This is a genomic window from Brevibacterium sp. SIMBA_078 (assembly GCF_046534565.1).
GTDB lineage: Bacteria > Actinomycetota > Actinomycetes > Actinomycetales > Brevibacteriaceae > Brevibacterium.
The window spans coordinates 1,551,972-1,782,657 of sequence record NZ_JAWRYQ010000001.1; the positions used below are offsets into that span (position 1 = coordinate 1,551,972).

At 63.8% G+C, this 230,686-nt stretch carries 184 protein-coding genes, 4 pseudogenes and 2 riboswitches (2 of these 190 only partly in view); of the genes and pseudogenes, 111 read left to right on the forward strand and 77 right to left on the reverse strand.

The features are described 5' to 3' along the window. Window positions 1–262 carry the start of an IclR family transcriptional regulator gene (locus tag SB749_RS06895; protein WP_410709679.1) on the reverse strand. Its footprint begins 515 nt before the window's first position, so the window shows 262 of its 777 coding nt (coding positions 1–262); it begins with the start codon at window positions 260–262; the stop codon falls past the left edge of the window. Between the two features lie 118 nt (window positions 263–380). On the opposite strand from SB749_RS06895, the gene SB749_RS06900 reads away from it, so the two are divergent. Further along, window positions 381–1,130 (forward strand): IclR family transcriptional regulator, encoded by a 750-nt coding sequence (locus SB749_RS06900; RefSeq protein WP_264800406.1) that lies wholly within the window; start codon window positions 381–383, stop codon window positions 1,128–1,130. A gap of 126 nt (window positions 1,131–1,256) precedes the next feature. Here SB749_RS06900 and SB749_RS06905 read toward each other — a convergent pair whose 3' ends face one another. Next, window positions 1,257–2,117 (reverse strand): methylenetetrahydrofolate reductase, encoded by an 861-nt coding sequence (locus SB749_RS06905; RefSeq protein ID WP_410709680.1) that lies wholly within the window; start codon window positions 2,115–2,117, stop codon window positions 1,257–1,259. A gap of 144 nt (window positions 2,118–2,261) precedes the next feature. Here SB749_RS06905 and SB749_RS06910 point away from each other — a divergent pair, with 144 nt between their 5' ends. Then, entirely contained in the window at window positions 2,262–3,566 is a 1,305-nt protein-coding gene (locus SB749_RS06910) for a glycine cleavage T C-terminal barrel domain-containing protein (RefSeq protein ID WP_410709681.1), read from the forward strand. Between the two features lie 360 nt (window positions 3,567–3,926). Here the strand turns inward: SB749_RS06910 and SB749_RS06915 are convergent, their stop codons facing one another. Further along, window positions 3,927–5,381, reverse strand: a complete 1,455-nt coding sequence (locus SB749_RS06915) for an APC family permease (RefSeq protein ID WP_410709682.1) — start codon at window positions 5,379–5,381, stop codon at window positions 3,927–3,929. Between the two features lie 171 nt (window positions 5,382–5,552). Between SB749_RS06915 and SB749_RS06920 the strand changes: the two genes are divergently transcribed. Then, window positions 5,553–6,887 carry a TrkH family potassium uptake protein gene (locus SB749_RS06920; RefSeq protein ID WP_410709683.1) on the forward strand — a complete coding sequence of 445 codons (1,335 nt, stop codon included), beginning with the start codon at window positions 5,553–5,555 and terminating at the stop codon, window positions 6,885–6,887. A 72-nt stretch (window positions 6,888–6,959) separates the two neighbouring features. Then, window positions 6,960–7,697 carry a potassium channel family protein gene (locus tag SB749_RS06925; RefSeq protein ID WP_167193599.1) on the forward strand — a complete coding sequence of 246 codons (738 nt, stop codon included), beginning with the start codon at window positions 6,960–6,962 and terminating at the stop codon, window positions 7,695–7,697. A gap of 164 nt (window positions 7,698–7,861) precedes the next feature. On the opposite strand, the gene SB749_RS06930 is transcribed toward SB749_RS06925, so the two are convergent. Together SB749_RS06930 and SB749_RS06935 are read right to left on the reverse strand one after the other, a co-directional pair. Then, a complete protein-coding gene (locus SB749_RS06930) occupies window positions 7,862–8,158 on the reverse strand; it encodes an antibiotic biosynthesis monooxygenase family protein (RefSeq protein ID WP_370036122.1) in 297 nt (98 codons plus the stop codon). Between the two features lie 315 nt (window positions 8,159–8,473). Continuing rightward, a complete protein-coding gene (locus tag SB749_RS06935; protein ID WP_410709684.1) occupies window positions 8,474–9,826 on the reverse strand; it encodes a site-specific DNA-methyltransferase in 1,353 nt (450 codons plus the stop codon). A gap of 37 nt (window positions 9,827–9,863) precedes the next feature. On the opposite strand from SB749_RS06935, the gene SB749_RS06940 reads away from it, so the two are divergent. Both SB749_RS06940 and SB749_RS06945 read left to right on the forward strand, forming a co-directional pair. Next, complete coding sequence (locus SB749_RS06940) at window positions 9,864–11,486, forward strand: FAD-dependent oxidoreductase (protein ID WP_410709685.1); 1,623 nt, start codon at window positions 9,864–9,866, stop codon at window positions 11,484–11,486. 35 nt (window positions 11,487–11,521) lie between these two features. Further along, window positions 11,522–12,778 carry an alpha/beta hydrolase gene (locus SB749_RS06945; RefSeq protein ID WP_410709686.1) on the forward strand — a complete coding sequence of 419 codons (1,257 nt, stop codon included), beginning with the start codon at window positions 11,522–11,524 and terminating at the stop codon, window positions 12,776–12,778. A 91-nt stretch (window positions 12,779–12,869) separates the two neighbouring features. On the opposite strand, the gene SB749_RS06950 is transcribed toward SB749_RS06945, so the two are convergent. Further along, on the reverse strand, window positions 12,870–14,321 hold the full coding sequence (locus SB749_RS06950) for a helix-turn-helix domain-containing protein (protein ID WP_410709687.1): 1,452 nt from the start codon (window positions 14,319–14,321) through the stop codon (window positions 12,870–12,872). A 181-nt stretch (window positions 14,322–14,502) separates the two neighbouring features. On the opposite strand from SB749_RS06950, the gene aceA reads away from it, so the two are divergent. Continuing rightward, entirely contained in the window at window positions 14,503–15,813 is a 1,311-nt protein-coding gene (gene aceA, locus SB749_RS06955) for an isocitrate lyase (RefSeq protein ID WP_025779322.1), read from the forward strand. A 242-nt stretch (window positions 15,814–16,055) separates the two neighbouring features. Beyond that, a complete protein-coding gene (aceB, locus tag SB749_RS06960) occupies window positions 16,056–17,663 on the forward strand; it encodes a malate synthase A (RefSeq protein ID WP_410709688.1) in 1,608 nt (535 codons plus the stop codon). A gap of 86 nt (window positions 17,664–17,749) precedes the next feature. On the opposite strand, the gene SB749_RS06965 is transcribed toward aceB, so the two are convergent. Next, the gene (locus SB749_RS06965) at window positions 17,750–18,352 is read right to left on the reverse strand and encodes a DUF664 domain-containing protein (protein ID WP_410709689.1); all 603 of its coding nucleotides are present in this window, start codon (window positions 18,350–18,352) and stop codon (window positions 17,750–17,752) included. A gap of 146 nt (window positions 18,353–18,498) precedes the next feature. On the opposite strand from SB749_RS06965, the gene SB749_RS06970 reads away from it, so the two are divergent. Together SB749_RS06970 and SB749_RS06975 are read left to right on the forward strand one after the other, a co-directional pair. Further along, complete coding sequence (locus tag SB749_RS06970) at window positions 18,499–19,521, forward strand: helix-turn-helix transcriptional regulator (protein ID WP_410709690.1); 1,023 nt, start codon at window positions 18,499–18,501, stop codon at window positions 19,519–19,521. 135 nt (window positions 19,522–19,656) lie between these two features. Continuing rightward, window positions 19,657–20,046 (forward strand): universal stress protein, encoded by a 390-nt coding sequence (locus tag SB749_RS06975; protein WP_370036137.1) that lies wholly within the window; start codon window positions 19,657–19,659, stop codon window positions 20,044–20,046. A gap of 30 nt (window positions 20,047–20,076) precedes the next feature. On the opposite strand, the gene SB749_RS06980 is transcribed toward SB749_RS06975, so the two are convergent. Further along, window positions 20,077–23,124, reverse strand: a complete 3,048-nt coding sequence (locus SB749_RS06980; protein WP_410709691.1) for an FAD-binding and (Fe-S)-binding domain-containing protein — start codon at window positions 23,122–23,124, stop codon at window positions 20,077–20,079. A 350-nt stretch (window positions 23,125–23,474) separates the two neighbouring features. Between SB749_RS06980 and SB749_RS06985 the strand changes: the two genes are divergently transcribed. The 7 genes from SB749_RS06985 to SB749_RS07015 all read left to right on the forward strand — a co-directional run bounded on the left by SB749_RS06985 (window position 23,475) and on the right by SB749_RS07015 (window position 30,861). Further along, window positions 23,475–23,627 (forward strand): hypothetical protein, encoded by a 153-nt coding sequence (locus tag SB749_RS06985; RefSeq protein ID WP_164742748.1) that lies wholly within the window; start codon window positions 23,475–23,477, stop codon window positions 23,625–23,627. Between the two features lie 502 nt (window positions 23,628–24,129). After that, entirely contained in the window at window positions 24,130–25,095 is a 966-nt protein-coding gene (locus tag SB749_RS06990) for an inositol monophosphatase family protein (RefSeq protein ID WP_410709692.1), read from the forward strand. Between the two features lie 184 nt (window positions 25,096–25,279). Then, window positions 25,280–26,269 carry a siderophore ABC transporter substrate-binding protein gene (locus SB749_RS06995; RefSeq protein WP_410709693.1) on the forward strand — a complete coding sequence of 330 codons (990 nt, stop codon included), beginning with the start codon at window positions 25,280–25,282 and terminating at the stop codon, window positions 26,267–26,269. A gap of 155 nt (window positions 26,270–26,424) precedes the next feature. After that, a complete protein-coding gene (locus tag SB749_RS07000; RefSeq protein ID WP_410709933.1) occupies window positions 26,425–27,351 on the forward strand; it encodes an ABC transporter permease in 927 nt (308 codons plus the stop codon). Window positions 27,352–27,357: 6 nt separating this feature from the next. After that, complete coding sequence (locus SB749_RS07005) at window positions 27,358–28,503, forward strand: iron chelate uptake ABC transporter family permease subunit (RefSeq protein ID WP_410709694.1); 1,146 nt, start codon at window positions 27,358–27,360, stop codon at window positions 28,501–28,503. Then, the gene (locus tag SB749_RS07010) at window positions 28,500–29,255 is read left to right on the forward strand and encodes an ABC transporter ATP-binding protein (RefSeq protein WP_410709695.1); all 756 of its coding nucleotides are present in this window, start codon (window positions 28,500–28,502) and stop codon (window positions 29,253–29,255) included. The genes SB749_RS07005 and SB749_RS07010 overlap by 4 nt, the downstream gene beginning before the upstream one ends. Before the next feature lie 547 nt (window positions 29,256–29,802). Next, the gene (locus SB749_RS07015; protein WP_139470389.1) at window positions 29,803–30,861 is read left to right on the forward strand and encodes an RAP domain-containing protein; all 1,059 of its coding nucleotides are present in this window, start codon (window positions 29,803–29,805) and stop codon (window positions 30,859–30,861) included. A gap of 344 nt (window positions 30,862–31,205) precedes the next feature. On the opposite strand, the gene SB749_RS07020 is transcribed toward SB749_RS07015, so the two are convergent. Then, window positions 31,206–31,697, reverse strand: coding sequence for a hypothetical protein (locus SB749_RS07020; protein ID WP_039206203.1), 492 nt, complete (start codon window positions 31,695–31,697; stop codon window positions 31,206–31,208). 180 nt (window positions 31,698–31,877) lie between these two features. Between SB749_RS07020 and SB749_RS07025 the strand changes: the two genes are divergently transcribed. Together SB749_RS07025 and SB749_RS07030 are read left to right on the forward strand one after the other, a co-directional pair. Next, complete coding sequence (locus SB749_RS07025) at window positions 31,878–33,755, forward strand: amidohydrolase (RefSeq protein WP_410709696.1); 1,878 nt, start codon at window positions 31,878–31,880, stop codon at window positions 33,753–33,755. A 116-nt stretch (window positions 33,756–33,871) separates the two neighbouring features. Next, window positions 33,872–35,185 carry an acyltransferase family protein gene (locus SB749_RS07030; protein ID WP_410709697.1) on the forward strand — a complete coding sequence of 438 codons (1,314 nt, stop codon included), beginning with the start codon at window positions 33,872–33,874 and terminating at the stop codon, window positions 35,183–35,185. Window positions 35,186–35,417: 232 nt separating this feature from the next. Here SB749_RS07030 and fabG read toward each other — a convergent pair whose 3' ends face one another. From fabG to SB749_RS07045, 3 genes are all read right to left on the reverse strand, one after another. Continuing rightward, window positions 35,418–36,227, reverse strand: a complete 810-nt coding sequence (gene fabG / locus SB749_RS07035) for a 3-oxoacyl-ACP reductase FabG (protein ID WP_410709698.1) — start codon at window positions 36,225–36,227, stop codon at window positions 35,418–35,420. Window positions 36,228–36,321: 94 nt separating this feature from the next. Beyond that, window positions 36,322–37,485: an acyl-CoA dehydrogenase family protein gene (locus SB749_RS07040; RefSeq protein ID WP_410709699.1), complete on the reverse strand. Its 1,164-nt coding sequence runs from the start codon at window positions 37,483–37,485 to the stop codon at window positions 36,322–36,324. Window positions 37,486–37,577: 92 nt separating this feature from the next. After that, window positions 37,578–38,813 (reverse strand): CaiB/BaiF CoA transferase family protein, encoded by a 1,236-nt coding sequence (locus SB749_RS07045; protein WP_410709700.1) that lies wholly within the window; start codon window positions 38,811–38,813, stop codon window positions 37,578–37,580. 235 nt (window positions 38,814–39,048) lie between these two features. Between SB749_RS07045 and SB749_RS07050 the strand changes: the two genes are divergently transcribed. Beyond that, window positions 39,049–39,945 carry a LysR substrate-binding domain-containing protein gene (locus tag SB749_RS07050; RefSeq protein WP_410709701.1) on the forward strand — a complete coding sequence of 299 codons (897 nt, stop codon included), beginning with the start codon at window positions 39,049–39,051 and terminating at the stop codon, window positions 39,943–39,945. An 18-nt stretch (window positions 39,946–39,963) separates the two neighbouring features. Here SB749_RS07050 and SB749_RS07055 read toward each other — a convergent pair whose 3' ends face one another. Continuing rightward, window positions 39,964–41,262, reverse strand: coding sequence for a DUF1990 family protein (locus SB749_RS07055; RefSeq protein WP_410709702.1), 1,299 nt, complete (start codon window positions 41,260–41,262; stop codon window positions 39,964–39,966). A 167-nt stretch (window positions 41,263–41,429) separates the two neighbouring features. Here SB749_RS07055 and SB749_RS07060 point away from each other — a divergent pair, with 167 nt between their 5' ends. After that, window positions 41,430–42,248: an SDR family oxidoreductase gene (locus SB749_RS07060; RefSeq protein WP_410709703.1), complete on the forward strand. Its 819-nt coding sequence runs from the start codon at window positions 41,430–41,432 to the stop codon at window positions 42,246–42,248. Between the two features lie 273 nt (window positions 42,249–42,521). Here SB749_RS07060 and SB749_RS07065 read toward each other — a convergent pair whose 3' ends face one another. Beyond that, complete coding sequence (locus SB749_RS07065) at window positions 42,522–43,136, reverse strand: TetR/AcrR family transcriptional regulator (RefSeq protein WP_410709704.1); 615 nt, start codon at window positions 43,134–43,136, stop codon at window positions 42,522–42,524. 260 nt (window positions 43,137–43,396) lie between these two features. Between SB749_RS07065 and SB749_RS07070 the strand changes: the two genes are divergently transcribed. The 14 genes from SB749_RS07070 to thpD all read left to right on the forward strand — a co-directional run bounded on the left by SB749_RS07070 (window position 43,397) and on the right by thpD (window position 61,694). Then, complete coding sequence (locus SB749_RS07070) at window positions 43,397–45,142, forward strand: class I adenylate-forming enzyme family protein (RefSeq protein ID WP_410709705.1); 1,746 nt, start codon at window positions 43,397–43,399, stop codon at window positions 45,140–45,142. Between the two features lie 38 nt (window positions 45,143–45,180). Then, the gene (locus SB749_RS07075; protein ID WP_410709706.1) at window positions 45,181–45,960 is read left to right on the forward strand and encodes an SDR family oxidoreductase; all 780 of its coding nucleotides are present in this window, start codon (window positions 45,181–45,183) and stop codon (window positions 45,958–45,960) included. After that, window positions 45,957–47,216 (forward strand): acyl-CoA dehydrogenase family protein, encoded by a 1,260-nt coding sequence (locus tag SB749_RS07080; protein WP_410709707.1) that lies wholly within the window; start codon window positions 45,957–45,959, stop codon window positions 47,214–47,216. Before SB749_RS07075 ends, SB749_RS07080 begins: the two co-directional genes overlap by 4 nt. Continuing rightward, on the forward strand, window positions 47,213–48,295 hold the full coding sequence (locus tag SB749_RS07085) for a phosphotransferase family protein (RefSeq protein WP_410709708.1): 1,083 nt from the start codon (window positions 47,213–47,215) through the stop codon (window positions 48,293–48,295). Before SB749_RS07080 ends, SB749_RS07085 begins: the two co-directional genes overlap by 4 nt. Window positions 48,296–48,388: 93 nt before the next feature. After that, window positions 48,389–49,678 (forward strand): MFS transporter, encoded by a 1,290-nt coding sequence (locus tag SB749_RS07090; RefSeq protein WP_410709709.1) that lies wholly within the window; start codon window positions 48,389–48,391, stop codon window positions 49,676–49,678. Window positions 49,679–49,965: 287 nt separating this feature from the next. Continuing rightward, window positions 49,966–50,081, forward strand: a riboswitch (glycine riboswitch). Window positions 50,082–50,180: 99 nt separating this feature from the next. Continuing rightward, window positions 50,181–53,114 carry an aminomethyl-transferring glycine dehydrogenase gene (gene gcvP, locus SB749_RS07095; protein ID WP_410709710.1) on the forward strand — a complete coding sequence of 978 codons (2,934 nt, stop codon included), beginning with the start codon at window positions 50,181–50,183 and terminating at the stop codon, window positions 53,112–53,114. After that, a complete protein-coding gene (locus SB749_RS07100; RefSeq protein ID WP_410709711.1) occupies window positions 53,114–54,376 on the forward strand; it encodes a glycine cleavage system aminomethyltransferase GcvT in 1,263 nt (420 codons plus the stop codon). Before gcvP ends, SB749_RS07100 begins: the two co-directional genes overlap by 1 nt. 112 nt (window positions 54,377–54,488) lie before the next feature. Next, window positions 54,489–54,887: a glycine cleavage system protein GcvH gene (gene gcvH / locus SB749_RS07105; RefSeq protein ID WP_410709712.1), complete on the forward strand. Its 399-nt coding sequence runs from the start codon at window positions 54,489–54,491 to the stop codon at window positions 54,885–54,887. A 181-nt stretch (window positions 54,888–55,068) separates the two neighbouring features. Further along, entirely contained in the window at window positions 55,069–56,538 is a 1,470-nt protein-coding gene (locus SB749_RS07110) for an L-serine ammonia-lyase (protein ID WP_410709713.1), read from the forward strand. Window positions 56,539–57,216: 678 nt separating this feature from the next. After that, a complete protein-coding gene (ectA, locus tag SB749_RS07115; protein WP_410709714.1) occupies window positions 57,217–57,612 on the forward strand; it encodes a diaminobutyrate acetyltransferase in 396 nt (131 codons plus the stop codon). A gap of 161 nt (window positions 57,613–57,773) precedes the next feature. Then, complete coding sequence (gene ectB / locus SB749_RS07120; RefSeq protein ID WP_167193664.1) at window positions 57,774–59,066, forward strand: diaminobutyrate--2-oxoglutarate transaminase; 1,293 nt, start codon at window positions 57,774–57,776, stop codon at window positions 59,064–59,066. Between the two features lie 171 nt (window positions 59,067–59,237). After that, complete coding sequence (locus tag SB749_RS07125; RefSeq protein ID WP_410709715.1) at window positions 59,238–59,645, forward strand: ectoine synthase; 408 nt, start codon at window positions 59,238–59,240, stop codon at window positions 59,643–59,645. Window positions 59,646–59,872: 227 nt separating this feature from the next. Then, a complete protein-coding gene (locus SB749_RS07130; RefSeq protein WP_410709716.1) occupies window positions 59,873–60,580 on the forward strand; it encodes a hypothetical protein in 708 nt (235 codons plus the stop codon). 205 nt (window positions 60,581–60,785) lie between these two features. Further along, a complete protein-coding gene (thpD, locus tag SB749_RS07135) occupies window positions 60,786–61,694 on the forward strand; it encodes an ectoine hydroxylase (RefSeq protein ID WP_410709717.1) in 909 nt (302 codons plus the stop codon). 147 nt (window positions 61,695–61,841) lie between these two features. On the opposite strand, the gene SB749_RS07140 is transcribed toward thpD, so the two are convergent. Next, window positions 61,842–62,141: a hypothetical protein gene (locus SB749_RS07140; RefSeq protein WP_410709718.1), complete on the reverse strand. Its 300-nt coding sequence runs from the start codon at window positions 62,139–62,141 to the stop codon at window positions 61,842–61,844. Between the two features lie 113 nt (window positions 62,142–62,254). Beyond that, window positions 62,255–63,748 carry an alanine/glycine:cation symporter family protein gene (locus SB749_RS07145; protein WP_410709719.1) on the reverse strand — a complete coding sequence of 498 codons (1,494 nt, stop codon included), beginning with the start codon at window positions 63,746–63,748 and terminating at the stop codon, window positions 62,255–62,257. Between the two features lie 338 nt (window positions 63,749–64,086). Between SB749_RS07145 and SB749_RS07150 the strand changes: the two genes are divergently transcribed. Then, the gene (locus SB749_RS07150; RefSeq protein WP_410709720.1) at window positions 64,087–64,947 is read left to right on the forward strand and encodes a glycerophosphodiester phosphodiesterase; all 861 of its coding nucleotides are present in this window, start codon (window positions 64,087–64,089) and stop codon (window positions 64,945–64,947) included. A gap of 60 nt (window positions 64,948–65,007) precedes the next feature. On the opposite strand, the gene SB749_RS07155 is transcribed toward SB749_RS07150, so the two are convergent. Together SB749_RS07155 and SB749_RS07160 are read right to left on the reverse strand one after the other, a co-directional pair. Further along, window positions 65,008–65,460 (reverse strand): pyridoxamine 5'-phosphate oxidase family protein, encoded by a 453-nt coding sequence (locus SB749_RS07155; protein WP_410709721.1) that lies wholly within the window; start codon window positions 65,458–65,460, stop codon window positions 65,008–65,010. A 180-nt stretch (window positions 65,461–65,640) separates the two neighbouring features. Continuing rightward, complete coding sequence (locus SB749_RS07160; protein ID WP_410709722.1) at window positions 65,641–66,660, reverse strand: hypothetical protein; 1,020 nt, start codon at window positions 66,658–66,660, stop codon at window positions 65,641–65,643. 110 nt (window positions 66,661–66,770) lie between these two features. Between SB749_RS07160 and SB749_RS07165 the strand changes: the two genes are divergently transcribed. Beyond that, on the forward strand, window positions 66,771–69,227 hold the full coding sequence (locus SB749_RS07165; RefSeq protein ID WP_410709723.1) for a thioredoxin domain-containing protein: 2,457 nt from the start codon (window positions 66,771–66,773) through the stop codon (window positions 69,225–69,227). A gap of 34 nt (window positions 69,228–69,261) precedes the next feature. Here the strand turns inward: SB749_RS07165 and SB749_RS07170 are convergent, their stop codons facing one another. Continuing rightward, complete coding sequence (locus tag SB749_RS07170) at window positions 69,262–71,058, reverse strand: ABC-ATPase domain-containing protein (RefSeq protein WP_410709724.1); 1,797 nt, start codon at window positions 71,056–71,058, stop codon at window positions 69,262–69,264. 31 nt (window positions 71,059–71,089) lie between these two features. Continuing rightward, window positions 71,090–71,881: an amidohydrolase family protein gene (locus SB749_RS07175; RefSeq protein ID WP_410709725.1), complete on the reverse strand. Its 792-nt coding sequence runs from the start codon at window positions 71,879–71,881 to the stop codon at window positions 71,090–71,092. 303 nt (window positions 71,882–72,184) lie between these two features. Here SB749_RS07175 and SB749_RS07180 point away from each other — a divergent pair, with 303 nt between their 5' ends. After that, entirely contained in the window at window positions 72,185–74,491 is a 2,307-nt protein-coding gene (locus SB749_RS07180) for a TRAP transporter permease (RefSeq protein ID WP_410709726.1), read from the forward strand. 16 nt (window positions 74,492–74,507) lie between these two features. Continuing rightward, complete coding sequence (locus tag SB749_RS07185; RefSeq protein ID WP_410709727.1) at window positions 74,508–75,500, forward strand: TAXI family TRAP transporter solute-binding subunit; 993 nt, start codon at window positions 74,508–74,510, stop codon at window positions 75,498–75,500. Window positions 75,501–75,592: 92 nt separating this feature from the next. On the opposite strand, the gene thiC is transcribed toward SB749_RS07185, so the two are convergent. Both thiC and SB749_RS07195 read right to left on the reverse strand, forming a co-directional pair. Then, window positions 75,593–77,401 carry a phosphomethylpyrimidine synthase ThiC gene (gene thiC / locus SB749_RS07190; protein ID WP_410709728.1) on the reverse strand — a complete coding sequence of 603 codons (1,809 nt, stop codon included), beginning with the start codon at window positions 77,399–77,401 and terminating at the stop codon, window positions 75,593–75,595. After that, a riboswitch (TPP riboswitch) is annotated at window positions 77,397–77,505 on the reverse strand. (Overlaps the previous gene by 5 nt.) A gap of 80 nt (window positions 77,506–77,585) precedes the next feature. Beyond that, the gene (locus SB749_RS07195) at window positions 77,586–78,890 is read right to left on the reverse strand and encodes a M18 family aminopeptidase (protein WP_410709729.1); all 1,305 of its coding nucleotides are present in this window, start codon (window positions 78,888–78,890) and stop codon (window positions 77,586–77,588) included. Between the two features lie 135 nt (window positions 78,891–79,025). Between SB749_RS07195 and SB749_RS07200 the strand changes: the two genes are divergently transcribed. Then, on the forward strand, window positions 79,026–80,678 hold the full coding sequence (locus tag SB749_RS07200) for a DUF1684 domain-containing protein (protein WP_410709730.1): 1,653 nt from the start codon (window positions 79,026–79,028) through the stop codon (window positions 80,676–80,678). 103 nt (window positions 80,679–80,781) lie between these two features. Here the strand turns inward: SB749_RS07200 and SB749_RS07205 are convergent, their stop codons facing one another. Beyond that, window positions 80,782–82,752: a M13 family metallopeptidase gene (locus SB749_RS07205; RefSeq protein ID WP_410709731.1), complete on the reverse strand. Its 1,971-nt coding sequence runs from the start codon at window positions 82,750–82,752 to the stop codon at window positions 80,782–80,784. A 53-nt stretch (window positions 82,753–82,805) separates the two neighbouring features. Between SB749_RS07205 and SB749_RS07210 the strand changes: the two genes are divergently transcribed. Further along, window positions 82,806–83,321, forward strand: coding sequence for a low molecular weight protein-tyrosine-phosphatase (locus SB749_RS07210; RefSeq protein ID WP_410709732.1), 516 nt, complete (start codon window positions 82,806–82,808; stop codon window positions 83,319–83,321). A gap of 65 nt (window positions 83,322–83,386) precedes the next feature. Further along, a complete protein-coding gene (locus SB749_RS07215; protein ID WP_410709733.1) occupies window positions 83,387–84,034 on the forward strand; it encodes a copper resistance protein CopC in 648 nt (215 codons plus the stop codon). Between the two features lie 235 nt (window positions 84,035–84,269). Here the strand turns inward: SB749_RS07215 and SB749_RS07220 are convergent, their stop codons facing one another. After that, on the reverse strand, window positions 84,270–85,439 hold the full coding sequence (locus SB749_RS07220; RefSeq protein ID WP_410709734.1) for a PQQ-dependent sugar dehydrogenase: 1,170 nt from the start codon (window positions 85,437–85,439) through the stop codon (window positions 84,270–84,272). 208 nt (window positions 85,440–85,647) lie between these two features. Here SB749_RS07220 and SB749_RS07225 point away from each other — a divergent pair, with 208 nt between their 5' ends. After that, on the forward strand, window positions 85,648–86,634 hold the full coding sequence (locus SB749_RS07225; RefSeq protein WP_410709735.1) for an LLM class flavin-dependent oxidoreductase: 987 nt from the start codon (window positions 85,648–85,650) through the stop codon (window positions 86,632–86,634). 10 nt (window positions 86,635–86,644) lie between these two features. On the opposite strand, the gene SB749_RS07230 is transcribed toward SB749_RS07225, so the two are convergent. Beyond that, window positions 86,645–87,598: a LysR family transcriptional regulator gene (locus SB749_RS07230; protein WP_410709736.1), complete on the reverse strand. Its 954-nt coding sequence runs from the start codon at window positions 87,596–87,598 to the stop codon at window positions 86,645–86,647. 103 nt (window positions 87,599–87,701) lie between these two features. Between SB749_RS07230 and SB749_RS07235 the strand changes: the two genes are divergently transcribed. Next, window positions 87,702–89,459, forward strand: coding sequence for an FAD-binding protein (locus tag SB749_RS07235; protein WP_410709737.1), 1,758 nt, complete (start codon window positions 87,702–87,704; stop codon window positions 89,457–89,459). Between the two features lie 215 nt (window positions 89,460–89,674). After that, complete coding sequence (hchA, locus tag SB749_RS07240; protein ID WP_410709738.1) at window positions 89,675–90,541, forward strand: glyoxalase III HchA; 867 nt, start codon at window positions 89,675–89,677, stop codon at window positions 90,539–90,541. A 178-nt stretch (window positions 90,542–90,719) separates the two neighbouring features. Here hchA and SB749_RS07245 read toward each other — a convergent pair whose 3' ends face one another. Next, entirely contained in the window at window positions 90,720–92,039 is a 1,320-nt protein-coding gene (locus tag SB749_RS07245) for an FAD-binding oxidoreductase (RefSeq protein WP_410709739.1), read from the reverse strand. A gap of 106 nt (window positions 92,040–92,145) precedes the next feature. Between SB749_RS07245 and SB749_RS07250 the strand changes: the two genes are divergently transcribed. Continuing rightward, on the forward strand, window positions 92,146–93,120 hold the full coding sequence (locus SB749_RS07250; protein WP_410709740.1) for a sigma-70 family RNA polymerase sigma factor: 975 nt from the start codon (window positions 92,146–92,148) through the stop codon (window positions 93,118–93,120). Window positions 93,121–93,182: 62 nt separating this feature from the next. On the opposite strand, the gene SB749_RS07255 is transcribed toward SB749_RS07250, so the two are convergent. Beyond that, window positions 93,183–93,971 (reverse strand): helix-turn-helix transcriptional regulator, encoded by a 789-nt coding sequence (locus SB749_RS07255; protein ID WP_410709741.1) that lies wholly within the window; start codon window positions 93,969–93,971, stop codon window positions 93,183–93,185. Between the two features lie 74 nt (window positions 93,972–94,045). Between SB749_RS07255 and ilvD the strand changes: the two genes are divergently transcribed. The 6 genes from ilvD (at window position 94,046) to dld (ending at window position 102,526) form a co-directional block, all read left to right on the forward strand. Further along, on the forward strand, window positions 94,046–95,905 hold the full coding sequence (ilvD, locus tag SB749_RS07260) for a dihydroxy-acid dehydratase (RefSeq protein WP_410709742.1): 1,860 nt from the start codon (window positions 94,046–94,048) through the stop codon (window positions 95,903–95,905). Between the two features lie 210 nt (window positions 95,906–96,115). Further along, on the forward strand, window positions 96,116–97,510 hold the full coding sequence (locus SB749_RS07265) for a hemolysin family protein (protein ID WP_410709743.1): 1,395 nt from the start codon (window positions 96,116–96,118) through the stop codon (window positions 97,508–97,510). Continuing rightward, window positions 97,507–98,529, forward strand: coding sequence for a CNNM domain-containing protein (locus tag SB749_RS07270; protein ID WP_410709744.1), 1,023 nt, complete (start codon window positions 97,507–97,509; stop codon window positions 98,527–98,529). The genes SB749_RS07265 and SB749_RS07270 overlap by 4 nt, the downstream gene beginning before the upstream one ends. Before the next feature lie 114 nt (window positions 98,530–98,643). Further along, entirely contained in the window at window positions 98,644–99,315 is a 672-nt protein-coding gene (locus SB749_RS07275; RefSeq protein ID WP_410709745.1) for a GntR family transcriptional regulator, read from the forward strand. A gap of 8 nt (window positions 99,316–99,323) precedes the next feature. Further along, a complete protein-coding gene (locus SB749_RS07280; protein ID WP_410709746.1) occupies window positions 99,324–100,682 on the forward strand; it encodes an MFS transporter in 1,359 nt (452 codons plus the stop codon). A 137-nt stretch (window positions 100,683–100,819) separates the two neighbouring features. Further along, entirely contained in the window at window positions 100,820–102,526 is a 1,707-nt protein-coding gene (gene dld, locus SB749_RS07285; RefSeq protein ID WP_410709747.1) for a D-lactate dehydrogenase, read from the forward strand. Window positions 102,527–102,675: 149 nt separating this feature from the next. Here dld and SB749_RS07290 read toward each other — a convergent pair whose 3' ends face one another. The 3 genes from SB749_RS07290 to SB749_RS07300 all read right to left on the reverse strand — a co-directional run bounded on the left by SB749_RS07290 (window position 102,676) and on the right by SB749_RS07300 (window position 105,097). Further along, window positions 102,676–103,251, reverse strand: coding sequence for a hypothetical protein (locus SB749_RS07290; RefSeq protein ID WP_410709748.1), 576 nt, complete (start codon window positions 103,249–103,251; stop codon window positions 102,676–102,678). After that, window positions 103,248–103,460, reverse strand: a complete 213-nt coding sequence (locus tag SB749_RS07295) for a helix-turn-helix transcriptional regulator (protein WP_262776929.1) — start codon at window positions 103,458–103,460, stop codon at window positions 103,248–103,250. The genes SB749_RS07290 and SB749_RS07295 overlap by 4 nt, the downstream gene beginning before the upstream one ends. Window positions 103,461–103,855: 395 nt before the next feature. Next, complete coding sequence (locus tag SB749_RS07300) at window positions 103,856–105,097, reverse strand: MFS transporter (RefSeq protein ID WP_410709749.1); 1,242 nt, start codon at window positions 105,095–105,097, stop codon at window positions 103,856–103,858. Between the two features lie 323 nt (window positions 105,098–105,420). On the opposite strand from SB749_RS07300, the gene SB749_RS07305 reads away from it, so the two are divergent. Then, window positions 105,421–106,461: an LCP family protein gene (locus SB749_RS07305; protein WP_410709750.1), complete on the forward strand. Its 1,041-nt coding sequence runs from the start codon at window positions 105,421–105,423 to the stop codon at window positions 106,459–106,461. Between the two features lie 129 nt (window positions 106,462–106,590). Here the strand turns inward: SB749_RS07305 and SB749_RS07310 are convergent, their stop codons facing one another. From SB749_RS07310 to SB749_RS07325, 4 genes are all read right to left on the reverse strand, one after another. After that, a complete protein-coding gene (locus SB749_RS07310) occupies window positions 106,591–107,061 on the reverse strand; it encodes a hypothetical protein (protein ID WP_410709751.1) in 471 nt (156 codons plus the stop codon). 502 nt (window positions 107,062–107,563) lie between these two features. Beyond that, window positions 107,564–109,204, reverse strand: coding sequence for a phosphoglucomutase (alpha-D-glucose-1,6-bisphosphate-dependent) (gene pgm / locus SB749_RS07315; RefSeq protein WP_410709752.1), 1,641 nt, complete (start codon window positions 109,202–109,204; stop codon window positions 107,564–107,566). A gap of 118 nt (window positions 109,205–109,322) precedes the next feature. Then, window positions 109,323–109,619, reverse strand: coding sequence for a hypothetical protein (locus SB749_RS07320; protein WP_410709753.1), 297 nt, complete (start codon window positions 109,617–109,619; stop codon window positions 109,323–109,325). Between the two features lie 233 nt (window positions 109,620–109,852). Continuing rightward, a complete protein-coding gene (locus tag SB749_RS07325) occupies window positions 109,853–110,182 on the reverse strand; it encodes a rhodanese-like domain-containing protein (protein WP_410709754.1) in 330 nt (109 codons plus the stop codon). A 300-nt stretch (window positions 110,183–110,482) separates the two neighbouring features. On the opposite strand from SB749_RS07325, the gene SB749_RS07330 reads away from it, so the two are divergent. The 4 genes from SB749_RS07330 (at window position 110,483) to SB749_RS07345 (ending at window position 114,531) form a co-directional block, all read left to right on the forward strand. Continuing rightward, window positions 110,483–111,379: a pyridoxamine 5'-phosphate oxidase family protein gene (locus SB749_RS07330; RefSeq protein WP_410709755.1), complete on the forward strand. Its 897-nt coding sequence runs from the start codon at window positions 110,483–110,485 to the stop codon at window positions 111,377–111,379. Between the two features lie 98 nt (window positions 111,380–111,477). Beyond that, complete coding sequence (locus SB749_RS07335; RefSeq protein ID WP_410709756.1) at window positions 111,478–112,791, forward strand: FAD-dependent oxidoreductase; 1,314 nt, start codon at window positions 111,478–111,480, stop codon at window positions 112,789–112,791. 77 nt (window positions 112,792–112,868) lie between these two features. Next, a complete protein-coding gene (locus tag SB749_RS07340) occupies window positions 112,869–113,720 on the forward strand; it encodes an ABC transporter permease (protein ID WP_342589967.1) in 852 nt (283 codons plus the stop codon). Further along, window positions 113,713–114,531: an ABC transporter ATP-binding protein gene (locus SB749_RS07345; RefSeq protein ID WP_410709757.1), complete on the forward strand. Its 819-nt coding sequence runs from the start codon at window positions 113,713–113,715 to the stop codon at window positions 114,529–114,531. Before SB749_RS07340 ends, SB749_RS07345 begins: the two co-directional genes overlap by 8 nt. 99 nt (window positions 114,532–114,630) lie before the next feature. Here the strand turns inward: SB749_RS07345 and SB749_RS07350 are convergent, their stop codons facing one another. Then, window positions 114,631–117,162, reverse strand: coding sequence for an excinuclease ABC subunit UvrA (locus SB749_RS07350; protein WP_410709758.1), 2,532 nt, complete (start codon window positions 117,160–117,162; stop codon window positions 114,631–114,633). A 256-nt stretch (window positions 117,163–117,418) separates the two neighbouring features. Here SB749_RS07350 and SB749_RS07355 point away from each other — a divergent pair, with 256 nt between their 5' ends. Then, on the forward strand, window positions 117,419–118,690 hold the full coding sequence (locus SB749_RS07355; RefSeq protein WP_139469992.1) for an MFS transporter: 1,272 nt from the start codon (window positions 117,419–117,421) through the stop codon (window positions 118,688–118,690). A gap of 370 nt (window positions 118,691–119,060) precedes the next feature. Here the strand turns inward: SB749_RS07355 and SB749_RS07360 are convergent, their stop codons facing one another. Further along, window positions 119,061–119,969 carry a sulfite exporter TauE/SafE family protein gene (locus SB749_RS07360; protein WP_410709759.1) on the reverse strand — a complete coding sequence of 303 codons (909 nt, stop codon included), beginning with the start codon at window positions 119,967–119,969 and terminating at the stop codon, window positions 119,061–119,063. 399 nt (window positions 119,970–120,368) lie between these two features. Here SB749_RS07360 and SB749_RS07365 point away from each other — a divergent pair, with 399 nt between their 5' ends. From SB749_RS07365 to SB749_RS07410, 10 genes and pseudogenes are all read left to right on the forward strand, one after another. After that, window positions 120,369–121,154 carry a sirohydrochlorin chelatase gene (locus SB749_RS07365; protein WP_410709760.1) on the forward strand — a complete coding sequence of 262 codons (786 nt, stop codon included), beginning with the start codon at window positions 120,369–120,371 and terminating at the stop codon, window positions 121,152–121,154. A 152-nt stretch (window positions 121,155–121,306) separates the two neighbouring features. After that, entirely contained in the window at window positions 121,307–123,034 is a 1,728-nt protein-coding gene (locus SB749_RS07370; protein ID WP_410709761.1) for a nitrite/sulfite reductase, read from the forward strand. Next, window positions 123,031–123,840 (forward strand): phosphoadenylyl-sulfate reductase, encoded by an 810-nt coding sequence (locus SB749_RS07375; protein ID WP_410709762.1) that lies wholly within the window; start codon window positions 123,031–123,033, stop codon window positions 123,838–123,840. Before SB749_RS07370 ends, SB749_RS07375 begins: the two co-directional genes overlap by 4 nt. Then, window positions 123,837–124,802 (forward strand): sulfate adenylyltransferase subunit CysD, encoded by a 966-nt coding sequence (gene cysD / locus SB749_RS07380; protein ID WP_410709763.1) that lies wholly within the window; start codon window positions 123,837–123,839, stop codon window positions 124,800–124,802. The genes SB749_RS07375 and cysD overlap by 4 nt, the downstream gene beginning before the upstream one ends. Beyond that, on the forward strand, window positions 124,802–126,181 hold the full coding sequence (locus tag SB749_RS07385; protein WP_410709764.1) for a sulfate adenylyltransferase subunit 1: 1,380 nt from the start codon (window positions 124,802–124,804) through the stop codon (window positions 126,179–126,181). Before cysD ends, SB749_RS07385 begins: the two co-directional genes overlap by 1 nt. Beyond that, window positions 126,178–126,987, forward strand: a complete 810-nt coding sequence (gene cobA, locus SB749_RS07390) for a uroporphyrinogen-III C-methyltransferase (protein ID WP_410709765.1) — start codon at window positions 126,178–126,180, stop codon at window positions 126,985–126,987. The genes SB749_RS07385 and cobA overlap by 4 nt, the downstream gene beginning before the upstream one ends. Beyond that, window positions 126,984–127,310, forward strand: coding sequence for a ferredoxin (gene fdxA, locus SB749_RS07395; protein WP_025776713.1), 327 nt, complete (start codon window positions 126,984–126,986; stop codon window positions 127,308–127,310). Before cobA ends, fdxA begins: the two co-directional genes overlap by 4 nt. A 69-nt stretch (window positions 127,311–127,379) precedes the next feature. Continuing rightward, entirely contained in the window at window positions 127,380–128,789 is a 1,410-nt protein-coding gene (locus SB749_RS07400) for an FAD-dependent oxidoreductase (protein WP_410709766.1), read from the forward strand. 259 nt (window positions 128,790–129,048) lie between these two features. Then, a pseudogene (locus tag SB749_RS07405) lies at window positions 129,049–129,687 on the forward strand (APC family permease); the annotation flags it as partial. Window positions 129,688–129,739: 52 nt separating this feature from the next. Next, complete coding sequence (locus SB749_RS07410; RefSeq protein ID WP_410709767.1) at window positions 129,740–130,678, forward strand: APC family permease; 939 nt, start codon at window positions 129,740–129,742, stop codon at window positions 130,676–130,678. A gap of 162 nt (window positions 130,679–130,840) precedes the next feature. On the opposite strand, the gene SB749_RS07415 is transcribed toward SB749_RS07410, so the two are convergent. From SB749_RS07415 to wecC, 3 genes are all read right to left on the reverse strand, one after another. Then, a complete protein-coding gene (locus SB749_RS07415) occupies window positions 130,841–131,749 on the reverse strand; it encodes a hypothetical protein (protein WP_410709768.1) in 909 nt (302 codons plus the stop codon). 444 nt (window positions 131,750–132,193) lie between these two features. Further along, window positions 132,194–134,188, reverse strand: coding sequence for an acetoacetate--CoA ligase (locus SB749_RS07420; protein ID WP_410709769.1), 1,995 nt, complete (start codon window positions 134,186–134,188; stop codon window positions 132,194–132,196). A 194-nt stretch (window positions 134,189–134,382) separates the two neighbouring features. After that, on the reverse strand, window positions 134,383–135,642 hold the full coding sequence (gene wecC, locus SB749_RS07425; RefSeq protein ID WP_410709770.1) for a UDP-N-acetyl-D-mannosamine dehydrogenase: 1,260 nt from the start codon (window positions 135,640–135,642) through the stop codon (window positions 134,383–134,385). 386 nt (window positions 135,643–136,028) lie between these two features. On the opposite strand from wecC, the gene wecB reads away from it, so the two are divergent. Beyond that, window positions 136,029–137,135 (forward strand): non-hydrolyzing UDP-N-acetylglucosamine 2-epimerase, encoded by a 1,107-nt coding sequence (gene wecB, locus SB749_RS07430; RefSeq protein ID WP_410709934.1) that lies wholly within the window; start codon window positions 136,029–136,031, stop codon window positions 137,133–137,135. Window positions 137,136–137,143: 8 nt separating this feature from the next. Here wecB and SB749_RS07435 read toward each other — a convergent pair whose 3' ends face one another. Next, window positions 137,144–139,003 carry a glycosyltransferase gene (locus tag SB749_RS07435; RefSeq protein WP_410709771.1) on the reverse strand — a complete coding sequence of 620 codons (1,860 nt, stop codon included), beginning with the start codon at window positions 139,001–139,003 and terminating at the stop codon, window positions 137,144–137,146. A gap of 369 nt (window positions 139,004–139,372) precedes the next feature. On the opposite strand from SB749_RS07435, the gene SB749_RS07440 reads away from it, so the two are divergent. The 10 genes from SB749_RS07440 to SB749_RS07485 all read left to right on the forward strand — a co-directional run bounded on the left by SB749_RS07440 (window position 139,373) and on the right by SB749_RS07485 (window position 155,259). Continuing rightward, window positions 139,373–141,289 carry a polysaccharide biosynthesis protein gene (locus tag SB749_RS07440; RefSeq protein WP_410709772.1) on the forward strand — a complete coding sequence of 639 codons (1,917 nt, stop codon included), beginning with the start codon at window positions 139,373–139,375 and terminating at the stop codon, window positions 141,287–141,289. Continuing rightward, window positions 141,289–142,326 carry an MraY family glycosyltransferase gene (locus SB749_RS07445; RefSeq protein WP_410709773.1) on the forward strand — a complete coding sequence of 346 codons (1,038 nt, stop codon included), beginning with the start codon at window positions 141,289–141,291 and terminating at the stop codon, window positions 142,324–142,326. Before SB749_RS07440 ends, SB749_RS07445 begins: the two co-directional genes overlap by 1 nt. Beyond that, on the forward strand, window positions 142,323–143,684 hold the full coding sequence (locus tag SB749_RS07450) for a glycosyltransferase family 4 protein (protein ID WP_410709774.1): 1,362 nt from the start codon (window positions 142,323–142,325) through the stop codon (window positions 143,682–143,684). Before SB749_RS07445 ends, SB749_RS07450 begins: the two co-directional genes overlap by 4 nt. Next, window positions 143,681–145,426 carry a glycosyltransferase family 4 protein gene (locus tag SB749_RS07455; RefSeq protein ID WP_410709775.1) on the forward strand — a complete coding sequence of 582 codons (1,746 nt, stop codon included), beginning with the start codon at window positions 143,681–143,683 and terminating at the stop codon, window positions 145,424–145,426. Before SB749_RS07450 ends, SB749_RS07455 begins: the two co-directional genes overlap by 4 nt. Next, the gene (locus tag SB749_RS07460; RefSeq protein WP_410709776.1) at window positions 145,423–146,304 is read left to right on the forward strand and encodes an ABC transporter permease; all 882 of its coding nucleotides are present in this window, start codon (window positions 145,423–145,425) and stop codon (window positions 146,302–146,304) included. Before SB749_RS07455 ends, SB749_RS07460 begins: the two co-directional genes overlap by 4 nt. Continuing rightward, window positions 146,291–147,598 (forward strand): ABC transporter ATP-binding protein, encoded by a 1,308-nt coding sequence (locus SB749_RS07465; protein ID WP_410709777.1) that lies wholly within the window; start codon window positions 146,291–146,293, stop codon window positions 147,596–147,598. The genes SB749_RS07460 and SB749_RS07465 overlap by 14 nt, the downstream gene beginning before the upstream one ends. Then, window positions 147,595–148,467: a DUF6270 domain-containing protein gene (locus SB749_RS07470; RefSeq protein ID WP_410709778.1), complete on the forward strand. Its 873-nt coding sequence runs from the start codon at window positions 147,595–147,597 to the stop codon at window positions 148,465–148,467. The genes SB749_RS07465 and SB749_RS07470 overlap by 4 nt, the downstream gene beginning before the upstream one ends. Before the next feature lie 689 nt (window positions 148,468–149,156). Beyond that, window positions 149,157–152,300: a glycosyltransferase gene (locus SB749_RS07475; protein WP_410709779.1), complete on the forward strand. Its 3,144-nt coding sequence runs from the start codon at window positions 149,157–149,159 to the stop codon at window positions 152,298–152,300. Further along, window positions 152,297–153,292, forward strand: coding sequence for a polysaccharide pyruvyl transferase family protein (locus SB749_RS07480; RefSeq protein WP_410709780.1), 996 nt, complete (start codon window positions 152,297–152,299; stop codon window positions 153,290–153,292). Before SB749_RS07475 ends, SB749_RS07480 begins: the two co-directional genes overlap by 4 nt. A gap of 263 nt (window positions 153,293–153,555) precedes the next feature. After that, on the forward strand, window positions 153,556–155,259 hold the full coding sequence (locus SB749_RS07485; protein ID WP_410709781.1) for a hypothetical protein: 1,704 nt from the start codon (window positions 153,556–153,558) through the stop codon (window positions 155,257–155,259). A gap of 324 nt (window positions 155,260–155,583) precedes the next feature. On the opposite strand, the gene SB749_RS07490 is transcribed toward SB749_RS07485, so the two are convergent. From SB749_RS07490 to SB749_RS07510, 5 genes are all read right to left on the reverse strand, one after another. Beyond that, on the reverse strand, window positions 155,584–156,489 hold the full coding sequence (locus SB749_RS07490) for a hypothetical protein (protein ID WP_410709782.1): 906 nt from the start codon (window positions 156,487–156,489) through the stop codon (window positions 155,584–155,586). 383 nt (window positions 156,490–156,872) lie between these two features. Further along, entirely contained in the window at window positions 156,873–157,796 is a 924-nt protein-coding gene (locus SB749_RS07495) for an LCP family protein (protein WP_410709783.1), read from the reverse strand. A gap of 138 nt (window positions 157,797–157,934) precedes the next feature. Next, entirely contained in the window at window positions 157,935–158,837 is a 903-nt protein-coding gene (locus tag SB749_RS07500) for a YceI family protein (RefSeq protein ID WP_410709784.1), read from the reverse strand. Window positions 158,838–159,075: 238 nt separating this feature from the next. Further along, on the reverse strand, window positions 159,076–159,636 hold the full coding sequence (locus tag SB749_RS07505; protein ID WP_410709785.1) for a hypothetical protein: 561 nt from the start codon (window positions 159,634–159,636) through the stop codon (window positions 159,076–159,078). A gap of 279 nt (window positions 159,637–159,915) precedes the next feature. Continuing rightward, window positions 159,916–161,193 carry a flavin monoamine oxidase family protein gene (locus SB749_RS07510; protein ID WP_410709786.1) on the reverse strand — a complete coding sequence of 426 codons (1,278 nt, stop codon included), beginning with the start codon at window positions 161,191–161,193 and terminating at the stop codon, window positions 159,916–159,918. An 875-nt stretch (window positions 161,194–162,068) separates the two neighbouring features. Here SB749_RS07510 and SB749_RS07515 point away from each other — a divergent pair. The 6 genes and pseudogenes from SB749_RS07515 (at window position 162,069) to SB749_RS07540 (ending at window position 169,595) form a co-directional block, all read left to right on the forward strand. Continuing rightward, window positions 162,069–163,418, forward strand: coding sequence for an NAD(P)/FAD-dependent oxidoreductase (locus SB749_RS07515; protein WP_410709787.1), 1,350 nt, complete (start codon window positions 162,069–162,071; stop codon window positions 163,416–163,418). A 303-nt stretch (window positions 163,419–163,721) separates the two neighbouring features. After that, window positions 163,722–164,054: a hypothetical protein gene (locus tag SB749_RS07520; RefSeq protein WP_410709788.1), complete on the forward strand. Its 333-nt coding sequence runs from the start codon at window positions 163,722–163,724 to the stop codon at window positions 164,052–164,054. A gap of 746 nt (window positions 164,055–164,800) precedes the next feature. Next, window positions 164,801–164,996 (forward strand): annotated as a pseudogene (locus SB749_RS07525) (transposase); the annotation flags it as partial. A 431-nt stretch (window positions 164,997–165,427) separates the two neighbouring features. Continuing rightward, window positions 165,428–166,534, forward strand: a complete 1,107-nt coding sequence (locus SB749_RS07530) for a glycosyltransferase (protein ID WP_410709789.1) — start codon at window positions 165,428–165,430, stop codon at window positions 166,532–166,534. A 170-nt stretch (window positions 166,535–166,704) separates the two neighbouring features. Next, a complete protein-coding gene (locus tag SB749_RS07535) occupies window positions 166,705–167,667 on the forward strand; it encodes a hypothetical protein (protein ID WP_410709790.1) in 963 nt (320 codons plus the stop codon). A gap of 134 nt (window positions 167,668–167,801) precedes the next feature. Further along, the gene (locus SB749_RS07540; protein WP_410709791.1) at window positions 167,802–169,595 is read left to right on the forward strand and encodes a glycosyltransferase; all 1,794 of its coding nucleotides are present in this window, start codon (window positions 167,802–167,804) and stop codon (window positions 169,593–169,595) included. A 597-nt stretch (window positions 169,596–170,192) separates the two neighbouring features. Here SB749_RS07540 and SB749_RS07545 read toward each other — a convergent pair. Continuing rightward, the gene (locus SB749_RS07545) at window positions 170,193–170,537 is read right to left on the reverse strand and encodes an Hsp20/alpha crystallin family protein (RefSeq protein WP_410709792.1); all 345 of its coding nucleotides are present in this window, start codon (window positions 170,535–170,537) and stop codon (window positions 170,193–170,195) included. Between the two features lie 284 nt (window positions 170,538–170,821). Here SB749_RS07545 and SB749_RS07550 point away from each other — a divergent pair, with 284 nt between their 5' ends. Next, on the forward strand, window positions 170,822–171,037 hold the full coding sequence (locus tag SB749_RS07550) for a MerR family transcriptional regulator (RefSeq protein ID WP_410709793.1): 216 nt from the start codon (window positions 170,822–170,824) through the stop codon (window positions 171,035–171,037). Window positions 171,038–171,047: 10 nt separating this feature from the next. Here the strand turns inward: SB749_RS07550 and SB749_RS07555 are convergent. From SB749_RS07555 to SB749_RS07580, 6 genes and pseudogenes are all read right to left on the reverse strand, one after another. Next, window positions 171,048–171,519: pseudogene (locus SB749_RS07555) on the reverse strand (ISL3 family transposase); the annotation flags it as partial. A gap of 197 nt (window positions 171,520–171,716) precedes the next feature. Beyond that, window positions 171,717–172,208 (reverse strand): CinA family protein, encoded by a 492-nt coding sequence (locus tag SB749_RS07560; protein ID WP_410709794.1) that lies wholly within the window; start codon window positions 172,206–172,208, stop codon window positions 171,717–171,719. Between the two features lie 10 nt (window positions 172,209–172,218). Then, window positions 172,219–172,623: a hypothetical protein gene (locus SB749_RS07565; protein ID WP_410709795.1), complete on the reverse strand. Its 405-nt coding sequence runs from the start codon at window positions 172,621–172,623 to the stop codon at window positions 172,219–172,221. Continuing rightward, the gene (locus SB749_RS07570) at window positions 172,616–174,076 is read right to left on the reverse strand and encodes a trehalose-6-phosphate synthase (protein ID WP_410709796.1); all 1,461 of its coding nucleotides are present in this window, start codon (window positions 174,074–174,076) and stop codon (window positions 172,616–172,618) included. Before SB749_RS07570 ends, SB749_RS07565 begins: the two co-directional genes overlap by 8 nt. A gap of 84 nt (window positions 174,077–174,160) precedes the next feature. Next, entirely contained in the window at window positions 174,161–174,358 is a 198-nt protein-coding gene (locus SB749_RS07575) for a CsbD family protein (protein WP_039209159.1), read from the reverse strand. A 96-nt stretch (window positions 174,359–174,454) separates the two neighbouring features. Continuing rightward, on the reverse strand, window positions 174,455–174,766 hold the full coding sequence (locus SB749_RS07580) for a general stress protein (protein ID WP_039209161.1): 312 nt from the start codon (window positions 174,764–174,766) through the stop codon (window positions 174,455–174,457). Between the two features lie 241 nt (window positions 174,767–175,007). On the opposite strand from SB749_RS07580, the gene SB749_RS07585 reads away from it, so the two are divergent. From SB749_RS07585 to SB749_RS07605, 5 genes are read left to right on the forward strand one after another with little or no spacing between them, the layout of a single operon-like run. After that, complete coding sequence (locus SB749_RS07585; RefSeq protein ID WP_410709797.1) at window positions 175,008–175,670, forward strand: TetR/AcrR family transcriptional regulator; 663 nt, start codon at window positions 175,008–175,010, stop codon at window positions 175,668–175,670. Between the two features lie 40 nt (window positions 175,671–175,710). Further along, a complete protein-coding gene (locus tag SB749_RS07590; protein WP_410709798.1) occupies window positions 175,711–176,799 on the forward strand; it encodes a hypothetical protein in 1,089 nt (362 codons plus the stop codon). A gap of 42 nt (window positions 176,800–176,841) precedes the next feature. Next, the gene (locus SB749_RS07595; protein WP_410709799.1) at window positions 176,842–177,897 is read left to right on the forward strand and encodes a hypothetical protein; all 1,056 of its coding nucleotides are present in this window, start codon (window positions 176,842–176,844) and stop codon (window positions 177,895–177,897) included. Continuing rightward, window positions 177,887–179,299 (forward strand): PIG-L family deacetylase, encoded by a 1,413-nt coding sequence (locus tag SB749_RS07600; RefSeq protein WP_410709800.1) that lies wholly within the window; start codon window positions 177,887–177,889, stop codon window positions 179,297–179,299. The genes SB749_RS07595 and SB749_RS07600 overlap by 11 nt, the downstream gene beginning before the upstream one ends. Further along, window positions 179,296–180,006, forward strand: a complete 711-nt coding sequence (locus tag SB749_RS07605) for a glycosyltransferase (RefSeq protein ID WP_039209172.1) — start codon at window positions 179,296–179,298, stop codon at window positions 180,004–180,006. The genes SB749_RS07600 and SB749_RS07605 overlap by 4 nt, the downstream gene beginning before the upstream one ends. A gap of 131 nt (window positions 180,007–180,137) precedes the next feature. On the opposite strand, the gene SB749_RS07610 is transcribed toward SB749_RS07605, so the two are convergent. Next, complete coding sequence (locus SB749_RS07610; RefSeq protein ID WP_162835624.1) at window positions 180,138–180,281, reverse strand: GPGG-motif small membrane protein; 144 nt, start codon at window positions 180,279–180,281, stop codon at window positions 180,138–180,140. Window positions 180,282–180,622: 341 nt separating this feature from the next. Here SB749_RS07610 and SB749_RS07615 point away from each other — a divergent pair, with 341 nt between their 5' ends. After that, the gene (locus tag SB749_RS07615; RefSeq protein ID WP_410709801.1) at window positions 180,623–181,360 is read left to right on the forward strand and encodes an MBL fold metallo-hydrolase; all 738 of its coding nucleotides are present in this window, start codon (window positions 180,623–180,625) and stop codon (window positions 181,358–181,360) included. Between the two features lie 73 nt (window positions 181,361–181,433). Here the strand turns inward: SB749_RS07615 and SB749_RS07620 are convergent, their stop codons facing one another. Then, a complete protein-coding gene (locus SB749_RS07620) occupies window positions 181,434–182,660 on the reverse strand; it encodes a YbfB/YjiJ family MFS transporter (RefSeq protein ID WP_410709802.1) in 1,227 nt (408 codons plus the stop codon). 208 nt (window positions 182,661–182,868) lie between these two features. Between SB749_RS07620 and SB749_RS07625 the strand changes: the two genes are divergently transcribed. Next, entirely contained in the window at window positions 182,869–184,506 is a 1,638-nt protein-coding gene (locus SB749_RS07625; protein WP_410709803.1) for a hypothetical protein, read from the forward strand. Between the two features lie 29 nt (window positions 184,507–184,535). Here the strand turns inward: SB749_RS07625 and SB749_RS07630 are convergent, their stop codons facing one another. The 8 genes from SB749_RS07630 to SB749_RS07665 all read right to left on the reverse strand — a co-directional run bounded on the left by SB749_RS07630 (window position 184,536) and on the right by SB749_RS07665 (window position 192,394). Next, entirely contained in the window at window positions 184,536–185,270 is a 735-nt protein-coding gene (locus SB749_RS07630; RefSeq protein WP_410709804.1) for an RES family NAD+ phosphorylase, read from the reverse strand. Further along, window positions 185,267–185,878: a hypothetical protein gene (locus SB749_RS07635; RefSeq protein WP_410709805.1), complete on the reverse strand. Its 612-nt coding sequence runs from the start codon at window positions 185,876–185,878 to the stop codon at window positions 185,267–185,269. Before SB749_RS07635 ends, SB749_RS07630 begins: the two co-directional genes overlap by 4 nt. 145 nt (window positions 185,879–186,023) lie before the next feature. Continuing rightward, window positions 186,024–186,830, reverse strand: a complete 807-nt coding sequence (locus SB749_RS07640; RefSeq protein WP_410709806.1) for an anti-sigma factor domain-containing protein — start codon at window positions 186,828–186,830, stop codon at window positions 186,024–186,026. Then, the gene (locus tag SB749_RS07645; RefSeq protein WP_410709807.1) at window positions 186,827–187,483 is read right to left on the reverse strand and encodes a sigma-70 family RNA polymerase sigma factor; all 657 of its coding nucleotides are present in this window, start codon (window positions 187,481–187,483) and stop codon (window positions 186,827–186,829) included. Before SB749_RS07645 ends, SB749_RS07640 begins: the two co-directional genes overlap by 4 nt. A 133-nt stretch (window positions 187,484–187,616) precedes the next feature. Then, a complete protein-coding gene (locus SB749_RS07650) occupies window positions 187,617–188,309 on the reverse strand; it encodes a fasciclin domain-containing protein (RefSeq protein ID WP_410709808.1) in 693 nt (230 codons plus the stop codon). A gap of 152 nt (window positions 188,310–188,461) precedes the next feature. Next, on the reverse strand, window positions 188,462–189,247 hold the full coding sequence (locus tag SB749_RS07655) for a ferritin-like domain-containing protein (protein ID WP_181276381.1): 786 nt from the start codon (window positions 189,245–189,247) through the stop codon (window positions 188,462–188,464). After that, window positions 189,237–190,154: a hypothetical protein gene (locus tag SB749_RS07660; protein ID WP_410709809.1), complete on the reverse strand. Its 918-nt coding sequence runs from the start codon at window positions 190,152–190,154 to the stop codon at window positions 189,237–189,239. Before SB749_RS07660 ends, SB749_RS07655 begins: the two co-directional genes overlap by 11 nt. Then, window positions 190,148–192,394, reverse strand: coding sequence for an HAD-IB family hydrolase (locus tag SB749_RS07665; protein WP_410709810.1), 2,247 nt, complete (start codon window positions 192,392–192,394; stop codon window positions 190,148–190,150). Before SB749_RS07665 ends, SB749_RS07660 begins: the two co-directional genes overlap by 7 nt. A 104-nt stretch (window positions 192,395–192,498) precedes the next feature. Here SB749_RS07665 and SB749_RS07670 point away from each other — a divergent pair, with 104 nt between their 5' ends. From SB749_RS07670 to SB749_RS07680, 3 genes are all read left to right on the forward strand, one after another. After that, on the forward strand, window positions 192,499–193,281 hold the full coding sequence (locus SB749_RS07670; protein WP_410709811.1) for an SDR family NAD(P)-dependent oxidoreductase: 783 nt from the start codon (window positions 192,499–192,501) through the stop codon (window positions 193,279–193,281). A gap of 77 nt (window positions 193,282–193,358) precedes the next feature. Next, a complete protein-coding gene (locus SB749_RS07675; protein WP_410709812.1) occupies window positions 193,359–194,093 on the forward strand; it encodes a lysophospholipid acyltransferase family protein in 735 nt (244 codons plus the stop codon). Beyond that, window positions 194,090–195,808, forward strand: coding sequence for an FAD-binding oxidoreductase (locus SB749_RS07680; protein ID WP_410709813.1), 1,719 nt, complete (start codon window positions 194,090–194,092; stop codon window positions 195,806–195,808). Before SB749_RS07675 ends, SB749_RS07680 begins: the two co-directional genes overlap by 4 nt. 37 nt (window positions 195,809–195,845) lie before the next feature. Here SB749_RS07680 and SB749_RS07685 read toward each other — a convergent pair whose 3' ends face one another. From SB749_RS07685 to SB749_RS07715, 7 genes are all read right to left on the reverse strand, one after another. Then, on the reverse strand, window positions 195,846–196,580 hold the full coding sequence (locus SB749_RS07685; RefSeq protein ID WP_410709814.1) for a 4'-phosphopantetheinyl transferase family protein: 735 nt from the start codon (window positions 196,578–196,580) through the stop codon (window positions 195,846–195,848). Further along, window positions 196,577–197,377 (reverse strand): ABC transporter permease, encoded by an 801-nt coding sequence (locus SB749_RS07690; RefSeq protein ID WP_410709815.1) that lies wholly within the window; start codon window positions 197,375–197,377, stop codon window positions 196,577–196,579. The genes SB749_RS07685 and SB749_RS07690 overlap by 4 nt, the downstream gene beginning before the upstream one ends. Next, on the reverse strand, window positions 197,374–198,357 hold the full coding sequence (locus SB749_RS07695; protein ID WP_410709816.1) for an ATP-binding cassette domain-containing protein: 984 nt from the start codon (window positions 198,355–198,357) through the stop codon (window positions 197,374–197,376). Before SB749_RS07695 ends, SB749_RS07690 begins: the two co-directional genes overlap by 4 nt. Further along, window positions 198,357–198,563, reverse strand: a complete 207-nt coding sequence (locus SB749_RS07700; RefSeq protein ID WP_152349256.1) for an MbtH family protein — start codon at window positions 198,561–198,563, stop codon at window positions 198,357–198,359. Before SB749_RS07700 ends, SB749_RS07695 begins: the two co-directional genes overlap by 1 nt. Window positions 198,564–198,569: 6 nt before the next feature. Further along, a complete protein-coding gene (locus tag SB749_RS07705) occupies window positions 198,570–209,219 on the reverse strand; it encodes an amino acid adenylation domain-containing protein (RefSeq protein WP_410709817.1) in 10,650 nt (3,549 codons plus the stop codon). A gap of 116 nt (window positions 209,220–209,335) precedes the next feature. Further along, window positions 209,336–209,551 carry a hypothetical protein gene (locus tag SB749_RS07710; protein WP_410709818.1) on the reverse strand — a complete coding sequence of 72 codons (216 nt, stop codon included), beginning with the start codon at window positions 209,549–209,551 and terminating at the stop codon, window positions 209,336–209,338. A 255-nt stretch (window positions 209,552–209,806) separates the two neighbouring features. Further along, on the reverse strand, window positions 209,807–209,968 hold the full coding sequence (locus SB749_RS07715; RefSeq protein ID WP_410709819.1) for a hypothetical protein: 162 nt from the start codon (window positions 209,966–209,968) through the stop codon (window positions 209,807–209,809). 61 nt (window positions 209,969–210,029) lie between these two features. Here SB749_RS07715 and SB749_RS07720 point away from each other — a divergent pair, with 61 nt between their 5' ends. The 3 genes from SB749_RS07720 (at window position 210,030) to SB749_RS07730 (ending at window position 211,588) form a co-directional block, all read left to right on the forward strand. Beyond that, window positions 210,030–210,338: a dihydrofolate reductase family protein gene (locus tag SB749_RS07720; RefSeq protein ID WP_410709820.1), complete on the forward strand. Its 309-nt coding sequence runs from the start codon at window positions 210,030–210,032 to the stop codon at window positions 210,336–210,338. Window positions 210,339–210,416: 78 nt separating this feature from the next. Next, window positions 210,417–210,941 (forward strand): hypothetical protein, encoded by a 525-nt coding sequence (locus SB749_RS07725; protein WP_410709821.1) that lies wholly within the window; start codon window positions 210,417–210,419, stop codon window positions 210,939–210,941. A 14-nt stretch (window positions 210,942–210,955) separates the two neighbouring features. Beyond that, window positions 210,956–211,588, forward strand: a complete 633-nt coding sequence (locus tag SB749_RS07730) for an RES family NAD+ phosphorylase (RefSeq protein ID WP_410709822.1) — start codon at window positions 210,956–210,958, stop codon at window positions 211,586–211,588. A 167-nt stretch (window positions 211,589–211,755) separates the two neighbouring features. Here SB749_RS07730 and SB749_RS07735 read toward each other — a convergent pair. Both SB749_RS07735 and SB749_RS07740 read right to left on the reverse strand, forming a co-directional pair. Further along, window positions 211,756–212,034 (reverse strand): annotated as a pseudogene (locus SB749_RS07735) (C4-dicarboxylate transporter DctA); the annotation flags it as partial. Next, window positions 212,013–213,551, reverse strand: coding sequence for an AMP-binding protein (locus SB749_RS07740; RefSeq protein ID WP_410709823.1), 1,539 nt, complete (start codon window positions 213,549–213,551; stop codon window positions 212,013–212,015). The gene SB749_RS07740 and the pseudogene SB749_RS07735, both read right to left, overlap by 22 nt. Window positions 213,552–213,700: 149 nt before the next feature. Between SB749_RS07740 and SB749_RS07745 the strand changes: the two genes are divergently transcribed. Next, complete coding sequence (locus tag SB749_RS07745; RefSeq protein ID WP_410709824.1) at window positions 213,701–214,507, forward strand: SDR family oxidoreductase; 807 nt, start codon at window positions 213,701–213,703, stop codon at window positions 214,505–214,507. A gap of 5 nt (window positions 214,508–214,512) precedes the next feature. Here the strand turns inward: SB749_RS07745 and SB749_RS07750 are convergent, their stop codons facing one another. Next, entirely contained in the window at window positions 214,513–215,898 is a 1,386-nt protein-coding gene (locus SB749_RS07750; RefSeq protein WP_410709825.1) for an MFS transporter, read from the reverse strand. Between the two features lie 98 nt (window positions 215,899–215,996). Then, window positions 215,997–216,956, reverse strand: a complete 960-nt coding sequence (locus tag SB749_RS07755) for a phosphotriesterase (RefSeq protein ID WP_410709826.1) — start codon at window positions 216,954–216,956, stop codon at window positions 215,997–215,999. Between the two features lie 180 nt (window positions 216,957–217,136). Here SB749_RS07755 and SB749_RS07760 point away from each other — a divergent pair, with 180 nt between their 5' ends. The 7 genes from SB749_RS07760 (at window position 217,137) to SB749_RS07790 (ending at window position 223,656) form a co-directional block, all read left to right on the forward strand. Further along, entirely contained in the window at window positions 217,137–217,616 is a 480-nt protein-coding gene (locus SB749_RS07760) for a MaoC family dehydratase (RefSeq protein ID WP_410709827.1), read from the forward strand. 14 nt (window positions 217,617–217,630) lie between these two features. Next, window positions 217,631–218,413, forward strand: a complete 783-nt coding sequence (locus tag SB749_RS07765) for an SDR family oxidoreductase (protein ID WP_410709828.1) — start codon at window positions 217,631–217,633, stop codon at window positions 218,411–218,413. Between the two features lie 133 nt (window positions 218,414–218,546). Beyond that, window positions 218,547–219,554 (forward strand): NADPH:quinone oxidoreductase family protein, encoded by a 1,008-nt coding sequence (locus tag SB749_RS07770; RefSeq protein ID WP_410709829.1) that lies wholly within the window; start codon window positions 218,547–218,549, stop codon window positions 219,552–219,554. 36 nt (window positions 219,555–219,590) lie between these two features. Further along, window positions 219,591–220,814, forward strand: coding sequence for an acyl-CoA dehydrogenase family protein (locus SB749_RS07775; RefSeq protein WP_410709830.1), 1,224 nt, complete (start codon window positions 219,591–219,593; stop codon window positions 220,812–220,814). Then, window positions 220,811–221,839, forward strand: a complete 1,029-nt coding sequence (locus SB749_RS07780; protein ID WP_410709831.1) for a phosphotransferase family protein — start codon at window positions 220,811–220,813, stop codon at window positions 221,837–221,839. The genes SB749_RS07775 and SB749_RS07780 overlap by 4 nt, the downstream gene beginning before the upstream one ends. 49 nt (window positions 221,840–221,888) lie before the next feature. After that, window positions 221,889–222,575: a TetR/AcrR family transcriptional regulator gene (locus SB749_RS07785; RefSeq protein WP_410709832.1), complete on the forward strand. Its 687-nt coding sequence runs from the start codon at window positions 221,889–221,891 to the stop codon at window positions 222,573–222,575. A 109-nt stretch (window positions 222,576–222,684) separates the two neighbouring features. Beyond that, window positions 222,685–223,656: an alpha/beta fold hydrolase gene (locus SB749_RS07790; RefSeq protein WP_410709833.1), complete on the forward strand. Its 972-nt coding sequence runs from the start codon at window positions 222,685–222,687 to the stop codon at window positions 223,654–223,656. A gap of 169 nt (window positions 223,657–223,825) precedes the next feature. Here SB749_RS07790 and SB749_RS07795 read toward each other — a convergent pair whose 3' ends face one another. The 4 genes from SB749_RS07795 to SB749_RS07810 all read right to left on the reverse strand — a co-directional run bounded on the left by SB749_RS07795 (window position 223,826) and on the right by SB749_RS07810 (window position 227,485). After that, entirely contained in the window at window positions 223,826–225,211 is a 1,386-nt protein-coding gene (locus SB749_RS07795; RefSeq protein WP_410709834.1) for a cation:dicarboxylate symporter family transporter, read from the reverse strand. Window positions 225,212–225,411: 200 nt separating this feature from the next. Then, on the reverse strand, window positions 225,412–225,717 hold the full coding sequence (locus SB749_RS07800) for a hypothetical protein (protein ID WP_101546193.1): 306 nt from the start codon (window positions 225,715–225,717) through the stop codon (window positions 225,412–225,414). 38 nt (window positions 225,718–225,755) lie between these two features. Then, window positions 225,756–227,147: a trehalose-6-phosphate synthase gene (locus SB749_RS07805; protein WP_410709835.1), complete on the reverse strand. Its 1,392-nt coding sequence runs from the start codon at window positions 227,145–227,147 to the stop codon at window positions 225,756–225,758. Between the two features lie 122 nt (window positions 227,148–227,269). Beyond that, a complete protein-coding gene (locus SB749_RS07810) occupies window positions 227,270–227,485 on the reverse strand; it encodes a CsbD family protein (protein ID WP_410709836.1) in 216 nt (71 codons plus the stop codon). A 273-nt stretch (window positions 227,486–227,758) separates the two neighbouring features. Here SB749_RS07810 and SB749_RS07815 point away from each other — a divergent pair, with 273 nt between their 5' ends. The 4 genes from SB749_RS07815 to SB749_RS07830 form a co-directional block, all read left to right on the forward strand. Further along, on the forward strand, window positions 227,759–228,415 hold the full coding sequence (locus SB749_RS07815) for a TetR/AcrR family transcriptional regulator (protein ID WP_410709837.1): 657 nt from the start codon (window positions 227,759–227,761) through the stop codon (window positions 228,413–228,415). Window positions 228,416–228,516: 101 nt separating this feature from the next. Continuing rightward, a complete protein-coding gene (locus SB749_RS07820) occupies window positions 228,517–228,945 on the forward strand; it encodes a hypothetical protein (protein WP_101546189.1) in 429 nt (142 codons plus the stop codon). After that, the gene (locus SB749_RS07825) at window positions 228,945–230,681 is read left to right on the forward strand and encodes an ATP-binding protein (RefSeq protein ID WP_410709838.1); all 1,737 of its coding nucleotides are present in this window, start codon (window positions 228,945–228,947) and stop codon (window positions 230,679–230,681) included. The genes SB749_RS07820 and SB749_RS07825 overlap by 1 nt, the downstream gene beginning before the upstream one ends. Beyond that, window positions 230,671–230,686, forward strand: partial view of a response regulator gene (locus SB749_RS07830; protein WP_410709839.1) — the 5' end (the start) only. The gene runs 686 nt beyond the window's last position; only the first 16 of its 702 coding nucleotides appear in the window; the start codon lies at window positions 230,671–230,673; its stop codon lies beyond the right edge, outside the window. Before SB749_RS07825 ends, SB749_RS07830 begins: the two co-directional genes overlap by 11 nt.

Below are 230,686 nucleotides of genomic sequence, written 5' to 3' on the forward strand. Positions count from 1 at the left end.
CGATGTCGAGGCGCGCGGTCGTCGCTCCGGCGAGGCGGAGGATGGACAGGCCCAGGCGATATCTGCCCCGGTGGTGGTCCTGTTCGACGAGTCCGCGGGCTTCGAGGGTGGAGACGATGCGTGAAGCCGTCGACTTGTGCACGCCGAGTTCACCGGCGATCTCGGTGATCCCGGCGAGCCCCGTGCGGGCGATGATCTCGAGGATCGTCACGGCTCGATCCACGGATTGGACGCCGCCTGAGCCCGCATCTTTGTTGCTCATTTCGAAACTGTAACTCACGACGCGCAACCCGGCCAGAGTCTGAGGGCGTGGGGTAGGGTGAGTGCGGTCGGTGGGCCTCGATTCCGCCGACCCCCTTTCCCCGACGGAGCTGAGCACGATGAGCAATGGGACCCAGTCGATCGACCGGGCGGCAGAGATTCTGTCGTTGGTCGTGAGGTCCGACGACCCGATCTCCTACACCGAGGTGGTCGAAGAGACCGCATTGGCTCGGTCGACAGTCTCGCGTCTGCTCTCCGCCCTCGAACGCAACGGTCTGGTCGAGCGTGACGGTGACGGCCTCTACCGCGGCGGATCGCTGTTCGCGACCTATGCTTCCCGCTTCGACCGGGTGGAGAACCTCGTCGCTGCGGCCGATCCGACTCTGCAGCGCCTCAGCGAGGAGACCGGTGAGACCGTCAACCTCGCCATGCCGGGACCCAAAGGAGTCGTCCAGGTCGCCCAGGTCGATTCGACATTCGTCCTCGGCGCCACGAACTGGGCCGATGTCGAGGTGCCGCCGCACTGCTCGGCTCTGGGCAAGGTCATGTTCGCCTACGACGTCATCCCGCTGCCGACCGGCAGGCTGGAGCGCCGCACCGAGAAGACATTGGGCTCACGCAAGGAACTCACCGACGACCTCGATGTGGTGCGCGAGCGCGGATTCGCCATCGTCCACGAGGAGTTCGAGATCGGACTCGATGCTCTGGCTGCACCGGTGTTCGGCATCGACGGAGACGTCGTCGCAGCCGTGGGAATCTCCGGACCGACGATGCGCATCGCCGAACACCACGATCGCCTCGGTGCGCTGCTCGTCGACGAGGCGGGACTGCTCTCGCGCAGTCTCAAACGCAAGGTCACCCACCGGTAGGCGAGCCGACAATAGGTCACCAACGGATACTCTTCGGCGTTGAAAGTATCCGATTGCGACCTATATTTGTGTGGCCGTGTCCGATAGTGACCTGAACTCTGCGAGGCGAAGGCGATTCGGGCCCGCTCACGTCAGATTTGAGACCTCTTCGGCGCCGCCGAGGGCCGCGAGCTGCTTGCGGCGCCAGACCTCGGTGTCCTTGATCTGATTGAACGTATAGATGTGCAGACCGGCGACGCCCATGTCCGGGTCGTCGAGGACCGGGCCGAGCTTGTCGAGGAACTTCCGCGGGTTGTATCCGCCGGGCTTGGCCATCCGCGTGAAGGTCGCCGTGTTCTTCCGCAGGAACCGCGTGGACTCACCCACCCCGATCTTCGTCGCGACTCGGGCGAGTTTGGCCAACTCCACCTTCCCGGCGATGCCGAGGACCAGCGGCAGCTCGATGCCGCGCGATCGCACCCTGGCCACCCACGAGGCGACGAGTGCCGGGTCGAAGCACAGATTCGACACCAGGTGCGTGGCGTAGTCGCGTTTGTCCCACATGGCCTGGATCGTCACATCGTCGGGGATGATCGGATGCGATTCCGGATAGGCGCTGACGCCGATGTGCTGGAACGGTGCGGCCATGGAAGAGAGATCGACGAGGAGGTCGTGAGCACCGACGTACCCGCCGGCCGGGGGAGTGGCGTCCCCCGCGGGGACGAAGATCCGGTCCACAGCCGCCTCGGCGAGGCGATCGACGATCTCCGTGAGCTCGGGACGACCATGGATCATCCGTGCCGCGATATGCGGCACGGCACGGAAGCCCAGGGCCTGGAGCTGTTCGGCCGTGGACAGCGTCGCCTCGAGGGTCAGCCCCGTCGACGCGGTCACCGTGATCTCGCGGCCCGGTGCCACGTACTCCTCGATGCGTTCGACGATCCCGGCCGTGGGCAGAACCTCGTAGCGGGCGGTGCTCAGCAGCCTGCGCAACGTTGACTGTGACATCCTCGTCTCCTTCTCGGAGGTCGATTCATGAAACTCGCATGTGCGAGTTCCTTGCGTCCCGGGGTCTTCGATCCTACACTCATTGTACCCATGATATGGGAATTGAGTTCCATAATATAAAACTGTGCGAGCAGGGGGAGCACCATGGACAAGAATGTCCCCACAGTGGACCAAAGTGACAGGCAAGTTCCGATCAACCTACGTCAGTCCGGCCCGACCCCGGTCGAAATGCTCATCGACACCCGTGTCCGCAAGTCCCCTTACTGGGAACTGTCCATGCAGCAGGGTTGCTGGCGGGCGTCGATCTACAATCGGATGTACCACCCGCGTGGCTACATCCCCCGCGACGAGGGCGGGATGATGGCCGAGTACCAGTCCCTCGTCAACGATGTGACCCTGTGGAACGTCGCCGTCGAGCGGCAGATCCAGGTCAAGGGTCCCGACGCCGAGGCGTTCGTCAACTTCGTCATCACCCGTGACGCAACGAAGATCCCGGTGATGCGCGCCCGCTACGTCATCCTGTGCAATGAGGCCGGCGGCATTCTCAACGATCCTATCCTGCTGCGGGTCGGCATCGACGAATTCTGGTTCAGCCTCTCCGACACCGACCTCATGCTCTGGTTGCAGGGAGTCAATGTCGGCGGCCGATTCGACGTTACGATCTCTGAGATCGACGTCGCGCCCGTGCAGGTCCAGGGCCCGAAGTCCGTCGACGTCATCGCCGACCTCGTCGGGGAGGAAGGGCGCACGCTGCCCAGCTACGGACTCATGGAAGCCCAGGTCGGCGGGCGTGACGTCATCATCTCCCAGACCGGATTCACCGGTGAGAAGGGCTACGAGATCTATCTCAAGGATGCGACGAAGTACGCCGAGGATATGTGGAACGCCGTCCTGGAAGCCGGCGCACCGTACAACCTCAAGGTCGTCGCTCCCAGCCACCACCGCAGGATCGCCGCGGGCATCCTCTCGTGGGGGCAGGACATGGACTTCGAGACACTCCCGTTCCAGGTCAACCTGTCGTACCAGGTGCCCCGGAAGAAGGAGGCCGACTATATCGGCAAGGCCAGGCTCGAAGAGGTGCGTGGGCTCATCGAAGCCGGAACTCCTCCGTATCGCACACAGCTGGTGGGTCTGCTGGTCGGCGGGAAGCCGATCACCGACTACGCGCCCGACTTCTGGCTCGTCTCCGCCAGTGCTGATGGTGAGGCGGTCGGGTACGTGACCTCGCCGTGGTATTCGCCGGAACTCGAAGCGAATATCGCGATGGCCCATGTGCCGGTGTCGGCAACCGAGCTCGGCACCGAATACTGGGTGCATTTGCCGGAGCCGTTCGCAGATGATCCCGGAGTCCCGGTGCGCGCCGAGGTGGTCGAAATGCCGTTCCGCCCGAGCGTGAACCCCAACCAGCGTGAGCGTCTGAAGATGCGCGGCCTCGACGCCGCCGTCTGAGTCGGCTCACCTCCCCAGACCGAGCGCGGTCGCCGTTGCGCAAAGCCGGCGGCCGCGTTCGCATGGCAAGAGACGTACGCGCGGTCGGCGCGTTTGGTCGCTCGCGAGTGTTCGGGCGCAACTCGGTCCGCAGAGCGTCGGCATCACGCACCGCAAGTGCCGAATCCTCCCGCTGGCAATGCCGGCACCCCTCACCCTTAGTGGCACCTCCTACATATAGCGAAGCACCCCTCACTCTCAGTGGCTCACCACCCCGTTGCAAAGGGGTGATGTGTCGCTGAAGGTGAGGGGTGCGAGCACTGGTGCGGTGTGCAGCTAACGGTGCGGAGTGCCGCTAGCGGTGAGGGATAGCTCCCGCGATCACTTTCCGCGCAGCGCCTTGACCTTCGCGAGGAGCTCGTTCTCGGCGTTCGGGCCTGCCTTGACGCCGCGCGGCAGCCGGAACATGAAGACGATGCCGATGATCAGCCACACACCGAACATCGCCCACGACTGCCACGCGAGCTGGGCAGAGAACGGGGTGATCGGCAGGTAGAGGACGAACAGGATGAGCGTGAGCACGGCCGAGATGACACCGATGGTGAAACCGGAGTTGCCCTGGCCGCCGATGCGCAGCGGACGGTCCATCGCCGGTTCGCGCTTGCGCAGGACCAGGAACGCGACGCTGACGAGGAAGTAGGCGATGACGATCGCCGGCGAACCTGCGTCGACGATCCATCCCAAGGCCGCCGAACCGAGGAACGGTGCCAGGGCGGAGAGCGCTCCGATGAAGAGGATCGAGTTGACCGGGGTGCGGTAGCGCGGGTGCAGTTTGCCGAACCAGGCGGGGATCATTCCGGCCGTAGCCATCGCCCACATGAGGCGGGACGAGCCCATGAGGAAGGCGTTCCACGAAGTGATGATTCCGGCCAGACCGCCGGCGATGACGAGCTTGCCCCAGAACGCGGAATTGAACATGGCTGCCAGTGCGTCCGCGGTGACGAGATCGTGCGCGGCCAGTTCAGACGCGGGCATGGCCAGCGACGTCATCCAGATGATGATGACGTAGAAGGCGATTGCCATGAACACCGAGGCGACGACGAGTTTGCCGATCTTCTTCGGCGGCAGGTTGATCTCCTCAGCGGACTGCGGGATGACGTCGAAGCCGACGAAGAGGAACGGCACGACCGCGACGACGGCGATGAAACCTGAACCTCCGCCGGTGAACAGCGGCTCGGCGTTGGCGGCTTCTCCGCCGACCAGTCCGCCGGCCAGGAGCATGAGGGCGACGATGATGAGGAAGGAGACGACGAAGGTCTGGACGAGGGACGCGACCTTGACACCGCGGATGTTGATCCAGGAGATGATGATCGCGGTGACCGTGCCGACGAGCGCCCAGGTGAGATACACATCGAAGTCGGCGATCGTCCACAGTTTGACGAACTCGAGGTTCGGGAAGAGGTAGAGAGCGGTCTTCGGCACGGCGACGGCTTCGAACATGACGACGCTGATGTAGCCGCCGGTGATCGCCCACGAACCGAAGAGGGACACCTGTGGCCCCATTGCCCGGATGAGGTAGTTGTGCTCACCGCCGGCATGCGGCATGGCTGCGACGAGTTCGGAGTACACGGTTCCGACGAAGCACATGATGATGCCGCCGACGACGAAGGCGAGGATGGCGCCCATGGTGCCGGCGCCGGACAGCCACTCACCGGTGAGCACGACCCAGCCGAAGCCGATCATGGCGCCGAAGCCGATGAAGAGGGCATCGATCGAGCCGAGGGCTTTGACGAAGCCGTGGTCTCGATCTGTCGTTGTTGACTGCGATTGACTCATGGGGTTCCTCGACACTTCAGTGTGGATGGACTGTACAGGTGCTGGACCGCGCCGCGGGCAGGAGACTGATCGCGGCTGTTCCGATAAGGCAGAGTAGCAGGATTCTGACCGTTACCGGTGAGTTGACTGCGCGCGACGCCGAACCGTTGCGATGGTGCTACATTTCGTCTGGTGCACAGCTCGCATCGCTCAGCGATCGTCCGCGTCATCGCGGGCTACCTGGCAGCATTGGTCACCGGGACCACTCTGCTCATGACCCCGGCGGCCACGGTCGCCGACGGCGGCATCTCACTGCTCAAAGCCCTCTTCACAGCCACCTCGGCGCTCAGCGTCACCGGACTCGTCGTCCTCGACACCGGTCAGGACTTCACGCTCTTCGGCCAGCTCGTCATCATCTGCCTCATCCAGGCCGGCGGTCTCGGCGTCCTCCTGCTCACCGCACTGCTTGCCCTGCTGCTGGCTGGAAAGGCCGGACTCCGGCTCCGCCAATCCGTGGCCTCGGAGACGAAGAGCGACGCGATCGGCGGCGTCAAGCCGCTCGTCCTGCGCATCACGGCACTGACCTTCGGCACGGAGCTCGTGGTCGCCTCGGCGCTGTTCCTCCGGTTCTTCCTCCATTACGACGAACCCGTGCCACAGGCGATCTGGGATGCGATCTTCCATGCGATCTCCGCGTTCAACAACGCCGGATTCGGGCTCCGTCAGGACAACCTCGTCGATTACGTGGCCGACCCCTTCATATGCGGTCCGATCGGACTGGCAGTCATCCTCGGTGGGCTCGGCTATCCCGTCCTCATCGAACTCGTCCGGCGGTACCGAACCCCGCTGAAATGGGGTCTGACCACCCGGATCATGGTCGTCATCACCCCAATTCTTCTCATCGGCGGCACCATCTTCATCGCCGTGATCGAGTGGAACAATGCCGCGACGATGGGCCACCTCGACGCGTGGGGGAAGATCCAAGCGGCGACGTTCCAATCGACGATCACCCGCACGGCCGGGTTCAACTCGATCGACATCAGCCAGATGCACACGGCGACCTGGTTCGGGATGGACGTCCTCATGTTCATCGGCGGCGGACCGGCGGGCACGGCAGGCGGTGTGAAGATCACGACGATGGCGGTGCTCGCGGCGACGACGTGGACGGAGATCAGCGGCGGACGATCTGTGACCCTGTTCGGTCGCCGCATCTCCCGTGACGTGCACAGACAGGCGACGACGGTCATCGTCCTCGCGCTCGGCTGGGTGCTGCTGGCGACGATGGTCATCCTCCTCTGCGACCCGAGATTCGGCCTCAGCCGAGTCCTCTTCGAGGTCATCTCCGGCTTCGGCACGGTCGGTCTGTCGACCGGAATCACCGCGGACCTGTCCGCGCCAAGCCAGATCATCCTCATCCTCACCATGGCGCTCGGCCGTCTGGGACCGGTGACCGTGGCGTCCGGCCTGGCCCTGCGTGAGCGCCCCATCCGCTACGAACTGCCGAAGGAACGGCCGCTGATCGGCTGATGGCCGATCCATCGAGAGCCGAATCAACGACTGCCGACACCCCCGCCGAGGCGGCCCAGAAAGGACAAGACCATGAACGAGAAGAAGAACTGGATGGCGCGGTCCGCGTCGTTCTTCACCGGCGACCCCTCGCCGCTGGCGAAGGACGGAGCGGTGGCCGTGATCGGGCTCGGCCGCTTCGGCGGATCCCTGGCGCACGAACTCGCAGAGCACGGAGTCGAGGTCATCGGCGTCGACCGTGACGAGTCCGTCGTGGCCGAGTTCGCTGATGTCCTCGCCCATGCCTCCCGCGCCGACGCCACCGACGAGGTGGTGCTGCGACAGCTGGGCATTGACGAGGTCTCCCGCGTCGTCATCGCCATCGGCAGCGACCTCGAAGCGAGCATCCTCGTGGCCTCGCGGATCCTCAAGCTCGGCAATCGGCACATCTGGGCGAAGGCGATCAGCGAAACCCACGCCGAGATCCTCCATCAGCTGGGCATCGGAAACGTCATCAGCCCCGAGAACGACATGGGCCGGCGCCTGGCCCACCTGATCAGGGGACATATCTCGGACTTCCTGCCCATCGACGAGGACTTCGTCCTGGCACGCACCACTCCGCCGGTGCGCACGACCGACGTGCCCTTGGCCTCACTGGGGCTGCGCACGAGGTACGACGTCACGATCGTCGCGTTCAAACGCCGCGGCGGCACCCACTGGGACATCGCCGATCGGGACGTCACGCTCTACGCCGACGACGAGATCCTCGTGGCCGGCAGCCCGAAGAAAGTCGAAGCGTTCAGTGAATTGGACAAGGACGCCGACGCATAGGCCGACGTCCTTGGACGATTGGCATTCCCTCGCCGAGGCGGCCCGTGAGTTCTCGAGGGGTATTCCCCGAGGCGGCGCTTGAGTACTCGAGGGCTCGTCCCCGAGGCGGCCCCGGAGTCAGGTGCGCCCGATCGGGGCGCTGTGGCTGAGCTCAGTCGCGAAGGTCAGTCGCCGAGGTCGACGACCTCGAACTCGAGGAGGTTCGCCTGCTCGGATACCGGCTGCTTTCCGCCGGACTCGTGGGCGGATGAGCGGTTGGCGCGCCAGTTCTCGAAGTCTTCGCGGGTCGCCCACTGGGTGTAGACGAAGTACTGATCTCCGCCGGCGACCGGACGCAGCAGTTGGAAGCCCTCGAAGCCGGGAGCCCCGTCGACGGAGTGCTTGCGTTCGGCGAAGCGCTTTTCGAGTTCAGCGCGAGCTGGTTCGGGGACGGAGAGCGCGTTGATGGCGACGACTGACATGGTTGCTCCTTTTCATCAGAGGCAGTGGTTGTCGGTGAGCAGCTGGCTCACCTCGAGCCTACGACTCCGACCCGAATGCTGTCTGCGGAGTCCGCTTGATCGCCCGCAGAGTCTCAGAACCGGTGCCGTGCAGGATTCCAGTATCTGGGGTATCTGGGCGCGCGAACCCTGCCTGTACCTGTGCCGAGTTTCGGACGATCCGTGCGGGGGCAGCGCCCGAAAACCGTCACGCATCGTCCGGAACTCGCGGTGCGAACGGTGCTCCTGCTGACCTGAGTCGTGTTCAGGTGTCCGGCTGGTGGGTAGGGTGGCCCACTATTCGCCCTCGCTGACCTCGAGCTGGGTGAAGTCCAGGCCGGGGGAGTGGGCTGCGGCGGCGCGGCGGATGCGTTCGGCGGTGAGCTCACTGATCGTCGGGAAATCGGCGTCGCTGGTCCGGCCCGTTCCGTCACCGACCACTACGGCCTTCGCAGTCTTCGACCGCAGCGGCTCCGGGGTCTGCACGAGCACGAACGATCGGGACCCCTGATCCCGTTCGTTCGCGGCCATCACGGCCTGCGCCGTGGTCCCGGATCCGGCGAAGAAGTCGAGGACGATGGCATCGGGGTCGAAGAACGTCTGCGAGGCCACGAGCGCCTTGACCAGCTCGACCGGCTTCGGATAGCTGAACACCCCCGCCAAGCCCAACGGCTCCAGATCATTCTGCCCGCCGAGCGCCTTGATGATCGAGTACAGCTTCGAACTCGCCTTCTCCGCCGGGGTCACCCGCACCACCGCATGCTTGCCCTCTGTGCCCCAGGGACGCAGGATGTACTCGCCCGATGCCAGCTTCGCGTCCACCTCGGCGAGTTTCCCCTCACCCTTGACGGCGATGATGTCCTCGTACATCAGCCGCCTCTCGGATCCGCGTGCATATCGACCGAACCCGGCGCGCAGCACATCGGTCTCCACGAGCATCCGCCTGCCGTCGATGACCTCGAGCTTCGCCGGCGACTTCTTCTCCGTGAGGAACGGCCCGACCTGGCTCGAGTCGCGGGCCCACACGTGAACATAGTCGTGCCCGCGCACGAAGGAGCGGGCATTGCCGCCGCCCTTCGCGCGCTGATGGATGAGCGTGCCCAGCGAATTGTCCTCCCCGAAGATCTCGTGCCCGAGCAGGTGCGCCCACGCACTCTCCTTGTCATCGAGGTGGAGGAACAGCACTCCGTCTTCGCGCATGAGCTCGCGCGCGAGCAGCAGTCGCGGGGTCATGAACGACAGCCAACTGGCGTGATCGTGCCCGTGATCCTTGTAGGTGTGCGCGTTGCCCGTGTTGTACGGGGGATCGATGTAGACGACCTTGACCTGCCCGCGATGCGTGGCCAGCAGGGCGGTCAGCGCGGGCAGATTGTCCCCGACGACGAGCAGATTCTCGTGCGGATCGGGAAGGCGAGCGGTACCGTCGACGTCCCGCAGATGCGGACGACCATCGCCGAGGCGGCTATCTCCTTCAGGGGTTCCCCTACTCGCCCTGAGGTGGCCCTCCCGTCCGGAATTCCCGTCCCCGAGGTGGGGGCCGGGCTCCCGTCCGGCCCCACTGCGGCGGGGCTCGGTTTCGGCACAGTCCACGAGGCGGCGACCGAGGGCGAAGGCAGCGGCCTTGCCGGTCCACTCCAAGACGGTCGTCATCCTTCTCCTTCACCCCGAACGGTGCCAAGATTGCTGTATGAGTATTTCACGAGTGGCCGTCGTCGGTGCCGGCATCCTCGGCGTCGCCGCCGCCCGCGAAGTCACCACGAGGTTCCCCGACGCCGAGATCTCCGTCTTCGACAAGGCTGAGACCGTCGCTGCACATCAGAGCGGCCACACCTCCGGAATCGTCGATTCCGGACTCGATCAGAAGCCAGGTTCGGAGGAGGCGAAACTCACCCGACGCGGCCTCCAGCTGCTCATTCCCTATATGGCCGAGGCAGGCGTGCCCTACCGGGAATGCGGGCAGCTGCTCATCGCCCAGAACACCGACGAAGCCGAACGCCTCGAAGAGATCTATGCCCGCGCCACAGACAATGAGGTCCCCGGCGCCAGACTGCTCGAACGCCACGAGATCGGTGCCGTCGAACCGGCCGTCAGAGGAGTCCTCGGGCTCTTCTCACCCCATGCGGCCATCGCCGACTTCTCGGCGCTCACCGCAGCGCTCGCCGCCGATGTGCGCGCCGCCGGAGGGACATTCCGCTTCGGCACCGAGGTCACCGGCTTCGACACCATGAGCAACGAAGTCCGACTGCGGGGGCGCCCCGTTCCGAAGGACGACCCACCGGCAGGGGATGGGGCCGCAGCCGGAGAGTCCGATGAGGACGACCGTGATGCGAACACGGCCGGCGAACGGGACGGGTCGGGCGAGAACGCCGTCGACGACCGCGACCGCGCCGACGGCAAGGTCCATGACCGCGACCGGCCGCGGACATATCGCGGTGAGGAGGGGCGCGAACCCGTCATCGGCATTGCAGATGAGCTGCGCGATCGCTTCGGACAGCAGGATTGGTTCAAACAGGCCGAATCGACGCTCGGCGAGTGGACGCAGAAGGTCTCCGACGCGTGGGCCAATCGCGACGGCTCGCGCAGCGGCGACCCTGGCTCACGCGCTGGTGGCGCAGGATCGCGCGCCGGTGACGTTCCCAGCAGTAGGTCGCGCAGCGAAGCGCCAGCCGAGGAAGTGCTCGGCACTTTCGACATCGTCATCGTCTGCGCCGGTCTCCAGGCCGATCGCCTCGCGGTCGCCGCGGGACTCGACGCCGAACCGAGGATTGTGCCCTTCACCAGCGACTTCTACCGAATCCCGGCCACCGACACCGAGGTGGTCCGCGGCATCATCGGGTCCGTTCCCGACCCACAGGCCCCGTTCACCGAAACCTCGATCGTCCGGGGACTCGACGACGGACTCATCCTCGGACCGAACACCTTCGTCGCCCTCGGTCGTGAAGCCTACGATCGGCACGGGTTCGACCTCGCCGACATCACCTCGACCGCCCGCTCCAAAGGTTTCTGGAAGTTCGCCGCGCAGACAGCGAAGACAGCGGCCCACAGAGTCAAACCCCTGGTGAGCAAGACCGCCTTCGTCGACGGAATCCGCCGCTTCGTCCCTGAGCTCGACCCGAACGCCGTGGCGCCCGGGGCCCGCGGAGTCCGGGCTCAGGCGATGACCGCCGACGGCGAACTCATCGACGAACTCACCATGACCAGGCGCGGCAGGCTGACCGTGGTCAGGTCCGTGCCCAAGTGGGCGGCCACCTCGGCGCTGGCGATTGCCGAAACGATCGTCGATCGGGCCTTCGAGAACGCGGCCCGCTGAGACCGGCCCGCCAACCTGTGAAAGGGACACCGCTTTTGCGCGCTGATCGACCGTTCCCCGCGCTGTGCACGTGGACAGACAACGGCCCGGACGAGAACTGGACGTTGCAGGTGGGGCTTCCGGCCTCAGCCATCCCCGCCGAGGCGGCGCCCGGAGACGAGCAGGAGATCTTCGTCGACCTCAACGGAGTCACCGACCGGCGGAATGTGCCCGGCGGGATCATGACCCGGCGCCCTGCCCGGGACGAGGGCGGCCAGAATGTCGACAGTGCCGACGCGACGAGGTACTCGATCGAGCTGGCGGTTCCGCGGGGGTATCGCGGGGCGCTTCGCTTCCTGCCCGTGCCGCGCGGGCTCCAGGTCGCCGACCGTCCGACCTGGCTCGATGTCCTCGAACGAGGATTCGTCCCCGCCGGTGATCACGGCCTGCGCACGGTCACGGACATGCGCAGGAAACAGATCCTCGAACTCGCCGCACCCGATGCCCGGCCCCTGATCTGGACCGGTGGAGGCCGTCCGGCGACCGACCCCCGCAGCGGGGAGGGCGTTGGTCGGTCCGCCGTCGACGAACAGGTCATCACCCTCGGTTCCGCGCCGAGGCGGATCTGGACCCACCGACCGCAGCGAAGTCCCGCCTCGGCGCCGGTGCTCGTCGTCTTCGACGGAGAGCGGTTCATCCGCGGGGGACTGCTCGCCGCGATCGACGAGTTGGTGTCTCCGCCGTCGGCGGTCATCGCCGTCGACCATGCACCCGTCGGGGACGACGGTCCCGACGAGGACGCGGCCGTCGGTCAGCGCGCCGATGACCTCGTGATGAATCCGCGGTTCTGCGACGACGTCCTCGCGCTCGTTCGTCAGACGGCCCCGGAGGTCTGGGCCCGCACGATCGTCGCGGGTGCCTCGTACGGCGGCCTAGCTGCGGCGTTCTTCTCCCTGCGGCATCCGGAGGCGTTCCGCGGAATCTGCCTCTCGCCGTCGTTCTGGGAAACCGACGACCAGGGGCGCAGGATCTGGGATCTCACGCCGGACAGCACCGACGATGATCCGGACGGACTCGCGGAGAGGCCGGAGTCTCGGATGTCGGAGACCCGGACGGCGACCGCCGCCCGTCCGACATTCTGCGTCGACCACGGGATTCTGGAGACGGTCATTGCCGATTCCGTCGCCGAGGCGACAAAAGAGTTCGGCGATCGTGGCATCGACGTCGCACCTCGGCCGTTCGTGGGCGGACACGAATATCTGTGGTGGCGCGAACTCATGCTCGTCCGCCTCGCCGAAGTCCTGGCGGAATGAGCCGAACACCAGTCAACGTCGGTCAGGGCGCACCCGAAGTGGGGGAGCCGCCTCGGCGAGGGGTTTCTGCACCGTCGATCGGTGCCGTCGATCAGTCGGAATGCCGTTCGAGGAACTCGTAGACCTCGGTGTCGTCGACTCCGGGCACCGCTCCGGGCGGAACTGCGGCGAGCAGGGAGGCGTGCATGCGGGCCGACGGCAGCGCCTGGTCCTCCCATTTCTCGGCCAGGTCATCCGGGGCCTGGCGGCAGCAGGACGGATCCGGGCATCCGGACTGCGAACGGATCGGCGATTCTCGACCTTCGAACCAGCGGACGTGGGAGAACGGGACGCCGACGCTGATGGCGAAGTCACCGCCGGGCAGCACACGGGCGGTGCACCAGAATGATCCGTGCGGGGTATCCGTGTACTGGTAGTAGGGGCTGAACCGGTCGGCGACGCGGAAGACGGTGCGCGAGGTGAAGCGTTTGCACGCGAACTGTCCCTCGATCGCGCCGAGCGGATCGGTGGGGAACGGCAGCCCGTCGTTCGAGTACGCCTTGTGGATCGTGCCGGAATTGTGGACCTTCATGAAGTGCACCGGCAGTCCGAGATGCTCGGTGGCGAGGTTCGTGAACCTGTGGGCGGCCATCTCGTAGCCGACGCCGAACATATCGCGCAGATGCTCGACGGAGAGGACCCGCTTCTTCTTCTCCTCCTCGAGCATCGGCACGGCAGCGGACTCGGGCAGCAGGATCGCGGCCGCCAGATAGTTCGCCTCGACGCGCTGCCGGAGGAATTCGTGGAAGTCCTTCGGGGAGTCATAGCCGAGCACATGCGGAGCGAGGCTCATGAGCAGGTGCGACCGCGGATCGAATGCGGCATCGGCATTGGGAAGATACAGCCGCTTGTTCGCAGTATCCGAGATCGACCGGGTCGATTCGGGCAGGTCGGAGACGTAGTGGAGGCTGAAGCCGAGCTTCTCGGCGATGAGTGCCGTCTGCCGCTGTGACACCGTTCCGGATTCGTAGCCGACGAGGTCGAGCAGCTCGGCGGCGGTGGCCTCGAGGTCGGCGAAGTAGTTGTTCTTCTCTTTCATCCGTTCCCGCAGCTCCCGGTTGGCCCGCCTGGCCTCCTCCGGCGTGGCCGCCCGCCGTTCCAGGGCCTCGCCGAGCTGTCGCTGGAGACCCACGATCGCCTCGAGGGCATCGGCCGGCAGCGACTTGATCCGCACCTGCGGCAGGCCGAGGGCAGAGTACATGGGGGAGGCCTGATTGCGTTCGGCCTCCAACTCCAGGGCCTGTCGTTCGTCGATCGGAGCGGGGTCGATGAGCTCGGAGACGTCCGTCTTCAGCGCCTTCGCGATCGCGGCCAGGAGCGTGACAGAAGTTTCTCGCTTGCCGTTCTCGATCGTTGAGATCTGCGAGGCCGCGCGCCCCACTTCCTGCCCCAGCTCGTTGAGGGTCAAACCGCGCTTCTTACGAAAAAAGCGGATTCTTCTGCCGATGCTGAGCGGGTCGGTCTGCTGTTCTTCGCTCTCAACTTCCGCGCCAACGCTGTTCAAAGTGCCTCCCTCGGTTTCTGTGGGCTGGTTCACGCGATTGAAAAACAGTATGACAGAACCGCGAAATTTCTGAAACCGGAAATATCGAGATTATTCATCCGAAAAAACAATGCGAGAGCGCTTGCGGCCCCCGCAGACTGGATACATCAACAACCCCGAGAGATCGAGAAAGAGAAGGACAATGACTGAGAACACCACGCAGAACAGCTTGCACGATGCTGAAGCCATCCGCCGCGACTGGGCCACCAACGCCCGCTGGTCGGGAGTCGCTCGTGACTACGAGCCCGAGGATGTCGTCAAACTGCGCGGTTCGCTGATCGAGGAGCACACGCTGGCCCGTCACGGAGCCGAGCGCCTCTGGAACCAGATTACCGCCGGCGACATCCACTCCGGTGACTACGTCAACGCCCTCGGTGCACTGACCGGCAACCAGGCAGTCGAGCAGGTCAAGGCCGGCCTCAACGCCATCTACCTCTCCGGCTGGCAGGTCGCCGCCGACGCGAACGCCGCCGGTCAGACCTACCCCGACCAGTCGATCTACCCGGCCAACTCGGTGCCGCAGGTCGTCCGCCGCATCAACAACGCTCTGATGCGCGCCGACCAGATCGAGACCTCGGAAGGCAACAAGCAGGTCGACGACTGGTTCGCTCCGATCGTCGCCGACGCGGAAGCGGGCTTCGGCGGCTCGATCAACGTCTACGAACTCATGCGGTCGATGATCGCAGCCGGCGCTGCCGGTGTGCACTTCGAGGATCAGCTCGGTTCCGAGAAGAAGTGCGGCCACCTCGGCGGCAAGGTCCTCGTCCCGACCTCGCAGCACATCCGCACGCTCAACGCCGCCCGCCTCGCGGCCGACGTCGAGAACGTGCCCAGCCTCGTCATCGCCCGTACCGACGCCGAGGCAGCCACGCTGATGACCTCGGACATCGACGAGCGCGACCAGCAGTTCGTCACCGGTGAGCGCACCGCTGAAGGCTTCTACAAGGTTCGCAACGGCATCGAAGCAGGCATCGCACGCGGACTGTCGTTCGCTCCCTACGCGGACATGCTGTGGATGGAGACCTCCACACCTGACCTCGAAGCAGCCAAGCAGTTCGCCGAGGCGATCCACGCCGAGTACCCGGACCAGATGCTGTCCTACAACTGCTCGCCGTCGTTCAACTGGCGCAAGCACCTCGACGATGCGACCATCGCGAAGTTCCAGCGCGAGCTCGGAGCCATGGGCTACAAGTTCCAGTTCATCACCCTGGCCGGCTTCCACGCTCTGAACTACTCGATGTTCGATCTGGCCCACGGCTACGCCCGCGAGCAGATGAAGGCATACGTCGACCTGCAGGAGCGCGAGTTCGCTGCCGAGGAGCGCGGATACACCGCGACCCGCCACCAGCGTGAGGTGGGCACCGGCTACTTCGATCTGGTGTCGACTGCACTCAACCCCGAGTCGTCGACCACCGCGCTGGCCGGCTCCACCGAAACCGCTCAGTTCCACTGAGCCGCACCGGGTTCGCGCCCCGCTGACCAGCGGGGATGAACCCACCCAGAACCCGGGGCGGATCGGCAGTGTTTTCACGGGGTTTACATTGTCGATCCGCTCCGTCACACCACAGACGCATCGAAACCCCGCCACGGTCCCACCGGAACGCTCACGATCAATGTAGAGCCGCCTCGGCGAGGATCACCCACAGACTGAAAGCCACATATTCCAGGCACACTACGACGGGTGAGGAGAAGCCCATGTCTTACATCAAGATCAACGCGCCGCTCGAAACCGGCTTCGGCACCGTCCTTTCGGAGCCTGCTCTGACGTTCATCGCCAAGCTCCACGACGAGTTCGCTGGCACCATCTGCGACGTGCTGCGCACGCGCCGGGCCCGCGCGGCCGAGATGAACGGCGGAACCCTCCCCCGTTTCAAGCCCGAGACCGCACGCATCCGCGCCGACCGCTCCTGGTCGGTCGCCGGATCCGCCGGAGCACCCGGTCTCGAAGACCGCCGCGTGGAGCTCACCGGCCCGGTCACCGAAGACGAAGTCGTGGCAGCGCTGAACTCGCAGGCGAAGGTGTGGCTGGCCGATCTCGAAGACGCCACGAGCCCCACCTGGGCCAATGTCATCGGCGGACAGGTCAACCTCTTCCGCGCGATCCGCGGACAGCTGCCCGGCGTCAACAACGACAACCAGCCGACCATCGGACTGCGCCCCCGCGGTTGGCACCTGCCCGAGAAGCACCTGATCTACGTCGATGACAACGGCCAGGAATTCTCGACCTCCGGTGCCCTGGTCGACTTCGGTCTGTACTTCTTCCACAACGCCCGCCACCTCATCGACAACGGCTCCGGCCCGTACTTCTACCTGCCGAAGCTTGAGTCCTCGCAGGAAGCACGCCTGTGGAACAAGGTGTTCGTCCTGGCGCAGAACATGCTGGGCATCCCGCACGGCACCATCCGGGCCACCGCTCACATCGAGACGATCACCGCGGTGTTCCAGATGGAAGAGATCCTCTTCGAGCTGCGCGAGCACTGCGCCGGTCTCGAGGCCGCCGGCTGGGACTACCTGTTCTCCGTGGTGAAGAACCTGCGCAACACCACCGACTACGTTCTGCCCGACCGCGAACGCCTGACGATGGACCTGCCGCTGATGAAGGCGTTCACCGACCGCCTCGTGGCCACCTGCCACCGTCGCGGAGCACACGCGATCGGCACGATGTCCAACCTCATGGCCGATCACCCGGACCGGGAGTTCGTGGCCTCCGAGTTCGAGCGCATGCGTGAGGACAAGGCTCGCGAAGCCTGGCAGGGCTTCGACGGCACCTGGGTGGCCGATCCGGCGCTGGTTCCTGCTGCCCTGGCCGTGTTCGACGCCGCTCTGGGATCGCAGCCCCACCAGCTGGAGAACAAGCGCCCCGATGTGCAGGTGACCAGCGAGAACATCCTCGACATCACCGGCCTCGAACCGGTCGTGACCGAAGAGGGTGTGCGCGTGAACATCCGTGTGGCCATCGGGTACATGAACGAGTGGCTCGGCGGCAACGGGCACGTGGCTCTGGAGAACCAGCTCGAAGACGTGTCGACGGCTGAGATCTGCCGTTCGCAGATCTGGCAGTGGATCCGCCACGAGGTGACTCTGGACAACGGTCAGCAGCTGACCTCACGCCTGGTGGAGCGCTACCTCGGCGAGGAGTTGGCTCTGATGCAGCGCACCGCCGACGATCACTTCGATGAGGCCGTGGAGATCTTCCGTGAGACGGCACTGGGCGAGGAGTTCGCCGAATTCCTCACCATGCCGGCCTACACCGACCACCTGGTCGACCGGGTGTCCAAGCCCACCGAAGCCTTCGTCGCCTAACAATTACTACCTGACGGCGGCCCAGCAACCTCGCGCGAGGTTGCTGGGCCGCCGTCAGGTAGTTCCGGGAGGGATCTTGTGGGGCCTCAGCTCCAGTCCATGCCCTCGGGCGGCCACGGTTCGCCGTCCGCCTGAGCGTTGAGCTGGTAGGCGATCGCGCCGTCGATCGATTCGCGGATGATGTCAGCGTGGCCGGCGTGGCGGGCGATCTCGGTGCCCAGGTGCCACAGGATCCAGCGCACGGTCATAGTGAAATCGTTGGGCATCCACGGGTTGTACGGCATCGGAACTTCGGTGCCGAGGTCGGTCCCTGCGTCGTCGACTGCGGCCCTCGCCTCCTCGATCCCGTCGATGACCTTGTCGAAGATTGCGACCGCCTCGGTGATGTCGAGGTCGGGGAGAGCGGACCCGTCGAACATCGCCGTCAGCCCCAACTTCTCGTTGACCGTCCGGTAGTCGTCCTCGCCGACTTCTCGCGTCGGGTCCTTGACTTGGATGAGCCAGTTATTGACCACCTGGGCTCCGTGAACGATGAGGCCGGCGATACTCAAACCACTGGCAGTCGGCGTGCTGCGGGCCTGCTCATCGGTCAGACCCTGCGCCGTGAGCTTGAGCTGGGTGCACTGCTGGGTGAGGTAGGTGAACGCGGCGTCGGCTTCGCTCGTGACGGAAGGGGTGAAGAACGGCATGATCTCTCCTTTGCGATGTCCGCCGCGGCCGGATGGCTGAAGCGGTGAACCTATCGTCAGGTGTGATGCGGACATATACTGTCCGCATCAATAAGTCCGGCGAAAGTTTCTCATTCGGGGGTGGAATGCAGTCGGAGACGCGGCTCTTGAGTCTGCTCGGTCTGTTCGCGTCCGGCAGGAGCTGCACTGCCGTCGAGCTCGCCTCCCGCTTCGACGTCACCCCACGTACCATCCGTCGAGATATCGCCGCGTTGCGCGATCTCGGCTACATCATCTCCTCGGCACCGGGCCTGAACGGGGGCTATCGCGCCGAATCGCGGACGGTGCTGCCGCCGCTGCAGCTCGAGGCAGGCGAGGCGCTGGCCACGGCGGTCGGTCTGGCGCTCCTGCGTGGGGCCGGCCTGGACACCGAACACGCGGAATCGGCGACGACGAAGCTGCAGACGATGCTGCCGGCGGCCATGCGCGCGACCGTCGCCGATATCTCGACGGCTGTGTCCGTGTCCGAAGGCCACGCACCCGGAGTCGACATCAGCGCGGTCATCACGCTCGCCTCGGCGATCAATGCGTCGACGATCGCGACCTTCGACTACCGGAAGATGCAACGCCCTGACGTCGACGACCCCACTGTCACCGGCCCGACCGGCGACCCGACTGTCGACACATCCCGTACGGCGACTGCCGCTCCGACCGGCGACCACCCCTCGACACCCCGTCGCGTTGAACCGATCCGTCTCGTCGTCTTCGGTGCGCACTGGTACCTCTTCGCCTTCGACCTCGATCGCGACGACCATCGGGTCTTCCGCCTCGACCGCATGAACCGGGTTCACGCGACGACATTGAGCACCACCCCACGTGAGCACCCCGAGCCCGAGGCGGCTGTGTCCGCAGCCGTGACCACCACCGCGTATCCGCACACCGTCGTTCTGCGCACGGCCGCCTCGGCGCGGGAAGCGAAGGAATGGTTCCCCACCCGCAGTGCCACCATCACCGAGGCGGCCGATGGTGTGCGCATCACCTGCGGATTCTGGGACCTCAGGTGGGTCGCAGCCACCCTTGCGCCCATCCCTGCCGAGATCGAAGTGCTCCACCCACCCGAGCTCATCGACGCCCTCCGCGACCACGCAGAGAGAGCGCAGGCGGTCGTCGAAGCATCAATTACTACCTGACGGCGGCCCAGCAACCTCGCGCGAGGTTGCTGGGCCGCCGTCAGGTAGCAATTGGGGCAATGGGGGTTGCGGGGTGCTGACCGAAACGTGATCCCGAAGTGAACGAACCATGGAGGAGTCCATATACTGGGGGCCATGACGATTCTCATTGGCTACCTACCCGCTCCCGAGGGTGAGGCTGCTCTGCGCGCGGGATTCGCAGAGGCCAAACTGCGGTCGAGTGCTGCCGTCGTGATCAACTCACAGCGACGAGGTGCCAGTGGAGCTCCGACCGAGATCGGGGACGACGAGATCAAGCGGATCGTCGACCTCGGCAAGGAATCGGACGTCGACGTCGAGGTGCTCCAGCCCGATCACGAAGACGATCTGCCCGGCACGCTCAACGACCTGGCTGAGGAGTACGAAGCCCAGCTCATCGTGATCGGCCTGCGCAAACGCTCAGCGATCGGGAAGTTCATCCTCGGCTCGCAGGCACAGCGCATCCTCCTTGAAGCCGAGGTCCCGGTGCTGACGGCCAAGGCCTGAAACCTCGCCGAGGCGGCCCTGACCTCGGCATCATCGCCGCGGTTGGAGCCCCCATCCCCAGGCGAGGAGCTCGGCCAACGACACGCCCTCGGTGTCGCTGAGATCCGTGATCTGCGTGCGGCACGAATACCCGTCGGCAAGAACGACCTGCAACCGGTCGTCCGCACCCGTATCCGTCGCCTGATTCGGCGACACATCTGTACCGGACTCAGTCGCACGCTTCGGCGACGCACCTGTACCGGAGCTGGTCCGAGGCTCCGCGCCGGCGGCCCGTCCCCGCTTGCGCAGCGCCGGCAGCAGAGCCACCTCGGCGACGGCGACCGAGGTCTCGAAATGGCCGTCTTCGACGCCGAAGTTTCCGGCCAGACCGCAGCACCCGCCGAGGAACTCCGTGTCCGCTCCCGCCCTGGCCAGCAGCTCCTTATCGGCCGCGTTGCCGAAGATCGCCGACTGGTGACAATGCGGCTGCACGAGCGCCTCGACGCCGGACAGGTCCGGCAGCTCGGCGCCGATGCTCAGCAGATACTGGGCCAGCGTCTGCACCCGGTCGGCCACTCGGTGCGACGCCTCATCGGCGACGAGTTTGAGCGAATCGTCCTTGAGCGTCGCCAAGCACGAGGGTTCGACGCCGATGATCGGCACATCGTCGGTGGCGTCGAGAGCCGTGACCGTCTCCGAGAGATTCGCCTTCGCAGCATCGAGCTGACCGGTGGAGATGAGCGGCAGCCCGCAGCACACGGTCTGATCGATCACCCGCACACGCACACCGGCCTGCGCGAGCACCGCGACGGCCGCGGCGAGGATGCGCGGAGCGAAATGATTCGACCAGGAATCGGCGAACAGCACGACTTCTGCATTCGGCCGCAGCGAAGCCGCGGCCGGTGACTCGGCATTCGCACGCGACTTCGGTGCCGCCTCGGCGGCGGTCGTGGTCCACCATTTCCTGAACGTCGTGGACGCGAACTGCGGGATCGAGCGACGGACGTCGATGCCGGCCATCTTCTTCGCCAGGGCGGTCAGCCCCGGCAGTCCCGACACCCGGTTGACGACAGGCGCGAGCGGAGTGACCAGGCGGGCGAGCTGCGGGAGGAACCCGAGCGAATAGTGCTTCATCGGCCGCAGCTTGCCCTTATACGACTGGTGCAGGACCTCGGCCTTGTAGGTGGACATGTCCGTGCCGGTCGGGCACTCGGTCCCGCAGGCCTTGCACGACAGGCACAGGTCGAGGGCTTCGTGCACCTCGGGGGAGTCCCAGCGCGGCTCGAGCAGATCCCCGGACACCATCTCCTGCAGCACGCGTGCGCGCCCTCGAGTCGAATGCCGCTCGTCCCGGGTGGCCTGATACGACGGGCACATGATGCCGCCGCCGGCCGCCGAATCCGCACGGCACTTGCCGACTCCGGTGCACCGGTGCACCGCCGAGGCGAAACCGGCGGACTCTCCTTCATAGGCCATCGCCAGGGTGCCGGGCAGCTCCTGACGCAGAGGCAGCTGAGTCAGGCGGATCGATTCGTCGAGGGCGTCGGGGTCGACGATGACCCCCGGATTGAGCAGATGTTGAGGATCGAAGAGACGCTTGACCTGGGCAAACAGGTCGAGTGCCGCCGGAGTGTACATGAGGCGGAGCAGTTCGGAGCGGGCCCGACCGTCCCCGTGCTCCCCGGAGACCGACCCGCCGTAGCGGGCGACGAGCTTCGTGGCCGCGACCATGAAATCGCGCATCACCTGCCCGCCGTTCGGATCCTCGAGCGGGAAGTCCACGCGCATGTGCAGGCAGCCATCACCGAAGTGCCCATAGGGAATGGCCCACAGCCCGTGCTCCTCGAGCAGCTCCATGAGATCGTGCAGATAGTCGCCGAGGTGGTCCACCGGAACCGCTGAATCCTCCCACCCAGCGTGGGCGTCGCGGCCATCGGGGGTGCGTGAGACCAGTCCGGCGCCATCGGCGCGGATGGCCCACACCTCGGCGGCCGCCCGGGCGTTCAGGACCGCGGAGTCGAGTGACTTCGACTCGGAGATGAGGCGCTGAGCCTCGGTCTTGAGCGCGGACTCGTCCTCACCGGTGAGTTCGACGACGAGCCAGCCCGCGCCCTCCGGTAGGGCGGGGACCGCCTCGGCGCCCTTGGTGTCGATGACCTGGTCGAGCATGCGCGAATCGAGGCCCTCGCAGGCGGCGACGGGGAAGTCCTTCAGCAACGGCGCATCGTGGGCGGCAGCGACCATGTCCGCATAGCCGAGGACGACCGCTGAGGTGAAGCTCGGATCCTTGACCAGGCGCATCTTCGCCGCAAGGATGACGCCCCAGGTGCCTTCGGTGCCGGCGAATGCCTGGCGGACGTCGAAGCCGTTCTCCGGGAGGAGGGACTCGAGCCCGTACCCGGAGACCTGGCGGGAGAATGTGCCGAAGTTCGTGCGGATGGTGCCGAGGTTCTGTGCCACGAGTTCATGCAGCCGCGGGAACGTCGTCGAGGCGTCCGAGTCATCGAGGGTGACGACGGTGCCGTCGATGAGCATGATCTTCAGCGCCAGGATGTTGTCGCCCGTGCGGCCGTAGCCCAAAGCCCGTGGTCCACAGGCATTGTTGCCGATCATCCCGCCGATCGTGCAGCGGGTGTGGGTGGACGGGTCCGGGCCGAAGCGCAGGCCGTGCGGTTTGGCCTGCTTCTGCAGGTGGGCGTGGACGCAGCCGGACTGCACCCAGGCCGACTGCCCCTCGGGGTCAAGATCGAGGACCGCATTCATATGGAGCGAGAAGTCGAGGACGATGCCACGGCCGATGGCATTGCCGGCGATCGATGTGCCGGCGCCACGGCTGGTGATCGGCACACCGAGGCGGCGGGCAACGGAGAGGACCCGCGCCACCTCGTCATCGTCGTGAGGGAAGACGATGGCGGCAGGGACGAGTCGGAAGAGCGAAGCGTCGGAGGAGTACGCGGCACGATCGGTGTCGTCGATGTTGAAATCGCGGATGCCCGCGGTGCGGAACTGTTCGGCGAGTGCGATGGGAAGCGCTGTCTGGGACTCGTCTTCGTCGACGGTCGCCCGATTCGCTCCGGTGGGATGGGCCATAGTCGTCATGTCCGCATTGTGCCACTTGGGTTGCCGGAACATCGATACCTTCCACGGCGGGGAGTGGCGAGCGAGAGTCATCGTCCAGACCCGGGGAAAGTTATGCTTTCGTTATCATACGTGCTCAGAACGGTGCTACTCAGTAGCCTGAGTTCCTATATCCGGGAATTCTTGGCGTCTTGACATATTCGTGGTATCTAATGGGACTACACCAATTCGTGGCAACGGGCCACTACATGAATGCAAGGGAAGAAACCATGTCTCGTCGAGCTCGTGAATTGACAGTTGATCAGACTGCATTAGTCGGCGTCGTCCGAAAGGTCGCACGGCAGCGTTCGAAAATCAACACCGACTATGTGATGGCGATTCTGCGCGCCCGCGAAGAAGGCGCGACCTTCGGTGCCATCGCCGAGGCGGCCGGCACCTCCTCGCAGGCCGTTCAGGAGATCGTGCGCCGGCACGGACCGGTCAAGCGCAGCGAGCCGAAGGCCGGAGTCGCAGACCCGGCCTGAACCCAGAGAACACAGGGGCAGAACGACATTTGCCGGTCCCCTCTGTGCTCGCACTTCCCTCGCAGATGCCAGGGCGGTGATCCATACTCGATATGGATCACCGCCCTTGTGCGATTCATGGACGTTTTCTGACGATTCCGTGACCGAATCTTCGCGGCACCGGAAGCAGAAATTCCTCGAACGGAGACAACTGGGCTGATGAGTGAAGAAAGCCGTCAGGAAAATTCCGCTCGGCGCGCGGAAATCGCTTCAGGATTCGATTGATCGACTGTTTGAGAAATGTGCGATGCTGAAGTGTCCTGTCGACAACCTCAGGTGCGTTTCCAGCTCCCAGGGAAAGCCTCGCAATCGGAGTTCCCGATCCCCGTGGGCGGCTTAGATACAAGAAGTACATATTTGCCGGTGTATTGCAGTCTTGTTACACGCGAGGCGGATCTGGGCGGTTCCCGGACGGTTGCGGACACTCGGGCGAGAAGCGCAGAGGGTTGTCTAGAGTGGCCGTATGAACTCCGAGCTCGAATCGCTGCCCGCTGAGATCGTCGACCACTCTCTGATCCGCATCGCCTCCGACCTCTCACTCATGGCGTGGGAGCAGATGCTCGCCTGGAGGCCGCTGCTCGGCGCGAGCCTCGACGCCAGTGTCGTCGACACGAAGACGTCGCCGAATGACCTCGTCACTCGCGCCGACGCGCAGATCGAAGCACTCGTGCGCGGCTACCTCAACCGAGTCAGGCCTCATGACCTCATGGTCGGCGAAGAGGGTTCGGAAGCCCTCGACCCGGTCGAATTCTTCCCGGCGGACTTCCTGTTCAAGCTCAACGCCTTCGATCCGGAGGCCGGTGCACTCGACGAGGCCGCTGACGACGGCCCGCGTCTGGAATGGCATGTCGACCCGATCGACGGCACCGTCAACTATGTCCGCAACATCGAACACCATGCGTTCTCTGTCGGAGTCTGCGCAGTCGCAGATGGGGCGGACGCCGGCCTCGGTCTCGGCGACTGGCAGATCGGACTCGTCGCCTCGCCGGGGTTGGATGCCACCTGGTTGGCGGCTGCCGGTCGCGGCGCCTTTCGGATCGACGGGCGCTTGGCCGACCACCGCGAAAGCGACTCCGCCATTCCGGCGCGACGACTGCGCGGGACGCCGCCCGGGCTGTCCGGCAGGCTCCTGGCCACCGGATTCGCCTATGCACTGAGGAACCGCGGCGCCCAGCTGGCCAAGCTCGAAGACCTCATGACCGGCTACGACGACATCCGCCGCTACGGATCGGCGGCACTCGACCTGTGCATGGTCGCCGAAGGGCGGGTCAACGGCTACGCCGAACGCGGACTGGGCATCTACGACTACGCCGGCGGGGCAGTCATCGTCGAAGAGGCCGGACTGGGTGTCAGTCGCGGAGTATCCGGCGGACCGACTGCCGCCGCCGATACTCAGGAAGAGGTCGACCGCCTCATCGCCGCTATCTGATCCGGGGGTCCACCGCACGGCCGTCCATCGCACGCCCACCCGACCGCAAGCCTCCCGGCCTCACTTCAAATGTGATGCAGATAACGTCATATTTCTTTGACTTTATTTTCAAAGCATAGGCTAAGCTTACTTTCAGTGTGCGCACACGCTTTTCTTATACGTTCATTCCTGAAAGTGGGACCCCATGGTTTCGACTCGCCTTCAACTGAGCGCCCTGGCAGGCGTTGTCGCTCTCACTCTGGCCGGCTGCGGATCGGCAGACTCCGACTCGGCTCAGGCCGATGACTCCGGATCCACGATCGAGGTCGAGGACAACAACGGCAAGCAGACCGTCGCCGCCCCGCCGAAGTCGGTCGTCGCCACCGACAACCGTACATTCCAGACCCTCAGCGACTGGGGCATCGAACTCAGCGGCGGCGCCGTCTCCCTGATGAGCGAGGACCTGGACTACACCAAGGACGATTCGATCCTCGACCTCGGCAGCCACCGCGAACCCGACCTCGAAAAGGTCGTCGAGGCCAAGCCCGATCTCATCGTCAACGGTCAGCGATTCGCCCAGTTCCATGACGACCTGGCCAAGCTGGCCCCCGACGCGACCGTGCTCGAACTCGATCCCCGCGACGAAGAGGACTTCGACGCCGAACTGCGCCGTCAGACCGCGGTCCTCGGTGAGGTCTTCGGAAAGCAGGACGAAGCGAAGAAGCTCGTCGACGACTTCGACGCCTCCATCGAACGCGCCAAGAACGCCTACGACGACAGCGACAAAGCCATGGGGCTGATCACCTCGGCCGGCGACATCGGCTACGCCGCACCAACGGTCGGCCGCACCGTCGGACCGGTCTTCGACATCCTCGACCTCGACCCGGCCCTCGAGGTCGAAGAAGGCAGCGAGGACCACCAGGGCGACGACGTCTCCGTCGAAGCCATCGCGAAGTCGAACCCCGACCTCATGATCGTCCTCGACCGCGACGCCTCCTTCGCCCCTGAAGAACGCGACGAAGGTTCGGCCCCGGCTGCCGAAGTCCTCGAAGACTCCGAAGCACTCAAGGATGTTCCTGCGATCAAGGACGACAAGATCGTCTACTTCCCCGAGGACACTTACCTCAACGAAGGCATCCAGACGTACACCGAGTTCTTCAACGACTTCGCCGACAAGCTCGAAGCTCAGAAGTGAAGACCCTCGCCGAGGCGGCCCGACGTCGGAACGAAGCCCGACGCGAACGGACGGCTGAGTCCCCACAGGGAACGGTCGATTCGTCCCCCAACGGGACGGCGGAACCGTCCTCACGGGGGACCGCCTCGGCGAAGGCACCTCTTTTCGGATGGCCCCTGCTGTTGGGAATCGTCGGGGTCGCCATCCTCCTCGCGCTGTCGCTGTTCACCGGCGTCTACGACATCTTCGGCGGTGACAGCGGGGCCGAGATGTTCCAGATCACGCGGATCCCGCGCACGATCGCCCTCGTCCTGGCCGGCGCCGCCATGGCGATGTGCGGACTGGTCATGCAGCTGCTGACTCAGAACCGCTTCGTCGAGCCGACGACGACCGGCACCACCGAATGGGCCGGGCTCGGCCTCATGCTCACCGTCATCGTCTACCCCGACGCCTCGATCGTCGCGCGAATGGTCGGGGCGATCATCGCCGCCTTCATCGGCACCCTCGTCTTCTTCGTCTTCCTCCGCCGCGTCTCCCTGAAATCCTCGCTCATCGTGCCCATCGTCGGCATCATGCTCGGCGCCGTCGTCGGCGCCGTCTCGACATTCATCGCCGTGCAGACGGACATGCTGCAGTCGCTGGGCATCTGGTTCGCCGGCAGCTTCACGTCGATCCTGCGCGGCCAGTACGAGACCCTGTGGATCGTCGCGGCCGTCGTCGTCGCCATCTTCATCCTCGCCGACCGCTTCACCGTGGCAGGACTCGGCAAGGAGATCGCCACCAACGTCGGCCTCAACTACAACCAGATCCTGCTGCTGGGCACCGTGTTCGTGGCGATTGCGACCGGAGTGGTCACCGTGGTCGTCGGCAACCTGCCGTTCCTCGGCCTCATCGTGCCGAACATCGTCTCGCTCATGCGCGGCGACGACCTGCGCTCGAACCTGCCGTGGGTGTGTCTGCTCGGCATCGCGATCGTCACCATCTGCGACCTCATCGGCAGGATCATCGTCATGCCCTTCGAAGTGCCCGTCTCCCTCATCCTCGGCGTCGTCGGCGCGGCCGTGTTCGTCGCCCTGCTGCTGCGTCAGCGAAAGGTCGGGTGAACTCGGATGCGCGCAAACGATGAAACCGAATCGACCGGGACCGGCACCGAGGCGGCCCACCCGACCGCGGCCACCGTCGTGAACGGCGGGGATCGGTCCGGTGCGGGCGCACGGTACGGTCGGCCGCCTCGGCGAGGGTCCGCGACTGCTCAGCGGTCGTCGGGACCGCTTCCGACGAAACGGTCGCAGCGTCGCTACTGGGCGATGATCATCGTGCTGGCGGTCGCCTCGGCGGGGATCGCTCTGGGCATCCTGGCCTGGGACAATCCGATGCCGATCACCGACCCGGGGTTCTGGCTGATCGCCGAGCTGCGGCTGACGAACCTCGTCGTCATCGCCCTGGTGGCACTGTGTCAGTCGTTCGGCACGGTCGCCTTCCAGACGGTCACGAACAACCGGATCATCACCCCATCGATCATGGGATTCGAATCCCTCTACGTGGCGATCCAGACCTCAGCGATGTACTTCTTCGGCGTCACGGCGATCGTCGAACTCAAGGGACTCGTGCCCTTCATCGTCCAGCTCGTGCTCATGGTCGGGCTGTCGCTGGCGCTCTACGGGTGGCTGCTGTCGGGACGGCATTCCTCGGTGGCGCTCATGCTGCTCATCGGCGTCGTCATCGGCGGCGGACTCGGCTCGGTCGCGACATTCATGCAGCGGACGCTGACCCCGAGCGAATTCGACGTCCTCTCCGCCCGACTGTTCGGGTCGATCTCGAATTCGGATTCGAGCTACCTGCCGGTGTCGATCCCGCTGTGCGTGCTCGCCTGCCTCGGGCTCTACCTCTGCTCCTCACGCCTGAATGTGATGGCGCTGGGCCGGGACATGACGAGCAACCTCGGGCTCAACTATAAGGGCGAGCTGCTCAAGGTCCTCTTCTTCGTCTCCATCCTCATGGCGGTGTCCGTATCGATGATCGGACCCATGGTCTTCCTCGGCTTCCTCGTCGCGATGCTCGCCTACCAGTTCGCCGACACCTATGACCACAAACGCCTCTTCCCGATGGCCGCGCTCCTCGGCTTCGTCGTCCTGGGTGGGGCGTACTTCGTCATGAAGAACATCTTCTACGCCGAGGGGGTCGTGTCGATCATCATCGAGATCGTCGGCGGCGGCGCCTTCCTGCTCGTCATCCTGAGAAAGGGGCGCCTGTGATCACGCTCGAATCGGTTCGCAAATCCTACGACGACGAAGTCTCGATCGGACCCGTCGATCTGCAGATCCCTGCCGGGGGAGTCACCGCCCTGGTCGGACCGAACGGCGCTGGGAAGTCGACGCTGCTGACGATGATCGGGCGGCTGCTCGGGATGGATTCCGGTGCGATCTCGGTGGCAGGTTTCGACGTCAGCTCGACGAAGTCGAAGGATCTCGCGAAGATCGTGTCCATCCTGCGGCAGGAGAACCACTTCATCACCCGGCTGACGATCCGGCAGCTCGTCGGCTTCGGACGGTTCCCCCATTCGAAAGGTCGACTGACGACCGCCGATGAGGAGGTCATTTCGCAGGCGATCGACTTCCTCGAACTCGGTGAGCTGGAGAATCGCTTCATCGACGAACTCTCCGGCGGGCAGCGGCAGCGTGCCTATGTGGCGATGGTGCTGGCTCAGGACACCGACTACGTGCTGCTCGATGAGCCGCTGAACAACCTCGACATGAAGCGGTCTGTGCAGATGATGCAGCACCTGCGCCGGGCCGCCGCCGAGATGGGGAGGACCATCGTCATCGTCCTCCATGACATCAACTTCGCCGGTCACTACGCAGACCACATCTGTGCGGTCAAAGACGGTGCCGTCATCGAATTCGGTGCGCCCGAGGAGATCATGACCGGCGAGGTGCTCTCACGTGTCTTCGACACTCCAGTCGACGTCATCGACGGACCCCGCGGCCCCCTTGCGGTGTACTTCTGAGTCCGGGTCGGGCTCCGGGGCGTCTGACTGCGGGTGAGTTCTGCCTTTGCGCTGATGTCATGCCGCCGGCGGGGCCGGCGGAGGGTACGTTCCGGGAAGCATGGGGATGGTGAGGAGCCACTTGAGGCGACTCTCGGGCGCTCATCGCCTTTTGACCGAACCATCGAGTTCGAACCAGATGCATCGATCAGAAGGCGATGACAGATGGCCCGTAAGTCGATGACGGATAGTGCAAAAGCCGATCACCAGACTTGGGCTCCAGTGGACTGAGCGCTCACTTGCGCACCAGACACTGTGGAGTACCTTCTCATTCGGCACCTTTAGAGAATCCAGACAGTCGGCGCGTTCATAGGTTCAAATGGGCTAAACTGTCTCAGCGGTGCCCAGCATCTGCGAGTTCTCAGGGATTCGTGTGCAGAGACGTTCATCAGTGGCCTGTGGAGAATATCTCGACTCGACCGTCGTTGACTTGTGGACGACGAAACGTTGTCCACAACCTCAGCGCAAGGGGTACTAACGGCAGTTCGCTGATGCCGATACTCGCCAGATGAAGAATACGATCTATCGTGAAGAGTTCTCCGCCGCCGGCATCTCTTCCAAAACGATCAAGAGCGCGCTGGATTGTTGTCTGATTCGTCTCTGCCGCGGGGTGTACTCGGTGATCCGTGAGTGCGGAGTGAAAGACCACAGTCGGATTGCGGCATTTATCAGAGACGTCGACTGGATCAGTTTCCACGTCGGCAAAACTCCAGCCGACCTGAAGCGCGATTTCAGGTATCAGACCCAGCTCCGAGCGCTGCGCATTCAGAGTTACCGCTGGTACCGGCCAGAGGACGTGATCGTTGGCAAATCGGCGGCTGTCCTCCACGGAATACCTTTGTACAAGGACGCATCGCAAGCGATCACGGTCAGACACCCAAGGAGCAATTCGCACACTAAGGAGATTATCCGTGTGCGGGATGAGGTACCCGCAGAGGATCAGGTCCGATTCGGTCACCTTGCGGCCACCTCGGCGATCAGGACGGCCTTGGACCTCATTCGGATTTCGGGTCAACACGAAGCTTTTGCAGCACTGGAATGGGTACTGCGTCAGGCGACGGCCGATCATTTCCCTGGCTTCAATCCGAGGTCCGGGTATACAGAAAAGTTTCAGTCCGAGGCACGTCGGATCATCAAGACGGCGTTCTATCCTGCGGTTGCTCGCATGCGATCGGGCCAGGTCACCGCGCAGCGGATGGTTGATGCGATCGGGCCGTTCTCTGAGAGCCCCGCCGAGAGCAAATGCCGACTCAACCTCATCGCTTTGAACCTGACGGGGTTCGAACAGCAGATCGAAGTCCGAGACAGCCGAGGCTTCATTGCTCGAGTCGATTTTCTCAATGAACAGGCACGAACGATCCTCGCGGTCGACGGAAGTGAGAAATACGCTCTGGTGGGTCCCTCGCTGATCCGGAGGGAAGGCGAACAGCACAATCGGCTTCTCAGCTTGGGCTATAAGGTCATCCATCTGAGTTTCGACGACGTGCTCAGACTCAACGACTTTCGGGACAAGATCTTCACACAGGTGCCGGAGCTGAAGCAGATGGTCGGGAGCCCGGACGAATGATGTAAGGTTCGCGCATCGACTTTTGTGCCGGTAACCATCGGGTTTTGTACAGTCGGGTATCGAGTTTTGTGTGGCGCATCGAGTTTTATCCCGATGACCTGATCAGAAGGCGATTGTTCGCCGAAGAGGCCGCTGAGTTGCCATGGCTCGGTGCTCGGTGCTCGGTGCTCGGTGCTCGGTGAAGGCGCGGCCCAGCACCAATCGCTGCGGCGGCCTCGAGTGGCACCTGGAGGAGAACGGCGCCGATGTCCGTGACCGTCGGATCCTCTTCTCAGCTTTCCTCGATCAGGTGAGGGCGCGGAAGGCGGCTGCGGTTTCGGTCTGAGCCGACCCAGCGGTCTCCTCTATCTGTCGTCTGCCGCGACGGCCGGGCGGATCAATACCCAACGGCGCACTGCCATCACGAGTGCGGCAACCAGCCCTACGATGAGCAGTCCGTCGGCAGCAATATAGAGCAGATGCAGGGACGACCCACCCTCGTCGACACCTGCGAGCACGGCATCCGTGCGCTGATTGAGCAGCGGCCGAATGACGACGACCTTGATGATGAGCACTCCGATGAGCCCGCATGCCACACTGCGGTAGACGCGATCGACACCCGACTTCAGCAGCGCCCACAGCAGGATCACGGCGATGACGAGCTCGACCCAGTTCATCACTCCGAACACCAGCCGACCGATGCCCAGCCCCAGCGGGATCGTGATGCCGGGGGCGGTGAACTTCAGCGGTGCCTCGATGAGCGAGATGCCGATGATGAGTCCGAGCCAGATGGCGGGCAGGATGATCCGAGCGCTCGCCGCCAGCCGCGAGTCATCGGTGCTGAAGAAGTGAGTCATGCCTTCGATTCTACTCCTCGTAGAAATTCGTCTGCCGCGCCCTCACCTTCACCCACCAATTACTACCTGACGGCGGCGCAGCAACCTCGCGCGAGGTATCTGGGCCGCCGTCAGGTAGCAAGAAGGGGTGGTGGTCGGGACGCTCAGCGCCTTCGCCGGACCCGCTCTAGACTGGTGTCCATGCGTCTGTTCTCCAACGCCGTGGTGCGCACTTTCGCACCCCAAGCCGCCTCGAGTGCCCCCGACTCGAACACCCCTGCGTCGATCGCATCCGACCCGATCGGATCGAACGCAGAAACGGCCCCTGAAACGGCCCCCGATTCCGACCCGTCGCCCACCTCCGACTCCACGCAGCCGGCTCCCGACGCGATCCTCGTCGATGGGGAGACCATCGTGGCCGTCGGCACCCGGACCGAACTGCTCGACATCGCCGCCGCGCGGTCGTCGACGACGGCGGCGCTCGCCTCGGCGGGTGGGGTCGGTGCGACCACGGTCATCCCCGGACTCGAGATCGACGAAATCGACTGCGGCGGACAGGTCATCCTGCCCGGTTTCGTCGACGGCCACATCCATTCGATCATGTACGCCGACTCCCTGACCGACCTCGATCTGTCCCAGACGAAATCCCTCGCCGAGGCGGTCGCACTCATCCGCGAACGCGCCGATTCCCTCCCGGTGGGCACGTGGGTGGTCGGCTCCGGGTGGGACCTCAACAAATGGGAGGACCCGAGCTACCCGGACCGGACGCTGCTCGACGCCGAGGTCCCCGACCATCCAGTGGCGATGTGGTCACTCGATCTGCACACCTTGTGGGTCAACGCCCACGCTCTTGAGATCGCCGGAATCGACGAGGCGACCCCCGACCCTTCCGGCGGCAGCTTCGTCCGCGACGAGAACGGTCAGCTCACAGGTCTCGTACGTGAAGACGCCACCGATTTCGTCGCCCGCTTCATCCCCGAACCCAGCCGCGAGGACCAGGTCGAACGCCTCGCCGCCACCCAGCAGCTCTTCCTGTCACAGGGGCTGACCGGGATCCATGACTTCGACGGCATCGCCTCGACCTTGGGCTGGAACGACCTGCACGCGGCCGGTCGCCAGGACATGCGCGTGACCTTGTTCCTGCGTTCACCCGAAGTGCCGTGGGCGATCGAAACCGCCTGGCACACCGGTGACGGGGATGATTGGCTGCAGTGCGGCGGGCTGAAGCTGTTCTCGGACGGGGCGCTCGGCTCGCATACCTCGCACATGTCCTCAGCATTTCCCGCGATCGACGGTGAGGACGAGAACTTCGGTGTCGTGCAGATGACCGAAGACGAACTCTTCGACCAGGCTCACATCGCCACCGAGGCGGGAATCTCCGTGGCCATCCACGCCATCGGCGATCAGGCGAACCATCATGTGCTCGCTGTCTACGACCGCTTGCGGGAGACGACGAAGGCCGCGGAGGAGAAGTTCGGCCGACCCATGCGTCACCGCGTCGAACATGCCCAGTTCATCCAACCCCCCGACGTCGCCCGGTTCGCCGAGCTCGAGGTGCTCGCGTCGATGCAGCCGCGCCACTGCATCTCCGACCTGCACCTGCTCCACCTCATCGACGAGTCCGCGCAGCTGGCCGCCTATGCCTGGCCGGACCTGCTCGATGCGGGGGCGCACGTGGTCTTCGGCTCCGACGGTCCTGTCGAGCATGCGAACCCGTTCGCTGCGATCTATGCGGCGATGACCAGGGCGAACATCTCCGGTGAAGCGTCGACGACCTTCCAGCCGCACCGTCGCCTGAGCGCCGTCGAGGCCATTCGCCTGCACACTCAGGGACCGGCCTTCGCCGCCGGGCTCGAGGACCGGCGCGGATATCTGGCGCCGGGCATGGACGCCGACTTCATCATCGTCGACACCGACCCGTGCGCAGCCGAAGGGCTCGATCCCGAGGTCGCCGCGGCAGAGCGCGACGGCCTCCTCGGCTACGATTCCGAAGAAGCCCTGTTCGCCCACGCCGAGGCGATCCGCGATACCCGAGTCGCGCTCACCGTCGTCGGCGGCGAGGTGAAATACCGCGCCTGACCACGCCGAGGCGGTCGACCACCTCGGCGATGGGCGGGACCCGCACTGCCCGCTCCCTCGACCAACTGCTCCCTCGACCAACTGCTCCCTCGACCAACCGACAAGGACGTCCCCGCATGCCCCGCTCGTTTCTGGCCCAGGCCCGCAAGGTCGATGAGGCGACCCCGGACTCTCGCAGTCGCGAGGTCGACTTCCTGCGCGCCGCGGCGATCACTGTGGTCGTGCTCGGCCATTGGACGATCATCGCCGTCAGCGCCACCGGCGGCATCGAACCGCATGGTCTGCTCGACCAGGCCAGGTGGACGCACCCGCTGACCTGGGTGTTCCAGGTGATGCCGATCTTCTTCCTCGTCGGCGGCTACTCCAACGCACTGTCCTGGCGTTCGGCCAGGCGGCGGCAGACCGGCTACGCCGAATGGCTGCGGGCACGCCTGCGCCGCCTCGGCCTCCCGCTCATCCCGCTGCTGCTCGTCTGGCTGGCCACCTGCGTCATCGCCCTGGCCGCCGGCGCCGAACCCGCCGCGGTCCAACTGGCCTCCCAGATGGCACTCGTGCCGACGTGGTTCCTCGCCGCGTATGTCCTCGTCGTCATCGTCGCACCCCCGTGTCTGATCCTGTGGGAGCGATGGGGCTGGTGGTCGATCATCGCCGGCATCGGCGTCGCCGGCATCATCGACCTCATCAGCATCGTCACCGAGAGCACGCTCGCCGGCTATCCGAACTACCTGCTCGTCTGGGCGAGCTTCCATCAGTTCGGCTATGCGTGGCTCGACGGCCGACTCTCCAGCATCAGACGCTGCCTGCTGCTCTTCGTCATCGGCGCCGTCGGGCTCGGGCTCCTCGTCGGCTTCGGTCCTTACCCGGTGTCGATGATCACCGCAGGCACCGACACAATCTCGAATTCTGCCCCGACCCGCGTGACGATGGCTTTCCTGGGCATGGCTCAGGCCGGAATCGTGCTCATGCTACAGCGCCCGCTGGCCGCTTTCCTGCGCAGCCCCGGACTGTGGTTCCTCACAGTGCTCGTCAACCAGCGCATCATGACCTGGTTCCTCTGGCATCTGACCGCGCTGGCTGCCCTGGCCAACGTCCTCATCGGCCTCGACGCCGATGCCCTGCTGCCGACTCCGCTGACCGGAATCTGGTGGCTCACCCGTCCGCTGTGGGCACTCGTTCTGCTGGCGATCACCGGGGTGCTCGTGGCGATCTTCGGCCGGTTCGAAACTCCGTCCCTCGACGACCGTCCCGCCCCTCCCATGTGGATGCCGATCGCGGCCTCGGCGGCCATCTGCGCGGGCCTGGCCATTATGGCCGACACCGGAATGGTCGACGGTAACGGCGTGACCTGGATCTGGCCGCTGCTGCCGCTCATCGGCATGGTCGCCTTCGGCGTCGTCCGCCTGCCCGGCAGGCGAACCGCGAAAAGCTGACTCTCGCCGAGGCGGCCCGACCGTCAGGCTGAAACGGCCCCGCGGGGACGCAGAAAGCCAGGTGAGACACCGAACCCACCGAGCGACGACGGCCCGACGTCCCCGCGGGGACGTCGGGCCGTTTCTCACGGTGATCGGGTGATCCACCTCGGCAAAGGTGCGACGGGAACGTCGGGCCGCCTCGGCGAGGTTCGACGCAGACGTCGCCCCGCCTCGGCGAGGGTGAACTCGATCAGATGTTCCGACCTCCGGAGATCTCGGTGACGGTGCCGGTGAGGTAGCTCGACAGTCCGGAGGCGAGGAACAGCACGACGGAGGCGACTTCCTCGGGTTCGCCGGGACGGCCGAGCGGGATCTCGGCGAGCTTCGAATCGATCGCGTGCTGCGGCATGGCCGCGGTCATAGCGGTGTTGATGAAGCCGGGCTGGATCGCGTTGATGCGGATGTTCTTGAACGCGACCTCCTTGGCCACGGCCTTCGTCATGCCGACGATGCCCGCCTTCGCCGCGGAGTAGTTCGACTGTCCGGGGTTGCCGACCTTGCCGCTGATCGAAGACACGTTGATGATCGAGCCGCCGCGGTCCTGTTCGCGCATGAGCGCGGTGGCGACCTTGAGGCCGTTCCACGTGCCGCGCAGATGCACGGAGATGACGTCGTCGAACTGCTGCTCGGTCATCTTCCGGATCGTCGCGTCGCGGGTGATGCCGGCGTTGTTGACCCAGATGTCGATGCCGCCGAATGCGGTCGTGGCCGCCTCGGCGAGCTTTTCGACGGCCTCGAGGTCGGACACGTTGCACACCGCGCCCGTGGCGACGCCGTCGCCGCCGAGTTCGGCCACAGCAGCCTGCAGACTCTCTTCATTCATATCGGCGAGGACGACCTTCGCGCCGGAGTCGACGAGGCTGCGCGCCATCGCCAGGCCGAGGCCCTGTCCGCCGCCGGTGACGACGGCGACCTTGCCGCTCAGAAGGCCGGGGATGGCGGTGACTCCGCCGAGTTCGTTGATGGTGATGTCGGAGTTCGCGGGTGTGGATTCAGTCATGGGATGCCTTTCGTGCGGTGATGATCAGATGGAGCCGGACCTCGCCGAGGCGGCCCGCCGTTGTGATGATGCGTGGAGGATGCTGCCGCCGGGATCAGAGGTTGAACTGCGGTTTGTGTGCGCCACCCAGCAGCTGCTTGGCGACGACGACGCGCTGGACCTCGGAGGTGCCTTCGTAGATGCGGAAGAGGCGGGCGTGGCGGTAGAAGCGTTCGACCGCTGACTCGCGCATGTAGCCCATTCCACCCTGGATCTGCACGCCCTTGTCGGCGATGCGGGCGAGTGCTTCGGAGGCGAAGAGCTTCGCCGAGGAGGGGCCGAGCTTCCGATCGGTCTCGGCGTCCCAGCGTTGTGCGGCCGAGAGGACGAGGGCCTTGGCGGCGGCGACGTCGGTGTAGATATCGGCGAGCATCGCCTGGACGAGCTGGAATCGGGCGATCGGTTCCCCGCCCTGCTTCGCCTCGGCGGCGAAGCGGACGGATTCGTCGAGGATGCGGATCGACTGACCGACGCAGATCGCGGCGATGTGCAGGCGACCCTTGTTGAGTGAGGCCATCGCGGCGTAGAAGCCCTTCTCCTCCTCACCGCCGATGAGGTTGGCGGCCGGCACGCGCACGTCGTCGAAGAAGATCTCCGAGGTCCAGGCGCCGGCCTGACCCATCTTGTGATCGTGCGGGCCGACGGTCACGCCTTCGGACTTCGTGGGCACGAGGAAGACGGAAATGCCCTTGGACCCCGTGGCATTCGGGTCGGTGCGGGCGAAGACCATGAGGGCGTCGGATGCCTCGGCGTTGGTGATGAACCGCTTGGAGCCGTTGATGATGTAGTCATCGCCGTCGCGGGTGGCCTTCGTCCGCAGGCCCGAGGGGTCGGAACCGGCCTCGGATTCGGTGAGGGCGAAGGAGGCGACGATCTCTCCGGAGGCCAGGCGGGGCAGCCATTCGGACTTCTGCTCATCGGTGCCGTAGTTGACGAGCACCTGTCCGGCGATGCCGTTGTTCGTGCCGAAGAGAGACCGGAACGACGGGGTGGTGTAGCCGAGTTCCATGGCAAGCAGTGCGTCCTGTTCGGCATTGAGGCCGAGGCCGCCGTACTCCTCAGGCAGGGCCCAGCCGAAGAGTCCCATCTCGGCGGATTCCTTGATGATCGCCTCGGAGAAGGCGTCCTCGTCCTCGACCTGGGTCTCGAGGGGGACGACCTTCTCGCGGACGAATTCGCGGACGGCAGTGAGGATGTCGTCGAGTTCTGAGTTGTCCATTGCTGTGTCTCCTTCAGATGGATGCTGTGCAGAAGTCTGCGTGCAAGTGTCGGGATTGCGGTTCGGTCGGGATGAGTCCGAAACGGTACGATCTAGAGGCTGTCGAGCCAGGCGCGGACCTGATCGGAGTCGGCTCCGAGCTCCGGGGGAGCGAGGTCGTAGGAGACCTGCGACTTCGACAGGGTGATCGGATTGCGGACCGTCGGGATGACGCGGTCGCCGCTGCCGGTGTCCACGACCGGTTCCAGGCCGAGGCTCTTGGCGTGTTCGACGCCTTCGGCGATCGTGTTGATCGGGGCGCAGGGCAGGCCCGCCGCCGAGAGTTTGTCGAACCAAACTTGCGCGGTGTGAGCCTGCAGGGCCTCGAGAAGTTCGGGCTCAAGGGCGTCGCGGTTGGCGTTGCGGTTCTTCGCCTGGGCGAATCGTTCGTCGTCGCACCAATCGGGTCGGCCGACCACCTCGGCGAGGATCCGGAACTGGCCGTCATTGGCCGCGGCGACGATGATCTCACCGGACTTCGCGGCCATCGGCTGGTAAGGGTAGAGGCTCGGGTGGGCGTTGCCCATCCGCGTCGGATTCACCCCTGCGGCCGCGTAGGCACCGGACTGGTTGGCCAGGCCGGACATCGCCGAGGACATGAGGTTGGTTTCGACGAGCTGGCCCTCGCCGGTGAGCGTGCGGTGCTGGATCGCGGCGAGGACGCCGATCGTCGTGTGCAGACCCGTCATGACGTCGAAGACGGCGACACCGGCGCGGTACGGCGAGCCGTCGGGGCTGCCGGTGACCGACATGAAACCGGACAGCGCCTGCATGAGGAGGTCGTATCCGGGCAGTGGGTTCTGCGGCCCGAAGCCGGTCACCGAGGCATAGATGACCGTCGGGTTGGCAGCGGAGACGCTGTCGTAGTCGAGTCCGTACTTCGCCAGCCCGCCCGGTTTGAAGTTCTCGACGACGATATCGGCTTCGGCCGCGAGCTTCTGTGCGGTGGCGAGGTCATCGGGATCGGTGAAGTCGAGGACGATGTCGTACTTGTTTCGGTTGATCGACAGATAGTAGGTGGCATCCTCGTCGCGCACCGGCGGCGCCCAGTGCCGGGTGTCATCGCCTTTGGGTCCTTCGACTTTGATGACGGTGGCGCCGAGGTCGGCGAGCATCATCGTCGAGTACGGTCCGGCCAGCACGCGGGAGAAGTCGACGACGATCTGTCCCGACAGGGGACCCGAGCCGGCGCGGGGGAGGAACTCCTCGATGCGGTCGTGGGCAGGTGACCGATGGTGGTCGTGGGCAGAGCCGCTGTCGTGGGGCTCAGAAGTGGTCGACTGCTTCATCGTCGAATGTCTTCCTCTCGTCGGGCCGGCGGCGCTGCTGTGTGCTGACAGTGCTGTCAGTGGAGTCGAGCTCGGCATCCCGGGCCCGTGCTTGGGCAGTGGGCGCGTGGTCTGTCCCACTATATAGCAGGATCGGCAATAATGTACATGGATTATTATCGGAACAGGTATTGGCTGGGAAGTCGGTCGGGGTAACGGCACGGGCTCCAGCACGGATTCGGAAATGAGGCAGTCGATGGAGATTCAGCAGGTCAAAGCGTTCCTCGCCGTCGCCGAAGAGCTGCACTTCGGTCGTGCGGCCGAGCGGCTCGGAATGCTGCAGCCGCCGCTCAGCCGCACGATCCGCGCGCTCGAGGGCCACCTCGGCGTCGATCTGTTCCGACGCACGACCCGCAATGTGGCGCTGACCGCAGCGGGGGAGGCGCTGGTGGAGCCGGCGCGGAAGATGATCGAGTATCGAACCTTGGCCACCGAGGCGGTGCGCCGGGCCGCCGACGGGCAGACCGGGCACATCGAATTCGGATTCGCCCACTCCTCATCGCGCAGACTGGCCGCGGCGCTCGTGACTGCATCCACCGCGCACAAGCCGGGGGTCAGCTTCGGGCTTCACTCCGACGTCTACGCCGAGGAGGGAATCACCCGCCTCGTCGACGGCTCGCTCGACCTCGCCCTCGTGAGGTGGGCGAAGCAGCCACCCGGAGTCACAGGTCGGCCGGTGATGGTCGAGCGTCTCTCGGCAGCCCTGCCGGTGGGCCATCGTCTGGCGGGACGCGCCTCGGTGCGGGTGGACGAGCTTGCCGACGAGGATTTCATCGCTCTTCCCGAGCATCCTTCCTCGACGTTGCGGGAAGCGACGCTGCGTCTGTGCCACGAAGCGGGATTCGCACCGCGCGTAGTTCAGAGCGCGCCGGATTCGCAGACGATCGGCGCCCTGGTCGCGGCCGGCCTCGGCATCTCGATCACCTTCGACTCGGTGTCCGCCGCCACCCGTGAGGCCGGCACCGTGGCCGTGCCCCTCGACATTCCCGAGGAGCCCACGAAGCTCTACCTCGCCCACCGCACCGACCACGGAAAAGCCTCCGTGGAAGCGGTGCTCACCCTCGCCGAGGTGGTCCTGCCGACCGTGGAATGAGAGCGGTGGCGGGGCGGCTCACAGGTGAGCGTTCCAGTCATCGAGGCGGCGGCGGAGATCCTCGGCGGTCATGTCGGTGAGGCCGATCCCGTGATAGTTCGGCAGCCAGGTCTCGACGCGATCATGGGCACGTGCCGCGGCTTGGACGTCCCAGGCGCGGATGTCATGGATGCGGCGGCCGAGGAGTCGTTCGTACTCGTCGAGAAAGTCGGCGGCCGCCTCGGGGGAACCGAGCAGCACGAGATCCTGACGGCACCACGCGAGGTCGACCCCGCGAGGTCCGTGGCTCGCGCCCGACCAGTCGACGACTCCGGTGAGGCGCCCGCCTGCCCACAAAGCATTGCCTGCCCAGAAATCTGTGTGCGTGAGGACCTCTTCGTCACGGTCGAGGTTCGCCCACTCCCGCTGGGCGCGAATCGCGATGGCAGAGTCTCCTGGCGGCGGGGACAGCGGAGTCAGAGGCAGACCGGTGCCGTCGAGTTCGTGGATGCGCACCAGCGCCGCGGCCATCTCGCGGGCGATGGTGGTCAGAGGCGTCGCTGGACCCGGTGGTGACCCCGGTACGCGGGTCGTGACGATGATCGGGTCGTTGGTGTCGGCGCTGTGGGCGATGAGGCGGGGGACGAGATCGCCGAGCGAGCTCAGCCGATCGAGCACCTCGGCTTCCCTGACAGCCGCATCGTGGCCCGTGGGAAATGCGCGGACGACGAGCTCCGCGTCTCCGTCGCGGGCGGACATGGTCAGCGCGTGCTGACCGCCGGCAAGGGTCTCGATGAGTCTCAGCTCCCGGCCGATCAGCGCCGAAGCAGTCGCGAGGGCGCGTGCGAGGCGGCTTCGTTCGGCAGTCCTGAGCTGTCTCCTCAGCCCTTCGGCATAGCGCCTGGCCATCAACTCCTGTCCGGCCACGGTCACCGGAGCGCCCAGACGGAGGAGAGGATGTGCTGGGACGGAATCGGCGCTGATGGTCACGCCGAGGCGGCCGTCAGTGCCGATGGACACGAGGAAGGTCTCCTCTCCGTTCTCGAGGTGGCCCGGCAGGGTGCGATAGGTGAATCCGGCGCGATCCCTCTCATCGATCACCCGTGTGACGACGCACGAACCGACGGGCACGAGCAGATCGCGACCGCGCAGCCGCCTCGGCGAGGCTGGCCAAACGGGATTGAGTCCCAAGCTGACGATCCGACCTTCGGCCACTCGGCGAGCCGGGTGGACGACGACGCCGGCGAGGTCCTGCAGCATCCAGGAGAAGATCGCTTCCCGGGCGAGCGGGAACTGGTCGCCCGAGCCGAGATCGAGATGGAACTCGAGATGATTCATGACTCCATTCTCGTCTTATGCCCTCGCGTGATGATGTGTAGTCCTTGTCTTCTTCGAACGGCTATGCCTACGATGAGAAGCGAACGCTGAACGAACGCTCGCTTCACGGCGTTTCGCGAGGTCAGCGCCGAACGCTCACGTCACCGCACGAACACTGGAGTTCATCAATGTCAGACAGCACCTCAGCCACTCAGTCGGCAGCCACCTCGGCGGCTCCGCAATCCGGTCGTCGTTTCGAAGGCCAGGTCGCCGTCATCACGGGCGCCAGTCGCGGCATCGGCCTCGGAATCGCTCGGCGGCTCAACGCGGAGGGGGCCACCGTCGTGCTCACCGCGCGCAAGCCCGAAGCGCTCAATGAGGCGGTCGCCGAGTTCCCCGAAGGCACGGCGCTCGCCATCGCCGGCAAGGCCGACGACCCGGCGCACAGGGCAGAGGTGTTCGACACGGTCGCTGAGAAATTCGGTCGCCTCGATGTACTCGTGGCCAACGCCGGAATCAACCCGGTCTACGGCCCGCTCGTCGATATGGAACTCGATGCCGCGCGGAAGATCTTCGACGTCAACGTCCTCGGCACGCTGGCCTGGGTGCAGGACGCCGTCCACCATGAGGGCCTGAACTTCCGTGAGAACAAGGGGCGCGTCGTCACCCTGTCGTCGGTCGCCGGCCAGATCCCGAGCGAAGGCATCGGCTTCTACGGCATTTCGAAGGCCGCGGTCTCGCATCTGACGAAGACGCTCGCCGTGGAGCTCGGGCCGGACATCCGCGTCAATGCCGTCGCCCCGGCAGTGGTCAAGACGAAGTTCGCCACGGCGCTCTACGAAGGCAGGGAGGAAGAGGTCGCCTCTGCGTACCCGGTCAAGCGCCTCGGGACCCCTGAAGACATCGCCGGTGCCGTCGCCTATCTCGCCTCGAACGACGCCGACTGGATCACCGCTCAAGTGCTCACAGCCGATGGGGGAGTTGTCACCGCCGGCGGCAGCGCCTGACACCGAGGCTGAGCCTGCGGCTGAACCTTGGTTGCCGATAAACGGCAGCCCGAAACATAGGTCGCCATCGGACATCTGCACCCGAATCCAGGTCGCCATCGGATACTTCTCTTGACGGAAAGTATCCGATGGCGACCTGAATTTTTCTGCGGTGCCATTCTGAGGGGCATTGTTTGGTCGATCCACGGTGTTTCAGGCCCGGAAATCACCGTGGATCGACCCAACAATCCTGTGCAGGCGGGGTTTGCGGAACAGTTCGCGGGCTGCTGGCCCCTACTTCACCGGGAGGCCGGCGGCGTGCGCACAGATCTCGCCGTAGCGTTCGGCCACCCCAGCTGGGTCGAGTTCGCCGCCGGCCCGGTACCACTGCGAGACGCCCGTGCAGATCGTCGTGATCGCTCGTGAGGCATCCCGCGGGAACTCCGTGGTGAAGCTGCCGTCGGCAACGCACTCCTCGACCACCTCGTCGAGGAGTTTCTGCTGCCGGTCACGAGCGGCGATATGAGCATCCCGGTGCTGATCCTTCAGCGCTCGGATCTCGCTGAATGCGATGAAGGCGAGATCGGACTGGTGCGCGTGGAAGAGCAGCAGGCATTCGATGAGGCGGTCGAAGCGGGCGGTCGGCTCCTGCCCGCCGTCGGCGAGTGCCGCGACGCTGCGCTGCCACAGATCCTCCATCGCCAGGCGGTCGATCTCGGCGAGGATCGCATGCTTCGATGCGAAGTGGTGATAGAGGCCTGGCACTGACAGCCCGGCCGCGCCAGCCAGCTGGCGGATACTCGTGCCGTGGAATCCGCCCGTGACGAAGCTGTTGAGAGCGGACTGAAGGATCGGCGACAGCAGCGGGGCGTCGTAGTCCCGCCAGTTCGTCATGGTTGCATTGCTCACGAGTTGTCCCTGCCTGATCCGTCTCACTGTCTTCTCATCCCTAATCTACGGGCATTCGGACCCCGCGGTTCCATTCGACCCCCGAAGCGTCCCTCCATCTCTGAGTTCGATCGCTTTGCTGCCCGAGCGGTCGACAGTCATGCCGGGCCGCCCTTGCGCCCGGTCATCGTGTGACTTACGATACAGAACTAACCGAGCGAGCGCTCGGTCGGCCGAAGCTGAGGTGCTCCGGTCCCGACACGATGAAGGGCGACAGTCAGATGGCAGCCGACAGCACTTCCACCACCACGCGGCATGTGTGGACGCGGCTCTACCCCGCCGGAGTCGGTGAGACGCCGGAGATCCACGACGCATCGACGGCTCATGCGTGGAACGCCCGCGTCGAGGCGGCCCCCAGCCAGATCGCCGTGACCTACCGTGGCCGCAGGTTCACCACCGCCGACATCGACCGTGAAGCCGAGGCGCTCGCCGCCGGGTTCCTCTCCCGCGGCCTGCAGAAGTCGAACATCGTCGGCGTCTACCTCCAGAACGTCCCGCAGTTCGCCGTGGCGCTGCTCGCGGCCTGGAAGATCGGCGTCGTCCCCCTCGTCCTCAACCCCATGTACCGCGGCCGCGAACTGCGCGCGCTCATCGACGATTCGGCCGCCTCGGCGATCATCTGCGACGAAAGCGACCTCGCTCAGGTCCAGGAGACGCTCGCCGGCGGATCGGTGACTTGGGTGCTGACCACCGATGACGACGAATACGACCGGGACCCCTCAGCCCTCACCGGCGACGCCAAGACTGCAGCTTTCCCTGAGTCAGAAACCACCCCCGCCGAGGCGACCCCCGTCGAGTCCGGGATCGCCGTCGATTCGTGGGGTCCCTTCCTCGGCTCCCAGCGGACCAACGCGCCCGACCACCGAACCGAACTGCTGCCGGGCCTCGACGACGCCGCGCTGCTCACCTACACATCAGGCACGACCGGACCGGCCAAAGGCGCCGTCGGCACCCACCGCAATGTGCTCGCCGTGGCCCGGTCGTACGGAGAGTGGCTGAACCTCGGCGAAGGCGACGTCATGCTCGCTATCGCCCCGCTCTTCCACATCACCGGAGCCGTCGCCTGCGCGGCGACCTCGCTGATCTTCCCGATCACGCTCGACTTCATCGGCCGCGTCAACGCGGACAAGATCATCACCGCCATCCGAGATGACAAGGTCACCGTGACCATCGGCTCGATCACCGTCTACAACGCCCTGCTCGAACACGAATCGGCCACAGCCGAGGACCTGCAGAGCATCCGCTACCTCTACTCCGGTGGAGCCCCCGTGCCGCCGGCCACGGTCGAGCGCTTCCGGAACCGGTTCGGCCACTACATCCACAACATCTACGGGATGACCGAAACCGCTTCCGCGGTCATCGGAGTCCCGCCCGACACCGAGGCACCCGTCGACCCGGCCACCGACACCCTGGCCATCGGCGTGCCGTTCCCCGGACTCGAAGCCCGCATCGTCGACATCGCCGACGGAACCGTCATCACCGATTCCAGCGCCGGCGAACTCGAGCTGCGCGGGCCTCAGATCACGCCCGGCTACCTCGGCAAGCCCGAAGCCAACGGGGCGGCCTTCGACGAGGGCTGGTTGCGCACCGGCGACGTCGGCGTCATGGACGATGCCGGGTGGATCTATCTCGTCGATCGGATCAAGGACCAGATCAACGCCTCCGGCTACAAGGTGTGGCCGCGCGAGGTCGAAGACGTCCTCTATGAACACCCGGCCGTGCTCGAAGCCGCCGTCGTCGGCCAGCCCGACGACTACCGCGGCGAGACCGTCGTCGCCTACGTCTCCCTGCGCACCGGTCAAGACGTCAGCGCCGAGGAATTCATCGCCTTCGCGAAAGAACGCCTCGCAGCGTACAAGTACCCGCGCACCGTCCACGTCATGTCCGACCTGCCGAAGACGCACACCGGAAAGATCCAACGCAGGCTGCTGCGAGACTCCGGAAGAGAACCAGCGTCAGATAGATAGGCACCACTGACCGACAACCATTCAAGACAGGAGAGACATTGAGCGAATCAACGATCGGACGCCGTTTCGAGGGCCAGGTCGCCCTCGTGACGGGATCGAGCCGCGGAATCGGCCTCGGCATCGCCAAGCGGCTGCAGGCCGAAGGCGCGACCGTCGTCCTCACCGCTCGCAAGCCCGAGCCCTTGGCCGAGACGGTCGCCGAATTCCCCGAAGGCACCGCAATCGGCATCGCCGGCAAGGCCGATGACTCGGCTCACCGGGCCGAAGTATTCGACACAATCGAGAAGAAGTACGGCCGCCTCGACGTCCTCGTCACGAACGTCGGCATCAACCCGGTCTACGGCGAGACCGTCGACATCGAGCTCGATGCCGCCCGTAAGATCCTCGAGGTCAACGTGCTCGGAACCCTGGCCTGGATCCAGGGCGCGGTCAACCACGAGGGTCTGCACTTCCGTGAGAACAAGGGCCGGATCCTGTCCATCTCCTCGGTCGCCGGACAGAATCCCAGCGAGGGCATCGGCATGTACGGAGTCTCGAAGGCCGCCGTCGCCCACCTCGTGAAGACCCTTGCCGTCGAACTCGGACCCGACATCCGCGTCAACGGCATCGCTCCGGCCGTCGTCAAGACCCGCTTCGCCACCGCGCTCTACGAAGGCAGAGAAGCCGAAGTCACCGCCGCCTATCCGGCCGGCCGCCTCGGCACTCCCGACGACATCGGCGCAGCTGCGGCCTACCTTACGTCGTCCGACTCGGACTGGATCACCGCCCAGATCCTCACCGCCGACGGCGGACTCATCACAGCAGGAGGCACAGCATGAGCCGGATTCCCGCAGAGGTCGAGGAGCTGCGCCAGCGCACCCGCACCTTCATCCGCGAGGTCGTCATCCCCGCCGAACCCCACCCGGGTGACTACCTCGACGAAGCGGTCCTGACCGATCTCAAGGCCAAGGCCAAGGAAGCCGGCGTATTCGCCCCGCACGTGCCCACCGAGTGGGGCGGCCAGGGCGTGCCGATCGAATTCTGGTCCCCGGTGTTCCAGGAGGCAGGATACTCGCCGATCGGGCCCGCCGTTCTCAACTGCATGGCACCCGATGAGGGCAATATGCACATGCTCGCCCAGATCGCCACGCAGGAGCAGAAGGAGCGGTTCCTCGCCCCGCTGGCCGCCGGCGACGTCCGCTCGTCGTTCGCCATGACTGAACCACATCCGGGCACCGGCTCCGACCCGTCGGCGTTGTCCACCCGCGCCGTCAAGGACGGCGACGAGTGGGTCATCAACGGCGACAAGCGCTTCATCTCCGGTGCTGAACTGAGCAGCTTCTTCATCGTCATGGCCGCCACCGACGCCGAGGAGTCGGCCGCTGCGACCGAGGGGTCGGGCTCCGCGCAGGCTCGCAAGGGCCAGGCCGCCACGATGTTCCTCGTGCCCAAAGACACCCCGGGTGTCAGTGTCGGCCGGTCGATCCACACTGTCGATCGCACCATCGCCGGCGGCCATCCCTACGTCCACTTCGACGGTGTCCGCGTCCCCGCCTCGGCGATCCTCGGCGAACCGGGCAAGGGCTTCGCCTACGCCCAGGTGCGCCTGGCACCCGCCCGCCTCACGCACTGCATGCGGTGGCTGGGACTGGCCCGCCGGGCGCTGGACACGGCTCTCGACCGTGCCGAACATCGCGAGGCATTCGGCGACGTCCTCGCACGTCAGGGCCTCGCACAGGAGCTCATCGCGCAGTCGGTCATTGATATCGAAACCTCTGACGCGATGATCACGAAGACCTCCGAGGTGCTCGCCACCGATGCGAAGGAAGCGAACTCCAGATCTTCGATCGCGAAGGTCTACTGCTCCGAAGCCGTCTACCGCGTCATCGACCGCGCCATCCAGATCACCGGTGGCGACGGAGTCTCCGACCAGCTGCCACTCGTCCAGTACCTCAACGACGTCCGTCCGTTCCGCATCTATGACGGCGCCACCGAGACGCACAAGTTCGCGATCTCCCGCCGTGCCTCATCGAAGCGCCGCAAGGAAGTCGCTGCGGGAGCTCCCCGCCTCGACATCGTGGGGGAGGCCCGGTGACCGAGAAGCTCGTCGACGTCGTCGACACCGCCGCCGAGGCGCAGGCACTGTCCGCACCGCCGTTGCTCATCGTCGACGTCCTCACCGACTACCTCGACGCGCACGGCCTCGGGTCCGGTCGCGTCCGCTGGGATCGCATCGGCGAGGGCCAGTCGAACGTCACCTTCCGGATCCGGCGTGATGACCTCGATGTGGTGCTGCGCCGCGGACCGCGCCCGCCGATCCCGAAATCGACCCATGACATGGTCCGCGAAGCGAAGATCCAGAAGGTCCTCGGCGCTCAGGGAGTGGCCGTGCCCACGATCCTCCACGTCTGCGAGGACGAATCGGTCCTCGGCGCCCCGTTCTACATCATGGATTTCGTGGCAGGCACTGTTGTCACCGACACTCTGCCGGACTTCCTCGCCGAGGTGGCTGACCGTCGCGCACTGAGCGAAGCCCTCGTCGACCGCCTCGTCGACCTCCACTCGGTCGACGTCACCGTTCCCGAGGTGGCCGCGCTTGGTCGACCGGACGGGTACCTGGAGCGCCAGGTGAAGCTGTTCGCCTCCCTTTGGGAGAAGAACACTCAGCGGTCGCTGCCCCAGGTCAGCCGCCTCGGCGAGTGGTTGGCTGCGAACATCCCGACTACTCAGCGGCACGCGGTCGTCCATGGTGACTACCGTGCCGGCAACGCGATGATCGCGTCGTCGACGCCGGTCGAGGTCGCAGCGATCCTTGACTGGGAGATGTCGACTCTCGGCGATCCGCTCGCCGACCTCGGCTATTTCCTCGTCACCTACACCGACGACGAGCATCCGCGCACGGTCATGGACCTCACTCCCGTCACGGCGGGGGAGGGATTCCTCACCCGTTCCGAACTCGCCGATCGTTACCAGCAGAAGACGGGCCTCGATCTGTCCGACCTGCCCTGGTACCAGGCGTTCGCGCTGTGGAAGGCCGCGATCTTCAGTGAAGCCATCTACACCAGATGGCGCAACGGAGAGGCACCGGCGGCCGGTGACTTCACCGGCAGCCTCGAAACCGGGGTCCCCGAACTCATCGCAGCCGCCGAAGCCATCGCCGCCACCGTCGTGTGACGGCGAGCGGCAGACAGGAAAATCCGCACCACCGAGCACCACCACCGAGATAGACAGCACCACCACATCCAATGAAGCAGTGGAAAGGAAGCCATGACCGATACGATCGCAGAGACAAAGGTGCCTCTGCAGCTGAAACGGCGATCCGTCGTCGCGAGCACCATCGGCAATATCCTCGAATGGTACGAGTGGAGCGCCTACGCGGTGTTCACACCATTCATCGCCGCCGCGATGTTCAACAGCGAGGACACGGTCTCCTCCGTCCTCGCGACCCTCGGCGTCTTCGCCGTCGGATTCCTCATGAGACCCCTGGGCGGCATCGTGTTCGGCAAGATCGCCGATGTGAAGGGGCGCAAGTTCGTCCTCATCGTCACGATGCTCATCATGGCCGGCGGTTCGTTCCTCATCGCCGTGCTGCCGACCTACGGTCAGATCGGCGTCTTCGCCTCACTGATCCTCCTCCTCATCCGAGTGGCACAGGGCTTCGCCCACGGAGGGGAGTCGGCGACGGCGAACTCCTATATCGCCGAGATCGCTCCGGCTCATCGCCGCGGATTCTGGGGCTCCATCGTCTTCGTCGCCATCTTCGGCGGTTCGGTTGTCGCCTACACGATCGGCGGCGTGATCACGAACGTCTTCTCCGAGGCCGCGGTCTCCGACTGGGCATGGAGGATCCCGTTCGCGCTCGGCGGTCTGCTCGCGCTCGTCGCGCTGTGGATGCGGCGCGGAATGGTCGAAAGCGATGTCTTCGAAGCCGACGAAGCCGAAGAGACCGTCGCCCCGACTCCTCTCGATCGCGGTCGGGTGGCCCGTGCGATCGTCCTCGTCGTGCTCATGACCTCGGGCATCACCGCGGCTCATTACACCTGGACGTCGTACGCGTCGACCCTGGCGATCACCGAGCGCGGTATGGATGCGCAGACCGCCTACTGGGCGACCGTCGGTGCGCAGATCATCGCACTCGCGTCGCTGCCCTTCTGGGGATTCCTCTCCGACCGGATCGGTCGTCGGCCGGTGCTCATCGGCTTCGGAGTGCTCATGGCGATCCTGCAGTATCCGCTCATGGGCATGATCACGGACACCGGCTGGACGTTGTTCGTAGCATCGACGCTGGCGCTGCTCGTGGTCTCGATGGCAGGAGCCCTGCTGTCGGCAGTTCTGTCCGAGGCGTTCCCTACGAAGGTCCGCACCCAGGGGATCGGCTTCGCCTACTCGGTCTCCGTGGCTGTGTTCGGCGGAACGGCACCGTATCTCAACGGACTGTTCAACTCACTCGACCTCAGTTGGCTCTCCAGCGGCTGGGTGGTCCTGCTCTGCCTGGCCACGATCGTCGCCGTGGTCAAGCTGCCCGAGACCAAGGGCAAGGACCTCAACGCGATCTGAGCGTCGTCGCGGGACTGCAGCGCCGCCTCGGCGAATATAGGTCGCAATCGGAGACAGCAACCCTAAACATAGGTCGCTATCGGATACTTCTGAGCAAGGAAAGTATCCGATAGCGACCTATTTCCGCGTTGGAGGTGCGGGGAGCTGCCGTGGGGATCCGCATCTGCAGCGAGGGGGCCAGCCCGGGGTTTGTCGGGGGTGATTTCATTCACTAGAATCGGAGGCGCAGTCTCAGCCGGGGGCTTCAGAGGTCCACCTGGTTCTGCACACAACTTCATACGCCGCTAAGACAAGACGTGGGAGAGCTGCCGCAGTCGGGCCGAATCGAGCCAGACTTCCGAGCAGCGCCGTAGGTGCAATTCCCTCCCCGGGAAACTCTCAGGCCCAGTACCACCGATTGCAGGCATATCTGAAGGACCTGAAGTCCGACAGATCGGGGAGGACACTCAGTGATCGCTGCGTCCTCCCATCGGTGGACGCAACACCGACCCTAGGACGGCAATTGACCAGTTCACTCGCCCATACGACGCAGGCAACAGGGGACACCGCACGCCCCTTCTCCGACCGCCACATCGGCCCCCGCGCCGACGACGTTACGGCCATGCTCGCCGAACTCGGCTATGACTCCCTGGAAGCACTCTCGAATGCTGCCGTCCCGGAATCCATCCAGAACGACGAGCTCAACCTGCCCGCCGGGCGCTCCGAATTCGACGTTCTGAACGACCTGCGCGACCTCGCCGACCAGAACGTCATGCGCACCCAGCTCATCGGCCAGGGCTACTACGACACGATCACCCCGGCCGTCATCCGCCGCAACCTGGTCGAGAACCCTGCCTGGTACACCGCCTACACCCCGTACCAGCCCGAGATCTCCCAGGGCCGGCTCGAAGCGCTGCTGAACTTCCAGCAGGTCGTCCAGGACCTCACCGGTCTCGACATCGCCAATGCCTCCCTCCTCGATGAGGCCACCGCCGTCGCCGAGGCGGTCCTGCTCATGCGTCGCGCCGTGAAGAAGGGGACAACCGTCGTCCTCGACTCCGAACTCCACCCGCAGACCATCGCCGTCGTCCGCGCCCGCGCCAAGGCCATGGACTTCCGCGTCACTGTCGCCGACCTCGCCGAAGGCCTCGTCGGCGAAGACATCTTCGGCATCGTCTGCGCCCAGCCCGGCACCACCGGAGCCATCCGCGACTTCACCGAGGCCGTCGACGGTGCGCACGACCGCGGGGCGCTCGTCACCTTCGACGCCGACCTGCTGGCACTGACCCTGCTCAAGGACTGCGCCTCCCAGGATGCGGACATCGCCGTCGGCTCGGCCCAGCGCTTCGGTGTGCCCCTGTTCTTCGGCGGCCCCCACGCCGGCTTCATGGCCGTGAAGTCCGGACTCCAGCGCCAGCTGCCCGGCCGCCTCGTCGGAGTGTCCAAGGACGCCCAGGGCAAGCCCGGCTACCGCCTGGCCCTGCAGACCCGCGAACAGCACATCCGCCGCCAGAAGGCGACATCGAACATCTGCACCGCGCAGGCACTGCTCGCCAACGTCGCCTCCATGTACGCCGTCTACCACGGCCCGGTCGGCCTGACCCGCATCGCCTCCCGCGTCCACCGCCTCGCCCAGGCCTTCGCGAAGGCCGCGGACACCGCCCCCGGCGCCGAGGTGCTCACCTGGGAATTCTTCGACACCGTGGCCCTGCGCGTGGCCGACGCCGAAGCCGCCCGCTACGTCGCCGACCAGGCCGGATACAACATCCGCGTCATCGACGACACCACCGTCGGCGTCTCCTTCGGCGAACCCCACACCGTCGCCGATGCCAACGGCCTGCTCGAGGCTCTGGGCATCTATGCCCGGGTCGACGCGGACGAATTCGAAGCCGCCTCGGCGGGGACCTTCGGAGCCAACGCCGTGCCGGAACCCGCGTTCGACGCGAAGTTCCACCGGAACACCGAATTCCTCACTCACTCCGTCTTCAGCGCCCACGGCTCCGAGACCTCGATGATGCGCTACCTGCGCACTCTGGCCGACCGTGACCTCGCACTGGACCGGACGATGATTCCGCTGGGCTCGTGCACGATGAAGCTCAACGCCGCCGCCGAGATGGAACCCATCACCTGGCCGGAATTCGCCTCCATCCACCCCTTCGCCCCCGTCGAACAGACCAAGGGCTGGCGCGCACTCATCGGCCGCCTCGAGGACTCCCTCGTCGAGGTCACCGGCTACGACCGTGTGTCCCTGCAGCCCAACGCCGGCTCGCAGGGTGAACTGGCCGGACTGCTCGCCATCCGCGCTTACCATGTGGCGGGTGGCGACGATGCCCGCACCGTCGTGCTCATCCCGCAGTCCGCGCACGGCACGAACGCCGCCTCCGCGGTGCTCGCCGGACTCCAGGTGCAGGTCGTCGCGACTGCCGATGACGGCTCCGTGGACATGGACGACCTCGATGCCAAGATCACCAAGCACGAAGGCAAGATCGCCGGCATCATGATCACCTACCCGTCGACCCACGGTGTCTTCGAACCGCAGATCCGCGAGGTCTGCGACAAGGTCCACGCCGCCGGCGGTCAGGTCTACGTCGACGGTGCGAACCTCAACGCCATGGTCGGACTCGCCAAGCCCGGCGAATTCGGCGGCGACGTCTCCCACCTCAACCTGCACAAGACCTTCTGCATCCCCCACGGAGGCGGCGGCCCCGGAGTCGGCCCGGTGGCGGTGCGCGAACACCTCGCTCCGTACCTGCCCGGCGATGCCACGCTGCCGGAACTCGTCGCCGGTGACCCGGACGCCAAGGAGCTGCCGATCTCCGCATCGATGTTCGGCTCCGCCGGCGTCCTGCCCATCAGCTTCGCCTACCTCGAGCTCATGGGTGCCGAAGGACTGCGCGAAGCCTCACGCTCGGCTCTGCTCGGTGCGAACTACCTGGCGAAGAAGCTCGGCGACGTCTATCCGATCCTCTACTCGGGTGAGAACGGACTCGTCGGCCACGAAACGATCCTCGACCTCCGCGCGATCACCTCGGCGACGGGAGTCACCGCCGAAGATGTCTGCAAACGCCTCGTCGACTTCGGCTTCCACGCCCCGACCCTGGCCTTCCCGGTGCCCGGAACCCTCATGGTCGAACCCACCGAGTCCGAGGACAAGGACGAACTCGACCGCTTCATCGAGGCCATGCGCACCATCCGCGCCGAGATCGACGAGATCGGCAAGTCCTATACCTACGAGGAGTCGCCGCTGGCCCTCGCGCCGCACCCGGCGACCGCGGTGATGGACGACTGGGACGGCAAGTACAGCCGCGAGACCGCGGTGTTCCCCGTTCCCGGGCTGCGCCTCACGAAGTACTTCCCGCCGGTCAGCCGCATCGACGGAGCCTACGGCGACCGCAACCTGGTGTGCTCCTGCCCGCCGCCAGAGGCCTTCGAAGAGTTCGAGGAAGAGGACAAGTGATGACCGATACGACCGCGAACACCCCCAAAGAGACCCCGCTGCACAGCATCCACGCCGAGCTCGGTGCCTCGTTCACCGACTTCGGCGGCTGGGACATGCCGCTGAAGTACGGTTCGGAACTCGCCGAACACCGTGCCGTGCGTGAGGCCGCAGGTCTCTTCGACCTCTCCCACATGGGTGAGGTGCGCATCGCCGGAACCGACGCCGCAGCCTTCCTCGACTACGCGCTCGTCGCGAAGTACTCGAAGATGAAGATCGGCAAGGCCAAGTACGGAGTCATCGTCAACGAGTCAGGCGGCCTCCTCGACGACCTCATCACCTACCGCATCGGCGACGAAGAGTTCCTCATCGTCCCCAACGCCTCGAACACGCCCACCGTGGTCGCCGCGCTGAAGGACCGCGTGCACCAGTTCGTCCAGACCGTCGCACCCGGCTCCGATGTGCACCTGACCGACGAATCCGACGCCACCGCGCTCATCGCCGTGCAGGGACCGAACTCCGAGGCGATCATCCTGCGCGCCCTCGACGAGTCCGGCCACGGCGAATTCGGACCCCGCAACGGCGCCGGTGACCAGGCGAAGGCCCAGGTCACCGACGATGCCAACGGGGGAGCCACCTCGGCGGGGGATGAGAAGATCACCATCGGCGAGGCGGTGCGCGAACTGGGGTACTACGCGTGGATGCCGCTGACGATCGCCGGGATCGACCTCATGCTCGCCCGCACCGGATACACCGGTGAGGACGGGTTCGAGCTCTACGTCCCCAACATCGGCGCCACCCGCCTGTGGAACACGCTCGTGACCTCGGGCGCGGACTACGGGCTCGTGCCCTGCGGGCTGGCCGCACGCGATTCGCTGCGCCTCGAAGCCGGAATGCCGCTCTACGGCAACGAACTCGATGAGAACACCACCCCGTACGATGCGGGACTGGGCCGGATGATCGGGTTCAACACGAAGGACGACTTCTTCGCCCGCGAGGCGCTGGCGAAGCTCGGAGAGACCGAACCGCCGCGCGTGCTCGTCGGTCTGAGTTCGGAAGGACGCCGCGCCGCCCGCTCCGGAGCCGCCGTGTCGATCGACGGCTCCGACGTTGGCACCGTCACCTCCGGTCAGCCCTCCCCGACGCTCGGCCACCCGATCGCCCTGGCCTACATCGACCGGGACCGTGCCGAGGTCGGCACCGCCGTGACCGTGGACATCCGCGGCAAGGCGCACGATTTCACCGTCACGCAGCTGCCGTTCTACAAGCGTCAGGCTCACTGAAGCTCTCACCCATAATTCATCCCGGTGGGACCGGTGACTCGTAGACTGGTCCCACCTGGCACAACAACGTCGTGACCGCCCCTTCCGGCGGCAGTCACAGTAAGGAAGACATATGGCACAGCTGCCCCCGCTCCCGCAGAACTTCACCTACTCCGCCGAACACGAATGGGTCGACGGCGCTGCCGATGAGCTCGTCGGCAAGACCGTCAAGGTCGGCATCACCGCCGTCGCCGCCGATGCCCTCGGCGAGGTCGTCTACGTCGACCTGCCCGCGGTCGGCGACACCATCACCGCAGGTGAGACCTGCGGTGAGGTCGAATCCACGAAGTCCGTCTCCGACCTCTACACCCCGGTGACCGGCGAGGTCGTCACCATCAATGAGGCGGCCGTGGACTCACCCGGACTGCTCAACTCCGACCCCTACGGTGAGGGCTGGCTGTTCGAGGTCGCCGTGACCGAGGTCGGCGAAGTCATGGACGCCGCCGGCTACGCCGAGGCGAACTCCCTCTGAGCCTCAGCGCGAGACTCACCTGAGTCTCGCTCCTCCCTGTTAGGGGCGGAGGATATAAACCCTGAAACGGGGTCGGTCGAGGTCGGTGCCGACACATCGTCGGCATCGGCTCGCCATGCACGTGAGTGCACGGCTGTTCGGTCGGCCCCGTTGTCATCTCATCAGAAACGAAGTGATTGCCATGCCATTGAGTGTCTTCGACCTCTTCACGGTCGGCATCGGACCGTCGAGCTCCCACACCGTCGGACCGATGCGTGCCGGCGCGAGCTTCATCGACCTCCTTAGCGATTCGCTGAGATCCGTGGCGGATCTGCGCGTCGACGTGTTCGGTTCCCTGGCCGCCACCGGCGCCGGTCACGGGACCTTCGACGCCATCCTCATCGGCCTCGAGGGCTGCCGCCCCGATCTCATCGAAGCCAACGAACTCACCGCCCGGCGGACACGGATGTCCGAGACCGGGACGATCATGCTCGGCGACTCGACCGGCAACGGCGTCGAACTCGAGTTCACCGAGGATGACATGGTCAAACGCCCGCTGACTGTCCTCCCTCGCCATACGAACGCCATGACCGTGACCGCCTACGACGCTGCGGGGGAGACCCTCGCCGAGGAGACCTATTACTCCGTCGGCGGCGGATTCGTGACCTCGGAGACCGAATTCCTCGAGAAGGAGAAGACCGCCGAGGAAGGTGCGGGAAACGGTGATGCCGAGTTCGCGGTCGCGGACTCTGTCGTCGATGCCGAACTCGAGTCCTACGACGAAGAGCTGCCCTATCCTTTTCACTCCGGTGTCGAGCTGCTCCAACGCTGCCGCGAGAACGACCTGTCGATCGCCGAGATTATGCACGCCAACGAACTGTCGATGCGCGACGAGGACGAGATCCGGCACGGACTGCTCCACATCTACTCGGTGATGGAGGAATGCGCCTCGGCATCCCTGGACCGCTCGGGCTATCTGCCCGGAGGGCTCAAGGTTCGCCGCCGCGCACACGACTGGTACCTCAAGCTCAAGGCCGAGGACCCCGACCGTGATCCCGGCTACTACCTCGAATGGGTCAACCTCATCGCGATGGCCGTGAACGAAGAGAACGCCTCGGGAGGCCGCGTCGTCACCGCGCCGACGAATGGGGCTGCTGGCATCATCCCCGCCGTGCTGCACTATGCGCTCAACTACGTTCCCGCGGTGAGGGAAGGCGGCGAGTCCGCGAAGCACCGGGCCATCGTCGACTTCCTGCTCACCGCGGCGGCCATCGGAGTCCTCTATAAGGAACGTGCGTCGATCTCCGGCGCCGAGGTGGGCTGTCAGGGTGAGGTCGGATCCGCCTCGTCGATGGCGGCTGGGGGACTGGCTGCCGTGATGGGTGGGACGCCCGAGCAGGTGGAGAACGCCGCCGAGATCGCGATGGAGCACAACCTCGGCCTGACCTGCGATCCGATCTCCGGACTCGTGCAGGTGCCCTGCATCGAACGCAATGCGATCGCCGCAGGCAAGGCCATCAACGCCTCCCGCATGGCTCTGTGGGGCGATGGCCAGCACCGGGTCAGCCTCGACGAGGTGATCGAGACGATGCGCCAGACCGGCGCGGACATGTCCTCGAAGTACAAGGAGACAGCGATGGGCGGCCTCGCCGTCAACGTCGTCGAGTGCTGAGGTCAGTGCGTTTGAGGTTCTGAGCAAGGCAAGCGGCGCTCACCTGAGTCGCGACCTCTCGAGCCGGCCTTGCGGATTCATCGACTTCCGTACCTCTGCAGCGGCCTGAAGCAGCAGGGAGAGAGAGTTAAGTGTGCGAAGAATGCCGAAAATCGGCCTCTCAGCGACATTCTTCGCTCACTTAACTCGTGTCGGCGGCGGCAAGCGCGCAGCATCCGGCTGATGGCGGCGCTGCGCGAGCACCTTCGCGCCTGCGCGAACTACTTCGCAGCCGCCTCGATCCCGCCCGCAGAGCCTCAGACGGCAACCTCGAGCAACAGGACGCCTTGCTATCCAAATTCAAGCGAAGTGACATGGAACACGTGGAACCCTTGTTCCAACTCCAGTCAAATGTAACGAAACGATAACGAACCTCTGGCGCGGTATGAGCGCGAAGGAGCGCCCCGTCACATCCCAGAGATGCCATGGGGAAAGCCGGGTCCGTTACATGTCGGTAGCTCGGGATGATCGTTGCGGAAGTGCCCCGGAATCGGCACTTTCGAGGTTGACGCTCGATCTCAGCCCGTTAGGTTTGTTGGCGTGATTAACGCACTCGCTGAACCGAAGACGCAAATCGACGTCCGGACTCCAGAACTGGAGGACGGACAACATCTATGGCGGCTCGCGAAAGACACAGCCGTGCTCGACCTGAACTCCTCGTACTCGTACCTGCTGTGGTGCCGCGACTTCGCGGACACCTCGGTGATCGCACGAATCGACGGAGAACCCGCCGGCTTCATCACCGGGTACACCCGTCCGGAGAATCCGGACACCCTGATGATCTGGCAGGTGGCCGTCAACGAGAACTTCCGTGGACACGGACTCGCATCGACCATGCTCCATGAACTGGCCGACCGGACCGGCGCTCTCCGCATGGAGACGACGATCACCGAAGACAATGCGGCGTCCAACCGCCTGTTCCAGGCGTTCGCTGAGAAGCGTGGGGCCGGCTTCGGCCGTCGCCCGCTGTTCACCCCGGACCTCTACCCGGACGGCCACGATACCGAGTACCTCTACGAGATCGCACCCCTGTAACGAGCCCCACCCCGGTGCCGCGCAGCCCCCTGCCTCAAGGGAGCGAACGCGACAGGTGCCATGAGGCGGAAGGAAGCGCCCGCAATGAGCGGCAGCGGCCACCGCCTCGGCGACTGCACACGATGCAGCCGCACAATCAAGAAGTCGAAAGGACTCCAAAGATGACCGAAACACCTTCTGACAAGCCCGACATCTTCGAAACTCGCGAGTCTGCCGTGCGCAGCTACTGCCGTTCCTGGCCCGCCACCTTCGCCCGTTCACAAGGTGCCAAGCAGTGGGACGAAGACGGCAACGAGTACCTCGACTTCTTCTCCGGCGCCGGCGCGCTCAATTACGGCCACAACAACCCGGCCGTGATGGGCCCGCTCATCGAATACCTGCAGTCGGGTGCCGTTCTGCACTCGATGGACATGAAGACCCCGGCCAAGCGCGAGTTCCTGCAGACCTTCCAGGACCTCATCCTCAAGCCGCGCGGACTCGACTATTCCGTCATGTTCCCCGGACCGACGGGAACCAACACCGTCGAGGCGGCGCTCAAGCTCGCTCGCAAGGTGACCGGTCGCCAGCACATGCTCTCGTTCACCAACGCGTTCCACGGTATGACGCTGGGATCGCTGTCGGTGACTGGCAACTCGATGAAGCGCGAAGGCGCAGGCATCCCGCTGACCAACAGCTCGAAGATCCCGTACGACGACTACTTCGACGGAGAGGTCCCGGACTTCCTGTGGCTGGAGAAGGTCCTCGAGGACTCCGGCTCGGGCGTCGATAAGCCCGCCGCTGTCATCGTCGAGACCGTGCAGGGCGAGGGCGGACTCCGTGCCGCTCGCGCCGAATGGCTGCGCGCCCTGTCCGATCTGTGCAAGAAGCACGAGATCCTCCTCATCGTCGATGACGTGCAGGCCGGCTGCGGCCGCACCGGCTCGTTCTTCAGCTTCGAAGAGGCCGGCATCGAGCCCGACATCGTCTGCCTGTCGAAGTCGATCTCCGGTTCGGGTCTGCCGCTGGCACTGACTCTGTTCCGTCCCGAGCTCGACGTCTGGGAGCCCGGCGAGCACAACGGCACCTTCCGCGGAAACAACCCCGCGTTCGTCACCGCGACCGCCGCCATCAAGACTTTCTGGGCCGACAACGAGTTCCAGAACCAGCTTGCCGACACCATCGCCGCGCTGCACCAGCGCCTCGACGGAATCGTCGAGAAGGCCGAAGGTGCTTCGATCCGCGGGCGCGGCCTGCTGGCCGGCGTCTGCTTCGAAGACCTCGAAGTGGCGGAGAAAGTTGCCGCCTACGCCTTCGAGAACGGTCTCCTGCTCGAGACCTCGGGCGCCGATGACGAAGTCATCAAGATCATGCCGCCGCTGACGATCGACTCGCGCGATCTGCAGGCGGGCCTGGACATCATCGAGGCCGGAGTGGCCAAGTTCGCTCCCGCCGCTGCCAAGGCCGCACTGGCCTGACCCACCTCTGCCCGGGCCGGCGTCGCAGCAGTGGCGCCGGCCTGAGCTTTGGGTCGAACCGAGCTCACCAGCTCGATCGCCCAACCGGGCCGACGGGAGCCGTTGAAGTGAGACGGAGGCCCGCGGTCCACCCCTGAATACTTTCACCGACCTTTTGCGAAAGGACCACAAATGTACGTAGTCAACCGCGATGACCTCAACGACACCGACCGCGATGTGAAGTCCGAAACCTGGCGCTCACGCCGCATGGTGCTCGGCAAGGAACGCGTCGGTTTCTCGTTCCACGACACCGTGATCTACGCCGGAACCACCTCGACGTTCCACTACCAGAACCACGTCGAAGCCGTGTACTGCGTGCAGGGCAAGGGCACGCTGACCGATCAGGAGACCGGCAAGGAATACCCGCTCCACGATGGCGTCATGTACCTGCTCGACGGACACGAGAAGCACACCGTTGTCGCCGAGGAAGAGCTGCGGATGGCGTGCGTGTTCAACCCGCCGGTCACCGGTCGTGAGGTCCACGACGAAAACGGCGTGTACCCCTTCATCCTCGAGGATGAGGCGGCACCCGCGAACTGAATCAGTTCCCCTCGCCGAGGCGGCCCGAGCATTGCGCTCGGGCCGCCTTTTTCGTGTTGTTGAGTTGTGCGCTTGAACGGCAAGGTTGAGCCGAAGCCAGTCGCACTGCAGGTGTGATAATCTTCGGTCATACAACTTTCAAGTTTCGTGACTTCTCGTTGCCGACTGCACATTCGTTGACTCCGACTCAGGCATCCCCTTCCATCCCATCTTCAGTTGGAGTCTCCATGAAGTTCCTCAAGCGCGCCCTTGTGTCCTCAATCGCTGCTCTTGCTCTCGCCGTTGGCCCCGCAGTCTCTGCCGAGGCTGCGAGCACCTCGTTCGACGTGACGAAGCTGTCAGCCAGCAACGTGGTGGTTTCGAACTCAAGCCCGGTCAAGACGTACACAACTATGTCTTACAAGATCAAGAAGTCTGACGGCTGGATGGTTGATACCAGCATTTACGGTCGGCACGGAGAAACTGCGGAAGCGAGCTTCTATTCGACTTTCTCGCCGGATAACAAGGACCGAGTAACGCTCTATCCGGACGAAAGTGGGCTTGGCAGGTACACCCTAGGGCCTTCGGAAGTTGAGTCGGACTATTACAACGGTTACAAGACTGTTTGGGAAGACTTCACGGACTACACCAAAGGCTACTTCTACGTTCGAGGTAAGACTTACGCCTCCCTGTCCTCCAAACGCAGCGGTAGCACCGTCACTCTGACCTCGTCGACAAAGGTTTACCACCCAGAGCACTACGGCAAGATCAAGTACAACCCGAAGGTGAAGTTCCAGGTCAAATCCGGCGGCAAGTGGAAGACCCTGAAGACGGTCACCGCGAAGAAGGGCAAGGCCGTCTACAAGGTGAAGTCAAAGAGCAAGAAGACCTACCGCGTCACGTTCGGCCAGGTCAGCTGGGCAACCGGAGCCACCTCGAAGTCGGTCAAACGCTGACCGTCCAAAGAATGACCGGCACCTTTGGAGGCGATTCATCTCTGTTGGATCGCACCGAGGGTGCCGGTCTCTCTGTCCTGGCTCTGACCGGGGTACCGGGGACGATGTCTTCCTGTTACGGTGGCCGCACAACCCGTTCTGCGGGGCCGATGAGCAGTTACGCCACCGGCCGGGCAGACGGCACATAGCGAAGGAAGGAGAAATGATGACAGCAGTATCAGCTGCGACCGCAACCACAGATCTCTATCCGACTCGCTCCGGTGAGACCACAGAGGTTCTCCCGCGCACGGGTCCGATCGTCTTCGGCTCTCCCGAAGACGGGCCCCTCGAGGCGCCTGATCTCAAGCACTTCGAGGACACGGGCTATCTGACGATCGATCAGCTCATCACAAGCGAAGAGCTCACACTCTTCACCGACGAGCTTCAAAGGCTTTCGCGTGACCCGGAGGTGAAGGCCGATGAGCGTACCGTCGTCGAAGCCGAGTCCGACGAGGTCCGGTCGATATTCGACATCCATCGCACCAATGAGATCTTCAGAAAGATCGCGAACGATCCGCGCCTCGTCGACCGTGCACGTCAGATCCTCGGAACCGATGTCTATATCCATCAGAGCCGGATCAACTACAAGCCGGGATTCGTGGGCAAAGAGTTCTCCTGGCATTCGGACTTCGAGACCTGGCATGCTGAGGACGGAATGCCCACTCCGCGCGCGGTGAGTCTTTCGCTGTCGCTGACGGACAACTACTCATTCAACGGCCCGCTGATGATCATGCCCGGTTCGCACAAGCGCTACATCAGCTGCGTGGGAGGCACTCCCGAGGACAACTATCGGAAGTCACTTATCATGCAGGGTGCGGGCACCCCGGATCGTCAGACTCTCAGTGACTTCGCCGACGAATACGGCATCGACGTGCTCGAAGGAGCGGCCGGCGGAGCGATCATGTTCGACTCCAACTGCATGCATGCGTCGAACGGCAACGTCACTCCGTTCTCGCGCTCGAATATCTTCATCGTGTACAACTCGGTGGAGAACACGTGTGTGGAACCGTTCGCAGCGCCGAAACCGCGCCCGGAGTTCGTCGGCAGCACTGACTTCACTCCAGCCGGTAGGTGACTCCACATACGCAATCGGGCCGGCCGCTGATGCCTCGCCCATGCCTGGAACTCCCCGTGGAGTGAGCGCATCTGCACAGAAGGGGTCCGGTGCCGCAGTCGCGGCGCCGGACCCCTTTGCCTTCCAACAGACCTCGATGAGTCGCGGCTACTCGATGATCCACAGGTCAGTCCCACGAATCACGCCACGGGATCCCTCGAATGGGCCTAGCGCTTCCATGAGGGGAAGCCACAAGGCACCTAGATCGGCAGTTCTCTTGCCTCCGTAACCCTGGGCACGGCGATTCTCGTTATACATCAGCTGACCGATCTCGGAATCGGTGACGGTCCAGATGACCACCTGTGGTGGATCATCATTGGTGAACGTCACTCGGTGTGAATCGGCCGTGACCGACCATCCGGTCGCCTCGGCGAGGGCAGTTGCCAACTCAGCGCGATCGATACTCAACGGGACCTCCTGAGGGTCGGGGGCTGCTTGCGGGCCTTGGGGAATGAAAACACATCGGGCGCCCCTGAGAAGGGAGCGCCCGATGTGTCTGCGAAATCAGAATGATCGCAGCATCATTCGCCGTCGGGGCGGACCTTCTTGCCGCGGTCCTGCCAGAACTTCGCGGTCGTCACCTCGTCGGTGCCGTCCCAGGCGTCGACCTCGGTGTTGATGCGCCGATAAGTCGGCAGATCCCCGCGGCGGAACACCGGTTCGAAGCCGGCCTTGCGCTGCTGCTGGTAGTTCTTCAGCAGAGAGAACACCAGCGGCGAGAGCATCAACAGGGCGAAGAGGTTGATGAGAGCCATGATCGCCATGAAGATATCTGCCGCGGTCCACACCAGATCGAGAGCCGCGATCGCACCGATGAACACCGAGACCATGACGATGACCTGATACACGCGCAGCGCGACGCGGTTCGTCGTCAGATGCTCGATATTCGCTTCGCCGTAGTAGTAGTTGCCGAGGATCGACGAGAACGCGAAGAGAAAGATCGCCAGCGTGAGGAAGTGGATCGCCCACTGCCCGAGCTGACCACTCAACGCCGTCTGCGTGAGCTGGATGCCCTCGGCGGAGCTGCCGTACTCCGGGTTCGACAGCAGGATGATGAACGCAGTGATCGAGCAGACGAGGATCGTATCGAAGTACACACCCAGCGCCTGCACGAAGCCCTGCTTGGCCGGGTGGGACGCCGAGGCGGTGGCCGCAGCGTTCGGCACCGAACCGATACCGGCCTCATTGGAGAACAGGCCGCGCTGAACTCCGATGAGCATGATCGATCCCAGCGTGCCGCCGGCGATCGAATCCATGCTGAACGCGTCGGTGACGATCGTGGCGATCATCGACGGCACGGCACCGATGTTCATCACCACGACGATGATGCCGACGATGAGGTAGAGGCCGGCCATGATCGGCACCAGATAAGCCGAGATGTTCGAGATGCGCTTGGCGCCGCCGGCGAAGATCGCGAAGGCGGCGACGGCGATGATCGCACCGGCCACGGCAGCGAAGACGCCGTCCGAACTCTCGACTCCGAAGGAGGCCCCGACAGCGTCAACGATGGAGTTCGACTGCACCGAGTTGAACACGATGCCGTAGGTGATGGCGACGATGACGGCGAAGACCAGTCCGAGCCACTTCATGTTCAGCCCGTGCTTGATGTAATAAGCGGGACCGCCGCGGAAGTTCGGACCGTCCTTGAGCTTGTACAGCTGGCCGAGTGCGGATTCAGCGAAGGCCGTGGCGCCGCCGACGATGGCCGTCACCCACATCCAGAACATCGCACCCGGTCCTCCGAGCGAGATCGCCAAAGCGACACCGGCGATGTTGGCCGTTCCCACGCGCGAGGCCGCGGAGATCGAGAAGGCGCGGAACGGTGAGATGTTGCGGTTGCCCTCGGAATCCCGTCCGCCGGGCTCGGTCAGGGTGCGGAACATCTCGGGCAGCAGGCGGACCTGCACCACTCCCGTGCGGATGGTGAAATACAGACCAGTGGGGATGAGAACAGCCACGAGGATGTACGACGATACGGTGCTGACACTGTCGAAAGCACTCTGGAGCATCTCCATCGAACTGCGCCTCCTTCGGCAATTATGCTGGAGAGGATCGGAGGCGCGGAACGCGAGAACTCCGTCCGTGTTTACTCCCAGTCTGCCACCCTTGCTCCCGAGGTTGTGGCAGTGGCCCCTGCCCGAGGTGCGACATTCCCTTTCGGCCGAGTCAGCGTCAGCCCAGGCGACGGCCAGTGCCGACACCGTCAGGATTCATGTTCCGTCCACTCGCGCATCATCCGGAACTTGCTCGGGACCCCTATTCTGGGCGGCCTAGTACTCATCGTTCGGCCACCGTGCAGCAGTTGGATCCGGAGCCCGAATGCCACCCGCAGTCTCCGTGGAGGAGTTCTGAAATGCCCATCACCCTCGCCACCCCCACCTCCGATCACTCGCCCCGCGACCTCAGCACCGGCGTCACCGATACCGTGATCGATCCCGCCCGCGTTCGGGTCCCGCCCCTGGTCATCGCACACCGAGGTGCGTCCGCCGACTGGCCGGAGAACACGATCCCCGCGTTCATCGCCGGCATCGACCAGGGCGCAGACATGATCGAGACCGACGTCCACATGAGCGCCGACGGTGAGCTCGTGATCATGCACGACACGACCGTCGATCGCACCACCGACGCCCGCGCCCTGTACCCGAATCGTCAAGACCGCAGCATCGCCGGCATGAACGCCGCCCAGATCGCCACGCTCGATGCCGGAAGCTGGAAAGGTGAGGAATTCGCCGGGATCCGTGTGCCCCGTCTCGCCGAGGTGCTCACTCTCGCACACGACACCCGCACCGGCCTGCTGCTCGAGGTCAAGCATCCCGAGCTCTATCCCGGAATCGCCGAGGCGGTCCTGTCCGCCCTGCGCACCGTGCCGAATTATCTCGACCGGGCTTTGGCCGCCGGCATGCTCGTCGTCCAGTCCGCGAACTGGGCGTTCGTCGAAGAGTTCCACGCCCTCGCCCCGGAGATCCCGGTGGGTGTGCTCGGCCGCCCGTGCCCGGACGAACTCCAGGACTTCGCCGACTGGGTCGACCAGGTCAACCCCGAGTTCTGCGCCGCCGACGAGGAGTTCCTCACGGCCATCCACGAACTCGGAATGACGAGCCTGGTGTGGACGGTCGATGACCTCGGCGAGATCGAACGGGCCATCGACGTCGGCGCCGACGGCATCATCACCAACGCCCCTGACCGCCTCGTCGAGGTCGTCGAAGCTCTCTGATGACCCGGCGCTGCCCCAGCGTTCGAGTTCGAATCACAATGCCCGAACGCGCCGCATCGGTCACTCGTGCGGAGCGCGCGCCACGTCGCTGAGAGCTGACTTCCACGTCGTCGGATCGGTCACGGGGAAGCTGCGGCCGGTGACCTCCTCGGCGAGGATCCGGACGAAGTGATTCTTCGTGCCGGGCTGCAGCGGGGAGACGTCGAGCGAGACGGTGCTGCGCAGGTCGTCGGGAGCGGTGATCTCCTTCGCATCGCCTTTGACGACGACGCTGAATGCGGTCTCCTCATCGACGCCGTCGATCTCGAAGGCGACGCGGGGATGACTGCGCATGGCGTCGATCTTCGTGCCGTCCCCGGTGCGGATGACAAGAGCGGAATGCTCGACGGTGAAGTTGACCGGGAAGATCTCCGGGGCGTCATCGACGATGACCGCCAGTCGGCCGACTGTGGTCGACCGCAGGTACTCCCAGCACTCCTTGGCGTCGAGGGTCCAGGGTGATTCGGTGTTCATGGTCGTCCTCCTTGTCCGACAGCGGTGGTCACCGTGTTCGGCTCCCTCCTCGCTGAGTTCTACATAGTGTAGAAGAAGCGCGGCTGAGGAGGAAGAGGTGTTTGCCCGTCGGATGATGTGGTCTCACCACGTGGGGCGGCTCAGCTGTGGGCGAGCAGTCTGCGGCAGTCGCGGGCCGGCTCAGTCGGGGGCGGGCCGGCGGATCGCGCGGTCGTGGGACTTGTCGCTCTCCTCGTCGCCGGATAGGGCAGACTCTTCGTCGCGGGTCTGGGTGTCGTGGGTCGGAGCACAGTTGAGCGTGCGGACCGCGAGCACGAGGCTGCCGAGAACGAGGCCGAACATGGAGACGACCCAGCCCGGGTATCCCAGGGTGGAGACCGGTGGATATCCGACCGCCAGCAAGGTCGACTCCAGGCACAACAGCAGTCCGCAGGCGATGACGACGAAGGCCAGAGTGCGAGCCGATCGCGGTGTGGTGCCGGACGAAGCCGGGCCGACGGCCGGTTCATCGGCCGGCAGCGACCGAGACTCGGCGATGACCCGCAGGGCGGCGATGGCGGAGACGAGCCCGATCGCTGCGCCCAGAGCATTGACGGCATCACCGTACTCGAACAGGAACATGGCGTCGACGAACATGGTTCGCAGCAACCAGACGAGGAGCACGATCCCGGTCGCGGCGAACAACCCGATGGCGGCGGCACGGGAACGGCGCCGGAGGACTGCGGGGGCGGCCGCCTCGGCGACAGGGACGAGTTGGGCCGTGACCCCGGCCAAGGCAAGGGCCACGACGATCGGGAAAGTCACCGTGACGATGAGACTCAGGGCGCCCAGGGCCGTGGTGAGCGTGGGATTGCCGGCCAGACCCCCGGCGTCGGTGCCGAGCATGTCGATGGTGAAGATCGACTTGAGCGCTTCGACGGCGCAGAGGAACACGGTGACGACGATGAACACGCTGCGGGGGATCGGGCGAAGACCGCGGGCGATCGTGATCGCGGCGGCGCCGGAGACCGCGATGAGCGCGAGGCGCAGGAGGCTCGGACCCGGTGACGACACATAGGAGTCTTGAGCCTTGACCTCGAGGAGCCCGGCGCCGATCCACGTGACGAGGAAGATGGCGGCGGCAACGATGGTGATGGCCATTCTGCGGGCGTCGAGGCCGATTCTCGGGTCACAGGCGTCGGTGTTCGGTGCGGTGGTCATGGCCCCATGCTCCCATAAAAACCAGCTTCCTTGTCGGCTGAATGGGGAAGATCTCGCACTGTCTTGAGCGTGATCTCGCACGAGACCGCCCGAAATGAGACGCTGGGGTCATGCCGAACGAACTCGCCGACTCGACCAGCCCCTACCTGCGCGCGCACGCCGACAATCCCGTGGACTGGCGGATGTGGACGAAGGACACCCTCGCCGAGGCGGCCCGCCGTGACGTCCCCATCCTCATCTCGATCGGCTACTCCACCTGCCACTGGTGCCATGTCATGGCCCACGAATCCTTCGAGGACGAAGCAGTCGCGGCGATGATGAACGACCGGTTCGTGCCCGTGAAGATCGACCGGGAAGAACTGCCGGACATCGACGCCTACTACATGAACGCCCTGCAGGCGATGACCGGCCAAGGCGGATGGCCGATGACGATCTTCGCCACACCTGCCGGCAGTCCCTTCTATGCCGGCACCTACTTCCCGCCCGCGCCGCGGGGCAATCTGCCTGCGTTCACGCAGGTGCTCTCCGCCGTATCGGCGACCTGGACGGACCGCCGCGACGAGGTCAACCAGATGACGGCCCGGATGGACCGCGGACTGGCCGAAATGGCCGATGCAGTGACGAGTGCTCTTCCCGCCGAGGCAACCGCGGAGTCATTGACCCCGGATGAACTCGATTCCGCCGCCGCGGCGCTCCTCGATTCCTACGATCCGGCGTGGGGCGGGTTCGGCGGTGCACCGAAGTTCCCGCCGATGATGAACGTCCTCCAGCTCCTCGCGGCGTTCGTGCGCTTGGGCGGGACCGCCTCGGCGGGTGAGGGACCCGACAGCGGTGATTCGGCGCGCCCGGGAACCGGTGGGACCGCCTCGGCGGACGGGGGAGCGGCCGCTGAACATCCGATGGATCGGGTCCGGGCCGAAGGACGGCTCGGCTGGCTCGGCGCCGACGGGCACCTGACCGGCGAACTCGTCCTCGACTGCCTCATCGCGGTGCGTTCGACGCTGGCTCGGATCGCCAGCGGCGGCATGCGCGACCAGGTGCGAGGTGGAATCGCCCGCTACAGCGTCGACCGGCAGTGGTTCGTGCCGCACTTCGAGAAGATGCTCTACGACAACGCCCTATACCTGCGCGCCGTCGTCGCCTGGGCGAAGGTCGAACGCACCCTGGACCCGGCGTCCAAATGGCTCGCATTGGCCGAACGCGAGATCGCCGACACCGCGAACTTCCTGATCAGCGACCTGTCGACCGACGACGGGTTCATCGCCGCACTCGACGCGGATTCGCTCAACTCGGCGGGAGACTCCGAAGAGGGCGTAGCCTACGTCTTCACCCCCGAGGAATTCGCGGAAGCCGGGCAGGCCGGTCTGCTCGGGCTTGTCGATTCCCCGGCCGGGGGCGAACTATCCGGCCAGGTGGTCGCGGCCGTGCGCATCATCGACTGGCTCGGCATGGAAGACGTGCCCTTCGACGCCGAGCACCCCGCGCCGTGGGACATTGACGCGACGCGGCATCAGCGCGAGGTGCTCGAGCAGCTGCGCGCTCGCCGGTCCCAGCCGGCCCGCGACGAGAAGATCATCACCGAATGGAATTCCCTGGCTGTCACCGCCCTCGCCGAGGCGGCCCTGTACTTCGGTGCGGGAGTTGCGACTGGCGGTGGTGCCGATTCGACAGGGAGTGCGGACCCGAATGGTGGTGCGAGCACGGGGAACACCGAATCTGCGGATTCGGCGCGATGGGCAGAAACTGCCGTGCGATTCTGGACGGCGACGCATGACCGACTCAAGCCGGGTGGTGCGTCCGAATCGGGGGACTCGTCCGACTCGGCTGCGCTCGATGTGCGGCGTTCTTTCACCGGCGGAGTCGCCGGCCCCGGGCGGGGCGGGCTCGCCGATTGGGCGCAACTCATCACCGCTGGGACCACGGTCCGGCAGCTCCCGGACGGGGCCGCCTCGGTGAGGGTGGAGGATCTGGTCGATCTCGGGTCGGCGATGCTTGACCTCTTCACCTCCGAACGTGGCGATGGGGTCCTCGAAGCGGTCGATTCGCTCGGTGACGGAATCATCGACGTGAAGTCGGTGGACCCCGTCGACAACACCGTGCCTTCGGGACGATCCGCGGCCGCCGAGGCGGTGCTGCTGCTCGCCGAAATCGGTGTCGAAGCTGCGACGTCTGGTGGGTTGGAATTCGGTGGCTGGGAGCCATCGGGCGATGCGGCGTTCCCGGGTGAAGGCGCCGAGCTGGATACGGGACGGCTTTTGGAGGTTCGGGATCGGCTGCTCGGGGTCTACCGGGCGCTGGCCGGGCAGGCTCCACGCGGGTGCGGGCATGCTCTGTGGCAGGCCGAGCGGGCCCTGTCTCCTGTGCGGGTCGCCACCGTCGACGAGGCACTGCGGAACATCGCGGCCAGGCATCCGTCGCTGACTCTGCTGACGGCCTCGACGGGGGTGCCGGGGCCGGACGGCCGAGAGGTCGACGTCCCCGCGGGGACGGCGATCGTGTGCCGAGGGACCTCGTGCTCACTGCCAGTGGGCACCGCCACGGAGCTGGTTGGGCTGTTGGACAGGTAGGGGCGAGGTTCAGTTCAACAATTGAAGGTCGGGCCTAGGCTCGAGGCTCCGCTCGGCGTTCGAGGCTCAAGCCGCGGTAGCGGTTGAGCGCGGCGGCGATCTCCTGACGTCGCGGCCTGGTCAGGTGGCCCGGATGGTCGCGGTGCCCCGTGATTCCGTCGATGCCTTCAGCATCGAGCATGCCTTCGACCTCGGCCAGCGCCTCAGTCAGGGAGGTGCGTCCGTCGAAGATCTCCGCGAGGTATTCGAGAACTTCGGCCACTCCAGACGCCTGCTGAGCGTCGACGAGCTGAGCGATGGCGATGAGGTCGATGAAGTCGCGGCCGAACTGGATCCGGTCGGATCCCTTCGCACGAGCGGTCTTCGTCTTCGACGCCGGACGCAGGGCTTTCGCTGTGGGCACGCGCGGTGCGGCGGTGAAAGCAGGGGCAGTGGGGGATTCCGGGGCAGCGTCCGAACCGGTGTCCGGGCCAAGGCCGGTTGGAGCCGTTTCGAAGTCGGCGGCGGTGACGCCGACGAGGTCGTGCGCTTGATCCGTGACTTCGCTGGGTACGTAGGCGTCGAGAGCGATGACGTGGTCGGCGACTTCGAAGAACGCACTCGATCCGCCGGCGACGAGCACCGTGGACACGCCCTGTCTGGTCAGCAGAGGTCGGACGCGGTCGACGAACGGGGTGATCGGTTCCCGCTCGGCGGGGATGAGCGCACGCATACGTTCGTCGCGGATCATGAAGTTCGTCGCCGAAGTGTCCTCGTCGATGAGCAGGGTGTTCGCGCCCGCCTCGATCGCTTCGACGAGATTGGCCGCCTGCGAGGTCGACCCGCTGGCGTTCGTCGTGGAGAAGAATCTCGTGTCAGAGCCCGAGGGTAGGTTGTTGATGAACGCCGAGATGTCGTCGCCGGTGACGGCGCGACCGTCCTCGGCTCGAATGGAGGTGGCAGTCGGGTCGCTGATGACCCATTCGCGCCCGTCGCCGGCGATATGCGCGTAGACGCCGCGTTCGAGCGCGCGCAGAATCGTCGACTTCCCGTGATAGCCGCCGCCGACGATGACGGTGACCCCGTGAGGGATGCCCATGCCGGTGACGGTGCGGCCGCTGGAGAGTTCGACCGTGTGCTCGAGTTCGGGAGGGGAGGTGAACGCAACCGCATCGGAGGATTTCATCGGCAGGTCCGAATCCCCGGACGTCCGCGGGAGAATCGCACCATTTCCGACGAACCCGATGAGTCCTGCTTCGCCGAGGTGGCTGCGCAGTTCCAGCTGATCCCGGTGCAGTTGGACGTGGTCGGCAAGCCCCTGGGCCGACGGAGCGTGAGTGTTTCCTCCGCTGCCTGCCGGGACGTCTGACCAACGGTCGAAGAGGAAGAGCCGTTCGGCGAATTCCGGGAGATCGCGGGTGAGGATGTCCGCTGCCTGATGGCCGAGGATGCGGCGGCCGCGTGCAGGCAGATTGACGAGCAGTCGTGCCTCGAACCCGGCATCGTCGATGAGGATGTTCGTCCGCTCGAGGATCTCCTGTCCGGGGTGGCCGAGGATGAGTGCGCGCTGATTGATGTTCGCGAGCACCTCATTGCCGGCGCGGAGCAGATAGTCGGCGGCGGCGATGCGGTCGGCGCGATCAGTGGTGAGGTCAAGCGGGAACCTCGCATCCGCACGGTCGACGCGGACCCGGACCTTCGACGGGGAAGCGAACGGGTCGGCCTGGACCCGGTCGATGAACACGGTGACCGGTCCGAAGGTGTAGCGGCCGCGGATCTGCTTGAGATTGCCGTAGCTGCGACCGTCGAGGTTGTGCAGAGTGGAGGCGAGACTCGACTGACGTGAACTCATTTCACTCATGCTACTGGGTGGAGATGATCGCCTACTCAGCGGTTGTGGACTCCAGGCCGTAGAACCGGGCCGCGTTCGACCAGAACACGGCGTCCGCTTCGGCGGGGGTGAGCACCTGACGAAGGAGCGTGAAATCGGCATCGGCGAAGGGGCGACGTGCTCGCGTCGACGGCAGGTCCGTCCCCACCATCAGAGCGGTCGGGTCGGTGTCGACGATGCGGCGGACCGCCTCGGCGGGAGCGAGCTCCACACGACCGAAACCGGTGGCCTTGACCTTGACTCCTGCCTCGACGAGGCGCAGCAGGGTGGACAGTCCGTCCTCGTGCATGCCCAGATGATCGATGCTCACCGCCGGCAGTGAGGCGATGCGTGCGGCGAGGTCCTCATCGATGGTGCGGGCGTCGATATAGAGCTCGGCATGCCATCCGACGAGGTCATGGACCCGCCTGGCAAAGCTGTCGAGGGCATCGAGGGTGGCCGAACCGCCGCGGGCGATATTGAATCGCAGAGCCTTGATACCGGCCTCGTCGAGGCGCCGGATCTGATCATCGGTGGTCTCATCCGGAAGCTGAGTGACGCCGACATAGTTGTCGCCGAGCTGGCGCAGGGCCTCGATGAGGTATCCCTGGTCGAAGCCCTGGAACGAACCGGACACGACGGCTCCTCCGGCAACCTCGACTCCCACATCGGGGAGGCTCTGCAGTCGCGCGCGATAGTCGGCGACCGTGAACGGATCGGGCAGATAGTTGTTGTTCTCGATCAGCGGATGGTTCGGATCGATGATGTGCAGGTGCGCGTCGAAGGCACGCTGGAGATCGCTCATACCGTCAACCTACATCGTCCTCAAATCGCTCGTTCAAGGCGTGGCGCGACTGTCGGACCGTGTACCGTTCGATGGGCGCGCTCCGCCTTGAACGACGCTGACGAGGGGCGGAGGAGCCGATCGCGGATTCTCATTCTTCGGCACTGCGGATAACGATCCCATCAAGGGTCTCGAACGCGCGGTCGACAGACCTGGTCATGTCAGCGCCTCGGTATATTGTGAGGGAGTTCACATTGAAGTGATCGGGCGGCGCTGATCGACGGTGATCGCGACTGCTCTCTCCGAGCATTTGGAAGGATGAGGATGTCCGGACGCACTGCCGAGGCCGCTCCGACAGACCCGGCGCAGCAGGCCGACGTCGACGAGCTCATCGCTCAGTACGACGAAGAGCTGCCGCAGCGGACTCTGACGCGCAGACTCGACCTCGGCGTCGGCATCGTCTGCTTCGTCGTCTCGCTCTTCGTGCTCAACCAGGTGTTCTTCCCTCTGCGACAGGGCAACCAGTTCTACCTCATGTGGTTCCTCGCGTTCGTGCTGCCGCTGGTGTTCGTCTGCTACCGGCCCGGTTTCGGTCGCAAGGCCGAAGCGGCCGACAAAGCCGCGGAGGCAGCTGGGGCGGTGTCGACGGGCGGCGCAGGGGTCGCGGGCACGGCCGGCACCGAGGCGGGGGCCGCCTCGGCGACATCATCGACATCGACGAAGAGGAAGCGGGCCAAGAACGACAACCCGTCGATCATCGATTGGGTGCTCGTCGCCGTCACCTTCCTCACCTGCGCTTATCCGGTGCTGCCGTTCTTCTCCGGCGGGTTCAACGAATTCCTCAACCGGCAGGGATCGCTGACTGGCCTCGACGTCATCATGGGCGGGGTCCTGCTTCTTCTCATCCTCGAAGCGACCCGACGGACCACCGGACTCATCCTGCCGATCTTCTGCATCGTCTTCTTCCTCTACAGCTACTACGGCTCCTACATCCCCGTGAACTGGCCTGGCTCGCATGCGGGGCAGAACTTCGACCAGATCGTCAACGCTCTGTACAACGACGCCTCCGGTTTCTACGGGATCCCACTCGACGTGGCAGCGACCTACATCGTGCTGTTCACCATTTACGGAGCCGTACTCGACAAGACCGGCGCCGCCAGCTTCTTCATCGACCTCAGCTTCTCGCTGTTCAAGAAATCCAAGGCAGCACCCGGACGCACCGTGGCACTGTCCGGATTCCTCCTCGGCACGGTCTCCGGCTCGGGCACGGCCACGGCCGTCTCGCTCGGCGCGGTCACCTGGCCGGTGCTCAAACGGGCCGGCTATCCGAAGGAGAACGCCGGCGGCATGCTTGCCGCCTCCGGCATCGGCGCCATCCTGTCCCCGCCGACACTGGGCGCCGCGGCCTTCATCATCGCCGAGCTGCTCAACGTCTCCTACGGACTTGTCCTTCTGTGGGCAGTCGTGCCCACCCTCCTGTACTACCTCGGCATCTTCCTCGCCATCGAAATCGACTCCCGGAAGATCGAAGTCGACTACACCCCGCCGCCGGGTCTGCGGTCATGGCCGATCTTCAAAAGGGGCTTCTACCACTTCATCTCGCTCGGCATCATCGTTGTCTTCCTCGCCCTCGGCATGGCACCGTTCAAAGCCGTTGTCTACGCGACGCTCGTCGGTATCGGATTCGGCATCATCGAGATCATCCTCGCCCGCCGAGGCGAACCCGCCACGATCCTCCGCGCCGTCTGGGACGTGTTCTACGGGGCTCTGTCGACGGGCATCCGCTCGGTTCTGCCGGTGACGAGCGTGTGTGCCGCCGCAGGCATCATCGTCTCGACGATCACGAAGACCGGACTCGGCCAGGTCATCTCCGACATCCTCATCAAGGGAGCCCAGGCGTTCTCGAATGATCCGACGGTCATCCTGATCCTCACCTGCATCTTTGCCGCCGTTGCCGTGACGGTTCTCGGACTGGCAGTGCCGGTGACCGCCTCATTCATCACCAGCTGGGTCATCGTCGGCCCAGCGCTCATCACCCTCGGAGTCCCCGAGGCGGCCGCCGCGATGTTCATCTTCTACTACGCAGTCCTCTCCGAGGTCTCCCCGCCGACAGCGTTGGCGGCAGTTGCCTCCTCGGCAATCACCGGCGGCCGTGTCATCGCCACCATGTGGCAGGCCTGCAAGTACGCGATCCCCGCATTCCTCGTGCCCTTGGCCTTCACCTTCACTCCCGAAGGTGCCGCGTTGGTCGCTCAGGGCGGATTCCTCGGCGCGGTCTGGACCTTCCTCGTCTCGGCCTTCGCAGTCGCTGCCTTGGCGGCGGGCGCGGGCGGATGGATCATTCGCCGCGCCGGCTGGCCTGAGCGGGTACTGTGCTTCCTCGCCGCCGGTTCGCTCCTCTACCTGCAGCCACTGTCGATGATGGTCGGCTTCGCGGCCCTTGCTCTCGCCCTCGTCATCCACCTCATCCTCCGACGCAAACCGGTGACCGCCTCGGCGACGGGAACTGCGGCAGGGGTGGCCGCCCCAGCGAAGGACGAAACATCAGCAACCACAACCGGTACACACAGCTCCGATGACGGATCCACCGACGAACCACCCTCGTCCGGAACACCGGCCGGGACCAACTGAGAAAGGGACGAAGTCCATGAAGCGAACAAAGACGTTCACGATCGCCGCGGCTGCCCTGGCCGCAGTGCTGACGATGAGTTCATGTGGTGGCAAGCGCGAAGCCGAACCCGCCGCAGAAGGCGGGGACGGCTGCACTGCCGCCTCGGGGCAGATCACCATCGCCACCGGCAACTCGACCGGCGTGTACTACGTGCTCGGCGGCGGACTGGCGCAGGTGATCTCCGACAATTCCGACCTCAAAGCCACAGCGTCGGAGACCGGCGCCTCCGTGCAGAACCTCCAACAGCTGTCCAGCGGCGACTTCGACATCGCATTCTCCTTGGCCGATACCGCTGCCGACGCAGTGTCGGGCAATGAGGACTTCAAGGAGGCCGAGGACATCTCCGCGCTCTCGCGCATCTACGACAACTACACTCACGTCGTCGTGCGAAAGGATGCCAAGATCGACTCGGTCGAGGACTTCAAGGGCAAGACGATCTCGACCGGATCGCCGAAGTCCGGCACCGAGGTCATCGCGAACCGTCTCATCGAATCCGCCGGGCTCAAGGACGGGGACGTGACCAAACAGCGCCTCGACCTGTCGAAGACCGTCGACGGGATGAAGGACGGAACCATCGACGGCATGGTGTGGTCCGGCGGACTGCCCACGGCAGGCGTCACCGATCTCTTCACTTCGAACGGCAAGGACGTCGAGATCCTCGACATCTCCGACCTCGAAGGGAAGATGAAGGAGATCAACCCCGTCTACGAGGTGGCCGAGATCCCCGGTGACACGTACAAGGGCGTTGACACGGTGAAGACGATCGTCACCCCGAACGTGCTCATGGTCCGCAACGACATGGACGAAGGCACGGCCTGTGCTCTGACGAAGCTCCTCTTCGACAAGAAGGACGATCTGGTCAAGGTGCATGCTGCGGCGAAGGAGATCAACCTCGACACCGCCGAGCCGCCGGAGCCGATCAAGCTGCACCCGGGTTCGCAGAAGGCACTGGACGAACTGAACAAGTAGGAGGTTGGGCTGGCCGGCCCCGTTGAATCAAGGGTTGGCGCGTCTGTCGACTCGTGCACAGTTCGATCGACGCGCCACGCCTTGAACGACGGTCAGTCTGCTTTGAGCCCGACGGTCGGATCGGGCAGGTAGACCTCGCCTCCCGATGGGAGGAACTCGCGGCTCTTCTGCCGCATTCCGGCCAGGGCTTCCTGCGCCTCGGCGCTGCCGTAGGTGTCGCGGATGTCCTGGGAGATGCGCATCGAGCAGAACTTCGGACCGCACATCGAACAGAAGTGCGCGGTCTTCGCCGGTTCGGCCGGGAGCGTCTCGTCGTGGAACGCCTCGGCGGTCTCCGGATCGAGACCGAGGGCGAACTGGTCACGCCACCGGAATTCGAACCGAGCCTTCGACAGTGCATCATCACGGACTGTCGCACCGGGGTGGCCCTTCGCGATATCGGCGGCATGCGCGGCGATCTTGTACGTGATCACTCCAGTCTTGACGTCGTCGCGGTCGGGCAGACCGAGATGCTCCTTCGGGGTGACGTAGCAGAGCATCGCCGTGCCGTAGCGGGCGATCTCCGTCGCCCCGATCGCCGAGGTGATGTGGTCGTATCCGGGCGCGATGTCCGTGACCAGCGGACCCAAGGTGTAGAACGGCGCACCGTGGCAGAGCTCCTGCTGACGTTCGACGTTCTCCCGCACGAGGTGGAGCGGAATGTGCCCGGGCCCTTCGACCATCACCTGGACGTCGTGGGCCCACGCGCGTTCGGTGAGTTCGGCGAGAGTGTCGAGCTCGGCGAACTGGGCGGCATCGTTGGCATCGGCGATAGAACCCGGCCGCAGTCCGTCGCCGAGTGAGAAAGCGACATCATAGCGAGCGAAGATCTCACAGAGTTCATCGAAGTGGGTGTAGAGGAAGTTCTCCTCGTGGTGGGCAAGGCACCAGCCGGCCATGATGGACCCGCCGCGCGAGACCATCCCGGTGACCCGGTCGGCCGTGAGCGGAACGTAGCGCAGCAGCACACCGGCGTGCACGGTCATGTAGTCGACACCCTGCTCGCACTGCTCGATGACTGTGTCGCGATAGACCTCCCAGGTCAGCGCGTTCGCATCGCCGTCGACCTTCTCCAGCGCCTGATAGATCGGGACGGTGCCGATGGGGATCGGCGAATTGCGGATGATCCACTCCCGGGTGGTGTGGATGTCATTGCCGGTCGACAGATCCATGAGGGTGTCGGCACCCCACTTCGCGGCCCATCGCAGCTTCTGCACCTCCTCGGCGATGGAGCTGGTGACCGCGGAATTGCCGATGTTCGCGTTGATCTTGACGAGGAACGCTTTGCCGATGATCATCGGCTCTGATTCGGGGTGGTTGATGTTGTTCGGGATGATCGCGCGACCGGCGGCGAGCTCGGCACGGACGAGTTCGACATCGCACTGTTCGCGGAGCGCGACGAACCGCATCTCCGGGGTGATGATGCCCTGCCTTGCGTAGTGCATCTGGGTCACCGTGCGGCCGGACTTGGCCCGACGGGGGACCGGTTTGCGTCCCTTCCACTGCTGCGACGGGGCACCTCGGCGGACGGCGGCACGACCGTCGTCGGCGATGCGGTGGCCGCGGGCGTCGTAGGTCTCAGTGTCGAGGCGGTTCTCGATCCACGGGAACCGCAGAGCGGGCAGTCCCTCTTCCGGGAGACTGCCCGGTCCGACGGTGCGGTAGACGTCGACGGGATCGTTCGCCCGGCCGTTCGAGTCCTCGAGTTCGATGCGGGTCACGGGAACGCGGATGCCGTGTTCCTCGTCATCAACCCATGCCGGCGAATGCGTCGGATACTGCTCGAGGGTGAATTCGTCGTGCGAAGGTGCGGAGGCCGAAGTCGTGGCAGGGGCAGGGGTTTCCGGGGTGAATGCAGTCATCTGCAGTCCTCACTTCCTACGCCGGTATCAACCGGATCAGGTTCTACGGTCTCGGACGATCCAGTCCGATCTCAGCCCTTGCAGCGGGCTCCCGTGGGGTCGTGCAATTCGTATCACGACTGACGCAGTGAGGACAACTGCACTTTCGGCGGAATCGAGTCCCGCCGGAAATGCGGCGCGGCGGTCAGCTGCCCTGGAGGAACGCCTTCGCGGCCGCGCCGAGAGCGGCGACGTCAGAGACCGCGACCATTTCGCGTGCCGAGTGCATCGAGTACAGGGCAGGACCGACGTCGACGGTGGTCATTCCCAGACGGGTCGCGGTCAGCGGTCCGATCGTCGACCCGCAGGGCATCGCATTGTTAGAGACGAAATCCTGGTATTCGACTCCGGCGGCCGCGCACGCCTGCGACCACACCGCGGTGCCGACCGCATCCGTGGCGTAGCGCTGCTGAGCATTGAGCTTGAGCAGGGGACCGCCGCCGAGGCGGGGGCGGACATGCGGATCGTGCCGTTCCGGATAGTTCGGATGGGCAGCATGCCCGGCATCGGAGGAGACGCACACCGAGGTGGCCATCGACGCGAGATAATCGCTGCGCGTCGACTGCGGCAGCAAGGAGGCGACGATGCGCTCGGTGACATCGGCGAGGAACGGACCGCACGCGCCCGAGCGCGAATTCGACCCGATCTCCTCATGATCGAACGCCGCGAACAGGGGGATGCCGTCGAGCCCGTCGGCATCGAGCTGGGTGAGAGCGGTGACGCCGGCGTGCACGGACAGAAGGTTGTCCAGCCTCGGCGAGGCGAAGAACTCCTCGGCGGCACCGAAGAGGGCCGGCTCCTGAACGGGAATGGTGTAGACATCGTGGCCGACGACGGACTCGGCATCGACCCCGGCCGACTCTGCGAGCAGTTCGATGATGTCTGCCTCGGCGAGGTCGGCCAGACCGATGACGGGAGTGGTGTGACGCTGCTTGTCCAGGGTCAGACCCTCGTTGACCTGCCGGTCGAGGTGGATCGCGAGCTGCGGGATGCGAGCGATCGGCCCGGTGCGGGCGAGTACGATGCTGCCGTCGGCGAGGCTGAGTCGACCCGCGAATGCGAGCTCACGGTCGAGCCACGAATTCAGCAGCGGCCCGCCGTAGATCTCCACCCCGACCTGGCGGGTGCCTTCGGCGGTGAACTCACCGCCGGGTTTGAGTTTGAACGCCGGGGAGTCGGTGTGGGAACCGAACACACGGAACCGGGGAGCCGCCTCGGTGACCGTGGGATTCATCCATGCGATGAGCGCGCCGTCGCGGATGACGTAGTGTCCGGTCCCTGGCGTCAGCGCCCAGGGGACGGACTCGTCGAGGCGGGAGAAACCGGCCCCTTCCAGGCGTTTCGCTGCCGTGTCCACCGCGTGGTACGAGCTGGGAGATGCGCTGACGAAGTCGCCGAGGTCGGCCGCTGTCGTCGCGGCCGCATCCGGTCTCGGGAGTGATTCATTCATTTCCCCAGCCTATCGTTTGCGGTAGTTTGGAGGTGAAGAAGATCAGGTCTCAGGCGACGGGTTGCCACCGCGTCCGAGAATCAGGCGGGGGCAGCGACCCTGCGACCGCACCAGCGACGGCAAGGAGTGTTCGACGTGAACCAGTTCGTGACGGAGTGGAACACCTGGCGCGACTCACGGAACTCAGCCCTTGCGAAACCGTTCGGCTGGCTCAGTGTCGTCGGACTTCACTGGCTCGACGCCGAATCGACCTGGACCGACGCCCCCGGCACGTTCACCGTCGACGACGGATGGGTGACCGTATCCCTGAAGACCGGAATCAAGGCCGGCCCGGCAGCCGAGACATTCGACCTGCTCAGCAAGGTCGACAACGGCGGGACTGCCGGGGCTGCCGGCGGCTCCGGTGCGAACGGCGGAGGACCGACCCGTGCGACCAGCCCGGCCGTGCCCAGCGACACATCGACCCTGCCTCGGGTCATGGACCAGTCCGGCGCGGGTGCAGGTGCGGCGGACGCTGCAGGTGCCGACGCTTCTGCCGGAACGGACATCGGAACGGGCTCCGGATCCGATGCGGGGTCCGAGGGACACGCAGCAGTGCCCGCCAAGCCACAGGTCCGCGTGGAAGAGAACGGGTTCAGCGCGAAGCTTCCGAACGGCGGCTCGCTCAACTGGTTCACCGTCGGCAATGTCCTCTACGAACTCATCGATCGGGGCGGCCGCCTCGGCGTGCGTGTGCGCAATTCGAAGTCCCCGCTGCTCGGGAAGTTCTTCGAGGTTCCGGTCTTCGACCCGGACCCGGACTTCGTCTTCCTCGCCCGGTTCACGAGGTTCGACCCGTTCAAGACCTACACGATCGAAACCGCCCAAGAAGATCTGCAGCTGCAGACGCAGGCGGCGGGAACCGTCACTTTCGAGACCTCGCACGGTGAGGTGAGCCTGCTCGCCACCGGGTGCCCGAAGACCGGGCTCCAACTGGACTTCCACGATTCGACGAACGGGAGCACCACCGCGGCATGGCGGACCATCGACCTCGGAGTGCCGAATCAGGACGGGTCGCTCGTCATCGATTTCAACCGTGCGGTGAATTACCCGTTCGCGTTCACCTCGTTCGCCACCTGCCCGGCACCGATCGAGGGAAACGTCGTTCCCTTCGACGTCACCGCAGGTGAGCGGCGTCCCCCGTTCTTCTACTCGGAGGCCGGGATCAACGTGCCGTTCCTCTTCTACGTGTGGTGGGACGAAGAGAGCGCCGAGGTGACCCGCCCCTGGTATTCGCGTTTCGGCCTCGACATCACCATCCTCAACCCCAACCACGACGACGGGCGGATCTCGCTCGTCGGCTTCGACGGGGTCGCGATGTCCGGCGGGGATCTGTCGCCGCTGGGGCGCAAGGCCCGGTCGAGGCTCATCGATGTCGCCACCGAAGCGCTGACTTCACGGATTCCGGTCATCGGCATCGGCGCGTACTCGGCGTTCGTCATCCAGGCCCAGCGGGAGCTGCGTTCGCAGCAGGGCTACGTCGACGGCATCGAAACCGAATACGAGGCGTCGGCGGAGCGTCTGCTCATCGTGATGAACAACGAACTCGACCCGAAGCAGGCCGGTTTCGACATCGTCCACACCGACGCCAGCGGGCTGATCTACGTGGAGATGCCCTTCGACATTCCGCTCGAGTCCGATCGCACCGAGGTCGAGGACTTCCAGGCGGCCATGGAATCCGGCGCCTCGATCACGAGCTGGCAGGAATTCGACTACCGCATGGTCGCCCTCATCCGCCACCACCGCTGAACCCGTCTCCCCGCCTCAGTCCCAGCGCCCGTTTCCTCCCCGAACTACCCGACGGCGGCCCAGCAACCTCGCGCGAGGTTGCTGGGCCGCCGTCAGGTAGCAATTACCAGATGGTGACTCGGGATTCGGGAGCCAAGTACATGCCGTCGCCCTCTGCCACGCCGTAGGTGTCGTGGAAGGCGGTCATGTTCTTCACGACCTGGTTGCAGCGGAACTCTTCCGGCGAATGCGGGTCGATCGAGAGCCTGCGCACACGCTCCTCGGTGCGCATCTTCGACCGCCATGCCTTCGCCCACGCCTCGAAGAACGCCTTCGCCTGCTCTGCCGTCGGCGCCACCGGCACGCCTGGTGTTCCCGCCCGTTCGCCGAGCTCGAGTTCGAGCGCCTTCCACCCGATCGACAGACCACCGAGGTCACCGATGTTCTCACCGACCGTCAGCGCCCCGTTGACGTGCTGATTCGGTTCGAGACCGGCCGGGACCAGCTCTTCGTACTGGGCGATGAGCGCATTCGTGCGCTCCTCGAACAGGGTCCGATCCGATTCGGTCCACCAGTCGACGAGGTTGCCGTCACCGTCATAACGCGATCCCTGATCGTCGAAGCCGTGGCCGATCTCGTGGCCGATGACCGCGCCGATCGCTCCGAAGTTCGCGGCCACCTCACCGGAGGCGTCGAAGAACGGCGGCTGGAGGATCGCTGCAGGGAAGACGATCTCGTTCATCACCGGGTGGTAGTAGGCGTTGACCGTCTGCGGGGTCATCAGCCATTCCGTGCGATCGATGGGTCCGCCGATCCGCTTCACCTGCCGCACGTGTTCGGCCTGCGAGCAGCGACGCACGTTGCCCACAAGGTCGGAGGAGTCGATCGCGGCCGGGTACTCCCGCCACACCTCCGGATAGCCGACCTTCGGGGTGAACTTCGAAAGCTTGACCAGGGCGCGTTCCTTCGTCTCCTCGCTCATCCAGTCGAGTTCTCGGATCGACTTGTCGTAGGCCTTGATGAGCATGCCCACGAGGTGGTCGATCGCGTCCTTGGACGACGGCGGGAATTCGGATGCGACGTAGAGCTTGCCCACGGCCTCACCGAGGTAGCCCTCGACGAGACTGACCCCGCGCTTCCAGCGCTCTCGCAGGGCAGGGGTGCCCGAGAGAGTGCGGGAGTTGAAGTCGAAGTTCTCCTCGACGAACTCATCCGACAGCAGCGAGGCGGTGTCGGAGACGACGACGAAGCGCAGCCACGTCTTGATGGTCTCGATGTCAGTCTCCGCCCACACCTTCGCCATACCCGTGACGAACGAGGGCTGGGAGACCACGAGGTACTTCAGATCGGACGCATCGGCGGTGAGGATGCCCAGGTAGGAGTCGAAGTCGAACTCGGGCCCGAGGTCGCGCAGCTCGGAGATCGAATACTTGTTGTACGTCTTCTCCGCATCACGGCAGGCCACGCGGTCCCAGTGGTGGCGGGCGAGTTCGGTCTCGAACGTCATCACCTTGGCGGCCACCTCGGCGTCGGTGATCCCGGACTTCTCACCGAGGCCGGCCAGGGCTGCGATCTTCTGCACGTGCGCGAGGAACTTGGCGCGCACCTCGGCGTGATCGTCGTTGAAGTAGTAGTCCTCGTCGGGCAGGGAGATGCCTGCCTGGACGAGGTAGAGGGCGTAGACGTCGGAGTCCTTCGCATCGGCGGTGACGTATCCGCCGAGCACTCCGCCGATGCCTTCGGTCTCCAACCGGGCGAGCAGGGCGGCGAGCTCTGACTTGTCCTCGGCGGCGTCGATGGCGGCGAATGTCGAGGTCAGCGGGGCGACTCCGAGTTCGTTGATGCGATCGACGTCCATGAACGAGGTGAACAGGTCGGCGACCTTCTGCCCTTCGGAGCCGGGCTCCTGCGGGGCGTCGGACACGGAGGTGATGATGTCGCGGACCTTGGTCTCGGCGGTGTCGAAGAGCTCACGCATGGCTCCGTCGCCGGCACGGTCATCGGGGATCGTGAACGAGTCGATCCACTCGCCGTTGATGTGCTGGTACAGGTCGTCCTGAGGCCTGATCGAGGTCAGTGAGGTTTCAGAAGTCATGGCCCCACAGTATCGTGATCAGAGCCCCGCACGCCCTGCCCGAGGAGGAGAGTATGAGTCTGGCATCCGTCGTCTTCGTGTGCACCGGCAACATCTGCCGGTCCGTCACCGCCGAACGTGTGCTCTTACATCACCTGGCTGATACCGGCGCCGAGGCGGTCGTCGACTCCGCCGGGATCAGCGACGAGGAGGCCGGCAATCCCATCGACCCACGTCAGGCGCGTGTGCTCGGCGCCGCCGGCTACCGCACCGACGATCACGTCGCCCGGCAGATCACGCCCGAATGGTTGGCCGAACGCGACCTGGCGGTGGCGATGACCGCCCGCCACTATCGTGCCCTGGAGCGGATGATCGCAGGCCTTCCCGCCGAGGCGGCCCCGGAGCTGCGGATGCTGCGCGAGTTCGACCCGCGGGTTGCCGGGGTCGAGGGTGCCGGTGCTCCGGCACCGGATGTCGAGGATCCCTGGTACGGCGAATTCAAGGATTTCGAAGAAACTCTTGAGACAATTGAAGTGTCCGTGCCGGGAATCACGGATCGTCTGCGCGCGCTGGCCGCGAAAACTCAGTGATACTAGTAGGCACAAGCTTGCTGACACGACCGACATCGCAGGTACGCCTCGAAGGAGAAACTCTCATGACTCGTCTCATGACACGACAGAACTGGTCCGCTCTCAGGCTGGGCTTCGCCGCCCTGCTGGTGGCCGCGATGAGCGTGTTTGCATTCGCCCCCGCCGCCAGTGCGCACGATCAGCTGGTGTCGTCGAATCCCGAGGACGGTGCCGAACTCGATCAGCAGCCCAAGTGGCTCGAGATGAACTTCTCCGGCGACATCCAGGAAGTCGGCTCCGAGGTCAAGGTCGTCGTCGACGGCAAGGACGTCTCCGCAGGTGAGCTGACCGTTGAGGGCAAGAAGCTCAGCGTCGCTCTGCCCGATGACCTCAAACCCGGCGACTACAAGGTCACCTGGCGCGTGGTGTCGCAGGACGGCCACCCGATCTCCGGTGACTACTCGTTCGCGATCAAGGATGCCGAAGGTGCTGGCGGTGACGTCAAGGAATCGTCCGGAGAGTCGACGAAGGCCGGACTCGGCGGCGGAGTCGTCGATGAACCGGGCAAGGACACCGAGGATCGCGGCGAGATCGGCGAGTCCACCGGCAGCGATTCCGGAATGTCGACGCCGATGATCGTGCTCCTGTCCGTCGGCGGCCTGGCCATCATCGTCATCGTCGTTCTGCTCATGCGCCGCAAGTCCCAGGGACTGCCCGGCATCAAGGACAACTGAGCGAGGACTCCCACACAGCACTTCAATCACGAGGCCCTGAACGCGAAGAGCGTTCGGGGCCTCGGGGTATTCGGATCGTGAGGCGGGTCGGCGGCGATCTCGTTCAAGGGGCAGCGCGGTTATGTCGAGGTGCACCGTTCGAAATGTGCGCTACGCCTTGAACGAGGGGCGAATGAAGCGGGTGGGCTTGATCGAGACCTGGGCGCGAAGAGAGCGATTGAACGAGACACCGCCGTCAGGGGGTGAAGCGCAGGAGACGGTCGTCGTCCGGGCCGGGTTCTCCGCGACCGTCGGTGTTGTTCGTCAGCATGAGCAGCGAACCGTCGGGCGCTTCGACCACATCGCGCAGTCGCCCATGCTCGCTGGTCCAGAGTTCGTTGGAAGCCGAGAGATCGTCGAGCGGCACCTGGTGCAGGCGCTCACCACGCAGCCCGGCGATGAGGATGCTGTCATCGGTGACGGCCAGTCCGCTGGGGCTCGCTTCGTCGGGGGACCACTGCTGCACCGGGTCGATGAAATCGCCGTCCCCGCCGGTCGAGCCGTCGTCACCCTCGACGATGCCTTCGACCTCGGGCCATCCGTAATTCCCGCCGGCTTCGATGACGTTGAGCTCGTCCCATGTGTCCTGCCCGAATTCCGAAGCATACATCGTCCCCTCGTCATCCCACCCGATACCCTGCGGATTCCGGTGCCCCATGCTGAAGACGAGCGAATCGCCGAACGGGTTGTCCGCAGGTATGTCGCCGTCGGGCGTCATGCGCAGAATCTTCCCCGACAGCGCGGTTTCCTCCTGCGCACTGTCGCGATCGCCCGTATCGCCGAGCGTGGCATAGAGCATCCCATCGGGCCCGAAAGCCAGCCGCCCGCCGTTGTGGAAATTCGCGGTCGGCAGTCCGTCGAGGATCGTCTCCTCCTCACCCAGGGACAGGTCCCCGGCCTCGCCGAGGAGGTCGAACCGCACGATCCGATTCTCCGTCCCAGCGGCGAAGAAGGCATAGAGCTGGTCATCGTCGACTGCGAGACCGTGGAGGCCGGCCTCACCCGAGGCTGAGGCATCATCGATCCGACCGGCCTCGCGAGCGTCGCCACCTGCGGAGACTTCGAGGATACGACCGGAATCGCGTTCGCTGACGAGCATGGTCTGCCCGTGGAAGGCGATCGACCACGGGGATTCGAGTCCGGTGGCGACGACCTCGGGAGAGTCTGCGCCAGGTGCTGACGATTCTGACCCGGCGTCGGAAGATCCTGAACCACGGCTCGCCGAGGCGGTTCCCGACTCCTCCCCGCCCCGATCGTCGGCCTCGCCGGAGTCCGAATCGGAGGAGCAGGCGCTGAGGACGACGGCCAGGGACACTGCGGCTCCGGTGAGAAGCCGTCCGGTTCGGTGCTGTGCTGGGGCGCTCATGATCTCTCCTTCGTCGGGGAGTCCTGCGTCGGGGAGTCCGGTTGAACCAGACTATCCGCCGGCTGCCTGCGAACTGAACCTCTTGCCGCGGACTGGGATCGTCTGCCCAGGAATAGAACCGTCTGCTCGGACTGTTGCCTCACGTGACTGAAATTCTGCGATCGCCCTCTGCGCTCGCACTGCACGCCCACCGAAGGAGCCTTCCGCCTTGTCCGTTCCGTTGAACATCCTCGATCTCGTCTCCATTCGGGAAGGAGCTGACGCGCGCGAAGGCATTGCCGAATCGATGACGAACGCGAAGCTCGCTGACGAACTGGGATATAAGCGCCTGTGGTTCGCCGAGCACCACAACACGATGGGCCTGGCCGCCAGCGCCACGGCCCTGCTCATCTCACAGGCCGCCTCGGTGACGGAGAAGATCCGGGTGGGATCCGGCGGTGTCATGCTGCCCAATCATGCCCCGCTCATGGTGGCCGAACAGTACGGAACGCTCGCGAACATCCACGGGCCGCGCATCGACCTGGGCCTCGGCCGTGCACCCGGCACGGACGGGATGACCGCGCAGGCGCTCGCCCGGTCCTCGGCCGAACCGCAGGACTTCGCGCAGAACATCTATGACATGCAGGGTTGGTTCTCCCACACCGGGCAGGCGCACACGATGCCGATCAAGTCCGCGGTCTCGGCGGGGATGAACGTGCCCATCTGGGTGCTCGGATCGACGATGAACGGCGCCTCGATCGCCGGCCAGCTGGGCCTGCCGTTCTCCCTGGCCTCGCACTTCGCACCCGACCAGATCGACATCGCAATCAAGACCTACCGCGATTCCTTCACCACCGACGCGCCCACCGCGCAGATCGACGAACCCTACGTCATGGCCGGGATCAACGTCATGGTCGCCGACACCGACGCCGAGGCGGCCCGCCAGTTCACCTCGGTGCAGCAGATGTTCAATGACATGCGCACCGGCCGTCGCCGCAATCTGCAGCCCCCGGTCGACCCGGCCGAGATCTATGCGCAGGGCGGGACCAGCCCGATGCTGTCTATCAGCGCCGTCGGCTCGCCCGATACCGCGACCGCGCAGATGGCCGAATTCGTCGAACGCACCGGCGCCGATGAGCTCATCACCGTCACCTACGCCTACGACCCTGAAGTGCAGCGCCAGTCGCTGAAACTGCTCGCCGACGCCTGGTTCTGAGGCTCGGCGGTCAGTCGAGGACTCGGACGTAATCGGACAGGCCGGTTTCGACCTCGGTGAGCGTGTGTGCGGTGGCGAGGATCGTCGATTCCATCGCCGAGGCGGCCATCGTCGCCCGTACGTCCGCGCGCTTGGCGAGGCTGACCGTTCGCGGCAGGCGCGGATCGACCAGTGGGACCGAGTCAAGCAATGGCCGGTCGACAAGGACCATGGCTGGCACGATCGCGACCCCGAGGCCGCGCTCGACGAACCGCAGAGCCGCATCCATCTCCACCCCTTCGACGACGACTCGGGGAGTCAGACCGGCCGACTCGAACGCAGCGGTGGTCGCCTCCCTGAGGTCGTAGCCGTGATGGAACAGGACCTGGGGACGGTCGGCCACCTCGGCGAGGGTGATCCGATCGGACGCCGCACGGTCTGAGCTGAGCAGATCGGAACCGGCTGCGGCAATGACGACGAGATCCTCGGCGAGGATCCCGCGCAGGCTGAGCCTGGGCATCTGCGGGGCGAGATCGAAGGTGCGGGTGATGAGCGCGAGGTCGAGTTCGCCGCCGGCCAGGGCCTCGATGAGCTCCCGGGAGCCCTTCTCAACGAGTTCGAGCTCGACGCCGGGATGAGCGGCGTGGAACCGGCTGATCGCTTCGGCCACGAGGCTCACGCACAACGTCGGGGTCGCACCCAACCGGACGCGGCCGCGCCGCAGACCGGCGAGCTCATCCATGTCACGGCGGACCGCCTCGGCATCGGCAAGCATGCGTTTGGCCGTCGGCAACAGGGTCTGGCCGGCGTCCGTGAGCGTGATGCGTCCGTGCGCGCGGTGGAAGAGCTCGGTCCCGAGCTCCTTCTCCAACGTCGAGATCTGCCGGGACAGTGACGGCTGGGCCAAGTGGAGCGTCGCGGCTGCTTTCGTGAAATGGCCGGTGGCGGCCACCTCGGCGAAGCTTCTCAGCTGTTCGAGGTTCATGAGTGGTCTCCATGCAGGTCAGACATGTCAATAGTGTATCGCTATCGACTTGACTCAAACAATGCATTGGACGTATGGAACGGGCGGTTCCATAGTGGAATTCATGAACACCACACAGGGCGGATCCCGCCGAAAAGAACACTCCATCTCCACCTCGGTGCTGGTCATCGGAACCGGCGGATCGGGTCTGCGGGCCGCGATCGAGGTCGCCGAAGCCGGCGCCGATGTCCTCGCTGTCGGCAAACGGCCGAAGGAGGACGCACACACCTCGCTGGCCGCCGGCGGCATCAACGCGGCCCTGGCGACGATGGACCCGGACGACACGTGGCAGCAGCACGCGGCCGACACGATCAAGGAATCCTATGACCTCGCCAACCCCCGCACCGTCGAAATCGTCACCCAGGGAGCAGTCGAAGGCATCGCTGACCTGGAGCGATATGGAATGGACTTCGCGAAGGAGGACGACGGTCGGATCTCTCAGCGCTTCTTCGGCGCCCACACCTGGCGTCGCACCGCTTTCGCCGGCGACTACACGGGGCTGGAAATCCAGCGCACCCTCATTCGTCGCGCCGAAGCCCTAGACATCCCGATCCTCGACCGCGTCTACATCACGAAACTGCTCGTCGCCGACGGCCGCATCTTCGGCGCCTATGGCTTCGACGTCATCGACGGCACCGGCTACCGGATCTACGCCGACGCCGTCATCCTCGCCGCCGGCGGACACAACCGGATCTGGCGACGCACCTCCTCACGTCGGGACGAGAACACCGGTGACTCCTTCCGCCTGGCCGTCGAAGCCGGCGCCCGACTGCGCGATGCCGAACTCGTCCAGTTCCACCCCTCGGGCATCATCGAACCCGAGAACGCGGCCGGCACCCTCGTCTCCGAAGCGGCCCGCGGTGAAGGCGGAATCCTGCGCAACGGCCTGGGGGAGCGGTTCATGGAACGCTACGACCCACTGCGCATGGAACTCTCCACCCGCGACCGGGTGGCGCTCGCCGCCTACACGGAGATTGCCGAGGGGCGCGGCACCGAGAACGGGGGAGTGTGGCTCGACGTCTCCCACCTGCCGCGCGAGACCATCATGAACCGGCTGCCGCGGGTGTTCCAGACGCTCATGGAAACCCAGATGCTCGACATCACGGCCTCGCCGATCGAGATCGCTCCGACCGCGCACTACTCGATGGGCGGAGTGTGGGTCGACCCGGTCGATCACAGCACCGACGTCGAAGGATTGTGGGCGATCGGTGAGGCGTCGTCCGGTCTGCACGGGGCGAACCGGTTGGGCGGGAACTCGCTCATCGAGCTCGTCGTCTTCGGTCGGATCGTCGGTCGGTCAGCCGTTGCGTACTCCGATTCGTTGGAGGCTCAGGTGCGGTCGCACGCCGCGGTGGACGAGGCCCGGGCGGAGATCTCCGCTCTGCTGGCCTCCGAGGGCACGGAGAACGTGCGGGCCCTGCAACGCGAGGTCCGTAACCTCATGACCGAGCACGCCGGAGTCGTCCGTGACGAGGCCGGTCTGCTCGCCGGGCTGGAGAAGCTCGCTGGGATCGAGGCGCGGATGGCTGATGTCGGCATCCACCCGGACATCGCCGGATTCGCCGACCTCTCCCACGCCTTCGATCTGCGGTCCTCGGTGCTCGCGGCCCGGGCGACGCTCGAGTGTGCTTTGGAGCGGCGGGAGACCCGCGGCTGCCACAACCGCAGCGACTACCCGGAGCAGGACCCGGACCTGCAGGTCAACTTGGTCTGGTCCCCGTCTACCGGTGTCGTCCGCGAGTCGATCCCTGAAGTTTCGGCGGATGTCGCGGCGCTCATGCACACCGGTGAAATCAGCCAAGAAGGCAAACTAGTCGAATAATTGCTACCCGACGGCGGCCCAGCAACCTCGCGCGAGGTTGCTGGGCCGCCGTCAGGTAGTACTGGGAGGGGTGGGGTCCAGCGATCGGCTTATCCTCCTGTGCCCGTTGGGCCGAGTCGTTGGCGGCGTCTCTCCGTGTGTCGTATGCTGACAGGTCAGTCGATGCACCGACGACACCGACATGCAAGTGAGCCACGCGAGCGAAAGGTGAAGACATGACTGACAGCGACAAATCTCAGGACCGGAGCCCGGTGCCCGATCAGGCGGAGGCCAACGCCTTCTTCCCGAGCGCCTACTCGCTCTCCCAGTACACGTCGAGCAGGACCGACTTCGACGGCCCCGTCACCGAGGAGACATACACGGGCGGGAAGTGGAAGATCCTCACGATCGCCACCGACGAGCGGTACATGCTCATGAAGAATGGCACGTTCTTCTCCACCGGCAACCATCCCGTCGAGACGCTGCTGCCACTCCACCACATGGCCGAGGCTGGCTACGAGATCGACGTGGCCTCCGTCAGCGGCGGACCCGGAAAATTCGAATGGTGGGCCTACCCCGGGCAGGACGAGGCCATCGCCTCCGCGTGGTCGAGCGCCGAGGCGAAATTCAAGGCTCCGCTGAGGCTCTCCGACGTCATCGCGAACGGCCTCGACGACTACGCCGCGATCTTCATCCCGGGCGGCCACGGTGCCATGAACGTCATCCCCTTCGACCAGGACGTGCAGGCTGCCCTGGACTTCTTCCTGGACAACGACAGGCTCATCATCACCCTCTGTCATGGTCCGGCGGCGTTGTTGGCCGCGGGCCTCGGTCGCTCCACGAATCCCTTTGCCGGCTACCGTGTCACCGCGTTTCCGGACGCACTCGACTTCGGGGCGAACCTCGACATCGGCTATCTGCCTGGTGAGATGCCATGGGCTCTCGGCGAGACGTTGAAGAAGGATGGCATCGAGATCATCAACGATGAGATGACCGGTGCCACCACACGCGACCGCAACCTCCTGACCGGAGACAGTCCGCTCGCGGCGAATCAGCTCGGAAAAGAGTCTGTGATCGCGCTCTTGGAGAGTTTCGGCGGCTGAGACCTTCGCCGTTCAGCGTTCTGCCAGACGACCGCGACGTCACTGAGTACGTACTGCTCTGGGCGCATTCAGCGACGTCACGGTGATTCAGAGGCGCGGCCGACGGTGGCCCAGCAACCTCGCGCGAGGTTGCTGGGCCACCGACGGGTAGTTCGAGGGCATCGGGCGGGGAGAGCGGTCAGTCGGCGATGCTGAAGTTGCCGCGGAAGACCCGACCCGGGTCACGCTCTTCTTTGAGTTGGCGCAGGCGTGCCAGGGACTCTGCGGGCAAAGCGTCGGCGAGGCCCTCGTGTGGATTGAGGAACGTGACGGGTTTGCGTCCACTGGCAGGCAATGCCCGCGCCAGATCGGCCTGCTTCTGCTCGATCGACTCCGCGGCCGCCTCGGTGACGGGAAGACCGAACATATAGACGCTGTACGGCTCGTCCAGGGCGCCGTGCGGGTTGTCGGTCGGCTGCGCCAACGCGCCGCCGAGGTGCCTGACCTGCACCGACAGAAGCGGGTCGATGGGCGAATCGAGGAGCGTGTCCAGGGTGTCATCGTCAAGGGACGTGAGCAGCTCGGCGCGTGAGCTGCCGACTCCGGGATCGGTCGGTTCGGCCGTGATCGCACCCAGCTCGGCGACGCTCATCGGCGCCCGGGAATCCGACAGCGGCGTCGGCAGGGCCTCGAGCGGGCGCATGAGCTCACGCGCTTCCTCCTCGTCGCCGAGGTACGTCGAGTCGATGGCGACCATCGGCTCCGAGCCCGGGAAATGCAGAAGTTCCAACCACAGGGTCAGCGCATCGGGAGCGGTGTGAGTCATTGTCCGGAACACCTCGGCGACCTGCCTGATGTGGTCACCGGCCCAGAGCACACGTCCGCCGAAGACGTCAGGGGCGGCCTGCAGCCCGACCTCAAGACCGATGACGATGACGAGCTCGCTTCCGCCTCCGCGCAGCGCCCAGAACAGGTCCGGGTCCTCGGTCGCGGAGACGCGGCGGGCGCGGCCGTCAGAGTCGACGATGTCGAATGCGTGGATGCTGTCGCCGACCCACCCGAAGGATCGGCCGAACCAGCTCAGGCCACCGCCCAGGGCGACTCCGGCGACGGTTACCACCGGGGAGCTGCCCGGCAGTCCGGTCAGCCCGTGTTCTGCCGCCGCTCTCTGCAGTTCGCCGGACTTCACACCCGCGCCGATCGTCGCCGTGCGCTGTGCCGGGCCGACGTCGATGCGGTCGAGGCGGGTCGTACGCAACAAGATCGTGTCGTCGGCCCCCCCGGTCGCTCCGTGTCCGGTCGGCTGGGTAGCGATCGACAGGCCTCTTTCGCAGGCCCAGTTCACGAGGGTGACGACGTCGGTGACGTCGGCGGCTTCGACGACGGCGAGGACGTTCTGGTCGACAGCCCGGTTCCACGGGCGGTGGACCTCGTCGAATTCCGAGTCGTCGGGAAACCAGGTGCGCCCCTGGACAGTGGCGCGAAGCTCGTCAAGAATGGTGAACGGCAGAACAGTCATGATGACTCCTTGGCTGGTGTTGGTGATCGGGCCGACGTGTGCCGGACTCAATGATGAGTCGCAGCTCTGCCCGAAAACGTGACAAGCCGTCGTCGTCAGGATCCCAATGCCATCGGAGACATCACCGCAGACCCTCGCCGAGGTGGCCGACCAGTTCTCCTCGCATCGACCGAAGATGTTCGCCATCGCTCACCGCACCCTCGGTTCCCCGTGGGCCGCCGACGATGCCGTGCAGGAGGCGTGGATCCGTTTGCAGCGAGCCGATATCTCGGCCATCGACAACCTCGAGGCGTGGCTGACGACGGTCATCTCGCGAGTCTGCATCGACGCCCTTCGCCGTGATGCCGCAAGGCGTGAGGATCTGCACTGGGAAGCATCGGACGACGACGCAGTCCCGGACCATGACTCGACGGGCGAAGCACCCGGCACGGCCGGCACTCCCGGAGGTGGTGGGGGAGGAAGCGGCGTCCGCACCGATCGACCGGAGGACAGCGCCCTGCTCCGAGACGATCTCACGGTGGCGCTGCACGTCATCCTCGACACTCTCGGTCCCTTGGAACGACTGGCGTTGGTGCTTCATGACATCTTCGCCCTGTCCTATGACGACATCGCCCCGATCGTCGACCGCAGCCCGGTCGCTGCTCGTCAGCTCGCATCCCGGGCCCGCGCACGCCTGCGCAAAGTGGATGCGGAGGAGGTCCGACACCGGCAGGAAACCGCCATCACGTCCTTCCTCGAAGCGGCTCGCGGAGGAGACTTCGGCGGCCTCCTCCAGCTGCTCGACCCGGAGATCGAAGTGCGCAGCGACCCCGCTGCCGTGAGCCTCGCCGAGGCTGGTGCCGAATTCGGTGCCCCACTCATCCGCCCCGAGGTCGTCGGCCGTGATGCTGTGGCCCGGGTGTTCAACGGGCGAGCGAAGGCCACCGAACTGGTCTGCATCGATGGTGTCCCCGCGGCCGCCTATATCTCCGACGGTGTCGCTCGGGCACTCTATCTGTTCCACTTCGCCGACGGCCGAGTCGCGTCCGTCGACGTCATCGCCGACGAGAACATCCTCGGGAACCTTCCCATCACCCGCTGAACACCGCTTAATTACTACCTGACGGCGGCCCAGCAACCTCGCGCGAGGTTGCTGGGCCGCCGTCAGGTAGTAGGGACGTACATAACGACGTGCAGGCGGGAGTCCTCGGAGGGAATGAGCCGGTGGTGCTCGAACTCGACGATGCCCTGCGCGTGGTGGTCGAAGACGCGCAGCCTGCTCGCGAAGCGCTCCACCGTCTGCTCGGCCCATTGCTCGCGGAAGTCCTCACTCGCCTGACTCAGCCTCTCGATGAGCGCACGGTGCCCCGGTGTACTCAAGCGCACTCCGGACTCGACGCGGAACTCGGCCAGGAAGTGACGGCTCTCTGCCTCCCAGTCGGGAAGCATCCTGCGCAGAGTGGGATCGGTGTAGATGAGCCAGATGAGATTCCGGTCGGGCTTCGGAATCGACGTGATCGCCGGATACAGCCATTCGTAGGCCGCATTCCAGCCGGCGATCGTCCAGTCCGGGGCGACAGCGAATGCTGGGAAATCGAGCGCATCGAGCAGACGCTGCAGCGACTCCGAGACCTCAGCAGGCTCATCGTCCCGAGCAGCCACGACCCGTTCGACGAGTCCGAGGACATAGTCGGTCTCGGCGGCGCTGAGGTCGAGGACCCGGGCCACAGCGGTGAGCACCTGCCTGGAGACATTGGTGTCCCGGCCCTGTTCGAGCCACGTGTACCAGGTGCTGCTCACCCCTGCGAGGGTGGCGACCTCCTCGCGGCTGAGTCCGCTGTCACCGCGCCTGGAATTCGGCGGCAGACCGGCCGCCGAACGCTGCCGTTCCCTGCGCCTGATGGTGAGGAATTCACCGAGCTGCTCACGTTGTGGTGTGCGGGGTCGAATCATGGATTGATAGTACTCACAGTACTGGTACCGATGGTAGCTTCCGCCGAAGCCACTACCGCGCTGGGATAGATTCCATGCCGACCTATCGTTCTCGCACAGTCACCCACGGCCGCAATATGGCCGGAGCCCGCGCCCTCTTCCGCGCAGCCGGAGTCTCCGGTGCCGACCTCGGCCGCAAACCGATCATCGCCGTGGCGAACTCCTTCACCGAATTCGTCCCCGGGCACACTCACCTCGCCCCGGTCGGGCGGATCGTCTCCGAGGCAGTGACCGCCGGCGGCGGCATTCCCCGAGAATTCAACACCATCGCCGTCGACGACGGCATCGCCATGGGGCACGGCGGCATGCTCTACTCACTGCCCTCACGCGACCTCATCGCCGATTCCGTCGAGTACATGGCCAACGCTCATTGCGCTGACGCCCTCGTCTGCATCTCCAACTGCGACAAGATCACGCCCGGCATGCTCATGGCCGCGCTGCGCCTCGATATTCCCACGGTGTTCGTCTCCGGCGGACCGATGGAGGCCGGGCGGACCACCTTGGCCGACGGCACTGTCCGCTCGCTCGACCTCGTCGATGCGATGTCCGAGGCCGTCAACGAGGCGACCTCCGATGCCGATGTGCTCCGCATCGAGGAGGCGGCGTGCCCGACCTGCGGATCGTGTTCGGGCATGTTCACGGCGAACTCGATGAACTGCCTCACCGAGGCGATCGGACTCTCCCTGCCCGGCAACGGTTCGGTGCTCGCTACGCACACCGTGCGAAGGGCCCTCTACGAAAGGGCGGGCAGCCTCGTCGTCGATCTCGCACGTCGCCTCTACGAGGACGATGACGATTCGGTGCGCCCCTGCGCGATCGCCACCTCGGCGGCCTTCGGCAACGCCATGGCTCTCGACCTGGCGATGGGCGGGTCGACGAACACGATCCTCCACCTGCTCGCCGCCGCCCATGAGGCAGGGGTCGACTTCGACCTCGACGATATCGACGACCTGTCACGCCGGGTGCCGTGTCTGGCGAAGGTCGCCCCGAACGTGGCCGGGGACCGCACCTTCTACATGGAGGACGTGCACCGTGCCGGTGGGATCCCCGCTCTTCTGGGGGAGCTGCGCCGTGCGGGTCTGCTCAACGAGGAGGTCCACTCTGTCCATGCTCCGTCCCTGTCCGCGTGGCTCGACGAATGGGACGTCCGCGGTGGCAAGGCTGCATCTGCCGCTGAGGAACTCTGGCATGCCAGCCCCGGAGGGAAGCGCTCCTCGACGGCATTTTCGCAGTCGGCCCGGTGGAACAGTCTCGACCTCGACGCCGTCAGCGGCTGCATCCACGACATCGACCACCCATATTCGGCAGACGGCGGTCTCGGCGTGCTGCGCGGGAACATCGCCGTCGACGGTGCCGTGGTCAAGACCGCCGGCGTCGACGAATCCATCCACGTCTTCTCCGGGCCCGCCGTGGTCTGCGAGTCACAGGAGGAAGCGGTGGAGAAGATCCTCAGCAGACAGATCAAGGAAGGCGACGTCGTCGTCATCCGCTACGAGGGACCGCGGGGCGGACCCGGCATGCAGGAAATGCTCTACCCGACCTCGTACCTCAAGGGCCTGGGCCTGGGGAAGTCGTGCGCGCTCATCACCGATGGACGTTTCTCCGGTGGGACCTCGGGGCTGTCGATCGGTCATATCTCGCCCGAAGCGGCAGCGGGCGGCACGATCGCACTCGTCGAAGACGGCGACATCATCGGCATCGATATCCCCCGCAGGTCGATCAGCCTCGAGGTCGCCGAGGCTGAACTCGACCGCCGTCGGTCCCGCCTCGAGGCGGAGGGGACCTACCGTCCTCGTCAGCGCAAACGCACAGTCTCGACCGCGCTGCGCGCCTATGCCGCCTTCGCTCAGTCCGCAGACAAGGGAGCGGTGAGGAAGGTTCCCGAGGCGGTCTGACTATTCGTCGGTAACCGCCCGTCCGTGCTCAGCATTCTGCCAGCCGGGGCCAGGATAATTGAGACTGGCCGCCCACTTGATCACTGTCGGAAGGACCATGGACGACTATCGAAGTCCCGGCTGGGACATCACACTTCGCACCTCAGAACAATTCAATAATGCGCAGGCAGACGCTTTGCGGGCACAGAGCGCGCGGGCAGGTGGTCGCCGTTGACCTGGTTGCTCTCGCTTCTCATAGGCCTCCTCGTCGTCCTCCTCATCACAGTGGCCACCGGCTACTTCGTGGCGCAGGAATTCGCGTACATGGCCGTCGACCGCTCCCGTCTGGCCGCGCGTTCGGCCTCCGGTGATCGCGCCGCGGACAGGGCCCTGTCGATCACCCGCCGCACCTCCTTCATGCTCTCCGGAGCGCAGTTGGGCATCACCGTCACCGGACTGCTCGTCGGCTACGTCGCCGAACCGCTCATCGGCAGGGCCGTCGGCGAGGCCCTCGGCGGCACCCCGATCCCTGCCGGCACAGGCGTGCTCATCGGCACCGTCCTCGCCCTCCTCGTCTCAACGCTCATCCAGATGCTCTTCGGTGAGCTGTTCCCGAAGAACCTGGCCATCGCCCGCCCCGAGGCGCTCGCCACCTGGCTCGCCCGCTCGACCTCGATCTATCTGGCCGTCTTCGGCTGGCTCATCACGATCTTCGACAAAGCCTCGAACGCCCTGCTGCGCGTCCTCGGCATCGAACCGGTCCACGACGTCGACCACTCCGCCACCCGGCGCGACCTCAAACACATCGTCGCCGAATCCCGGGAGGGCGGCGAGATCGTCGACGACGATTCGCTCATCCTCGACCGCATCCTCGACTTCCCGCAGCAGAGCGTCGCCCACGCTACGGTGCCGCGCTCACGCGTCGACGTCATCGACATCGACACGCCCCTGGACGAGGTGCGCGAACTGATGAGCCGAGGCCACTCCCGCTACCCCGTGCTCGACGCTGATGATCAGGTGATCGGCACGATCGACCTCCTCGACGTCCTCGCCGAGGCGGCACCGGGCACCACCGAAAACGTCGCCGAGGCGGCACCGTGCACCACCGTCACCGGGACCGGGGTCCGTTCCCTCTTGCGCGACCCGGTCTTCGTCCCGGAATCCCTGCCGCTGCCGGACGCGGTGGCCACGCTATTCGAACGGCGGGAGCAGATGGCCTGCGTCGTCGACGAATACGGCGGCTTCGCCGGAATCCTGACGTTGGAGGACCTCGGTGAGGAACTCGTCGGTGACATCGCCGACGAACACGACCACATCGTCGAAGAACTCATCGAGACCGGCGACGGCACCTGGACAGCACCCGGGGTCATCCCCCTCGACGAGGTGGCCCGCGTACTCCAACGCGAACTGCCGACCACCTCGGCGCAGACCTTGTCGGGCCTCGTCATCGAACACCTCCGCGGATTCCCCGAGGTGGGGGATCGAGTCTCGATCGAACTGCCGATCGACCCCGCCGACCTTGGCGGAAACGACACCCCGGAGACGGAGCGACTCGTCATCGACGTCATCGAGGTGGCCAGGCATGTGCCCGCGCGGCTGCGGATCGGAATCGAGGTGGCACGATGAGCAATCCCTGGGTCATCACAGCGATCACGATCGCCATCATCGGGCTGTCCGCGTTCTTCGTCGCCGTCGAATTCGCGCTCATCGCCGCTAAACGGCACCGTCTCGAAGACGCGGCCGCGGACAGCCGATCGGCCCGGGCCGCCCTGCGCAGCTCGACCGAGTTGTCGGTGCTGCTGGCCGGGTCGCAGCTGGGCATCACGGCCTGCACTCTGGCGCTCGGGGCGATCACGAAACCGGCCGTCCACCATTGGATCACCCCGGTCGCCGAGGGACTGGGTCTGCCGCTGTGGATCGCCGACATCGTCGGCTTCGTCCTCGCCCTCGTCATCGTCACCTTCCTCCACCTCGTCGTCGGTGAGATGGCGCCGAAGTCGTGGGCGGTGGCGCATCCGGAACGCTCGGCGATCATGCTCGCATTGCCGATGCGGGCGTTCATGCTCCTCACCCGCCCGCTGCTGCATGTGCTCAACAACGCTGCGAACGCGTGCCTGCGCCTCGTGCGGGTCGAACCCGTCGACGAGGTCGATCAGGCGCACACGCCCGAGGACCTGAGGCAGCTGCTGCAGCATTCGGCGCAGGCGGGAACCTTGGAGAAGGAGTCCTCGGAGGCTCTGCTCGGCGCCCTCGACCTCACCCGGCTCACACTTGACGAGCTCGTGGCCGGTCGCCCGGAGCCGACGGCCGTCGGTCCGGAGGCGACTGCGGGTGAGGTGCACGAGGCGTCGCGCCGTGACCGTCACCGTCGCATCCTCGTGCGCACCGAGGCTGACGGCCCGCTGAGTCATGTGGTGCATGTCAGGGATGTGCTCGGACTTACCGAGGATGCTCCCATCGCCGAGGTAGCCCGTCCCGTCGCCGTCGTGGACGGATCGATGACCGTGGTGCGGGCATTCGAGGCGATGCGGGAGGACAACGTGCAGCTGGCTTTGGTGGAGAGGGCCGACGGCAGCCATGCGGTCGTCACCGTCACCGACGTGCTCACCCACCTGCTCACCACCGGTCAAGTGCCCTCCCGATAATTACTACCTGACGGCGGCCCAGCAACCTCGCGCGAGGTTGCTGGGCCGCCGTCAGGTATGTCTGAGCCAGGACATGATGCATGCATCAATGTATGCATCTGTTATCGTGGGTCCGTGAATGATTTGCCGACACTGCCCTGGCAGCGCATCGACGACTCCGCTCCGATCGCCGTTCGGATGGCCGCGGCGACCGCCCGGGAGATCATCGAAGGCCGGCACGAACCCGGCGACCTCCTCATCGAGTCCGACCTCGCCGCCGCGCACAACGCCAGTCGCACTCCTGCGCGGGAGGCGATGCTCCAGCTCGAGCGTTGGCGCCTCGTCCGCCTCGTCCCCAAGAAGGGCGCGCTCGTGACCACGGTGACGGGCAAGGAACGCCGCGACCTGCTCGCCGTGCGCTCGATGTTCGAGATCGACGCGGTGGAGACACTGGCCGACGGCGGCGACCTCACCGCTCTGGCCGCCGATCTGCGCACCCTGCTCGGCGAGCAGAGGAAGGCCCTTGACGCGGGCGATCCGCTCGGCTTCGCCAGCGCCGACTATGCCTTCCACGCCCGCCTCATCCGCAGCGGCGACAACGCCATCGTCACCGAGATGCTCACGACCATGGGCCCGCGCCTGGCCCGCCTGACCTTCCAGGTCGCCATCGACGCGCCGCACACCCTCGACACGCTCCTGACCGAGCACGAAACTCTCACCGACCGCGCCGAGTCGGGCGACGCAGAAGGCTTCGCCCGACTCGTCCGCGCCCACATCGAAGGCTCCCACTTCCCGCAGTCCCGCTGAGGAGGACCATGACCGCTTACCCCTCGACCTCCACGACCGTCACCGCCGCCGAGGCAGTCCCCACCGGGGACAGAAATACCCGCGCCGAGGCGGCCCCCGCCGCGGACGTCGAAACGACGGTTCCGAACCCTGCCCGGTCCCACCTCGGCGAGGTGGATTCCGATCGAGAGCCAGAACGGCCACGGCGGGCGCGGGCGTGGCTGATGGTGGCCCCGGCGATGTTCCTGCTCGCATGGGGCGGCAATCATTTCACCCCGCTCGTCCACATGTATGAGGAGGACGGAGGCTACGCCATCTGGCAGGCGAACCTGCTGCTGGGCATGTATGTGGGCGGACTCATTCCGGGACTGTTGGTCGCCTCGGCGCTGTCGGATCGGCATGGACGCAAACCGGTCCTCATCGCCGGATCGCTCGCCGCGATCGCCGGCAGTCTTGGGCTCGGGCTCGGTTTCGATCTGTTCTGGCTGCTCTGCCTGGGTCGGGTGTTCGCGGGGATCGGCGTCGGGGTGGCGATGTCGGTGGGCACGAGCTGGATCAAGGAGCTTTCGGCCCCGCCGTTCGATCACCGGGCCGGAATCACTGCCGGTGCCCGGCGTCCTTCACTGACGCTGACCTTGGGGTTTGCCATGGGCGCGGCGGTCACCGGGTGCCTGGCCCAATGGGGGCCGGTGCCCGAAGTCGTGCCCTACGCCGTGCACGGAGTGCTCAACCTAGCCGCACTGATCCTGGTGATCTTCGCGCCGGAATCGATGCCTCGCGACCAGCGGGCAGCAGGCCATTGGTGGCACGGTCTGCGTGTTCCGCTTGTCGCGCATCGGACGTTCCTGCGACTGATCGTGCCGGCTGCGCCCTGGGTGTTCGGTGCCGCCGGGGTCGCCTATGCCGTGATGCCGGCGATCGTGCAGCGGGAGCTGGGGGAGTGGACGACGCTGTATGCCACGGTGCTCACCGTCGTCACGCTCGGAGCCGGTGCGCTGGTGCAGAACATCGTGCCGTGGATCAACAGACTGACCGGCGGGCGGGCGCTCGTCGTCGGACTGGCGCTGATGACCGTGGGGATGGGGCTCGGGGCGGTGGCCGCACTTCTGGCGGACCCGATCCTCGCGTTCATCGTGGCGATCGTGCTCGGTGTCGCCTACGGAATCTGTGTGGTCTCGGGGCTCATCATCGTCCAGGCCATCGCCTCACCGCAGGAGCTCGCCGGCATCACCGGTGTCTACTATTCGCTGGCGTACTCCGGGTTCCTGCTGCCCACCGTGCTCGCCGCCTTATTGCCCGTGCTGTCGTACACAGTGTCTTTGGCGGCGGTCGCGGTCATCTGCCTAGCCTGCCTCGCAGCAGTCGCCTTATCCACCAAACACCCCTAATTGCTACCCGACGGCGGCCCAGCAACCTGGCGCCAGGTATCTGGGCCGCCGTCGGGTAGTTCTGAGAGGGGATGCGGAGTGCGAACCCAGACACCTACCATGAGAACAACCGTCGCCTACCGATAGGGATCGACCATATGCCCGGCAAGTCACGTCACCAGTCCCCAGCCGTCAACGCGTTCATCGACATCATGGGGCCGCGCCACGTCCTCACCTCCGCGCGAGCGACCGCACCGTACGCCAAGGGCAACCGCTTCGGCGGCGGCGACGTGCTCGCCGTGCTGCGCCCGGGCAGCCTCGTCGACATGTGGCGGGCCCTGCAGGTCTGCGTCGACAACGACCTCATCGTCATCCCGCAGTCGGCGAACACCGGCCTGACCGGCGGTTCCGGCCCCGGTGCGCAGGACTACGACCGTCCGATCGTCATCATCTCGACCCTGCGGATCAACGAGATCTACCTCATCAACGACGCCCGCGAAGCGATCTGCCTGGCCGGATCCACCCTCTACGAACTCGACGAGGCACTCGCCCCGTTCCACCGCGAACCGCACTCGGTCATCGGCTCGTCCTCGATCGGCGCCTCCGTCATCGGTGGCATCGCCAACAACTCCGGCGGCTCCCAGATCCGCAAGGGCCCGGCGTTCACGAAGCACGCGATCTTCGCCCGCGTCAACGAGGAGGGGCGACTCGAGCTCGTCAACCACCTCGGCGTGGAGCTCGGAGACGACCCCGCCCACATCCTCGACAAACTCCAGCGCGGAGACTGGGACCCGGCCGGGGTCACCCCCGCCCCGGAGGACACGAAGGAAACCGAATACGGGAAGCAGGTCCGCAGGATCGTCGACTCACCGGCTCGATTCAATTCGAACTCCGACTACCTGTACGAGGCCTCCGGTTCGGCCGGAAAGCTCATGGTCTTCGCCGTGCGCACCCGCACCTTCCCCAAGGAGGAGGGAGCGACAACGTTCTACGTCGGCACGAACTCCCCAGCCGAACTCGAAGATCTGCGACGGGCGATACTGACCTCGGAGATGCCGCTGCCGATCTCAGGCGAATACATGGGCCGGCCCTCGTTCGACCTCGCCGAGAAGTACGGTAAAGACACGTTCGTCTCGGTCAAGCACGCCGGCAGCCGCGAGCAGATCAAGCTGTTCGCGCTGAAGAACTGGGCCAACGGCGTGTTCGCGAAGCTGCCGTTCTTCGGCGAGACCGTCGCCGACACGATCGCGCAGAACGCGTTCGGCCTGCTCCCGCAGCAGCTGCCCAAGCGGATGCTCGAGTACCGCGACCGCTTCGAGCATCATCTTCTCCTCGTCGTCAGTGCCGAGGAGAAGAACCGGATGGGTGCGTTCCTTGACGACTTCTTCGCCGAGGCGGCCCACCAAGGTGACTATTTCGTGTGCAGCGCCGATGAAGCTCAGTCCGCGATGCTCCACCGCTTCGGTGCCGCGAGTGCCGCGACCCGGTACTTCAACCTCAACCGTGAGGACTCCTCGGACATGATCACCTTCGACGTGGCGCTGCGCCGCGACGATGAGGACTGGCTCGAGGTCCTGCCCGACGAGATCGCCGACCAGCTGCACATCAGCTCCTACTACGGGCACTTCTTCTGCCACGTCCTCCACCAGGACCACGTGGCGAAGAAAGGCGTCGACCCGGTGGCGCTGAAGAAGCAGATGACCGAGCTGCTCGAGGCCCGGGGTGCGGCCGTGCCTGCCGAGCACAACTACGGCAGGCTCTACCCCGTGCCGCCGAAGATGGAGGCGCACTTCAAGGACCTCGACCCGCACAACGTCTTCAACGCCGGAGTCGGCGAGACGTCGGCGAAGAAGGACTGGGCCTGAGAGTTCCGCTGCGCTGTCGCCGACAGTTCAGTCGACGAGGAACCTCGGACATCACCTCGTGCAAACAGCAAAACACCCCGCCGCAGCGGGGTGTTTTTGCGCTTAGGGTAATGGACGCTCATCCACCGAACCTCAAACACCGAGCCGAATCAGTCCTCGTCTTCGATCTCATCGGCGGCGGCCGCCTCGGCGCGGGCCTGCTTGATCTTGCGCAACCGGGAGATCGTCATGATGGTCAGTGCGACGATGAAACCGAACGCTGCGCTGATCGCAATGGTGTACGCGCTGGTGGGGGCGCCGAAGGTTGTGCTCGCTCCCATGCCGACATCGATGAGCGGAACCCCCGTGCTCAGATGGAAGACGACTGCGCCGACCCATGCCACCGCGAACAGGGCGCCCACGATGTTGCCGATGATCAGCCGCCTCGGTGAGACGCGGGCCATGGCCATTGAGAAGTCCACGTTCTCTCGCTGGCAGTACGCAGAGATGACGACGCTGGTGACCATGGAGCCGAGAACGATGAGCACGCTCCACATTCCCGCGCCGATCACGGCGAAGATGAGTGCAAGCGCGAAGAACACGTAGGTGGAGACGACGGCCCCCAAGGTATATGCCCGCAGAATGACGTCGCGTTCGCGTTCGTCTCCCATCGAGGGGTCGTCGAAGCCGGCGATTCTGTCGGCAAAGGCGTTGGGGCGGTTCTTGTTGTCGCTGATGTTGTTCATGACGATTCCTCCTGAAGTGAGAAGATCTCTTCGACTGTCGTGTCCAAGGCTCGGGCGATGCGCAGCGCCAGATAGACGCTGGGGGCGTAGTCGCCGCGCTCGGTCGCGATGATCGTCTGCCGCGACACCCCGGTGAGCTGGGCCAACTGTGCCTGCGTCAGCCCCGCAGCCTTGCGGACCTGCTTGAGGTCCGAGGTCTGAACTTCCATACCGTTCCTTGATGTCAACTTCTCTTTACATCAATAAGTAAAGCATGTTTGACATCGCTATGTCAATGATCTTTGACATCGCCGAGGCGGCCCTGCCGATCCGTGGTCCCGCTCGGTCGCGTTTGGGCCGCCGGGGCTGGGCTGAGCGGTCGTGCCGTCGTCTCGTCCGCGCACAACGTCCCGCAAACACGAAAACACCCCGCCGCAACGGGGTGTTTTCGCGCTAAGAGTGATGGATGCGCACTGGCCGGCGCGAAGAGAGACTCACGCGAGGGCGTGACACTAACGGTGACGGATGCCAGCCGAGGCGGTCGCCGGCAGGCGGCACTACCGCCCAATGCGCGTGACACCGGCGCGCGGGACAGCCATCGGGCAAGCGCTCGCCTCAGCGCTCCCTACGCCTCCACAACGCGCTCGCGCCGACGGTCTTTCTCCAGCCGCGCTTCGTGACTCGACCGCTTGGGGTTGAGCAGCTTCAGCAGCGACAGCGCGATGATCGCTCCCAGCACAGCGCAGCCGGCGGGCAACAGCATCGCGGTCTTCGCATCGAAGGCGTCGATGATGTTGCCGGCGACGGCCGATCCGAACGCGACGCCGAAGCCCAGCGAGGTGCCCAACCAGGCGAACGCTTCGGTGAGCCTGCGCGGGGGAGCGAGCTGCTCGATGACGGAGTTCGCTCCGATGAGGCTCGGTGCGATCGCGGATCCGACGACGATGAGGATGATGCCGTAAGTGATCATCGAGTTGGCCAGCAACATCAGGCACGCGCCCACGGCCAGAGCGGACACGGCCACGCCGAAGCGGTGATGGATGGCGGCCTGCCAGTTGCGGGCTCCGTACAGCGCGCCGGAGATGAGCGATCCCAGCGCCAGGCACGACAGGAGCACTCCGGCCGTGGACTTCACGCCGAGTTCGTCGGCGAAGGCGACGGCGATGACGTCGATGGCACCGAAGTTCACGCCGAGGAAGATGTTGACGATGATGATCGCGAAGATGCCCGGGTTCGAGAACACGTGCCCCTTCGCCTCGGTGGTCCGTTCCACCGGCGGGGGTTCGGTCGACTTCTGGATGTAGAGCAGCAGCGAGCCGACGCCGACGGTGATCATCGACAGGATGATTCCCGCCGGCGGCCACACGGCAGTCGCGAGCACCGTGGCCAGCACCGGCCCGGAGACGAACATCAGCTCATCGGCGACCGATTCCCAGGAGAACGCGGTCTGCAGTTTCTTCGGGGTGTCGACGATGTGCGACCAGCGCGAACGCACCAGCGAACCGACGGAGCCGACGGTGGCGCCGCCGATGCCGGCGAAGACGAAGACGAATCCCGTCCACCATTCCTCGTACACGGAGACGATGAGCAGCGCCAACGCGATGAGGTGGGTGATGACGATGGGCACCATGACCTTCGCCTGGCCGAGGCGGTCGACGAGGCGAGCGATCCCGGGGCCGGCAAGTGCCTGGACGATCATGTAGACGGCGGAGACGATGCCCGCCATGCCGTACGACCCGGTCACGCCCTGGATGAAGAGGACGATTCCCAGCCCCAGCACTGCGATGGGCATCCGGGCGACGAGACCGGCCAAGGAGAACTTGAGAGCACCGGGAAGCGACAGAATTTCCCGATAGTTATTGAACACCAGGAAAGTCTACCGAGCGCCCCGAACGACAGCCAGGTCGATCCTGCGTTATTACTGGTGAGTCCCCTCACCTCGGCGCCAGAGGTCATTGGTGGGTAACGAACCGGTATCAGTCCCGGCCCACCCGGTCGAAACCGGGGATCACTGCGTCTGACAAGGCAGAACACCTCGCCGAGGCGGTCCTGCCCTCGCGTTCGCCTCCGCGGTGCGGTACGGGGTGAGTCGCGTGGCTGAGAAATGGGTCACCTCGGTCGCTATACAATGAGCGGGATTGCCCAATGACCCCGGCGCCCGGCGCCGACCGCTCAAACCCCGGAGTGCCGATGACGGACAACACCACCTTCGACGATCTCTTCGACCACCAGAACGAGGAACAGCAGCGCCCGCGCAAGAAGAAGCGCGTCTGGCGCAAAGTCCTCGTCGCACTGCTGATCATCGTCATCCTCGGCGTGCTCGGCATCGGGCTCTACGTCTGGAGCGTCGGCCGGTCGTTCGACAAGAATGCGAACCAGCTCAGCGATGAGCAGGTCTTCGGCAAGTCCGGCGGCGGCAAGGACGGCGACGGCACGAACATCCTGCTGCTGGGCTCGGATGAGTCGATGAAAGACGTCGACGTCAACGATTCGCGCGGACTGCGTTCGGACACGATCATGGTCATGCATCTGCCCGAGAACGGCGGCAACGTCCAGATCATGTCGATCCCGCGCGACACCTACGTCGATATCGAGGGCCACGGAAAGTCGAAGATCAACGCGGCACTGTCCTACGGCGGTCTGCCGCTGGCCGTGTCGACGGTCTCGGACTTCATCGGCACCGAACTCGATCACGTGGCGATCATCGACTTCGAGGGATTCAAGGCACTGACCGACAGCCTCGGCGGGGTGACCGTGAACTCCGAGCAGGCGTTCGAGAAGAACGGCTATTCGTTCACCAAGGGCGAGAACGTCCTCAACGGTGACGAGGCGCTGACCTTCGTGCGCGAGCGCAAGCAGTTCCAGGACGGCGACTTCCAGCGTGCGCGCAATCAGCAGGCGTTCATCCGCGGTCTGACGAACGAGATGATCTCGGCCGATACGCTGTCGAATCCGAAGAAGATCCAAGACATGGTCAAGAACTTCGCGCCGTACATGTACGTCGATTCGGGCATGGACGCGAAGTACATCTCCGCGACCGCGTTCAACATGCGCGACGTCCGCCCCGGTGATATCGAGTTCTTCACCGCGCCCGTCGCCGGCGTCGGCACCTCCCCGGACGGTCAGTCGATCGTCAACGTCGACGAGGATGAGCTGAAGAAGGTCCGTGACGCGTTCAAGAACGACACCGTGGCCGACTACGTGCAGAACGCCCCGGAGGCGCATCTGTAGAACCTCGCCGAGGCGGCCCACCTTAGCCGCAGACGCCCAGGCCCAGCGTCGCTGAGTCACACGCCGAGCCCCGCTCCAGGATCGTTCTGGAGCGGGGCTCGATGGATCGGCGTTCAGATGGCTGGAGCTTCAGTCCTCGAACTGAACCTTGTGCACGGCGTTGGGAGTGCCCCACTCGTCGTCGGGGTCGACCACGGCTTCGGTGGGCATGCCGAGCGACATCTTCTCGCCGGTGACGGAGTTCTCGTAGTCGACGTAAGTCGTGCCGGCGGCACCTTCTCCGCCGACGCGGTCCCAGTGGGTGACTTCGTCGTCGCTGTGTGCCTGCAGCTCTTCGGCGACCTTGGTCGAAGCGAATGCCTCAACCCGGTCCGTATCGCCTTGACCCCAGGCTCGGACGAGCTCGTCGGCGTATTTGACCGGTTCGGTCGGGTAGTACACGGACTGCGTGTCGGCACCGGAGTCTGCAGACTGGCTGGATGAGTCGGCCGCGGAAGCGTCGGCGGCCACGGCCGGGCCGGAGGCGAGTCCGAGTCCGGCGAGTCCTGCGACGGTCGCGATTCCCAGGGCTGCCGCACGGTTGCGAACGGAGTACTTCATTGTGTCGATCCTTTTCTGTTCATCTGCCGCTTCTGCTGGTGGACGTGTGAGTTTCGCAGGGCGGTATGTCGATTGACGGTGAACAGTCTTGCGATCGAATCTAGAGGGCGCGACAACGGAGCCTGACAGCCGACTCAAGGTCTGTCACAGCGGGAAAACAGGAATATTGCAGTAGTGCGACGGTCGCTGTTACACATAAGCTGACCACTGTTTGGTGGCAACATGTCTTACGGGTGAACGTCGTGGTCATGGCTTCATGCGGACGCAGTGGTCTAAGTCGCCCGCGGGGTACGCGCAATTGCGGCCGTATCGTCGGCTCGGTTGGGAGCCTCTGCAATTGCGACAATCCTGCGCAGGCAGCGATACATGATCGTGATCCGCACTCGCCCTTACAAAAGTGAACAAAAGTATCCGCGGCTGCAAAGTGTGAGCGCAGCGATGAAGTTCGCTGCATCCACACTTCGAAGCCGCGGAAGTGAGTTATTCGTACAGTCGCTGGTGCTTAGTCCAGCACGCCGTCGACGAGCGTCCGTGCATCGTGCTGGACCTGGCGCAGGTGGTCCTCATCGCGCAGCGACTCGGCGTAGATCTTGTAGACGTCTTCCGTGCCCGACGGCCGCACGGCGAACCACGCATTGTCCGTGGTGACCTTGAGTCCCCCGATGGGGGCATTGTTGCCCAACGCCGAGGTGAGCACCTCCTTGACGGGTTCACCGCCGACGGTCTTCGCGCTCACCTGAGAGGCATCCAGGGACCCCAGCCGTGCCTTCTGTGCGCGCGTCGCCGGAGCATCCTGGCGGGCATAGGAGCTGGTGCCGTGATTCGCGGCCAGCCCAGCGTAGCGCTGCGAGGGAGTCTGCCCGGTCGTGGCAGTCATCTCGGCGGCAAGGAGGGCGAGGATGATGCCGTCCTTGTCCGTCGACCACACCTTGCCGTCTCTCCGCAGGAACGATGCGCCAGCAGATTCCTCACCACCGAAAGCTAAAGTCGAATCGAGCAGGCCGGGAACGAACCATTTGAAGCCGACGGGCACCTCGAAAAGGGTGCGATCATGAGCGGCGACGATGCGGTCGACGATCGACGAGGTGACCAGAGTCTTGCCGATCCCCGCGTCCTTCGGCCAGTCGGTGCGGGAGTCGAGCAGGTAGTCGATGGCCGCTGCCAGATAGTGGTTGGGATTCATCAGCCCTGCATCGGGAGTGACGATGCCGTGACGATCGGCATCGGCGTCGTTGCCGGTGGCGATGTCGAAGTCGTTGCGTGAGGCGATGAGGCCGGCCATCGCATAGGGGGAGGAGCAGTCCATGCGGATGTTCTCGTCCCAGTCCAGGGTCATGAACGACCAGGTGGGGTCGACGTCCGGATGGACGACGTCGAGGTTGAGGTCGTAGTCCTCTGCGATGGCCGCCCAGTAGTCGACGCTGGCTCCGCCGAGCGGATCGGCGCCGATCTTCAGCCCGGAGCTGCGAATGACATCGAGGTCGATGACAGACTCGAGGTCGTCGACGTAGTTCGAGACGTAGTCGAAGTTCTCGGTGTTCTCCAGATGGAATGCCCGCTGGAATGGGGTGCGCGGGATCTTCTCCCACCCCTCGGCCAGGTACCGGTTGGCGCGCTCGGCGATCCAGGTCGTCGTCTCGGTGCCGGCAGGTCCGCCGTGCGGCGGGTTGTACTTGATGCCGCCGTCGGCAGGCGGATTGTGGCTGGGAGTGACGATGATGCCGTCGGCCTGCGCATCCTCGCGCGACTTCCCGGCATTGAAGCCGAGGATCGCGTGGGAGACGGCAGGGGTCGGGGTGAAGCCGTCGCGTTCGTCGATGAGCGCCGGAACCTCGGCAGCGGCGAGCACCTCGAGGACGGTGAGGAATGCGGGCTCACTCAGTGCGTGAGTGTCACGGCCGAGGAAGATCGGCCCGCGAATGCCTTTGTCTCGGCGGAAGTCGACGATCGCCGCGGTGATGGCCGCGATGTGCGCCTCGTTGAAGGAGCGGTTGAAGCTCGAACCGCGATGGCCGGACGTCCCGAAGCTCACTGCTTGCGAAGGCACCGAGGGGTCGGGAACCAAATCGTGATAGGAGTCGAGAAGGGCAGGGATGTCAACGAGATCCTTGTCCTGGGCCAACTGGCCGGCGCGTGTTGTCATTCTTCTACCTAACCAAATGACAGCGGTTGCGCACAGTTGTGTCCACGGAGTTCTTGCATCGTGGACTTCGACGGCTCCTCGGCGGGAGAACTAGCGGCCTCGCTCAACGGTGGCCGTCTCAGTCAGGCGGCTCCACGGAGTCGTCTTCCTCTTCCTTCGTGTCTCCACCGCTGATATCTCGGTCTTTGTCTGGGGAGGAGGACCTTTCGGCTTTGGCCTGGGCTTCTTCGGGATCCCGATCGATCGGAACATCGTGTTCGGCAGCGATGCGCTCGAGCCTCTCTTCGGGAGTTTGGGAACTGCCTTCGGCGTCTGTCTCAGCGCCGACTCCGACGGCAGTGCTCTCGATGTTCTGCTCGTCTTCGGTCTGGTCTTCTGCTGAGTTCTCCGGGAGGTTCTTCTTCTCGTCACTCATGACTTCGGCTCCTTTCGGAGTTGAACACGCTCACCGCGTTCGGCGGAGGAACGGGGATCATAAGAGGTATGGAAGTGATCCGTGGTCTCGACGGTAGACCCATCGTGGAAACGGGGCAAGGGGACTCGGTCTTGCGGCTCCTCCGGTCGACTTCGCGACGACGGGAGCGACTCTCGCAGACGGTGGGATCAATCCGCTGACTGCTGGCTGGCCGACTGCAGGTGCCTTTCTGCTCACTTCACCCAGGGCTCTTCGCCGGTCTCGGAGACGATCGGCTTACCATTGTCGATGTTCCATGAGCCCATGCCGCCGTCGACATTGAAGGCGTCGAAGCCATTCTGGTTGAGCCAGGCCACGGCTCGGTTCGAGCGTCCGCCGGTGCGGCAGATGACGTACATATCGTCATCGAGAGGAAGATCGTCGAGACGGCCCGGCAGCTCGCCCAGCGGTACGTGGATCGCGCCTTCGATATGGCCGGCCTCCCATTCGTCATCCTCGCGGACGTCGATGATGGCGGCCCCCTCGGGGATGTCGTTGACGGTGACGGTCGTTTCTTCATCCATGTCTTCAGTGTAGGCAGGCAAGCCGGGTGTTCGCACCTGCCCGAAGATTCCGAATCTGCGCATGTCCGTCATCGGGTTCGCGACCCTCTGCGTGGCTGTGCGCGCAGCCTGTGCGCACTTCGAACGGCTCCGGATTTCAGTCATCTCAGTCCAGTTCCAAGGGGGCTGTTGCCGACCGGAGAGCCGTGTGAGAATGGCCGAGTAGTCGTTGATGCGCCAGTCGACCGCGACCCGCCCGAACGAGCCACGGCCCGCGTCAGCGACTTCATCGGCAGGAACCGTCTGCGAAGGGAAATGGTCATGAACAACAGAGACAAGAGCGACGAGTCGCCGGCCGAGGAGAAGGCCCGTGACATTGCATCAGCACTGGACGAAGCGACGGAGCCGCTGGGCGGCACGTCGTCCATGGAATCTCACGCCGAAGTCGGATACACCGAAAACAACGTTGAGGAGCGTGCCCAGAACACGGCAGTGGAGGAAGGCGTGACGCTGCACCGCAATCCCGATGGTTCGCATACGGCGATCGACGAATCGAAGGCCGCCGAAGCGACTCCGAGCTCAGGAACCGAGAACTCCGGAGCCACTGACGCTTCCCTTGCCCCGGGTATGGGTGCCTCGGTCGGCGCCGCGAGCACGCAAGTAGCAGCCTCCGCCACTGACGACACCGAAGCCGGCCAGGTATCCGCCGCGGGCCATGGGCAGAAGCCCGCAGGAGAGGCGGCGACAGACGAGCTCGACCGGGCCGACGTCGTCAAGATCCTGCGCGGCGGTGATTCTGTCATGCTCGCGACCGCGCTCGCCGACGGCAAGATCCTCGCTCACCCTATGGCACCCCAGCAGGTCACCGAGGAGGCCGACGTCTGGTTCTTCCTCGCCCTCGACGGCGACCAAGCGAAGGCGCTGCAGACGAACCCCGAGGTCAATATCAGCCTCGCGGAGGCGGGCAACTGGTTGTCGGTGGCCGGACGCGTGAAGTTCGTCGACGACAAGGCCAAGGTCGATGAACTGTGGTCGGATTCCGCCAAGGCGTGGTTCGATGACCGCCGCGACCCGAACCTGGGACTCATCAAGGTCGTCACCCACTCCGCACAGCACTGGGGATTGCCCGGTGGCAAGGCATCGGGCCTGTTCCGCATGGTCAAGTCCAAGCTCACCGGAGACCGCCCGTCCGGCGGCACACAGACCACGGAACTCTGAGCCGTGAGAGGTCAGGGGGCTCGGCACGACTGCTCTGCTGCCCGTGTCGGGCGCCCCACCTCACCGCGAGCCGCCTCTGCGAGGCATAGCATGGAGGCATGAGCAAGCGGATCGTCATCATCGGTGCGGGATTGGCCGGCACGACCGCGGCGCGGGAGCTGAGCGCGCGCGGTCAGGCCGTCACAGTCATCGACCCCCAGGCCGGCGAAACGTGTGAGCGGCCGCCGCTGTCGAAGCATCTCTTCGACGGCTCCCGCCACCACCTGCCGTACCACCTCGAATCGACCGAGCACATCACCTTCGTCCGTGACCGGGCAGAAGAGATCACCCTCGCCGAGGCGGCCGCGGACTCCCGCTACACCGCCGAGACCCAGCGACACCCCCATCCGCTGGCGGACCACCACGCCCCCGCGGGCACCATCCATCTGGCGTCGGGGGAGTCCATCGACTTCACCCACTGCATCCTCGCCACCGGGATGGAGGCGAACCGCCCCGAAGTCCCCGCCTACCCGGACGCCCTGCCGGTCTATGACCTCGGCGACGCCGAATGGATCCTTGAACGTGTGAACGACGCGACAGAGGCCCTCAACGTCGGGGTGCTGGGCTCCGGTTATCTCGGAATGGAAGTGGCCACCTCGGCGGTGGCGGCCGGACACCACGCCACGGTCTACCTGCGCGGGGGCGAACCCCTGCGCAAGCAGCTCTCCGCTCCGGTGCGGCAGGCTCTATTCGACAAGCACAAGGCCGCCGGAGTCGAATTCGTCACCCACACCGCGAGCCCGGACGACATCCAGGCCGATGTTCACGATCTATTCATCACCAGCGTCGGAGCCCGCCCTCGGCTGATCCCGATCGACGGCCACCGCCCCGCTCATGCGTGGGATGTGGATGAGAGTTTGGCAACATCCCATCCGGGTGTCTTCGCCGCCGGCGACTGTGCCATCGTCACCGCCGGACCCTATGCGCTCGACCATCCATGGGCCTGTGAACCGGTGGCCGAAAGTCACGGAAAGTTCCTCGCCGAGCTCCTCGGCGAGGGGCCGGGAGAGCCGTCGAACAAAGGCGAGAACGACTCCGAATCCGCTTCAGGCAGTGGGCCGGAAGGGGGTCCGAAAGTCTGGTCGGACGTCCCCTGGCACTGGAGCTTCCAAGGCCCGGAGAAGGTGTTCACGGCGGGTCTGACGAGCCCTGACGCTGACGACACGCTCATCCGACACGACCCCAGCGGGTCGAAGTTCCAGGTCTTCCACTTCGATGGGCCTGACCTGGAGTCGAGGCTCGTCGGTGTCGAGACGTTCAACTGGCCGCCGATGCAGGCGGCAGCTCGACGGGTACTCGGCGGTAATAATATTCCGACGAGGGCCCACTTGGAGGACCCCGACTTCGACTTCAAGGCTCACAGCCGACTGTGAGTCTGCGCTAGTCTCATCCCGTAGACTCTTTCTGTTCTATCCCCAGTCGCCGACGAGAGAATTTTCTGTTCATGGATATGGCCAGGCTTGCTGCCGAGCACGGACTCGAGAGAGTGGGTGGACGGCCGTCTCTGCCCCAGTACGTCAAACAGCTTCTCAACCGAAGCGACTTCACGTACACGCTTGCGAAGTACCGGATGCAGTCCGAGAACGAGCGCAACCGCCTCGGCATGGCCTGGGTGCTCCTGCGCCCGTCGTTCTCGGCTCTGATCTACGGCACGGTCTTCGGCGTCATCATGCAGGGAGCGACTGCTCGGCCGCCGGACTTCGCGCCATTCGTCGTCATCGGCGTCTTCATCCTCGAGTTCTTCAACACCTCGATGAATGGCGGCGCGAAGTCGATCATCTCGAATGCCTCGCTAGTGCAATCGCTGCCGTTCCCGCGCATTGTTCTGCCCATCGCCAAGGTGTTCCAGAACCTGCTCGACTTCATCCCCACCCTCCTCTTCATGGCGCTCATCGTCATCATCTTCGGCGCGCGTCCTGATTGGGACTGGTTCCTCTTCATCCCGCTGGTCTTCCTGTTCTGGGTCTTCAACCAGGGTGTGGCGTTCATCTTCGCCCGCGCGACGGTTCACTTCCGAGACCTCTCGCAGGTCACCCCATTCATCTCCCGAATGATCTTCTACACCTCGGGTGTCTTCTTCGACCTCAAGGTCATGGTCGACAAGATCGACCCATCCCTGCAGCCCTTCGCCGATTGGCAGCCGATCAACAATGTGCTGTCCATCGCCCGCGGCATCCTCATGAAGGACGGGGTCGTTCCCTACGACTACTTCTGGCACCTGGCTATCTGGGCATTCGGCATCTTCATCATCGGCTTCGTGTTCTTCTGGCAGGCCGAGGAAAGGTTTGGTCGTGATGAGTGACGAGAATTCGTTCGACACCGGCAGCCTCCCCGAGGTGACCCGGAACAACCCGCCCGTCGTCGTCTGCGACAACGTCCACGTCCGCTACAAGACCCTGGCCACGGGCAAGAAGCTCAAACTGGGCAGTAAGAACGTGATGGGGCGGAAGCGTGAGCTGCGAGAGGTTCACGCACTCAAAGGCATCAGCTTCGTCGCCCACAAGAACGAATCGATCGGCATCATCGGCAGCAACGGCTCCGGCAAGTCCACGCTCATGCGGTCGATCACCGGGCTGACCCCGACCTCCGAGGGCGCGATCTATGCGACGTCACGGCCGAACCTCCTCGGTGTCGGTGCCGCACTGATTCCGGATCTCTCCGGTGCTCGCAACATCATTCTCGGATCCCTGGCTCTGGGGCTCACCCGTGACGAGGTCGACGAGAAGTTCGACGATATCGTCGAGTTCACCGGTCTCGAGGATTTCATCGACCTGCCGATGCGCACGTACTCCTCGGGTATGTCCCAGCGTCTGAAGTTCGCGATTGCGACCTCGGTGCAGCACGAGATCCTCATCGTCGATGAGGCACTCAACGTCGGTGACAAGAAGTTCCGTGATCGTTCCGAGGGCCGTATCCGCGCCATTCGTGAGAACGCCGGTACCGTCTTTCTCGTCTCGCACTCGATGCGCACGATCAAGGACACGTGCAATCGTGCGCTGTGGATCGAGAAGGGCGAGCTGCTCGCCGACGGTCCGGCGCTTGAAGTCATCCGCAAATACCAGGCCTTCACCAAGGCCGAGAAGGCGAAGGAAACCGAGGAAGAGCCGGGCTGAGCCCTTTTTGCCCTGCCTTCGCCCCCTTGCGAATTCGGCCCCGTCCTCAGCAGAGGACGGGGCCGTTTCCACTACCGCATTTCTTTCATCCCACTTCGGTCAGCGCACCTCGTCGAGGTGCCCCTTGAGGTACTTGCCGGTCACGCTGTCGGAGGCAACCGCGATCTGCTGCGGGGTTCCCGTCGCGACGATCTGCCCGCCATCCTGACCTCCACCGGGGCCGAGGTCGATGATCCAATCGGCGTTGGCGATCATGTCGAGGTCATGCTCGATGACGAGCACCGTCCCACCTTGGTCGAGCAGCTGCTGGAAGACGCGCACGAGCACACGCACATCCTCGGGGTGCAGGCCCACCGTCGGTTCGTCGAAGACGAAGAGCGTGTGCTGCTGTGACTTCCCGAGCTCGGTGGCGAGCTTGAGCCGCTGTGCCTCTCCGCCGGAGAGCGCCGGGGTCGCCTCGTGGAGGGTGAGGTATCCGAGCCCCACATCGGCCAGCGCTCTCAGCCGGGCGTGGACCTTGCGCATCGCGGTGAGGTGGGGGAGCGCCTCGGTGACGGTGAGTGCCAACAGCTCCGGCAGCGACTGCGGCTGACCATCGGCATCTGAGGGGCGGCAGTATTCGTCCGCGTCAGGGCTGTAGCGTCGCCCTTCGCATTCGGGGCAGGGAATGTCGATGTCGGGGAGGAACTGCACGTCGAGCGTGATCTCGCCTGTGCCTTCGCATTTCGGGCAGCGCAGCGAACCCGTGTTGTAGGAGAAGTCCCCGGCAGTCAGCCCGGCATCCTTCGCGGAATCGAGTCGAGCATAGGCGCGGCGAAGGTCATCGAGCACCCCGGAATAGGTCGCCACGGTGGAGCGGACGTTGATGCCGATCGGGGTGGCGTCGACGACATTGACCCGCTCGATCCCGCCGGCATCGAGTTCACGCACGTGAGACGGCATCGCACGTTCGTCCGCGGCAGCCTCGGCTTTGAGCGCGGGGACGAGACTGTCGAGGACAAGCGTGCTCTTGCCCGATCCGGACACGCCGGTTACGACGGTGAGCCGCTTGCGTGGGATCTCGGCCTCCAGCGTATGAACGGTGTGGATCGGTGAGGTGAGCAGCCGGATCCGACCGTGGTCGTCGATCTCGGCTTCGGGTGCGGGAGTGCGTACGAGGGCGTCGGCGCGGCCGGTGAGGTAGGGGCCGATGCGGGAGTCCGGGTGTGCGTCGAGTTCGGCGACGCTGCCTTCGGCCACGACCGAGCCGCCGTCCTTGCCGGAGCCGGGGCCGATTTCGATGAGGCGGTCGGCTTCGCGGAGGACGAGTGGATCGTGGTCGACCATGACCACGGAGTTTCCCTCCTCGAGGAGGTCGGCGATCACACCCTGCAGACCTTTGATGTTCGAGGGGTGGAGGCCGATCGAGGGTTCGTCGAGGACGTAGAGGACGCCGGTGGTCTCGTTGCGCACGGCACGGGAGAGTTGGACTCGTTGGCGCTCACCAGTCGATAGAGAGGAACCGGCCCGGTCGAGTCCGAGGTATCCGAGACCCAGGTCGAGCAGCCGGCGAGCCATGACGAGAAGTGCGTCCACCAGCGACCGGGCCATCGGCTGCATGGGCGTGGGGAGAGTTTCGGGAACGTCCGCGGCCCAGTCGACGAGTTCGTCAAGCGTCATCGCAGTCGCATCGGCAAGCCCGAGATCGCCGATGCGCGGCGCACGGGCGGCGGGGGAGAGGCGGGTGCCCTCGCAGTCGGGGCAGACCTGCTCGGAGAGGAACCGGCTGACCCTGGCGAAGCGCTTTTCGTTGTCCGCGCGTTTGAGTTCTTCGGTCACCGTCAGGCGAGCGTTTCGGAAGGTGAAGTCGAGGTCGTGGAGCCCCTTCTTCGAGGTGACCGTGATGTGCTTCTTCTCCTCGGGACCGGCGAAGACGATCTCGCGCTCCCAGTCCTCGAGGTCGCGCCAGGGCACGTCGGTGCGGACGCCGAATTCGCGGGCGATCTGTGGCTGGACGTTGAAGCCGAACATCTGCCAGGGGATGACTGTGCCGTCGTCGATCGACATGTCGGGGTCGCGGATGAGGGAGGCGTCATCGACTTCTCTGATGGTGCCGATGCCTTCGCAGCGGGGGCATGCTCCACCGGAATTGAAGGCGAGCTCCTCGGCGCCGGGAGCATGGACGGTCTCACCGCATTCGGGGCAGTCGAACGGTTCTTCGGCCGCGACGTTGAGGGTCGGCTCCTGCCGGTGCCCGTTCGGGCAGAGGTGGGAGGCCAGCCGAGAGAACATCAGGCGAACGACGTTGAGCAGCTCGGTCGAGGTGCCGAACGTCGAGCGGACCCCGGGGACTCCGGGGCGTTGCCGCAGAGCAAGGGCGGCGGGTATATGGCGGACGGTGTCGACGTCGGCGCGAGCGGCTTGAGCCATGCGTCGACGGGTGTACGTCGACAGAGCTTCGATATAGCGGCGGGAGCCTTCGGCGTAGAGGACTCCCATGGCCAGCGAGGATTTGCCCGAACCGGAGACGCCGGCGATGGCGACGAGGGTATTCAGGGGCACGTCGACGTCGATGTTCTGCAGGTTGTGCACGCGGGCGCCGCGCACCTCGACCGCTGTGGCAGGGGCAGTGTTCCGGGCTTCGGTCGACATATCGTGATCGTAACAACCGGCACTGACGTGACTCGTCACCTGCTGAGACCGTCTTTGCGGCCGGATATGACGGGACTACAATCGTCACGCTGACGACCATAGGGGCACGCTCGTCAGATCGGATTCGCCGAACAGAACGACAACCAGCAACACCAGCCCCGGATGATGAGCAACGGTGCCTGCATCCTGCAAGCCCACGATCCACCACCGGCTTCGCCAACCACGGCATCCGGGCACCTACAAGAAGAGGCACACGATGACTGAGACACCCGTCGAGTCCCGCGAAGACAAGTCGCGGGCCCGCAAGGCCGTAGTTGCGGCCGGACTGGGCAACGCCCTCGAATGGTATGACATCATCCTGTTCGGGTTCATGGCCACCTCGATCACCGCGGTCTTCTACCCGGGCGAAGGCCTGTCCGCGCAGCTGATGACCTGGGCGACCTTTGCCATCACCTTCGTCGTCCGTCCGCTGGGCGCGATCATCATCGGCCGCTACTCGGACAAGCACGGCCGCAAATCGGCGCTGTCGCTGACGATCGGTCTGATGACCCTCGGTGTGTTCATCATCGTCATCCTGCCCGGCGAAGCGACCATCGGCATCTGGGGCGCGATCGGCCTCATCATCGCCCGCATCATCCAGGGCATCTCCGCCGGCGGCGAATTCGGGTCGGCCACAGCCTTCCTCACCGAGAACGCCAAGCGCGGCAAGGCCTACTATGCCTCCTTCCAGACCGCGACCCAGGGCATCTCGATGTTCCTGGCCGCCGGAATCTCGTGGATCCTCAGCTCGGCACTGAGCGAAGAGGCCCTGCACTCCTGGGGCTGGCGCGTGGCCTTCGCCCTCGGCCTGCTCATCGGACCCGTCGGCTGGTACATCCGCTCGAAGATGGATGACACCCCTGAGTTCAAGGCTGCCGAGAAGACCGATAACCCGCTGCGCGTCCTCCTCAGTGAGAACTTCGGTCGCCTGTTCTCCGCGTTCCTCATCATCGCGATGGCCACGATCTCGGTCTACCTCATCACCTTCCTGCCGCAGTTCGCCGTCACCAACCTCGGCCTCGACGCCTGGGCATCATTCCCCGGCGCCGTCGTCGCCGGTGTCATCACCCTCATCGGCGCCCCGTTCGCCGGCCGCCTGGCCGACCGAGTAGGCCCGACGACCGTGATGATCCCGACGACCATCGTCGGCATCATCGTCGCCTGGCCGATGTTCATCCTCCTGACCGCGAACCCCTCGATCGGCGTCCTCACCCTGTGCGAGGCGATCGTCGGCCTGTTCATGGTCTTCTATTTCGGCCCGATGCCGGCGCTGCTGTCCGAACTGTTCCCCGTCAAGGTGCGCAGCTCCGGCATGACCATCGCCTACAGCTTCGGTGTCGCGATCTTCGGCGGCTTCGCCCCGCTCATCCTCACCGCACTGCTCGGCGCGACCGGTCTGCTGACCGTGCCCGGCTTCTACTACGCGGGTCTGTCGCTGCTCTCCCTCATCGGCGTGATCATGGCCCGGAAGCTCTACAGCCAGCGCTAACCAAACGGCAAAAGCGAACAGACCCGACCCCGCCATTGTGCGGAGTCGGGTCTGTTCGCGTGTTCCCGCCGGCTCGCCCGTTCCTTTCTCAGGAATCCGAGCACGCGACGGGTCTTCCTCGCCCCGTTCAAGCCAGCCCGCGCATTTGGGTGCGTGTACCGCGCGATAAGCGAGCTTGGCCTTGAACGACAGTAGGAGGGAGGAAAGGAAATCCCTCGCCGAGGCGGCCCACCCCAACCGGTGAACCGTCCCATTCGTCGTGCTGACGTCGCAACCGCGGGTTCGAAGTGTGGGCGTTCACCGTAAAGGCCGTGCGCCCACACTTCGAACCCGCGGTTGCTGATGAGCAGGGCCGGTCAATTCGCAGCGCTCACCCGCCGACGGGCACCTCGGCGCCGGCTTCCTCGACCTTCCGCGCCTTTGCAGCAACCCGCTCGATGCGCACGACGTGAGCCAGCAGTGCGAACCAGACGAGAGCCAAGCCGGCGAGCGTCAGCCACACGGTCGACGCGCCCAGCCCGAAGGTGAGCAGGATGGTGCGGATGTTCGTGAGAATGATGATTCCGCCCGCGGCGACTGCAAGCACCTTCGCCGGCAGCAGCTTCACCAGCCACGCAGCGAACGGTGCGGCGATGACGCCGCCGATGAGCAGCGCCGCCACGATCTGCCACTCGATGCCCTGCGAGCCGAGTGCGACGAGGAACCCGAGCGAACCGCCGACGGCGACGACGAACTCACTCGTATCGATCGACCCGATGACCTTCCGGGGCTCCAAACGTCCTGATGAGAGCAGCGTCGTCGTCCCGACCGGACCCCAGCCGCCACCGCCGATGGCATCGAGCGCTCCACCGACGAACCCGACCGGCACGAGCATCCCCGCGCTGGGCCGCGACTTGAACTCCGGACGCTTCCCGCCCAATGCGAGGAACCGCCAGATCACGTAGACCCCGAGCGCGAGCAGGATTCCCGAGATCCACGGGGTCGCGGCCTCCCCATCGAGGCTGGCGAGGAACGTCGACCCGAGGACCGCGCCGATGAAGCCGGGACCGGCGAGGATGCCCACCGTCCGCCAGTCGACATTGCCGAACCGGTGATGGGAGATCCCTGACACCAGGCTTGTGCCCAGTTCAGAGAAGTGCACCGCCGCCGAGGCGGCCGCCGGTGCCGTACCCGCCGCGAGCAGCAGCGTGGTTGAGGTGACGCCATAGGCCATCCCCAACGATCCATCGATGAGCTGAGCGATGAGGCCGACGATCCCGAGGACGATGAGCTGACGCATGTGCTTGCCTTTCGTGGATGACGCGAAGGTGGTGATGACGCAGAAGACGTCGAAGATGCGGGCGGTGTCAGGAACGCAAAGACGCGTTGACTAGACACACTAGCGAAACTGTTGAGCAGAATGGCGAATCATCCGCAATCCTACGAACTCGGTCGCTGTATGTCGAAAGATGACGCCACATGGCGGTATTTCCCTGATGACGAGCCTGTATGCGGCGTTGACACTGATGGGTTACGCTGTGCGAATGCAATCAAAAGTGACGAGAGCTGCTCACCCGGGCCGTGTAGTCGTTGAGCAATTGCTTTGCGCGATGACCGTGACACCCCCGGTTCCTGCGCGGGGTCGGGCGCCGCAGCCAGTGAGATTCCGGGCGCAGAGGCCTGCCCAGGAGTGGGCGCTGTGACGGGGCTGCCGTCCGTGGGTCTGATCTCCCACGGGACCTCATCGCCGACCGGCCAGGTCCTCATTGAGGTGCTCGCGGCAGAGATCGCCACAGACCTGCGCATTCGCGGGATCGCCGACGAGGTCATGCTCGGCCATGTGGACGTCCAGAAGCCCGACGTCGACGAGGTGATCGCTCGCCTGCCCGCCGACCGTCCGGTGATCCTCGTGCCGCTCCTGCTCTCGCCGGGGTATCACGTCCATGTCGACCTCGCCGAGGCGGCACGTCGTGCCGGTGAATCGGGCCGTGACGTTCGACGAACGCCCACGCTCGGGCCCGACCCGAGGCTCGCAGAGATTCTCGCCGATCGGCTTCCGCCCTTGCGGGACAACGACGAGGTCATCCTCGCCGCCGCCGGTTCGAGCGACGAGCGGGCGAACGAGTCCTGTCGCGAGATGGGCCGGCTGCTGGCCGCAGAACTCGAGCGCCCCGTCGAGGTCGGCTTCCTCGCAGGCGGAGGAGTGGCCCTGAATGACCTCGTCGCGGAGAGTCGTGATCGCGCAGCTCGACCCGTGCTCGCGAACTATCTGCTGGCGCCGGGATTCTTCGATGACCTCGCACGGAAACTCGTCGACGGCGGCAGTGATTCGTCCGGTGTTCTATCCCCGCCGCTGCTCACCAACGGAAGCAGCGGCGCCGCCGTGCCGCCCCGACTCGTCGACATCGTCCGCGATCGGGTCAGCGGAGGCATCCGCGAAAGGGTCCAACCCCACGCCTATGTCGCGGACATGCTCAACGCCTGACCGCACCCGCGGCAGGCGGCCCCAACCGCCCCGCGGCAGACCGTGACGCCATATGTCACTCCATGACACAATCCCTCCGATAATTTGTTGAGCAATTCGGCATTCATGTACCGTGATTCATCACTGGTTCCCCTCAGCGTTTGGAGACAGCAATGTCCACTCAGGTGGAAGAGAACAAGGAAACGGCAGGTAAACGGACCGCTAAGCGGCCCGCCCGCCCGAAGAAGTCCAATGGGCAGTGGAAGATCGACGGCCATGAACCGTTGAACAAAAACGAGATCGACAAAGCCGAAGACAACGGCCTCAACGTTCGCGCCCGGATCGAAACCATCTATGCCAAGCAGGGATTCTCTTCGATCGACTCCGACGACCTGCACGGCCGCTTCCGCTGGTGGGGCCTGTACACCCAACGCAAACCCGGAATCGACGGCGGCCGCACCGCGAAGCTCGAGCCGCATGAGCTCGAGGACGAGTACTTCATGTTGCGTGTCCGCATCGACGGCGGAAAGCTCACCACCGAGCAGCTGCGGGTCATCGCCGACATCTCCACCGAATTCGCCCGCGACAGCGCCGACCTCACCGACCGCCAGAACATCCAGCTGCACTGGATCGAGATCGAGAACGTCCCCGAGATCTGGCGCCGCCTCGAAGCGGTCGGACTCCAGACCACCGAAGCCTGCGGCGACGTCCCCCGCGTCATCCTCGGCTCACCTGTGGCCGGCATCGCCGCCGATGAACTCATCGACCCGACACCGGCGATCGAAGAGATCTCACGCCGCTACATCGGCGACCAGAGCCTGTCGAACCTGCCGCGCAAATACAAGACCGCGATCACCGGCCACCCCAGCCAGGACGTCGTCCACGAGATCAACGACTGCTCCTTCGTCGCCGTCGAACACCCCGAACACGGCATCGGCTACGACCTGTGGGTCGGCGGCGCCCTGTCCGTCGTCCCCCGCTTCGCCGAACGCCTCGGCGCCTGGGTCGCCCCCGACCAGGTCGTCGACACCTGGCTCGGCGTCACCCAGATCTTCCGCGACTACGGCTACCGCCGCCTGCGCAACAAAGCCCGACTGAAGTTCCTGCTCGCCGACTGGGGTCCGGAGAAGTTCCGCGAGATCCTCGAGACCGAATACCTCGGATACAAACTCGCCGACGGTCCGGCACCGGCCCAGCCGATCACCGCTGGCGACCACGTCGGCGTGCACAAGCAGACCGACGGCCGCTACTACATCGGGGTCAGCCCCGTCGTCGGCCGCGTCTCGGGCACGCTGCTCGGCCAGGTCGCCGACCTCGCCGACAAGTACGGCTCCACCCGCCTGCGCACCACCCCGCACCAGAAGTTCCTGCTGCTCGACATCGAGGAGAAGGACGTCGAAACCGTCGTCGCCGAACTCGACGCCTTGGGCCTCTCCAGTCGCAAGGACCTCTTCCGCCGCTCGACGATCGCGTGCACCGGCATCGAATACTGCAAACTCGCCATCGTCGAGACCAAGCAGACCGCAGCTGACACCATCACGAAGCTCGAGGAGCGCCTCGCCGACATCGAGGAGCTGCCCCACCCGATCAGCTTCCACCTCAACGGCTGCCCGAACTCCTGCGCCCGCATCCAGACCGCCGACATCGGACTCAAAGGCCAGATCGTCACCACCGACGAAGGCGAACAGGTCCCCGGATTCCAGGTCCACGTCGGCGGAGGTCTGGCCTCGAAGGACCGCGACGAGGCCGGCCTCGGCCGCACCGTCCGCGGGCTCAAGGTCACCGCCGAGAACCTCAGCGACTACGTCGAGAAGCTCGTCCGCCGCTTCCTCGCCGGGCGCGAGGAGACCGAAACATTCTCCGAATGGGCCCACCGTGTTGACGAGGAGGAACTGGTATGACCCGCACGAACACGACCACCACCGAGGCGGCTCCCACCACCGCAACCGCGGTGAAGGGAAGGGCAGCGACCCAGTCCCGCCCCGAACCACGCCCCGTCGAGGAACTCAAGGCCGTCGCCGAGGCGGGTGCCCGTGAGCTCGCCGGTGACCCGGAGAACGGTGTTCCCGAGGCCAACCCCGCCGACGTCATCCGCTGGGTGTCCCGGAACTTCGACACCGCGGCCTGCGCCGTGGCCTGCTCGATGGCCGACGCCGCCCTGCCGCATTACGTCGCCCAGTACCAGCCCGGCGTCGATGTCCTCTTCCTCGACACCGGCTATCACTTCCGGGAGACCTATGACACCCGCAACGAGGTGGCCCGCCGTGTCGACGTCCACATCGTCGACGTCCTCCCGGAGCAGACCGTGGAAGAGCAGGACGCCGAGTTCGGCAAGGATCTCTTCGCCCGCGACCCGGGCCTGTGCTGCGCCCGCCGCAAGGTCGCACCGCTGAAGAAATCGCTGAAAGGCTACGAACTCTGGTTCACCGGAGTCCGCCGTGACGAGGCTCCCACCAGGACGAATACGCCGCTGATCACCTTCGATGAGAAGAACGGACTCGTCAAGGTCAATCCTCTGGCCGCGTGGTCCTTCGATGATCTCCTCGACTACTCACGCGCCTTCGACGTCCCGGTCAACCCGCTGCTTGACCAGGGGTACCCGTCGATCGGCTGCCAGCCCTGCACTCGTCCCGTCGCCGAAGGGGAAGACCCCCGCGCCGGCCGTTGGGCCGGATCGACCAAAACAGAATGCGGACTCCACACATGAGCATCGACACCCAGTTCAACAACGACACCCACACCGCCCCCGAGGCGGCGCCCGCCCACAATCCGGGTGCGAGCCTGTCCACCCTCGACGTTCTCGAATCTGAAGCGATCCACATCATCCGTGAGGTCGCCGCCGAGTTCGAACGTCCCGTGCTGCTGTTCTCCGGCGGCAAGGACTCCGTGACGGTCCTCCACCTCGCGGCGAAGGCGTTCTGGCCGGCGAAGATTCCGTTCGGACTCCTCCACGTCGACACCGGACACAACTTCGACGAGATCATCCGCTTCCGCGACGAGACGGCGGAGAAGTACGGCCTCGACCTCACGGTGGCGAAGGTCCAGGACTACATCGACGACGGTCGCCTGCGCGAACGCCCCGACGGGACCCGCAACACCCTGCAGACCCAGCCGCTGCTCGACGCCATCACTGGCGGGAAGTTCGACGCTGTCTTCGGCGGTGCCCGCCGCGACGAGGACAAGGCCCGGGCGAAGGAACGCATCCTGTCCCTTCGTGACGAATTCGGCGGCTGGAACCCCAGCAGTCAGCGCCCCGAACTGTGGAACCTCTTCAACGGCCGCCACCTGCCCGGCGAACACGTGCGCGTGTTCCCGATCTCGAACTTCACCGAACTCGACGTGTGGAGTTACATCGCCCGCGAAGGCATCGAGCTGCCCGAGCTCTACTTCGCCCACGATCGCGAAGTCTTCCAGCGCGACGGCATGTGGTGGGCCACGGGCGAATTCTCCACCCCGCGCGAGGACGAGACAGTCACGACCAAGAAGGTCCGCTACCGCACCGTCGGGGACATGAGCTGCACCGGGGCCGTCGAATCGAGCGCCGATGACCTCGAGTCCATCCTCGCCGAGGTGGCCGCCACCACTGTGACCGAGCGCGGTGCCACTCGTGCCGACGACCGGATCTCGGCCGCGGCGATGGAAGACCGCAAGAAGGACGGGTACTTCTGATGACGACGACGACCACCACCGAAACAACCACCACCGAGGCGACGCCGACGTTGGACACGACGACGAAGACGCTGCTGCGCTTCGCCACCGCCGGATCCGTCGACGACGGCAAATCCACGCTCGTCGGCCGGCTCCTCCACGATGCGAAGGCGATCCTCGCCGACCAACTCGCCGCCGTGACAGCGACCAGCCGGGAACGCGGATTCCTGGGAGGTGAGTTCGACTTCGCTCTGCTCACCGACGGTCTGCGGGCCGAACGCGAACAGGGCATCACCATCGACGTCGCCTACCGGTACTTCGCCACCGACCGTCGCTCGTTCATCCTCGCCGACTGCCCCGGACACGTGCAGTACACACGGAACATGGTCACGGGAGCCTCGACCGCCGATGCCGTCGTCGTCCTCATCGACGCCCGCACCGGCGCGACCGAACAGACTCGCCGGCACCTCACCGTCGTCTCCCGACTGGGCATCCGCCACGTCATCATCGCCGTCAACAAGATCGACCTCATCGACTACGACCAGGCGAGGATCGAGACCGTCGAGAACGACATCAAGACGCTCGCCGACGAGATCGGCCTCGAGACCCCGCACCTCATTCCGATCTCCGCCCTGGCCGGGGACAATGTCGCCACCACCTCGGACAACACGCCCTGGTACACGGGTTCGGCACTGCTCGAACTCCTCGAGACCCTGCCGAGTGCGGACGAGGACACCGCCGACCTCGAGGCCTTCCGCCTCGACGTGCAGACCGTGCTGCGTCCGCAAGGGGGCCTGGCACCGGGTCTCGACCCCGAGGAATTCCGGGACTACCGGGCCGTGGCCGGACAGATCACGGCCGGGCGGGTCAGCCTCGGCGATGAGATCGAGATCCACCCCGCCGGGCTGAAAACGACGGTGACCGGCATCGATACCGCCAGCGGTCCCCTTGAGACCGCGAGTGCGCCGCTGTCGGTGGCGCTGCGGTTGGCCGATGATGTCGATACCGCCCGTGGCAGCGTCATCGGCGCAGCCGGCACCTTGCCCACCCCGCGCCGGGAACTGCGCGCCGAGGTGTTCCCCTTCACGGCCGAGGGCCTGCGCACAGGGGATCGGGTGCTCATCAAGACGGGGACGACGACCGTGAAGGGGATCGTCACCATCGAGTCCAAACGCAACCTCGAGACCTCAAAGACCGAACCCGCCGAGGTGCTCGCCGGCAACGACATCGGCCTGGCCCGGGTGAAGCTGTCCGCCGAGCTGCCGGTCCCGGACTTCCGCGACCACGGCACGGCCGGAGCCTTCGTCGTCATCGACCCGCAGACAGGGAACACCCTCGCTGCCGGAATCCACACCCCCGAGGCGGCCCCCGGCCCCGAATCCACCGAGGACCAGTCATGACACTCTTCCTCCCACAGCAGCCGGGCACGGTGCTGCTCGTCGGCGCCGGACCGGGCGATCTCGGACTGCTCACCGTCACCGGTCTGCGCGCATTGGAACGCGCCGATGTCATCGTGGCCGACCGCCTCGGCGCCAGATCGGTCATCGATCAGCTCGAGACCGAACGTGGTGCACCTCTGGATGCGCAGACCATCGATGTCGGGAAGCAGCCGGGGCACCACCCGGTGCCGCAGAGCGGGATCAACGACATCCTCATCACACAGGCGAAGCTCGGTCACCGAGTCGTTCGTCTCAAGGGCGGGGACCCGTTCGTCCTCGGACGTGGGGGAGAGGAGGTCATCGCCTGCCGCGCCGCCGGAGTCGATGTCCGCGTCGTCCCCGGGGTGACCAGCGCGAACTCCGTTCCCGCAGTCGCCGGGATCCCGCTCACCCACCGAGGCGTCGCCACCTCGTACACGGTCGTGACCGGTCACGACCAGCTGGGCGAGATCGGCGGGGGACGCGACCACACCGTTGTCGTGCTCATGGGAGTGGGCACACTCATCAATTCGGCGATGGTGCTCGCCCGATCCGGGCGCGGTGACGACTGCCCGGTTGCGATCGTCGAAGACGGTTTCGGGGAGAACCAACGAGTGACCATCGGAACCCTCGGCGACATCGCCTTCCGCGCGGCTCGCCGAGGCGTCCGGTCACCGGCCGTGATCGTCGCCGGTGATGTCGTGACCCTGAGCCCCTACGCCGATGGTGCGTTCACCCAGGCGACCGAGCCTGCCGCATCGGCATCCGAACTCGTGAGGAACCCATGACCTACATCATCGCCCAGCCGTGCGTGGACTTGAAAGACCGAGCCTGCATCGAGGAATGCCCGGTCGACTGCATCTACGAAGGCACCCGCTCCCTCTACATCCATCCCGACGAATGCGTCGACTGCGGAGCCTGCGAACCCGTATGCCCCGTCGAGGCGATCTTCTACGAAGACGATGTGCCCGATGAGTGGGAGGCCTACTACAAGGCGAACGTCGAATTCTTCGACGACATCGGCTCCCCGGGCGGAGCAGCCGCTCACGGGGTCGTCGACAAAGACCATCCCTTCATCGCAGCTCTGCCGCCGCAGAACACTGACGACTGACCAGCAGCGAGTCCTCGCTCCACCACACCGAGCGACTCCCCGCTCCACGACGACTGATCAAGGAAACCTATGCCTACTATTCCCTTCAGAGTGGCCATCATCGGTGCCGGCCCCGCCGGCATCTACGCAGCCGACCTGCTGACCAAGGCCGAACACGACCTGGAACTGAGCATCGACCTATTCGAACGCCTGCCCTCTCCCTTCGGGCTCGTCCGCTACGGGGTCGCACCGGATCATCCGCGGATCAAGGGCATCATCAACGCGCTCATCAAGGTCCTCGACCGCGGTGACATCCGCCTGTTCGGCAACGTCGAATACGGGGCCGACATCAACCTCGGCGAGCTCACTGACCGCTACGATGCCGTGATTTTCTCCACCGGCTGCTTCGTCGACGCACCGCTGTCGCTGCCCGGGATCGATCTGCCCGGTTCCTATGGGGCCGCGGATTTCGTCAACTGGTACGACGCCCATCCGGATGTCGCCCAGACCTGGCCGCTGGATGCGGAGAAGGTCGCCGTGCTCGGCAACGGCAACGTCGCCCTCGACGTGGCCCGGGTGCTCGCGAAGCAGGCCGATGACCTGCACACCACGGAGATCCCCGACCACGTCTATGAGGGGCTGAAGTCCTCGAAGGTCACCGATGTCCACGTGTTCGGACGGCGTGGTCCTGCGCAGGCGAAGTTCACGCCTCTCGAGCTGCGTGAACTCGGTCAGGTCGACGACGTCGACATCATCGTCTATCCCGAGGACTACGAGTTCGACCAGGGTTCGCTCGAGGCCATCGAATCGAGCAACCAGGTCAAGCAGGTGACGAAGACGCTCACGGACTTTGCGATGCGGGAGGAGACCGGGGCGAAGCGGCGTCTGCACCTGCACTTCCTGCACGCGCCGGTGGCCATCCTCGGCGAGGATCGGGTGACCGGGCTGCGCACGGAACGTCAGGAACTCGACGGGACCGGTGGCGTCAACGGCACCGGGGACTTCCACGACTGGGACATCGATGCCGTGTACCGGGCGGTCGGCTATGCGGGTACGCAGCTGCCTCAGCTGCCCTTCGACGAGGCCAAGAAGGTCATCCCCAATCACGAAGGTCGCGTCGTCGACGCCGATGATCAGGGCCAGGCCGCCGAGGCGGATGTCATCCCCGGCGTGTACACGACCGGGTGGATCAAGCGTGGTCCCGTCGGGCTCATCGGTCACACGAAGGGCGACGCGCTCGAGACGATCGGGCACATCCTCGACGATCAGGCCGCCGGAGCGCTCACCGAACCCCTGTACCCGGAGGAGACCTCGATCGTCGAGCTGCTCGAATCCAAGGGCGTCGAGTTTACGGACTGGGAGGGCTATCACCGGCTCGAGGCTGCGGAGAAGGCCCTCGGTGAGACCGAGGGCCGGGAACGCGTGAAGATCGCGACCCGTGAGGCCATGCTCGCCGAGGCGCGGGCCCACCTGACCGCCGAGGCGGGCGCCGGGAGCTGAGACCCGCGCCCACCGCGTCGGCACCCACCTCGAGGCCCAAATCCTCACATAGTGACCCTCAACGTTTCGCCATTCGACCCCGGACACCCAAAAGGCGTGTTCGGGGTCGTTTGAGTCTGTGACCTTGCCGTATAACCCAGCTATGTAATTGACATCACGTTTCGACAGGAGAAAGCTGGCGGCGGAAACTCAGCCGTCACTACCTAGGGAGGCCCTGGTGCCCTCACGCAATTCCCTGTCATCGGGCTCGCATACGAGCGTGACAGTCGTCCATGACAAAGGACTCAAACGCGATATCGGCAAGACCGGCCTGCTCTTCACCGGAGTCGGGTCGATCATCGGCTCCGGTTGGCTTTTCGGTGCCTTCGATGCCGCGAGCATGGCCGGACCGGCCGCGATCCTGTCGTGGGCCCTGGGCGCGGTCCTCATCATCTTCGTGGCACTCAACTATTCCGAACTTGGTGTCATGTTCCCCGTCGCCGGCGGTGTCGTGCGCTACCCGCACTATGCCTTCGGTTCGTTCGCCAGCTACACCAGCGGGTGGATCACGTGGCTGTCGGCGGCGGGAACCGTCGGCATCGAGGTGCTCGCCGCCGTCCAGTACGCCTCGAGCTATATGCCGTGGCTGATGGAGTCGAAGGAAGGCGTGCTCGTCCTCACGGTGCCGGGCATCTTCGTGAGCATCGCGATGGTCGCGGTCTTCTGCGTCATCAACATGTTCGGCGTGAAGTTCTTCGCCCAGTTCAACAACGTGCTCGTGTGGTGGAAGCTGATCGTCATCGTCCTCGTGTTCATCGGACTGGCGCTGCTGGCGTTCAACCCCGGTCACTTCCACATGCCCGAGTTCGGCGGTTTCGCCCCCAACGGCATCGCTCCGATCTTCGCGGCCCTGCCCGCGGCGGGCATCGTGTTCTCCTACCTCGGATTCCGACAGGGAGTGGAGTTCGCCGGTGAGACGAAGAACCCCGCAGAGGAACGTACCCTTCGCCGTCATCGGTTCGATCGTGCTCACCGGCATCATCTACATCCTCCTGCAGGTCGCGTTCATCGGCGCCATCCCCACCGAACTGCTCAAGGACGGTTGGGGCGGACTGTCGTTCTCGAACTCGGCGGGGCCGTGGGCGGAGATCGCGATCATGCTCGGTGCGATGTGGCTGGCGATCATCCTCTACATCGACGCCGTCGTCTCCCCGGCCGACACCGGCCTGATCTTCACCGCGCTCACCCCGCGTCTGTCGTATTCGCAGGCCCGTGTGGGCAATGCGCCGAGCGCCATGACGAAGCTGAACAAGAAGGGCATCCCGTGGTTCGGTCTGCTCATCACGTTCATCGTCGCCTGCTTCCTGTTCTTCCCATTCCCGTCGTGGGCGAAGATGGTCGGGTTCATCACCTCCGGCACCGTCATCTCCTTCGGCTCCGGCCCGATCACGGTGGCCGCCCTGCGCCGTCAGCTGCCCGATCAGGAGCGTCCGTTCCGCCTGCCCGGCGGAGACGTCCTGCCGTTCCTCGGGTTCCTCGCCGCGAACCTCATCGTGTTCTGGACAGGGTGGGACACGAACTGGAAGCTGTTCCTGGCGATGGCGCTCGGCTACGTGGTCCTCGGCCTGCACTATGCGTTCAGCGACCGCAGCAAGATCCCGCCGCTGCAGTTCAAGTCCGGCTGGTGGATGATCCTGTGGCTCGGCGGTCTGGCCGTGCTCAGCCTGCTGAGCAACTACGGTGAGGGCGCCATGGGCGTGCTCACGTTCGGCTGGGGCGAGCTGGTGTGCACCATCTTCACCGCCTTCGTCTTCTACGTCGGCATCAAGACCCGCCTGAACTCGGCGGAGGTCGTCGCCAACGTCGAGAACACCAAGGAGACCGCAGCCGAACACATCGACGGGGAGTGATTCCGTGGCAGAGCGTCGAATTCTTCGACGCTAGATAGCGAAATCCTCGCCGAGGCGGCCCGACCCCGTACATCCACGAACAGTGGAGTACGGGGTCGGTTTAGTTCAGCGTGTGGCGAATGTCGAGGATAATCTGACGATTGTGAAGGCTTTCCGCTACCGCTATTCACGAAGCAAGCCGCGCTGACCGGGGTCCTCTGCAGGAGTCGTATAACTGCCGCTTTTAGCTTTCCATGATTCCGTCAGCCAGAACCACTCATGCCTAGAAAGTTCGGCGGTTTCTGGAATCGAAGTTGTGGACTTTGAAATTTCAAGTGCGCGTGCATGCGCGGGTCCACTCGGATTCGCACTGGCTTTTTCCACGACCCCGGCTATGTCGTCGGCCAAGTAGTCCAGAGGTAGCGAATCCAAATCCTTCTTTGGGCTCTTTTCAGCCAGGATGCGTCGGACAATGTGTGAGAATGGAACCTTCTTATACCAGCCGAGTCCTGTGACACTGTTGTACGGAATATTCCAGCTCTGCGTCTTTGATGATAAGAAAGTGCCACGAATACCCGCCACCTTGGTTTGGCCTCTAACGATCACATCCTGTCCCGGCATTGCTTTCCTGAATTGTTCGACCACAGACCAATAGTCGAAAAGGAACTCAGCTTGCTGATAGGGCTCCAACCTAAAATGTGGTGCATACTCATGGATTCGGAAAGCCGGGTCGTTCAGCGTGAATGACTTCGGAGTTGTGGCAGATACGCGGCGCTTACGTGAACCACTTGCGGGAGAAGTTTGAAGTGACACTTCTGTGAGAGAAAGAGGATACTTACTACTGTTTTCGACCGTCACCAGAGCAAGTTCAATAGCGTCGGAAGCGTCGACCCTGGAATGCTTAGGCATTGGCCACATGCCATCTTCGCGACGAGTCAGATGCAACATTTCGGGTGCCCAGACACTCAAATGCAGGTGAACTCTGACTCTTCCGCGGTCGCGAACTGCTCCGACGATTTGCCAAGTCAAAGACGTCACACCTGCGAGGGTGCCCACTGCTCCAACAACCACGGTCCACCAATCTGCGTTCACATGAACTACCTTTCATGAATGCCAGGTATGCACGACAATTCCCTCGTCCAGCCGTCCGCGGTCGGGGGCATCATGGTACAGAGGTCCGGGCTGTTCTCATTCCGTGTCGAGTTTAAAGACTCTAATTAGCCGAGATTATCGGCCGGCGCCTTGTCGACTGCTGCCCGGTGTTTGTCCGCGTTTCCATTTAGGGTAACCGAGTTCTCCACATACGCCTTCGGCTCGGATGCGACGTGGTTGTGGTAGGTTCCCCGGAACTTAACCACTCGCACCAGCAACGGGGTGGTTCGATTGCCGAGGCCAGCAGTGAAAAATTCGAGGCTGGAGTTGAACGTCAAGCGGATTAGCTACTTGGCCGACTGATAACTTACGTATGTCAATGAAAGAATTCTGGCTGCAAGTCGCCACAATTTTGGCAGAGGCTTATGCCAGGGCATTCCCTCCTCAGCTCGCGCCGCCTGCGGCCTCCCCACCCTTAAACCGCGCAAAGTACTCCAGCGCCTCGAACGAATCCACAGCATCCGGGTTCGCCACCTTCCCCAGCGCATGCCCCTGGATAAGCCGCTTCACCGGGACCTCGAGCTTCTTGCCTGTCTTGGTGTGCGGGATCGCCGGGACCGCGATGATGTCATCGGGCACGTGCCGCGGTGACGCCTTCGAGCGAAGCTCCGAAACAATCCGCCCCCGCAAACCAGAAGACAACGAAACCCCCGACGCCAGAACGACGAACAACGGCATCCAGTACCCGCCGTCGGGCTGCTCGGCGCCGATGACCAGGGATTCGGCCACCTCGGGGATGCCGTCGACGACGTCGTAGATGTCGGCGCTGCCCAGGCGCACTCCCTGCCGGTTGAGGGTGGCGTCCGAGCGGCCGGAGATGATGACGCTGCCGTGGTCGGTGATGGTGATCCAGTCGCCGTGGCGCCAGACTCCGGGGAACATCGAGAAGTACGTGTCGCGGTAGCGCTCACCGTCGGGATCGTTCCAGAACTTCACCGGCATCGACGGCATCGGGGCGGTGATGACCATCTCGCCGACCTCGCCAACCAAAGACTGGCCGGAGTCGTCCCACGACTCCAACGCCACGCCGAGTACTGGCCGTGAGAGCTCCCCAGCCCAGATCGGACAGTTCGGAGCGGATCCGGCGAAGCCGCTGACGACGTCCGTGCCGCCGCTCGTCGAGGCCAGCTGCACGCGCTCGCCCACGGCATCGCGCACCCACGGGAAGCAGTTGGCAGGCACCGGGGCACCGGTGGCACCGATCGTCCGCAGCCCGGTCAGGTCGAACTCCTTACCGGGTTCGATCCCCGCCTTCATCCCGGCCAGGAAGATCCCGGGACTGACCCCGAGCACATTGGCCTTCGTGTCCGCGGCGATCTCCCACAGCCGGCCCGGCCCCGGATAGAGGGGACTGCCGTCGAAGCACACCGTGGTCGCACCGCCCACCAGCGCCGAGGCGACGAGGTTCCACATCATCCAGTTCGTATTCGTGTACCAGAAGAACCGGTCACCCGGCCGAATGTCGAGGTGGAGACCCAGCAGACGCAGGTGATCGATGACGACCCCGCCGTGGCTGTGCACGATTCCCTTGGGAATCCCCGTCGTGCCCGAGGAGTACAGCACCCACAGCGGGGTATCGAAATCGACGCGCGCGAACTCAGGTTCCGCATCCCCTGCGGTGATATCGTCCCAGGCGGTGAGGTTCGTGATCTGACCGTGTTCATCGGTGAATTCCTCGCCGAGGTTGCCCACCCCGACCACGGCGCGCAGGCTCGGCATCCGGTTGGCCAGATCCGCGACTTGGTCGCGGCGGTCGAAAGCCTGACCGTTCCACAGGTAGCCGTCGGCGGCGAAGAGAACGGTCGGTTCGAGCTGGCCGAGTTTCGTCCCGGCACCTTCGGCCGCGTAGTCCTGGGCGCAGGCGGACCAGAAGGCCCCGATTGAGGCGGAGGCGAGGAAGGCGATGAGGGTGTGGTGGGTGTTCGGGAGGTAGCCGACGACGCGGTCGCCCTGTTCGACTCCTTGGCCGCGCAGCCAGGCGGCGACGGATCCGACTTGGCGACGCAGCTCGCGCCAGGTGATCTCGGTGCGTTTGCCGTCTTCGGTGATGGTGATGATGGCCGGTTCGTCGGCGAGCTTGTCATCGAGGCCAGCCCGCAGGGCGTGTTCGGCGTAGTTGAGGCGGGTGCCGGGGAACCAGGTGGCTCCGGGCATGGATCGGTCGGCGAGCACCTCGGTATAAGGCTCGTCGGCGATGACGTGGAAGTAGTCCCAGACCGCACCCCAGAACCCGTCGAGGTCGTCCACCGACCACTGCCACAGATCGTCAAAGCTAGACATAGTCTTTCCGGTGCGCTGATTGCCAAAGTCGATGAAGTCGGCGATCTGCGGTCGCGGGGTCTGGTCAGGGTCGGGCAGCCAGATCGGTTCAGCGGTCAATTCTTCTCCTCAGCACAGCGGTGGGCGGTAGCTATAGCGGTCTCCACCAGCTGAAACGAGGCACACTCATTCCGCGGGGGAGACGTTGAGTCCACCTTACGCCGCCATCCCAGCGGCTTTTGCAGGCCGCCCAGAACGCAACTGCGCCGCTGAGAATTGTCAGCGGCGCGGTCGATAGGGTAGTGGGTTGAGCCTCAGCCCCACACGCCTCGAGTATCGTGAACGATCTTCTGCGTGAGCAGCGAAGCATCCAGGTTGATGAACTCATTGTGGTCGACGAGGAGGAGAACGATGTCGGCCTGCTCGATCGCAGTTTCGGTATCGGCCAGGGTCACGTTGTCACGGGACACCAGCTCGGCCGGAAGCTCTTCGATGTTCGGTTCGACGGCCAGAATCGTCGCTTCAGGAAGTTCCTCGGCAAGGCGATTGACGATCTGCCGGGCGGGGCTCTCACGCAGGTCATCGATGTTCGGTTTGAACGCCAGTCCGAGTGTCGCGATCTTCACTTCGTTGATGCGCTTCGCTTGAGGGATGAGCTTGTCCAAGACGAATCCGGGCTTGGAATCGTTGACATCGCGAGCGGTCTTGATGAGTGATGACTGCTCGGGTGCGGTAGCAACGATGAACCATGGGTCTACAGCGATGCAGTGGCCGCCGACTCCGGGTCCTGGCTGCAGGATGTTGACGCGGGGGTGGTGGTTGGCCAGCTCAATGAGTTCCCAGACATTGATGTCGAGACCGTCGGCGATCATGGACAGCTCATTCGCGAAGGCGATGTTGACGTCGCGGTAGGCGTTCTCGGTCAGCTTGGACAATTCTGCCGTCCGAGCATCGGTCATGAGGAACTCGCCCTCACAGAACAACTGGTAGAGGTCACGGGCGCGTTCGCCGGCGTTGCCGTTGAGGGTGCCGACGATCCGATCGTTCGTACGAAGCTCGATCATGATGCGGCCCGGCAGAACCCGCTCTGGGCAATGAGCGAAGTAGATCGTCTTGGATGTGCCCTCATCGAGGGTCAGATCTGGACGCTCCGACAGAATCGTCTCGGCCAGGAACTCGGTTGCTCCGGGAGGTGAAGTTGATTCGAGGATGACAAGCTCGTTGCCGTTGAGGAGCGGTGCGATCTGCTTGCCGGCGGTCTCGATGTAGGACAGGTCAGGCTTGTGCCCATCTTTGAATGGTGTTGGCACGGCGACGATGTAGTTGTCGGCATGCGGGGTCTCGGTGGTCGCACGCAGATAGCCCTGGGAGACGACACCGGCCACCGTTGTCGACATATCGGGCTCGACGAACGGGACCTTGCCCTGATTGATGAGATCGACAGCTTTCTGGTTGATGTCGACGCCGACGACGTTCGCACCAGAACTGGCCAACACGGCGGCTGTAGGGAGTCCGATGTAGCCGAGTCCGATGACGGCGACCGAAGGTCGATTGCTCTCGGGGGAGGGGGTCATGATTCTTCTCTCTGAGTTCTAGCGTCGACCGTTAGCTGCGGTGGATAAGTACGGTCAGTGGCGAACGGCCTGCTTGGCACACAACAAATGAAATGTTATTGGATAATTACGAGACCGTGAAACGATTTTTGGCAAAAGCGCGAGTTAGTGATGCGGAACACCTGGTCAGTTAAGGTTCGGTAAATTTTCTTCACTCATGGATCATTTAAGGATCAGCCCGCTGTCGAAGTGTGGTTGAATCTTGTGGAAGCTAGAGGATTCCTCGGCATTCTGGCGGGCCCGGCCATCTGTCAACGGTCGGCCCGTTTTTGTACATCTGGAGCAAGTTTTCAACTGACGAAGGAGCCGCATTGAGCGCTGGCAAGTCTGGCATCACCCCAAAGGTCATGGTTGTCTATGGCACTAGGCCAGAGGCTATCAAGGTGGCTCCAGTGATCAAAGCACTTGAAGCGGATCCGAATCTTGAACCGATCGTCGTCGTGACTGCGCAACATCGTGAGATGCTTGATCAGGTCAACGAGGTGTTCCAGATCAAACCTGATGTCGACCTCAACCTCATGGCCCATGGGCAGACTCTCAACAGCATCGCGGGCAGCGTCATCTCGAAGATCGACGAGGTGCTCACTGAGCATGACCCCGACGCTGTTGTCGTCCAGGGCGACACGACCACGGTGATGGGCGCGGCGATTGCGGCCTTCAACCGGGAGATCCCGGTGGTCCATCTCGAAGCAGGACTTCGCAGCGGCGACATCAATTCGCCCTTCCCTGAAGAAGCCAACAGGAAGATCGTCTCCCAGATTGCACGTGTGCATCTTGCGCCGACTATGGTCTCGCGCGGCAACCTGCTTGCCGACGGGGTTCCTGATGAGAATATCCACGTCATCGGAAACACCGTCATCGATGCACTGCAGTGGGCTGTTGAACGCCCAGTGGAGTTCAGCCTTCCTGAGCTTCGAGCTCTCGAATCCGACGACCGCCGAGTTCTGCTGGTAACCACCCACCGCCGGGAGAACCTTGGCGACAACATGGTGAACATCGGCAAGGCCATGAGGCACCTGGCGACTCACTATCCTGATCTGCTCATCGTCTGGCCCGCGCACAAGAATCCGAAGGTTCGCGCCTCGATCGCGCCTCAGATCGAAGACCTTGACAATGTGATTTCCATCGAACCCGTCGAATATGGCGAGTTCTCGCACCTCATCAACGCTTCGGACATCGTGCTCACCGACTCAGGCGGAATCCAGGAAGAAGCCCCCAGCCTCGGTAAGCCGGTTTTGGTGCTTCGAGAGAACACAGAACGCCCCGAAGCCGTGGACGCAGGAACCGTAAAGCTTATCGGAACCGCAACAGAGAAGATCATCGCTGAAGTCTCACAGTTGCTCGACGACAGTAAGGCTTACCGGGACATGGCCAATGCCGTGAACCCCTATGGGGACGGCCACTCAGCCGGTCGCAGTGTGGATATCCTCAACGAGCTTCTCAGCGGCAGTTGAGACTCTGTTCAGAAGCAGTAATGTCCACGGCTGAAACCAAAGCTGTGGACATTACTGTTGGCCAACAATAGGTCGTCGTCGACACTCCATGTATGACTATGAGAGTCACGAACTTGGACGAAATTGAATCGGTCTGCTGAGTAGATTCGTGCTCCATCCGAAACGAGTCGCCGTTGCAGGTCGGTATCTTCGCCCAGCGTGCGATTAGCGAATGGGGTGCGTCGGAACAGTTCTCTGCTGCCCATCAATGTGGGTCCCATAACGAGATCGGTGAAACGGTGCTCGCGTTCGGGAAACCTGCACATGACGATGTCACGATTGCGCAGGTGTAGGTAGTGAGCCTGCTTACCGACGAGATCCGCATTCGAATAGCGCAGAGCCGCCAACTGGTCCGTCAGATAATGCTCACCGTAAATATCATCGTCGTCCATCTTGGCGATGACGTCACCTGACGCCGCTTCAATTCCGCGGTTAAGGCACGCGCCCAGAGAGTCTGATTCGAGGGCCTCAAGCAGCACCAGGTTTTCGATTCCCAGATCGGCTGCATGATGCAGTAGCTCCGGAGATGAAACGAACCCATGTTGGACGATGATGAGCTCTCGGTTCTCAAGCTTCTGCGCGGCGTGTGTTTCAAGGACGTTCCTGAGGTGTTCAGGCCGATTCGTTGATACCACGACAGACACTGAACGAGGAATCGGATCGCTGTACTCAACTCCGATAGAGTCCATGATCGACATCGCGCGATGAGTGTAGGTGTGTTCGTGCCAAATGCGCCGTTGCGCGAGATGAACTGTGCGGTCGCGCAATTCGCTGCTTCGGACGTATGCCCTGAGAGTAAGTTCGGCTTCTTCCTGGGTCTCAGGCTGGGGGAGCTCGGAAGGTGGGAAAAACCGCTTCGTTGCCTTGCTGGGCGTCGAAATTACCGGAGTTCCGGCAGCCGTGATCTCGAATATGCGCCTTGCACACATGCTTGGTGAGTCGACGACCGAGTTCACGTTGAGGAATACTTTGTAGTTTTTGTACGCAGTCAACAAGTTGCGGTAGGGCAACGATCCGACAACCCTGTCGGCAAGGTTGCCGGGAAATTGGTACCGCTCATCGTTGCCAAGGAACCGGGAGAAGATTTCAAGTCCGTGCTCCATCCGCGAGGACACTGTGTCTGCAGCTCCCAGAAGCAAATCCATTTGGGCCCGACGTTCAGGAAATTTGTGGGTGAAATACATCCCCGCGAACGCGATATCACGTGCGGCGAAGTTCTTTGACGGACGGACAGGAGAATGTATCGCAGGCTGGGCGGCAAAGGCCAGAGGGGCGATGCGGTCATGTCCAAGGTGTTGCCGGTACTTGTCTATCAGCCGCACGTCGCTAGTGAACACGACATCGAAAAGTTCGGCCAAAGGAAGGAAGTCATCGAAATGGGGCGGATCTTCCTTGTTCCAGAACACCGTGGGGATACCGCGATGGCGACAACTGTCCAACAGCTCGACAACCTCGGGGCTCGGGCCGGCTGTGCCGGTGAGCTTGAACTTCCAATCTCCGCCGTTGCCATTCCATGCAGACTCAATGAAAACGAAGTCGATCAAGTCCAGTTGCGATGCCCATCCAAGTCGGTTCAGTGGGACCGTCTCCCATTCGTAGCCGAAGCTCTCCGCTGAGAACTCGTCGAGGATGGTGCCTACCCTGAGGCCGTTGAAGACGGGCCGACGGTTGGGCCTCGGAGCTGCAGGGAACGCCTCTTGCAGGTTGTCGGAAGTAAGCTGGTCAGCCGGTCTGCCGTCGGCAACTCCTCGGTCAAGATTCCGGCGTCGCCTCCACTTCAGGAATTGAGCAGGGCCGCCTTGGCGCAGATGCCAGAGTCCGGTCCTCACAGTATGAAGCGGAGTGGGAGGCACAGTGTGGTCCTTTCGACCTGATAGGAATCACGCGCCGTCTGGTTTAGCGGAGGCTCGGTTCAATAAGGCGTGATCAATACGGCGGTTTATCCCACTCTACTTGCAGTGGGTCAACCGAAAATGAAACCAATTCTTAACGCTTTCGACTGCCTTCCTGTGCGAAAGCTGTTAGCCCCAATAGTACAATCAAGAGGTTGCAAGAAGCTCAGTCGGCTGTTGTGAGATGCACGCCATAATCCTAGGCTGAACTGAGTCGGACCATGGACGTCGAGAGAAATGAGGACAGTGGGAAGCAGCTCAGGGCCCATTCCCTCACGGACCCCAATGAGGCGTCACGGCAGAGCCATGGCGCTGTCACTCATCGACGGTCTCGTCTTCGCGTTCCTCGTCGTAGCGATGACGCTGGTGCGATACGACTTCCACACTGAGCTCGTCAATGCATTGGGCATGTTCGTCTGTTCGGCGATCGGCCTGATCGTCTTCCTCATCGGCGGGCCGTTGGCGATCTACCGTGGCCGCTACCGGCGCGGCTCAACCGATCAGTTCGCCGCGATCGTGGGAACGGTCGCATTGGGCGTCGGCATCATGTGGGTTGCGGAATTCGCGCTCGCCAGCGAACTGCTCATCCCGACCAGTGTCCCCATCACGGCGGGAGCGCTCATGGTGGTGGTCAAGAGTCTCGAGAACTGGATTCGTCGCAACATGAGGCAGCGCAGCCTCACCACGTCCGGCGCATCTCGGCCCACGATCGTCGTCGGCGCGGGCGACCAGGGCATGCTCGCCCTCGATATGATCGCTCAGGACTCGCACAACGAATTCGTCGCCGTCGGCATCCTCGACGACGACCCTGCCAAGCGGCATCTGCGCTACAACGGAATTCGCGTGCTCGGACCGATCGCCGACATCGCCGCCCATGTCGATCGCACCGGTGCCGGTGCAGTCATCATTGCGATCTCTGACCTGCCTCCCGAAGATCTCTCCCGCATCGTGTCGAATCTCGAATCCCGGCCGGTCGAGATCAAGATCATGCCGAAGCTCTCGGACTCCGCGCTGGCCCGTCCCGAGCCGGACGCCCATGACGTCGCCGACCTGCGTCACCGAAGCTTCCGCGATGTCAGCCTCGAAGACCTCATTGGACGCAAACCGATCTCAACGAATATCGACGACATCGCCTCGGCGATCACCGGCAAGGTCGTGCTCGTCACCGGGGCGGGCGGTTCAATCGGCTCACAGCTGTGCCGCCAGGTCGCCCGCTTCGACCCGGCCCGACTCATCATGACCGACCGGGACGAATCCGGCCTGCACGCAACCGAGCTCGGCCTCGAAGGTTCAGCCCTTCTGACCAGTGACGACCTCGTCCTCGGAGACCTGCGAGATCCAGCATTCATCGACGCGCTCGTCGCCGAGGCGAAGCCGGACATCGTCTTCCACGCCGCGGCCCTCAAACACCTGACTTTCCTCGAGCGCTTTCCGGAGCAGGCAGTGCGCACGAACGTCGGAGCCAGCCTCGACTTGCTCAACGTGGCGGTGGCTCACGACGTCGATGCCTTCGTCCACATCTCCACCGACAAGGCCGCCGGCGCGACCTCGGTGCTGGGACGGACGAAGTTCTCCATCGAGCGGGCGATCGCCTCTGTGGCTGCCGCAACCGGGCGACGTTATATGTCGGTGCGATTCGGCAACGTGCTCGGTTCTCGGGGATCCGTGCTCGAGACCTTTGTGGCTCAGGTGGCGGCCGGCGACCCCGTCACTGTCACCGACCCCGAGGTCACTCGCTACTTCATGACTGCCGATGAGGCATGTGAGCTCGTTCTGCAGGCAGCGGCGATCGGCGGCCCTGGAGAGACCTTGGTCCTCGACATGGGCGAACCGATCCGCATTGATGACCTGGCCAAACGAGTGATCGCACTGTCGGGTCGCACTGATGCGCAGATCGTGTACACCGGTCTGCGCCCGGGGGAGAAGCTCACTGAAGCGCTGCTGTCGCCAGGTGAAGTCGACAGCAGACCCAATCATCCGCTGATCACTCAGGTCCCGATCGCTCCGATCGATCTGGAGAAGCTCGGTGCTCTGGTCGCCGAATCTCGTGACCCGCAGGTCTTCACTCACCGATCGGTCCTCGAGGAGCGCTTGACGAGCCTCCTCGACTCCGATGCAGTCCCGGTCACCGATGACGCGACGGCGGCCATCGAACCGGCAGTGACGTCATCAAAAGCCTCCGAGCCGGGAGCAGATCCTCATGACACCGGAGTCGGCCTCTGATGGCTCTGCAGTCGCTGGTGATCCTGGTTGTGGCCGCGGTGGTCACGGCTCTCAGCGCCTTCATCGCCTTCCCCTTGCTGCGTAGAGCGGGGGTCGTCGATGTCCCTTCTCATCGCTCTTCACATACGCTGTCGACCGTACGCGGCGGGGGGATCGCCATCGGCTGCGGCATCACCGTGGCCACGATTCTCGCCATGGTCTGGAGCGTTAGCGAAGACGGTGTCTTCGGCCTGGGCGGCGTCCTCCTGCCGATCGGTTTCCTGGTGCTGACCTGGTGCTATTCGGCCATCGGGATGAGCGACGACCTCGACTCCCTGCGCCCTGCCGGGCGACTGATCGGACAGGTCATCCTGGCTCTGTTGTTCAGCGCGATCATCGCGATGTTCTCCACTCAGGGAATCGCCCACGTGATCGCCTTCGCCGTCATCGGAGTGACCACGGTCAACGCCGTGAACTTCGTCGACGGGCTCAACGGCTATGTCACCGAATGGACCATCGTCACGGCCGGATGGTTCGCCTTCGTCGGCTCCTGGGTGGGTGAGAACGATATCGCTCTGCTGGCTCTGGCGCTGGCCGGTGCTGCTGTCGGTTTTCTCCCGTTCAACCTCGGTCGGGCCAAGGCATTCCTCGGAGACACGGGAAGCTACGGAATCGGAGCGGCCGTCTTCGCTCTTGCGGTGTGGCTGTTCGTTCAGGGAGTGCCGATCGTCGTCATCATCGCTCCGATGATCTTCGTCTTCTTCGACGTCGGACTCACTCTGGTTATGCGACTCTTCCGAGGAGAGAACATCCTCTTGCCTCATCGAGAACACATCTACCAGCGGATTCAGCAAGCGGGGTGGCCGCACAGCTCCGTTTCGCTTTTCCACGCCGCGCTGAGCGTCCTTGCCTGCATTATGGCCATTCCGACCCTCATCAGCGGAAATACGGCGACGACGTACCCGGCTCATGTGTTCTGGGTCGGTTTACTTGCTCTCTACGCGCTTCTGCCCATGTGGTTGAACCGTCGAGCACGTACGGAGGCGGTCACCGCATGAGAATCGTTCTGCTCAGTCATTACTACTACCCTGAGGTCGGCGCACCGCAGCGACGGTGGCGGATACTCGTCGACCATCTGCGCGCCGCAGGACACGACGTCATCACGGTGGCACCGCACCCGCACTACCCGTATTCCGACCGGAACGGATTCTTCGGCTCCAAAGTTGGGCGGGGGCGCCGTCGAGTCGACGTGCGCCTCGACGGTACCTGGGACACCGGAATCGACGGTGAGCGGATCCTCCGGGTGCCGTACTTGCACAGCGGATCGTCTATGGCTCGTCAGCTGCTCGACCAGACGGTGTCAGCGACAGGCGCGATGTCGGCGGTCATCGATCGGCTGCGAGGCAGAATGCGCCCCGATGTCATTGTCTCTACGACTCCGGCACTGCCGTTTCTGCTGGCCGGCGACACTTTGTCGCGGCTGCTGCGGGTGCCGCATATCGCTGAAGTCCGCGATGCGTGGCCCGACCTCATTTCGGAGATGAACCTGGTGACTGGAGCCGTTGGGAAGTATCTTCCCGGGTCGCTGACGCAGCGTCTCGAACATCGACTGCTGCCGGACCTGCTCACTCGTGCCCAACGGCGTGCAGCGGTCGTCGTCGTCACCACGGAGGGTTTCAAACGTCGCTTGGAACAGCGTGGGGTGACCGCCGAGGTCGTCCGCAGCGGAGTCTCCCCGGCGGAGCTGGAAGGTGCGTCCGGGCTGACTGCAACAGGAGCGATTCCCCTCGTCCCCACGGTAGAAGAGACGGGCAATGCCGACGGCGATGTCACTGGCATGGCTGAAGGCGAACGCAGTGAGCTCAACCTGCTGTATGTGGGCACTGTCGGGCGATCTCAGGATCTCAGCACCTCGATTCGTGCTCTGGCTCGCACCGAGGGTGTGCGACTGCGAATCGTGGGCGATGGCGTCGATACTGTCGAGCTCAAGACCGTCGCTTCCGCGTACGATCTTCCGGTCGAGTTCCATCCCCAGATCGCAGGTGCCGAACTCGCGGCCCATTGGGAGTGGGCAGATGCCGGGCTGGTCAGCCTCAGCTCGCTCGACTCCTACGAATGCACAGTGCCGTCGAAGCTCTATTCACTGATGGCCCGTCGAATCCCAGTCCTCGGTGTCGTCGCCGGTGAGGCCGCCGACATCATCACAGCCACCGCGGCAGGAGAAGTTGCGGTTCCCGGTGACGTCGATTCCGTAGCCGCGGCGATGAAGAGGATGCGAGAACGAGTCGAAGCCGGTGAGGAATTCGGATCGAATCCGGCCTCAGGTCTGAACCCGCACGACTGGGTGGTTCGGAATGCTTCGGCAGCCGCAATGGGTCGCACATACGAACGGGTCCTTGAGCAGGTGGTTTCGTGAACCTGCGCTTCCTCGCACGACAGCTGACGAACGTTGTTCTGACCACCGCTGGTCATATCAACGACGACCGGGTGTTCTTCGGAATGCAGTTGGCACGTCGACTGCCTGGCCCTGCCTCGCGCTTCATCGGACAAGCACTCGGACAACTGCCGGGCGACGCCACTCGGGCGGCATCCGCGTGGCTGCTCGGAAAAGAGACGACAGCGAAGTCATTGGTCGCCGGATCTCCCTCGCCTTCGCGCCTTCTCGGCGAGATCGCACTCAATCTGGGACTCCTCGACGCGGCCGAATCGATCGCAGCTGCCGTTCCCGGCGCTCATGCACTGTGCTCACGTATCGAGTGGACCAAAGGGCACATCGACGAGGCCATCGCAGTCCTGCCAGACGGCGCGCGCCGGACACGCCTGCTCGATGAGCGACGGAGTCTCCAACCTCAATGGTGGCCGGAAGTGTCGAGCCATGTCACGGCTCGGCGGGCACGCGGCAATGCCGACCTTGATCGAGGTCAGCATCCGACGGCGCTGCATGTGTTGACGAATTCCCTGCCGCACACCCGCTCCGGCTATACCTACCGCTCTCATGCCATCCTCACCACTCTGCGGGACGCCGGCCATCAAGCGGCCGCGATCACACGCCCGTCGTATCCCGTGACCATCGGACGACTGAGCCAGGCGCCGGTCGAGATCGTCGACGGGGTCGAATACATTCGTGATGTCCCGCTGAGACCGCGGCCCACGCCATCCGAACGGCTGAGCGAGCAAGCGACTCACATCGCTGCGGAAGCCCACGAACGTAGTGCTGAGATCCTCCACACGACGACGCACTACGTCAACGGCATGGTCACTGGTGCGGCCGCGAAGACAGCGGGCCTGCCATGGGTCTACGAAGTCCGCGGAGTCTTGGAAGAGACATGGGCAGCTGCCGGCGGCAGTCCGGAAGAGCGCTCTGCACGTCGGGACAGCCAACGCTTCGCACTCATGCGGGCCAAGGAGATCGAAGTCGCATCGGCAGCCGACGCAGTCATCACCTTGGGCGAGACGATGCGTGAGCACCTGATCGCTGGGGGAGTGCCAGCCGAAGCCATCACTCTCATCCCGAATTCGGTCTCCGAAGCCGTTGTCGACACCGATGTCACCCGCACTCCGGCCGAGGTGAGAAGGAGCCTTGGCCTGCCAGAAGATGGAATCTGGGTCGGCACAGCAGCGTCGATCGTCGGATATGAGGGCCTCGACGACCTAGTCGACGCCGTGATCCTCGCCCGAAGCCAAGGGACGGACCTGCGGTTGCTGATCGCCGGCGACGGTGTCGCACTGCCGGTACTGCGCGAACGCGCAGCTGTTCTGGATGATAACGCCGTCTTCACCGGACGGGTCTCCCAAGTCCAGGCAATTGAGTACCAACTTGCGCTCGATGTCATTGTCGTGCCGCGTAAGGATGAACCAGTCTGTCGCTTGGTCACGCCGATCAAGCCGATTGAAGCGATGGGCCTTGCCAGACCCGTTGTCATCTCCGACCTGCCGGCACTGCGTGAACTGGTTCCAGGCAGCGCAGGATTGGCGACACCGCCGGAAAACCCGCAGAAGCTCGCGGAACTGCTGTCCGAACTCGCCGCCGATAACACTGCGCGGGCAAGATTCGGAGACAATGGACGAGCACACGTTCTTGCAACTCGCAGGTGGAAGGAAATCGGACGACGATATGGGCAGGTTTATTCTCAACTCATGGGGAGTGATGCGCGATGAGTGAGACAAAGAACCCCCTCGGGCTGAGCTCGATCCCGTCCGTGTCGAGTGACGGCCTCGTGCCTGTCGGACGACGAGCGAGCCTGCGTAGCTACCTCGTCGCACTGTGGAACCGCCGCCACTTCATCATCGCCGAGTCTCGAGCCAAGATGTCGAGCTCGACGAGGAAGAACATACTTGGTTACGGGTGGCTCTTCTTAAATCCGTTACTTTCCGTACTCGCATATTGGTTCATCTTCGGATTCATTCTGCAAACCGCACGAGGCATCGATAACTTTCTCGGATTCCTTGTCATCGGTGTATTCTTCTTCGGCTACACAGGTAAGTGCATGACCGGCGGAACGGGAGCCATCCGAGCGGGAGCATCGATGATTAAGGGATTCCAGTTCCCCCGCGCCGCACTACCAATTTCAACAGTCGTCCGCAACTTCCTGGACTTTGTGCCAACCGCGCTTGTCATGGTTATCGTTCTTGCCGTTGTTCCGCCACTTGAAGAGATCACCTGGCGTGTAGTACTTGTGATCCCAGTTATTGCTCTGCAGACAATCTTCAATGTTGGCCTTGCGTGTTTTCTAGCCCGTCTCGGTCATAAGATTCCTGATCTCACGAACTTTATGACGATTATTAGCAGATTCTGGTTGTATGGCTCAGGCGTTTTCTTCTCAATCGAGGACCGCCTAGCTGATCACCCTGCCCTTCTAGCGATCATGCAGTACAACCCAATGCATGCCTACCTAACTTTGGTGCGCAATTCGCTGCTCTACGGAATCGATTCGGATCCGAAGATGTGGATAGTCGGCATGGTTTGGGCATTCGGTCTTCTCATCTTCGGTTTCCTGTTTTTCTGGAGAGGGGAGGAAAACTATGGCCGACTCTGAAGTCCAAGAACCAAATATCATTGCGGAAAACGTCCAAGTCCGCTATACCGTCAACACCAACGATCCTGGTAGCAGGGCAACGGGTATCCGACGCCTGACGAACAGGCTCGTTGGGCGGCAGGGCCAGACCACCGTGCGAGCGCTACGGGGGGTCAACTTCGTTGCCCGTGAAGGAGAAATGGTGGGAATCGTCGGGGCCAACGGCTCCGGAAAATCCACCTTCCTGCGCAACGTTGCTGGGGTCGAACAACCAGATCGGGGCCGAATCCTCGTCCGTTATCAGCCACTTCTGCTCGGTGTCAGTGCGGCCCTGCAACCTGCGCTGTCGGGAAGTGAGAACGTGCGCCTCGGATGTTTGGCAATGGGATTGTCTCCCGAAGAGGCCGTCGAAGCCTTTGATTATGTCGTTGAACTCTCGGCACTGGGATCGGCTATCCACCGGCCAATGGGAACCTATTCCTCGGGTATGGGTGCCCGACTCCGATTCGCCATCGCCTTGGCTGCGCGACCGAAGATTCTGCTCATCGACGAGGCCCTGTCGACAGGCGACGCGACCTTTGCCGAACGCAGTGAACGCGCAATGGACGAGCTTCTTGCCGAGGCAGGAACGGTTCTGCTCGTCAACCATGCTGCAAAAGTGATTCAGGAGCTGTGCACCCGCGCAGTCTGGATGCACCGAGGCGAGATCCTCATGAATGGCCCCGCCGAGGCTGTCGCCGAGAAATACCGCTGGTGGGCGTGGAATGTTGCCAAGGGTAAGGACGACATCGCAGACAAACTCCTTGCCGATGTGGTGAGCAACGCGGTGAAAGAGGAGATCAATATCCTCGAACCTGAACTCATCAAGAACCCCATCCCACGGCACGCAGCGCGCCCATCTAAGAAGAAGTCCGCTCCTGCACGCCACGTGAAGCGGCAGCACACTGTCGACGAAGTCGAAGAGACACCGGCTCCGATGTTGGCCGCTGCCGAGGAGCAGGTCTGGCCCAAATCATTTGACGCTGAGATGCCAAAGGCCAAATTCCCGGCCCTGCCCAAGCCGGCTTCTCAGGCGGTAAGCGCCCCACGAATCACCGACGCCCCGCCGCTGCGTTTGAATCCCAGCAAGAAACGTGTCGTTCTGCGCGCCGCGAACCCGCATGATCGTGCGTCCGCAGTTGCCGCCGCGGATGATTTCACCGGCCGAAGGCTCGCTTCTCGTGCCCGCAAGATCGCCGATGAAAGGTACGAGGAACGACAGCGTTTGCGTCAGGTAGACGAGGGTCCTGCCCTCCATCAGGATTCGCGCCGATGAACATCGCAATCTTCGGTTCATGCGTGAGTCGTGATACGGCCGAGGTCATGTCAGACGTTCATGTCATGGAATACGTTGCGCGGCAATCCGTGGTTAGTTTAATAGCGCGCCATGGATCATCCATGCGTGAATTGGAACGCCTCCAATCGCCGTTCCAACAAAAAATGGTCACGGGAGATCTGATGGGGAACGGAGCAGCGCGACTGATTCTAGCCAGGGAAGAAGCCGACGTTGTTCTCATCGACTTGGTGGATGAGAGAAGGGGATTCTGGCTGTTCCCAGACAACACGGTCATGACTAACTCAATCGAGGTCGAATCCTGTGGCGCAGCACGTTCAGCTCGAAGGCAGGGGGCTCGTTTGGTGCGTTTCGGTAGCGATGAACATTTCGAATGGTGGAAGCTCGGGTTCGCAGCCCTGGAGGCTGAGCTGAGAAGCCAGTCTCTATGGGATAGGTCCATACTATTGAAGATTGAATGGGCGGCAGCGTTCGAGGGCGCGAAACACCCGCACAGTACACTGCTCTCGAGCGTGGGGCGTGCACAGCGAATATTACGACGTGGTGCCAAACAAGCAGGCCGGAGCTTCGCGAGAGGAGATGGACTTGGAAAGCTCCTGAAGAACGTGGCCAACGTGTCACCAACCGAGGCGGAAGAATTTGCAAGACGAGCTTCCGAGGCGAATCGCACGTACAAGAGATATTACGCACATGCTAGCCGCATGACTTCTTTTACAATATCTCGCCAAAGTGAGTCTGTTCGAATCTCTCGCGATCACAAGTGGGGACCTCAGCCATTTCACTATCGAAATCAGGACTATCAGGAAATCGCAGCTGAGATACGACAGGTATTCAAAGAATTCGGAGAATGAGCTGATGATGACATCCGAGTCGCCAACTATCGAACCGCTCGAAATTCGAAGAGGTGTAGTAGAACCCATTTGGCTTGTCCGCACAGGACGCTCATTAGAGTCGGTAGAAGTTTGCTAAGCAGACGAGACTCGTATAAAAAACCCGTAATACCGCATCGGTCTGATGTCTACGTGAATCACGATGGAGTGAACCGTCAGAGAAGATCAAATCGTCAGACAGGCAAAATAGGAACTTCTACGAAGCAGAAAGTGGAAAAATGAAAAGAGTGAATCTCTTAGTTGCCGTGGCAACGGTGTGTGGACTGGGAGCACTTCTCTTGGAGGTTGTGTCTACTAGAACATTTGGGATAGATGCCGTACTGATCCTACTGATTCTGCTAACGGTCGCAGCCCTATCGATGTCGCTACGAGTAACGATACGTGGCGAACGCCAGCACCGTTGGGCCTTATCAAGGCGAGTAACAAACTTAGAGAACGAACTGACTTTGAGACGCCAAGAGCCTTCTGTGAACGCGGAATTGAGCGGCAAACTTTCGTCCGCGGGAAGTAAGAAATTCGTGGATGATAGCTATCCTGCGCTAGCGCCTATTTACGACCGCATCCATGCTTTGGAATCAGAACGAAACCAGGCGCGCTAATGAAACCAAGAAAATCTATCACAAGCACTAAATACGACGAGGACCGCCTAGATGTCGAATTCTAACTCAATCCCTCTGGTTGGTTTCCGAAGCAACCTCAAATCGCCTAACGAATGGTCTGTCACGCACGAAGACCGAGTGCGTGTCAGATTGGACTCACAAGGTCGGACTGAAGTAAACACGGCCTCTGCAGAATCAATCTACTTTATTCTCAACGGCCGGCCTAAACACTTTAAGAAGCTCACACTCGACGATGATGCAGCAATAGCCGCGGATTGCGCGTTCATCGTGGAACTCAAAGCAGCGTCCAATAGCAGTCTTCGTTCAGAACTTCACATTCTCGAGTACAACGAACTAGGAGAAAGACTGGGCACCACCGTCGTAAGAGCTGGTGATCGGACCCTCTACACACCTGGAGCATCAGTAGCCTGGGTTATGCCCACAATCCGACTACGCGGTAAAGGAGAGTTCGTCCTCGACGAAGTTTGTATCGATAAGGTAGATCGGCCCAATAATATTCCCTCTGCTACGAGTGTATCGGTCTCATATGCAGCTGATAACGCACACGGCGACAATCAACGGGATTCGTTATTTGACCTGCAAAGATCGCTGAATACTGCAGTAGAAGCTGGTCGTAGCGCTCAGCGGAATCTTGAGGAAATCCGTTCGAGCGTAGAACGAGATGTTATCGATGCCGAAGCCGGCAGCACCGCTACGGGGAGGTCCATAGCCTCGAGACAATTGAGCAGAGAGCTACTCCTCGAGTTGGCGTCGACGTTGCCCCAAAGCAATGGTTCAGAATATTTCTCGAGAAAACACCCATATCATGTGGCTATCATCACTGACGAATACATGTACAACTTCTATAGGGATGCTTTCGAGCAGGTCACCTATGTCAAACCTTCGACGGTGGATGACGTTCTTTCCGAAGGCTTCGACATTCTGCTTTACGTTTCTTGTTGGAAAGGCCTGGCGAACGAGGATTGGCGCGGCGTCAAGTTCAGAGACGAACCCCGGAGCGCGCTGGATAGACTTATAGGCTATTCAAAAAAGCATGGAAAACTCACAGTCTTTCAGTCAATCGAAGATCCAAGCAACTTTGAATATTTCCTGCCGGTGGCGGAGAAGTTCGATTTTGTATTTACATCCGATTCTGATTGCATAGATCGTTACCGCGAGACTCTAGGGCACGACCGTGTTGCATATTTGGAATATGGAGCTAATCCTCATCTGAACAATCCAATTGGATCTTACAGGCACGCAATCAACAAAGCCTTTTTCGCAGGCTCCTATCCCAAGCGCTACCAGGAGCGCATTGAAGATATGCATGCAATATTCGATTCCGTATTATCAACTGGCGATAATCTTACCTTGATCGATCGCAATTTCGGAAACGAAGAATATGCTTTTCCGCAAAAGTATTCCGATCTGGCTTTAGAGCCTGTCCCGCACGACGATCTCCAGCGAATCCATAAACTGTTTCGATGGAGTTTGAACTTCAATTCAATAAAATCGAGTCCGACAATGTGCGCGATGCGAGTATATGAGCTGCAGGCGCAAGGCAAGGGTTTAATTTCCAACTATTCCAACTCTGTCTTTAACAAGTTTCCAGAAATTCGAATAGTCGTTGAACCTGAACAACTAGACAGTCACTTTAGCTCTTCCATTACGATGAGCGAGTTGAAGAACAATGAGGCGCAGGTAAGAAATGTAATGACTAGCCGGACGGCGTTCGACATATCGTCACGAATGCTGGAGTTTGCGGGATTGGACGAAGGTGGTCATTACACGGATAAATCTGTTGTACTCTTTGTCGCCCATGCTGATGATCGTCTTAAGGAAGAGATTGAGAATCAATCATATCCAGGGGTCAAACTAGTAGAGTCCACGGACGAGCAGTTTGCATCAAAAGCCGCTGAAGCTGCAGACTACATAGGATTCGTATCGTATGAGAATTCCTACGGCCCGAACTATGTACAAGATCGCATTAACGCGTTCAAGTACACAGATTCTAATTTTGTGACGCAGTCTTCGACCGTGCAGGCGGAAAAGGTTGTTGGTCGGGCTCACGAGTATGTTTCAGATGCGACTGTCGCTATGACCATATATTCGAATCGAGCCCTGACTCCTCAAGCACGACTCGAAATACTACGTGGATCGAATCCAGATTTGGGGAATGGCTATGCGATTCCGCCGTTTGAATCCTCTGTTCGTCAGCACGTACATACCGCATCGAAGAATTCTAATGACAACTTCGATCTGACGATTATCGTTCCGATCTATAACGCCGGCCATTTCCTCGAGACTAAATGCGTACCGAGCATTCTACGAAATGCGAGGAGCGACCGATTTGAAATACTTTTGATCGACGACGGTTCGACGGACGGGATCACCCCTGAAATCTGTCGGCGTCTTGAGCGTGAGATGCCCAACGTTCGTGCATTCCTCTTTGAGCCGGGGGGTAGCGGCAGTGCTTCACGTCCCAGGAACAAGGGTATAGAGATTGCCAGCGCGCCGCTGTTGGCTTTCCTAGATCCGGATAATGAAATTTCGGATGGGGGCTATGATCGACTACTCGAACTACTCGAAACTGCTCGATCTGAATACAACGAAGTGAAATTCGTATCCGGCTACCAAGTGAAAGTTGCCGCTTCGACTACGGTGACCGGCCGTCATACAAACCAAAGCATGTCTGTAATCCGAGACTTCCGTGGCAGCTACTTCGAGCGAGGACGATTCCCTGTAGTCTCGACGCAGGCTGCAGTGATGGATAAATCACTCTTCGAAGACGGTGAACTTCGTTTCGTGGAGAAGGCAGCAGGGCAAGACTCTCTGTTTGGGTGGCTGCTACTTCTTAAGGCTGGAGACGGGGCGTTTACAAACGATGTGCACCTCATCTATTACGCCGAGCGGCCTGATTCTGTTACGAATACAGTTGATCTCTCCTACTTTGAGAAGAAGCTGATTATGGAAGAAGCTCAAACGGAGACACTGAAGCGCCATCAGCTAATAGATCAGTATGTCAGTCATCATTTCTACAATTTTTTGGAGAATTGGTATGTGCCAAAATTGAATCTTGTGACTGAATCTGATCGAAACGATGCAATTGAAATAGTGAACAAAATTGCAGGTCTGTACGGCCTGAATATTGATGTGAACGACCATATTATCGTCGACAGTGAGGACGCGCGATGAAGAAGATCGCACTTGTTGGATATTTTGGATGGGGAAACTTCGGCGATGAACTGTTCTTGAAAGTTCATCGGCAGGAGCTTGGTAAGGAGTACGAGCTCAACGTAGCCAATGACCTGCTGGTCCAACCATATTTTTCGAGACCAGTGTCGGAGATTGTAGACGAGTCGGACGCTATTCTCATCGGTGGTGGCGATTTGCTCAACCCACTGCGAGTGAGTGATCTTTATTGGCAGACTGAATATCTTAGGAAGCCTACATTTGTCTACGGGCTTGGTGTTCCAAATCAGCCATTTAGGCGGGAGCACGTGTTGGATGTTTATCGGCGTTTCTTCGCGCACGAGAACTGTAAACTGATAGTCGCCCGGGATGTTGAGAGCTATAACTGGATCAAAGAGAACCTTGATCCCGGCGATAAACTGACATGGTACCCGGATCCAGTCTGCGCTCTCGACCGGCCGAGTCCCGGCAAGAGTGAAAAGGATGTATTCGGCGTCGTCATGCGCGAGCACCGTTCTCGTAGCGACGATTTGAGTCATCTTGAAGCAGCGATTACTCGAGCTCGTGACATGGGCTATCGAATACGGCATATTGCACTTGCGACTGATTCCCTTGGAGAGGGCGATCTCGCCCTTGCACGCGAGCTTGCTCAGCCGGGTGACGAGGTTGTTCATTCGGAGTCGTTAGACGAACTCTGCGTCGAAATTTCCAAGGTTGGATTGTTGGCAACTATCAAATTCCACGGTCTAGTCGTCGCTACGATGTACGGTGTGCCCGCCGTTGCCATGTCTGTAACCCCGAAGAACCGAAACTTCCTCAGGATGATCGAACGGCCTGAGATGCTTGTCAGTTACACAAATGAGGGCCTTGCTGACAGGATTGTAAAGTATCCTTCACGGGTTCATCAGAAAGTTCGGGCGTCTCTGTACTACGGTGCACGAGACGGGTACCAGTTGTTACGAAAAGAACTCGCTAAAGCACTGAGCGGTTCATAAACGACGATAACGTTGCGTAGTCGAACAAGCTGCTAGCTTCGGGCGGCCCGGATTCTAATTTTTGAGATGCGCTTGGGCCGCCCGCACTGTTGTCGGCTTCATCTATTCGCGCGTCCCCGCTGAATTTCTTCGCCCAACCCCACGAAAGAGTTGGCGCCGACACTTTCAAGAGAATAATCGTCATCAAACAATGTCGTTGATAAGGGGATAGCTAGAAATGGGTACTTGGCGCGAATGTCAATTAGTCTGAGAAAGGTTATCCAATGAGCGGATACGTACTAGCTGTTGGCGATGAGTCAAGGATTCGCCGGGTCTCTCAGCTATTCGTACCTGAAGAGACCGACATTCTGGCGTTGGGCAGTGGGATGAGTCTGCTTTACGTTTCAAACTCAGGTTATGTTAGCAATGGGGCAATCTTCCAAGGCTATGGGATCGATCACATTAGGGCAGCGATGGTTTTCGCAGGTGCACCCTCTTCAGAATTGCCGGAACCCAGCCATCCAATTGAAGGAAGCTACTTTACTGCCCGTTTCAGCGCGGCCGAAGTACGCGTTGGAGCTGATTCGTACGGGTTCGTGCCGATGTGCTGGTTCAACGACGGTGGAGTTTCCGCCGTTTCTGATTCATATCTGACGCTGATCATGATGCGTCAGGAACTCGGATTTTCTAGAACCCCAAATAGCGAGACAATTCTCGGGCGGATGTGGTTGAATTCGATGAGTCTTCAACAGATGGGGCGGGAAACATTCTGTGAAGAGATTCGATACGCGACGCCCGGCACCGAGCTAGTAATAGATGGACGTAACGGTGACCTGGAAGAGTACCCTATGGATCTCTCTGAGTTTTACCGCGGGTCATTTGCAGATCACGCGGATGCAGTGAACGAGTCAGCTGTTCGTATGGTGCGCACTTTCAAGACCTATGCGGCGTCTGAAAGTCTTACAACGCTGGGGCTATCAGGGGGAACCGATTCTCGAGTATGTCTCGCTGCGGCGCTGGCAGCGGACATGCAGGATAACTTGCACATAGCCAGCACTAACAAGAAGACTCGCCTCAACGATAATCAGGATTACGCTGTGGCAGTTGCACTGAGTGAAAAGTTTGGATTTTCATTGAATCAGCCGAGTAGCAATGTGCAGGGTTCTCTGACATCCAACGATTTGCTCGCGGGCTGGGCTGCGACTGGGATGGGACTGTACGACGCGCTCTACATGCCAGCGAAATTTAGGCATCGACCGATTCCCGTCTTTGCAGTTGGTGGTCAGGGTGCAGAAATCTCTAAAGGCAATTTTGGGTGGCGTCCTCTTGAGGCGATAAATATGCCACCTGAGGCATTGGCTCAAGCAGCTAGAGCGCTAGAGGCTATGGGTATTTCAAGGGAACACAAATGGGGATCCGAGTGGCATTACATCGGATTTCGAAATGCGATACATGGGGGGAGATCCACACTGAGTAGTGATTATGTCGCTCGCCCAGCAGCGCAGATCCCGTTGATTGGTCTTAGCCGATCCGGCGAGAATGAGCTTCCTGCGCCAGGAAAGACTTCACCGAGCGTTGTGTTGGACCTGTTGATCAAACTGAACCCGGGAATGGCCACTGCTCCGTTCGACGACGTGCGTAAGAATGTATCCGAGCACTACGTTGAGAAGCGTCTCGATGAACTCGGTGGGCCAATCGAAGCCGATCACCTGAGTCCCTACGTGCAGTACGGTACTCCGCAACCTGCCAAAGGTACGTGCATTTCTCAGACGGAACTTGCTCGTTCAGCGGGGTATGAGGGCAACTTGGACCCATCGACTCTGCTGCCGCTTGCTTACGCCGGCGTTAAAGACTTCCGTGACGTCGTGCCTGAAAGCATTATAGAGAAAATCGATGGACTGAACTCCGGTAGTCGAACTCGAATTGGTGCCGCTACAAGAGAAGCTGGTGCTCTTGGAAAGCTAATTGCGTTAGGTACCGTGGCCTAAATATTGAATTCTTGTATTCTTTGATTTCGTGTGGCCAGTTATGGGTGTTGCAGGAAGTGCTCAGTGGATTCGGTGCAACTGAGTCACGAGTTCGAGTTACGAACTGAATCACGGGGGGGGGGGGGTGCTCTGATTTCGACTCGTGGAATTGAACTCACGGTACTAATTGAGCTGAATGTGGCTGATTTTGCCGTAGCGTGATGCTACTATCTAATGCCTATGGGGCTGCTCTTTCGGTATTTGAGTGTTTTTTCGAGATCCGACTGCCTGTTCTATAGGGTGTTCATTGCAACTCGGTGGGATTAGTTGCGCGGGTGCGCGGCGTTAGGTATTTCTCGTAATTTCCAGTGACTTCAGTGCTGAAGCTAGAGCACTCCAATCGGAATTGTCGCGGGCGGCTCTAAGTATGTTTGTGAATGACTGACCGTCCGGACCTATGTGCCCTGGACCCAAGTTCGGCATCAAATAGATGATGTGGTTAGTGGAATGTGCTTCATCACGGAATGGTGAGTAGTGCTTCTCGATGTGGTCAGCATCGCCAGCGTTTTGGATGTAGATTACTTTTGCCTCATTCTGACGAGCATAAAGCGGCATGACTTCGTGTGTGAACGGCGGCCAAGCTGAATCGAGCTCATCTTGGCCCCATGCGATTTGCATGTATCTGTCCACCGCGGCTTTTGTGAATTTTGCGATATTTGTTTGAGGGTTTGACGCGACAACGGTGGAGTCTGGGAGTACTGCGCCTTGGAGTAGGGCTGCAAACCCGCCTCCTGATGGGCCAAACAAGATGGGGCGGGTGCTGGCTGTAACCTTTGTAAGGAACTGCGCGATGTCTTCTTGAAGTAGGGGCTGTTGGTAGTTTCCTGCGTACCATGCAAGTCGCAACTCGGTGGACAGGATTATGCTGGGATCTGAAATGAGTATTCGATTGATACCAAGGCCCGCGGAAACGCTATTGCCAATCCATGCTGGGACGTGTTGCATTTTCGCTGACGATGTTCCAGAGAATGTTACGAGTGTCGTGTCTGAATCACGCCAGTCATAGAAGAAGTGAAATGGTACGCCGTGTAGCTCAATTTCCACAGTGCCTCGGATGGTTTCGCGATTTTGCAGGAAATCTTCGACTGATTTGAATCGGGTCGGAGGCGTGGAGGTGTGGATTTGGCGCATCGTCATGAACTGATAGTATCCGCACCTTAGCGAGGAACCAAAGTGGGTTTGATCGTCCATCCTGCGAAGATATTACAAATCACAGCCCTGCTGCGGAGTTGGGACTGTATGAAGTTCGAACTGAACGAGGCTGTCGACCAGTCGGAGGGCGGATGAGACGTGTTTGCGACTTGGGTTAAATGTTCGATCGCCTTCGCCGAGCTTGATGCTCGTCTGGCGAAGTCTTCTGCGGAGATGATTTCTAGTGTTGACTTCTAGAACTGTGCTGAGGCCTGGGATTGCTCGTCCGTTTCTGATTTGCTCCTCAGCTGTGGGTTGAGTGAGATTGTCCCCGGGGCACCAGGATTGTTGAAAGTCGGCTTTTTGACGCCTTATTGTGGGAATGTTTGAGTCGGCACCTTAATGGTTCTGGATCGGGCTATGGGCATTTGGTTGAGTATTGTTCAATATCCTGCGGACACGAGGTATCGGAAGAAGTCTGCGAGGTCGTTGCTGGCCAAAGCGTTCTTCAGCGCCGGAACCGCCTCGGGGTCGAAGTCGATGATGACTGTGCCATCATCCTCGCGACGCGAGTTCGTCGGCACGGTGACCACAGCGATGTCTTCATTCTGCAGCGTGCGGAGACCATTGGCGATCTTGACGAGCTCACCTGTCGTCAACTCGGCGTTGTGCTGAATCCCTGAAGCGAAGTGACCGAGCACGGCCGCGCCCTTGTTAGGATCTTTGACCAGTCCGCCCGATTTGAGTGCTTGAACGAGCGCACGCACCACCGCGCGCTGGTTGCGGGTTCGCGTCTGGCCGGCATCATCGACGGGGTCCGCTGCGGTGAAGATCGACGATGTCGCTCCGTCGAGGTTGTTCGTTCCCTCGACGAAGTCGGTGCTGCTCGCGCTGAACGCAGCGCGGCTGTACACCTGCAGACCATCGAGCTCGTCGATGACGCGCCCGAGCGCGTTTGATTCCAGCTGCGCGATGTGATCGATGCGGAGGCCGAGGAACTCCTCAACCATGGCGACGACAACCGGCCACCCGCCCTCGTCGGCGATGGTCGCGAAAGTCTGACCGGCCTCAATCTGAGTGGAGGGGTTGAGAACGAGGGCTGCGGCGAACTCGCCAGCGGCGGGTACATGGATGACCGCGAAGATGTCACCTTGGCTCGATGACTGCGGGGCCGCCTCGGCGAGGTTTCCGGGATTCGTCACCCGAAGCATCAAGGTACGGGAATCGTCCGCGTTCGGACGGATGTCTGCGGGTGGGAAGGCCGCCTCGGCGGGGATGGTCTTCGACGCGTCATCGAACTCGGCGCGGGCGGAGTTGAGGTCCTTGAGAGAACCGATGGCGGAAACCATCTTCGTCAGCTTGGCCATGGCAGTCCCACTTCCTCTGTCAGGTCACATGGTGATGGTCCCAATAATAGCCGCGGGTGAGATCGGCTCGTGTACCGATCTCACCCGCGGTGAAGACTGCTGTGCTGGGCCGCTGAAGTCAGCGGAGGAGTGCTGGACTCAGCGGAGGCCGAAGAGCTTTCCGAAGGCGCCCCCGGACGACTGAGTCTCCGACTGTTTGGCTTCCGGTGCCGATTCTGCCGGCTTCTCAGCTGGAGTCTCGGCCGGCTTGACCGGAGGTGGGGGAGGGAACTGCTCGGCGGCGGGCTCTGCTTTCGGGGCCTCCGATGCTGCGCTCTCCGGAGCCTTCGGCGCGGGCGGGGCAGTCTCGTCAGCGACTGGGGTCGGGGTCACAGACTCCGGAGCTTCGGGCTGCGGAGCCTCGGGAGCCGGGGCCGCCTCAGCGACGGGCGGCGGTGCTTCGGTGGGGGCCTCGTCCTCATCGGTGGTGTCCGCAGAATCGGCGGGGGCATCCTCGGCGAGGTTCTTGATCAGGGAGAGCTCGAATTCGAGCGTGATCTTGTCGCTGACGAGGACACCACCGGAATCGAGCTTCGTATTCCAGGTGACGCCCCAGTCCTTGCGGTCGATGCGGCGCGAGCCCTCGAGGCCGGCGCGCAGGTTGCCGAACGGGTCGGTGTCGATGCCGATGAACTCGAGAGGAACGGAGACGGTCTTCGTCGTATCACGGATCGTCAGCTCACCGGTGACGATATAGGAGCCTTCGTCGACCTCGTCGATGGCCGAGGAGACGAAGCGAATCTCCGGGTAGGTCTCCACGTCGAAGAAGTCAGCCGAGCGCAGGTGGGTGTCCCGGTCCGCGCTGCGGGTGTCGACGCTCGCGGTCTGGATGATGACCTCGGCGGTCGAATCGGCGAGGTCCTCGGCGATGTCGGCGAAGCCGGAGACATCATTGAACGCTCCGCGCACACGCGAGACCATGGCGTGGCGTGTGGAGAATCCCAGTCGAGAATGTGAGGGATCGATGTCCCAATGACCTATGATCCCAGGATTTTCTGTCATGGGGGCAGCTCCTTCGGTTCCTCCGCGCTCCTGTAGAGGAGGCTGTCGTAGTCGGTGTGCCAATTCGCAGATCGAGCGATCATTGAAAAAGCAATCGCCTACGTAGTCTTACACGGGCGGTCGGGTGTGTGCCACCTCGGTGCGGGCTGGTGAGGCGATGGCGGCGCTGACGTCGACCGCCGACCGTCCGGTTCAGAGATCACCCGCTGCAGACTCGATTTTCGCCCTCGTATCAAAGTCAATTCAACAGTGCCGCGACGAAGGGGACGGCGTGATTCCAGTCGTCTCCGTCCGGATCGGCAATTCCCGCCTTGTCCGCCCAGGTCTGGTCAGCCTCGGGGTGCGGGCCGACCAGACCTGCCATACCGTCACCGTGGTCGTAGCGTGCTGCGGCGATGTCGCCGTTGCCATAGCGCGCGAACACGGCGGCGCGATCCTCGGGTGGAGGAAGGGCTGCGCCCTCTTGGAAGAATGTCTGGCGATGATCACCCATCCAGGCGACGTCGACCACGGTCTCTCTGCTGTCGGTGACTGGGAATTCGGGACGACCGACCTCACCGTCGAGGTCCGATTCGACGAGACCGAGGGCGACCGGCCCCGCCAGGTAGGCGCCCATGCACAGACCGAGGTAACGACCGCCATCTGCAACATACTGTTCAAGGCCCCCGACGAATCGAGGCGGCAGCGCTTCGGCGGCAGCGTCGATGTCATCCCCGCCACCGGGTTGGAGGTAGAGGTCCACGTCTGCAAGGGAATCGGCCTGCAGCGGCAGACGTTCATCGCGACCGATGAAGACCACCTCGACGTCGGTGAAAGGCTCTCAGCCGTTGTGCGACCGTCTCGGGGCACCCGTCGCACGCGGCCTCACCGCGGTACACGGCCACGAGCAGGGAATCCGGACTTGAAGTGTCTGCGGCGGCACAGCCCAAGGAGGCGGCCGCAGTGAAGAGACAGGTCAGGAGGGCCGCAACAGCCCGTCGGATGGGGGTGGTCATGATGGCTAGGCCCGGGGCATACCCGGACTCCTCCGACACAGATGGGGGAGTTCCGCAGGTTGCGGTCATCGTTTCGCACTAGGTTAGTTGTCGGAACGGCGGGAGGCAGTTGAGAGTATTCCGGCGATTCCCTGCCCGGCTCGATCACCGGAGACCAAAGCGCCTTGGATCGAGCCGGTGTCACGGTGGTCGCCGCAGACGAATATTCTCTCGGAGATCCGCTGCACCGATCGGTCGACCAGCGGGGGAGCCGAGGCCGGCAGTGCGTGCGGAAGCCGATGATTGATCAGAACCTGCCACCTGCGGGTCGACGTGGCGTAGATGCGTTCGAGATGCTGCCGGATCTCCCGTTCGTCGGCCAGACCGTCGGGCCGATCGAGCAGCGTCGTTGCCTCAATGAGCGCCGATCCCGCAGGCGCGTAGCTCGGTGCTGCATTTGAGACGACTGCAGTGTGCCAGACGGGCCCATCTGGGCCTCCCTGGGGAGCCGAGGCATCCAGCACCAACAGCGGATCCTCGAGAGGAGGTTCCGGAGCTTGGAACCACCAGGTCGTCAGTCCGCGAGTAGGAGGAGTCTTCTCGCCGGTCAGCTCCTCGAGATCCTCAGCACCGACTGCGGTGACAGCGACACGCGCCCGTATCCGTCCCCGGTCGGTGTCGACTTCCACACCATTGTCGGTCTCGCGAAGGTCTCGTACGGCGGTGTTCACGCGCACGGGCGCTTCGAGAGACGCCGCCATCTGCTCGGGCAGAGCAGCCATGCCTCCCCTGGGCAGACCGGGGATCGCGCGCACGAACGATCTCATCAGCAGGCGAGCATAGTTTGCCGAACTCGCGCCAGTACTGTCGGCCAGCACACCGGCGAGGAACGTGTCGATGACGTCATGGCGCAACGCTCCCGTGACTCCCGCAATATCTAAAGAGTCTGCGAGAGTTGAGTCCCGCGTCGCCCGCGAGGCTGACGATGGCCGCAGCAGAGTCGGCCCGAGCCACCTCAGAAGCCCGCGGATCTCCTTCGGTTTAATCAGTCCAGAGCTCAACACCGATGACTCGCGGCCAAGCCGGCTCAAGGATGCGCGCAGCGTGGTCAGACGCTGTCCCTTGCGGACCATCACTCCGGCGCCGAAAGTCTGCAAGTCCAGTGAGGCGACGTCGATGAAGGCGCGCACTGCAGGGTACGAGGGATTGAGCAGCTGAAACCCGCGGTCACAGAGGAAGCCGTCGATTCGATCGGTGCGCACGCGACCGCCGACACCATCACTCGATTCGCAGACCTGGACAGTCGAGCCGTTGCGCTGCAACCGTCTGGCACACTGCAGGCCTGCGAGACCTGCTCCCACGACTACAACGTCGGCGTCCACGATTCTCCTCTTCTCGGTTCGACACCAGCATACGCGTCGCGCCACCGTGGAAAATCGAATCATCGGAATGCTGTGGGCTTTGAGACCGAGAACGCCAGCTCAGGTCATAGCGGACGTGCCGACGACCGTGGACGGCAGCGGAGATGTCCGAGACGGCTGATGCAGATCTCGCCAACGGGAATGCCGCGGATCGGGGACTTCAGCAGAACCCGGGAGTGTCCCGAAACGGAGCGATTGTGCAGCAGCGAATGCTTCTTCCGGAGCAGGTCTCACTGGGGGCATCTTCAGCTGGGGTTCATCGAAACACCGCATGTTCCAGTGGGTCTGCAAAGTCATCTGGTCCAAGAAGACGAATTGCTGGTGGCGATCGGACCTCGACTTGAGTGGCGGCACGAAGGGACCAGCGCAGTTTGCAAGAACGGGTAGCGACAGCGTTTCTGACCAGGGAACCCGGGTGGGGAACGTATGAGGCTGCGCGGGATCTCCTCGTCGCAACTGACGATTCTTTATCGTCTGTGTAGGGGAGAACAACTTCACGGCCCCTGTCGCAGTGACTGGCCCTTTCAAGACCGACCGGGTTGCATACGGAACTGAGTAGAGCTTCAGTGCTGCAGGCTGACCTCAAACCGTGTGTTCCAATTCAAGGTCCGGTAACGGTAGAGGTTCGTTTCAGTGCTCGCGGAGATTCACAGCTGAGGTCTCGCTCGAGTAGACGGGGCTATCGCGTTCACATCATCGCTGACAGACTGAAGCCAAGAGCCCACCCAATGATCTCCCGCGGTTTCAGTCTCGGACTGTTGGCCGAGAGAGCACTAGCTGAGCGATTGCGGCAGCTACACGGTTGCTCGACAGCATGTCTTAGGAGGACAGACAGCATGAACGAAACTTCTACCGATCAGCGGGCTACAGGCGAGGAACCTGTGGCGCGAACCTGCGAAGTCGTGATCGTCGGCGCTGGCTTCGCTGGCCTCGAAGCAGCCAAGCGCCTCGGGCGGGCCGGAGTAGACGTGCTCTTGCTCGATCAGAACAACTATCACCAGTTCCAGCCCCTGTTGTACCAAGTGGCAACCGCCCAGATCGCCCTGTCAACGGTGGCTCGCCCGCTGCGCTCCATCCTCCACAGGGAGCAGAAGCATGTCACGATTCGAACTGCTCAAGTAGCTGCGATCGATGCAGCGAAGAGAACGGTCACCACCGCAGACGGTGTGCGCTACCGGGCGGAGATACTAGTGATCTCCTCAGGCGCGGAGCCGAACTTCTTCGATACTCCCGGAGCGGAAGAACACGCCTACCCCCTGTATTCGGTCGACGACGCCGCCCGATTGTCGTCAGCACTGCTCGGAGCTGTGGAGCGAGCATCCGCGAACCAAGAACACGCCACCAACAGAAAGTTCACGGTTGCCGTCGTTGGCGCGGGTCCCAATGGCGTGGAAACTGCCGGGGCCATCGCCGAAAACATCAGGGACGTAGTCGGCAAGTACTATTCGCACAGTTTCGCTTCGTCGTGCGCGGTTCACCTTGTAGACATGGTCGACACTGTGCTTCCGCCCTTCTCGCAGGCATCGCAGCAGTACACCAGAGACCGGTTGGAGAAACTCGGCGTCAAGGTGCATTTGGGCAGTGCGGTCGCGGAAGTCTCCGATACAGATATCTCCCTTGCTGATGGGACGAAGATCGATGCGGAGATCGTCGTCTGGGCCGCCGGGTTGAAAGCCTCGCACCTACTGGAGGCCGCCGGACTCACGACCGGTCGTGGCGGACGGGTCGATGTGGCCACAGACCTCACGGCACCGGAGTGCCAGGGAGTCTATGTCTTAGGCGATGCCGCCAATATCGTCGATGCCAAGGATCGGAAGCTGCCGCAGCTCGGCTCGGTGGCCAAACAGTCGGGCCGATGGGCGGCAGAGAACATTCGCGCCGACCTGACTGGACGGCCCCGCCGCGAATTCAAATTCGTCGATATGGGGTATATGGCAATGATCGGTCGATGGCAGTCAGTGGCCGAGCTGACTCCGCGCCGATATCAAGTGCAGGGGATGCCGGCGTTCCTTGGCTGGCTGGCAGTCCACGCATTTCTCCTCTCAGGCTGGCAGCAACGTGCCGCCGCGGTGGCGTCCTGGGCTCGTGACTATCTGACGACGAGTCGTCCTCACGCAGTGGTCTACCGACCGGAAGCCTATGAGATCGCCAGGTATGCCCGAACAGACCAATCATCCACGGTCTGAGGGCGATTTGAGATTGTTCACCGGGCGCGCCATACGGTGCGCCCGGTGTCATACGCGTTGGTTGAGCACTTCGATGGCCGGCCGACTTGAGCGTTCCAGCATGAGCAGATGTTGTGGTCGAGACCTCAGGTGTCGAGTGCGGGATGTTTCAGCAAGGGCCAGCGCTGCCTGATTCGTTCCAGGCCAGGCAACGCTCTGGGCGAAGATGCCGCTCCCAATTGTGCGCATTAAACGGTGCTCTCTCATCGAATTGGTCGGACTTGATGGGCAGTCGAGGGACCGCCGGACTGTTAGATTGTGTCCATGAGCACAGAAAAGATAACAAAGCGACCCGACTTCCCCCGACCTGGGCGGGCGCAGGCTCCTGCCGGTGACGAGGTCGAGAAGGTCTTCGAGCGTTTCTCTCCCACTTACGAGAAGCAAGCAGCGGATATCTGGGATGCGCTGGAAGAGCAGGATCTGAAAGTCTGGATCATCGACGGTGGTGAGAACGATGGCGAGACGATCTGCGCGGGTCGAGCCTACGATGACGCGGCTTTGGTGATCCATCTCGAAGACCCCAACGAGGCACTGGCTGTCGCAGCGGCCCGGGACGCTGGCAAGCTTGACGACTACATCGCCTCCGGGCTGGGGTGAGTCCCGGGTGCGATGATAGAGCTAGTCGTTGAGTAGGCGGACTCTTCGACAAAGCGTAGCTGTGGACATCTCAAGGTCCCGGGCTGCTTGTGCAGCAGTTTCACCACTGTCGATGAGTCGAATCGCTTTACGGATTTGGCTGTCGGCGATGGGACGGGGTCGGCCACCGAGGTCAGAGCCGCTTTCTCTGGATCCTTGATCGAATCGGTCATGCACACGGCGGCATCACCCCAGAGAAAATCGAGGACCACATCAACCTCGGTTTCGACCGAGCCCAACTGGGGGTCATTCAGCTACATAACCTCGGTTGCTCCCAGGGCAGGCAGCGTCGCGAGCTTCAGCTGATCGCGGCCCGCGGCGACAAGCTGCGATGCCCCAAGATGCTTCGCGACCTGCACGGCGGGCCGTCCAGCACCACCCGTCGCACGAAGGACCAGAACGCACTGGCCCGTCTCGAAACGGACTCGACAGCGCAAAGCGAACCAGGGTGCCAGGGTCGGGCTCGATGCATCGGCAATCTTCACGGGGTCGGCCGCTGCAGGAAGAATAATACTGCGAGCACGGTTGATCACGGTCCTATCTGTCATGGCGCCAGGTTGACCTAGGCCCTGGACGAAGTCATACAGATTGAATCGTCCGACACCCTTCCCACTTCGTCGACCGCGGCAATCGATGCGAGGCCGTTAGGGGCGTTATAGTGCTTGCCCGAGGCGCTTCCGAGGATCTCGTTATTCACCCCGGCTACGAGCACGTCGACGAGCCGGCGGGCCGACCTTCTCGCGTACTCTGCCCATCCGAGAACGTCGAATGGGCCTGCTGAGGCGTTGAACGCAAGACTGGAACATCTACGCGGTATCGCGTTAGGTTGTCCGCGACCGCGGCAACTGTCTCATCCGGTCGTTACTCCACGTTGGTGGAATGGACCGGCTCCTACTGCCCTGATTATGAAGAGCCGATTAAGGGAAGTAGTGCGCCTCGGAGGCGGGTTCCCGATCTTCGTGTTCTACCGGAGCCGCCTTGACCCGTTGATGCGTACCATCATGGACCCCGCCGAGCCCTTCCATACCTCCAACCCCCACAAAAAGGACTCCAACGGGCGACGCGAAAATTATCCGTAACCGCTGCCGCACTTGGAGATGCCCGCTGGGCTGATGGAGCTTCTGTGAGCAGACACCCTGGACCCATGGGAATCTTCGTCGCTTTCCGCGCCGTCCTGGAAGCTATGTGAATTCGTGCAGAAGCCTGTTATTGTGATTACAATGTAAACTCGTTTGGTGTGGAAGCCTGGAAATGACAGGGCGCATCGCAACCGCGATCTCTGCCCCATTGCGAAGAGGTCCGTCTGACATCGTCGGATGAGATGACAGCGGCGGGTGAACGAACGTCTAACGCCAGAACGGAGGCATCGAATTTTGCGGATCTGTCTGATAGCGTCGAGCCGATTTCCCATCTGTGAGCCCTTCGCGGGCGGCTTGGAGTCTTTCACACATGCTGTAGTGAAGAAGCTGGTCTCCCGTGGGCACTCAGTCACGCTGTTTGCCGCCCCCGGCAGCGATCCCGAACTCGGCGTCGAGATGATGGTCCCGGAGCACTTCCAATCCTCGGAGGCGGCTCAGAACGACGTTTCGGCGATGCCAGAAGAATGGATGCGGCAGCATCACGCCTACTTGGAGCTGATGCTCGGCCTGGCCGGGGAAACAAAGTTCGATGTCATCCACAACAACTCACTCCACCACCTGCCGTTGGCATTGTCCTCTCTGGTGCGCACACCGATCGTGACGACACTGCACACACCGCCGACACCGTGGTTGGAATCGGCCGCGGCTTTCCGTTCGCCGTCGACTTTCTTTGCGGCCGTCTCCAGCGCGACATCTCAGTCCTGGTCGCACGCGCTGGACAGCACTCTGATCTCCAATGGAGTGGATACGAATCTGTGGCAGGCGGGACCCGGCGGTCCTGCCTGTGTGTGGACAGGGCGCATGGTCGCCGAGAAGGCGCCCCATATTGCAATCGAGGCCGCCCGCGCTGTCGGGTTCCACATCGCACTCGCAGGCCCGATTATGGACGAGGAGTACTTCTCCTCTGAAGTGGTCCCGCGCCTGGGCGACGATGCCTATTACTGCGGGCATCTCAATCAACAGCAGCTGCGCACTTTGGTGGGTTCATCTGCCGTGGCTGTCGTGAGCTCGCAGTGGGACGAACCCTACGGTTTGGTCGCCGCAGAAGCCTTGGCCTGCGGGACTCCTGTGGCGGCGTTTCCAAGAGGCGGACTCGTCGAGGTCGTCCGCAGCGACGTAGGAGCGTTGGCCGGCCAGCTCACTGTCGAGGCATTGGCCCAAGCGATCCGCACTGCTGCCGGGCGGGACCGTGAGGCGGCTCGCAAATATGCGGTAGAACACCATTCCCTGGAGCGCACCGTCAGCGGCTATGAAGCACTGTATCGTCGTGCGGTTACCACTGTCGCAGGAAGTGCCGCGTAATGAACGTCGACCAGCGCTCTGTTCCTCCCATGATCGGGTGGTATATCCACCACCAAGGTTCCGGACACTTGCACCGCGCCGTGACTATGGCACGGGAGCTGACTCGTGCCGGATGGCACGTTACCGGACTGTCCTCCTTGTCTCGACCCGAACAGTGGTCAGGAGCATGGGTGAAACTGGCACGCGATGATGGGAATTCCGTCTACTGCGGAGCCGCAGCGGCGGCAGAACCGCCGGCCGATGCGTCCGTCGGAGGCCAGCTGGAACGAGAAGACGTCACGGCGGGCGGGAGTCTCCACTACGCGCCGATCGGGCATTCCGGGCTGGTGCGGCGCTCTGCACAGATCTCTGCATGGATCGATTCCTTCAGGCCTCAGCTGATGGTGGTTGATGTCTCAGTGGAAGTCGCGGTTCTCACACGCTTACACGGGATACCGGTGATGACTGTGGTCTTGCCAGGAGATCGCGGCGATTGCGCTCATCAGCTCGGCTTTCGACTCAGCTCGGCGATCCTTGGCATGTGGCCCCCGGCAGCGGACGGCATCGTCTCCGGGATCCCAGAAGACAGCGAGCACAAGTTCCATGCCCTCGGCGGGCTGTCCCGATTCCCCCTCCCCGAGGCGTCACAAGACGAGCATGCGGACAGGCAGCCTCGGGCGGACGTGAGCTTTTCCATCGTTGTGCTCAACGGCGCAGGCGGAGGTGCAATGGTAGAGGACCTTCCGCATCTACTCAGACAAGAATTTCCCGCCGCAGAAGTCACTGTCCTCGGCGGTCCGGGTGGGATATGGGTGAAAGACCCCTGGCCGGTGTTGTGTGAGGCCGCGGTCGTGATCACCGCGGCAGGGCAGAACTCGATCGCCGAAGTCGCCGCCAGCCGCACCCCGGCAGTCGTCATCGCCCATCCACGGCCCTATGACGAGCAGAATTGGATGCTCGAGACCCTCGTCCGAGGTTCGTGGCCAGTCGTTGCAGGTCCTGAGACCAGCACCGCCGCGGACTGGGCTCGGGTAGTTGACCAGGCGCTGCGACTCGATGGTCGGCGATGGTCTACCTGGTGCGATGAGAAGACATCCGGACGGTTCATCCGCCTCGTGCACATGTACTCCGACGACACCTGCGGGAATAGATGATGGTCAGTTCTGCGACAAGACGGCCGGACACCTACGTCATCACCGCCGTCCATGGACGGCACGACCATCTGCGCCGGCAGCGAGAAAGCCTGGCTCTCAGCACCGTACGACCGGCAGACCATATCGTCATTGCAATGAACGATGAGGACCTTCGCGGTCTTGAGCCGTCTCCTACCGTACCCCTGTCGGTCGTTTCGATCCCTAATTGCGGCCCTGCCCTGCCCTTAGCGGCTGCGCGGAACCTCGGTGTTGCTCACACCGGAGGCCACCCGGATGATCTGCTCATTTTTCTCGATGTGGATTGCCTCCCGACGCCCGACCTGATCGAGGCTTATCAGAGTGCCGCGCAGGCCCACCCGCGGGACCTGCTCTGCGGTCCTGTCAGCTATCTGCCTGATGTCGAACTCGATCCGATCACCCCAGGCTACGCCGAACGTCTGACGCGTCTGTGCGAACCGCACCCCGCCCGCCCCAACCCGGCGCCGGGGGAGATTCTCCTCGCCGGTGATCACGACCTCTTTTGGTCGCTGTCGTTCGCCGTCCGCCGTGAGATGTGGGAATACATCGGCGGCTTTGACGAGGACTTCGTCGGCTACGGGGGAGAAGACACCGACTTTGCATGGCAGGCCCGCGAAGTAGGGATAGCGTTGGCCTGGGTGGGCAGCGCTTCCGCCTTCCACCAGTACCATCCGGTGTCGTCGCCGCCGGTGGAACATCTCGATGACATACTCACGAACGGTCGCCTGTTCGCGCACAAGTGGGGTCAATGGCCCATGCAAGGGTGGCTGGAGCGCTTCGAAGCGCTTAGTCTAGTGCAGCGATACGCATCCGGATATCAGGCGGCACCCATCACTGTGGCTTCGGTCCCCGGCTCCCACGTCTATATTCGCCACCTTTCCAATCTGGATAATGCCGCTCCTGCGATCATCCGTCTGCCCGACCCTCCTCCGACACGCGCTGACACCCCCGTTGGGGCGCCGTGGTGGCCGCCGGCAATGCTGGATCCAGAGTGGGTCCGGGACTGCGAGGCGGATGTCTTCCACATCCACTTCGGCTTCGATGCTCACTCGCCTGCGCAGCTGCACGCCGTCATCGACGCACTGGAGGTGCGTGGGATCCCACTTGTCTACACTGTCCACGATCTGCAGAATCCCCATCACGAGGACGACGTGTTGCACTCTTCCCAGCTCGACGTCCTTATCCCCCGTGCCACTGAGGTCATCACTTTGACCCCGAAAGCGGCCGAGGAGATCCGGAGACGGTGGAACATCGACGCGCATGTCATTGCGCACCCGCATGTGGCGGAGTTTGAGACGATCACTGAACTTGGAGACTCCTCCTTGCGGCGTCAGGAAGAGTTTCGACTCGGAATCCACCTCAAGAGTCTGCGGGCGAACATGGTGGGAATACCACTTCTGCAGGCCGCTGCTGGCGCTGTCACGAAAATCCCTGGAGGCATCCTGCAGGTGAATCTTCATCACGATGTCTTCGACGAAGCCGGCTCCCGGCACGACTCGGAACTTGTCCATTTTCTGCTCAACAGCGATATCGACCTGCGAGTGCACGACTACTTCTCCGACCGAGAGCTCTTCGAATACCTTGCCGGACTCGACGCCTCCATACTGCCGTACCGCTTCGGAACTCACTCGGGCTGGATGGAAGCCTGCCACGACTTCGGCACTCGCGTAATCGCCCCGGACGTTGGCTGTTACATCAGCCAAGGTGCTGATGCGAGCTACTCTTGGAGGTTCGAAAACGGAGTTTGGGCCCCAGACGCTCGGTCGCTGGACGCCGCGGTGCTGAGCGTCTCGTCCGAGCAGGAGGATCCGGTCGCAGAGATCGTCAGTCGACGCTGCCGCCAACGTAATGAGATCGCAGCGGCCCACGCCGCGATCTACCGCAGCGCCCTTGCGAAAAGCCGGTTCTGATTACTAGAACGGGTTACTCGATCGAGCCCGGCTGTCCGAGGCGCTGAGCCCAGGCCCACTGGGTGAACGTAGCGAACCACCCTTGTGAGAGCATTGCGCTCACCTTCGACTTTCTCATCGTCACCGGCGAATCAGCTCGGGAGAGTAAGCCGGGCCCCGGGCTGTAGCCCGGGGCCCGGCGCTGGACAGCATCGTGACAGTCTCACCGCCACCGTAGGTACATTGCCACGCAGGGTGCGGCGAGCAATTTGCGGCGAAGACCGAGACCAGCGTCTGCACGTTTCAGCTGCCGGCCACCTCTTATCTTTAGTTGTATCAGCGCTTCGCTGGGAGGGAGGGGAACGCTGACAGGCGATAACGCCTCGGACGACGGCCGAAGACCGCGAGAACCCGAGAACCCAAACGGTGGGAGGGGCCTCAGAGTGCCCGAAGACCCGGCACTCACAGGGGAGGCGAGATCGCCTCTGCTTGCCGTTGTACTCGTCCAGTTCTCGTAGCTCACGGTCACCGAGGGTGATCGTCCAGAACTCAGCACCGATCGCCAACTGGTCCTTTCGTGCACACATGCACTGCATGAGACGACACCAGCTACGGTGTTCAGGCGCTCATAGCCGCCGGTTCAGCAGAGCCCGAGCTGATGGCGATCTTGCGCGGTTTCGCGGATCCGGCAACCGGGATGGTGAGACTCAGTACGCCTGTGTCATAGCTGGCCGTGATGTTGTCGGTATCGAGATTGTCGCCGAGGACCAGTTGACGACTGAATGTTCCACGGGGCCGTTCCGCAGCCGCCGATGACTCCACGTGATCCGAGGCAGGCCGCTCAGCTTTGACGGTGACGACGTTGTTCTCGACGTCGAGGTCGAGATGCCCCGGTTTGATTCCCGGGAGGTCGAGTTCGACGTGGAAGGTGTCGCCGTCGCGCCAGGCGTCCATAGGCATCATCACAGGTCGGGTAGAAGTCCTGGTTGCTCCGAACACTTCGCGGGTCAAGCGTTCGACTTCTCGGAACAGGTCAGTGCGCATCATGATCATTTCTGAAACCTCCTGTTCTCGATGTGGTTGTGGTCAGATGATAGGAGCTACACCATCTGACGCATAAATCTTTTAAACTACGAATATGAGTTTGTCAACCTCCGGAAGGGCTCGAATTTGATGGAAGGTGAGGGAAGAGATGTGAGCCTCAGTGAGCACACATTCTCGATTTCGGTCACAGCTGAGCTGACGGAGTGGGCATCCAGTCGTTGCGGCAGTACGAGGCCCGAGGGCTTGTCAGTCCAGCCCGCAGCGAAGGCGGGACCCGGAGGTTCAGCCGCAGCGACGTGGCTCGAGTCCGACGGCTTCGAGAGCTGATCGAGGCAGGCGCGAAGCTCACGAGTATCGGCATCATTCTCGACTTGCAGGACGAGAACACCTCGCTTCGCTACGAACTGAGGAGGAAATGACGAGAGAGAAGTACAGGCTCGGGGCCGTGATCTGCAGGCGGTGGCCGTCCGCGAGGATTACGCATTTCGCGGTGTGCCAGGACGCGGCGGGCTTGGAGGTGATCACAGACGCGGTTTCGTGGTCGAAACGCGAGCACGCAGCGCCCAATCGAGTCCGGTACGCGAGATCTTCGCTCGTGGTGGTGCCGCGGCAGCGTTGTCTTGGTGCCATGAGTGGCCGCATTCCATGCTTCTTTACGGGCGGGGCGAATATGGAGCGTGGTCGGCCAGTGGCCGAAGGGTTTGTGAGCGAGACGACGGGCGACGGTATCGCGGACGATCTCGTGCCCACCACCCCGTCGGTGCAAGTCATCAGCCGCGTTCGACCGGCATTCAGAGATAGGTCTGTGGCCGGTGATGTGTTGGCCGATGCAGGTGAGATCGAGGGCGTTGAGCCGGCAAAATGACGTGAGGCCAGAGGTCGAGGACTTAGGCGCGGTCACGACGAGGTCTTTCGGATGAAGAGTGTGAGAACTCCGATGATCGGAAGACCGCGACGGCGATGGGTGGCGCCGTCCGTTGTTCTGGATTTGCAGCTCCGTGCTTCTGATTATCGAGAGCCTCTAACCCTGCATCACTTTGCCTTTTGCCGCGGGGTGTGAGCTTCTCAGTCAGTGGGCAGTGATGTTCGGACGTTATTTCAGAGTGTTTCGCGCAGGACATCCCGCAATAGTGCCAGCGCCCGTTCCTGGGTCTGAGCGAGGATCGCGATCGGTTCACCGGAGAAGACCTGTCGTTGGGAATAAACTTCGGATCCGACAGCGACAGCAAGCCAAGTCGTGCCTGGCTCGTTCCCCTCCTGGCCCGAAGGGCCCCCGGCGCCGGAGGCGGCTACGGCGGCATCGGAGCCCAGAAGGGTGCACGCAGATCTTGCCATACTCTCGGCAGCCGTCTGCGAGATGACTGGCCCCCGGGGGACTTTCAGCAGTCGATGTTTGACATCGCTGAAATAGGCGACGACAGCACCCGCGAACCAATCGCCAGAACCCGGCACAGCGGCGAGCTGGCTGGCGATCTTGCCGCCTGTCAGTGACTCGGCAACACTCACGACTATCTGGTGGGTCTCGCACAGTTCACCCAACTCAGAAGCGATACGGGCGGCGCGGTCTTCGTATTCTTCGGCATTGCTCATGGCGTGCGTTTCACCGTTCGTCGGGGACGAGATCATCGGTGCTCATGACCTCTGCCAAAGCCTCCTGCAGGGCTCTGCGCGCGATGGGGCAGGGGATGGTGAGTTCGAGACGGCGGTTCCTGGCGTGCTCAGTCGCCTGTCGCATCAGCTCCCGGCAGTGTCTGTTCGCCTCTGTCTTCTCAATCGCTTCGCAGTAGACGAACATCATCGTGTTTTCGGCGGGGACAAGATTGTAGTGAAGGGCCGCCACGAGTCGGCCCGGAAGGTAGAGGTCGTATTTCGATGCCTCGCGGTTGTTGAGCAGGATATAGGAATTCATGTCGCTCTCAGTGAAGTATTCGGATATGAGGTGGGCGCCGCGGGATGAGATCGTGCGTGGGACGCCGCCGATCGAGTCGATTGCGTCGTCAATCAAAAGATGTAACCTTCTGCGCGGCTCGGTCATGATGGTCAGTCGCTGACTTTTCCGTTGCGGGACCGAGCGGCGCGGCTGCTTGCAAAGCTGCGAGGAACCTTTGGGCCCAGCGATGTACATCATGGTCCTCGACCGTTACCGCCATCGCTGCAATGCGCTCTCGTGCCTGGGCGGTGTCCAGGCTTGCGGCCTGGTGCATCCCGTTCTTCAGCTCTGAGATGTCATGCGGATTGACGACGATGGCTTCGGCGAGTTCGTCGACTGCGCCTGCGAACTCCGAGAGCACAAGCGCTCCGCCTCGATTTCTACGGGCGGTGACGAATTCCTTGGCAACGAGATTCATCCCGTCGCGGAGGGACGATACTACGAGGACATCGGCAGCGAGGTACAGGGCCACAGTGTCCTCGAACGAATACGAATGGTGTGAGTATTGGACGATGCCGCGACCCAGCGTCGCGAAACGACCATTGATCCGTCCCACCAGTCGCTCCACTTCGTCGCGGAGGTCCTGGTACGCTGCGATTCCTTCGCGAGAGGGCACAGCCACCTGCAGGAAGTTCGTCGTCTTCGGTGAGAGCAGGTCGTCGGCGAGGAGTTCATCGAACGCCCGGAGGCGGTGGGGGATGCCTTTGGTGTAGTCGAGACGATCGATGCCCAACATCAGAACGTCCGGATCGCCGAGATCGTGGCGGATCCGGGCCGCCGACCGAACGACGGTCGCAGAGTCTGCGGCTTCGCGGATTGCAGCGGTATCGACCGAGATGGGAAAAGCATCGATCAAGGGAGACGGGGCATCGACATCGACTGCAAATTTCCGCGCTGCCGACCGGAAGTTCTCCGCGTCCGAGTTGCGCTGGAATCCGATGACGTCGGCCCCGAGCAGACCTTCGACGACTTCTCTGCGCCAGGGCAGCTGCCCGAACAGCTCGACGGGGGGAAACGGAATGTGGTTGAAGAAGCCGATTCGCACGTCGGGTCGGAGCTGCCTGATCATGTGCGGGACCAGTTGCAGATGATAGTCGTGGACCCAGATGGTGGCTCCAGAGGCGGCCGATCGGACGGCCGCCTGCGCGAACCGGGAATTGATCGCCTCGTATGCGCGCCACCAAGTGCGATGGTACTGAGGGGTGACGATGAGGTCGTGGTAGAGCGGCCACAGCACGCCATTGGAGAACCCCTCGTAATAGGCGCGATGTTCTGCCTCAGTCAATGGGACAGGAACGAGTGACATCTGGTCGAATTCGAATGGCACGATCGTTTCGTCGAAGCATCCAGCCCAGCCGAGCCACGCCCCACGTTCGGCTCTGACCATCGGCGCAAGTGCGGAGACGAGGCCTCCCGGCGCGGCCTGCCAGGTGTCTTCGCACCGGTCGACGGGTAAGCGGTTCGCCAGGACGATGAACGAATGTTCAGGGTTGGTCTCTGCCATGTTCTTCTCGCTCTTCTGACTCATCTGCCGCTGAGACTCGTTGAGTTCTTCTCCTGCCGGGGCAGCGGAAGGGCGAGAACCTGGTCCTCGCCCTTCCTCCGGGCAACGTCAGTGCTTCGGACCGTTCCTCAGAGATTCGGCGGCTTCACGAGCCGTGTCCCTGATCTCTTCTGCGGCTTGTCTGCCCTCGGCCTGGATCTTGTCGGTCTTGCCTTCGGCCTCCAGTCCTTTGTCACCGCTGGCCTTGCCTGCGGCAGATTTCGCGGAGCCCTTGAGCTTGTCGACTTCGGGGGAGCTGTCGTTCATCTTTCTTCCTTTCGCGTGCATGACCGGTCTCGCGCAAGCAGGCAGGATCCGATGCGATGGGAGATTCTGTGTGAGAAGTGTTCGGCTGCCTGTGCGTCAGCTGTTGATCAGCAGCAGGATCTTGCCGTGGTCGAGCTTCTCTTCGAGGTCGTCGGACTCGTTCGACGTGAAGCCGAACTCCTCGAAGATCGCACGCAGCTCGTCGCCCTTCTTGTCGTACCGGGTGCCCACGAGATTGCTGAGATCGTCGGGTTCGTTGGCGTTGACGCTGCCTGCGACGCGGTCGGTGCGGTCATCGTCATGGGAGATGACGAAGAGGTCATCCTTGGCGATGCCCGCTGCCGCCTGGCGCTTCACTTCATCCATCAGTGCGGTATCGTCCTGGAATTCTTTGACTGCGGGTTTCATGTCGACTCCTTTCATGTTTACGACGTAATCACGCTAACAGACACTGTGGGTCTGCGCGAAGAGCCTACGGCGAATTTTGCAGGGGGTTCTCGTTTTTGCGGTGCCGATGTAGCCTGGACGGCATAGCATAAAAGTGTTTACGCGCTAATCGCGACTGAGCAACGAAAGGAGGTCCTGGACTGTGTGACATGTGACGCGAGTGAGCAGGTTCAACGTTGTCAATTCGGGCAGGGAGGATCCCATGGCCCAGAACCGTCTGACCAGAAACGACATCGTGCGAGCGGCGATCACCTTCGTCGACGTACACGGACTCGATGCGCTGACAATGCGACGCCTCGGGCAGTCCCTCGGGGTCGAAGCCATGGCCTTGTATAGGCATGTCTCCGGACGCGAAGACCTTCTCGAAGCGATGGTCGAAGGTCTCATCGACAGTCTGTTCGATAACCGGCTGATGAGGCAGACGCCGTCATCGTGGGAGGACTATCTCCAGCGGGTGGCCAACACGACGAAAGAACTGGCGCTCGATCATCCCGGGATCTTTCCCCTGATCGCTACTCAACCGTCCCAAGCCCCGTGGCTGCGTCCTCCATTGCGCAGCCTGCGCTGGGTCGAAGAGTTCCTCTCCACTCTGCAGCAATTCGAGTTCTCCGATGCGGCCGCGGTCGGTGCCTACAAATCGTTCACCAGCTTTCTCATCGGGGATCTGCTCCTGCAAGTCCATTCCACGAATTTCGCCATCACCGACGAAGACGATCACGACAGGCCCGATGACGACTCCGACTTATCGGAGTATCCCACCGTGAACGAGCTGAGTGACCTGCTCAGCGAAGATCATCGCCAACGCCAGTTCGACGATGCCCTCGACGAACTCATCGAACGCATCCGCCTCTCACCAACCAATTAGCCATACCCTCAGACAGCTCACTGAGCTGAGAAGGATCAATATGCTCGACACCTCTTCAGAGGCCCTCCAGGTCCTTCTCGTGGCCGACCCGGGCCTGCCCAGCCGCCGAGCGGCCGCTATTCATCAACGACTCGAAAGGCTTCTGCAAGACGCGTATGGGGTCACAACGACCTTGTACACGGCGACTGACACCATCCGCTTGACACCGGAAAGCGAACTCGACCTCAGCGCTGTCGAGGACCTTCGGGCCGACTACCCGGACGTCAACATCGTTCTGATCCTCACCGAGATCCCGCGCCATACTCAGGGCGACCCGCTGATCGCCGAGGTCCATTCCGACAGCAACTTAGCGATCGTGTCCTGTCCCACTCTTGGCGCATGGTCGACCAAGCGCCGCATCATCAAAGTGCTGATGAGTTCGGTCAACAAGTTGGTGCCGTGGGATCCCGAAGACACGACCCGCCGGTTTCTGCTGCGCTGGTCCGACTGGTCCGACAACGAAGACGCACAGCACCAGTCGCTGCATGCACACACCATCACCGGAGGCCCACGTCTGGTTCTGGGAATGACGATGGCCAACGACCCGTGGCGCACCGTCCCGAAGCTTTCTGGAGCCCTCGCCGCGGCATCGGCCACAGGAGCTTTCGGCATCTTCTACAGTTCCATCTGGCAGATGTCGACCTATCTGTCCACCACGCGGCTGCTGTCGATCGGCGCGGCCGCCATCCTGGTCATGGTCACCTGGCTGATCATCAACCACAAACTCTGGGACGAACCACGCAAAGACAACCTGGCGACGGTAGTGATGTACTACAACTTGTCGACCGTCCTGACCCTGCTGATCACCGTGCTCGCGCTCTACGCGGGACTGGTCGGCTTCATTCTGCTGGGCGGCCTCGTCGTCATCGACCCCGAGTTCATGTCAGCCCAGATCCAGCAGGAGGCGGCGGTCGCCAACTATCTCGATATCGCCTGGCTCAGCGCAGCGATGGGCGTCGTTGCCGGCGGTATCGGCGCAAGCTTCGACTCCGACGTAGATGTGAAACGACTGACTCACGGACAGCGTATGCGCCAACGGGTCTACACCGACAACCACCCGGACACAGATGATGTCAGCCAGACCGCCTGATGGCTGATAAGGACCTGCCCGACGATTTCAGAAAGACTCGACATGAACACACAGCATCGGTTAGACGTCACTGGGATGATTTCGGCGCCTCTGGGCTCCTGGCGCGACGAACCTGCCTGCCACGACGAGCTCAGGAAGCTGGTCACCAGCAATGCGCAGACCGCTGACAAGGTTCGCGCCTTGAGTCGATTTCTCGAACTCACCGGGACGTCGTCTCAGATGCGGCAGTGGGAGTCGCTGCTCGAGGTGGCGGCCGTCGATGTCGCTGTCGCTCGGATGCTCGAACCCCATGTGGATGCGCTGGGCATCCTTGCCGAAGCCGGACACGACGCACCCGATGGCTCGACCTGGGGGGTCTACGCCGCCGAGTCTCCAGCTCGCGTCCTCACCGTGGGTGCAGATGGCGAACAGACCGTGATCGATGGAGAAAAAGCCTGGTGTTCCTTGGCCGCCGAACTCTCGCACGCCATCGTCATCGCCGGCAGCGACGGGGGATCGTACGCCTGTGCCGTGGACCTCAGGGACCCCCGAGCGCAGGCCCAGCCGACTGCCTGGCCGAGCGTGGGGCTGCAGGAGATCCCGAGCGGAAGTGTCGCATTCACGAAAACGCCCGTCACCGTCCTCGGTCCGCCGAACTGGTACCTGGATCGAACTGCATTCGCTTGGGGAGGCATCCGAGTGGCAGCATGTTGGTTCGGCGCCGCCGTGGGACTGGCAAGAAATGCCGTGCGACGGCACAGCAAGCGCTCCAACCCATCCACAGTCGGTGAGATGCTGATCGGTCAGCTCGAGGCTGAGATCTTCTCGATTCGCAGCGTCTTCGCGCAGGCAGCGGCCGCAGCCGACGGGGGTGACGAGTACTCCCGTGCACGTGCCTGGACCGTGGCCCTGACAGTGCGCAATATCGTCTACTCAGGAGTTCGCCGGATCCAGCACCTGAGTCGCGAAATCGCGGGACCGGCGGCGCTGACAGGCGATGTCGGCTTCGCCAAAGCCGACGCTGACCTCACCGTCTACATCAGTCAGCACCACGGTCCACGCGATGAAGCCGCTCTCGGCACGGAACTTCGCACGAAGGTCGACCACAATGGGTTTTGACCATCGTGACACCGGCACGCCCGAAGCCTGTTGGAGGGAAGCCGGTGTGCAGGATCTTCCCGCGCTCGGGGTCGAGGCCATGCCTGCCGGGGCCACGTTCATCATCCTTGCCGCACATCCGGACGATGAGGCCCTTGGAGCCGCCGGCCTGCTGGCCCGCCTGCGCCGGTCCGCTCATCGAGTCGTCGTCCTGCTCTTCACCGCAGGGGAACGATCCCATCCGGCGTCTCCCACCCACTCGACGAAGGAACTCAGAGAGATGCGTCTGCGCGAGTTCGATGCGGCACTGGATCTGTTTGATCACGAGCGTCTGTCCCGCCGTTTCGTGGGGTTGCCTGATGGGCAGCTGGACGCATTCAGCCAGAGGATCGTCGACGAGATCGCGGTCGAAGTGGACCAGCACCAGGGGCACGTCGTGCTCGTCTCACCCTACAGCCGGGACGGACATGGCGATCATGAGGCGATCGGAGCAGCAGCCCTGCAGCTGGGGCGTGACCGCCACACGACGGTGCTCGAGTACCCGATCTGGTACTGGCGTTGGGCAGACCCCGCCGACGAGGCGTGGCGCAGCTGGTCGTTTCTGCCCGATCCAGCGAACTTCGACAGGCAGGCAGTGTTCGACGGGTATCCGTCGCAGGTGTCAGCGCTATCCGATCAGCCCGGAGACGAAGCAATCCTCAGCCCCGCTCATCTCGAACACTTCCGTCGTGGCGGAGACATCTTCGCGGTCTCGGACTTCCGCGACGGTGCGGCTCCGGTTTCCTGCGGCGGCGGCAGCTCACAGACGCTCCACGACGCCAGTGCGGCCTCTGCGGTCTTCGACGAAGTCCACGTTCAACGGTGTGACCCCTGGCAGGTGTGGAGTTCCGAATATGAGATCGCAAAACGCCGGAATCTCCTCACCCATCTGCCTGCGGTTCCGTACGCTCATATCCTTGAGATCGGCTGCTCGGTCGGCGCTCTGACCCATGAGCTCGCTGGTGTCGGGGCGCAGGTGACGGCAGTCGATGCGAGTTCGCAGGCTCTGCGAATCGCCAGACGCCGAGGGGCTGCGCCTTCATCGGCAATCAACTTCGTCCATGCCACCATTCCCTTCGAGTGGCCCCAGGGCACTTTCGACTGCGTCGTGCTGTCGGAGACCGGCTTCTACCTCAGTCGTTCCCAGCTCTTCGACACCTTGGAGAAGATCGATGGCTCGACAACGGTTCGTTTCGTCCTCGTGCTCTGCCATTGGAGGGGAGAGATCGACGATTGGCCACTGGATGCCGATGAAGTGCATCGCATCTGCTTAGGCGCCTGGCCTCGTCATCGGATCGAACACCGGTATGAAGGGGATTATCGTCTGGACATCATCACGATCGACAAGGATTTCCGCCCATCCGCGGCCGAGGGGCACGCATGATCACGCGTTTGGGTGTGATCATCCCGGCTCATAATGAGGAGGAAGACATCCTCGGGTGCCTCGAGTCGGTGCAGCGATCGCGCTCATGCGCTGTCGAGAGAGGCATCGACTGTCGGTTTCGAGTACTTGTCGTGGCAGATGCCTGCACCGATGCCACGGAGGGCATCGTCGAGGATTTCGCCGCCCGACATCGCGACGTCTTCGTCCTCGCGACCTCTTTTCAGTCCGTGGGTCGAGCCCGCGACTTCGGATGGAGGCACTTCATGCGAACAGAGAAATCGACGACAGAGCAAGACTCCGACTCGGCGTGGATCGCATTCACAGACGCCGACAGCAGAGTGCCCGAACATTGGATCACCACACATCTTGAACTCGCCGCTACAGGTGTCGATTGCCTGGTGGGCACTGTGGCCCCACGCCCGGAGACAGCATCGACCGAACTGATCGCAGCTTGGCATGCCAACCACGAACTGCTCGAGAACCACCCGTACATATTCGGAGCGAACATGGGTCTGCGCGCCGGCGTGCTCGAAGCCATGGGCGGCGTACCGCCGCTGGTGTGCGGTGAGGACGAGGCAATCGTCGACGCGGTGCTGCGGGAGGGCGGAGATATCCGCAGAACCGACGACTGCAGAGTGCTCACGTCTGCTCGTCTGTCCGGTCGCACGCGCGGCGGATTCAGCAGCTATCTGCGGCAGCTGAGCTGAAGCGGTGGTGCCTTCCGGTCCCGAAGATCGGGGCGCTTACGGGGCGGTGGCGCTCTGGTCCTGACTCGTTCTCCACCTGCACGTGAGGCGCCCCTCCGGAGAGAGACGCCTCACGTGACGGTGCGAGCAGATCAGGCGAAGATGCTCACCCCTCCTGGCCCCACGAGGCAGCCGACGACGATGAGGACGACGCCCCAAAGAATCTGCTTACGCAAGATCGCGAAGACGCCCGAGACGACGAGCAGCGCTGCGAGGATCCATAGGACAATAGCCATAATTTCTCTTCCTTATCGGTTTCGCTGTGAGCGTGGCACCACCGGATCGATAGCCGGTGCGGAATCTGATCAACGCCGAGGCTGAGCGCAACGACGTCGGAGAGCTGCCTTTCACTTGGCCGGCCGAAGGGTGCGATTCCATGTGCCTTTGCATCCTCCGAGTCTGCCGACCTCAAACAGCACTCGCCGAGAAGATTACAGCGTAAACACCGCGAACGATACCTCCTCCTTCACAGAGGGGTCGTCTTCGCGGCCACAGCGGAGTGAGAGAGGCGATCGGTCCCGACCCCCGTATGACGAAGAATGTGGACGGTACGAGGCAGGCGTGACAGGCTGATGTGATGCGTACACTCACGGTCCTCGGAGCCTCGGCCGCCCACCCCGTCCCAGGGGAGGCTTGCAGCGGCTATTTCCTTGACTGGGATGGGTTCCGACTTGTGCTCGATCTCGGCTATGGCACGTTCCCGCGCCTGTTGAGCCATGTGCCAGATGCTGAGATCGATGCAGTTGTCATCACTCACGAACACCCTGACCACTGCATCGATCTTCACGCGCTGTTCCGTTTCCGTCAGTATGCCGAGACACCGACGAAGAAGCTGCCGCTGTACTGCCCCGCCGGAGTCATCGACCTCCTCGGCGCTGTGGAACCAGGCCTCGACATGACCTCGGCATTCGACATCCATCTTCTGCCTGGGCACTTCGAAGTCGGGCCTTTGAGGCTCAGCTCCGTGTCTTTGCCGCATTTCGTGCCCAATTACGGAGTTCGCCTCGAGACCGCGACGGCAGCGGTCGCCTTCACCGGAGACACCGGACCGCATCCGGGACTCGCTGATCTCGGTCGCGCAGCCGATCTCTACATCGTTGATGCCACCGACCGACCCGGCGAGCAGGACAGCACCCGCCGCAACCTATTGACTGCTTCCGAAGCCGGTGAGTGGGCTCAGAGAGCCGGTGCCAAGCGGCTGCTTCTCACCCATTTCTGGCCAGGCAATGACCGTTCAGCGTCCGCTGAAGATGCAGGCGCGCACTTCGATGGAGAGGTCCTCACCGCCGAACCCGACTTGCGCATAGCTTTCTGACCGCTCGCACCGGCAACCGCGGCGGAGGGCCGTTGGCAGCTGACCGCCGAGACACAGAGATGGCCGGCACGCGTCACCGCCCGACATTGCCGGTGAGGACGCCGACCAAGGTCAGGACCATGGCGATGGCCAGAGCGATCGCCGAGGCGACGAAGGCGGCGGCGATGTGCTCGCTCAGGGCCGCCGCGACGATGGCCGGTCCGACGATCTGACCGATGCTGTACCAGGACGTCAGCTTCGCCGAGGCGTTCGCGACGCCCATCTGCGTGCCGACGCCGATCGTCATCATGACCACCCCGATGAAGGTGAAGCCGAAGAGGGCGGCAGCGATGATGAGGACGACCGGTGAGGATCCGAAGACCGCGAGCAGGGCACCGAAGACCTGGAGGCAGTAGCAGACGGTCAGTGCCTTGACCGTGCCGATGCGGGCGGCGACCGCTGACCAGGTCAGGGGAGACGCCGCTGTTGCGATCCCGGCGATGAGCCACGTCGAGGCGGCCGCGGTTGTTCCGAAAACGGGACCGGCCAGCACCACGAGGTAGGTGCCGATGATGATGTAGCCGCCGCCTTGGAAGAAGTAGCCGGTGGAGAGGATCGCCATGGCTCGGCGACGGTTGGCCGCAAAGGGGGTGACCGCCTCGGCGGGATCGTCGGTGTTGGGTCTGGTGATGTCTGCGGGGGAGCGGTCGGTGGTGATCTCGGCCGGGTCGGCCGCCTCGGTGGGGGTGGTGGTCTGTGGGATCCGGGCGGGGATCGGCCAGGTCCAGGCGATGATGGAGAAGATCGCGGATACGGCCGCGCAGATGAGCCACAGTTGGCGCCAGTCGGCGACGCTGCCGGCGGCGAGCACCATGGCTCCGGAGACGAGGATGCCGAAGCCGACTCCGCCGTAGGAGATGCCGCCGTCGCGGGGCCTGCGGGAGTTCGCGGGAATGCGTTGGGTCACGCACACGAAGATCAGCCCCGAGGCGATTCCGGCGATCGTGCGGATGCCGCCCTGCCAGATGAGGTTCGGGGTCAGGGCGACCGCGGCGAGACCCACGGTGGAGACGATGAGGCTGAGGCGGTAGACGAAGCGGTTGGGTTCGACCCAGCCTTGGGCGATGACGAGGGTGCCGATGAAGTAGCCGACGTAGTTGAGCGTCGCGATCCATGCGCCGGGAGCCGAACTCCAGTGGAGGGCTGCGACCATGAGGGGCAGGGCCGGGGTATAGAAGAACCGGCCCATGCCCATCGCCACCGAAAGGCCGAGCGCCCCGCGAACGGGGGTGAAGGAGGGCCTGGCGACGCTGTCGGGCATGGCGGTTCCTCTCCTCGGGTGGGCTCAGGTGGCGTGGTCTCCACCCTTACGATGCCATGAGCGCGGGGCGGCCGCCTCGGCGGGTGGGGATTCGGACTTCGGACGTCGACGTGGCGGAGGCGGACGTCTTGCCTTGTTTGGGCGGGAGGTGTCTCGAAAGGCACTGTGGGAGTTGTTGATTCTGTGGGGACAGGGCAGAGTTATCGGAGTGAACCTCATAAGGAGCATCCAGGGTGGCGTGGTGGCGCTCGCCCTCGTTCTGTCGGGGTGTTCGTGGTTCGATTCGGACGATTCGTCGTCCTCGAGCCAGTCCCCGGAGCCGAGCCCTACTCCGACTGAATTCGAGCAGTCATTTGCCGGAGTGGTCTCCGGAGACGATGCGGTGGTGACTGCATCCATCGACAAAACGGGCCCGGGCCTCACAGCAGACAATGTCGGAATCTCGTTCGAAGCCACCGACCTTGCCGATCCTCGGCTCGATCCGTCGCAGTCCAACCTCGACGAGCAGTTGAAGTCCCTCGGATCGCCGGCGCTGCGGTTCGGCGGCAATGCTCTCGACCGGAGGACGTTCTGGACGTCCAAGGGCGAGAAGCCGAAGCACGTTGAGAAGGTGACCGTCACTCCTAATGACCTCAAGCGACTGAAGAAGCTTGTCGACGTCACCGGTTCGTCCGTCACCATCGGCATTCCTCTGGGCACCTACGATCCGAAACGCGGAGCGGACATGGCCGCGCATGCGGTCGACATCCTCGGCGATTCTCTTGTCGGTCTGGCAATCGGCAACGAACCGAACGGGTACACCGTCAAGGATGTGCCCAGCGGTGCCGTGCGCGGCAAGGGCTGGAATAAGGACAAATACGTGGAGCAGCTTGAGGTGTATGCCAAAGCCATCCATGCGAAACGGCCGGATGCGCCGATCATCGGTCCCGATGTCTACGACGGGGCATGGATGGAGGCTTTCGCCGGCTCCGGTGTCGAACATAAGAAGGCGATTTCGCAGCACTGGTATCAGCTCTACGAATGCGATTCGTCTCAGGTTCCGGGGCGGGGGCCGCAGGCGTCGAACCTCATTGATCCCTTGGCGAAGAAGGCGGCGAAGAAGAACCTCGGCATCGGGAAATCGAAGGCTGACGCTGCGGATTTGCCGCTGTGGCTCGAGGAGACCGGGCCGACGAGCTGTCCGGGCACGAACGACACGTCACTGACGAACGCGTCGGCGTTGTGGGCTGCTGACTACACGATGTATGCGGCGACGCTCGGTGTGGAGCGGATGGCCATGCATTCGATGCTCGGGGCGTGCAATGGGGGAGCGCCGATGTCGCTCATCTGCGATCCGGCCGATCATGGGGACCGGTCGAATGCGTTTCAAGTTCGTCCGAATATGTTGGGGCTGCGGCTGTTGGTGCCGAGTGTCGGTGGGCATTTCACCAAGACTTCGGTTTCCGGTGGTGGGAACATGAGCGCCTACACGGTGGTGAAGAACGACGGCAAGACTCTGGTTACGACGGTGATCAACGCGAACGATGCGGCGTCGGTGGGTGGGAATCCGGTGACGCTGGCGATGCCGTCGCGGTTCAGTGTGTCGTCGGCTTCTCAGGTTTATGGGGCGTCGAACGATGTGAAGAGTGCGACTCAGGTGGTTCCGGCGAATCCGTTGCCTGACTCAGTTCCTTTTAGTGGGGATGGGGCTTCGGCGTCGAGTGGGGCTTCCTCTGGAGCGCCGGCGTCGAGCTCGCCGGATGCGTCTGGGGCTCCGGTTGCCTCAGGTGGCATGGGTGACGACGGGAAGCTGCGGATCGACCTGGCCGGGAGTTCGGTGACGGTGTTCGTGATGTCGAAAAGGTGAGTAGCTGGGTTAGGTCACTCCGGCCGTCATCAGTCCCAATAGTCGACGACGGACACACCGAGTCGGTCAAGCAGCGTATCGAGCTGCACGCGCCCTTCGCCTTCGTAAAGGGAGCCGATGGAGTCCCGTCCCGGGTTGAGACGGAAGGCGTCCCGGCCCCGGGCCAGACGCTCTTCGAAGAGGACAATGACTGGCACCCGGGGCAATCGACTGACCTCAGCCTGCCGGGAATGCCAGATGATGCCGCTGAAATTCTGAGGCGAAGCATGGATGGCTTTGGCGACAGTGCGAGTGCAGGGGTAATGCTGGCTGGGGCTGGACGAAATCGCTGTCCGTTTCAGGCCAAGATCATCCAACTGCGGATCACGAAAGTCGGCAACCTTCATATATTCCGAGGCAAGCAGTTCGACGTGCAGAAGTCCGTGGAAGCGCTCCTCCTCAGCCTCTGGAATGCCGTACGCGTTGACATCCCGGAGACTTCCTTCGAGCAGGGCAGCCTCCGGGGTTCCGGCCAGGTAAATAACGGCAACACGGTTCACAGCCAGTTCGGAGTCGAACGGGGAGAACCGTGCATTGCCGAACCCGGGGTTGAACTCCGTGCGTCCGAACCGGGAGTCATAAACGCGACTCCAGGCTGTGTCTGCGGAGATGGACGTCGACGGCAGCTGGCCTTTGCGAGCGAGGTCAGTCAGTGCGCCGATCGCCACCGTGCACGTAGACGGCTCCGGGCAGGTCAGCGCTTCGGGTTTGAATGCGGGACTCATGCGCCAGCTGGGAAGTCGAGATCATCGACGTGAACCTTGACCGCGTTCTCAACCACCTCTGGCTTCTCGTGGACCAGCTTGGCAGGGACCCGCCCGCTGAGGAGTCCAGTGGGCCGAGTGCTCCATGCCCAGATTGCCCAAGGGCGGACGCCGGCCTTGAGCAGCGGCTGGACGATGATGCGGCTGATCGCCCTGTCGAGGTCGCCTTCGTCGTTGAGCTGAAAAGCGGGCACGAGGATCCGCCCCTGTGCCTCGACGGTGAATAGCCGCAGCTCTTGGCGCTGCCGTGACACCCACTGACGTGCAGCCTTCTCGTTGGAGCCGCGCATGGCAGCCACGGTCGAGTAGGTGGCCGCACCTTCGCCCTCGAGGAGTCGCTTGCGGATCTCACCGCTGCGGACCGCCTGGCGCTGAGTCGCTCCAGAGACGATCTGCGCATTCTCGACGTAGTCCTCGTCGATGTGCTTTCGCAGCGTGGCGCGACCGGAGACCCGGAGCCGTTTGCGCTGTTTGTAGAGTCGGATGGCGTCTTGAACTTCGTGTGGACTCAGCCCTTCGAAATCCACCTGCTCATCCTGGGCCATAGGTTGATGCGCCTGTGCAGTCATAGCAACCTCCTACTTCTACTCTCCAGTGTAGCACTTGTGCAATTCCGGCAGCAGGTTATTCAATCGCTACATTTCGCCGTCAAATTCGCCTGTCTTGGAGCAACTCCCCGAAGGGCGGAAAACTCTTCGCGGTTGACCTCGGGCCCTATAGATTGATCGCCACGACCGGATCCGTAGTGGGTTGATCGGATCCGCCTTCCGGCTCGATGGTGATGCCGAAGACGCTGCCGTCGGTGAAAGTGTGGCCGCCGATCGTCGTCGATTCTCCGGTCATCAGTCCGGCGCTTTCTGGCCCCTCATCGCCGATCACCCACATCTGCATTGATTTCCCCTCTGGAGCCCGTCCGACACCGTCGGGGCTGATCCGGATGAGCTGTTCGGACTCCGAGGACGACACGGTGACCGTTCCTCCCTCCGGAAGCTCGTCCGTGCTCGTGCGCAGATCGTCGGCTTGCATCAGCCGTGTGGATTCGTCGAGCTGCTGCTGCGCGGCGGTGAGATCCTCCTCGAGCTGGTTCTGACGCTGCGTCTGCTGCCAGACGGTCACCCCGGATCCAGCCGCGACGATGAGCGCGGCCGCGGCGGCCGCATAAGGCACCCAGGAGCGACGACGTGACTCGCGGTGATCGGCCAGAGAGGTCGGAGGCGCGAGGGAGACCGGGTTCGCTGCAGTCGAGTTCGCCTCCGTATGCGTCGCCGGGCTCAGCAGCCCGTTCGTCGACCTCTGCTGCGCATGCGTTTGGGGGATGGAGAGAATCGCCTGTCGAGTCTCCGAGCTGACCTCGACCGGCTCGTCGGACTCGGCTGCTTCGGCCATGACGTCGGCATAAACGGCGACCTCGGCACGGAAGTCGGCATCGGAATCGGCCAGCGTCTGAGCCTCGGCGAGCTCGGAGTCGCTGAGTCCGCCGAGCGCCAGACCGGCGGCCAGATAGTCACGATCGGTGCTCATCGACTCGCCTCCAATTCCTTTCGCAGCTTCTTCATTCCGTCTCTGATCCGTGACTTGATGGTGCCCAGCGGCACCTGGAGATTCTCAGAGATCTGAGCGTGGGTCAGACCCTGATAGAACGCCATGACGATCGGTCTGCTCTGATCCTCCGGCAGTCCCTTCAGCGCCGAGACTGTCCGGTCCGATTCCGCCCGGTCGATCACGGTCTGCTCGACCTCATCACCCGCCTCGGCGGTGGACCGCAGTCCATCGGCGAGGTCCCGGTCCTGCTGGGACTGGACGCTGCGCACGCAGTCGATGGCCCGTCTGCGACACAGAGTGATCAACCATGCCCGGCCCGTTCCCTTCGCGGGATTGAAGCCCGAGCACCGCGTCCACACCTCGGTGAAGCATTCCTGCAGGACCTCCTCGGCCAGTGACTGGCTCTTGACGATCCGGACGATCACGGCCATGAGGATCCTGGACTGGTTCGTGAAGAGTTCCTCGAACGCCGCCGCGTCACCCTCGCTGATCCTCAGCAGCAGCTGACCGCTGGGATCGGCCGAACCGTAGACTCCAGACGTGGTGTCCGTCGAGGTGGGGGCCGGTTGCCGGGGTTGTGGCGCAGACCCCGGGGGACTGTGTCGAAACGTCGTCGGATCGTCTGAACTCATGCACCAATCTTCTCATCCCCCGAACAGTGCCTGGCACGTTCTCCGGTGGTGAGGAGAGGAAGGAGGGGCGGCCAGGGGCCGATCGCGATATGTCTGATCGATCCCTGGCCGGTGCTGCGAGGAGTATGGGATGTCAGTCCTTGGGCATCATCACGGCGTCGACCATGTAGACCGTGGCGTTGGCGGTCTTGACTCCGCCGCAGACCAGTCCGGCATCGTCGAACTTCATGTCCTCGCCCTCACCGGAGATCTTCACCTTCGAGCCTTCGACGGTCTCGTGTTCACCGGCGATCTCATCGGGGGAGAGCTGTCCGGGGATGACGTGGTAGGTCAGCACCTTCGTCAGCTGGTCCGAGTCCTTGGCCAGGGCGTCGAGGTCGTCCTTGGGCACATCGGCGAAGGCGTCGTCGACCGGGGCGATGACCGTGAACTCGTCACCGTTGAGGGTGTCGACGAGGTCGACATCGGGGTTGAGCTTGCCCGAGACAGCCTTGGTCAGGGTCGTGAGCATCGGGTTGTTCGAGGCGGCAGTGGCCACCGGATCCTGGCCCATGCCCTCGACAGAACCGGCCCCGTCCGGGTTCGCCTCCGCGTAAGCCGAGCAGCCCTTGCCGACGAGGTCGGAATCGGCCATGGAGGAGTCGCCGGACTCGTCTGGCATCTCGGACTCGCCCGAGTCAGCGGGCTGAGATTCGGAGCTGCCCGATTCCGAACCGGACTCCTCCCCGCCGGAACCGGAATCCATTCCGCAGCCGCTCAGAGCCAGCAGGCCGATGGCGCCGGCCGAGAGGATGGTGGCGGTGCGTGTGCGAAGCAGTGTCTTCATTGTTCTTCTCCTAATCAACAGTGATGCGTATTCGCGCACAGCTGTGAAGTGGTCTCCATTGCTCGCTGTGTACTGGGTATTCGGCGCGGTGCTCGGTTCGGATGGGCGGATGGAGAAGAAACCTGAGTAATCCTTCGCGGAACGGGCTGCAGTCAGCCGACTCCCAAGCGGGCAAAGGCATCGCGGAAGATGGTCAGCGAGTCCAGACCCGGCAGCTTCTGGACGCTCTTATCGAGCTTGTCCAGTTCGTCTGTGTGATCCTGGAAGAGATGACTCATCACGTGCTTGACTTCGGCATCGTCCATCATCCCTGAGCCCACGGGCTTCCACAGCTTCCCCAGCGCCAGGCGCACGATCTTCTGAGCTCGTGGGTTGTCCTCGAGCCTCTGTCGTGCCTGAGTCGTGTAGAAGGCCACATGTCGAGTCTCCTGTTTGGCGATGCGCTCAAGCAGCGGAGAGAGCACCGGGTGGTCCTGCATCGCCGCCATCCTGCGATATCCGGCTGTGGCGGAGAGTTCGTTGGCCGCACCCCAAGCCATATGCACGGCAATGAAGTCCGTGCCCACCATGTTCGACAGCAGCGACTGCTTCGCGGGTCCCAGCGCGAGTTTCCACCCCAAGCTCATCCGCTTGGCTTTGACCTCGTCGTAATCGACGTGGATCCCGTGTTTCTCGAGCACGGCGGCCAATGCCTCTCCGTGCCAGAACTCCTCACGGTTCCACATGGTCATGAATGCCGCCGTGGCGTCCTCGCTGTGTGAAGGCGTGACGAGCAGCTCCCTGACGAAACATGTGGTGTGATATTCGACGTCGCACATGTATCGCACCGACCGGAGCGTGTCTCTGTCCAAGGGCATGTCATCGAACACATCGAGATCCAGATCGGTCCAGTTCACCGCCTCGGACGTCTCGGCGTACTTGTCGAAGTCAAAGGCCATGGTTTCTCCCTGCTTGAGCATGGGCTCTGCGCGTCGAGCGCAGCGCCGCCGTCACTTGGTTCATCAAAGGCTGAGGGTTCCCCGGCAGGAACCGTCCGATCTCGGCATCCGAGTCGATCAGACGTCGTCTGTCGGAGGCAGAGGCGAAGACGCTTGTCAGTGCGCTGGCCTCATCCGGTTCGGGCACTCCGACGATCCTCAGAGGAGCCCACGGCCGCATGAGGTGAGCACGAGCGGTGAGGGCTTCGATCCGTGATCGTCGGATCCGAGCCACCGCCTCCGAACGGAAGAAGCGGACGATCGCCTCGCGCCGGTCGATGATCTCGGTCAGGACGCGAGCGGCTTCACCGCTGAGTCGTGTACGCACTGCCCGTTCAGCTGCCTGGAGGCCCGCCTCCTGTATCGCGAGCCTGGCCATGTGTCCGGCGGTGAGAGGTTCCTTGACCAGTCCGCCGACGACAGGTGCGAGGATCGGCAGGCCCCGTTCGACCCACATTCCGCGCAGTCTCCGTGACCTGCCCCCGCGAAGGTCCTCAGGGCTGAGGGTGGTTTCGAGCATGTCGCGCAGTGCCCGCGCCAACCAGTACCGCTCGTAGCCCCATCCCGTCACGAAGGCTGTGATTCGCGCTTCGTTGGACGTCCAGGAGGCGAACATCGCCCGGGTCTCGGCCAGCGCTGAGTTCTCCAGCCGCCATAGGAAGCCGAGATCGCGTACCACGTCCCCGGCCACCTCGATGCGCTCTGAGTCGAATTCGATGCGTCCTCGAGCGTGAGCAAGATAGTCGTCGACATCGAATGCTGTGCGCAGCACGATGGGATGCTCTGCATCGGAGAACAGTCGTCCTCTGACGTGCCCGGGCGGATGTTCGACGAGGGGGTTGTGGAGTGTTCTGTCGCTTGTCACCATTCCATCACTTTCCATCGCTTCTTCAGTGCCAGGCCGTAGAGACCGAGATCCGGAGTGACGGCAACGGGGCTGCCGACGAGTTCGAGCCATGCGGCATCGCCCAGAGAGTCGCCGTAGCCGGTCGAACGTCCCAGATCGGCGCCCACGGTGTCGGCGTATTTGCGCAGCCAGTTCGCCCGAGCCTCATCGACCAGCGGAGGGCTCGCGAGGAACCCCGAGAGAACACCGTCATCGGTGACGTCCATCCGGGTTGCGACCACCTCGTCGAAGAGATCGGACAGAGGTTCGACGAGGACATCGAGAGCGCCCGTGAGCAGGACCGTGCGGTGACCGGCCGCGCGGTGTTCGTCGATGAGCTGCCGGGCCTGGGGGCGGATGGAGTCGCGGATCGTCTGCCCGAGACGGCCGGTGACGGCCGCTCGGAGCTCATCGAGTTCGAAGCCCTGATACCGACGGTTGACCATGCGGATGAGGTCCGAACGGTCGCGGTACTCGGCGCGCAGCAGTCCGGGGACGACTCCGGCCATCGTTCCCATCATCGCCGGCCACTTGTAGATCGGCTGCGTGGCGCGCACGACCGCCGCGAACTGCTGCACGATGTTCGCCGAAATCACCGTCCCGTCGAGGTCGAAGACGGCCAGAGCCTCGGAATTGGGCGGCAGGGGACGCGGAGTGGGCGGGGCCTCGCTCTGGCGACGTCTGCGCGAATAGCTGCGGGTGAGTTCTGTGATCGCCGGGATGTGGACGTCCTGGAAGTATTCCGTCCAGTCGATCTCGGTCACGTCGAACCTGCGGTTGGTCGGGCAGTCCTCCGGCAGTCGCTCAAGCAGACGTCTCGTGTTCGCATCATCGAAGATCATCTCTGTCTTCGTGTACTGCTGGTACAGGTCGGCGAACTGACGCAGTGACTTCAGTTTGGCGTCGGTTCTGTGCAGCCGTGAGGTCAGAGCGCGTGTGCGCGTCGAGGCGGGCAGCCGCTCGACGACTTCGCGGCCGACGCCCGTGACCAGTTCCTTCAGCCGGATGCGCTGTTCGATGAGTTCGGAGCTGGGGAAGCTCCATTCGGGCACCACCGTGGGAACCCCCTCTGTGTCAGGCAGGGGATGGGCGAGGAAGTACTCGCGGACGGTTCCGACCATCTGGTGGAATGGCAGGGGATTGCTCGTGCCCGATACGACCTGGTAGTAGTCCGAATGACCTTGTTCCGGCTGTCCGGAGCTGCTGTCGTGCTCTGCCGGCTGCCGCTCGAGTGGACCCTGTTCGGCAAGGGCGAGGATGACATTGACGACATAGTCGACGGGAATGATGTCGAGCACCGAATCGGCGTGCCCGGGGAACTCCGAGAGGCTTCCTTTGGCGTAGGCCATGATGAGAGGGTCAGCGACCTTGAAGCCGTCGATCCACCCGGGGCTCGGTCGACGGAACGCGGATTCGATGATGGACGGGCGAACGAATGAGACCTGATGCCCCTCGGCTGCCCACTCTTCGCCGATCCGCTCGGCAAGCGCCTTGGTGAAGGTGTAGATGTCTGTCCACCCGAGGGACTGGGCACGGGTGCGTCCGAACTCCACGAGTCGATCCCGCACATAGCTCTCCCGGGCGGCTTCCGCCCCGGCGGCCACCGATTTCGGGCCCATCCGAGAGCTCTGTGCTTGAGCTGTGCGGATGAATCGGCGCAGCCTCTCCGGTTGCCGGGATTCGGCCTCGACGCTGGTCCTGGCCTGTCTGGCCGCCCGGAACTCATCGTCATGATCGACGGTGTGGCGCAACCGGGACTCCTGCGCGACGCCCTTCGCGATCCCTCCGACATAGGCTGTCGAGACATGGATGACGTGGGGGCTCTGCTGCGATTCCGACAAGGCAGCGTAGAGTCGTTCGACGCCCCCGACATTGGTGTCGAACGCCTCGTCGATCGCGGCGTCGAACGACACGCTCGACGCGGAGTGGATGACGACGTCAAAGCGATCGGTCAGGGGCGGCAGATCAGCGAGATCCCCCTCGAGTACCGTGACCCGCGATTCGAAGGCCTCGCGCACCGTCTTTTCGCCGACCCGATCGATCCAGGAAGCGAAGACCGGCTTGCCGAGCAGCCGCTGCAGTCGATCATGTCCTGACTGGGTTCCGCGGGGACGAACGAGTGCAGTGATGGCGACGTGCGAGTCGCTTTCGAGGAGCGCTTGGAGCAGCGCCTGACCAAGGAACCCTGTGGCACCGGTCAAGAGGTATCGGCTGGGGTGCATGCGGAAACCTATCGGGTAGAGAGTGCGATTCCGTGGAAACGCGGACGTGGTTTACACAATTGATTCGGTGCGGACCGGTTTTTGGATGCCTGTATCGTAGCAATATGAATGTGGCCCTCATCACCGGAGGCACTGCGGGGATCGGTGCGGCTTTCGCCCGCGCTTTCGCCAGACGTGGTGTCAGTCTTGTCCTCGTCGCTCGGGACCCCGGCACCCTGGAGGCGTTTGCCGAGCAGCTTCGCGGCGATTTCGGTGTGGACGTCGCGACGATCGTCGCCGACCTCGCCGACCGGGATGCGCAGGCCCGCGTGGCGGCCCGGATCGAAGAGCCCGGTGCGGAACCCGATATCGACATCGTGGTCAACAATGCGGGATTCTCGGTCCGCTCGAGCCTGCTCAGCACGGATGTCACCGAACATGATCGCGGCTTCGAAGTGATGCAGCGCGCCGTGCTGATCATCGGCGGTGCCGCCGCCAGAGCGATGAAGCATCGCGGGCGGGGGTGGATCATCAATGTCTGCTCTGTCAGCGCGGGACTGACGCAGAACAACTACACCGCCATCAAAGCGTGGACGCAGAACTACTCCGAGGCGCTGTCGGTTCAGACCGCAGGTACAGGGGTGAGTGTGACCGCCCTGGTGCCCGGGTGGGTGCGCACCGAGTTCCATTCCCGAGCGGGCATCGCCGGAACGTCGATTCCCGACCTGCTGTGGATGGATGCGGACAAGTTGGTGGAGGGATGTCTTCGAGACGTCGTTCGGGGGAAGAAGATCTCGGTGCCGCAGCTGCGGTGGAAGATGATCTCGTCGACGCTGCGACTGCTGCCGCGCCCGGCAATCCACCGTCTGTCCGCGGTGCTGACGTCTCGACGGCAGCAGGAGGGGTAGGGCGGCGACGCCCGACCGGTCGAAGAAATTCGGGGAAATGCCCATCCGAAAGCACTAGCGGCTCCGAACCAGTGGAGATGACTGATCACACTCTCTCCCCGCCGGCGCCGCCGAAGTACCGGTCGCGCACGCGCTCCGCGCTGCGATTCCTCCTCCAACGTGTCCTCTTCCGGGGCCTCGTCCGTTCGGCGATCACTCCGACGGTGAGTATCGCCCCAGGAGTGTGCGAGCTCGACCGAGGCTTTCTCGTGATTGCCAATCACACCTCACACCTCGATGCGCCGATGATCGCGCAGAGCCTGCCGCGCAGACAGTCGCGGTTCCTTGCGACCGGAGTCGCCTACGATTACTTCTTCACCGTGTGGCACAAGCGACTCTTCGTCCGCTGGCTGTTCAACGCGTTTCCGATCTATCGCGAAGGATCACGCGGCAGCGCGAATCTGCCCCGCGCACTGCTGCGCTCGGGTGTGCCGGTTCTGCTGTTCCCCGAGGGCGGTCGGCAGAAGTCAGGCACGATCGCTGATTTCAAGGCCGGATCGATCAAGCTGGCAGTCGATGCCTCGGTTCCCATCGTGCCGGCAGCGGTCGTCGGCGGTTTCGAAGCGATGCCCAAAGGCGCTGCCTGGCCGGCGGCGGGCAGGCCACCTGTGCATGTGGCTTTCGGTGAACCGGTCACCGCCCGATCAGAGGAAACGCTGTCTGAGCTCACCGCGCGGGTGCGGCAACTCGTGGCGGAGCTCTTCGCCGCGGGAGCCGACGACGTCGGTGTCGGCAGTGAACACGCCGAATCGCCGGAAAGGACGAAGAAATGAGTGAACCCATGAGAATGCAGGACGTCAAGCGACACCGCTGGTGGGGCTGGGGAGCCGAAGGTGTCGACTTCCGGTGGGAGACCAAACCCGACTTCGCTGCGATCGCCAAGGACAAAGTCGGTCTCGACCTCTGGAATGCTCCGCGGCCGACCACCCCGGTGCTCAGCGATCTGAACATACCCGAGTCTCGTATGACATCGACACTTCTCGACGAGCTCGGCGCCGTGGTCGAGTCGGACAATGTCAGCGTCGACGACGAACTCCGCGTGGTCCATTCCTTCGGCCGCTCCCTGCCGGACCTCTACCGGGTGCGCCACGAACTGATCACCCGCCTCGTCGACGCCGTCGTCTACCCAGGCAGCGAGGATGAGATCGCCGCTGTCCTCGCTCTCGTCCTCGACCGCGATCTCGTCCTCATCCCCTATGGCGGCGGCTCGTGCATCTCCGGCTCAGTGACCCCGAGCCCGGATGAGGAGCGTCCCATCGTCTCGCTGAATCTCGGGAGGATGCGTCGAGTCATCGACATCGACGAGTATTCGGGCCTCGCCCGAGTCGAAGCCGGAGCATACGGGCCCGACCTCGAGGAGCAGCTCAATCTTCGCGGATGGACGATGGGTCATTTCCCCGACTCGTTCAGCTATTCGACCCTCGGCGGATGGGCGGCGACCCGGTCATCGGGAATGCAGTCCGACAAGTACGGTGACATCGAAGACATCGTGCGTGGACTTCGTGTCGTCCACCCTCGTGGCGTGATGGTGAGCAAGCCGATTCCGGGCCGCGATTCGGGCCCGTCGGTGCATGAGATGGTCCTCGGGAGCGAAGGACGTCTCGGCGTGATCTCGGAATGCACGGTGCAGGTGCATCGACTGCCGAAGGTGCGACAGGTCATCGCCTACCTCTTCCCCGATTGGGCGAGTGGAGTCGAAGCCATGCACGACATCGCCCGTTCCGAGGTCACGCCCGCGTTCACCCGTCTCTCAGATGGGCCCGAGACTCGGTTCAGTCTCGCGATGGTCTCGGAGCCGAGGGGTGTGAAGGCAACGATCGCGGCTCGCGGTCAGGACGCCCTGTTCGCCTACCTGCGGTCCAAAGGGTGGGACACGACAGAAGGCATCTGCCTGTCATACGTCTGCTTCGAAGGGTCGAAGGAGCGCGTGGCACGTGAGAAGGCCGAGGTGAAGGAACTCATCGGTCGCCGAGGCGGAATCAGTCTCGGCTCCGGGCCCGGAGACGTCTACGATCAGAAGAAGTTCGACACCCCGTATCTGCGCGACTTCCTGCTCAACTACAAGGTCTTCGGCGATGTCTGCGAAACGGGAGTGACGTGGGGAGATCTCAAGAACGTCCATGCTCGAGTGCACGAGCGATTCCGCCAGACTCGCAGTGAGCAGGGCGGAGCGGGATTCATGTTCTGCCATCTGTCCCATAGCTATCACGGCGGCGCCTGCCTGTACTTCACCTTTGCGATTCCCTACACGGATGAGGACACGGCGCTGGCGGAGTATCAGGACGTCAAGGACAGCATTCAGCAGGAGTTCATCGACTCCGGCGGAGGCCTGTCGCACCACCACGGAGTCGGCACCGAACACCAGCCGTGGCTCGTCGACGACATCAGCGAGCCGGGGGCATTCATGGTCGATGCCGTATTCCGAGCCACCGACCCCGGACAGAACCTCAACCCGGGGAAAGTCCTCGGCGATCGGGCTCCGTCCTGAGGAGGTTGGTCTCGCTGGGCTGCACGCATCCGCATCCTCACTGTCCGGCGAGAATCTCCTCCAGACCGACAGCCTCGACGGGCAGTCGATCGGCACTGCACAACGCAGCGACATACGGTCGAGGGCATATGAGCCGGGAGATGTTGAGTGCGTCGAGTTCGGAAATTCCGGGCGCCGCGATCGTGGCCGTCCATTGTCCGTGCGGGCCGATTCCCGACGGCAGGTCCATGACTTCGATATCACTGGGCGGCACAGACAGCCCGTGCCCGGTGGTCTTCACCGCGGCTTCCTTGCACACCCAGACGTCGATGCGCTGACGCACGGAATCGCCGCCCTCGGTCAGAGTCTCCGTCGGGCCGAAGACGTAGTCGTCGAAGCCTGAGAAGACATCGGGCGGGACCTGTTCGATGTCGACTCCGATCGGTGAGGTCCCCGGCGCCGAGGCGATCGCCACGGCCCCGTTCGACCGAGACAGGCTGAGCTCCGCCCCGGGGACTGTCGGCTTGCCATGAGGGCCGCCGCACGTGCGACAGCGGCGTGTCAGCTCCAATTCGCCGGCCTCGTCGAGATCGACGCCGAGGCGGCGAGCCGCCATGAGCCGAAAGATCAGATGCGCCCCTCGGAAAGCGGCCCGATCGGAGGGTCTGCGAAAACGGTCTGCCTGAGCGACTTCTTCCGGTGACAGCAGCGAAGCGAGCCACGAGTATTCGGCGAGCACTCGTTCGATCGCTGTTATGTCGCTGATGAGGTATTCGATCGCGGCTCTCGTCATCTCCGACTGATCCGGCGGTACTGGGAGACGGCGATGGGAGAGAAGACGGCGATGACCGCAACGCAGCTGAGGATCGCATAGATGACGGCGTTGTCGGCAGCCCAGCCCGTGCTGGTGACGAAGCCGGTCGGCGGTGGGTTGCCGAACAGTTCTCGGACACTGGTGGCGACCGCGGTGATGGGATTCCACGCGGCGATCGTCTGCAGCGGGCCCGGAAGGGTGTCGATCGAGACGAAGGCTCCGGAGATGAAGGTGACGGGGAAGAGCCAGATGAGGCCGAGGCTCTGTGCCACCTCGACGCTCCTGGCCGTCAGTGCGATGACCGCACCGATCCACGACATGGCGAAGCTGAAGAGGAGCAGGAGCGTGATGCCCAGCAGGGCTGAGCCGAATCCCTCGGTGATGCGCCACCCGATGAGCAGACCGCAGATCATCGTCACCGCCACGGAGATGAGGCTGGTGACCAGGTCCGAGGATGTTCTGCCCAGAATCACGGCGACCCGTGACATCGGCAGCGAACGGAAACGGTCGATGAGTCCGAGCTGGAGGTCTTTGGCGAGGTAGACGGCGGTGAAGGAGGAATTGAAGGTCAGCGTCTGAGCCAGGATCCCGCCGATGAGGAACTCCCGGTACGGCCCGCCGCCGAGGCTGCCTCCGAAGACGAACGCGAGGAGGAAGACGAAGATCACCGGCTGGACGACTCCCGTGACCAGGGCGCCCGGAGTCCGACGGACGGTGAGCAGATTGCGCCAGGCGATGACGGAGCTGTCGCGAGCGGCGGAGACGAGTGCGGTCATGCTCCCACCTCGGCGGTGTCTGCCGGTGTCCGTGCGGGCCTCGCCGAGGTGGGCTGTCCGGTGAGATCGAGGAACACGTCGTCGAGCGTGGGACGGCACAGGGCCGCCTCGGTGACGGAATGCCCCTCTTCATCCAAGGCGGCAAGGACCTGCAGAAGATTCCTCTGCCCCAGTGGCGCGGACGCGGTGATGCGCTGTCCCGACGAGTCCGTCTGCGGGTGGGCGGAGTCGCCGATGACGCGGTCGAGGATCCGCAGGGTTCTGTCGAGGGAGTCGCGGTGGGTCAGCGTCAGTGTGATCCGTTCGGCACCGAGCTTGCCCTTGAGGTCCGTGGAGGTTCCCTCTGCGATGACGTGTCCGGAATCGATGACGGCGATGCGATCGGCCAGCTGGTCTGCCTCTTCCAGGTACTGGGTCGTCAGCAGCACAGTGGTGCCGCCTCTGACCAGAGTGGTGATGACCTCCCAGGTGTCGAGACGTGCGCGCGGATCGAGCCCGGTGGTCGGTTCGTCGAGGATGACGACCGGCGGGCGCACGACCAGGGCCGAGGCCAGGTCGAGTCGTCGCCGCATGCCTCCCGAATAGGCGCCTGCGCGTTTGCCTGCGACGTCGCTGAGACCGAATTCGGCCAGCAGCTCGCGGGCACGGGCCGCCGATTCCCGGCGGCTCATCCCGTAGAGGCGGGCGACCATGACGAGATTCTCGTAACCGGTGAGCTTCTCATCGACGGCCGCATACTGGCCGGAGAGGCCGATGCTGCGGCGGACGGCAGTGGGATCGGCGGTCACCGAGTGGCCTGCCACGACGGCAGTGCCGGAGTCGGGGCGTATCAGTGTGGACAGGACCTTGACGGTCGTCGTCTTCCCGGCCCCATTGGGGCCGAGGAGACCGAAGATCTGTCCCTCCTCGATGTCCAGGCTGATGCCGTCGAGAGCTCGAAAAGCCCCATAGTTCTTCCTCAGATTCTCCAGGCGAATCACTATGAGGCGATCTCGGCGAGCCGGCGCGGAGTGATGTCCGTCCAGTTCTCCTCGACGAATTCGAGGCAGTCTTCGCGGCTGGCCGGTCCGAACACGAGGACCCATCCCGCGGGCACATCGGCGAACGACGGCCACAGCGAATGCTGCTGCAGGTCATTGACCAGCACGCGGAAGGTCCCTGTTGTGTCATCGAAGGGGTTATTCACGGGGTTTCAGCTCCTAGTGGTGTTGCTTGGCGGGGTTTGGTTCCAGGAGTGGATGGAACTCATCTGTGATTCGGCGGCCTCGTCCATGTGGATGGACAGGACGGGAAGAATCTCTTCGAGAGCCTCGGCACTCAGCATGTCCGAGTGCCGGGCGTCGACCTCGGTGACGTGGATGTCGCCGGTGACGAACCGACTCCATGAGTCAGGACCGGGAGTGCCGTTCGGAACGTCCCGGACCGCGGTGAAGAGCACCAGCTCACCGTCGAACGTCTCCACCGGGGCTTCGCGTATCAGTCTGGCCAGGGTGAAGAACCCGCGGGTCATCGCCGCAATGGTCTTAGGTGCGACATTGCCGAGGGGATCCCCGTGTGCACGCAGGATCTCCAGTGCCCGTTCGTCATCGAGCCCCTCCGTCGTCTCCGTGATCGCCGGATGATTGGCGCCGAGGTAGTTCGCCCACAGCTCGGACCCTTCACCGACATCGGCGTTGCGCTCCTGCCCGGTGGGGAAGGCGTCGAGAATTCCGAGGAACGCGACGGACTCGCCCTGCTCCTGAAGGCGGGTGGCCAGACGGTGAGCGAGGATGCCGCCGAGAGACCACCCGATCAGGTGGTAGGGGCCCGACGGCTGAACCGTCTGCAGGTGGTCGATGTAGTCGTCGGCGAGTTCGGTCAGCGTCTGGGCTGTCATCTCCTCCAGGTCCCCGGGCGAGAGGCCGGGCATCTGCAGTCCGATCAGCGGGCGATCCGGATCGAGACCGTGGAGCATCGCGGCGAATCCCCAACTGATGCCCGTGGCCGGGTGAACGGCGAACAACGGCGGCTTCGCACCCGCGCGGCGCAGCGGGAGCAGGCGGTGGAGGCTGTCGGCGATGGACTCCGCACTGCCTCGACCGACCTCGCGAACGAGCTGTTCGACGGTCGGTGAGCGGAACAGGGTCTGGACCGACAGATCGGCACGGAGGGCCTCGTTGACTGCTGCGATGAGCGGCCGGGCGAGAAACGAATGCCCGCCGAGTTCGAAGAACGACTCGTCGATGCCGACATGCGGCAGGGACAGCACGCGTGCGAAGATCGCGGCGACGGTCTCCTCCTGCGGCGTGCGTGGTGTCAGTCGCGATCCGACGGTCGCGGTCGACGGGTCGGGCAGGGCCGCCTCGTCGATCTTGCCGTGAGCGGTGAGGGGGATCTCGTCGATGACGACGAGGTGCGAGGGCGCCATGTAGGAGGGAACGACCGAGCGCACATGGTCGCGGGCCGCATCGGCGAGGAGGACCCGAGACGAATTCCCGGTTGAGTCCTCGGCGAGCTGGGCGTTGGTATCCGTTCTCGCGCCGACCTCGGCGACGATATAGCCGACGAGCTGCATCGTGGCAGGGTCCGCGCCGAACGGACGGACGACGGCGTCCTTGACGCCCGGCGCCTGGCGCAGGGCCTGCTCGACCTCCCCGAGCTCGACTCGGTATCCGCGCAGTTGGATCTGATCATCGCTGCGACCGATGAACACGAGCTCTGCGCCCTCGTGCCTGACGACGAGATCCCCGGTCCGGTACATGCGCTCGCCCGGGCCCCCGTAGGGGTCGGCGATGAAGCGTTCGGCGCTCAGGCCCGGTCGGCCCCGGTACCCGTGGGCCAACTGCTCGCCCGCCAGATACAGTTCCCCGATCGTCCCGGCCGGCACATGATGGAGGCGTTCATCGAGGACGTATCCGCGCATGCGCCCAAGCGGCGACCCGAGAATCGGCGTCGGGGAGGCACCCACAAGTGCGGCGAATGCGTCGACCGTGGTCTCCGTAGGCCCGTAGAGGTTGTGGGCGATGATGCCCGGGTGGCCACGCAGCCACTGCCAGAGATCGGGATCGATCGCTTCCCCGCCGAGGGCGAGGATGATCGGAGAGTCTTCTTCAGCGTTCTCAGCGATCATGCGCTCGAAATCCGGTTCGGCGGAGAGCAGACGAAGGTAACTTGGTGTCGTCTCCCAGAATCCGATGCCGAGTCGGCGCAGATCGGCCGCCAGCTGCTGTGGATCGCGTTGGACGGCCTCCGAAGCGATGTGAAGCGGATGCCCGACCACCATCCACAGCAGCGGATCCCAAGCGGCATCGAAGCCGATTCCGGTGGTGTGGGCGACCGGAATCCGGTCGGCCTCATCGGTCGGGGTCGGCAGGAACCAGGCCCGGTGGGAGGCGAGGAGGTTCGCCAAGGCCGAGTGGCCGACTGCGACACCCTTGGGCCGGCCCGTCGAGCCGGAGGTGAAGGTGACATAGGCCGCCGAATCCCGGTGAGGCGTGGGCAGCGTCGCGGTCGTGGTCGCAGCGGTTCCCCTTGGGATCGGCGTCCCCTGAGGAGCAGGCGAGGTGCGAACCGAACCGTCGTCGGGCGAGATCTCGATGATGTTCGGGGTGATCCCGGCACCGACGAGGAGGGGCGAGAGCTCTGAGGTGCTGCCCGACTGCGTGATGACGATGAGCGGTTCGGCGTCGGCGAGGATCGCAGTGGTGCGACCGCGGGGATAGTCGATGTCGATCGGGTTGAAAGCTGCACCGGACTTGAGCACGGCCAGTGTCGCGACGATGACGCCGAGGCCGCGACTCAGCCGAACGGAGACCGTTTCGCCGGCACCTGCTCCCTGGTCGATGAGCTCGTGCGCCAAACGGGACGAGGCGGCGTCGAGTTCGCGGTAGGACAGTGACGTCTGGTCGGACCGGACCGCTACGGCATCGGGCATTCGGGCTGCGGTGACGGCGAAGACGTCGAGCACCGGCGGCGGCGTGTCAGCAGGCATGTGGCCGGTGAGGGACTCGATCGCCGTCCGGGTTTCGACCGGGTCGAGCAGGGCGATGCCCTCAAGCGGTCGTTCGGGATCCTGCACGGCCTCATCGACGAATCGGGAGAATCGTCGGCAGATGTCGGCGATGGTCTCCGCGTCGAACATCGATGAGTTGTAATCGAGGACCACCGCAAGTCCCGCGTCGGCATCGCTGCGGCGGAAAGTGAACGAGAGATCGAACTTCGCGTCACCGGTCTCGACCTCAGGTTCGATGCTCGTGGTCACCCCGGGCAGCTCGAGTTTCGGTGCTGCCGACTCCTCGAGGGACAGCATGACCTGGAACAGGGGATGGCGTCCCAGTTCGCGAGGCGGATTGACCGATTCGACGAGACGCTCGAACGGCACGTCGTCGAGTTCCACAGCATCGATGACTGCGGCGCGGGTGCGAGCCAGGAGCTCGCGCAGGCCGGGGCCCGCCGAGGTGTCGGTGCGGATCGGAATGGTGTTGACGAAGAGTCCGACCATGTCTTCCAACGCCGGGTCCGAGCGGCCGGCGCTGGGGGAGCCGATGACGATGTCCTCACCGGCACCGAGCCTGCTGAGATAGCCGGCGAGCACGGAGTGCAGCGCCATGAACAGGCTGGCCCCGTTCTCCGCAGCCACCGCTGCCAGACGGGCAGAGGTACGGGCGTCGAGGCTGAAGTGATAGTGACGACCCGACTGTCTGGCGGTCGTGGGACGGGGACGATCGGCCGGCAGGGTGATGTCGGTGGGAATCCCCTCGAGCCGGTCGTGCCACGCCCGGACCTTTCGTTCCAGGAGCGGGGCCTCCGCTGCCGGGGCTTGCTCGTCCTCGAGAACATGGCGCTGCCAGAGCGCGTACTCGGCGTATTGGACCTCGAGGGTCCGCTGCATCGGATGGGCCGAGCCGCGCAGTGCGGCATAGGCGGTGGACAGGTCCTGCGTCAGCGGTCTCAGCGAGGCGCCGTCGGTGGCGATATGGTGCATCACCAGGTGGAGGACCCACTCGTCGCCTTTAGTGAAGAGGCTCGCACGAATGGGAAGGTCGCGGCTGAGGTCGAATCCGACGGCGGCCTCGTCCCGCATTCGCTCCGCGGTCTGCGTGCCAGAGGTTGTGGTGCGGCGTGCCATGAGACCCTCACCGGCGTCCGGGGGCAGGATCTGCTGGACGGGGCTGCCATCGACACTGGGGTAGACGGTGCGCAGGATCTCGTGTCGGGCGATCACGTCCGTCAGCGCCCGGCCGAGAGAATCCGCGTCGAGATCTCCGGAGAATCGGACAGCCAGGGAGATGGTGTAGTCCGAGGCATCGGTGTCGAGCTGATTGAGGAAGTGCAGCCGCGCCTGCCCATAGGACAGAGGGATCAGCTGCGGGCGGGTCTGCCCGTGCGACCGACTCCACGCGGTGAGGCTCATGGGCGGCGCACCGTCGGCCGATTCTGCCGTCATCGCGGGCTCCTCGGCGGGTGCCGGCTCGGTGCGGCCGCGAGAATCGAGTCGATTCAGCAGTGCAGCCGGGGTGGGGGAGTCGAAGATTGCGCGCAGCGGCAACTCGGTGTCGAAGGCAGTGCGGATGCGGCCGATGAGGGAGACCGCCAGCAGCGAGTGCCCGCCGAGGTCGAAGAAGTCGTCGTCGAGGCCGATCTCATCAGCACCGAGCACGGAGGAGAAGACTCGGCACATGGTGTGTTCGTCCGCGCTGCGCGCGGCTCTGGAGTCGGTGGTCCCCGAAGCAGTGGGGGCAGGCAGCCGGGAGCGGTCGAGTTTGCCGTGTGAGGTCAGCGGGATCGAGTCGAGACCGATGAGGATGTGGGGGACCATCGGTGCCGGCAGCTGGGCGGCGAGGTGATCACGGAGGGCAGCCTCGTCAGCGTCCCCGGTGTAGTAGCCGATAAGCCGTGCCGATTCGGGATCCGTGAGATTCTCGACGATGGCCGCCGCCTGGGTGACGCCGCTGCCCGAGGCCAGGGCGTTCTCGACGTCTCCGAGCTCGACCCTGTATCCGCGCAGTTTGATCTGGTCGTCATCGCGGGAGACGAAGTCGAGGCTGCCGTCGGGGTGTCGGCGCACGAGGTCGCCGGTCCGGTACATCCGAGCGCCCGGTTCGAGAGGATCGGCGACGAATCGCGTTGCCGTCTCCTTGGGCCTGTTGACGTAGCCGGAGGCGATTCCGGCGCCGGCGAGATAGAGATCGCCGACGACTCCATGTGGGACCTCACGCAGATTCTGATCGAGGACCATGGTTCGAACATTCCTGATCGGGTGCCCGATGGTGGGTCGGTCTCCCGCGACTGCGGCGGTGACGGAATCGATGGTGAATTCGGTGGGACCGTAGAAGTTGTGGGCTCGCACCTTGGGGTTCGCAGCAAGCTCCTGCCAGAGATCGGCGGGCACGGCCTCTCCGCCGAGGGCGAGCGACAGCGGGACGCGGTCTTCCTCGGTCTCGTCGTCGAACAGTCCTGAGATGATGAGCTGCCTGACGAACGACGGGGTGGTCTCGAGGGCCCGGATCTCATGCTCGCGGCAGAATCGGACGAGTGCTTCGGCATCGCGGCGGATCTCGTCGCCGACGATGTGCAGGCTCGCTCCTGCCACGAGCCAGAGCACCGGGTCCCAGGCGGCGTCGAAGCCCAACCCCGCCGTGTGCGCCGCCTGGACCGGTCCGACGTCGAGTCCCGCCTCGGCGAAGATAGTCTCCCGATGATGGGCCAGCAGATTCAGCAGTGCACTGTGGGGGACGGCCACACCCTTCGGAGTGCCGGTCGAACCCGAGGTGTACATCTCATAGGCGCGGTCGCTCGGAACCGGACGGTCGGCCCAGCGGCGACCGTGGTCGGCGGTGTCATCGGCACGTCGACCCGCCTCGGCGGTGTGGAGTTCGGCGGTGCCGATCGCTGTGCCCGGGCGGACCGGGAGTTCAGCCTCGTCGGTGATGACGGCCGCGGGGGTGCTCGCGGTGAGGATCAGCCGGATCCGCTCTCCGGGGTAGCTGAGGTCGATGGGCACAGCGACTGCCCCGATCGAGAGCACGGCCAAGGGGGCCGCGACGGCGTCGGCGGACCGGGGAAGGGCGATGGCGACGGTGTCTCCCGCTGTGATTCCGCGGGCGGCCAGGACATGAGCCATCTGGTCGATGCGGGACCCGAGGCCGGCGAAGGTCAGCTCACCGTCGTCGGCGATGAGCGCCCGACGGTCGGGATGCCTCCTGATCGTCGAATCGAGGACGTCGAGGACCGTCGACTCGGGTGCGACCGCGGCGCGGCCCTGACCCTGAGTGCGGATCTCTGCGAGCTCGTCCGGGCGCAGCACCTCGAGTTCGCGCAGCGGTGTGTGTGGGTCGGCGGCGAACTGGTCGATCACTCGCACGAATCGCGCGGCGATGGCTTCGGCGGTGGATTCGTCGAAGAGCGCGGAGTCGAACTCGAGGGAGCCGGTGATGCCGGCAGCCTCATCGACCGTGGGCATTGTTCCACCGACCGGGCGCGACACGCCGTCGTTCTCACGTTCGGCCAGGTCGAGGAGGAGGTCGAACTTCGCCTCCGACACCTCTGGCCCGGGTGCGGGTTCGACGTCGAGGTCACCCATGTCCAGAGCCGCGGGGGCAGTGTTCTGCAGGGTCAGCATGACCTGGAACAGCGGATGGAGCTGGCCCGAACGTGGGGGTGCGAGTTCGTCGACGACGCGTTCGAACGGCGCATCCTGATTGGCATAGGCGGAGAGGTTGGACGCCCGGACCCGATCGACGACATCGACGAGGCTGGGGTTGCCGGAGGTGTCGGTGCGCAGAACGATGGTGTTGACGAAGAAGCCGATGAGATCGTCGAGTTTCGTCTCCGTCCTGCCGGCGACGGGAGTGCCGATGGGAATGTCGTTGCCGGCACCGAGTCTGCTCAGCAGCACAGCGAAGGCGGCTTGCAGGACCATGAACAGACTGGCATTGCGCTCGCCGGAGAGCCGGCGCAGACCAGCGTGGGTCTCGGCGTCGATGTCGACGGGGATCCTGCGGGAGACACGGTCGGTGTTCTGTGCGCTCCTGGGCCGATCGACGGGAAGTCCGAGTTCGACCGGAGCCCCGGTCAGTGCGTCCTTCCAATAGGCCAGCTGGTCGGCGATCTCACTGTCGGGGTTGTCCTCGGAGCCGAGAGTTCTCCGCTGCCACAGCGCGTAGTCGGCGTATTGGACCGGCAGCTCGGGGATGGCGGGGGTGGTGCCGCGAGCCCGAGCGCGATAGGCAGCGGAGAGGTCACCGGCCAGGGGCCGCAGCGACCAGCCGTCGGCGGCGATGTGGTGGAGCGTGAGGAGCAGGAGATGATCCGCGGTGCCCAGCCTGATCAACAGGCACCGGATCGGCAGCTGCGACGAGACGTCGAAGCCGCGTGTGGCCTCCGCATCGACGGTGTGATCGACGAGGTCCTCGCTGATCTCCACAACGGGCAGGGCGATCTGCGCATCGTCGGCGGCGCGGACCACCTGTTCGGGCTGACCCTCGGTCCACGGGAACACGGTGCGCAGGCTCTCGTGACGAGCAACGACGTCGTTGATGGCAGCACGCAGAGCATGGGTGTCCAGGTCTCCGCGGATGCGCAGGGTGAGCGGAATGTTGTAGGCCGCGGACGCCGGGTCGAACTGGTTGAGGAACCACAGACGGCTCTGCGCGTAGGACAGGGGAATGGTCGCGGGACGGTCTGCGGCGACGAGTTCGTCTGCCGGCTCCTGTGCCGTGTCGTCGAGGTCGAGTCCGGCACTGAGTTCGCGGACGGTGGGATGGTGGAAGATCTCGCTCAGGGCGGGTGGGGACGCGAACCTCTCCCGCAGTGAGGCCACCAGCTGGGTGGCGAGCAGGGAGTGCCCGCCGAGTTCGAAGAAGTCATCGTCGATGCCGACGGTCTCCACCCCCAGCACTTGGGCGAAGGCCTCGGCCACGGCCTGCTCCTGGACTGTCCTTGGTGCTGCCGATTCCGATTGCGCCGACTGCGGTTCCGGCAGCGCGGCGCGGTCGAGCTTGCCGTTGACGGTGAGGGGAATCCGCTCGATCTGTGTGATGAATGACGGAACCATGTAGTCGGGTACGCGCGTCTTCATGCGCCGACGCACCTCGGCAGTATCGATCTGCTCATCGGCGGTGATGTAGCCGAGAAGCTGACTGTAGCCGGCCTGGTTCTGTCCCAGGATGACCGCGGCCGACCGGATCCGGCCCTCCGACTGGAGGGCGAGCTCGACCTCGGAGAGTTCGACGCGATAGCCGCGCAGTTTGATCTGCTCATCGGCCCGGCCCAGGAACTCGATGCCTCCGGCCAGAGGCCTGCGGACGATGTCGCCGGTGCGATACATTCTGGAGCCGTCGTCGGCGAAGGGGTCGGCGATGAACCGCTCTGAGGTGGTGGCCGGGCGGCCCACATAGCCGCGCGCCAGATTCAGCCCCGCAATGTAGAGCTCCCCACGCGCCTGCGCCGGAACAGGGGCCAACCGGGAGTCGAGGACGTAGTGCCTGGTGTTCGCCACGGAGCCGCCGAGGTCGGGTGAGGCACCGGCGACGATCGGAGCGGTGAGACTGTCGACCGTCGTTTCCGCCGGGCCGTACAAGTTGAAGGAGTCCACCTCGGGCAGGGCCGCGAGCTGATCCCAGAGACCGCGTTCGACCGCTTCGCCGCCCAGGGCGACGACGCTGGGATGCTCGGTGCCGCTGAACGTGCCGTGCGCGAGAAGGGCCTTGACGAATGAGGGAGTCGTCTCGATCGAGTCGATGCCGTGGGCGGCGAAGTAGTCGGTGAGAGCTTCGGGGTCACGGCGGGTGATCGAGTCGATGAGGTGGAGTTCGTGCCCGGCGAAGAGCCACAGCAGCGGATCCCAGGAGGCATCGAAAGAGATCCCTGCCGTGTGCGCCACGCGCAGTCCTCGTCCGAGTCGACGGGCGGCCGGATCGAAGATGGTCTCCTTGTGGCTGTGGAAGAGATTGAGCAGCGACCGGTGCTCGACCCCGATGCCCTTGGGCCGACCGGTCGACCCGGAGGTGAAGATGACGTAGGCGAGGTCGTCGGGAGCAGGAGTCGATCCGGTCTGCTGTGATCCGGCCTGCGCTGACCCGGTCTGGGTCGACTCGGTCGTCGGTGCTGTCGACTGTGGTTCCGCGTCGATGTCGATGACGGGTCGGTCGGTGCTCACACTCGTTTCTCCGGCGGGACCCGACACTGCAGAGGAATTGATGACGAGCACCGGCGCGGAATCGGCGATCATCGCTTCGAGGCGGTCGGCCGGATAGTCAGGGTCGAGGGGTACGTAGGCGGCACCTGTTCTGAGGATTCCGAGCACGGCGATGGGCAGCGTGGTGGACCGGCCCAAGCGTGCCGCGATGCGAGTCCCGGGCCCTGCACCGCAGTCGCGAAGACGGTTCGCGAGCTCAGTCGAGCGGCGGTCGAGTTCGCAGAAGCTGATGTGCCCGTCCTCGGCGACGACCGCGGTGGCGAATGGAGATTTGCGGGCGTGACGGGAGAATTCCTCCACCACGGTGTGGCGGGGAAGGCTCTGGGCCGGTCCCTGGCCGCCCGCGATGAGTTCGTCGGACTCGCCGGCATCGATGAGCGCGAGCCCCGACAGGTGCTGATCTTCGCTCGGATCGAACTGGCGCAGGACGGAGAGGAACTGCCGCAGGTGCTCGGCGAGGCTGTGCTGATCGTAGAGTTCGGCGTTCGCCTCGAACCGAACGATGGCCGGCCTGCTGCCTCCATCGGAGCTGGGATCCGCTCCGATGCCGTGGATGATGATCGAGAGGTCATCGACCGGGCCGGTCGACAGCAGGTGCAGCGAGGCGGTCGACATTCCGAAGTCAATGTCGTCGACGTGCGGGAAGATGTTGACCGAAGGCCCGATGTAGTCGCTGTCGGTGCTCAGCTCCTGATACTGGAAGCGCTGGTGAATGAGCGTCTCGCGCAGTGTGGCGCCGGCGTCGGCGACGAGATCTGCCGACGTCATCCCTGGTGCTGCCTGCACCTGTACCGGCAGGATCTTCGACATCATGGACGGCACTGATTTGGACAGGGCGCTGCGACGAGCAGTGACCGGAAGGCCCACCGAGATGGACTCTCGTCCGGTCATGCGGTGCAGGTAGGCCGCTGCGGCGCTGAGGATGAGAGTCGGTGCCGACCGGGAGCCGGCCAGGCGTGATGAGAGCTCCTGGGGGATGTCGGCATCGCAGGTGACAAGCCGTCGTGCCGGTGATGCCGGACGGTCGGCCAGGCCGGTGGCCGTCTCCGACTCGGAGCGCACCTGCTTCCAGAACTCGGCGTCGGTGGTGAAGCGCTGCGAGGAACGGTACTGAGCCTCCTCGGCCACCAGATCGTCGAGGTTGCCGAAGGGCGAGTCCGATGCGGTTCCCTGATCGGCGAGTTCCCGGTAGACCTGGGATTCGCGGCGGAGGACGAGGACGGCGGAATAGCCGTCGACGAGGAGGTGGTGGGCCCGCTGATAGAAGATCCAGTGGTCGGGTCCGATGTGGAACAGCTGGGACCGGAGCAGGTCACCCTCATCGACACCGTGGACGGTTTCGAGATCCTCCTGCATCAGCGCATGGGCCGAGGCTTCGGGATCCTCACTCGACTCCGTCCGCAGGTCACGGACCAGGAGATGGCTGCGTGCCGGTCCGAGCTGTTGGAAGGGACCTTTTTCGTCCTCACCGAAGACGACGTTGAGCGAGTCGGCTTCGGCTACGGTCGTGGCGACCGCCTTGCGCATTCTGTCGACATCGAGCGGCCCGCGAATATCGACGTAGAGCCCGATCTGGAACGTCGGGTTGTCTGGTTCGATCTTCTGGGCGTACCAGATTCCGCGCTGTGCTGAGGTGAGGTCGATTCGAGCGTTCTCGTCAGTCATCGTGTCTTTCGCATTGGGTGGGGGTTTCCTGGGCGAGGTTTCCGTCGGCAAGGAGGCGCGCGGGTGCTCAGCGCAACCCGGCTGTAGGCTCACGTGAGCAAGCAGGGGATCGGTCGTTACTGGAACTGTCCGATGTTGATATCGCCGAGGAGGTGGCCCAGATCGATGATCGGGCCGTTGATGAGCGCCCCCGAGGCCTCGGTCGAATCGGTCGGTGAGGTCTCGGCAGCGGAGGCGCTGACTGGCGCGGCCATGAGGCCGACCGAAATGAGGATGGCCGCGAGTGCGGCACCGGAGACGGTGCGGGCGTTGATGAGCTTGAGATTCTTCATGGTCCCTGTCCTCTTCTGGCATCGGTTGCAATCGTCCGTATGGGGACGGACATGTGTCATTCGGAAGACTCGCGAATGTGGATTGGCTGGCCAAGAGTTTTTCTTGGTCCGATGTCTCGAACCCTTCGTCACAGCACTACGACAGGGGAGGGCCGCCTCGGCGAGGGGAGACGAAAAACCACGGGTGCCGACGTCCTCATGATGAGGACATCGGCACCCGTGGTGGTTGTGGAGCGGGAGCGACCGAAGGTCAGCTCACGGCGACCTTTTCGCCGTCAGTGCACGGCACTCGGGCATGAACTTGTCGATGCCGACGATGACGCCCATTCCGTCGGGGAGCCCGACCACGGTGCGTTCAGGACCCCAGAACCTCTCGAAGAAGCCATTGATGACTGTAACCGCGAGGTCTACGCTCAAACTGATTGCAGGGCACAATCACAGCGGACTGTTGTCATCGGGTGAGCCGCGGAGGAGCACCATGAGCAGTGTCATCGTCAACCAGACCATCAGCCTCGACGGGTATGCCGCCGGGACAAACGAGACCGAGGAGCGCCCGTTCGGCGACGACGGCGGCGATGGCTGGGGCAACAGGCTGCACGCCTGGATGTTCGACCAGGGTGAGGAGAACCGTGCCGAAGTCGACCAATTGGCCGGCGCGCGTGTACACATCATGGGCCGAAACATGTTCGGGCCTGTGCGCGGCAAGTGGGACCGCGACTGGAAAGGGTGGTGGGGAGACGACCCGCCGTTCCGCGGCCCGGTATTCGTGCTCACCCTGAAAAGGTAGTTGACATGGTTGACGCGGTTGAAGTGAGGTGAGATGCTGGTTGACACGGTTGACAACATATAAGATTGAGGCCTGAGCATGAACTCGCCGACCGCTGCGCACCAACGACGTGCTGCGAACGAGCGCGCGATACTTGAGGCTGTCAGGCGCGAGCTCGCTGAAGTTCCGACAGCTGACCTGGAGAACGTCAAGGATGCCGAAGCTCTCGGCTCCAAGATGGTCGCCATGGTTCCGCGGAGTGCGGGAGGCCAACTAGGCAGAATCATCGGCCCGGTGTACTCCACTAAAGCATTGATGACGATGTGGGGAATCACCCGTCAAGGTGTGAGTAAGAGGGTCCGTGAAGGTCGCCTTTTCGTGTTGACCGTTCAGGGGCGGACACTATTCCCCGCGTTTCAGTTCAACCGCAAGCGTGTCCGCGAGGACGTCCTGCGTATAGTCGGCATTCTCCGCGTTTCAGCTGATGCGTTCACCATCGCACAATGGATGCGTACACCACTGGTCGAGGCAGGGGACCGAACACCAATTGAGCTGCTCGACGCAGATGAGACTGACCTGGTGGAGAACCTGGCCAAGCGCAGTGCTTCTCGTTGGTCTGCGTAAGTCGACGCCAAACAATGGACAGAGAGACCGTTGCACAGCGACAACCGGATCCTGATCGCGATCTGAGCACTTTCCCAAGCCGACCCGTGGATGCCGGCACACGCTGGCGGAGAGGGCACTGGCAAAAGTATGAGCCGTGGTATTTCGCTTCGGACGGAAAGGGGCGGTTCAACCTCGCTGCGCCGTTCGGTACCTGTTACTTGGCGAGCAGTGACGACGTTGCTGCTCGTGAGGCCATTGGCCCCGATATTGCTCGATCCGGTGTGGTTGCCAGCACATTTCTCGAAGGCAGGGTTGTATCGAGTCTGACTTTGGCCGAGTCGATCCAGGCGGCGCATGTCTCGAGTGATGAAGCTTTTCCGTTCGGGGTTACGTCTGAGTTGTGCTCTATGGCGAAGTTTCAAGTTCCTCGTCAGTGGGCTCATAGCTTGCACGAGTTCGGATTCGAAGGGATTTGGTACCACCCGCGATTCTCTCCAGGTGCAGATGCACGCGCCATCGCGGTATTCGGTCCAGCAGGTGTGGAAACGGGTGAAGTCCACGAGCAGAAGTCACTTCGCGCCGTTGTTGAGAGCATGGCAATCGAAATTGCCGATCCTGACAATCTCGAAGAATTCGAGATCCTGGACGAGCCGACCGAAACGTAGATACACGACGGCCCGAAGGGCCACTGTGGACTCACCAGTGTGTCAGACGATGGCATGACGATACTGCTTCCCGCCTCGGCGAGGGGAGGCGAAAAACCACGGGTGCCGACGTCCTCACGGTGAGGACGTCGGCACCCGTGGTGGTGTGGAGCGGGAGCGACAGTCGGTCAGCTCACGGCGACCTTTTCGCTTTCAGCTGGGCGAGCCGCCTCGGTGGCATTGGTCGACGTACCGTGCGTATCCGGTTCGAGCGAGAGCTCGTCGAACGGGTTCTGACCGGACAGGGTGGCGCGAGCCTGGTCCATATCGATCTCGCCGGTCCACTTGCCGATGAGCAGGGTAGCCACGGCATTGCCGGTGAAGTTCGTCAGCGCACGGCACTCGGACATGAACTTGTCGATGCCGACGATGACGCCCGCCTGCCTCAGCCCGTCTCGGTGCTCGGGGTGAACATGCGCACGATCTCGCGCTTGAGGATCTTGCCGCTGGGTCCCTTGGGGAGTTCGTCGAGGAATTCGATGATCCGCGGGATCTTGTAGGCGGCGAGATTCTCCCGACAGAACCGCTCGACCTCATCGGCGTCGAGGTCGGAGCCTGGGGTGCGGGCGATGACAGCCGTCACCTGCTGACCGTACTTCTCGTCCGGGGTGCCCACGACGCTGGCCTGATCGACCTCGGGGATCTCATAGAGGACCTCTTCGACCTCGCGCGGGTAGACGTTGTATCCGCCGTGGATAATGAGGTCCTTGATGCGGTCGACGATGAAGAGGTACCCGTCCTCGTCCACCCGGCCGAGGTCGCCGGTGCGGAACCAGCCCTCGGCGTCGAGCACCTCGGCGGTGGCCTCGGGTTTCTTCCAGTAGCCGGCCATGACCGCGGGCCCACGGAGCAGCACCTCACCCACCTCACCGGCAGGCAGCTCGTCGCCGGTGGTGGGGTCGATGATCTTGACCTCGAATCCGGGCACCGCCGGACCGACGCTCGTGGGCTTCCTCGTCCCGTGCAGCGGGTTGAAGGTGCCCAGCCCGGACGTCTCCGTGAGCCCGTAGCCCTCGGCCAGCGGTGCCGTGAAGCGATCTTCGACCCGACGGACCACCTCGGCGGCGATCGAGGCGCCTCCCGAGCTGATGATGCGCAGGTCCGGGGCGTCGCCCTCGGGTGCCTTCGCCAGCACCGACATCCACATCGTCGGTACGCCGGAGACGATGGTCGTCTCATCCTCGGCGAGGGAATCGATGAAGGCCTGCGGATCCCAACGGGGGAAGAGCGTCACCGGTGCGCCGGCACTCATCGCCGGCAGGGTGACGGCCGCCAGACCGAACACGTGGAAGAGGGGCAGACCGGTCGCGGACCGATCCGACGGGGTGGCCTCGATCATTTCGCGGACGATGTCGGTGGCCGAAATGAAATTGCCCAAGGTCAGCATCGTCCCCTTCGGCTTGCCCGTCGTGCCCGAGGTATAGAGGAGCGCGGCGAGGTCATCCCAGGCGAAATCGGCACGATCGACGGTGACATCGGACTCGGCGCCCACCTCGGCGCGCGGACCCTCATTGCCGACGATGGCCAGGGTCCGGAAGCCGACATCGTGCTGCGCAGCCGCGGTCTTCCCTGCCTCGGCCGAAGCAGGATGAGCCACGAGCACGCGGGCCTCCGAGTCGGCGAGGATGTAGTCGAGCTCCCTGACCGTCGAGAGCGGATTGACGGCGACGACCACCAGCCCGGCAGCGTGCGCACCGAAGAACTCGACGAGGAACTCCGGGCAGGTGGGCGCGATGAGCACGATCCGATCACCCGGGCGGACATCCGCAGTCAGGTACCGGTCACGCGCGGCACCGATCTCGCCGAGGAGGCGCACCTTCGACAGTGACACCCGATCCGGTCCCGGAGGCGTGGCCGCTGCGACGGACTCCGGGTACTTCTCCGCCCACGGGGTGAGCAGGTCAATGATCGATGTGCGGGTCATGAAACTCCTTCGGATCACGACGTGGACGGGCCCGCGGCGGGGCTCGACAGCAATACGTGGATGCTGAAATACTTGAACCTGAGTACAGGTTCAACTATAGGTCGGTCGCGTTTCGGACACAACGGGGTGCGCCGGAGAGGAAGAGGGCTATGGACATCGAGGGACGCACCGCCGTCGTCACCGGGGCGGCATCGGGGATCGGGGCGGCGCTGGCCGCGGCCCTGTACGAGCGCGGAGCCCGAGTGCTGCTCGCCGACCTCGCTGAGGCGGTCGCGGACACCGCGACGCAACTGGGCCAACCGCACTGGACCGGGGACGTCTCCACGGCGACAGGCGTGGACGATCTGTTGGCCACCGCCGAGAGCGAGCTCGGCGACGTCGAGCTCTACTTCGCCAATGCCGGGATCGCCGGAGCCTCCGGAATCGGCGGCGAACGCGACTGGGACCGCATCCTCGACGTCAACTTGCGGGCGCACGTCCGCGCCGCAGAACGGCTCGTGCCCCGCTGGCAAGCTCGGGGAGAAGGATATTTCGTGGCCACCGCCTCGGCGGCGGGACTGCTCACGCAGATCGGGCAGGCCGGCTACTCGGTGACCAAGCACGCCGCGCTCGCCTTCGCCGAATGGCTGTCGGTGACCTATGGCGACGACGGCGTGGGCGTCTCCGTGCTCGCCCCGATGGGAGTGAACACGAAGATCCTGTGGGGCGAAGACCCGGACTCCCTGACTGCAGAGGAACTCGCCGCCCAACGGGCCGTGTCCGAGGCCGGCAATGTTCTTGAGCCGGCGGACGTCGCCAAGACCGTCATGGCCGCCGTCGAAGCCGAGACCTTCCTCATCCTGCCCCACCCCGAAGTCCTGGATATGTACCGGATGAAGGGGTCGGACTACGACCGCTGGATCCGCGGGATGCGCCGCTACCAGGCAAAGCTGCGTGGCAGCGGCGCTGCGGGCTGAGCCGATTAAGCAGGCTGGGCCGCGACGGTCTCCGTGCGCAGGTGCTCACCTGGCACGGCCGTCGGGGACTGCCTGACGGATTTCGGGTTCGTCTCCTTCAGAGCCAAGGTCGACACAACCGTGATCAGCGCCATCGCACACACGAACAGCGTGATCCCCAGCGTCGATCCGTCCATCTTCGCGATCAGCCACGTCATGACGATGGGCGTCGAGCCCGACACGACGATCGCGCTGAGCTGATAGGCCAGAGAGACCGCGGAGAAGCGGATCTGCGGGGCGAACAATTCGCCGAAGTACGCGGCGATCGGGGCGTAGATGAGTGACTGGAACACGCTGGCCACGCTGATCGAGACCGCGAAGAGGACGATGTCCGTCGTATTGATCAGGGCGAAATAGGGGAACGCCCACGCCAGCAGGCCGACGCCACCGATGATGATGACCGGACGGCGACCGATCTTATCGGCGAGCCTGCCGCCGATCAGAATGGTGGCGATGCCGAACACGCAGGAGAGCATGGCGGCGATGAGCATCTGTCCGTAGTCCATCCCCAGGTAGCTCGTGCCGTAGGACAGGGCACCGGCGATCGTGATGTAGAAGACGCAGTTCGTTCCCGACAGTGTGCCCGCCGCCAGCAGGATCGTCTTCCAGTGCGATCTGATCGCCTGCCACAGTGGGGCCTGCACGACCTTCGGCTTGGCCGCGGACACATCGTTCTCGAGCTTCCTGAACTCGGGGGAGTCCTCGACCTTGAGCTGGATGTACATGACGATCGGCACGAGCAGCGCCGTGGCCCAGAACGGGATCCGCCAGCCCCAGGAGACGAATGCCGCCTCATCGACTGCGGACGAGACGATGACGAAGGCCAGATTGCCCAGCAGGGCGCCGGTGGGAACGCCGACCTGCATGAACGAGCCCGAGAATGCTCGGTGCTTGGGCCCGGCGGACTCGCTGAGCAGCAGTGCCAGTCCGCCCCACTGGGCGCCGCAGGCGATGCCCTGGATGAATCGGCACGTGACGAGCAGGACCGGGGCCATGATGCCGATGCTCCCGGCCGAGGGCAGGCAGCCGATGAGGAAGGTGAAGACAGCCATGCCCAGCAGGGCGATGACCACCATCGGTTTGCGGCCGATCTTGTCGCCGAAGTTGCCGGCGACGAGCCCGCCGACCGGCCGCGCGATGAAGCCGGTGGCGAAGGTCGAGAACGACAGGAGTGTGCCGGTGACCCCGCTCGCATCAGGGAAGAAGACCTGAGGGAAGACCAGTGCGGCCGCTGTGCCGTAGAGGAAGAAGTCGTACCACTCGATTGAGGAGCCGACGAGACCGGCGGCTCGCAGCCCGGCATGCTTGGCCGGTGCCGCCTGCGGTGGGGTGGTTTGTGCGGTGGCTGACATGGGAGATTTCCTTCATCGTTGAAAATGGTCTCTCAGTGCATGTGGTCAGTGCATGTGGTCGGTGCGTGCATGGGGTCGGTACGTGTAGTCAGCGCATGTCACTCGAAGTAGCGGCGCGGATTCTTCACCAGCATCGTGTCGATATCGTCTTCGGATACGCCCTTGTCCAGCAGCATCGGAATGACGTCGTCGCTGATGTGGCGGAAGTGCCAGTTCGGCTGGATCTGCGCCTTCTCTTCCTGAGTGAAGTAGTCGATGTAGCACGCTGCATCGTGGGCCAGGGTGATGCGTTCGACATAGCCGCGACGGACGAGTTCGACGATGGTGTCTACGCGCGGTTCGGTCGGCAGATAGGCGTCGATGCCGAACCGGTCCATGCCCAGGAACGATCCGTTCTCGGCGATCTGGGACAGGTAGTCAAGATCCGTCGAATCGCCCGAGTGGCCGATGATGACCTTCTCCAGCACCGCGCCCTCCTCCTTGAGCACACGCTGCGTGACCAGGCCGGAGCCGGTAGCCGGATTGGTGTGCACGGTGATGGGAGCACCGGTCTGAGCGCTCGCCTGACCCACCGCCCGCATCGTGCGCTCGACTCCCTCGGTGAGTCCGGGGGATTCGATGGCGCATTTGAGGAATGCGGCCTTGACGCCGGTGTCGGCGATGCCCTCCGTGAGGTCGCGGACGAACAGCCCCACGAGTGGTTCCGGTTCGTCGATGAGCAGGCCCGGGCCGCGATGTTCGAACTGGTGGGGGAGATCGGTGAAGGTGTAGAGGCCGGTGGCCACGATGATGTTGAGATCGGTCTGCTCGGCCACCTTCTGCACTCGGGGGATGTAGCGTCCGAGGCCGACGACCGTGGGATCGAAGATCGTGTCGATGCCTGCGGCCTTGAGGTCATTGAGCTTGGTCACGGCGTCGGAGATTCTCTCCTCGTCGTCCCATGTCGTGTCATAGTTCTGCCGCATCTCCTCGCTGAGGACGAAGATGTGCTCGTGGACGAGGGTCCTGCCGAGTTCGCTGCTGTCGATGGTGCCGGTGACGGTCTGGACTTCTGTCATGGGTGCCGCTCCTTTGCGTAGACGTCCCTGCCGTGTGGTGTGTTTCGGTTGCACCTTGAAGTGACCCGGCATACACGGCTAGTCTCAGACTAATGAATCTGAACTCAATTTCAAGAGTGGTTTCAGATTCCGGATTCACCTGATCGATTCCGACTCGCTCCACTGATCGAAAGGCAGACAATGACGACTCCCATCAGGCCCACGACGATCGCCGAGATCGACGCGCTCGTCGGCAAGGAACTCGGTCCCACCGGCTGGCACACGCTCGTCCAGGACGACATCAACACCTTCGCCGACCTGACGAATGACCACCAGTGGATCCACGTCGATGAGGATCGTGCCGCTGAGGGTCCCTTCGGCGGCACGATCGGCCACGGTCTGTTCACCCTGTCTCTGGGACCGGCGTTCATGGAGGAGCTCATGGCCTTCGACGGGTTCGCCCACAGTCTCAACTACGGCTACGACAAGGTGCGCTTCCCGCAGCCTCGACCGGTGGGCTCGAAGGTGCGCATGCGGGCCACGATCTCCGCCGTCGACCCGCGCGGAACCGGTTCCGCACAGGTGACCACCACCCAGATCTTCGAAGCAGACGGCATCGAGAAGCCGATCTGCGTCGCCGAATCACTCGGCTACTTCACCGAACACGGCGCAGATATCTGAAAAAGGGAGTTTCCATGGACATGTCGACACTGTTTGCACTGAAGGGGCGCAGCGCGCTGATCACCGGCGGCTCGCGCGGGATCGGCAGGATGATCGCCGAGGGGTTGGTGCAGTCGGGCGTGCGCGCCTATATCACCGCCCGCAAGGCCGAGGCCTGTGACGCGACCGCGGCCGAGCTGTCCGAACAGGGAACCTGTGTGTCCCTGCCCGGCGACATTTCGACGAAGGAGGGACTCGCCTCGGTGGTGGCCCGACTCCGGGAGCACGAGACGAATCTGGACATTCTCGTCAACAACGCCGGTGCCGCCTGGGGTGCGCCGTTCGACGAGTTTTCGGAGGACGGGTGGGACAAGGTCATGGACCTCAACCTCAAGGCGATGTTCTTCCTCACCCAGGCACTCGCGCCGGACCTGCGGGCCGCCGCGGCCGCGGGCGACCACCTCGCCAAAGTCATCAACGTCGCCTCGATCGACGGCATCCGACCCAATCCGCTGGAGACCTACAGCTATCACGCGTCCAAGGCCGGAGTGGTCCACCTGACCAAACGCTTGGCCTCCCGACTGGCCCCAGACGGAGTGATCGTCAGCGGCATCGCCCCCGGAGCCTTCGGGACGAAGATGAACAAGGACGCCCGCGACCACGGCGACGAGGTGAAGACGCAGATCCCGGCAGGACGGATCGGCACCGGTGAGGACATGGCCGGAGTCGCGGCCTACCTCGCTTCTCGGGCCGGGGACTACGTCGTGGGGGAGACGATCGTCGTCGACGGCGGTGTCGTCGCCTCGTCTCGTCTCTGACGTCCTCGACGACGACCCAGTCGGCCGCCCCGCTGACGGCTTCACTCGCTGCTCCGCCCAGATCCGCTCCCGATCGACCGCCCTGACAGCATCACCCACGTGGCGAACCCAAACGAAAGGACCCCCGACCATCATGAGAGCAATGCAGCTGAGAGCCACCGACGGCCCCGGCTCCCTCGAACTGCGCGACATCGAGACTCCGACACCCGGGCCTGGCGAGGTCCTCATCGACGTCGCCTATGCCGGCGTGACCTTCCCCGAACTGCTCCAATCTCGCGGGCAGTACCAGATGCAGCCGCCGCTGCCCTACACAGTGGGGTCGGAAGTCTCCGGAGCCGTGCGTGAGCTGGGCGAAGGCGTCACCGGTCTCAGCGTCGGCGACCGCGTCGTCGGGGTGGCGAATACGGGGGCCTACGCGGAGTCCATCGTCGTCCCGGCCGCCAGCGTCCTCCCGCTTCCGGAGTCCGTATCGCTGACCGCAGGAGCAGGAATGCCGATGAACCTACTGACCGCGGACTTCGCGCTGCGCGTGCGCGGGAGACTCGAACCGGGTCAGACGGTCCTCGTCCACGGCGCCGCAGGCGGACTCGGCAGCGCCCTCGTCCAGGTCGCCCGCGCCTACGGCGGAGAAGTCGTGGGCGTGGTCTCGACCGAGGAGAAGGCGGAAACGGTGCGCAGCCTCGGCGCTTCTCGTGTGGTCTTGGCCGAACGGTTCAAAGACACGGTCAAGGACCTGCTCCCTGGCGGTGTCGACCTCGTCGCCGACCCGGTCGGCGGTGATCGGTTCACCGATTCCCTGCGCACACTGAAGACCTTCGGCACTCTTCTGGTCCTCGGATTCACCGCAGGATCCATCCCCGAAGTCAAGGTCAACCGTCTGCTGTTGAACAACATCTCCGTGGCCGGAGTGGGGTGGGGCGCGGCACTGGCCGGACGACCGGAGATGGTCGCCACCCAGTGGGACACGCTGTGGCCGCATCTGAGTTCAGGGGCACTCGATCCCGTCATTCACAGCGTGCTCCCGTTGGAAAGGGCGCAGGAGGCCCTCGAGCTCATCGACTCCCGATCCGTGCGCGGCAAGGTCGTCCTCGAAGTCAGAGGAGAGACCGGCGGCGCCGGTGCCCATGATCAACAGACCTGACACCGCATACACCCTCTCACCGAGAAAGCAGGAACTATGGACTTCGCACCAGATGAGACGACCCGCGACTACCAATCCAGACTCAACGCCTTCATGGACGACTTCGTCTACCCGGCTGAGCCGGTCTACCACCGGCAGCGGGCCGAGGCCGGGGACCCGAACTTCCACCCGCCCGTCCTCGAAGACCTCAAACGTGAGGCCCGGTCCCAGGGACTGTGGAACCTGTTCCTGCCGTACGACGAATGGGGTGCAGGACTGACGAACCTCCAGTACGCCCACCTCGCCGAGATCACGGGACGCAGCGCAGAGATCGCCCCCGAGGCCATCAACTGCAACGCCCCCGATACCGGGAACATGGAAGTGCTTGCGCTCTTCGGAACCGACGAACACAAGGAGAAGTGGCTCAAGCCGCTGCTCGACGGTGAGATCGCCTCGGCGTTCTGCATGACGGAGCCAGCGGTGGCGAGCTCTGATGCGACGAACATCGAGATGAGCATCGTTCCTGATGGGGACGACTATGTGCTCAATGGGCGGAAATGGTTCGCCTCGAACGCTCTGCACGCCAACTGTCGGGTCTTCATCGTCATGGGCAAGACCGACCCGAACGCCGAGGCCCACCGACAGCAGTCGATGCTCGTCGTCCCCAAGGACACCCCCGGCATCACCGTCGTCCGGGGACTGCCCGTGTTCGGCTACCTCGACCGGGAAGGCCACGCCGAGGTGGTGTTCGAGGACGTGCGAGTGCCGAAGACCGCGCTGCTGTCCGGTGAGGGCGACGGATTCGCCATCAGCCAAGCCCGGCTGGGCCCGGGCCGCATCCACCACTGCATGCGCTCGATCGGGATGGCCGAACGCGCCCTCGACCTGCTCATCGACCGTGCTCAGGAGCGGGTGACCTTCGGTCAGCCGCTGGCAGAGCGGGCGAACATCCAGGACTGGATCGCCGAGGCGCGCGTCGAGATCGAAGCCACCCGCCTCCTCGTGCTCAAAGCTGCGTGGATGATGGACACGGTCGGCAACAAGGAAGCGGCCACGGAGATCGCGGCCATCAAGGTCAAGGCCCCGAACATGGCGCTTGAGATCATCGACCGGGCGATCCAGGTCCACGGTGGCGGCGGAGTCACCGACGATTTTCCGTTGGCCAGCTTCTACGCCCATCAGCGCACCCTGCGTTTGGCCGATGGCCCCGACGAAGTCCACAAACGTTCGATCGCGCGGCGTGAACTGCGGCGCAGGAAGAACGCACGGGAGTCTCGATGAGCGTCGAACTCGATCTGCCGAGCCTGGCCGGCTGGATGCGGGACGCGGGCGAACCGGTGACCGGTTCGCTCCGCGGTGCCCGTGTGGGTCAGGGGCAGTCGAATCTCACCTACCGTATCGACGACGAGGCGGGCCGGTCCTGGATCGCCCGTCGGCCCCCGCTGGGACATCTCCTCGCCTCGGCCCATGACGTGGCCCGCGAGTTTCGGATCATCTCCGCACTGCAGTCGACCGAAGTGCCGGTGCCTGCCACAGTCGGAGTCTGTGAGGATCCCGCGGTCGCCGATGTCCCCGTCGTCATCATGGAACATGTCGAGGGAACCGTCATCGACGATGAGGAGGCCGCGCGCAAGCTCGCCCCCGAAGTACGCAGACGTCTCGGTCTCGAACTGGCTCGGACCCTGGCGAAGATCCATGTCGCTGATATCGACGCCGTGGGCTTGGGTGACCTGGCTTCGCGGAAGCCCTACGCGCCGAGGCAGCTGAAGAGGTGGAGCCGCCAACTCGAGGAGAGCCGGACTCAGGACCGCCCGGATCTCGACGCACTGACGACGGTGCTGACCGAGCACCTGCCCGAGCCTGGCGAGATCACTCTGGTCCATGGCGACTTCCACATCCGCAACGTCATCATCGACGACGCCACCGGTGACATTCGGGCTGTTCTCGATTGGGAACTGGCGACATTGGGTGACCCGCTGGCCGATGTGGGCAGCTCGTTGGCGTATTGGACTCAGGCCGGCGAGACGCCCGATGAACCCCTAGCCCCCACGGCAGTGGACGGATTCCCGACCCGGGCCGAGATCGCTGCCGAATACCTGGCGGCATCGGGCCGCAGCGGGCGAACACTCGGTTTTTGGCACACACTGGGGCTGTGGAAGATCGCGATCATCGCCGAGGGCATCCGTCGTCGGGTGTCGGAGAACCCTGAGAATGCTGCCGCCCATGGCGTGCCCACAGCGCGTGACATCCAGGAACTCATTGATCAGGGATGGGCCGTTGCGCGGGAGAGCGGGCTGGCATCATGAGGCCCTCACCTCGCTCGCACCGAAGAGATGGATTGTAGGATTGGCTGTCATGTCGATGACCGAAGATTCAGCTGAGGATCTGCCCACGCTCGTGGATGGCGCGCTCCTGCGTGATATGCCGACGACCACGCGAGGAATCCGCACCCGAGCGGCCTTGGTCGCCGCCGCTCGAGTCGTGTTCGAACGTGATGGTTTCATCGATTCTCGGCTGACCGACATCACCAAAGAGGCCAAGTGCTCCACGGGCACGTTCTACACCTACTTCGACAGCAAGGAGCAGGCTTTCGCTGCTGTGCTCAGCGAAGCCCAGGAGGACATGCTCCACCCGGGCCCGCCGCACAGCGGCGACGAAGAGCGCACCGTTGTCGAGCAGCTCCAAGCCGGACATCGGGCCTATGTCGAGTCGTATAAGCGCAACGCGAAGCTGATGCTCCTGCTCGAACAGGTCGCCGCGATCGACGCGAACTTCCGTCGCCTGCGCCTCGACCGGGCGAGGGCCTTCGCCGAACGCAATTGCCGGTGGATCCAAAAGCTCCAGGACGAAGGCTACGTGGACCCGAGCCTCGACCCCCTCATGTCCGCCCGGGCGCTGTCAGCGATGGTCGGGCGGATGGCGTACTTCAAATATGCGGTCGAGGAACCAGGGTGGGGCAGTGACGATCTGATCGTGGAGACTGCGACGAAACTGTGGATCAACGCACTGGGCATTCCCACCGACGGTTCACGTCGCAAATAGCAGTCACCGGGCCGCCGGGTGCCCAGCATCGGCCGACGGCCCAGCGGCCGGTGGCGGGTGGCCGCTGGACCGAGAACCCATGCACCTTGATCAACGAGGAGACTGACCCATGACAATATCGACGACGTCCCAGCCCTTTAGCGGTGCCCCGTTCGACAACGCCTCGGTGGCCGCACGCTTGGCAGAGCTGCCGGCGACTGCTGACGCCGAGGCGCTGACGGTGACCACTGACCAGGGGGAGTTCACCGCTTTCCGAGCAACGCCGACGCACCCGGATCCCGACCTCGGCGAGGCGATCCTTCTGCACGGGTGGCCTGAATACGCCTCCTGCTGGGAGAGGACTGCTGGCCTGCTCCTCGCACAGGGGATGGGGGTGTTCGCCTATGACCAACGAGGATATTCGCCGGGAATACGGCCGGATTCAGTCGGGGAGTATACGATCGCGCGCCTGGTCGCCGACCTCGACGAAGTCTCCCGCGCGGCGGGACTCGAACGCTTCCACCTCGTCGGTCATGATTGGGGCGGACTGGTCGCGTGGCCCTTTGTCGCGAACCACCCGCAGCGTCTGCACACCTGCACCGTCGTGTCGACGCCGCACCCCCGAGCGCTGGGCAAACAACTGAAGACGGACGACGATCAGTATGAACGCATGGGCTATATGCGGTCGATCCAAGACCACCCGGAGGGAGTGGCCCGAACATTGCTGCGCGATGTCGGAAAGAAGCTGGTCGATCTCTACGGCGGCGCCGTCCCCGAAGATCTCGCAGCCTCCTATGTTGCGCGATTCAGTGAACCGGGGGCTTTTCTGTCCGTGCTCAAGTACTACCAGGCGATGGATGGCCGCGATCGGACGCCGAGCACTCCCGTCACGGTGCCCACCAGTCTTGTGTGGGGCAGCGAGGACATCGCATTCTCCCGCACAACTGCAGAGCTCAGCGCTCGCTACGTCGATGGGCCCTATCGTTTTGTCCCTCTCGAGGGCGCGTCTCATTGGCTTCCCGAATCACACCCGAACGACATCGCTTCCACGGTCATCAACCAGGCACGGGAGCACGCGGCGGACCGCCTGAGATGTAATTAGTTTCCCGGCGGCCCGGAGGACCGCTGTGAACCCGCCAGGGCGTCAGCCGATGACATGACGATACTGCGCCCCCGCCTCGGCGAGGGGAGACGAAGCACCACGGGTGCCGACGTCCTTACGATGAGGACATCGGCACCCGTGGTGGTGGTGGAGGGGGAGCGACCGAAGGTCAGTGCACTGTGACCTTTTCGCTTTCAGCGGGGCGAGCCGCCTCGGCGGGGGCACCGTGTGCATCCGGTTCGAGCGAGAGCTCATCGAACGGGTTGTCACCCGACAGGGTGGCGCGGGCGACGTCGAGGTCGATCTCGTTCGTCCACTTGCCGATGAGCAGGGTGGCCACGGCATTGCCGGTGAAGTTCGTCAGCGCACGGCACTCGGACATGAACTTGTCGATGCCGACGATGACGCCCATGCCGTCGAGCAGCTCGGGACGGTGCGACTGCAGACCCGCGGCCAGGGTAGCCAAGCCCGCACCGGTGACTCCGGCGGCGCCCTTCGACGCGATGATCATGAACACGAGCAGCGAGATCTGCTCGGGGATCGACATCGGCATGCCCATGGCCGAGGACACGAACAGCGAGGCCATGGTCAGGTAGATGGCGGTGCCGTCGAGGTTGAACGAGTAGCCGGTGGGCACGGTGATGCCGACGACCGGCTTCGAGACTCCGGCGTGCTCCATCTTCGCGATGAGGCGCGGCAGGGCCGACTCGGACGACGAGGTGGAGAAGATGAGCAGGAACTCACGGGCCAGGTACTTCAGCAGCAGGAAGATGTTCAGGCCGGTGACGATCTTGAGCAGACCGCCGAGGACGATGACGATGAACAGCGCGCAGGTGAGGTAGAAGGCGCCCATGAGGGTCGCCATGGCACCGATCGCGGCCCAGCCGGTCTTGCCGACGACCGCGGCGATCGCACCGAAGGCGCCGACGGGAGCGGCCCACATGATCATCATCATGAGCTTGAAGACGACCGCCTGGATGTGCTTGATTCCGGTGAGCACGGGCTCGCCGGCCTTGCCCATCGACTGCAGGGCGAAGCCGACGAGGAGTGCGAGCACGAGGGTCGGCAGCACCGGGATGTCACCGGGGATGAGGCTCATGAGGAAGCCGACCATGCCGCCTTCCTCACCGCCGGCAGCTTCCTCGTACGGCTGGAGGTGGAGTCCGTCGCCGGGGTGGATGAAGTTGCCGACGACGAGGCCGATGACCAGGGCGAAGGTCGCCATGACCAGGAAGTAGATGAGGGCCAGTCCGCCGACCTTGCCGACGGTGGCCGCCTTCGCCACGGAGCCGACGCCGAGCACGATGGTGCAGAAGATGACCGGGGCGATGATCATCTTGATGAGCGCGACGAACGCCTTGCCCAGCGGTTCGAGTGCGATTCCCGCCTCGGGGGCGATTAGCCCGATGGCGGCACCGGCGAACACGGCCACGATGACCATGATGTAGAGCCAGTGAGTGCGATCCTTCTTCCGCTGCGGGGCTCCCGGTTCAGGAGCGTTCGCCGCGGCGGTGCTCTCCTTGTCGAAGGAGCCGCCCTTCTGTTGTGGCGACATTGCCATGATTCCTCCAAATGCTGTTCGCAACCTCACCCGTCGGTGGATGTGATTGCGCGCGACTGCTGGCCGCGGTAGTTCTGTACCCGACAACTGTGCCAGCCGATGTGACGGGTGTCTCGGTTGCGTTCATAGTGTTCACAGGAGGAGTGAGACGCGCCGAGGCAGGAGCATGGCCAGGGAGGACGGGCCGGCGAGGGTCAGGCCTGCGGCTCCTCCGCGTGCTGGTGATCGGCATCGGCACGCGGTGCCCGCTGTTCGAGGGCCTTGAGGCCGATGGGGCAGGTGATGGTGAGCTTGAGGCGTCGGCTCTTCGCGTCTTCGACGGCGCGCCGCATGAGCTCTCGGCGGTGCTGATCCGCCTGCATAGGCTCGATAGCTTCGCAGTAGATGAACATGACCTCATTGGCATCAGGCTCGAGTTTGTAATGGAGCGCGGCCACGAGTCTGCCGGGAAGGTAGAGGTCGTACTTCGAGGATTCCTGGTTGTTGAGCATCGTGTACATAGTGGTCTCCTGGGGTGGGTCGGTCAGAATGGTCGGTGTCACCAGTCGCTGGGCGACAGAGCCGCCGCAGATGCTGGGTCTCGCAGGTCATGGAGGAAAGTTTGCGCCCAGTGGCGGACGTCGAAAGCGGCGACGGTGTCGGCCATCGCATCCATGCGCTTCCGGGCCTCGTCTTCGCTGAGCGTGGCCGCGTGATGGATGGCCGCCTTCAGGCCGGCCCGATCATGGGGATTGACGATGATGGCTTGGTCGAGTTCTTCGGCGGCTCCTGAGAATTCGGAGAGGACGAGTGCACCGCCCCTGCCTCGGCGGGCAGTGACGAATTCCTTGGCCACGAGGTTCATCCCATCCCGCAGGGAGGTGACGAGCAGGATGTCGGCGGCCAGGTACAGGGCGACGGCTTCCTCTGTCGAATGTGAGTGGTGGGAGTAGTGGATGACATCGCCGCCGAGAGTGGAGAACCTCCCATTGATGCGCCCGACCGTATGTTCGACCTCGTCGCGCAGGTCCTGGTAGGCGCGCACGCCTTCGCGAGAGGGGACTGCGATCTGCGCGAGACAGGTTCCCTGCGCATCGAGCAGTCCGTCGTCGATCAGCTCCTCGAAAGCCCACAGCCGGTGCAGGATTCCCTTCGAGTAGTCGAGGCGATCCACCCCGATCATGAGGGTGGCGGGATCGCCCAGGTCACGGCGAAAGCATCGGGCCATCTCCTGTACCGCGGGGGATTCGGCCGCGGCCCGGATCTCATCAACGTCGATCGAGATCGGGTACGAGCCGACGCGGCCGCGAAGTTCCTCGGGATCCATGCCCAGCAGCTTCTGCATAGCCTGGCGGGCCTTAGCGGCATCGGCCTCTCGCTGGAGACCGATGACATCGGCCCCGAGCAGGCCGCGGAGGATTTCGTCACGCCAGGGCAGCTGGGCCATCTGCTCGACGGGAGGGAACGGAATATGGCAGAAGTATCCGATCCGGATGTCCGGTCGTTGAGCGCGGATCATCGCCGGTACGAGCTGGAGGTGGTAATCGTGTACCCAGACTGTCGCCCCAGTCTCGGCGGCCTCGACCGCGGCCTGTGCGAATCGCGCGTTGACTTCCCGATAGGCCAGCCACCATGAGCGGTGGTACTGCGGTGCGACGATGAGGTCGTGGTGCAGCGGCCATAGAGTAGCGTTGCAGAATCCCTCATAGTACTGCTGATGTTCGTCATGGCTGAGCGAGACGGGGACGAGGCTCATCCCGTCGAAATCGAAGGGCTCGAGGCTGTCGTCATGTGTGTTCGCCCAGCCGACCCAGGCTCCGGCGTGCTCACGCACCACGGGAGCCACGGCTGAGACCAGCCCGCCGGGCGAGGCCTCCCACGTTCCGTCGATGCGGTCGACGGGGAGGCGATTGGCCACCACGACGAAAGCATGGCGGTCAGTTTCCATCATCTTCTCTTCTTCTCGTGCCGCCGGGCCGGATCGTGCCGGCACATCGACTTCTGGGACATGGGATCTGAAAGCATGGCCGAAGGGCGGAGGCGGACAGTGCCTCCGCCCTCCAGCCGCGTCCCTCAGTTCTCCGGAGAGTTCTTGAGCGAGTCTCTGACGCCCTTCAGCGAATCTTTGGCATCGTCGCCGACCTGCTTGATCTTGCCTTTGGCAGCGTCGGTCTTGCCCTCGGCCTCGAGGCTCTTGTCATCGGTGGCCTTGCCGGCAGCAGCCTTCGCCTTGCCCTTGAGCTCCTCTGCTTTGTCTGAGGTCTTGTCGGCCTTGTCGTGGGAATTCATGATTCGTCCTTTCGTGTGGATCGGTCTGGACGTCCTGCTCTGTCGAGCACTATTCATGTTTACGGTGTAATCAACCTAGCAGACCGAGTTTTCGCTGCGCAATAGATCCGGCGAGTCGGGTGGTCGATGGAGGGTGATAGCTTAGTCATCCATGAGGAGTTTACAGTGTAATCGCGTTATCAGAGGATCTCTCGACGCGTCGGATCAAGCGAGTAGACTGACGGTGAAATCCGCCCGGTCTGCGACATCTCCGACGAGGAAAGGGAGGCGCGCGTGGTTCAGCAGCGACTTGATCGTGCACAGGTCGTCGAGTCGGCGATCGCCTTCGTCGACGCCTGCGGTCTCAGCGAGCTCACGATGCGTCGCCTCGGAACGGCCTTGGACGTAGAGGCGATGGCACTGTATCGGCATGTTTCGGGGCGGGGGGACCTCCTCGAGGCCATGGTCGACGAGCTCATCGACGGCCTCTTCGACGACGATCTCATGACAGAGGACTCCCATTCGTGGGAGGAGTATCTGCAGCGTGTCGCCAATGCCACGCGGAATCTGGCCCTCAAGCATCCGCGGATCTTCCCGCTCATCGCCACCCAGCCACCTCAGGCGCCCTGGCTCCGTCCGCCGCTGCGAAGCGTGCGCTGGGTCGAGGACTTCCTGTCCTCGCTGCAGCGCTTCGGATTTGCCGACGCCGAGGCGGTGGCGGCATACAAGGCCTTCACGAGCTTCCTCGTCGGCGCGCTTCTGCTCCAAGCGGCCTCCCTGACCCCGGAGGTCCTCGGAGATGAGGAAGAGTCCTCCGCCGGCGACGACCTCAGCGAGTACCCCACGGTGGCCCGATTGCAGGGCCTGCTCATGGAAGACCACGCCCAGCGCGAGTTCGACGACGCCCTCGACGATCTCATCGAGCGGATCCGCACCACCACGCAGGGCTGAGAATCTCGGCAGATGGCTCCGAGAGCCCTTGAGCTGTGGCGTGCCTGCGCCCTCACGGATAGTCTTGGCTCAGTGACGATCCGATTACAAAGGAGCAGGATATGAAACTCAGCACCGCACTTCTGCGCGCAGTTCCCGGCGCATTCATCCTCAATTCGGGCATCGGCAAGCTCGGTCTCGACGAGGAATCCGCGGCCGGACTCCAGCAGATGGCCGCCAACGGTGTGCCGATGGTCGAGAACATGACCCCCGCCCAGTTCGGGAAGTTCCTGTCCTACGGTGAGATCGCCGTCGGCTCCGCCCTGCTGCTGCCGTTCGTGCCTACCCGCATCGCCGGTGCCGCGCTGACGACCTTCGCCGCCGGCCTCGTCGCGAACTACTTCTCCATCGATTCGATGACCAAGGACGACGGCATCCGCCCGTCCGAGGACGGCACCGCAGTGGCCAAGGACACTTGGCTGGCCGCAATCGGCTTGGCTCTCCTCATCTCCGGCGGCAGTAAGAAGAAAAAGAAGAGCGTTAAGAAGTAATGGCGTCCCTCCCGGCCCCTCCATGGCGGGGTCGGGAGCGATTCCGGGCTCGCCGAGGCGGAACCACCCTGGCGAGGCGTCTGTTCCTCGTCCAGCTCGTCCTCATCGTCCTCGTTTGCACCGCCCTGTCGGTGACGAGCTACGTGACGACGCTGAACAACATCCGGCACGCCACCGGAGAGCGGGTCCTGTCCATCGCCGAGACGCTCGCCCACGATCCCTATGTCACCGAGTCTGTGACCGGGGACGATCCCTCCGCCCGACTGCAGCCCTACGCGCTGACCGTCATCGATTTCGCCGAGGTGGACTTCGTGACGATCATGGACCGCGACGGCACGCGCTACACCCACCCCGACCCCGAACAGCTGGGCAAGAAATACATCGGCAGCACCGCGAAAGCCCGCGCCGGACAGACCGAGACCGAGGAATACGTAGGCACGCTCGGGCCGTCGGTGCGCGCGATCGTGCCGATCAAGGACGCCGCCGGCGAGGTCACCGCCATGGTCGCCGTCGGCGTGACCCTGGAAACGCTGTCCGTGGCGCAGGCGGCCTCCCTGCCGCAGATCATCCTCGTCGGCCTCGCCGCGCTCGCCCTCGGCGGACTCGGCTCCTGGCTGCTCGCCCGCTACCTGCGCCGAGTCACCCTCGGCTACGGTCCCGAGGAGCTCCGTCGGCTGTTCGCGTTCTACGATTCGGCCCTGCATTCCCTGCGCGAGGGCCTCATCCTCGCCGACGATTCCGGGCGGCTCGTCCTCTACAACGACGAGGCCGCGTCCCTGCTCGGCCTGCCCACAGTGGAGGAATCGACGCCGATCTCCCTCGCCGAGGTGGCCCTGCCCGAATCTGTCCGTGACCTTCTGGCATCCGGTCGGGTCGCCGTCGACGAAATCCACTTCACCGAGGATCGTGTCCTCGTCATCAGTCAGAAACAGGCTCGGCAGCCGCGCGGCGGGCGCGATGAAGGCGGAACGGTTGCGACCCTGCGCGATCGCACGGACATCCAGGAACTCACCGGCGAGCTGGCGACGATGACGACCCTGTCCGAGGCCCTGCGTGCCCAGACTCACGAGCATGCCAACCGGCTGCACACGGTCTCCACGCTCATCGAACTCGGTCGGGTGCAGGAGGCGCTCGACTTCGCGGTCAAGGACGAGCAGGAATCGCAGCGGCTGACGGATTCCTTCGTCGCCTCCCTCGACGAGCCATTCATCACCGCTCTTATGATCGGGAAGGCCGCGCAGGCCAATGAGCGCGGAGTCGAACTCACCGTCACCGCCACCGGCGAACTCCCTCCCGAACGACTCGACGCTCGCGACCTCGTCACCGTCGCCGGAAACCTCCTCGACAATGCCTTCGACGCGGTCGCGGACTCGGATGAGAAGCACGTGTGGGCGGACTTCGTCGCCGCTGACGGGGAGCTCATCATCACCATCGCCGATTCCGGTGCCGGAGTTGCGGGAGAAGACATCGATGCGCTCTTCCATCTCGGCGCCTCGGCGAAACCCGAGACCGGGGGAGTGGGACGGCACGGTTTCGGGCTCGTTTTGGTTCGGCAGGCGGTGAGCCGCCTCGGCGGACATATCGATGTCGATTCCGATCGCGGTGCGATCTTCACGGTGACGCTTCCTCTGGGGGACATCGACACGGCCGGCGACTACGATTCTTCGGAGAATCACACCACTGACGGTGAGGATTCGAGACAGGATCGGGCGGAAGGAGACTCACGTGAGCGATGATGCCG

What these genes read in the sequence shown, in the direction of transcription:
- SB749_RS07370 (WP_410709761.1), top strand. Translation starts at nt 121,307, where the DNA reads ATGTCCACTCAGGTGGAAGAGAACAAGGAAACGGCAGGTAAACGGACC.
- SB749_RS07340 (WP_342589967.1), top strand. Translation starts at nt 112,869, where the DNA reads ATGGCCAGGCTTGCTGCCGAGCACGGACTCGAGAGAGTGGGTGGACGG.
- SB749_RS07575 (WP_039209159.1), bottom strand. Translation starts at nt 174,358, where the DNA reads ATGAACGACAGCTCCCCCGAAGTCGACAAGCTCAAGGGCTCCGCGAAA.
- SB749_RS07705 (WP_410709817.1), bottom strand. Translation starts at nt 209,219, where the DNA reads ATGACTGACGAGAACGCTCGAATCGACCTCACCTCAGCACAGCGCGGA.
- SB749_RS07185 (WP_410709727.1), top strand. Translation starts at nt 74,508, where the DNA reads ATGAAGCGAACAAAGACGTTCACGATCGCCGCGGCTGCCCTGGCCGCA.
- SB749_RS07305 (WP_410709750.1), top strand. Translation starts at nt 105,421, where the DNA reads ATGACGGACAACACCACCTTCGACGATCTCTTCGACCACCAGAACGAG.
- SB749_RS07780 (WP_410709831.1), top strand. Translation starts at nt 220,811, where the DNA reads ATGAGCGTCGAACTCGATCTGCCGAGCCTGGCCGGCTGGATGCGGGAC.
- SB749_RS07655 (WP_181276381.1), bottom strand. Translation starts at nt 189,247, where the DNA reads ATGGCCTTTGACTTCGACAAGTACGCCGAGACGTCCGAGGCGGTGAAC.
- SB749_RS06985 (WP_164742748.1), top strand. Translation starts at nt 23,475, where the DNA reads ATGGCGATTCTGCGCGCCCGCGAAGAAGGCGCGACCTTCGGTGCCATC.
- thpD (WP_410709717.1), top strand. Translation starts at nt 60,786, where the DNA reads ATGACAGCAGTATCAGCTGCGACCGCAACCACAGATCTCTATCCGACT.
- SB749_RS07810 (WP_410709836.1), bottom strand. Translation starts at nt 227,485, where the DNA reads ATGAATTCCCACGACAAGGCCGACAAGACCTCAGACAAAGCAGAGGAG.
- SB749_RS07720 (WP_410709820.1), top strand. Translation starts at nt 210,030, where the DNA reads ATGAGCAGTGTCATCGTCAACCAGACCATCAGCCTCGACGGGTATGCC.
- SB749_RS06900 (WP_264800406.1), top strand. Translation starts at nt 381, where the DNA reads ATGAGCAATGGGACCCAGTCGATCGACCGGGCGGCAGAGATTCTGTCG.
- thiC (WP_410709728.1), bottom strand. Translation starts at nt 77,401, where the DNA reads ATGACTGCATTCACCCCGGAAACCCCTGCCCCTGCCACGACTTCGGCC.
- SB749_RS07250 (WP_410709740.1), top strand. Translation starts at nt 92,146, where the DNA reads ATGCCATCGGAGACATCACCGCAGACCCTCGCCGAGGTGGCCGACCAG.
- SB749_RS07110 (WP_410709713.1), top strand. Translation starts at nt 55,069, where the DNA reads ATGCCATTGAGTGTCTTCGACCTCTTCACGGTCGGCATCGGACCGTCG.
- SB749_RS06935 (WP_410709684.1), bottom strand. Translation starts at nt 9,826, where the DNA reads ATGACGACCGTCTTGGAGTGGACCGGCAAGGCCGCTGCCTTCGCCCTC.
- SB749_RS07495 (WP_410709783.1), bottom strand. Translation starts at nt 157,796, where the DNA reads ATGGCCAAGCTGACGAAGATGGTTTCCGCCATCGGTTCTCTCAAGGAC.
- SB749_RS07730 (WP_410709822.1), top strand. Translation starts at nt 210,956, where the DNA reads ATGGACAGAGAGACCGTTGCACAGCGACAACCGGATCCTGATCGCGAT.
- cobA (WP_410709765.1), top strand. Translation starts at nt 126,178, where the DNA reads ATGACACTCTTCCTCCCACAGCAGCCGGGCACGGTGCTGCTCGTCGGC.
- SB749_RS07795 (WP_410709834.1), bottom strand. Translation starts at nt 225,211, where the DNA reads ATGTCGCCACAACAGAAGGGCGGCTCCTTCGACAAGGAGAGCACCGCC.
- SB749_RS07170 (WP_410709724.1), bottom strand. Translation starts at nt 71,058, where the DNA reads ATGAGTTCACGTCAGTCGAGTCTCGCCTCCACTCTGCACAACCTCGAC.
- SB749_RS07620 (WP_410709802.1), bottom strand. Translation starts at nt 182,660, where the DNA reads ATGCCCGACAGCGTCGCCAGGCCCTCCTTCACCCCCGTTCGCGGGGCG.
- SB749_RS07160 (WP_410709722.1), bottom strand. Translation starts at nt 66,660, where the DNA reads ATGACCACCGCACCGAACACCGACGCCTGTGACCCGAGAATCGGCCTC.
- SB749_RS06940 (WP_410709685.1), top strand. Translation starts at nt 9,864, where the DNA reads ATGAGTATTTCACGAGTGGCCGTCGTCGGTGCCGGCATCCTCGGCGTC.
- SB749_RS07330 (WP_410709755.1), top strand. Translation starts at nt 110,483, where the DNA reads ATGAACAACAGAGACAAGAGCGACGAGTCGCCGGCCGAGGAGAAGGCC.
- wecB (WP_410709934.1), top strand. Translation starts at nt 136,029, where the DNA reads ATGGTTGTCTATGGCACTAGGCCAGAGGCTATCAAGGTGGCTCCAGTG.
- SB749_RS07385 (WP_410709764.1), top strand. Translation starts at nt 124,802, where the DNA reads ATGACGACGACGACCACCACCGAAACAACCACCACCGAGGCGACGCCG.
- fdxA (WP_025776713.1), top strand. Translation starts at nt 126,984, where the DNA reads ATGACCTACATCATCGCCCAGCCGTGCGTGGACTTGAAAGACCGAGCC.
- SB749_RS07255 (WP_410709741.1), bottom strand. Translation starts at nt 93,971, where the DNA reads ATGATTCGACCCCGCACACCACAACGTGAGCAGCTCGGTGAATTCCTC.
- SB749_RS07540 (WP_410709791.1), top strand. Translation starts at nt 167,802, where the DNA reads ATGAACGATGAGGACCTTCGCGGTCTTGAGCCGTCTCCTACCGTACCC.
- SB749_RS07765 (WP_410709828.1), top strand. Translation starts at nt 217,631, where the DNA reads ATGGACATGTCGACACTGTTTGCACTGAAGGGGCGCAGCGCGCTGATC.
- ilvD (WP_410709742.1), top strand. Translation starts at nt 94,046, where the DNA reads ATGCCGACCTATCGTTCTCGCACAGTCACCCACGGCCGCAATATGGCC.
- SB749_RS07100 (WP_410709711.1), top strand. Translation starts at nt 53,114, where the DNA reads ATGACCGATACGACCGCGAACACCCCCAAAGAGACCCCGCTGCACAGC.
- SB749_RS07215 (WP_410709733.1), top strand. Translation starts at nt 83,387, where the DNA reads ATGACTCGTCTCATGACACGACAGAACTGGTCCGCTCTCAGGCTGGGC.
- SB749_RS07125 (WP_410709715.1), top strand. Translation starts at nt 59,238, where the DNA reads ATGTACGTAGTCAACCGCGATGACCTCAACGACACCGACCGCGATGTG.
- wecC (WP_410709770.1), bottom strand. Translation starts at nt 135,642, where the DNA reads ATGACCCCCTCCCCCGAGAGCAATCGACCTTCGGTCGCCGTCATCGGA.
- SB749_RS07205 (WP_410709731.1), bottom strand. Translation starts at nt 82,752, where the DNA reads ATGACTTCTGAAACCTCACTGACCTCGATCAGGCCTCAGGACGACCTG.
- SB749_RS07460 (WP_410709776.1), top strand. Translation starts at nt 145,423, where the DNA reads ATGAGTGAGACAAAGAACCCCCTCGGGCTGAGCTCGATCCCGTCCGTG.
- SB749_RS07740 (WP_410709823.1), bottom strand. Translation starts at nt 213,551, where the DNA reads ATGACCCGCACATCGATCATTGACCTGCTCACCCCGTGGGCGGAGAAG.
- SB749_RS07020 (WP_039206203.1), bottom strand. Translation starts at nt 31,697, where the DNA reads ATGACTCACTTCTTCAGCACCGATGACTCGCGGCTGGCGGCGAGCGCT.
- SB749_RS07290 (WP_410709748.1), bottom strand. Translation starts at nt 103,251, where the DNA reads ATGAACAACATCAGCGACAACAAGAACCGCCCCAACGCCTTTGCCGAC.
- SB749_RS07685 (WP_410709814.1), bottom strand. Translation starts at nt 196,580, where the DNA reads ATGACGAGAGCCGCGATCGAATACCTCATCAGCGACATAACAGCGATC.
- ectB (WP_167193664.1), top strand. Translation starts at nt 57,774, where the DNA reads ATGACCGAAACACCTTCTGACAAGCCCGACATCTTCGAAACTCGCGAG.
- SB749_RS07245 (WP_410709739.1), bottom strand. Translation starts at nt 92,039, where the DNA reads ATGACTGTTCTGCCGTTCACCATTCTTGACGAGCTTCGCGCCACTGTC.
- SB749_RS07645 (WP_410709807.1), bottom strand. Translation starts at nt 187,483, where the DNA reads ATGAGTTCAGACGATCCGACGACGTTTCGACACAGTCCCCCGGGGTCT.
- SB749_RS06915 (WP_410709682.1), bottom strand. Translation starts at nt 5,381, where the DNA reads ATGAGTCAATCGCAGTCAACAACGACAGATCGAGACCACGGCTTCGTC.
- SB749_RS07805 (WP_410709835.1), bottom strand. Translation starts at nt 227,147, where the DNA reads ATGATGGAAACTGACCGCCATGCTTTCGTCGTGGTGGCCAATCGCCTC.
- SB749_RS07825 (WP_410709838.1), top strand. Translation starts at nt 228,945, where the DNA reads ATGGCGTCCCTCCCGGCCCCTCCATGGCGGGGTCGGGAGCGATTCCGG.
- SB749_RS07045 (WP_410709700.1), bottom strand. Translation starts at nt 38,813, where the DNA reads ATGAAGCAGTCGACCACTTCTGAGCCCCACGACAGCGGCTCTGCCCAC.
- SB749_RS07445 (WP_410709773.1), top strand. Translation starts at nt 141,289, where the DNA reads ATGGCTCTGCAGTCGCTGGTGATCCTGGTTGTGGCCGCGGTGGTCACG.
- aceA (WP_025779322.1), top strand. Translation starts at nt 14,503, where the DNA reads ATGACTGAGAACACCACGCAGAACAGCTTGCACGATGCTGAAGCCATC.
- SB749_RS07070 (WP_410709705.1), top strand. Translation starts at nt 43,397, where the DNA reads ATGGCAGCCGACAGCACTTCCACCACCACGCGGCATGTGTGGACGCGG.
- SB749_RS07040 (WP_410709699.1), bottom strand. Translation starts at nt 37,485, where the DNA reads ATGGACAACTCAGAACTCGACGACATCCTCACTGCCGTCCGCGAATTC.
- SB749_RS07295 (WP_262776929.1), bottom strand. Translation starts at nt 103,460, where the DNA reads ATGGAAGTTCAGACCTCGGACCTCAAGCAGGTCCGCAAGGCTGCGGGG.
- SB749_RS07640 (WP_410709806.1), bottom strand. Translation starts at nt 186,830, where the DNA reads ATGAGCACCGATCGTGACTATCTGGCCGCCGGTCTGGCGCTCGGCGGA.
- SB749_RS07465 (WP_410709777.1), top strand. Translation starts at nt 146,291, where the DNA reads ATGGCCGACTCTGAAGTCCAAGAACCAAATATCATTGCGGAAAACGTC.
- SB749_RS07660 (WP_410709809.1), bottom strand. Translation starts at nt 190,154, where the DNA reads ATGGTGACAAGCGACAGAACACTCCACAACCCCCTCGTCGAACATCCG.
- SB749_RS07130 (WP_410709716.1), top strand. Translation starts at nt 59,873, where the DNA reads ATGAAGTTCCTCAAGCGCGCCCTTGTGTCCTCAATCGCTGCTCTTGCT.
- SB749_RS07030 (WP_410709697.1), top strand. Translation starts at nt 33,872, where the DNA reads ATGCCCCGCTCGTTTCTGGCCCAGGCCCGCAAGGTCGATGAGGCGACC.
- fabG (WP_410709698.1), bottom strand. Translation starts at nt 36,227, where the DNA reads ATGACTGAATCCACACCCGCGAACTCCGACATCACCATCAACGAACTC.
- gcvH (WP_410709712.1), top strand. Translation starts at nt 54,489, where the DNA reads ATGGCACAGCTGCCCCCGCTCCCGCAGAACTTCACCTACTCCGCCGAA.
- SB749_RS07545 (WP_410709792.1), bottom strand. Translation starts at nt 170,537, where the DNA reads ATGATGCCTATGGACGCCTGGCGCGACGGCGACACCTTCCACGTCGAA.
- SB749_RS07350 (WP_410709758.1), bottom strand. Translation starts at nt 117,162, where the DNA reads ATGTCGACCGAAGCCCGGAACACTGCCCCTGCCACAGCGGTCGAGGTG.
- SB749_RS07475 (WP_410709779.1), top strand. Translation starts at nt 149,157, where the DNA reads ATGTCGAATTCTAACTCAATCCCTCTGGTTGGTTTCCGAAGCAACCTC.
- SB749_RS07580 (WP_039209161.1), bottom strand. Translation starts at nt 174,766, where the DNA reads ATGAAACCCGCAGTCAAAGAATTCCAGGACGATACCGCACTGATGGAT.
- SB749_RS07760 (WP_410709827.1), top strand. Translation starts at nt 217,137, where the DNA reads ATGACGACTCCCATCAGGCCCACGACGATCGCCGAGATCGACGCGCTC.
- SB749_RS07515 (WP_410709787.1), top strand. Translation starts at nt 162,069, where the DNA reads ATGAACGAAACTTCTACCGATCAGCGGGCTACAGGCGAGGAACCTGTG.
- SB749_RS07570 (WP_410709796.1), bottom strand. Translation starts at nt 174,076, where the DNA reads ATGAGTCAGAAGAGCGAGAAGAACATGGCAGAGACCAACCCTGAACAT.
- SB749_RS07270 (WP_410709744.1), top strand. Translation starts at nt 97,507, where the DNA reads ATGAGCAATCCCTGGGTCATCACAGCGATCACGATCGCCATCATCGGG.
- SB749_RS07320 (WP_410709753.1), bottom strand. Translation starts at nt 109,619, where the DNA reads ATGAGTGACGAGAAGAAGAACCTCCCGGAGAACTCAGCAGAAGACCAG.
- SB749_RS07470 (WP_410709778.1), top strand. Translation starts at nt 147,595, where the DNA reads ATGAACATCGCAATCTTCGGTTCATGCGTGAGTCGTGATACGGCCGAG.
- SB749_RS07755 (WP_410709826.1), bottom strand. Translation starts at nt 216,956, where the DNA reads ATGACAGAAGTCCAGACCGTCACCGGCACCATCGACAGCAGCGAACTC.
- SB749_RS07050 (WP_410709701.1), top strand. Translation starts at nt 39,049, where the DNA reads ATGGAGATTCAGCAGGTCAAAGCGTTCCTCGCCGTCGCCGAAGAGCTG.
- SB749_RS07055 (WP_410709702.1), bottom strand. Translation starts at nt 41,262, where the DNA reads ATGAATCATCTCGAGTTCCATCTCGATCTCGGCTCGGGCGACCAGTTC.
- SB749_RS07585 (WP_410709797.1), top strand. Translation starts at nt 175,008, where the DNA reads ATGGCCCAGAACCGTCTGACCAGAAACGACATCGTGCGAGCGGCGATC.
- SB749_RS07060 (WP_410709703.1), top strand. Translation starts at nt 41,430, where the DNA reads ATGTCAGACAGCACCTCAGCCACTCAGTCGGCAGCCACCTCGGCGGCT.
- SB749_RS07745 (WP_410709824.1), top strand. Translation starts at nt 213,701, where the DNA reads ATGGACATCGAGGGACGCACCGCCGTCGTCACCGGGGCGGCATCGGGG.
- SB749_RS06980 (WP_410709691.1), bottom strand. Translation starts at nt 23,124, where the DNA reads ATGACGACTATGGCCCATCCCACCGGAGCGAATCGGGCGACCGTCGAC.
- SB749_RS06990 (WP_410709692.1), top strand. Translation starts at nt 24,130, where the DNA reads ATGAACTCCGAGCTCGAATCGCTGCCCGCTGAGATCGTCGACCACTCT.
- SB749_RS06925 (WP_167193599.1), top strand. Translation starts at nt 6,960, where the DNA reads ATGAACGAGAAGAAGAACTGGATGGCGCGGTCCGCGTCGTTCTTCACC.
- SB749_RS07355 (WP_139469992.1), top strand. Translation starts at nt 117,419, where the DNA reads ATGACTGAGACACCCGTCGAGTCCCGCGAAGACAAGTCGCGGGCCCGC.
- SB749_RS07775 (WP_410709830.1), top strand. Translation starts at nt 219,591, where the DNA reads ATGGACTTCGCACCAGATGAGACGACCCGCGACTACCAATCCAGACTC.
- SB749_RS07180 (WP_410709726.1), top strand. Translation starts at nt 72,185, where the DNA reads ATGTCCGGACGCACTGCCGAGGCCGCTCCGACAGACCCGGCGCAGCAG.
- SB749_RS07450 (WP_410709774.1), top strand. Translation starts at nt 142,323, where the DNA reads ATGAGAATCGTTCTGCTCAGTCATTACTACTACCCTGAGGTCGGCGCA.
- SB749_RS07375 (WP_410709762.1), top strand. Translation starts at nt 123,031, where the DNA reads ATGACCCGCACGAACACGACCACCACCGAGGCGGCTCCCACCACCGCA.
- SB749_RS07680 (WP_410709813.1), top strand. Translation starts at nt 194,090, where the DNA reads ATGAGTGAACCCATGAGAATGCAGGACGTCAAGCGACACCGCTGGTGG.
- SB749_RS07770 (WP_410709829.1), top strand. Translation starts at nt 218,547, where the DNA reads ATGAGAGCAATGCAGCTGAGAGCCACCGACGGCCCCGGCTCCCTCGAA.
- SB749_RS07690 (WP_410709815.1), bottom strand. Translation starts at nt 197,377, where the DNA reads ATGACCGCACTCGTCTCCGCCGCTCGCGACAGCTCCGTCATCGCCTGG.
- SB749_RS07665 (WP_410709810.1), bottom strand. Translation starts at nt 192,394, where the DNA reads ATGCACCCCAGCCGATACCTCTTGACCGGTGCCACAGGGTTCCTTGGT.
- SB749_RS07710 (WP_410709818.1), bottom strand. Translation starts at nt 209,551, where the DNA reads ATGAAGAATCTCAAGCTCATCAACGCCCGCACCGTCTCCGGTGCCGCA.
- SB749_RS07615 (WP_410709801.1), top strand. Translation starts at nt 180,623, where the DNA reads ATGCGTACACTCACGGTCCTCGGAGCCTCGGCCGCCCACCCCGTCCCA.
- SB749_RS07400 (WP_410709766.1), top strand. Translation starts at nt 127,380, where the DNA reads ATGCCTACTATTCCCTTCAGAGTGGCCATCATCGGTGCCGGCCCCGCC.
- SB749_RS07005 (WP_410709694.1), top strand. Translation starts at nt 27,358, where the DNA reads ATGCGCGCAAACGATGAAACCGAATCGACCGGGACCGGCACCGAGGCG.
- SB749_RS07090 (WP_410709709.1), top strand. Translation starts at nt 48,389, where the DNA reads ATGACCGATACGATCGCAGAGACAAAGGTGCCTCTGCAGCTGAAACGG.
- SB749_RS07480 (WP_410709780.1), top strand. Translation starts at nt 152,297, where the DNA reads ATGAAGAAGATCGCACTTGTTGGATATTTTGGATGGGGAAACTTCGGC.
- SB749_RS07485 (WP_410709781.1), top strand. Translation starts at nt 153,556, where the DNA reads ATGAGCGGATACGTACTAGCTGTTGGCGATGAGTCAAGGATTCGCCGG.
- SB749_RS07595 (WP_410709799.1), top strand. Translation starts at nt 176,842, where the DNA reads ATGAACACACAGCATCGGTTAGACGTCACTGGGATGATTTCGGCGCCT.
- SB749_RS06905 (WP_410709680.1), bottom strand. Translation starts at nt 2,117, where the DNA reads ATGTCACAGTCAACGTTGCGCAGGCTGCTGAGCACCGCCCGCTACGAG.
- SB749_RS07440 (WP_410709772.1), top strand. Translation starts at nt 139,373, where the DNA reads ATGGCGCTGTCACTCATCGACGGTCTCGTCTTCGCGTTCCTCGTCGTA.
- SB749_RS07155 (WP_410709721.1), bottom strand. Translation starts at nt 65,460, where the DNA reads ATGAACACCGAATCACCCTGGACCCTCGACGCCAAGGAGTGCTGGGAG.
- SB749_RS07605 (WP_039209172.1), top strand. Translation starts at nt 179,296, where the DNA reads ATGATCACGCGTTTGGGTGTGATCATCCCGGCTCATAATGAGGAGGAA.
- SB749_RS07725 (WP_410709821.1), top strand. Translation starts at nt 210,417, where the DNA reads ATGAACTCGCCGACCGCTGCGCACCAACGACGTGCTGCGAACGAGCGC.
- SB749_RS07670 (WP_410709811.1), top strand. Translation starts at nt 192,499, where the DNA reads ATGAATGTGGCCCTCATCACCGGAGGCACTGCGGGGATCGGTGCGGCT.
- pgm (WP_410709752.1), bottom strand. Translation starts at nt 109,204, where the DNA reads ATGACAACACGCGCCGGCCAGTTGGCCCAGGACAAGGATCTCGTTGAC.
- hchA (WP_410709738.1), top strand. Translation starts at nt 89,675, where the DNA reads ATGACTGACAGCGACAAATCTCAGGACCGGAGCCCGGTGCCCGATCAG.
- SB749_RS06930 (WP_370036122.1), bottom strand. Translation starts at nt 8,158, where the DNA reads ATGTCAGTCGTCGCCATCAACGCGCTCTCCGTCCCCGAACCAGCTCGC.
- SB749_RS07145 (WP_410709719.1), bottom strand. Translation starts at nt 63,748, where the DNA reads ATGGAGATGCTCCAGAGTGCTTTCGACAGTGTCAGCACCGTATCGTCG.
- SB749_RS07590 (WP_410709798.1), top strand. Translation starts at nt 175,711, where the DNA reads ATGCTCGACACCTCTTCAGAGGCCCTCCAGGTCCTTCTCGTGGCCGAC.
- SB749_RS07335 (WP_410709756.1), top strand. Translation starts at nt 111,478, where the DNA reads ATGAGCAAGCGGATCGTCATCATCGGTGCGGGATTGGCCGGCACGACC.
- dld (WP_410709747.1), top strand. Translation starts at nt 100,820, where the DNA reads ATGCCCGGCAAGTCACGTCACCAGTCCCCAGCCGTCAACGCGTTCATC.
- SB749_RS07325 (WP_410709754.1), bottom strand. Translation starts at nt 110,182, where the DNA reads ATGGATGAAGAAACGACCGTCACCGTCAACGACATCCCCGAGGGGGCC.
- SB749_RS07750 (WP_410709825.1), bottom strand. Translation starts at nt 215,898, where the DNA reads ATGTCAGCCACCGCACAAACCACCCCACCGCAGGCGGCACCGGCCAAG.
- SB749_RS07785 (WP_410709832.1), top strand. Translation starts at nt 221,889, where the DNA reads ATGTCGATGACCGAAGATTCAGCTGAGGATCTGCCCACGCTCGTGGAT.
- cysD (WP_410709763.1), top strand. Translation starts at nt 123,837, where the DNA reads ATGAGCATCGACACCCAGTTCAACAACGACACCCACACCGCCCCCGAG.
- SB749_RS07630 (WP_410709804.1), bottom strand. Translation starts at nt 185,270, where the DNA reads ATGAGTCCCGCATTCAAACCCGAAGCGCTGACCTGCCCGGAGCCGTCT.
- SB749_RS07220 (WP_410709734.1), bottom strand. Translation starts at nt 85,439, where the DNA reads ATGAGCGCCCCAGCACAGCACCGAACCGGACGGCTTCTCACCGGAGCC.
- SB749_RS07175 (WP_410709725.1), bottom strand. Translation starts at nt 71,881, where the DNA reads ATGAGCGATCTCCAGCGTGCCTTCGACGCGCACCTGCACATCATCGAT.
- SB749_RS07150 (WP_410709720.1), top strand. Translation starts at nt 64,087, where the DNA reads ATGCCCATCACCCTCGCCACCCCCACCTCCGATCACTCGCCCCGCGAC.
- SB749_RS07635 (WP_410709805.1), bottom strand. Translation starts at nt 185,878, where the DNA reads ATGACTGCACAGGCGCATCAACCTATGGCCCAGGATGAGCAGGTGGAT.
- SB749_RS07195 (WP_410709729.1), bottom strand. Translation starts at nt 78,890, where the DNA reads ATGAATGAATCACTCCCGAGACCGGATGCGGCCGCGACGACAGCGGCC.
- SB749_RS07360 (WP_410709759.1), bottom strand. Translation starts at nt 119,969, where the DNA reads ATGCGTCAGCTCATCGTCCTCGGGATCGTCGGCCTCATCGCTCAGCTC.
- SB749_RS07520 (WP_410709788.1), top strand. Translation starts at nt 163,722, where the DNA reads ATGAGCACAGAAAAGATAACAAAGCGACCCGACTTCCCCCGACCTGGG.
- SB749_RS07600 (WP_410709800.1), top strand. Translation starts at nt 177,887, where the DNA reads ATGGGTTTTGACCATCGTGACACCGGCACGCCCGAAGCCTGTTGGAGG.
- SB749_RS07650 (WP_410709808.1), bottom strand. Translation starts at nt 188,309, where the DNA reads ATGAAGACACTGCTTCGCACACGCACCGCCACCATCCTCTCGGCCGGC.
- SB749_RS07025 (WP_410709696.1), top strand. Translation starts at nt 31,878, where the DNA reads ATGCGTCTGTTCTCCAACGCCGTGGTGCGCACTTTCGCACCCCAAGCC.
- SB749_RS07210 (WP_410709732.1), top strand. Translation starts at nt 82,806, where the DNA reads ATGAGTCTGGCATCCGTCGTCTTCGTGTGCACCGGCAACATCTGCCGG.
- SB749_RS07310 (WP_410709751.1), bottom strand. Translation starts at nt 107,061, where the DNA reads ATGAAGTACTCCGTTCGCAACCGTGCGGCAGCCCTGGGAATCGCGACC.
- SB749_RS07015 (WP_139470389.1), top strand. Translation starts at nt 29,803, where the DNA reads ATGAAGAATACGATCTATCGTGAAGAGTTCTCCGCCGCCGGCATCTCT.
- SB749_RS07165 (WP_410709723.1), top strand. Translation starts at nt 66,771, where the DNA reads ATGCCGAACGAACTCGCCGACTCGACCAGCCCCTACCTGCGCGCGCAC.
- SB749_RS07800 (WP_101546193.1), bottom strand. Translation starts at nt 225,717, where the DNA reads ATGTACACGATGCTCAACAACCAGGAATCCTCGAAGTACGACCTCTAC.
- SB749_RS07820 (WP_101546189.1), top strand. Translation starts at nt 228,517, where the DNA reads ATGAAACTCAGCACCGCACTTCTGCGCGCAGTTCCCGGCGCATTCATC.
- SB749_RS06975 (WP_370036137.1), top strand. Translation starts at nt 19,657, where the DNA reads ATGACGATTCTCATTGGCTACCTACCCGCTCCCGAGGGTGAGGCTGCT.
- SB749_RS07610 (WP_162835624.1), bottom strand. Translation starts at nt 180,281, where the DNA reads ATGGCTATTGTCCTATGGATCCTCGCAGCGCTGCTCGTCGTCTCGGGC.
- SB749_RS07345 (WP_410709757.1), top strand. Translation starts at nt 113,713, where the DNA reads ATGAGTGACGAGAATTCGTTCGACACCGGCAGCCTCCCCGAGGTGACC.
- SB749_RS07235 (WP_410709737.1), top strand. Translation starts at nt 87,702, where the DNA reads ATGAACACCACACAGGGCGGATCCCGCCGAAAAGAACACTCCATCTCC.
- SB749_RS07280 (WP_410709746.1), top strand. Translation starts at nt 99,324, where the DNA reads ATGACCGCTTACCCCTCGACCTCCACGACCGTCACCGCCGCCGAGGCA.
- SB749_RS07790 (WP_410709833.1), top strand. Translation starts at nt 222,685, where the DNA reads ATGACAATATCGACGACGTCCCAGCCCTTTAGCGGTGCCCCGTTCGAC.
- SB749_RS07230 (WP_410709736.1), bottom strand. Translation starts at nt 87,598, where the DNA reads ATGAACCTCGAACAGCTGAGAAGCTTCGCCGAGGTGGCCGCCACCGGC.
- aceB (WP_410709688.1), top strand. Translation starts at nt 16,056, where the DNA reads ATGTCTTACATCAAGATCAACGCGCCGCTCGAAACCGGCTTCGGCACC.
- SB749_RS06965 (WP_410709689.1), bottom strand. Translation starts at nt 18,352, where the DNA reads ATGCCGTTCTTCACCCCTTCCGTCACGAGCGAAGCCGACGCCGCGTTC.
- SB749_RS07500 (WP_410709784.1), bottom strand. Translation starts at nt 158,837, where the DNA reads ATGACAGAAAATCCTGGGATCATAGGTCATTGGGACATCGATCCCTCA.
- SB749_RS06910 (WP_410709681.1), top strand. Translation starts at nt 2,262, where the DNA reads ATGGACAAGAATGTCCCCACAGTGGACCAAAGTGACAGGCAAGTTCCG.
- SB749_RS07675 (WP_410709812.1), top strand. Translation starts at nt 193,359, where the DNA reads ATGACTGATCACACTCTCTCCCCGCCGGCGCCGCCGAAGTACCGGTCG.
- SB749_RS06995 (WP_410709693.1), top strand. Translation starts at nt 25,280, where the DNA reads ATGGTTTCGACTCGCCTTCAACTGAGCGCCCTGGCAGGCGTTGTCGCT.
- SB749_RS07080 (WP_410709707.1), top strand. Translation starts at nt 45,957, where the DNA reads ATGAGCCGGATTCCCGCAGAGGTCGAGGAGCTGCGCCAGCGCACCCGC.
- SB749_RS07560 (WP_410709794.1), bottom strand. Translation starts at nt 172,208, where the DNA reads ATGAGCAATGCCGAAGAATACGAAGACCGCGCCGCCCGTATCGCTTCT.
- SB749_RS07490 (WP_410709782.1), bottom strand. Translation starts at nt 156,489, where the DNA reads ATGGACGATCAAACCCACTTTGGTTCCTCGCTAAGGTGCGGATACTAT.